Origin of the sequence: Brevundimonas sp., from assembly GCF_036963785.1 — a bacterium.
GTDB lineage: Bacteria > Pseudomonadota > Alphaproteobacteria > Caulobacterales > Caulobacteraceae > Brevundimonas.
Map to the genome: position 1 here is coordinate 216485 of NZ_JBALUS010000002.1, position 224322 is coordinate 440806.

At 67.7% G+C, this 224322-nt stretch carries 231 protein-coding genes, 4 tRNA genes and 1 pseudogene (1 of these 236 running past the window's edge); 92 read left to right on the forward strand and 144 right to left on the reverse strand.

Going from position 1 to position 224322, the window contains the following annotated elements:
- From V7672_RS04620 to V7672_RS04630, 3 genes are all read left to right on the forward strand, one after another.
- Positions 1–2328: the 3' portion of an efflux RND transporter permease subunit gene (locus tag V7672_RS04620; protein WP_054765667.1), read on the forward strand. It extends 894 nt beyond the left edge of the window; only the last 2328 of its 3222 coding nucleotides appear in the window; its start codon lies off the left edge, out of view; it ends in the stop codon at positions 2326–2328.
- Positions 2328–2927, forward strand: a complete 600-nt coding sequence (locus V7672_RS04625; RefSeq protein ID WP_054765668.1) for a cation transporter — start codon at positions 2328–2330, stop codon at positions 2925–2927. Before V7672_RS04620 ends, V7672_RS04625 begins: the two co-directional genes overlap by 1 nt.
- Before the next feature lie 118 nt (positions 2928–3045).
- On the forward strand, positions 3046–4212 hold the full coding sequence (locus V7672_RS04630; RefSeq protein WP_191555599.1) for an acyltransferase family protein: 1167 nt from the start codon (positions 3046–3048) through the stop codon (positions 4210–4212).
- Here V7672_RS04630 and V7672_RS04635 read toward each other — a convergent pair.
- From V7672_RS04635 to V7672_RS04645, 3 genes are all read right to left on the reverse strand, one after another.
- A complete protein-coding gene (locus V7672_RS04635; protein WP_054765670.1) occupies positions 4177–4644 on the reverse strand; it encodes a DUF411 domain-containing protein in 468 nt (155 codons plus the stop codon). The genes V7672_RS04630 and V7672_RS04635 overlap by 36 nt on opposite strands.
- 30 nt (positions 4645–4674) lie before the next feature.
- Positions 4675–4905: a hypothetical protein gene (locus V7672_RS04640; protein ID WP_054765671.1), complete on the reverse strand. Its 231-nt coding sequence runs from the start codon at positions 4903–4905 to the stop codon at positions 4675–4677.
- Between the two features lie 72 nt (positions 4906–4977).
- Complete coding sequence (locus tag V7672_RS04645) at positions 4978–5178, reverse strand: hypothetical protein (protein ID WP_054765672.1); 201 nt, start codon at positions 5176–5178, stop codon at positions 4978–4980.
- A 334-nt stretch (positions 5179–5512) separates the two neighbouring features.
- Here V7672_RS04645 and V7672_RS04650 point away from each other — a divergent pair, with 334 nt between their 5' ends.
- Positions 5513–7546: a ParB/RepB/Spo0J family partition protein gene (locus tag V7672_RS04650; protein ID WP_066624858.1), complete on the forward strand. Its 2034-nt coding sequence runs from the start codon at positions 5513–5515 to the stop codon at positions 7544–7546.
- Between the two features lie 136 nt (positions 7547–7682).
- On the opposite strand, the gene V7672_RS15325 is transcribed toward V7672_RS04650, so the two are convergent.
- From V7672_RS15325 to V7672_RS04665, 4 genes are all read right to left on the reverse strand, one after another.
- On the reverse strand, positions 7683–8159 hold the full coding sequence (locus tag V7672_RS15325) for a Mov34/MPN/PAD-1 family protein (protein WP_081602746.1): 477 nt from the start codon (positions 8157–8159) through the stop codon (positions 7683–7685).
- A gap of 33 nt (positions 8160–8192) precedes the next feature.
- Positions 8193–8621 carry a hypothetical protein gene (locus V7672_RS04655; protein WP_335623500.1) on the reverse strand — a complete coding sequence of 143 codons (429 nt, stop codon included), beginning with the start codon at positions 8619–8621 and terminating at the stop codon, positions 8193–8195.
- 151 nt (positions 8622–8772) lie between these two features.
- Entirely contained in the window at positions 8773–10230 is a 1458-nt protein-coding gene (locus tag V7672_RS04660; RefSeq protein ID WP_054765681.1) for an SIR2 family protein, read from the reverse strand.
- Between the two features lies 1 nt (position 10231).
- Positions 10232–10678 (reverse strand): TIR domain-containing protein, encoded by a 447-nt coding sequence (locus V7672_RS04665; protein WP_054765682.1) that lies wholly within the window; start codon positions 10676–10678, stop codon positions 10232–10234.
- 353 nt (positions 10679–11031) lie between these two features.
- On the opposite strand from V7672_RS04665, the gene V7672_RS04670 reads away from it, so the two are divergent.
- Positions 11032–11445: a four-helix bundle copper-binding protein gene (locus tag V7672_RS04670; RefSeq protein WP_054765683.1), complete on the forward strand. Its 414-nt coding sequence runs from the start codon at positions 11032–11034 to the stop codon at positions 11443–11445.
- Positions 11446–11457: 12 nt separating this feature from the next.
- Here V7672_RS04670 and dmeF read toward each other — a convergent pair whose 3' ends face one another.
- Positions 11458–12414, reverse strand: coding sequence for a CDF family Co(II)/Ni(II) efflux transporter DmeF (dmeF, locus tag V7672_RS04675; RefSeq protein WP_054765684.1), 957 nt, complete (start codon positions 12412–12414; stop codon positions 11458–11460).
- 10 nt (positions 12415–12424) lie between these two features.
- Positions 12425–12700, reverse strand: a complete 276-nt coding sequence (locus tag V7672_RS04680) for a metal/formaldehyde-sensitive transcriptional repressor (protein WP_054765685.1) — start codon at positions 12698–12700, stop codon at positions 12425–12427.
- A gap of 223 nt (positions 12701–12923) precedes the next feature.
- Between V7672_RS04680 and V7672_RS04685 the strand changes: the two genes are divergently transcribed.
- Positions 12924–13487, forward strand: coding sequence for a manganese efflux pump MntP (locus V7672_RS04685; RefSeq protein WP_054766931.1), 564 nt, complete (start codon positions 12924–12926; stop codon positions 13485–13487).
- 43 nt (positions 13488–13530) lie between these two features.
- Here V7672_RS04685 and V7672_RS04690 read toward each other — a convergent pair whose 3' ends face one another.
- Positions 13531–13938 (reverse strand): MerR family transcriptional regulator, encoded by a 408-nt coding sequence (locus tag V7672_RS04690; RefSeq protein ID WP_054765686.1) that lies wholly within the window; start codon positions 13936–13938, stop codon positions 13531–13533.
- A 62-nt stretch (positions 13939–14000) separates the two neighbouring features.
- On the opposite strand from V7672_RS04690, the gene V7672_RS04695 reads away from it, so the two are divergent.
- Genes V7672_RS04695 through V7672_RS04715 form a run of 5 tightly spaced genes read left to right on the forward strand, consistent with a single transcriptional unit; the run spans position 14001 to position 17068 of the window.
- Positions 14001–14387: an MFS transporter permease gene (locus V7672_RS04695; RefSeq protein ID WP_066624881.1), complete on the forward strand. Its 387-nt coding sequence runs from the start codon at positions 14001–14003 to the stop codon at positions 14385–14387.
- Positions 14384–14602, forward strand: a complete 219-nt coding sequence (locus tag V7672_RS04700; protein WP_054765688.1) for a GDCCVxC domain-containing (seleno)protein — start codon at positions 14384–14386, stop codon at positions 14600–14602. The genes V7672_RS04695 and V7672_RS04700 overlap by 4 nt, the downstream gene beginning before the upstream one ends.
- 34 nt (positions 14603–14636) lie before the next feature.
- Positions 14637–14996: a bleomycin resistance protein gene (locus V7672_RS04705; RefSeq protein WP_054765689.1), complete on the forward strand. Its 360-nt coding sequence runs from the start codon at positions 14637–14639 to the stop codon at positions 14994–14996.
- Positions 14997–15042: 46 nt separating this feature from the next.
- The gene (locus V7672_RS04710; RefSeq protein ID WP_066625035.1) at positions 15043–15963 is read left to right on the forward strand and encodes a HEPN domain-containing protein; all 921 of its coding nucleotides are present in this window, start codon (positions 15043–15045) and stop codon (positions 15961–15963) included.
- Positions 15947–17068 carry a hypothetical protein gene (locus V7672_RS04715; protein ID WP_054765691.1) on the forward strand — a complete coding sequence of 374 codons (1122 nt, stop codon included), beginning with the start codon at positions 15947–15949 and terminating at the stop codon, positions 17066–17068. Before V7672_RS04710 ends, V7672_RS04715 begins: the two co-directional genes overlap by 17 nt.
- Positions 17069–17097: 29 nt before the next feature.
- On the opposite strand, the gene V7672_RS04720 is transcribed toward V7672_RS04715, so the two are convergent.
- Entirely contained in the window at positions 17098–17334 is a 237-nt protein-coding gene (locus tag V7672_RS04720; protein WP_054765692.1) for a DUF2188 domain-containing protein, read from the reverse strand.
- Between the two features lie 69 nt (positions 17335–17403).
- A complete protein-coding gene (locus V7672_RS04725; protein WP_054765693.1) occupies positions 17404–18750 on the reverse strand; it encodes a dihydrolipoyl dehydrogenase family protein in 1347 nt (448 codons plus the stop codon).
- A 924-nt stretch (positions 18751–19674) separates the two neighbouring features.
- Here V7672_RS04725 and V7672_RS04730 point away from each other — a divergent pair.
- From V7672_RS04730 to V7672_RS04770, 9 genes are all read left to right on the forward strand, one after another.
- Positions 19675–19971 carry a DUF736 domain-containing protein gene (locus V7672_RS04730; RefSeq protein WP_054765695.1) on the forward strand — a complete coding sequence of 99 codons (297 nt, stop codon included), beginning with the start codon at positions 19675–19677 and terminating at the stop codon, positions 19969–19971.
- Positions 19972–20039: 68 nt separating this feature from the next.
- Positions 20040–20930: an ArdC family protein gene (locus V7672_RS04735; RefSeq protein WP_066624883.1), complete on the forward strand. Its 891-nt coding sequence runs from the start codon at positions 20040–20042 to the stop codon at positions 20928–20930.
- 100 nt (positions 20931–21030) lie between these two features.
- Entirely contained in the window at positions 21031–21363 is a 333-nt protein-coding gene (locus V7672_RS04740) for a hypothetical protein (protein ID WP_219895934.1), read from the forward strand.
- A gap of 49 nt (positions 21364–21412) precedes the next feature.
- Positions 21413–21559 carry a hypothetical protein gene (locus V7672_RS04745; RefSeq protein ID WP_169802110.1) on the forward strand — a complete coding sequence of 49 codons (147 nt, stop codon included), beginning with the start codon at positions 21413–21415 and terminating at the stop codon, positions 21557–21559.
- Between the two features lie 326 nt (positions 21560–21885).
- The gene (locus V7672_RS04750) at positions 21886–22308 is read left to right on the forward strand and encodes a MobC family plasmid mobilization relaxosome protein (protein ID WP_231681270.1); all 423 of its coding nucleotides are present in this window, start codon (positions 21886–21888) and stop codon (positions 22306–22308) included.
- The gene (locus tag V7672_RS04755; RefSeq protein WP_335623501.1) at positions 22305–23300 is read left to right on the forward strand and encodes a relaxase/mobilization nuclease domain-containing protein; all 996 of its coding nucleotides are present in this window, start codon (positions 22305–22307) and stop codon (positions 23298–23300) included. Before V7672_RS04750 ends, V7672_RS04755 begins: the two co-directional genes overlap by 4 nt.
- 76 nt (positions 23301–23376) lie before the next feature.
- Positions 23377–23970 (forward strand): DUF6088 family protein, encoded by a 594-nt coding sequence (locus V7672_RS04760; protein WP_054766932.1) that lies wholly within the window; start codon positions 23377–23379, stop codon positions 23968–23970.
- On the forward strand, positions 23963–24979 hold the full coding sequence (locus tag V7672_RS04765; RefSeq protein ID WP_054765698.1) for a nucleotidyl transferase AbiEii/AbiGii toxin family protein: 1017 nt from the start codon (positions 23963–23965) through the stop codon (positions 24977–24979). The genes V7672_RS04760 and V7672_RS04765 overlap by 8 nt, the downstream gene beginning before the upstream one ends.
- A 75-nt stretch (positions 24980–25054) precedes the next feature.
- A complete protein-coding gene (locus tag V7672_RS04770; RefSeq protein WP_335623502.1) occupies positions 25055–27235 on the forward strand; it encodes a hypothetical protein in 2181 nt (726 codons plus the stop codon).
- Positions 27236–27259: 24 nt separating this feature from the next.
- On the opposite strand, the gene V7672_RS04775 is transcribed toward V7672_RS04770, so the two are convergent.
- From V7672_RS04775 to V7672_RS04855, 17 genes are all read right to left on the reverse strand, one after another.
- Positions 27260–27988: an SOS response-associated peptidase family protein gene (locus tag V7672_RS04775; RefSeq protein ID WP_066624904.1), complete on the reverse strand. Its 729-nt coding sequence runs from the start codon at positions 27986–27988 to the stop codon at positions 27260–27262.
- A 329-nt stretch (positions 27989–28317) separates the two neighbouring features.
- Positions 28318–28893 (reverse strand): LPD7 domain-containing protein, encoded by a 576-nt coding sequence (locus V7672_RS04780; RefSeq protein WP_335623503.1) that lies wholly within the window; start codon positions 28891–28893, stop codon positions 28318–28320.
- Complete coding sequence (locus V7672_RS04785) at positions 28890–30707, reverse strand: type IV secretory system conjugative DNA transfer family protein (RefSeq protein WP_335623504.1); 1818 nt, start codon at positions 30705–30707, stop codon at positions 28890–28892. The genes V7672_RS04780 and V7672_RS04785 overlap by 4 nt, the downstream gene beginning before the upstream one ends.
- Positions 30673–31680, reverse strand: coding sequence for a P-type DNA transfer ATPase VirB11 (gene virB11 / locus V7672_RS04790; protein ID WP_066624916.1), 1008 nt, complete (start codon positions 31678–31680; stop codon positions 30673–30675). The genes V7672_RS04785 and virB11 overlap by 35 nt, the downstream gene beginning before the upstream one ends.
- Entirely contained in the window at positions 31680–32801 is a 1122-nt protein-coding gene (virB10, locus tag V7672_RS04795; protein ID WP_335623505.1) for a type IV secretion system protein VirB10, read from the reverse strand. The genes virB11 and virB10 overlap by 1 nt, the downstream gene beginning before the upstream one ends.
- The gene (locus tag V7672_RS04800) at positions 32798–33625 is read right to left on the reverse strand and encodes a TrbG/VirB9 family P-type conjugative transfer protein (RefSeq protein ID WP_157076428.1); all 828 of its coding nucleotides are present in this window, start codon (positions 33623–33625) and stop codon (positions 32798–32800) included. The genes virB10 and V7672_RS04800 overlap by 4 nt, the downstream gene beginning before the upstream one ends.
- Entirely contained in the window at positions 33622–34305 is a 684-nt protein-coding gene (locus V7672_RS04805; RefSeq protein WP_066624923.1) for a virB8 family protein, read from the reverse strand. Before V7672_RS04805 ends, V7672_RS04800 begins: the two co-directional genes overlap by 4 nt.
- Positions 34306–34503: 198 nt before the next feature.
- Positions 34504–35424, reverse strand: coding sequence for a type IV secretion system protein (locus V7672_RS04810; protein ID WP_066624926.1), 921 nt, complete (start codon positions 35422–35424; stop codon positions 34504–34506).
- An 11-nt stretch (positions 35425–35435) separates the two neighbouring features.
- Positions 35436–35651 carry an EexN family lipoprotein gene (locus tag V7672_RS04815; RefSeq protein WP_066624932.1) on the reverse strand — a complete coding sequence of 72 codons (216 nt, stop codon included), beginning with the start codon at positions 35649–35651 and terminating at the stop codon, positions 35436–35438.
- Complete coding sequence (locus tag V7672_RS04820) at positions 35648–36376, reverse strand: type IV secretion system protein (RefSeq protein ID WP_066624933.1); 729 nt, start codon at positions 36374–36376, stop codon at positions 35648–35650. The genes V7672_RS04815 and V7672_RS04820 overlap by 4 nt, the downstream gene beginning before the upstream one ends.
- Positions 36373–38748: a VirB4 family type IV secretion/conjugal transfer ATPase gene (locus tag V7672_RS04825; RefSeq protein WP_292072490.1), complete on the reverse strand. Its 2376-nt coding sequence runs from the start codon at positions 38746–38748 to the stop codon at positions 36373–36375. The genes V7672_RS04820 and V7672_RS04825 overlap by 4 nt, the downstream gene beginning before the upstream one ends.
- Positions 38741–39076: a type IV secretion system protein VirB3 gene (locus tag V7672_RS04830; RefSeq protein WP_066624953.1), complete on the reverse strand. Its 336-nt coding sequence runs from the start codon at positions 39074–39076 to the stop codon at positions 38741–38743. Before V7672_RS04830 ends, V7672_RS04825 begins: the two co-directional genes overlap by 8 nt.
- Positions 39069–39251 carry a hypothetical protein gene (locus V7672_RS04835; protein WP_066624957.1) on the reverse strand — a complete coding sequence of 61 codons (183 nt, stop codon included), beginning with the start codon at positions 39249–39251 and terminating at the stop codon, positions 39069–39071. Before V7672_RS04835 ends, V7672_RS04830 begins: the two co-directional genes overlap by 8 nt.
- Entirely contained in the window at positions 39251–39550 is a 300-nt protein-coding gene (locus tag V7672_RS04840; protein WP_066624959.1) for a TrbC/VirB2 family protein, read from the reverse strand. Before V7672_RS04840 ends, V7672_RS04835 begins: the two co-directional genes overlap by 1 nt.
- 1 nt (position 39551) lies before the next feature.
- Positions 39552–40178, reverse strand: coding sequence for a lytic transglycosylase domain-containing protein (locus tag V7672_RS04845; RefSeq protein ID WP_084375296.1), 627 nt, complete (start codon positions 40176–40178; stop codon positions 39552–39554).
- A gap of 61 nt (positions 40179–40239) precedes the next feature.
- Positions 40240–40503, reverse strand: a complete 264-nt coding sequence (locus V7672_RS04850; RefSeq protein WP_292072504.1) for a helix-turn-helix domain-containing protein — start codon at positions 40501–40503, stop codon at positions 40240–40242.
- 82 nt (positions 40504–40585) lie between these two features.
- Positions 40586–41080, reverse strand: a complete 495-nt coding sequence (locus V7672_RS04855; protein ID WP_218015909.1) for a helix-turn-helix domain-containing protein — start codon at positions 41078–41080, stop codon at positions 40586–40588.
- 235 nt (positions 41081–41315) lie between these two features.
- Between V7672_RS04855 and V7672_RS04860 the strand changes: the two genes are divergently transcribed.
- The 5 genes from V7672_RS04860 (at position 41316) to V7672_RS04880 (ending at position 44762) form a co-directional block, all read left to right on the forward strand.
- Complete coding sequence (locus V7672_RS04860; RefSeq protein ID WP_066624965.1) at positions 41316–41882, forward strand: GntR family transcriptional regulator; 567 nt, start codon at positions 41316–41318, stop codon at positions 41880–41882.
- Positions 41883–41951: 69 nt separating this feature from the next.
- Positions 41952–42077: a hypothetical protein gene (locus tag V7672_RS04865; RefSeq protein WP_280513207.1), complete on the forward strand. Its 126-nt coding sequence runs from the start codon at positions 41952–41954 to the stop codon at positions 42075–42077.
- A gap of 93 nt (positions 42078–42170) precedes the next feature.
- Entirely contained in the window at positions 42171–42296 is a 126-nt protein-coding gene (locus V7672_RS04870; protein ID WP_280513208.1) for a hypothetical protein, read from the forward strand.
- A 92-nt stretch (positions 42297–42388) separates the two neighbouring features.
- Positions 42389–43045, forward strand: a complete 657-nt coding sequence (locus V7672_RS04875) for a lasso peptide biosynthesis B2 protein (RefSeq protein ID WP_292072514.1) — start codon at positions 42389–42391, stop codon at positions 43043–43045.
- 1 nt (position 43046) lies between these two features.
- Complete coding sequence (locus tag V7672_RS04880) at positions 43047–44762, forward strand: asparagine synthase-related protein (RefSeq protein WP_066624967.1); 1716 nt, start codon at positions 43047–43049, stop codon at positions 44760–44762.
- Here V7672_RS04880 and V7672_RS04885 read toward each other — a convergent pair.
- The 4 genes from V7672_RS04885 to V7672_RS04900 all read right to left on the reverse strand — a co-directional run bounded on the left by V7672_RS04885 (position 44695) and on the right by V7672_RS04900 (position 51608).
- Positions 44695–47076, reverse strand: coding sequence for a S9 family peptidase (locus V7672_RS04885; protein WP_335623506.1), 2382 nt, complete (start codon positions 47074–47076; stop codon positions 44695–44697). The two genes, V7672_RS04880 and V7672_RS04885, sit on opposite strands and share 68 nt — an antisense overlap.
- A gap of 6 nt (positions 47077–47082) precedes the next feature.
- Complete coding sequence (locus tag V7672_RS04890; RefSeq protein WP_249750664.1) at positions 47083–50034, reverse strand: TonB-dependent receptor; 2952 nt, start codon at positions 50032–50034, stop codon at positions 47083–47085.
- A gap of 91 nt (positions 50035–50125) precedes the next feature.
- Complete coding sequence (locus V7672_RS04895) at positions 50126–51109, reverse strand: FecR family protein (protein ID WP_244878354.1); 984 nt, start codon at positions 51107–51109, stop codon at positions 50126–50128.
- A gap of 10 nt (positions 51110–51119) precedes the next feature.
- The gene (locus V7672_RS04900; protein ID WP_066625047.1) at positions 51120–51608 is read right to left on the reverse strand and encodes an RNA polymerase sigma factor; all 489 of its coding nucleotides are present in this window, start codon (positions 51606–51608) and stop codon (positions 51120–51122) included.
- Positions 51609–52084: 476 nt separating this feature from the next.
- Between V7672_RS04900 and V7672_RS04905 the strand changes: the two genes are divergently transcribed.
- Entirely contained in the window at positions 52085–52327 is a 243-nt protein-coding gene (locus tag V7672_RS04905) for a helix-turn-helix domain-containing protein (RefSeq protein ID WP_084375300.1), read from the forward strand.
- Between the two features lie 194 nt (positions 52328–52521).
- Positions 52522–52821 carry a DUF7662 domain-containing protein gene (locus V7672_RS04910; RefSeq protein WP_017505555.1) on the forward strand — a complete coding sequence of 100 codons (300 nt, stop codon included), beginning with the start codon at positions 52522–52524 and terminating at the stop codon, positions 52819–52821.
- Positions 52822–52888: 67 nt separating this feature from the next.
- Here V7672_RS04910 and V7672_RS04915 read toward each other — a convergent pair whose 3' ends face one another.
- The 7 genes from V7672_RS04915 to V7672_RS04945 all read right to left on the reverse strand — a co-directional run bounded on the left by V7672_RS04915 (position 52889) and on the right by V7672_RS04945 (position 57950).
- On the reverse strand, positions 52889–53116 hold the full coding sequence (locus V7672_RS04915) for a hypothetical protein (RefSeq protein WP_017505554.1): 228 nt from the start codon (positions 53114–53116) through the stop codon (positions 52889–52891).
- 10 nt (positions 53117–53126) lie between these two features.
- Positions 53127–53510: a copper resistance CopC family protein gene (locus V7672_RS04920; RefSeq protein ID WP_017505553.1), complete on the reverse strand. Its 384-nt coding sequence runs from the start codon at positions 53508–53510 to the stop codon at positions 53127–53129.
- 17 nt (positions 53511–53527) lie between these two features.
- Positions 53528–54724 carry a copper resistance protein B gene (locus tag V7672_RS04925; protein WP_066624985.1) on the reverse strand — a complete coding sequence of 399 codons (1197 nt, stop codon included), beginning with the start codon at positions 54722–54724 and terminating at the stop codon, positions 53528–53530.
- Positions 54721–56532 (reverse strand): copper resistance system multicopper oxidase, encoded by a 1812-nt coding sequence (locus V7672_RS04930; RefSeq protein WP_409514909.1) that lies wholly within the window; start codon positions 56530–56532, stop codon positions 54721–54723. The genes V7672_RS04925 and V7672_RS04930 overlap by 4 nt, the downstream gene beginning before the upstream one ends.
- A gap of 126 nt (positions 56533–56658) precedes the next feature.
- Complete coding sequence (locus V7672_RS04935; protein WP_017505550.1) at positions 56659–57222, reverse strand: RNA polymerase sigma factor; 564 nt, start codon at positions 57220–57222, stop codon at positions 56659–56661.
- Positions 57223–57231: 9 nt separating this feature from the next.
- Positions 57232–57672, reverse strand: a complete 441-nt coding sequence (locus tag V7672_RS04940; RefSeq protein ID WP_017505549.1) for a Spy/CpxP family protein refolding chaperone — start codon at positions 57670–57672, stop codon at positions 57232–57234.
- Entirely contained in the window at positions 57669–57950 is a 282-nt protein-coding gene (locus V7672_RS04945) for a hypothetical protein (RefSeq protein ID WP_017505548.1), read from the reverse strand. The genes V7672_RS04940 and V7672_RS04945 overlap by 4 nt, the downstream gene beginning before the upstream one ends.
- Positions 57951–58079: 129 nt before the next feature.
- On the opposite strand from V7672_RS04945, the gene V7672_RS04950 reads away from it, so the two are divergent.
- The 3 genes from V7672_RS04950 to V7672_RS04960 are packed head-to-tail and all read left to right on the forward strand — an operon-like array spanning position 58080 to position 60236.
- Positions 58080–59231, forward strand: coding sequence for an acyltransferase family protein (locus V7672_RS04950; RefSeq protein ID WP_335623507.1), 1152 nt, complete (start codon positions 58080–58082; stop codon positions 59229–59231).
- Entirely contained in the window at positions 59228–59704 is a 477-nt protein-coding gene (locus V7672_RS04955) for a DUF411 domain-containing protein (RefSeq protein ID WP_066629153.1), read from the forward strand. Before V7672_RS04950 ends, V7672_RS04955 begins: the two co-directional genes overlap by 4 nt.
- Before the next feature lie 40 nt (positions 59705–59744).
- Positions 59745–60236: a YybH family protein gene (locus V7672_RS04960; protein WP_017505545.1), complete on the forward strand. Its 492-nt coding sequence runs from the start codon at positions 59745–59747 to the stop codon at positions 60234–60236.
- Between the two features lie 175 nt (positions 60237–60411).
- Here V7672_RS04960 and copD read toward each other — a convergent pair whose 3' ends face one another.
- From copD to V7672_RS04985, 5 genes are all read right to left on the reverse strand, one after another.
- Positions 60412–61326: a copper homeostasis membrane protein CopD gene (gene copD, locus V7672_RS04965; RefSeq protein ID WP_066629157.1), complete on the reverse strand. Its 915-nt coding sequence runs from the start codon at positions 61324–61326 to the stop codon at positions 60412–60414.
- A gap of 4 nt (positions 61327–61330) precedes the next feature.
- Complete coding sequence (copC, locus tag V7672_RS04970; protein WP_017505543.1) at positions 61331–61693, reverse strand: copper homeostasis periplasmic binding protein CopC; 363 nt, start codon at positions 61691–61693, stop codon at positions 61331–61333.
- 200 nt (positions 61694–61893) lie between these two features.
- A complete protein-coding gene (locus tag V7672_RS04975; RefSeq protein ID WP_066629159.1) occupies positions 61894–62340 on the reverse strand; it encodes a DUF305 domain-containing protein in 447 nt (148 codons plus the stop codon).
- A 96-nt stretch (positions 62341–62436) separates the two neighbouring features.
- Positions 62437–62880 carry a DUF305 domain-containing protein gene (locus V7672_RS04980; protein ID WP_082382688.1) on the reverse strand — a complete coding sequence of 148 codons (444 nt, stop codon included), beginning with the start codon at positions 62878–62880 and terminating at the stop codon, positions 62437–62439.
- Positions 62881–63026: 146 nt separating this feature from the next.
- Positions 63027–63440 carry a MerR family transcriptional regulator gene (locus V7672_RS04985; RefSeq protein ID WP_054765702.1) on the reverse strand — a complete coding sequence of 138 codons (414 nt, stop codon included), beginning with the start codon at positions 63438–63440 and terminating at the stop codon, positions 63027–63029.
- A gap of 68 nt (positions 63441–63508) precedes the next feature.
- Between V7672_RS04985 and V7672_RS04990 the strand changes: the two genes are divergently transcribed.
- Positions 63509–64273 (forward strand): glutaredoxin family protein, encoded by a 765-nt coding sequence (locus V7672_RS04990; protein WP_055808283.1) that lies wholly within the window; start codon positions 63509–63511, stop codon positions 64271–64273.
- Between the two features lie 243 nt (positions 64274–64516).
- On the forward strand, positions 64517–64840 hold the full coding sequence (locus V7672_RS04995) for a hypothetical protein (RefSeq protein WP_003170295.1): 324 nt from the start codon (positions 64517–64519) through the stop codon (positions 64838–64840).
- A 94-nt stretch (positions 64841–64934) separates the two neighbouring features.
- Here the strand turns inward: V7672_RS04995 and V7672_RS05000 are convergent, their stop codons facing one another.
- Complete coding sequence (locus V7672_RS05000; protein ID WP_155800760.1) at positions 64935–66263, reverse strand: hypothetical protein; 1329 nt, start codon at positions 66261–66263, stop codon at positions 64935–64937.
- Between the two features lie 99 nt (positions 66264–66362).
- Positions 66363–67139, reverse strand: coding sequence for an NACHT domain-containing protein (locus V7672_RS05005; RefSeq protein WP_156314196.1), 777 nt, complete (start codon positions 67137–67139; stop codon positions 66363–66365).
- Between the two features lie 185 nt (positions 67140–67324).
- Here V7672_RS05005 and V7672_RS05010 point away from each other — a divergent pair, with 185 nt between their 5' ends.
- The 5 genes from V7672_RS05010 to V7672_RS05030 all read left to right on the forward strand — a co-directional run bounded on the left by V7672_RS05010 (position 67325) and on the right by V7672_RS05030 (position 71185).
- On the forward strand, positions 67325–67960 hold the full coding sequence (locus V7672_RS05010) for a hypothetical protein (RefSeq protein WP_003170292.1): 636 nt from the start codon (positions 67325–67327) through the stop codon (positions 67958–67960).
- Between the two features lie 293 nt (positions 67961–68253).
- The gene (locus tag V7672_RS05015) at positions 68254–68637 is read left to right on the forward strand and encodes a hypothetical protein (protein ID WP_054765707.1); all 384 of its coding nucleotides are present in this window, start codon (positions 68254–68256) and stop codon (positions 68635–68637) included.
- Positions 68638–68656: 19 nt separating this feature from the next.
- Positions 68657–69313, forward strand: coding sequence for a hypothetical protein (locus V7672_RS05020; RefSeq protein WP_003170290.1), 657 nt, complete (start codon positions 68657–68659; stop codon positions 69311–69313).
- A 70-nt stretch (positions 69314–69383) separates the two neighbouring features.
- Positions 69384–70157 carry a DUF3307 domain-containing protein gene (locus tag V7672_RS05025; RefSeq protein WP_035285540.1) on the forward strand — a complete coding sequence of 258 codons (774 nt, stop codon included), beginning with the start codon at positions 69384–69386 and terminating at the stop codon, positions 70155–70157.
- A 566-nt stretch (positions 70158–70723) separates the two neighbouring features.
- Complete coding sequence (locus tag V7672_RS05030) at positions 70724–71185, forward strand: surface-adhesin E family protein (protein WP_335623509.1); 462 nt, start codon at positions 70724–70726, stop codon at positions 71183–71185.
- Positions 71186–71189: 4 nt separating this feature from the next.
- Here the strand turns inward: V7672_RS05030 and V7672_RS05035 are convergent, their stop codons facing one another.
- On the reverse strand, positions 71190–71666 hold the full coding sequence (locus V7672_RS05035; RefSeq protein WP_335623510.1) for a hypothetical protein: 477 nt from the start codon (positions 71664–71666) through the stop codon (positions 71190–71192).
- Positions 71667–71935: 269 nt separating this feature from the next.
- Between V7672_RS05035 and V7672_RS05040 the strand changes: the two genes are divergently transcribed.
- Entirely contained in the window at positions 71936–72397 is a 462-nt protein-coding gene (locus V7672_RS05040) for a response regulator (RefSeq protein WP_335623511.1), read from the forward strand.
- Between the two features lie 56 nt (positions 72398–72453).
- Here the strand turns inward: V7672_RS05040 and V7672_RS05045 are convergent, their stop codons facing one another.
- The gene (locus V7672_RS05045; protein WP_335623512.1) at positions 72454–74679 is read right to left on the reverse strand and encodes a S9 family peptidase; all 2226 of its coding nucleotides are present in this window, start codon (positions 74677–74679) and stop codon (positions 72454–72456) included.
- A 91-nt stretch (positions 74680–74770) separates the two neighbouring features.
- Positions 74771–76555 carry an acyl-CoA dehydrogenase gene (locus V7672_RS05050; protein ID WP_335623513.1) on the reverse strand — a complete coding sequence of 595 codons (1785 nt, stop codon included), beginning with the start codon at positions 76553–76555 and terminating at the stop codon, positions 74771–74773.
- Positions 76556–76659: 104 nt separating this feature from the next.
- On the opposite strand from V7672_RS05050, the gene V7672_RS05055 reads away from it, so the two are divergent.
- Positions 76660–77211, forward strand: a complete 552-nt coding sequence (locus tag V7672_RS05055) for a cytochrome b (protein WP_335623514.1) — start codon at positions 76660–76662, stop codon at positions 77209–77211.
- Positions 77208–78128, forward strand: a complete 921-nt coding sequence (locus tag V7672_RS05060; RefSeq protein ID WP_335623515.1) for an L-threonylcarbamoyladenylate synthase — start codon at positions 77208–77210, stop codon at positions 78126–78128. The genes V7672_RS05055 and V7672_RS05060 overlap by 4 nt, the downstream gene beginning before the upstream one ends.
- On the opposite strand, the gene V7672_RS05065 is transcribed toward V7672_RS05060, so the two are convergent.
- The 4 genes from V7672_RS05065 to V7672_RS05080 all read right to left on the reverse strand — a co-directional run bounded on the left by V7672_RS05065 (position 78125) and on the right by V7672_RS05080 (position 82341).
- Complete coding sequence (locus V7672_RS05065; protein ID WP_335623516.1) at positions 78125–79159, reverse strand: patatin-like phospholipase family protein; 1035 nt, start codon at positions 79157–79159, stop codon at positions 78125–78127. The two genes, V7672_RS05060 and V7672_RS05065, sit on opposite strands and share 4 nt — an antisense overlap.
- Before the next feature lie 5 nt (positions 79160–79164).
- Complete coding sequence (locus V7672_RS05070) at positions 79165–79953, reverse strand: 3-hydroxybutyrate dehydrogenase (RefSeq protein WP_305488986.1); 789 nt, start codon at positions 79951–79953, stop codon at positions 79165–79167.
- Positions 79954–80085: 132 nt separating this feature from the next.
- Entirely contained in the window at positions 80086–80856 is a 771-nt protein-coding gene (gene yaaA / locus V7672_RS05075; RefSeq protein ID WP_335623517.1) for a peroxide stress protein YaaA, read from the reverse strand.
- A 78-nt stretch (positions 80857–80934) separates the two neighbouring features.
- Positions 80935–82341, reverse strand: coding sequence for an FAD-binding oxidoreductase (locus V7672_RS05080; RefSeq protein WP_335623518.1), 1407 nt, complete (start codon positions 82339–82341; stop codon positions 80935–80937).
- A 40-nt stretch (positions 82342–82381) separates the two neighbouring features.
- On the opposite strand from V7672_RS05080, the gene V7672_RS05085 reads away from it, so the two are divergent.
- The 3 genes from V7672_RS05085 (at position 82382) to V7672_RS05095 (ending at position 84393) form a co-directional block, all read left to right on the forward strand.
- Entirely contained in the window at positions 82382–82822 is a 441-nt protein-coding gene (locus V7672_RS05085) for an NUDIX hydrolase (RefSeq protein ID WP_442888890.1), read from the forward strand.
- Positions 82823–82915: 93 nt separating this feature from the next.
- Positions 82916–83914: an SPFH domain-containing protein gene (locus tag V7672_RS05090; RefSeq protein ID WP_335623814.1), complete on the forward strand. Its 999-nt coding sequence runs from the start codon at positions 82916–82918 to the stop codon at positions 83912–83914.
- A gap of 17 nt (positions 83915–83931) precedes the next feature.
- A complete protein-coding gene (locus V7672_RS05095) occupies positions 83932–84393 on the forward strand; it encodes an NfeD family protein (RefSeq protein WP_335623519.1) in 462 nt (153 codons plus the stop codon).
- A 64-nt stretch (positions 84394–84457) separates the two neighbouring features.
- On the opposite strand, the gene V7672_RS05100 is transcribed toward V7672_RS05095, so the two are convergent.
- Positions 84458–84670, reverse strand: a complete 213-nt coding sequence (locus tag V7672_RS05100) for a cold-shock protein (RefSeq protein WP_123286543.1) — start codon at positions 84668–84670, stop codon at positions 84458–84460.
- 337 nt (positions 84671–85007) lie between these two features.
- Between V7672_RS05100 and V7672_RS05105 the strand changes: the two genes are divergently transcribed.
- Entirely contained in the window at positions 85008–85664 is a 657-nt protein-coding gene (locus tag V7672_RS05105; protein ID WP_335623520.1) for an OmpW/AlkL family protein, read from the forward strand.
- A 15-nt stretch (positions 85665–85679) separates the two neighbouring features.
- Here the strand turns inward: V7672_RS05105 and V7672_RS05110 are convergent, their stop codons facing one another.
- The gene (locus V7672_RS05110) at positions 85680–86441 is read right to left on the reverse strand and encodes a DNA polymerase III subunit epsilon (RefSeq protein WP_335623521.1); all 762 of its coding nucleotides are present in this window, start codon (positions 86439–86441) and stop codon (positions 85680–85682) included.
- 718 nt (positions 86442–87159) lie between these two features.
- Here V7672_RS05110 and V7672_RS05115 point away from each other — a divergent pair.
- The 3 genes from V7672_RS05115 (at position 87160) to thrC (ending at position 91240) form a co-directional block, all read left to right on the forward strand.
- Positions 87160–89190 (forward strand): ATP-binding protein, encoded by a 2031-nt coding sequence (locus V7672_RS05115; RefSeq protein WP_335623522.1) that lies wholly within the window; start codon positions 87160–87162, stop codon positions 89188–89190.
- Positions 89191–89224: 34 nt separating this feature from the next.
- Positions 89225–89719: a hypothetical protein gene (locus tag V7672_RS05120; protein WP_335623523.1), complete on the forward strand. Its 495-nt coding sequence runs from the start codon at positions 89225–89227 to the stop codon at positions 89717–89719.
- A gap of 129 nt (positions 89720–89848) precedes the next feature.
- Positions 89849–91240, forward strand: coding sequence for a threonine synthase (gene thrC / locus V7672_RS05125; protein ID WP_335623524.1), 1392 nt, complete (start codon positions 89849–89851; stop codon positions 91238–91240).
- Here thrC and V7672_RS05130 read toward each other — a convergent pair whose 3' ends face one another.
- From V7672_RS05130 to V7672_RS05195, 14 genes are all read right to left on the reverse strand, one after another.
- Positions 91241–92188: a homoserine kinase gene (locus tag V7672_RS05130; RefSeq protein ID WP_335623525.1), complete on the reverse strand. Its 948-nt coding sequence runs from the start codon at positions 92186–92188 to the stop codon at positions 91241–91243.
- 1 nt (position 92189) lies between these two features.
- Positions 92190–93938 (reverse strand): amino acid kinase family protein, encoded by a 1749-nt coding sequence (locus V7672_RS05135; RefSeq protein ID WP_335623526.1) that lies wholly within the window; start codon positions 93936–93938, stop codon positions 92190–92192.
- 106 nt (positions 93939–94044) lie between these two features.
- Positions 94045–94179: a hypothetical protein gene (locus V7672_RS05140; protein WP_335623527.1), complete on the reverse strand. Its 135-nt coding sequence runs from the start codon at positions 94177–94179 to the stop codon at positions 94045–94047.
- 161 nt (positions 94180–94340) lie between these two features.
- A complete protein-coding gene (gene leuB / locus V7672_RS05145; RefSeq protein ID WP_335623528.1) occupies positions 94341–95441 on the reverse strand; it encodes a 3-isopropylmalate dehydrogenase in 1101 nt (366 codons plus the stop codon).
- The gene (gene leuD / locus V7672_RS05150; RefSeq protein WP_335623529.1) at positions 95441–96031 is read right to left on the reverse strand and encodes a 3-isopropylmalate dehydratase small subunit; all 591 of its coding nucleotides are present in this window, start codon (positions 96029–96031) and stop codon (positions 95441–95443) included. The genes leuB and leuD overlap by 1 nt, the downstream gene beginning before the upstream one ends.
- Positions 96024–97436: a 3-isopropylmalate dehydratase large subunit gene (gene leuC, locus V7672_RS05155; RefSeq protein ID WP_335623530.1), complete on the reverse strand. Its 1413-nt coding sequence runs from the start codon at positions 97434–97436 to the stop codon at positions 96024–96026. Before leuC ends, leuD begins: the two co-directional genes overlap by 8 nt.
- Positions 97429–98394, reverse strand: a complete 966-nt coding sequence (locus tag V7672_RS05160; protein WP_335623531.1) for a branched-chain amino acid transaminase — start codon at positions 98392–98394, stop codon at positions 97429–97431. Before V7672_RS05160 ends, leuC begins: the two co-directional genes overlap by 8 nt.
- Complete coding sequence (locus V7672_RS05165) at positions 98378–99607, reverse strand: 2-isopropylmalate synthase (protein ID WP_335623532.1); 1230 nt, start codon at positions 99605–99607, stop codon at positions 98378–98380. Before V7672_RS05165 ends, V7672_RS05160 begins: the two co-directional genes overlap by 17 nt.
- Positions 99604–99867 (reverse strand): ACT domain-containing protein, encoded by a 264-nt coding sequence (locus V7672_RS05170; RefSeq protein WP_335623533.1) that lies wholly within the window; start codon positions 99865–99867, stop codon positions 99604–99606. The genes V7672_RS05165 and V7672_RS05170 overlap by 4 nt, the downstream gene beginning before the upstream one ends.
- Before the next feature lie 2 nt (positions 99868–99869).
- Complete coding sequence (ilvG, locus tag V7672_RS05175; protein WP_335623534.1) at positions 99870–101576, reverse strand: acetolactate synthase 2 catalytic subunit; 1707 nt, start codon at positions 101574–101576, stop codon at positions 99870–99872.
- Positions 101577–101578: 2 nt separating this feature from the next.
- The gene (gene ilvC, locus V7672_RS05180) at positions 101579–102592 is read right to left on the reverse strand and encodes a ketol-acid reductoisomerase (protein WP_335623535.1); all 1014 of its coding nucleotides are present in this window, start codon (positions 102590–102592) and stop codon (positions 101579–101581) included.
- A gap of 3 nt (positions 102593–102595) precedes the next feature.
- Positions 102596–104338 carry a dihydroxy-acid dehydratase gene (gene ilvD, locus V7672_RS05185; protein WP_335623536.1) on the reverse strand — a complete coding sequence of 581 codons (1743 nt, stop codon included), beginning with the start codon at positions 104336–104338 and terminating at the stop codon, positions 102596–102598.
- A 100-nt stretch (positions 104339–104438) separates the two neighbouring features.
- Positions 104439–104591: a hypothetical protein gene (locus tag V7672_RS05190; protein WP_335623537.1), complete on the reverse strand. Its 153-nt coding sequence runs from the start codon at positions 104589–104591 to the stop codon at positions 104439–104441.
- Positions 104592–104867: 276 nt separating this feature from the next.
- A tRNA-Ser gene (locus tag V7672_RS05195) sits at positions 104868–104957 on the reverse strand.
- A gap of 307 nt (positions 104958–105264) precedes the next feature.
- Between V7672_RS05195 and V7672_RS05200 the strand changes: the two are divergent.
- The 6 genes and pseudogenes from V7672_RS05200 to V7672_RS05225 all read left to right on the forward strand — a co-directional run.
- Positions 105265–105651 (forward strand): annotated as a pseudogene (locus V7672_RS05200) (septal ring lytic transglycosylase RlpA family protein); the annotation flags it as partial.
- 73 nt (positions 105652–105724) lie between these two features.
- Positions 105725–106369, forward strand: a complete 645-nt coding sequence (tmk, locus tag V7672_RS05205) for a dTMP kinase (protein WP_335623538.1) — start codon at positions 105725–105727, stop codon at positions 106367–106369.
- A complete protein-coding gene (locus tag V7672_RS05210) occupies positions 106366–107343 on the forward strand; it encodes a DNA polymerase III subunit delta' (protein WP_335623539.1) in 978 nt (325 codons plus the stop codon). The genes tmk and V7672_RS05210 overlap by 4 nt, the downstream gene beginning before the upstream one ends.
- Positions 107337–108125 (forward strand): TatD family hydrolase, encoded by a 789-nt coding sequence (locus tag V7672_RS05215; RefSeq protein WP_335623540.1) that lies wholly within the window; start codon positions 107337–107339, stop codon positions 108123–108125. Before V7672_RS05210 ends, V7672_RS05215 begins: the two co-directional genes overlap by 7 nt.
- The gene (locus V7672_RS05220; protein ID WP_335623541.1) at positions 108122–108925 is read left to right on the forward strand and encodes an MBL fold metallo-hydrolase; all 804 of its coding nucleotides are present in this window, start codon (positions 108122–108124) and stop codon (positions 108923–108925) included. Before V7672_RS05215 ends, V7672_RS05220 begins: the two co-directional genes overlap by 4 nt.
- A gap of 15 nt (positions 108926–108940) precedes the next feature.
- Positions 108941–109645, forward strand: a complete 705-nt coding sequence (locus V7672_RS05225) for a flavodoxin family protein (protein WP_335623542.1) — start codon at positions 108941–108943, stop codon at positions 109643–109645.
- 102 nt (positions 109646–109747) lie between these two features.
- Here V7672_RS05225 and V7672_RS05230 read toward each other — a convergent pair whose 3' ends face one another.
- The 14 genes from V7672_RS05230 to lipA all read right to left on the reverse strand — a co-directional run bounded on the left by V7672_RS05230 (position 109748) and on the right by lipA (position 124028).
- A complete protein-coding gene (locus tag V7672_RS05230) occupies positions 109748–111568 on the reverse strand; it encodes an LVIVD repeat-containing protein (RefSeq protein WP_335623543.1) in 1821 nt (606 codons plus the stop codon).
- A gap of 22 nt (positions 111569–111590) precedes the next feature.
- Positions 111591–112322, reverse strand: a complete 732-nt coding sequence (locus V7672_RS05235) for a DUF305 domain-containing protein (protein ID WP_335623544.1) — start codon at positions 112320–112322, stop codon at positions 111591–111593.
- Positions 112323–112445: 123 nt separating this feature from the next.
- On the reverse strand, positions 112446–113852 hold the full coding sequence (gene lpdA, locus V7672_RS05240; protein ID WP_335623545.1) for a dihydrolipoyl dehydrogenase: 1407 nt from the start codon (positions 113850–113852) through the stop codon (positions 112446–112448).
- 10 nt (positions 113853–113862) lie between these two features.
- The gene (locus tag V7672_RS05245; protein ID WP_335623546.1) at positions 113863–115134 is read right to left on the reverse strand and encodes a pyruvate dehydrogenase complex dihydrolipoamide acetyltransferase; all 1272 of its coding nucleotides are present in this window, start codon (positions 115132–115134) and stop codon (positions 113863–113865) included.
- Positions 115135–115138: 4 nt separating this feature from the next.
- Positions 115139–116518 carry a pyruvate dehydrogenase complex E1 component subunit beta gene (locus V7672_RS05250; RefSeq protein ID WP_335623547.1) on the reverse strand — a complete coding sequence of 460 codons (1380 nt, stop codon included), beginning with the start codon at positions 116516–116518 and terminating at the stop codon, positions 115139–115141.
- 2 nt (positions 116519–116520) lie between these two features.
- On the reverse strand, positions 116521–117540 hold the full coding sequence (pdhA, locus tag V7672_RS05255; RefSeq protein WP_335623548.1) for a pyruvate dehydrogenase (acetyl-transferring) E1 component subunit alpha: 1020 nt from the start codon (positions 117538–117540) through the stop codon (positions 116521–116523).
- Between the two features lie 116 nt (positions 117541–117656).
- Positions 117657–117989 carry an FtsB family cell division protein gene (locus tag V7672_RS05260; protein ID WP_335623549.1) on the reverse strand — a complete coding sequence of 111 codons (333 nt, stop codon included), beginning with the start codon at positions 117987–117989 and terminating at the stop codon, positions 117657–117659.
- Positions 117990–118100: 111 nt separating this feature from the next.
- Positions 118101–119378 (reverse strand): phosphopyruvate hydratase, encoded by a 1278-nt coding sequence (eno, locus tag V7672_RS05265; protein WP_335623550.1) that lies wholly within the window; start codon positions 119376–119378, stop codon positions 118101–118103.
- Between the two features lie 81 nt (positions 119379–119459).
- Positions 119460–120077, reverse strand: coding sequence for a hypothetical protein (locus tag V7672_RS05270; RefSeq protein WP_335623551.1), 618 nt, complete (start codon positions 120075–120077; stop codon positions 119460–119462).
- Between the two features lie 104 nt (positions 120078–120181).
- Complete coding sequence (gene rpmF / locus V7672_RS05275) at positions 120182–120364, reverse strand: 50S ribosomal protein L32 (RefSeq protein ID WP_123286562.1); 183 nt, start codon at positions 120362–120364, stop codon at positions 120182–120184.
- A 108-nt stretch (positions 120365–120472) separates the two neighbouring features.
- On the reverse strand, positions 120473–121507 hold the full coding sequence (locus V7672_RS05280) for a GNAT family N-acetyltransferase (protein WP_335623552.1): 1035 nt from the start codon (positions 121505–121507) through the stop codon (positions 120473–120475).
- A complete protein-coding gene (locus V7672_RS05285; RefSeq protein WP_335623553.1) occupies positions 121500–122609 on the reverse strand; it encodes an NAD(P)/FAD-dependent oxidoreductase in 1110 nt (369 codons plus the stop codon). The genes V7672_RS05280 and V7672_RS05285 overlap by 8 nt, the downstream gene beginning before the upstream one ends.
- Positions 122606–123058 (reverse strand): type II toxin-antitoxin system RatA family toxin, encoded by a 453-nt coding sequence (locus V7672_RS05290; RefSeq protein ID WP_335623554.1) that lies wholly within the window; start codon positions 123056–123058, stop codon positions 122606–122608. The genes V7672_RS05285 and V7672_RS05290 overlap by 4 nt, the downstream gene beginning before the upstream one ends.
- A 7-nt stretch (positions 123059–123065) precedes the next feature.
- Positions 123066–124028 (reverse strand): lipoyl synthase, encoded by a 963-nt coding sequence (gene lipA, locus V7672_RS05295; protein ID WP_335623555.1) that lies wholly within the window; start codon positions 124026–124028, stop codon positions 123066–123068.
- Positions 124029–124231: 203 nt separating this feature from the next.
- Between lipA and V7672_RS05300 the strand changes: the two genes are divergently transcribed.
- A complete protein-coding gene (locus V7672_RS05300) occupies positions 124232–125776 on the forward strand; it encodes an AMP-binding protein (RefSeq protein WP_335623815.1) in 1545 nt (514 codons plus the stop codon).
- A gap of 75 nt (positions 125777–125851) precedes the next feature.
- Positions 125852–126250, forward strand: coding sequence for a DoxX family protein (locus V7672_RS05305; RefSeq protein WP_335623556.1), 399 nt, complete (start codon positions 125852–125854; stop codon positions 126248–126250).
- On the opposite strand, the gene ygiD is transcribed toward V7672_RS05305, so the two are convergent.
- The 4 genes from ygiD to V7672_RS05325 form a co-directional block, all read right to left on the reverse strand.
- Positions 126251–127006 (reverse strand): 4,5-DOPA dioxygenase extradiol, encoded by a 756-nt coding sequence (ygiD, locus tag V7672_RS05310; protein WP_335623557.1) that lies wholly within the window; start codon positions 127004–127006, stop codon positions 126251–126253.
- A gap of 2 nt (positions 127007–127008) precedes the next feature.
- On the reverse strand, positions 127009–127611 hold the full coding sequence (gene wrbA, locus V7672_RS05315) for an NAD(P)H:quinone oxidoreductase (protein WP_335623558.1): 603 nt from the start codon (positions 127609–127611) through the stop codon (positions 127009–127011).
- Positions 127612–127693: 82 nt separating this feature from the next.
- Positions 127694–128143: a hypothetical protein gene (locus V7672_RS05320; protein WP_335623559.1), complete on the reverse strand. Its 450-nt coding sequence runs from the start codon at positions 128141–128143 to the stop codon at positions 127694–127696.
- On the reverse strand, positions 128140–129039 hold the full coding sequence (locus V7672_RS05325; RefSeq protein WP_335623560.1) for a D-alanyl-D-alanine carboxypeptidase family protein: 900 nt from the start codon (positions 129037–129039) through the stop codon (positions 128140–128142). Before V7672_RS05325 ends, V7672_RS05320 begins: the two co-directional genes overlap by 4 nt.
- Positions 129040–129150: 111 nt before the next feature.
- On the opposite strand from V7672_RS05325, the gene V7672_RS05330 reads away from it, so the two are divergent.
- From V7672_RS05330 to V7672_RS05340, 3 genes are read left to right on the forward strand one after another with little or no spacing between them, the layout of a single operon-like run.
- Complete coding sequence (locus V7672_RS05330; protein WP_335623561.1) at positions 129151–130542, forward strand: MFS transporter; 1392 nt, start codon at positions 129151–129153, stop codon at positions 130540–130542.
- A 9-nt stretch (positions 130543–130551) separates the two neighbouring features.
- Positions 130552–131352, forward strand: a complete 801-nt coding sequence (gene mazG, locus V7672_RS05335) for a nucleoside triphosphate pyrophosphohydrolase (protein ID WP_335623562.1) — start codon at positions 130552–130554, stop codon at positions 131350–131352.
- The gene (locus V7672_RS05340; RefSeq protein ID WP_335623563.1) at positions 131352–131705 is read left to right on the forward strand and encodes a hypothetical protein; all 354 of its coding nucleotides are present in this window, start codon (positions 131352–131354) and stop codon (positions 131703–131705) included. The genes mazG and V7672_RS05340 overlap by 1 nt, the downstream gene beginning before the upstream one ends.
- 673 nt (positions 131706–132378) lie before the next feature.
- Here the strand turns inward: V7672_RS05340 and V7672_RS05345 are convergent.
- The 7 genes from V7672_RS05345 to dusB form a co-directional block, all read right to left on the reverse strand.
- A complete protein-coding gene (locus V7672_RS05345) occupies positions 132379–133518 on the reverse strand; it encodes a GNAT family N-acetyltransferase (protein ID WP_335623564.1) in 1140 nt (379 codons plus the stop codon).
- A 75-nt stretch (positions 133519–133593) separates the two neighbouring features.
- A complete protein-coding gene (gene hflX / locus V7672_RS05350) occupies positions 133594–134904 on the reverse strand; it encodes a GTPase HflX (RefSeq protein ID WP_335623565.1) in 1311 nt (436 codons plus the stop codon).
- Between the two features lie 91 nt (positions 134905–134995).
- The gene (gene hfq / locus V7672_RS05355) at positions 134996–135238 is read right to left on the reverse strand and encodes an RNA chaperone Hfq (protein ID WP_123286626.1); all 243 of its coding nucleotides are present in this window, start codon (positions 135236–135238) and stop codon (positions 134996–134998) included.
- A gap of 114 nt (positions 135239–135352) precedes the next feature.
- Complete coding sequence (locus tag V7672_RS05360) at positions 135353–136216, reverse strand: D-amino-acid transaminase (RefSeq protein ID WP_335623566.1); 864 nt, start codon at positions 136214–136216, stop codon at positions 135353–135355.
- Positions 136216–137628 carry a nitrogen assimilation response regulator NtrX gene (gene ntrX, locus V7672_RS05365; protein WP_335623567.1) on the reverse strand — a complete coding sequence of 471 codons (1413 nt, stop codon included), beginning with the start codon at positions 137626–137628 and terminating at the stop codon, positions 136216–136218. Before ntrX ends, V7672_RS05360 begins: the two co-directional genes overlap by 1 nt.
- 9 nt (positions 137629–137637) lie before the next feature.
- Complete coding sequence (locus V7672_RS05370; RefSeq protein ID WP_335623568.1) at positions 137638–139899, reverse strand: sensor histidine kinase NtrY-like; 2262 nt, start codon at positions 139897–139899, stop codon at positions 137638–137640.
- A gap of 89 nt (positions 139900–139988) precedes the next feature.
- Entirely contained in the window at positions 139989–140978 is a 990-nt protein-coding gene (gene dusB / locus V7672_RS05375; RefSeq protein WP_335623569.1) for a tRNA dihydrouridine synthase DusB, read from the reverse strand.
- Positions 140979–141041: 63 nt separating this feature from the next.
- Here dusB and V7672_RS05380 point away from each other — a divergent pair, with 63 nt between their 5' ends.
- Entirely contained in the window at positions 141042–142211 is a 1170-nt protein-coding gene (locus tag V7672_RS05380; RefSeq protein ID WP_335623570.1) for a bifunctional 2-C-methyl-D-erythritol 4-phosphate cytidylyltransferase/2-C-methyl-D-erythritol 2,4-cyclodiphosphate synthase, read from the forward strand.
- Here V7672_RS05380 and V7672_RS05385 read toward each other — a convergent pair.
- Entirely contained in the window at positions 142208–144475 is a 2268-nt protein-coding gene (locus V7672_RS05385) for a spermidine synthase (protein WP_335623571.1), read from the reverse strand. The two genes, V7672_RS05380 and V7672_RS05385, sit on opposite strands and share 4 nt — an antisense overlap.
- Before the next feature lie 80 nt (positions 144476–144555).
- On the opposite strand from V7672_RS05385, the gene V7672_RS05390 reads away from it, so the two are divergent.
- Positions 144556–145044: a CinA family protein gene (locus V7672_RS05390; RefSeq protein WP_335623572.1), complete on the forward strand. Its 489-nt coding sequence runs from the start codon at positions 144556–144558 to the stop codon at positions 145042–145044.
- Entirely contained in the window at positions 145041–145286 is a 246-nt protein-coding gene (locus V7672_RS05395) for a sulfurtransferase TusA family protein (protein WP_335623573.1), read from the forward strand. The genes V7672_RS05390 and V7672_RS05395 overlap by 4 nt, the downstream gene beginning before the upstream one ends.
- Here the strand turns inward: V7672_RS05395 and V7672_RS05400 are convergent.
- Positions 145252–146199 carry a YihY/virulence factor BrkB family protein gene (locus V7672_RS05400; protein WP_335623574.1) on the reverse strand — a complete coding sequence of 316 codons (948 nt, stop codon included), beginning with the start codon at positions 146197–146199 and terminating at the stop codon, positions 145252–145254. The genes V7672_RS05395 and V7672_RS05400 overlap by 35 nt on opposite strands.
- Before the next feature lie 173 nt (positions 146200–146372).
- Between V7672_RS05400 and V7672_RS05405 the strand changes: the two genes are divergently transcribed.
- Positions 146373–147707: a diguanylate cyclase domain-containing protein gene (locus tag V7672_RS05405; protein ID WP_335623575.1), complete on the forward strand. Its 1335-nt coding sequence runs from the start codon at positions 146373–146375 to the stop codon at positions 147705–147707.
- A gap of 3 nt (positions 147708–147710) precedes the next feature.
- On the opposite strand, the gene mfd is transcribed toward V7672_RS05405, so the two are convergent.
- The gene (mfd, locus tag V7672_RS05410; protein ID WP_335623576.1) at positions 147711–151148 is read right to left on the reverse strand and encodes a transcription-repair coupling factor; all 3438 of its coding nucleotides are present in this window, start codon (positions 151146–151148) and stop codon (positions 147711–147713) included.
- Positions 151148–151456: an FAD assembly factor SdhE gene (locus tag V7672_RS05415; protein WP_335623577.1), complete on the reverse strand. Its 309-nt coding sequence runs from the start codon at positions 151454–151456 to the stop codon at positions 151148–151150. Before V7672_RS05415 ends, mfd begins: the two co-directional genes overlap by 1 nt.
- Positions 151457–151551: 95 nt before the next feature.
- Between V7672_RS05415 and recG the strand changes: the two genes are divergently transcribed.
- Entirely contained in the window at positions 151552–153639 is a 2088-nt protein-coding gene (gene recG, locus V7672_RS05420; protein ID WP_335623578.1) for an ATP-dependent DNA helicase RecG, read from the forward strand.
- Here recG and V7672_RS05425 read toward each other — a convergent pair.
- The 4 genes from V7672_RS05425 to kdsA are packed head-to-tail and all read right to left on the reverse strand — an operon-like array spanning position 153585 to position 158115.
- Positions 153585–154757, reverse strand: coding sequence for a DUF3089 domain-containing protein (locus V7672_RS05425; RefSeq protein ID WP_335623579.1), 1173 nt, complete (start codon positions 154755–154757; stop codon positions 153585–153587). The two genes, recG and V7672_RS05425, sit on opposite strands and share 55 nt — an antisense overlap.
- On the reverse strand, positions 154754–155743 hold the full coding sequence (rfaD, locus tag V7672_RS05430) for an ADP-glyceromanno-heptose 6-epimerase (RefSeq protein WP_335623580.1): 990 nt from the start codon (positions 155741–155743) through the stop codon (positions 154754–154756). Before rfaD ends, V7672_RS05425 begins: the two co-directional genes overlap by 4 nt.
- Positions 155744–155751: 8 nt before the next feature.
- Positions 155752–157200 (reverse strand): D-glycero-beta-D-manno-heptose 1-phosphate adenylyltransferase, encoded by a 1449-nt coding sequence (gene rfaE2 / locus V7672_RS05435; RefSeq protein WP_335623581.1) that lies wholly within the window; start codon positions 157198–157200, stop codon positions 155752–155754.
- 48 nt (positions 157201–157248) lie between these two features.
- Positions 157249–158115 carry a 3-deoxy-8-phosphooctulonate synthase gene (kdsA, locus tag V7672_RS05440; RefSeq protein ID WP_442888913.1) on the reverse strand — a complete coding sequence of 289 codons (867 nt, stop codon included), beginning with the start codon at positions 158113–158115 and terminating at the stop codon, positions 157249–157251.
- Between the two features lie 102 nt (positions 158116–158217).
- Between kdsA and V7672_RS05445 the strand changes: the two genes are divergently transcribed.
- From V7672_RS05445 to sseA, 3 genes are read left to right on the forward strand one after another with little or no spacing between them, the layout of a single operon-like run.
- On the forward strand, positions 158218–159663 hold the full coding sequence (locus tag V7672_RS05445; RefSeq protein WP_335623582.1) for a cryptochrome/photolyase family protein: 1446 nt from the start codon (positions 158218–158220) through the stop codon (positions 159661–159663).
- A gap of 36 nt (positions 159664–159699) precedes the next feature.
- On the forward strand, positions 159700–160920 hold the full coding sequence (locus V7672_RS05450; protein ID WP_335623583.1) for a cyclopropane-fatty-acyl-phospholipid synthase family protein: 1221 nt from the start codon (positions 159700–159702) through the stop codon (positions 160918–160920).
- A 4-nt stretch (positions 160921–160924) separates the two neighbouring features.
- Positions 160925–161752, forward strand: coding sequence for a 3-mercaptopyruvate sulfurtransferase (gene sseA / locus V7672_RS05455; protein WP_335623584.1), 828 nt, complete (start codon positions 160925–160927; stop codon positions 161750–161752).
- 4 nt (positions 161753–161756) lie between these two features.
- Here the strand turns inward: sseA and V7672_RS05460 are convergent, their stop codons facing one another.
- The 3 genes from V7672_RS05460 to V7672_RS05470 form a co-directional block, all read right to left on the reverse strand.
- On the reverse strand, positions 161757–163070 hold the full coding sequence (locus V7672_RS05460) for a dicarboxylate/amino acid:cation symporter (RefSeq protein WP_335623585.1): 1314 nt from the start codon (positions 163068–163070) through the stop codon (positions 161757–161759).
- A gap of 154 nt (positions 163071–163224) precedes the next feature.
- A complete protein-coding gene (locus V7672_RS05465; protein ID WP_335623586.1) occupies positions 163225–164517 on the reverse strand; it encodes a dicarboxylate/amino acid:cation symporter in 1293 nt (430 codons plus the stop codon).
- A gap of 96 nt (positions 164518–164613) precedes the next feature.
- A complete protein-coding gene (locus V7672_RS05470) occupies positions 164614–165744 on the reverse strand; it encodes an amino acid ABC transporter substrate-binding protein (RefSeq protein ID WP_335623587.1) in 1131 nt (376 codons plus the stop codon).
- Between the two features lie 77 nt (positions 165745–165821).
- On the opposite strand from V7672_RS05470, the gene V7672_RS05475 reads away from it, so the two are divergent.
- A complete protein-coding gene (locus tag V7672_RS05475; RefSeq protein WP_335623588.1) occupies positions 165822–166289 on the forward strand; it encodes a hypothetical protein in 468 nt (155 codons plus the stop codon).
- A 31-nt stretch (positions 166290–166320) separates the two neighbouring features.
- On the opposite strand, the gene V7672_RS05480 is transcribed toward V7672_RS05475, so the two are convergent.
- The 10 genes from V7672_RS05480 to V7672_RS05525 all read right to left on the reverse strand — a co-directional run bounded on the left by V7672_RS05480 (position 166321) and on the right by V7672_RS05525 (position 172354).
- Positions 166321–166397 (reverse strand) — tRNA-Arg (locus V7672_RS05480).
- A gap of 27 nt (positions 166398–166424) precedes the next feature.
- A complete protein-coding gene (locus tag V7672_RS05485) occupies positions 166425–166730 on the reverse strand; it encodes an ETC complex I subunit (protein ID WP_286692026.1) in 306 nt (101 codons plus the stop codon).
- Positions 166731–166818: 88 nt separating this feature from the next.
- Positions 166819–166895: transfer RNA gene (locus V7672_RS05490), tRNA-Pro, on the reverse strand.
- A 51-nt stretch (positions 166896–166946) separates the two neighbouring features.
- Positions 166947–167447 carry a DUF192 domain-containing protein gene (locus V7672_RS05495; protein ID WP_335623589.1) on the reverse strand — a complete coding sequence of 167 codons (501 nt, stop codon included), beginning with the start codon at positions 167445–167447 and terminating at the stop codon, positions 166947–166949.
- A 4-nt stretch (positions 167448–167451) separates the two neighbouring features.
- Positions 167452–167940: a DUF192 domain-containing protein gene (locus tag V7672_RS05500; RefSeq protein ID WP_335623590.1), complete on the reverse strand. Its 489-nt coding sequence runs from the start codon at positions 167938–167940 to the stop codon at positions 167452–167454.
- A gap of 20 nt (positions 167941–167960) precedes the next feature.
- A complete protein-coding gene (locus tag V7672_RS05505) occupies positions 167961–168542 on the reverse strand; it encodes a cold-shock protein (RefSeq protein ID WP_335623591.1) in 582 nt (193 codons plus the stop codon).
- A gap of 365 nt (positions 168543–168907) precedes the next feature.
- Positions 168908–168982, reverse strand: a tRNA-Glu gene (locus tag V7672_RS05510).
- A gap of 70 nt (positions 168983–169052) precedes the next feature.
- Positions 169053–170864: a single-stranded-DNA-specific exonuclease RecJ gene (recJ, locus tag V7672_RS05515; protein WP_335623592.1), complete on the reverse strand. Its 1812-nt coding sequence runs from the start codon at positions 170862–170864 to the stop codon at positions 169053–169055.
- 7 nt (positions 170865–170871) lie between these two features.
- Entirely contained in the window at positions 170872–171831 is a 960-nt protein-coding gene (gene glpX / locus V7672_RS05520) for a class II fructose-bisphosphatase (RefSeq protein ID WP_335623593.1), read from the reverse strand.
- Positions 171832–171895: 64 nt separating this feature from the next.
- On the reverse strand, positions 171896–172354 hold the full coding sequence (locus V7672_RS05525) for a hypothetical protein (RefSeq protein ID WP_335623594.1): 459 nt from the start codon (positions 172352–172354) through the stop codon (positions 171896–171898).
- Between the two features lie 94 nt (positions 172355–172448).
- On the opposite strand from V7672_RS05525, the gene phaC reads away from it, so the two are divergent.
- The 3 genes from phaC (at position 172449) to V7672_RS05540 (ending at position 176014) form a co-directional block, all read left to right on the forward strand.
- The gene (gene phaC, locus V7672_RS05530) at positions 172449–174410 is read left to right on the forward strand and encodes a class I poly(R)-hydroxyalkanoic acid synthase (protein WP_335623595.1); all 1962 of its coding nucleotides are present in this window, start codon (positions 172449–172451) and stop codon (positions 174408–174410) included.
- Entirely contained in the window at positions 174407–174787 is a 381-nt protein-coding gene (locus tag V7672_RS05535) for a hypothetical protein (RefSeq protein ID WP_335623596.1), read from the forward strand. Before phaC ends, V7672_RS05535 begins: the two co-directional genes overlap by 4 nt.
- A 63-nt stretch (positions 174788–174850) precedes the next feature.
- Entirely contained in the window at positions 174851–176014 is a 1164-nt protein-coding gene (locus V7672_RS05540; RefSeq protein WP_335623597.1) for a serine hydrolase domain-containing protein, read from the forward strand.
- 9 nt (positions 176015–176023) lie between these two features.
- Here V7672_RS05540 and msrB read toward each other — a convergent pair whose 3' ends face one another.
- The 7 genes from msrB to V7672_RS05575 all read right to left on the reverse strand — a co-directional run bounded on the left by msrB (position 176024) and on the right by V7672_RS05575 (position 179883).
- Positions 176024–176524 carry a peptide-methionine (R)-S-oxide reductase MsrB gene (msrB, locus tag V7672_RS05545; RefSeq protein ID WP_335623598.1) on the reverse strand — a complete coding sequence of 167 codons (501 nt, stop codon included), beginning with the start codon at positions 176522–176524 and terminating at the stop codon, positions 176024–176026.
- A gap of 33 nt (positions 176525–176557) precedes the next feature.
- Positions 176558–177490, reverse strand: coding sequence for an N-acetyl-gamma-glutamyl-phosphate reductase (gene argC, locus V7672_RS05550; RefSeq protein ID WP_335623599.1), 933 nt, complete (start codon positions 177488–177490; stop codon positions 176558–176560).
- Between the two features lie 7 nt (positions 177491–177497).
- Positions 177498–177887 (reverse strand): VOC family protein, encoded by a 390-nt coding sequence (locus V7672_RS05555; protein ID WP_335623600.1) that lies wholly within the window; start codon positions 177885–177887, stop codon positions 177498–177500.
- Positions 177888–177997: 110 nt separating this feature from the next.
- A complete protein-coding gene (locus V7672_RS05560) occupies positions 177998–178225 on the reverse strand; it encodes a hypothetical protein (protein ID WP_335623601.1) in 228 nt (75 codons plus the stop codon).
- Between the two features lie 76 nt (positions 178226–178301).
- Positions 178302–178823 carry a 30S ribosomal protein S9 gene (gene rpsI / locus V7672_RS05565; RefSeq protein ID WP_335623602.1) on the reverse strand — a complete coding sequence of 174 codons (522 nt, stop codon included), beginning with the start codon at positions 178821–178823 and terminating at the stop codon, positions 178302–178304.
- Positions 178824–178825: 2 nt separating this feature from the next.
- Positions 178826–179302 carry a 50S ribosomal protein L13 gene (gene rplM / locus V7672_RS05570; RefSeq protein WP_335623603.1) on the reverse strand — a complete coding sequence of 159 codons (477 nt, stop codon included), beginning with the start codon at positions 179300–179302 and terminating at the stop codon, positions 178826–178828.
- A 185-nt stretch (positions 179303–179487) separates the two neighbouring features.
- Positions 179488–179883, reverse strand: a complete 396-nt coding sequence (locus V7672_RS05575; RefSeq protein WP_335623604.1) for a hypothetical protein — start codon at positions 179881–179883, stop codon at positions 179488–179490.
- Between the two features lie 237 nt (positions 179884–180120).
- Between V7672_RS05575 and V7672_RS05580 the strand changes: the two genes are divergently transcribed.
- The 3 genes from V7672_RS05580 (at position 180121) to V7672_RS05590 (ending at position 183690) form a co-directional block, all read left to right on the forward strand.
- Positions 180121–181698 (forward strand): DEAD/DEAH box helicase, encoded by a 1578-nt coding sequence (locus V7672_RS05580; protein ID WP_335623605.1) that lies wholly within the window; start codon positions 180121–180123, stop codon positions 181696–181698.
- A gap of 119 nt (positions 181699–181817) precedes the next feature.
- On the forward strand, positions 181818–182873 hold the full coding sequence (locus V7672_RS05585; protein WP_335623606.1) for a GGDEF domain-containing protein: 1056 nt from the start codon (positions 181818–181820) through the stop codon (positions 182871–182873).
- Complete coding sequence (locus tag V7672_RS05590) at positions 182857–183690, forward strand: lysophospholipid acyltransferase family protein (protein WP_335623607.1); 834 nt, start codon at positions 182857–182859, stop codon at positions 183688–183690. The genes V7672_RS05585 and V7672_RS05590 overlap by 17 nt, the downstream gene beginning before the upstream one ends.
- Here the strand turns inward: V7672_RS05590 and V7672_RS05595 are convergent.
- From V7672_RS05595 to V7672_RS05635, 9 genes are all read right to left on the reverse strand, one after another.
- Positions 183678–184070 carry a HesB/IscA family protein gene (locus tag V7672_RS05595; protein WP_335623608.1) on the reverse strand — a complete coding sequence of 131 codons (393 nt, stop codon included), beginning with the start codon at positions 184068–184070 and terminating at the stop codon, positions 183678–183680. The two genes, V7672_RS05590 and V7672_RS05595, sit on opposite strands and share 13 nt — an antisense overlap.
- A gap of 4 nt (positions 184071–184074) precedes the next feature.
- On the reverse strand, positions 184075–184461 hold the full coding sequence (locus V7672_RS05600) for an SUF system Fe-S cluster assembly protein (RefSeq protein ID WP_335623609.1): 387 nt from the start codon (positions 184459–184461) through the stop codon (positions 184075–184077).
- A 2-nt stretch (positions 184462–184463) separates the two neighbouring features.
- On the reverse strand, positions 184464–185684 hold the full coding sequence (locus tag V7672_RS05605) for an aminotransferase class V-fold PLP-dependent enzyme (protein ID WP_335623610.1): 1221 nt from the start codon (positions 185682–185684) through the stop codon (positions 184464–184466).
- Positions 185685–185809: 125 nt separating this feature from the next.
- On the reverse strand, positions 185810–186832 hold the full coding sequence (gene sufD / locus V7672_RS05610) for a Fe-S cluster assembly protein SufD (protein WP_335623611.1): 1023 nt from the start codon (positions 186830–186832) through the stop codon (positions 185810–185812).
- Complete coding sequence (gene sufC, locus V7672_RS05615) at positions 186829–187578, reverse strand: Fe-S cluster assembly ATPase SufC (RefSeq protein ID WP_335623612.1); 750 nt, start codon at positions 187576–187578, stop codon at positions 186829–186831. Before sufC ends, sufD begins: the two co-directional genes overlap by 4 nt.
- A gap of 1 nt (position 187579) precedes the next feature.
- Positions 187580–187903 (reverse strand): hypothetical protein, encoded by a 324-nt coding sequence (locus V7672_RS05620; RefSeq protein ID WP_335623613.1) that lies wholly within the window; start codon positions 187901–187903, stop codon positions 187580–187582.
- Positions 187900–189366, reverse strand: coding sequence for a Fe-S cluster assembly protein SufB (gene sufB / locus V7672_RS05625; protein ID WP_335623614.1), 1467 nt, complete (start codon positions 189364–189366; stop codon positions 187900–187902). The genes V7672_RS05620 and sufB overlap by 4 nt, the downstream gene beginning before the upstream one ends.
- Positions 189366–190490 carry a cysteine desulfurase family protein gene (locus tag V7672_RS05630; RefSeq protein ID WP_335623615.1) on the reverse strand — a complete coding sequence of 375 codons (1125 nt, stop codon included), beginning with the start codon at positions 190488–190490 and terminating at the stop codon, positions 189366–189368. Before V7672_RS05630 ends, sufB begins: the two co-directional genes overlap by 1 nt.
- Positions 190487–190981, reverse strand: a complete 495-nt coding sequence (locus V7672_RS05635; protein ID WP_335623616.1) for an Rrf2 family transcriptional regulator — start codon at positions 190979–190981, stop codon at positions 190487–190489. Before V7672_RS05635 ends, V7672_RS05630 begins: the two co-directional genes overlap by 4 nt.
- Before the next feature lie 160 nt (positions 190982–191141).
- Between V7672_RS05635 and V7672_RS05640 the strand changes: the two genes are divergently transcribed.
- Both V7672_RS05640 and V7672_RS05645 read left to right on the forward strand, forming a co-directional pair.
- Positions 191142–191792 (forward strand): alpha/beta hydrolase, encoded by a 651-nt coding sequence (locus V7672_RS05640; RefSeq protein WP_335623617.1) that lies wholly within the window; start codon positions 191142–191144, stop codon positions 191790–191792.
- Entirely contained in the window at positions 191789–192337 is a 549-nt protein-coding gene (locus tag V7672_RS05645; RefSeq protein ID WP_335623618.1) for a hypothetical protein, read from the forward strand. Before V7672_RS05640 ends, V7672_RS05645 begins: the two co-directional genes overlap by 4 nt.
- 40 nt (positions 192338–192377) lie before the next feature.
- Here V7672_RS05645 and V7672_RS05650 read toward each other — a convergent pair whose 3' ends face one another.
- Both V7672_RS05650 and V7672_RS05655 read right to left on the reverse strand, forming a co-directional pair.
- Entirely contained in the window at positions 192378–193580 is a 1203-nt protein-coding gene (locus tag V7672_RS05650) for an exo-beta-N-acetylmuramidase NamZ family protein (protein WP_335623619.1), read from the reverse strand.
- Positions 193577–194092: a DOMON-like domain-containing protein gene (locus V7672_RS05655; protein ID WP_335623620.1), complete on the reverse strand. Its 516-nt coding sequence runs from the start codon at positions 194090–194092 to the stop codon at positions 193577–193579. The genes V7672_RS05650 and V7672_RS05655 overlap by 4 nt, the downstream gene beginning before the upstream one ends.
- A 197-nt stretch (positions 194093–194289) precedes the next feature.
- On the opposite strand from V7672_RS05655, the gene tyrS reads away from it, so the two are divergent.
- The 5 genes from tyrS (at position 194290) to V7672_RS05680 (ending at position 198340) form a co-directional block, all read left to right on the forward strand.
- Positions 194290–195552 (forward strand): tyrosine--tRNA ligase, encoded by a 1263-nt coding sequence (tyrS, locus tag V7672_RS05660; RefSeq protein ID WP_335623621.1) that lies wholly within the window; start codon positions 194290–194292, stop codon positions 195550–195552.
- Between the two features lie 51 nt (positions 195553–195603).
- The gene (locus V7672_RS05665) at positions 195604–195966 is read left to right on the forward strand and encodes a GIY-YIG nuclease family protein (protein ID WP_335623622.1); all 363 of its coding nucleotides are present in this window, start codon (positions 195604–195606) and stop codon (positions 195964–195966) included.
- Positions 195956–196417 (forward strand): thioredoxin-dependent thiol peroxidase, encoded by a 462-nt coding sequence (gene bcp, locus V7672_RS05670; protein WP_335623817.1) that lies wholly within the window; start codon positions 195956–195958, stop codon positions 196415–196417. Before V7672_RS05665 ends, bcp begins: the two co-directional genes overlap by 11 nt.
- Before the next feature lie 212 nt (positions 196418–196629).
- The gene (locus tag V7672_RS05675; RefSeq protein ID WP_335623623.1) at positions 196630–197775 is read left to right on the forward strand and encodes a peptidoglycan DD-metalloendopeptidase family protein; all 1146 of its coding nucleotides are present in this window, start codon (positions 196630–196632) and stop codon (positions 197773–197775) included.
- A complete protein-coding gene (locus V7672_RS05680) occupies positions 197765–198340 on the forward strand; it encodes a bactofilin family protein (RefSeq protein ID WP_335623624.1) in 576 nt (191 codons plus the stop codon). The genes V7672_RS05675 and V7672_RS05680 overlap by 11 nt, the downstream gene beginning before the upstream one ends.
- Before the next feature lie 54 nt (positions 198341–198394).
- Here V7672_RS05680 and prfB read toward each other — a convergent pair.
- From prfB to V7672_RS05695, 3 genes are all read right to left on the reverse strand, one after another.
- Positions 198395–199517 (reverse strand): peptide chain release factor 2 gene (prfB, locus tag V7672_RS05685; protein ID WP_335623625.1). Its coding sequence is split into 2 segments (ribosomal slippage): positions 198395–199447 and positions 199449–199517, totalling 1122 coding nucleotides; the frame shifts between segments, so codons are not numbered across the junction.
- A gap of 77 nt (positions 199518–199594) precedes the next feature.
- Positions 199595–201979, reverse strand: a complete 2385-nt coding sequence (locus V7672_RS05690; protein WP_442888992.1) for a penicillin-binding protein 1A — start codon at positions 201977–201979, stop codon at positions 199595–199597.
- A 118-nt stretch (positions 201980–202097) separates the two neighbouring features.
- Positions 202098–203339, reverse strand: a complete 1242-nt coding sequence (locus tag V7672_RS05695) for an N-acetylmuramoyl-L-alanine amidase (protein ID WP_335623627.1) — start codon at positions 203337–203339, stop codon at positions 202098–202100.
- 479 nt (positions 203340–203818) lie between these two features.
- Between V7672_RS05695 and V7672_RS05700 the strand changes: the two genes are divergently transcribed.
- The 3 genes from V7672_RS05700 (at position 203819) to V7672_RS05710 (ending at position 208767) form a co-directional block, all read left to right on the forward strand.
- Positions 203819–206383 carry an Rne/Rng family ribonuclease gene (locus tag V7672_RS05700; protein ID WP_335623628.1) on the forward strand — a complete coding sequence of 855 codons (2565 nt, stop codon included), beginning with the start codon at positions 203819–203821 and terminating at the stop codon, positions 206381–206383.
- A 139-nt stretch (positions 206384–206522) separates the two neighbouring features.
- Positions 206523–207938, forward strand: a complete 1416-nt coding sequence (locus tag V7672_RS05705) for a M48 family metalloprotease (protein WP_335623629.1) — start codon at positions 206523–206525, stop codon at positions 207936–207938.
- Positions 207939–207945: 7 nt separating this feature from the next.
- On the forward strand, positions 207946–208767 hold the full coding sequence (locus tag V7672_RS05710; RefSeq protein WP_335623630.1) for a DsbA family protein: 822 nt from the start codon (positions 207946–207948) through the stop codon (positions 208765–208767).
- On the opposite strand, the gene V7672_RS05715 is transcribed toward V7672_RS05710, so the two are convergent.
- Together V7672_RS05715 and V7672_RS05720 are read right to left on the reverse strand one after the other, a co-directional pair.
- Positions 208764–209549: a HisA/HisF-related TIM barrel protein gene (locus V7672_RS05715; protein WP_335623631.1), complete on the reverse strand. Its 786-nt coding sequence runs from the start codon at positions 209547–209549 to the stop codon at positions 208764–208766. The two genes, V7672_RS05710 and V7672_RS05715, sit on opposite strands and share 4 nt — an antisense overlap.
- 50 nt (positions 209550–209599) lie before the next feature.
- On the reverse strand, positions 209600–211027 hold the full coding sequence (locus V7672_RS05720; RefSeq protein ID WP_335623632.1) for a LytR/AlgR family response regulator transcription factor: 1428 nt from the start codon (positions 211025–211027) through the stop codon (positions 209600–209602).
- Positions 211028–211140: 113 nt separating this feature from the next.
- On the opposite strand from V7672_RS05720, the gene V7672_RS05725 reads away from it, so the two are divergent.
- A complete protein-coding gene (locus tag V7672_RS05725; RefSeq protein WP_335623633.1) occupies positions 211141–212586 on the forward strand; it encodes an alpha/beta hydrolase in 1446 nt (481 codons plus the stop codon).
- Here V7672_RS05725 and thiS read toward each other — a convergent pair whose 3' ends face one another.
- Complete coding sequence (thiS, locus tag V7672_RS05730; RefSeq protein WP_335623818.1) at positions 212587–212784, reverse strand: sulfur carrier protein ThiS; 198 nt, start codon at positions 212782–212784, stop codon at positions 212587–212589.
- Between the two features lie 57 nt (positions 212785–212841).
- On the reverse strand, positions 212842–213693 hold the full coding sequence (locus V7672_RS05735; RefSeq protein WP_335623634.1) for an ion transporter: 852 nt from the start codon (positions 213691–213693) through the stop codon (positions 212842–212844).
- 192 nt (positions 213694–213885) lie between these two features.
- Here V7672_RS05735 and aroQ point away from each other — a divergent pair, with 192 nt between their 5' ends.
- The 4 genes from aroQ to aat are packed head-to-tail and all read left to right on the forward strand — an operon-like array spanning position 213886 to position 216918.
- Entirely contained in the window at positions 213886–214347 is a 462-nt protein-coding gene (aroQ, locus tag V7672_RS05740; RefSeq protein WP_335623635.1) for a type II 3-dehydroquinate dehydratase, read from the forward strand.
- Positions 214348–214374: 27 nt separating this feature from the next.
- Complete coding sequence (accB, locus tag V7672_RS05745; protein ID WP_335623636.1) at positions 214375–214869, forward strand: acetyl-CoA carboxylase biotin carboxyl carrier protein; 495 nt, start codon at positions 214375–214377, stop codon at positions 214867–214869.
- A gap of 4 nt (positions 214870–214873) precedes the next feature.
- Complete coding sequence (accC, locus tag V7672_RS05750) at positions 214874–216229, forward strand: acetyl-CoA carboxylase biotin carboxylase subunit (RefSeq protein WP_335623637.1); 1356 nt, start codon at positions 214874–214876, stop codon at positions 216227–216229.
- 20 nt (positions 216230–216249) lie between these two features.
- Complete coding sequence (gene aat / locus V7672_RS05755; protein ID WP_442888994.1) at positions 216250–216918, forward strand: leucyl/phenylalanyl-tRNA--protein transferase; 669 nt, start codon at positions 216250–216252, stop codon at positions 216916–216918.
- Here aat and V7672_RS05760 read toward each other — a convergent pair.
- Positions 216885–217592, reverse strand: a complete 708-nt coding sequence (locus tag V7672_RS05760; RefSeq protein ID WP_335623638.1) for a DUF2155 domain-containing protein — start codon at positions 217590–217592, stop codon at positions 216885–216887. The two genes, aat and V7672_RS05760, sit on opposite strands and share 34 nt — an antisense overlap.
- Complete coding sequence (locus V7672_RS05765; protein WP_335623639.1) at positions 217589–217999, reverse strand: NADH:ubiquinone oxidoreductase subunit NDUFA12; 411 nt, start codon at positions 217997–217999, stop codon at positions 217589–217591. Before V7672_RS05765 ends, V7672_RS05760 begins: the two co-directional genes overlap by 4 nt.
- Before the next feature lie 151 nt (positions 218000–218150).
- On the opposite strand from V7672_RS05765, the gene V7672_RS05770 reads away from it, so the two are divergent.
- The gene (locus tag V7672_RS05770) at positions 218151–218663 is read left to right on the forward strand and encodes a pentapeptide repeat-containing protein (RefSeq protein ID WP_335623640.1); all 513 of its coding nucleotides are present in this window, start codon (positions 218151–218153) and stop codon (positions 218661–218663) included.
- A gap of 74 nt (positions 218664–218737) precedes the next feature.
- On the forward strand, positions 218738–219667 hold the full coding sequence (locus V7672_RS05775; protein WP_335623641.1) for a pentapeptide repeat-containing protein: 930 nt from the start codon (positions 218738–218740) through the stop codon (positions 219665–219667).
- Positions 219668–219771: 104 nt separating this feature from the next.
- On the opposite strand, the gene aspS is transcribed toward V7672_RS05775, so the two are convergent.
- Complete coding sequence (gene aspS / locus V7672_RS05780; protein ID WP_335623642.1) at positions 219772–221613, reverse strand: aspartate--tRNA ligase; 1842 nt, start codon at positions 221611–221613, stop codon at positions 219772–219774.
- A 153-nt stretch (positions 221614–221766) separates the two neighbouring features.
- Here aspS and V7672_RS05785 point away from each other — a divergent pair, with 153 nt between their 5' ends.
- Together V7672_RS05785 and V7672_RS05790 are read left to right on the forward strand one after the other, a co-directional pair.
- The gene (locus tag V7672_RS05785) at positions 221767–222159 is read left to right on the forward strand and encodes a hypothetical protein (RefSeq protein ID WP_335623643.1); all 393 of its coding nucleotides are present in this window, start codon (positions 221767–221769) and stop codon (positions 222157–222159) included.
- Between the two features lie 70 nt (positions 222160–222229).
- On the forward strand, positions 222230–224281 hold the full coding sequence (locus V7672_RS05790; protein ID WP_335623644.1) for a TonB-dependent receptor family protein: 2052 nt from the start codon (positions 222230–222232) through the stop codon (positions 224279–224281).
- Positions 224282–224322 lie beyond the last annotated feature (41 nt).

Here is a 224322-nt window from a genome sequence, read left to right on the forward strand (position 1 = left end):
GCTCCGCGGCTGGGCGGCGCGAGCCGCGATGGCCACGAGTCGGTGCTCGGCACGGCCTTGATGATCGCCGGCGGCAACAGCCGCACCGTGGCCCAGGCCGCCGGAGAGCGCCTCGAGGAGGTGCGCGAGACCCTGCCCCCCGGGATCGAGGCGGTGACCGTGCTCGACCGAAGCGCCCTGGTGAACTCCACCATCGGCACGGTGGCGCGCAATCTGACCGAAGGCGCCCTGCTCGTCATCGTCGTGCTGTTCCTGCTGCTGGGGAACCTGCGGGCGGCGAGCATCACCGCCCTGATGATCCCGATCAGCTTCCTGTTCGCCGTCATCGGCATGAACCGCTTCGGCATCAGCGGAAACCTGATGAGCCTCGGCGCCCTCGACTTCGGCCTGATGGTCGACGGGGCGGTGGTGGTGGTGGAGAATACCCTGCTGATGATGACCCGGCGGCGCGCGGAATTGGGCCGCATGCTCAGCCGTCACGAACGACTGGACGTCGCCATGGCCGCGGCCCGGCAGATGGTGAAGCCGGCCGCCTTCGGCCAGCTGATCATTCTGCTGGTCTTCACCCCCCTGCTGATGCTCGAGGGCGTGGAGGGTAAGACCTTCATTCCCATGGGGGCGACCGTCATGCTCGCCCTGGTCGGCGCCTTCATCTTCTCCTTCACCTTCGTCCCGGCCATGACTGCGCTGCTGGTACGCGACCCGAAAAGCGCCCACCTCGACGCCAACGACCGCGTGCAGGAGCACGAAACCCGCGTCCTGCGCTTCGCCCGCCGCTGGATCCAACCCGCGATCAGCGCCGCCGTAGACAAGCCCCGTGTCGTGCTCGCCTCGGCCCTGGGCGCCTTGGTCGTCGGCAGTCTGGCCTTCGCCACCCTCGGCCGGGAGTTCATTCCCACCCTCGATGAGGGCGATATCGCCATGCAGGCCCTGCGGGTGCCGTCCGCTTCGCTGGACCAGTCCTTGGCTATGCAGATGGCCCTCGAGCGGGTCGTCAAGGCCCAGCCCGAGGTGGAGACGGTGTTCTCGCGCACCGGCACGGCGGAGGCCGCCGTCGATCCCATGCCGCGTAACATCTCCGACAGCGTGATCATCCTCAAGGACCGAGGCGACTGGCCAGACCCGGGCCTCGAAAAGGAGGCGCTCATCGAGCGCATTGAGGAGGCGGTTAGTCAGCAGATCGGCAATAATTTCGAGTTCAGCCAGCCGATCGAACTGCGCTTCAACGAACTGATCTCCGGCGTCCGGACCGATTTGGCGGTGCTGGTCTACGGCGACGACTTCGACACCCTGCAGAGGGTCGGCGAGCAGGTGGCTCGCGCATTGGAGGAAACACCGGGTTCCGCCGACGTTCGAGTGGAACAGGCGTCGGGGTTGCCGACGCTGACGGTCAGCGTCGACCGCTTCGCGGCGGCCAACTACGGCCTGTCGGCGGCGGACGTCTCGGAGGCGGTCTCCACCGCCATCGGCGGAACAGAGGCTGGACGCATCTTCGAAGGGGATCGGCGCTTCGACGTTGTCGTCCGTCTGCCCGAGGCGACCCGCAACGATCCAACCAGCCTGGCCGCCCTGCCGATCGTCTCCTCGACCGGCGTGGTGGTGCCCCTGTCCTCGGTGGCGCGCATCCAGACCGCCGAGGGGCCCAACCAGATCAGCCGCGACAACGGCAGTCGGCGCATGGTGGTGCAGGCCAACGTCCGCGGCCGGGATCTCGGCGGTTTCGTCACGGATGCGCAGACGCGGGTGGAGCGGATCGATCTTCCGCCGGGCGTCCGGCTCGATTGGGGCGGTCAGTTCGAGAATCTCAAGCGCGCCGAACAGCGTCTGGGCCTCGTGGTTCCGATCGTATTCATCCTCATCGGGGTCCTGCTTTTCATGGCCCTCGGCTCATTCGCTGAAGCCGGTCTGGTGTTCGCCTGCGTCCCGCTCGCCTTGGTCGGCGGGGCCCTGGCGCTGCTCTTGCGCGGCATGCCCTTCTCCGTCTCGGCGGCGGTCGGCTTCATCGCCGTCTCGGGGGTGGCGACCCTGAATGGCCTGGTGCTGATGCAGGCCATCCGCGAGCGGCTGACGGCGGGCCTGGCGCCGCGTGAGGCCGCGATCGAAGGGGCGTCCAGCCGCCTGCGGGCGGTTCTGACCACCGCCCTGGTGGCCATCGTGGGCTTTATTCCCATGGCCATCGCCCACGGGGCCGGGGCCGAGGTCCAGAAACCATTGGCCACAGTGGTCATCGGGGGCCTTTTGACGGCGACTGCGTTGACACTGCTGGTGTTGCCCACCTTCGCCGCCAAGGCGGTGAAGCATCGCAAGGCGGAAGGGATCGAGGATTGATGAGCGAACGAGACGAGACGGAAGGCGTCCAGCGCCGCACCCTGCTGGTGGTGTTGATCCTCAACGCCGCCCTGTTTGTAGGGCTCGGGATCGGCGGCTTGCTCGCCGATTCCAGCGCTCTGCTGGCCAATGCCCTGGACAATGCGTCTGACTCCGCCGTCTACCTCATCAGCTTTCTGGCGGTGGGCCGCGCCCTGATCTGGAAGACCCGCGCCGCCCGGGCCTCCGGAATCCTGCTGCTGATCTTCGCTGCGGGCGTCCTGCTGGACGTGCTGAGACGAACGCTGATGGGGACGGAGCCCATAGGCTGGACGATGATGGGCATGGCGGTGGTCGCCGCCATCGTGAACCTGGTGTGCCTGGAACTGATCCGGCGCCAACGCAGCGAGGATGTGAACATGAAGGCCGCCGAGACCTTCAGCTTCAACGATTTCGCCTCCAACGGCGGCATCCTGATCGCGGGTGGCCTGGTCCTGTGGCTGGATCAGTCCTGGCCGGATCTGGTCGTGGGCCTAATCGTGGCCGGCATCGCCGTGAAGGGCGGCGTCGACATCCTCCGCGACTCCCGGGCCGAAACGAGAGCGGGGGAAGAAGCCTGAGTGACGACGGCGGCTACGCCCATGATCACACGGCCGGGGCCAAAGCCCGGGTCGGTGGCGAAGTGAGCGGCCCGCGCTGATAACCATTCCTTGCCCCGTTGCGGACTAGGCTGCGCCCATGGTCCGCAGCGACGCCGCGCCGATGAAGTCCCGCCCACCGCGCATCGCCCGCGGCGGCTGGCTCGACGCGCTCCGCTTCATCGTCGGGGCGCTGATCATCCTCTACCATTTCCGCGAGGCCTCGCCGGTCCCGCTGCCCCAGCTGCATCCGGTGATCGACCGCGGCTATCTGCTCACCGACTTCTTCATCATCGACTCCGGTTACGTCCTGGCGCGCATCTACGGCGACCGGCTCGCCGCCGGTCAGGCGTCGCTGCGCGCCTATGCGCGCCAGCGGCTGCTGCGGGTCATTCCGGCCCACCTCGTCGTCAGCCTTATCCTCGTCGTCCTCGTCGGCGGCGCGGCTCTGGCGGGGATCGCGCCCAGCAACCCGCGCTGGTTCGACTGGTCGCAGCTGCCGGCCCAGGTGCTGCTGCTCCAGGCCTGGGGCGTGCCGGGCGGGCAGGGGTGGAACGCCCCGACCTGGACGCTCTCGGCCCTGATTGCCTGCTACCTCCTGCTGCCCTGGATCTGCCGGGCCCTGTGGCGCTGGCCGCCGATCGCCGTGGTGATCGGCGCGACGCTGCTGGTCGTCGGCGCCGACCTCGCGGCCTCGCTGTGGCTCGGCGATCCGATCTACCGCCTGCCGATGCGCTACGGCGTCCTGCGCGCCTTGCCGCTGTTCCTGCTCGGGGTCGCGGCGGCCTTCTACGGTTCACGCGTCTATGTCGCATCCCGTCTGGCCGGCGCGATCGGGGTCGGCGCCGCCATCGCGCTTGTCATCCTTCAGGCCTTCGGCGCCTTCAGCCTGTTGTCGCTGGGCCTGATGACCGTGATCATCTGGGCCGCCGGGGCCGTATCGGTGCGCAGGCCGTCACGCCTGATCGAACATCTGGCCCTGATGTCGTTCTCGATGTTCCTGACCAATGAGGTCACCCGTATCGTTTGGTTCGGCCTGCTCGACGCCCTGGGCCAGGACGCCCTGTCGTCGGGGGTTCGCTGGGCGCTGTGGTCGATCGGTTTCATCGGCGCCTTCGCGGCCGCGGCGGTGTTCCGCTATGGCTTCGACCGGCCGGTGCAGAGCTGGCTCAACCCGTCGCGCGTCAGGCTGGCGGCTGCGGACAGGAACGCACCCGCGACGCCTCGGGCCTCAGGCGCCGTTGTGGCGGCCGAACACGCGGGTTGAACCATCGTTGAGGATCAGGACGGTCGTATAGGGTTCGCGCCCGGCGGCTTCCATGCCCGGCGAGCCAGCCGGCATGCCGGGGGCGCTCAGCGCCCGGGCGCCGGGGCGTTCGCTGAGCAGCCGGTCGACGTCGCCGGCCGGAACATGGCCCTCGATCGCATAGGGGCCGACGACCGCCGTGTGGCAGGAGGCCAGCCGGTCCGGAACGCCATGTTGCGCCCGGGTCGGCGCGAGATCTTCGCGCTCGACGACCTCGACGGTCCAGCCGGCCTGGCGCATGTGGGCGATCCAGCCGCCGCAGCAGCCGCACCAGGGCGTCTTGTAGGCGGTCATCCGCTTCGGCGGCGCGGCGAGGGCCGGGGCGGCGAAGGCGGCGAGGGACAGGCCGCTCAGGATGGACCGGCGGTCAAGGATGGTCGGAGAACGGTTCATGGCGGTCCTGGGTGACGATGACGCCGCGGCTTAGCCGGGCGTGTGACCTGCGTGCCCGCCGCTCTGCGGCGTTTCGGGAGCGGGCGCCGGAGCCGGGGCGGGTGCGTCCGGAGCCGGGGCCGGAGCGTTCATCTCGTCGCAGCACTCCATGGCGGCGCCGGGGGCCATGTCCTTGCAGCAGGCGCAGGCCTCCGCCGCGAGCACCGCGCCGGCGCTGAGGGCGAGGAAGGCGGCCGCCGCGGCGGCGATCTTGAGGGTCATCGCGGGTCTCCTTGAAATCGAGCCGCCTTGATCGGCCCGCGGGCGTCCGCCGTCAATGGGCGACCCCTGCGGTCAGGTGTCCACCCGTTCGACCGCGACCCAGCGTCCGCCGCGCTTCTCGACCACGAAGCGGGCGGACGTTTCCTCGAAGGCCGGCACGTCGCCGTCCCGGAACCAGATCCACGGGCGCGACCGGCTGTCCGGGCGCACGAAATAGGCGCGGCTGGAGCCGGCGTCCTGCCATTCGATGGTGACGGTCTTGCGGAGGGGCATGGCAAGAACAAAAGCAGAACACGAAGCGGGGTCAAGCCGGCTTCGCGCGCCCGCCGTCGTCATCCACAGGCGCACGCCGGGACGCCGCCCAGAAGGCTAAGGGCTCCGCCCTCGCGCGGGTCAGGGTGAAGCGGCTGCGCCGCCGGACCGGCCGGTCTCCCCGACCTTCCGCGCGGTCATGCTGTTCATTTTCATCATCGTCGTCGGCTTGTGCAGGCCGGGCGATCCCCCTCCGGCCGGTCCGCCCTGGCCCTTGCTACCCCGGTCTCGCCGACGGGCAGGGTTTCAGGCGCGCAGTTCGCGTCCCTGCAACCCATGCCCAAAGGAGGCAGACATGACTGCTCAATCCATCGAAACCGCCGCGACCGAAGCGACCGCGCCGCAGCACGGCTCGGAGATCACCGTGCCGCTCAACCGGCTCAAGGCCTCGCCGAAGAATGCGAGGAAGACGCCGCACAGCCCGGCGACCATCGAGGCCTTCGCGGCCTCCATCAAGGCCAAGGGGGTGTTGCAGCCGCCCGTGGTCGAGATCGAGCGGGACGGGGAGGGCGCGCCCACCGGAAACTACCTCGTCACCATCGGCGAAGGGCGCCGTCAGGGGCTGCGGCTGCTGGCCAAGCGCAAGGCCATCAAGCGGACCCATCCGGTGCGGGTCATCGTGGACGCCGAGAACGACGCCCACGAGATCAGCCTCGACGAAAACATGACCCGTGAGGCCATGCACCCCGCCGACCAGTTCGAGGCCTTCCAGCGGCTCGCCGCCGAGAAGGGCTACGGACCCGAAGAGATCGGCGCCCGGTTCGGAGTGTCGGCCCATGTGGTGCGCCAGCGGCTGCGGCTCGGGTCGGCGGCGCCGGAGTTGATGACGGCCTATCGGGAGGGGACGCTGGCGCTCGACCAACTGACCGCCTTCTGCGTCAGCGAGGACCGCGAGCGGCAACGGCAGGTGCTGGAGCAGATCGGGCCGCACACCCCGGCCTACGCCATCCGCCGCGCCATGACCGAGGCCAAGGTCCGCGTCGATGACCGGCGCGTCCGCTTCGTCGGCGTGGAGGCCTACGAGGCCGAGGGGGGCGGGGTGCTGCGCGACCTGTTCACCGAGGACGGCGGCGGCTGGCTGGAGGATGTGGTCCTGCTGGACCGGCTGGTCGGCGACAAGCTGACCGGACTGGCCGACGAGGCCCGCGAGCGCGAGGGCTGGAAATGGGCCGAGGCCTGTCTGGACTACCCCGACGTTTCGGCGTTCGGGCGGGTCTATCCGGTGGCGGTCGAACGGTCGGACGCGGACGTCGCCGAAATCGCGGCCCTGTCCGAGGAATACGACCGCCTCGTCTCTGAAACCGACGCGGCGGAAATGTTCCCCCCCGAGGTGGACGCCCGGCTGGAGGAGATCGACAAGGCCTTGCAGGCCTTCGGCCCGGACTTCGCCTATGCCGGCGAGGCCAGGGCGCGGGCCGGGGTCGTGGTGACGCTGGGTCACGACGGCCTCGCCCGCTTCGAGCGCGGACTGGTCCGCGCCGAGGACGTGCCCGCCGATCCGCCGTCGCCGTGGCAGGAGGAAGAGGCGGCGGACGAGAGTGCGGACAATTCGCCGGGCTCGGAGGCGGAGGCCGCCGAGGACGAGGCGCCCTCGGCCTTGTCGGATCGTCTGCTGATCGACCTGACCGCCCACAAGACCATGGGTCTGCGCGACGCGGTGCAGGCCGATGTGAATGCGGCGCTGGCGACGGTGGTTCACGCGCTCGCCCTGCAGGTCTTCTATCCGGGCTACGGCGTCTGGACGCCGTTGCAGCTTCGGTTGACGACGACCGGGCTGGAGCGGCTGGCGCCGGGGGTGGAGGACGGCCCCGCCGGACGCCGGGTCAGCGACCGGTGCGAGGCGTGGGGCGCGCGCCTGCCCGAGCGCCCGGAAGACCTCTGGGGCGTGGTGGCCGCGCTGCCGCCTTCGGAGCAGTTGGACCTGATGGCCTGCTGCGCCGGGGTCGGTCTCTACGCGGTGCGCGATCCGCACGACCGGCGGCCCGGCGCCTTGGCGCAGGCCGAGACGCTGGCGACGGCTGTAGGGCTCGACATGGCCGGGACGTGGACGGCGACGGCGGCCAGTTACTTCTCGCGGGTGGCCAAGGCGCGGGTGCTGGAGGCGGTGACCGAGGCCGTCAATCCGGAGGAAGCGGGCCGGATCGCCGGGTTCAGAAAGGGCGACATGGCCGAGGCGGCGGAACGGCTAGTGGAGGGTCGGGGCTGGCTGCCGTCGGTGTTGCGGACGCAGGCTGGTGTGCCTGCGGAGGCGCAGGAGGCAGGCGAGGGTGCTGACGACGAAACCCGCACCGCGCCGAACGACGACGCCTATGCGTTCGCGGCCGAATAAGCGTGACGGACCGCCTCGTGGTGACCCTTCATGCTGAAATAGAATAGTTCACCCGTCCGGTTCGCATAGCGCTGGACCGCGTGATCCAGCGTCCGGGAAATCCAGTCTTCGGGAACATCGAGACGTGCCTTCGTCATTAGCTTACGGTCACAGGTCGCGATGGATCGCTCAGGGGATGCCCAAACAGAACGCCCATTTCGTCTTGGTCGATGGGGACAAGCGCCCGGATCGTTCCGAGCTCCGCGTCGGCGCAGACGCAGACATCGGCGGTCCCGACAATGAGGAAGGCGAGCGGGCGTCGCTGCTCACGTCGCGACTTGAGCCAGGACGCCCGGTCGATCACCGAGGGGGTCGGGCGGAGTTCCGGGTGGGAATGCCATTCGCCAATATGGGTTACCAGACCGCCAGACCGTCTCCATGCTGCATCCGCAAAGGCCTGGTGACCGGCTGGAGATCGCCAGAACCGTGTCGGGGACCAACGGTCGCTGTTCTGAGGAGCGGAAGCGTCGATGACATGAAGATCGCGGCCACGATAGCTCCCCAACAGAATCCCACCGACCTCGTGTCGAAAGGCTGCGGCTTCTGCGATGGCCTTGATGCGGCTCAACACCATGTGTTCGACAAGGACGTTGCGGGGGGCCGAAACTCAAGTCACCGGGCCTTGGCAGGCCGGACAAAGCGGCTCGATGGGCCAGTTTCGGTCCTTCGGAGGAGCCGTATGCTCGAGATCCAGCACCCGAGTGCGGACGCGAGGACCTGGCATGTCGGGTGGGTGTTTCATCGAAAAGAGGTCGACGCACAGGCGCCGCGCATAGTCCGAAAGCGTCGGGTGATCGTCAGGATCATCCTCTAGCTGTTGCTGGACGACGCCCAAGCCGAGACAGAGCATTCGGTCGACCAAGGCTTCGTCGTAAACCACGGTCCGGATCGCGACGCCGGCGTCGTGTTCGAGATGCCGTGCGTCCAAGCCCAGAACGCACCCGCCACCATCGCCCGCGTAGGGAGGCATCTCCGGGTCGATTTCATCGATGTAGACCACGGCGCCGTGGTTCTGCAGGACGATCGTGGCACCCACGACAAGATCCTGGTCCTTGCTGGAGTGGGACAGGAAAGTTGAGCCGGCAGGGCTTCGCGCCGAAGCCGTGCGAAGCACGGAGGCCTGTTCGGTCAAAGTGATGTTCGCGGCGAAACCCCGAAGTTCCGCCCTTGTTACGAACCGGGTCACCTCAGTTGTCGTCCTGTGGCTTCGCCAGCCGTTGGAGTATCTCTCGAACGAGCTTCAGGAGCTTGTCGGGTGTTGTGGCCTGGTTTGACAGGACGGCTAGCTCTTCGTCGGTTGGCCTGGCCGCGCTTGCGCCCTGCGATGGGATAGCGGACCCAGTCAGATCTTGCGCGATTTGCTCGGCCGCGCCTCCGGTCGCACCGATGGGCAGTATGAAGGCCCCGGCCTCGCGCGCGACCTCGAACTCCTTCAACACGCCGTCCGCAACGATCTGAGAGCCGCCCTCGAGCTTTGCGCCGCCTAGGAAAATCACAATCCCGGCCTGTCGCGCCATCTCGGCGCGAAGCGCGGTCCATCGTTTCTGGTCCGGCTCCCTATCCGTCAGCGGTTGAGGGAAGGGTCGGACGATCAGCCGGCGGTCCAGATCCCACCCGCCGTCCTGACGGAGACGGTCGATAAAGCCCCCAATCACAGCTGGGCCGACCAGTAAGCCCGATCCGCTCACCAGATCCCGCCCGGTGTCCGCGATCAACCCGCCGACCGCCTCGGAAAGGCGATACAGATCGCCGGCGCGACCGTCGTCGCCGTCGAGCGGCCAGCTTCCACTGACCCATACCCGCATCGCGGCGACGCGGCGCTCTACCTGGCGCATCAGTTCGGGAATTTCGTCGTAATGCTCTACCTCGATTGTCCTCAGTCCGTAGCGGCGAAGGTCCTTGGCCCAGTGCTTATGCTGCGCCGTGCGGGCCCTGAACTCGTCCTCGGAAGAACAGTCCGCCAGGCTGGGCGGCTTCACGATTGCGAAGTGCTCCGGCGGCGCTTCAGTGAAGCTCTCACGAATGAGGGATAGCACGTGCCGGACATTGGGATCGGTCAGGCTGAGCCCGATGAAAAGAACGGACATGCTGCTGAGATGCGCCTGCAGCAGGGGGAGGAAGGCCCCACGCTTGGACCGATAGAGTTCGTAGTCGTCGGTCGAGATGACGATGTCGTCCATTCGGTCGACGGACCCATGCATCTTGTAGAGCCGTGCCGCGCCGGGCCGGGCGCGGAGCGAAAGGTCGGCCGCCCCGGAGACAACATCGACAGGCCGATTGATCACGGCGAAGGCGCGCTCGACCAGACGGTCGTAGTTCGTCGTCCAGATCTGCCGAACGGGGAGGCGCGCCAGCACCTCCAAGGTCGGCGGAACCGGTCGATCTTTGCCGATCTCTTGCCGGATCACGTTGCGGACGCCGGTCGCGGCACCGCTCTCGCTGATGTGCCACTGGGCCAGTGCGGCGAGGTCCTGGATGTCGCTGGAGCGGACACCGAGTTCCTCGCCGATGTCCTTAAGAAGCTCCGCCCAAGTCGGATATCCCGCGGCCTTCGAAACACCGGCGCCGACGAACACTGCGCCAACGCCTTCGTGGAGGGCAGCTGGAAAATCCTTGAGAAAGCGATTTCGGCTTGACGTAGGCATCCTACCGTCCGGCCCGCTTGGCCGCCTCTTCAATCCGAGCCGCCAACCGGGCGTGATCGGCATACTTGTAGACGGGCGCCCCGGCCCTCGTAAGAAGAGCCGGGGTAGCGCCGGCAAGATCCGTATTTCCGAGCCTATCCTTGAGCTCGTGAATCTGGATGCCCACTATCCCGTTGCCCCGCGCGATCGATTGGCTGATTTCGTAGTCGATGTACTTGCGGCCCGCTGAGGCCGCGCCGATGCAAACAACCGTAACCGACGTGTTGAGCAGCGCGTCGTCGATCATCTTCTTGATCGCCGTATCGCCCTTCTTTTTGGCTTCTTCCCAGAGCGAGGCGTCATGGAACCCGACCGCCGCGGTGCCCACGATCTCGCCGATGTTGCGAATCTGATTCACACGCCAGATGTCGCGTTGATAGTGAAAACTGAAGAACACCCGACGTGCCATGTTTCCCTCCACGGGTCTGAATCGCCCCTTGCTAACGCTTGGGTTGCGCTCGGCGGTCCTCCGAGTCAACGGCTACGGTTGTCGGATATTCCCGCCACTACGGGTTCGCGATCGGACAGCCAGCCATACGATGTATGTTGGTCCGCCGCCGCGTGCGGACAACTTCGATTTTGTCGAAACATCTAGTTCTCGGCGGCGGACTGATGTCCGCTCTTTGGCGCTTCACCGCAGTCTTATCTGTCCGTAGCCCCAGAGAGGAGGCGATGGTCATCCGCGGGATATCCGGAGGCGTCGCCATTCGGAACCCCGTCGCGGCGCTTGGGTTGGACTCCGATCAACCAAGGAGCCCTCCGATGCAAATCCAACCAATGATCAGCACCCATCCCGACGTGCGCGGAAGCGTCAACGACAGTCTCGTTCGCGCGATCGAAGCGGCTTACGGCTGCGCCGCGGTGTGCCACATCTGCGCCGATGCCTGCCTGGCCGAGGATATGGTGAAGGATCTCACCCAGTGCATCCGCCTCAATCTTGATTGCGCCGACGTCTGCCTGGCCACGGCCGGCCTCGCCGCGCGTCGCGCCGGCAGCCACGAGACACTGATCCAGCGCATGCTCGAGACTTGCGCCGAGGCCTGCGCGGATTGCGCTGTCGAATGTGAGAAACACGCCGAGATGCACGAGCATTGCCGCATCTGCGCCGAGGAATGCCGCCGCTGCGAAAACGCTTGCCGCGAGGCTGCCTCCTCGATCACACCGTCACGCCATTGAGGCCGATCGCCGTCAACGGCACTCGACCGTCAGATGCCCGAGCTCGTGGACCGGCCTCAGCCGGTCGCGAACGGTCGCGACATCCACAGCCCCGGTCACGCTGACGATAGCCGAGTGCGCGTCCGGCCCGATGCGCCAGACGTGCAGATCGGTGATCCGGGCGTCGCCCGGCCCCTCGACGAATTCGCGGACCTCGGCCTCGATGGCGGTGTCCGTTGTGTCGAGCAGCACCGCGGCGGTGTCGCGCATCAGGGACCACGACCACCGGGCGATGACGATCGCGCCGACGATGCCCATCAGCGGGTCTAGCCAGACCCATCCCATATAGCGGCCCGCAAGCAGGGCGATGATCGCCAGCACCGAGGTCAGGGCGTCGGCCAGCACATGGATGTAGGCGGCGCGCAGGTTGTTGTCGCGATGGCCGCCATGACCGTGCTGGTGATCATGGTCGTCGTGATGATCGTGGTCGTGGTGATGGCCATGCCCGTGGCCATGACGACCGTGGTGGTGCCCCCCGCCGGACAGAAGGACGGCGCTGACCAGATTGACCACGAGACCCAGGATGGCGACCAGCGTCGCCTGGCCGAAGGCGACCGAGCGCGGATCGATCAGGCGGCCGATGGACTCTCCCGCGATCCCGAGCGCCACGATGCCCAGAACCAGCGCCGAGGCGAACCCCGCCAGGTCCCCGACCTTGCCGGTCCCGAAGCTGAAGCGCCGGTTGGCGGCATGCCGCTTGGCGTAGGCGTAGGCGCCGGCCGCAACGGCCAGGGCGCCGGCGTGGGTCGCCATGTGAAAGCCGTCGGCCAGCAGGGCCATCGAGCCGTAGACCAGGCCGGCGATGATCTCCCCGACCATCATGACGGCCGTCAGGCCGACCACCCACAGCGTTCGCCGTGCGCTGTCGTCGTGCGAACGGCTGAGGAAATAGTGGTCGTGGGTCAGATAGTCGGTCTCGGACGCGGACATGGCGCGGGCCTTACTTTGAATAGCGGCGAATGATGGCGATCAACTCGTCGGCGCCGCCCTGCCGGGCGTCCTCGCTCAGATCGGGATGAGCGACGTGGTGGCGCAGATGGTCTTCAATCAACTCTTCCAGAAGCCCGCCCATGGCGCCCCGCGCGGCCGCGACCTGCTGCAGGATTTGCGAACACCCGGCTTCAGACTCGATGGCGCGCTCTATTGCGCTGAGCTGACCCGAGATCCTCCGGACCCGCGCGACGAGCTTCTTCTTGTTCGTGGAGGTATGCGCCATGGATACTCCCCTATAGTATCTTGCACCGGCGCGCGACACCTCCTATGAGGCCGCTTCCTGTTGGGGAGTAGCTTCCGGCGTCTGATCGCCGGGGTCGGATCAACACACTCGCGTTTCGGCGCGCGGTCCGACCAGCGGAACCGCCGCCTAGCGAGACCAGCGCGTCCCACCGCCGCACCGGCCGGGGAGGGAAGCGCTGTTCGTTGCCGGGTGGATGCTCGTCATGACTCCTGTCGCCATCGCCGTTCTGTCTCTCAGCATGTCTACCGACGCCTTCGCCGCCGCCGTTGGGCGTGGTGCTTTGCATCGACCGAACCTGGCCGGCGCCGTGAAGGCAGGCCTGGTATTCGGGTGTATCGAGGCCATCACCCCGGTGATTGGCTGGGGGCTCGGCATGGTCGCTGCAGGCCTCGTCGAACGCGTGGATCATTGGATCGCCTTCGGCCTCCTCGCCGCTGTTGGCGGCAAGATGATCTGGGAAGCGACCCGTCCCCTGGCTGAGGATGCCCCACGCCGGTCCGGACCTTGGGCGCTGATCGCCATGGCGGTCGGGACCAGCATCGACGCGGCGGCTGTTGGCGTCGGCCTGGCCTTCATCGGAGCCAATATCTGGGTTATCGCGGCCTCAATCGGCGTCACGACCTTCCTGCTGACCACGATCGGCATGCTGATTGGCCGGGCCGTCGGCCAGCGTTTTGGCAAGATCGCCGAGCTTCTGGGAGGGCTCGCGCTTGTCGCGCTCGGTCTGATGATCCTGCTTGAGCACCTCGGCGTCATCGGCGCGTGATTGCCAGGACCCTACCGGCTCGACAGGGTGCGCAGGTCATCACCTATGCGATCGATCCGAGTTCTGCGATCACCGGACACCGAACCCGCCCGCCTTCGCTGCAGTCCGCGACGGCCTGCTTAAGCACCGTCCGGAGCCGCTCCAGATCCGCGATTTTGGCGTCCACGCTGGCGATGTGGTCCTGGGCCATGTCGCGGACTTCGCAGCAGGCCTGGACGCCCGGCTCACTCAACGCGATCAGCCGCCGAATGGCGTCGATGCCGAATCCCAGTTCGCGGGACCGGCGGATGAAGCGCAGGCGTTGGGCGTGTTCCGGCTCATAGCTCCTGTGTCCGCCCTCGGTGCGGGCCGGGGCGGGCATCAGGCCGATCCGCTCGTAGTAGCGCACCGTTTCCAGGTTCACCCCGGCGCTCTCTGCGAGGCGCCCGATCGTCAAACTTCGTGCGGACATGGCTCTTGATCCCGTAGCGGCTACGGGTTGTAGCCTGTAGCAGAAATCGAACGGGAGGCCCCATGGCCATCGATCAAGACCGGCCCAACATTCCTGAGGTCGCCGTCAGCGCCTCGGCCGCCATCGGCGGTGTGGCCTCGGTGTTCGCCTGGGCCGCGTGCTGTGTACTGCCTCTGGCTCTCTCGGTGGCGGGCGTGTCCTTCGCCGGCGCCGCGGTCATCGCGGGCGCGCGAACCTGGCTGACGCTTCTGGCCGCCGTCATCTTGGCCGCCGGCTGGCTGCTGCATTGGCGTCGCCTGCGGATGTGTCGGAAGGACGCATCCTGCCGCCGGCCCTCGCGTCTGGCGTTCTGGCTGCTGGTGATCGCCAGCCTGCTGATCGTCCTGTCCCTGGCCTGGCAGCCCTACATCGAACCATGGGCCATGCCGCGACTGGCGGCCATGCGATGAGCCCCGCCATCGTTCTGGAATCGACGCTGACCTGCCCGCACTGCGGTCACGTCGCGACCGAGACCATGCCCACCGACGCCTGCATCTGGTTTTACGATTGCCTCGGTTGCGGCGTGAAGCTGAAGCCTCAACCCGGCGATTGCTGCGTGTTCTGCTCCTATGCCGACGTGCCGTGTCCGCCGATCCAGGTGGATGGAAAGGGCTGTTGCGGCTAGGCTTAGGCGGCACTGCTGCATTCCGGAGTTCGCCGTGACCGATCACGCCACGCCCAACCTGCCGTCGCGGGATTTCGAAGCTACGTCCCAGTTCTACACTCGACTGGGCTTCCAGCAGGGCTGGCGCGACGAAGGGTGGATGATCCTGAAACGGGGCGGGCTGACGCTTGAGTTCTTCCCGCACCCGGAACTTGATCCGCTGACCAGCAACTTCAGCTGTTGCCTGCGGCTTGACGATCTCGACGCGTTCTACGCCGTGTGCCTTGGCACCGGACTGCCGGAGACGTGCTGGGGCCAACCCCGATTGCACGCGCCCAAGATCGAGGAGTCGGGCATGCGGATCGGCGCGCTCATCGACCCGGACGGAACCCTGATCCGCCTGATCCAGAACTGAGGCTTCGCGCCTTGCCCCGATGCACGCGTTGCGCGAGACTCGCGTCATGAAGACTTCGATCGATCATCTGCCGCCGCGCAAGCAGGTGGAACTGCGCCGGGTGGTCGAGGTGATCCGCGAGTCGTTCGCCGAAACCGTCTCGACCCGTCGGGCCGAGCGGCTGAAGAACGGCAAGATCCTCAAGATCATCCTCTACGGATCGTATGCGCGCGGCGATTGGGTCCATGATCCGGTCGGACGCTACTTCTCGGATTTCGATCTGTTGATCGTTGTCGATCATGAGGATCTGACCGACGGCGAGTTCTGGCATGACGCCGAGAACAAGCTGATGCCGGGCGAGACCCTGATCCGCACGCCGGTGAGCCTTATCGTGCACAGTCTGGAAGACGTGAACGAGCAGTTGGACCGCGGGCGATACTTCTGGGCCGACATCGTGCGTGAGGGCATCGTTCTCTTCGACACGCCCGGCGCCAAGCTGCGCAAGCCGGCTGACCTGAAAGCTCAGGTTGCCCTTAAGGAAGCGGAGGAGTTCTTCGGAGATTGGACGCAGAGTTCGGCCAGCTTTGCTCGTGGCGCGAAATTCTATATGGGCGAGGGCGCTGATCCTAAGCTCGCCGCGTTCAACCTTCATCAATCGGCTGAACACCTCTACCACTGCGTTTTGCTGGTTGTGACGCTCTACAGCGGCAAGGCGCACAACCTCGCCTTCCTGCGCAAGAAGTGCGAGGCGATCGACGCCCGCCTGGCCGAGGCCTGGCCGCGCGAGACCAAGTTCGAGCGCCGCTGCTTCGAGCTGCTGCGCGAGGCCTATGTGAAGGCTCGTTACTCCAAGCACTACAAGATCAGCGTCGAGGAACTGACCTGGTTGACCCAGCGGGTTGAGGTGCTGCGCGCGCTGGCGACGACTGTGTGCGAGGAACGGCTGGCCCATCTGCGCGAAGCGGCGAGCGATGACCCTTCCGCGTGATTTGATCCCGCCCAGCATGCGCGCGACGCTGGACGCCGCAAGACGGATGGCCGATCCCTTTGAGGACGTCCGCCGACAGCACGATATGCTGCGGGCCAGCGGCGTGCTCGGCATCGCCGAGCGCATGAAGCTGGAGACCCCGCTGGCCTTGGCCGCGATGGGTCGTAACCCGTTCATGGACCGGATGCAGGGCGTCGGCGCCCTGATGAGGGCTCAGACCGACGCGGACCGCGTCTATCGCGCCGCGTTTCCGAATGGCCTGATCGAGCAGGCCGAGCGGATCGCGCAACTGTCCGCCGGCTTCGCCTTGCCGGATGGTCTCGAGCGCTTCAGGACGCCGACGGACAGTTTCGTCGATCGCATCCTCCGACTGTCGGACAGTGGTCTTGGCGCGAGCGCCCTGGCGATCGGGCGACCCGCCCAGATCGAGGCCTTCGCGCGGGCCTCGGCGATGGCCGACATGTTCGCCGAGAGCGACCGGCTGACGCGGGGAGTGCGAGAGGCGGTCGGCGCCTTCTCCATCACGGAGATGCCGCAGTTCGCCAATCTGGCCGGTTATCGCAGTTTCCTCGACGCGGCGGGACTGCGGCTTGCGCACTGGCCGAGACGGCGTCTCCTGACGATGGCGGAGAAGCGCCGTCGCCTGAAGGCCCGCCTTCAGGCCAACTCGGCCCCGCCGCATGTGAAGCGCGCCAAGACTCTGGTTCACCGCTACGAACTGACCTTGAGGGAAATTCTAGATGCCGTGATGGCCGAGACCTACGGTGAGGACTGGGCGGACGAGCGCCTGCCGCTGTGCGACTGCAAGGATTTGCTGGGGAAGTGGAAGAAGCGGGGAGGCGAGGTTTTCGACCATGCCGACTACACCCACTACGCGCGGATCATGAGCCATCCGGAGCATTTCCAGGCGATCTTCGAGGCTGGTTTCGACGACCCAGAGGCGGTGTTCGATCTTCTGAAGCAGGCCGGGAAGCTGCGCGCGGCGTCGCACCATGCGCACCTGTTCACGCCCGAAGATCTGAAGGCGCTCCGCCTGACCTGGAACCAGATCGAAACAGGCTTGATCGCGCTCACTCCGGATTTCGAACTCGAGTGGACGGGTTAAAAGGCGACGAGGTCGGAATCGCCGTCCTCTTAGTGGAGCACTTCCCCGCCGACCGGATCGACCTGACGCAACTGGCCGGCCGCGTCCTGGACAAAGACTTCCACTTGCTCGCCCTTGTCGATCAGCGTCGTCGCCTTCACGAGCGCGGACTCTATGGCGTCGACGCTGAAGTCGAAATGCCCTGAGGGTCGGCCATCGCGAAGCACCCGCCAGTCGCCGTCGCCCCGGATCACCGTGAACTGGATGGTGTCGGACTGCCTCTCCAAGGGATCCCTCCTTCGCTCCAATCCGCGATGCGGATGGCGCCATGAACCTACCGCGACACCGCTTGAGCGTCATAGCATGTAGCCCACATCCGATGCGCCCGTCGGATAGGCGAACATCGTGGTCTTGAGGTCATCCGCAGTCAGTCCATGGCGGATCGCCAAAGCGAAAATATTGATGACCTCGTCCACGTTCGGGCCCACGAGGTGGGCGCCCAACACCCGTTCCGTCCCTTCCTCGACCAAGACCTTGAAGCCGAAGGTGGGTTCGGCCGCTGCGCGTGCTGTGAACCAGTCGGAGGCCTTCTGATTTTTGACTCGGTAGAGCAGACCCTGATCCTTAGCCTCCCTCTCCGTCAGCCCGACCGCCGCGATAGGCGGGATTGTGAAGGCCACGCTCGGGACGCCGCGATAGTTCGGCCTTTCGGAGTTACCGTTCAAAATGTTGGCCGCCACGACCTTGGCGTCGTGGCTGGACACGGGGGTCAGCGGCGGACCGACCTGGGCTGCGTCGCCCGCGGCATAGACGGCTGGATTGGAAACGCTCTGCAGAAATTCGTTGAGCTTCAGGCGGCCTCCTTCATGCTCGACCCCGGCGGCGTCAAGGCCGAGATCGTCGATCGCAGGTCCTCGTCCGGCGGCGTGAATGACCAGATCAGCATGGACATCGACGGCTTTCCCCTTCGTCTGGGAGTGAACCCGAAAGCCTGCGCGCGTCTGCTCGACCGCCTGGACTGTCGTTTCGAGGCGCACGTCAACGCCGAGTTGGCGAAAGCTTTCCATGAGCCAACCGACCACGTCCGGGTCGAACTGGGGAAGCAATCGCTCGCCACGCTGGAGGATTACGACTTCGGCGCCAGCCCGCGCGGCGATGTGGGAGAACTCGGCCGCGATATAGCCTCCGCCGACCAGCACAATGCGCTTTGGCATGTCACCCAGCTCGAGGAAGCCCTCGTTGGTGACCAGATGCTCTTCCCCCGGGATGCCGAGTTTCCTGGGTTCGGCTCCGGCGGCGATGAGCAGGTTCGAAAACTCCAGCGTTTCCTCGCCCACCTCAAGGCTGTTGCGGCCGGTGAGGCGCGCCCGTCCATGAAAAGTGTCGATGCCTCTTTCAGAGTACCGCTCTTGGTGCTTTTGGGGAACGGGATCGGTGAAACCCCGCTTGAAGGCCATGAGGTCGGCCCAAGCAATTCGGGCGTCGCCGGCGACACCCCTGCCTCGCATCCGCCATGTATGATCGACGGCGTTGGCCCCGCTGATCAGCATTTTTTTTGGATCGCAGCCCCGGAGCGCGCACGTGCCTCCAAAGGGACGAAAATCGACAACCGCGACGCTGCGACCAGCAGCGCGAACCCGCATGGCTCCGACCATGGCGGCGGTCCCGGTCCCGATCACCACAAGATCATAATGTTTGGTCATCGATGTATGCTCCGCGCTCGCTCTGTAGCGGCTACCTTGGGACGGACGAGGCGGTACAGTGCCTCGGTCACCACCGCGTTGACGGCGCCAAAGAGAAGGTGCCCGGCGACCCCTCTAGCCTGGGTGAGCAGGGGGTTGTCTCGATTGGGAGCACTGTAGCCGAACACAGGCGTCAGACCTTCGTCGATCATCAAGAGCATGGTCGCTCCAGCACTTCCTCTTCCCGTACTTTCGGCGGCTTGATCTGGTAGAGCGCCGTCTGCGCCCTCTCGGTTACCCTCGTGGCCACGAGACCGGCGATGACGCCGAGGGCTGTCTCCGCAGCCAGCGATTTTGATGGAGTTGCGCATTGTTCTGACTCCCGATGAGCACGCTCCGGCCGCCTCATCCGGCTGGCTTACGACACCGCGACTGTCCCTCGAACGGAACGCTCGGAAGGGGAACGAAGCTGGAGTTGCTTCAGGTTCCCTTCATAGCAGGAGACACCTCAGATTCATGCCAGGCGTGGCCGCGCCCGTCGCCATGCCGCGCGTCAGCTGCGACGACGCGGAAGCGGTGAATCCTGGGCACGTCTTTGGTGGCGGAGCGGATGCACCGGCATTGGCGGCACGATCCCTACGAGCGCCGCGATTGGCCGCATGGTTCAAGCGGCGGTGACCAGCCGTCTCTCCTGCGACGCGCCAAGCCTTGCGCGGCCTCTCAATGGCCTGATCTGACCGAAGCCCGTCCGGCTTCCGCAACCGTTCGCGCGACTTTCTTCCCCGGCCTGACGGCCTTCCTCGCGAGGCAAGAAAGTCGCGCTCCCGGTCCTCCGCTGCGCTGCGGGGCTCCCTGTGCTCGCCTGCGGGCCGCCCGGCCTCCGGTCCGCCGATCGCCATCGAGGCCGCGGCAGGCGTGGCCCGAGATCAGCAAGGAGAGACTTCCATGGCCACCATCGGTTCCTTCACCCAGCAAGCGGACGGCAGCTACAGCGGTTCGATCAAGACCCTGACCCTCAACGTCAAGGCGGCCCAACTCCGGGCCAATGACAAGACCGACGACAAGGCTCCTGATTTCCGCATCTTCTCCGGCCAGACCGAGTTCGGCGCGGCCTGGAAGAAAACGAGCCAGCAGAACCGCGACTACCTGTCGGTCAAGCTCGACGATCCCAGCTTCCCGGCCCCGATCTACGCCTCGCTGGTCGAGATCGATGGCGGACACAGCCTGATCTGGTCCCGCTGAGCGAGCCGCGGCGGCGCTGACGACAGCGCCGCCGCCCCTTCTTCAAATCCCGTCTTGAGGAGGCCGCCATGTCGCGCCCCAACGAACCCTCACGTCCCGACCTCTACACCCGCATCACCCACCAGATCGTCGCCCAGCTCGAAGCCGGCGTCCGGCCCTGGAGCCAGCCCTGGGCCGCATCCGAAAGCGTCAGCCGACCCCTCCGGCACGACGGCACGCCTTACCGCGGCGTCAACGTCGTCCTGCTGTGGGGCGAGGCCGCCGCCCGAGGCTTTCAGTCCTCCACCTGGATGACCTTCCGGCAGGCGCTGGCCCTGGGCGCTCATGTCCGCAAGGGCGAAAAGGGTTCCACCGTCGTCTACGCCGACCAGCTGGTCCGCATCGACGATGACGACGCCGGGGAGGAGACGACCCGACGCATTCCGTTCCTGAAGGCCTACACGGTCTTCAACGTCGAACAGATCGAGGGTCTCCCGGCCTCGTCCGCCCCGGCGCCCGCGCCGGTCCTGAACCTCGGTCAACGGATCGCCCGGGCCGAGACGTTCTTCGCCGCGACGGGCGCCGACGTCCGTCATGGCGGCGGCTGCGCCTTCTATGCGCCGGGACCGGACTTCGTGCAGATGCCGGTGTTCGAAAGCTTCCGCGATCCGGAAGCCTACTACGCGACGCTGGGCCACGAGCTGACGCACTGGACCAGGCACCCCGCTCGGCTCGACCGCGACTTCGGACGCCGCCGGCATGGAGACGCCGGCTACGCCCGGGAAGAACTGGTGGCCGAAATCGGCGCCGCCTTCCTCTGCGCCGACCTGGGGCTGGCTCTCGAGCCGCGCGAGGATCACGCCGCCTATGTCGCCTCATGGCTCGAGGTGCTGCGCGACGACAAGCGATTCATCTTCTCGGCCGCCGCCCACGCCCAGCGCGCCGTGGACTTTCTTCATGCGGCCGGCGAGGGCGGCTGACGCCGGGGACGTAAAAGATGCAGGGGCGCGCGCCGGTCATGGCTGGCGCGCGCGTCACCTGCGCTGTAACCTTGGGGTCTTGCTGGACGTATTGAGCTTGATGATCGGACGTCGAACAACTGCGGCCTGGGCGCCGGCCATTCTGGCCGTGTTCGCCCTGCTGTTCGCGTCGAGCCCGGTCACGGCCTGGGAGACTCCGGCCGCGGCCATGTCGATGCCGATGGCGCCCGCCGACGGCTCCAGTCCGGATGCCCCCTGCGATCCCGTGAAGATGAGCTGCGCTCGGCTGTGCGCCGTGCTCTGCCATGGCCTGGTTCCGACGCCCGCCGCGGCCGTCCCGGTAGCGGCCTCCGCCGATGTGCACGATCGTTTACCGGCCGACGCCCTCGCGGGGGTGGAGCCGGAAGCGGAGGACCCGCCCCCTCGAACCTGATCTCCACCGACGATCCTTTTCTCAGAAAACCGATCCATGGAGATCAACAATGAAACGTGCTTTTTCGCTCGCGGCCCTCGTGCTGCTGACCTCGGCCTCGGCTGCCTTCGCGGCCGCGCCCGACTCGGTGGTCAAGGCCGCCGCCTCCTGCTGCGAGCTTCTCGCGGCCTGCTGTAACGGCGGACCCTGCTGCTGATCCGCTGACGGAGGACGCCCGCGCGAAAGCGCGGGCGTCTGCCTCCGAGGCCGCTTCCCTCCTCATGATCCGTCCGGCTGGGGCGTCCGACAGGACGGCGGGCGAGCGGCCGTGCAGCGGTCGCCGAGGGGAGGACGTGCAGCACCGGAGGCCTACGGGGCGAGGGGGGTGACGGTCTAGGGCAGGATAGGCTTTGCGCCGGCAATGTCTGACAGACCCGCTCTCCCATGGACCGCCTCACCCTCCGCGTTTCGCCCGATTTGATCCGCCGGTTCGACGCCGCCGCGGCCGATCAAGGCGGGCGCTCGCGGCTTCTCCGGAGGCTCATGGACGGCGCCGCTCAGGCGGCTCTTCCGGCGCTGGAGGAAGCACCGGTGGCGGTGCGGTCGGGCAAGCTGACTCTGCGTCTTGGCGAAGCAGACCTGCGTCTCCTGGAGCGCGAGGCGGCGGCGACGGGCCTGTCGCGAACCCAGTGGAGCGTGGCGCTCATCCGTCGCCGCCTGCATGATCGGCCGCAGTTCAGCCGGCCCGAAGCTCTGACCCTGATCGAGGTGCGCCGCGAGCTCAGGCGGATCGGCGTGAACATCAATCAGATCGCCCGCGCGCTAAACACCGCCGTGATGGACGGTGCGGTGCTGGATCTGGAACTGGCCCAACTCGGCGCTTTCCAGGCTGAGATCTCGGCCTGGGTCGAGGCGCTCGGCGAGGCCTTCGAGGGCAATCTCGCCTATTGGGCGCCGGCGTCGTGACCGACTTCCGGTCATCGCGCGGTTTCGAGGAGGTGCTGCGTCCGCCCGTCGAAATCCGGCGCGCCCGGATCACGCCTGCGGTGCTGCGTCCGTCTCGCGGGGACGGCGGCGATCCGTCCGTCCGGTTCGCGCGGGTGGCTTGCCGCGTACCCGAGGTGATGGTGAAGATCACCGGACGGACCCGGGACAACGCTCATCTGAAGGCGCACCTAGACTACATCAGCCGTAACGGAGCGCTGGCGCTGGAAGGGCCCGATGGAGAGCGACTGGAAGGCCGTGGGCAGGTGCGAGAACTGGCGCGCGACTGGGCCGAGGAGTTCGCCCTCGAGCCGGGACGTCGGCGGGATGCGTCGATCACCCTGTCGATCGTGCTGAGCATGCCGTCCGGGACCGACGCCGCCCGTTTGCAGGACGCGGCGCGGGCCTTTGCGGCCGGGACGTTCGGCGAGCGCTTTCCCTATGTCTTCGCCCTGCATGATGAAGGCCGACATCCGCACGTCCATCTGACGGTGCGAAGATTGGGGCGGGACGGCGAGCGGTTGAATCCTCGCAAGGCGGACCTGCAGATTTGGCGGGAAGGCTTCGCGCGCGCCCTTAGCGACCGGTCGATCGAGGCCGAGGCGACGCCGCGCCGGTCCCGGGGCGTCACTCGCAAGGCCGAGCGCATCCCGGTGCGCAAGATGCGCGAGCGGTTCGCGGCGGGGCAGGGGCCGTTGCCCGAGGTCCTCGCCGCGGCCTATCGGGCCGCGCTCACAGTAGGCGGTGGCGAAACGCCCTGGCTGGACGCGATCCGGATACGTGAGCTGTCCATCCGGCGCACCCTTGTGGCCGAGGCCCTTCGTCTGTCGCGATCGGAGCAGCCCAGGGACCGCGCGCTCGCCGCTTTGGTGGAGCGGTTCGTCCGGGAACGGCCGGCCCCGATGACGCGAGATCAGGCGCTGCGACAGGGACGGGAGGCCCGGCGCGATGCCGGCCGGACGCGTGACCGATAGGTCGGACATTGCAGGCGGGCGCATGGTGTTTGCGAAGTGTCAGAAGCTGACCTATATTTCTGACACAGAGGTTGTGATGCAAACACTCGCCGATCAAATCATGAAGCGCGCCTCGACGCTGCCGGAAGGCGCGCCGATCGCCGCCAAGGGGTTGTTGCACCTGGGCAGCCGCGCGGCTGTGGATCAGGCCCTGTCGCGGCTGGTGCGCCGGGGCCGGCTGCTGCGCGCCGGTCGCGGCGTCTATATGCGCCCGCTGGAAAGCCGGTTCGGCGCTCGTACGCCCTCGATCGAAAAGGTGGTGCGAGCCGTCAGCGAGCAGCGTGGCGAGGTCGTCGCCTCCAATGGCGCCGCCGCAGCCAACGCCTTGGGCCTGACCACCCAGGTGCCGATCCGCATGGTCTATCTGACCAACGGTAAGAGCCGTATCTTCAGCGTCGGCAAGCAGACGGTGGAATTCCAGCACGCGCCCGCATGGCAACTGCTCCTGGCCGATCGTCCCGCCGGCGAGGCGGTTCGCGCCCTAGCCTGGCTCGGGCCGGAGAAGGCCGGAACGGCGCTCGAAACCTTGAAGCGCAAGCTAGGGCCTTCGGCGTTCGGAGAACTGGTGTCCGTCGGACCGCGTCTGCCGACGTGGTTGGCGCGTTCGGTGAGCCAGGCGGCGCATGTCTGACGTCTTCCTGCAGTTGTCCGCCGAGGACCGGATCGAGGCGCTTGCGACGGCGGCGGCCGAGTCCGGCCGTCCCGCGCATCTGCTGGAGAAAGACGTCTGGGTCGTGTGGGCGCTTCGGGCTCTGTTCGACGCGCCGTTGGGCGAGGCGCTGGTCTTCAAGGGCGGCACGTCCCTGTCCAAGGCCTATGACGTCATCCAGCGCTTCTCTGAAGACATCGACCTGACCTATGACATCCGCCGGCTCCTTCCGGACCTGGCCGACGCGCCCGAAGACCCCGTGCCGGCGACCCGCGCCGAGGAGCGGCGTTGGTCGCGCGACGTTCACCGGCTGTTGCCGCTCTGGGTCGAGGGCGAGGTCCGGCCGGTGCTCGAGGCGCGCCTGGCCGCCGACGGAGTCGCCGCCGAGGTGCGGATCGAGGGCGCCAAGGCCTTCGTGGACTACGCCCCGACCAGCACCGGCACGGGCTATGTCTCGCCCAGCGTGATGCTCGAGTTCGGGGCTCGTGCGACCGGCGAACCGAGCGCGCCGCGTCCGGTGGTCTGCGATGCGGCCGCCCATCTGCAGGGCGTGACGTTCCCGATCGCCACGCCCCGGGTGATGGCCGCCGAACGAACCTTCTGGGAGAAGGCCACGGCGGCCCATGTCTATTGCGTTCAGGGTCGCCTGCGCGGGGATCGCTTCTCGCGTCACTGGCACGATCTGGCCCGTCTGGACGCCGCCGGTTTTGCGGGGACGGCGATCACCGATCGCGCGGTGGCCGAGGCGGTCGCGCGGCATAAGGCGATGTTTTTCCGCGAGACCGCCGACGGGGCGGAGATCGACTACGGTCGGGCGGTCGCCGGCGGTCTTCAGTTGAAGCCGGAGGGAGCATCCCTGGAGGCTTTGGGCGAGGACTATCGTCGGATGGTCGAGGACGGTCTGCTCGAGGCGGACGCCGAACCGTTCGAGGCCTTGATGGAGACCTGTGCGGATCTCGCCCGGCGAGCCAACGCCGGGGCTGTCGCCTGACCTGAATGCAAGCGGTGGTTTGGCCGGACTGATCGGACCCTTACGCGACGGCGTCCCGGGCCCTATCTGATCGCGATGGCCAAATCCCGCGTGTCCCTCTCTGCCTTGCGTAGCCCGCTCGCGTCGCTATCCCCGGCGGGGTTCATTTTGGCGCTGCCGACAGGCGCGCTGGCGCCGGAAGAGATGGACAAGCTTTGCGGTTTGCTGCTCCGATCGGGCGATCTCTTCTCCAAAACTCCGAACTTGGCGCGCCAGTCCCGACGCGATGCCTTTGCCGCCGACCTCGTTGCGCACGTCACGACGACGACGGGCCAAACCGAAGGGCAGCGCCTGGCGGCGGTCTTCGCGGTGCATCGGGAAATCGAGGCCGGTTACCACAGCCTGGGCGGACATCTGGCCGCCTTGCCGGTCCGGTCCCGTTCGCCCGAAGACCAGGCGGCCATCGCCCTGGCCCTGATTGCGGTTCGGTCAGAGGGCCTTCACACAGAGGCGGACGCGGCCCTTGCCCGCATGACGGCGCTGAATCTCGGCAACGAAATTCGGGGCCTGGATTCTGATGGTCAGCCGTATTCCATCGACGGCGTGACCGGGGCGTTGTTGAGCGGTCTCCGCATCACCCTGACCATGCTGGCGTACGAGCGCCACTGGTTTGACAAGGCCGGCGTCGCGGTTTTCCCGGCATCGTTGGATCTCCAGGCCGCACAGCCCCAGGACGGACACGGCTGCGAGATCATGGCCGCCTTCTGGCGGCGCTGGGAACGGGTGGAGGAACGTCGGCGATTCTGGGGCGGGGACTGGACGCTGACGTCAGGTCCGACAGATCCGCGCACGGCGAAAGAGGGCGAGGCGTCCGCGCCGCCGCCCGGGCCGTCGGAGGTGCTGCAGTATCATGCGACCGAAGAGGAGGTTCTCGACTGGATCGCCAATGAACGGGCCAAAGAGGTCGCAATCCAGAGCTTCGCAAAGACCATTTTGGCTAGCTTCGGCGCGGGGCCGTGTCGGAGTCCGGCGCCTGGCTCACCCGTTCCGCTGGCGCCGCTGGCGGCGCTGCGAGCCCCCGAGATCGTGGGCGCCGGCTACCTCGCAACGGTGCTTGGCCAGAACATTTTTCAGGACGTCCGACGCTTTGCGGGGCTCAGGCTGGTCGAATGGTTGCGGGGCTATGCAGCGCTGGGGTTTTTCGCGGAAGAGGCGCTGTCGGCCAGGACGGGGGTGGATCGGTGGGTGGTTCGGTTCGCGCCGGGCGATCTGGAGGCAAGACTGGGGACCGTTGGGTTGGATCTAGCGACCGCTGAGGCCTTCGTCGCCCACGCCAGCTTGCACAAGCGCAGCGGCGACCTGTTCGATACGCCCTTGGTCCGCCTCGATGACGGCGGATTTTTCCTCATCTCTGCCGCATCGTTCAACGCGGACCCGGGCAAGACCACGCTCTCTCGACTGAATGCGATGGGCGCCGCGCCCCAGGACAAGGGCACCGTTTTTGAGCAGGCCGTGCACGACCTGTTTGTCGCGCAGGGGCTGAAGCCGTTCACAATCGACACCACTCGGGACGGCGAAGATTATGAGCTCGATGTCCTGGTGCCGTGGGGCGACAGACTTTTCGTCTTCGAGTGCAAGAACCGGGGGCTGTCCGACGGCAATCCCATGGCCGGGTACTGTTTCGGCGAACAACTCGACGATTTCGTCAGCCAGATCGAACGTCAGATCGGCGGCTTGCGACGCCATCCGGATATGGCGCTTGCCGCCGGCGGCATTGATATCGCGGACTACACGATCGTCCCCTGCATTCTGTTCAGTGAGCCGTTCGCACTCCCCGAGGGCCGCGATGGCGTGAAAATCTGCGACTGGTCGAGCCTGACGCGCTTCTTCCAGGAACGTCACGTCTTTCGTCTTCACCCCTATGAGTTGGCTCCCAACCAGAGGGCCGTTCACCGCGTCGCCCTGTATGATCAGTGGGGCGCGACGGCGCCGACGGCGACCAGCCTGACGGATAGTCTGGATAAGGCCGTGCAGGTCCAGGTCATGCTCTCCCGTCTGGACCCCCGGGACGAGACCTTTCCTCTCAGCAACACGCGCATTGTTCATGCCGTCGAATTCTCAAAGGGCGACGAGAATCTCGATGAGTTGTCCACGGTCCTTGGCTTTGACCCGAACTGGGTTCGCGCCGAGGCGAAGCGCGGCGTCGCTGAGGTGAAGAAAATCCGGAAAGCGTTGAAGACGACCAAACCGCCGTCGAAATCCAAACGCAAACGCTGAAGGGCTGGCTGCTGAACCTGCCCGTCAGAGGGGTCCGTCGGAATGCTCCGTGCCGCCGCGTTGGACGATGGTCAGGACGCCCGCCGGCAGCGGCCGCTGAAGGGCCTTGGCCTCGTCCCAAGGCGCCCGCATCCAGACGTCGCGCTCCTCCGCTGTCCGCAGGATCACCGGCATCGCCTTGGGATGAAACGGCGCCACATCGGCGTTCGCGTCCGTCGTCAGGAAGCCATAGGTGTCCAGCTCTTCCCACCCCTTGCTGATCATCCGAACGCAGGCGTGCTGGGTCCAGACGCCGGCGAAGAAAGCGAGCGGCAGGTCTTCGCCGAGGGCGTACCAGACGCTGTCGCCGCGGTTGACCTGGTCGGGTTCATTGAAGGCGGTGAAGGGGACCAGACATCGGTTCTCCGGAGCGAGCCAGGGCCACCAGTGCCGGCTCTCGGTGCGGCGAATATTCGTGGTGCCCTTGTCGGGTTCCATCCGCAGCAGTTCTTCAAAGTCGAACGGCTTGCCCTTGGCCCTCAGCTTGTCGGCCCGCTTGGTGGCCGCCTCGAACAGCGCCTTCCGACTGCTCGGCATGCCCCACCGAGCCCGGGCGAGCAGGAGCGACCCGTCAGCCTGACCGCGCAGGATCGGCCCCGAATAGTCGGGAAAGACCGCCGGCATCGGGCCGAAATTGCCGATGTCCTTGGTCATGGCCGCGACCATCTGAAGGATGGCCGAGATGTGTTTGGACAGGCTGTAGAGGTTGCACATGCCACCAGCGTGGCACAGTCACGACCGATCGCAAACGCGCGCGGCCAAGGCCTTCAGGGCTGATCGACCCGTTCGACCGCCACCCAATAGCCCTTGCGTTTTTCCACGATGAACCAGGCCGTCGGTTCGTCGAAATGAGGCATGTGGCCGTCCCTGAACCAGATCCAGGGTCGCGATCGGGAACCGGGCCGCACGAAGTAGGACCGGCGCGGCCCCGCTGTTTGCCACTCGACCAGGACTTTCTTTCGAACAGGCATTGCAAGAACAAAGCGCGAACTTATGGCCCGATCAATTGGCACTGTCTGATCATCAACAGATCCGAGGTTCGGTTACCGGGTTCGGGTTCGCTGCTCGCGGACCTGCTCCGGTTGAGGAGTCCGGTCCGCAGCCCGGGTCAGAGCGCGGGCCATCAGCCGCGCTTGGGCGGCCGGATCGGCGATGAGCGCGCGCACCACGACGGCGGCGCGGTCGAGCCGCGCGCCGAGGTCCGGGGAGGCTTGGGGATGTGGCTCGCCGGCGGCCTGCCGATCCCGCTCTCGCGGTCGATGGCCCTGCACCTCCAGCCCCAGGGCTTGGGCCTGGATCCACACCTCGCGCCGGAAGGCCGGATCGCCGGACACCCGAACCTGGTCCCAGCCGCGGTGGCGGGCGATCTTGAGCATATCGACGACCGCGTCCGGATAGGCCTGACTGGAGACGAGCGAGCCGCCGCGGTCGCGGAACGTCGGCTCGGACGCGCGATGATCGCGGAAGAAGCGTTCCGGTCGGCCCCGCAGGTCGCGCTCGACCAGATAGCGATCGAGCACCGCCTCGGGCACATCGCCCTTGGCGGTCGAACGCCGCGACCCGGTCGCACTTGATGCGGGGGCGAGGCGGTTGGACGGGGCGTCGTCGGGCGTCTTCATGGCTCGCGTTCCAGCACGGCCGTATCGACGACCCGATCCAGCCAGGCGCCGACGGCGCTCTCATCCGCTCCGGCGGGAGGCGGCGGCAGGCCTTCGGCGGCGAAGGCCCGGGCGATGACGTCGAAATCCATCGGATCCTCCTCCGGAACAGGGGGCGATGTCGGCGCGGCGACCGGCGCCAGGTCGGGGGCGGGCCGCAGTCGGCGCTGGAAGACGCGCTCCCGGAAGTAGGCAATCTTCCGGCCCCGCACCGGCGGCAGGCCGGCCTTCAACACGATCAGGGCCGATTGCGGGAGCTGCATCAGCTCCTGGGGCAGCATCAGCGCCCGGCGCTGGTCGGACACGGTCGTGCTGCGACGACCCTGGCTCAGTCCCGTCGGTCGGCTGCGGCTGCGGCCGTCCGTCGTATAGGCGCCCAGCCGATCGCTGAGCTCCTGGGCGACCTTCAGCTCCTTGGGCGCGAAGACGATCTCGACCCCGCAGTTGGTCATCACCTCCTCGGCCACGTCCGGACCGTAGATGGCCCTCAGCTGGGACGGGCTCTGAAGCACCGCGAGCAGCCGCAGATCGTAGCCGGCGACCCAGGCGAAGGCGTGGGCCAGCACCGGCGCGGGCCCGAGACGGGCAAACTCGTCGAGCACAATCAGGGCGGGTCGGTCGGCGGGGCCGGGCAGGGCGCGGCTGTTCAGGTCGACCAACTGCTGGAAGAGCAGCGCATAGAGCGGCTGGATCCGCAGCATATTGTCCGGGGTGGCGCCCAGATAGAGGGAGAGCCGGCCGCCGCGCAGGTCGCGCAGGTCGAAATCCGAGGCGGAGGTGGCGGCGTCGACCCGGGGATTGAGCCAGAGCCCCATCCGGGTGGTGATCGACTGGCGCACCGAGGCGAAGGTGTTCTCGCTGGAGCTGGTGAAGTCGGTGAGCGCCGCCACGACCGGACCAGGCAGGGGGCGGCCCTCTTGTTCCCGGGCCGCGACGATCCGGGGCAGGCGGGCGCGGGCGTCCCCGGCGGTCAACTGGCGGAAGATCTCGCCCAGGGTGAAGGGCCGTTCGGGCGTGGCCGCGACATAGCCGCCGACGCCGATGAACCCCGTTCTGGCCGCCTCCGCCCAGAAGGGATCGGCCCGGTCGTGGACCGGGAACAGCATCACCGCCATGCGCTGCAGCTCGTCCAGCACCGCGATGGGGTCCGTGCGATCGACATGGCCGAGCGGATTGAACCGCGCCGTGCGACCATCCCGCGCCAGAGGATCGAACAGATGCACAGTCTGGCCGGCCTCGGCGCGATAGCCCCCCGTGGCGAGGAAATTCTCGCGCTTGATGTCCAGCACGACTACGGAGTCCGACCACGCTAGGAGGTTGGGGATGACCACGCCGACCCCCTTGCCGGTGCGGGTGGGCGCGTAGAGCATGACGTGCTCGGGCCCGTCGGCGATGAGGAAGCCGCCGTCGGCCCGGCCCAGGATGACGCCGCGGTCGGCCCGCAGACCCGCGCGCCGCTGTTCCGATCCCGAGGCCCAGCGGGCGGCGCCGTGCAAGGGCCGGCGTCGGGAGAGCAGGATCGCCGCGACGAGAACCCCGCCGAGCAGAACCGACACCGAGACGCCGACGGTCAGCCAGCGCCGCACCTCCGGGTCCTGGCGATAGTACCAGAACCAGCCGGGGACGCGGGCGGGATCGATGGTGCCGGAGAATTGGCCCAGACCGACAAGAGCGATGAGGGCGGCTAGGATGGCCAGCAGGGTCACGGCGGCCAGGCTGCCGACGGCGAAAGCCGCCGCCCTAGCCCCCGGGCTGGCGCTTGCGATCCGGGTCATGCCAGACCTCCGTCACACGGAAGCGCCCGTCGACCTTCTTCATCTGGATGACGACGTCGACGAGCAGATGCAGCAGGGCGCGGATGTCCTCGCGCGGCAGGTCGCGCCCGCCTTCGGACTCCCGCACCAGCAGGGTGAGCTGCTCGAAGGCCAGGGCGGCGGAATCCGCATGCACCGTGGTGATCGAGCCCGGGTGCCCCGAGTTGACGTTGCGCAGATAGAAGAAGGCCGTGCCGTCGCGGAGTTCCTGCAGCAGGATGCGGTCCGGCCGCATGCGCAGGGCGCTTTCCAGAAGCTGTTTCGGACCGATCCGGGCCAGGCCCTGTCCGTCCTTGGAATAGACCAGGTGGACGACGTTGCGATGCGGCACGACGAACTCGCGGGTGTCCTCGATGGTCAGCAGCCGCTCATGGTCCGGGATCAGTTCGATCAACCCCTTGGCCAGGGTCGTCTTGCCCGAGCCGGTTGCGCCGGAGATCAGGATGTTGCGCCGGGCCGTGACCGCCAGGGTCAGAAAGCCGGACCAGTCGCCGGCCTGCCGCAGACGAACCAGTTCCGCGTCGACGAGATCCGTGGCGTCCGTCTGGGCGTCGGCGACCTCGTCGAACAGACCGGCCGCCGCGAACTCCTTCAGGCCCAGACGTCGCCGCGACGGCTTTCTCAGGGTGAGGGAGAGGCCCCCGTCCGCCGCCACCGGCGGCAGGACGATCTGGCAGCGCACGTCGCCGGGCAGGGTGGTCGAGCAGATCGGTTGCTCGGGTCCAACGTCCTGACGGGTGTAGGCCGCGGCGGCCACCGCCAGGGTGCGCAGCCACGCCTCGGTCAGTTCGGGCGCCTCGGCCCAGCGCCAGGTCCCGTCCGCCTCGACGCCGACCTCGCCCGGCCGGTTGATGACGACCTCGGTCACGGTCGCCGGCTCGAGGAAGGGGCGCAGGGGCGCGAGGTAGTGATCCAGGACCGAGGTGTCATCCATCAGCGAGGCCGCAGCCGATAAACCCCGGAGAAATCCAGGTCCTGGGCGACGAAGATCGACACCTCCGCGCCCTGGCCCTTGCGCAGCGTGGGCGGGATCTCGACCGAGCCCTGTAGGGCGACGCTGGCGGCGTCGGACGGCAGGCGGGCGGTGGAGGATGCGCCGTCGTTCCGGCCCGCGGCGGCATGGACGCCGTCGTCGACGATGGAAAGCAGCAGGGCGCCGCCGAACCGGTCCCAGAAATGAGTGTCGACCACGCCGTCGAATCCTGACCGGCCGAGGGCGTCGGCGGCCGGCGAGGCGAGCGCGACGGCGACCCCGGTCGGCGTCACCGCCCGGGTCCAGAGCACGAACAGCCGGCGGCGGCCCTGCTGAAGACCGCCGCGATACTCGCCCAGAACCCGGGTGCCGCGCTCCATCAACACCACGGCGCCGTTGTCGGACCAGACGTCACGCGGCAGGACGCAGGTCACATAGCCGGGCGTGGTGCTGTCCAGGGCCGTTTGCAGGACGCAGGGCACGCTGGTCCCCGCCGTGACCAGCAGGTTGCGGTCGGGCAGGCGGCCGGCGCGGGTCTGGCCCACGGGCGTGAGCTGACGGAGTTGGTCGAGCGACGTCGGCTCGCCCGGAGGCGCCGCCGTCGTCGAGATCGGCGGCGGGCCAGATTGGCCGCCGGCCCGGCTATAGGCGAGCACGGGCGCGCGTCGGGCGCTCTCGGCCAGGGCGTGCTGCTGTTCCGCCGGACTGGGGCCGGATCGGGGTGGGGGTTCGCCCCGGGGCGCGGCTTCCAGAGGCGGGATGGCGTCGTCGTCGGTCAGGGCGGGCGCGTTCGGATCGAAGGCGGCCTCGCTGAGCAGAGGCGGCGCTTCACGGCGAGCAGGCTCGAAGGGCGTCGTTTGCCGGGCCGGTTCGTCGCGACGGGACGGCTCGCCGCGCTCGGCGTCGCCGCGATCCCAGCTGGCGATCAGAAAGACGCCGCAGCCGACGGCCAGGGCGGCCAGGGTGATGAGCTTGCCCTGCCGTCCGCCGAACCGGCCGGCGATCGGCGAGACGCCGCGATCGCCGGGAGCGGCGGGGGGAGGCGGCGCGTCAGCGGGCGGCATGGGATCGGGCGCGGTCATGACCGGCCTCCGAGGGGGCCGCGGTCGACGGCCGGAGAGGCCGTGCCCGTGCCCACCGCGACGCCGCGGGCGTCATAGGCGTCGTTGAACAGGCACAGCACCAACTGCCCCCGCCGCAGCCGCAGACCGCGCGTCACGCCGTGGATGACGACGAACTCGCCGCGCACGTCATAGGGGATGAGGCGTTCCGCCCCGTCCTCCCCGACCTCGAACACGGCCGGCAGGGGTTGGACGCCGGGGAAGCGCAGCACGGTGAAACGACCGTTGTCGCTGACCTCGCTCGGCTGCAGGGCGGCGTCGCCCTGGGCCGACCAAGCCAGATTGCGGGTCCCTTCGACCACGCCGCGCTCCAGTTCCAGTCCGATGAGACGCTGCTCCACCGCTTCGGCCTGGACGGCCAGCGCCCGGGCCGCCTCGGCCTGATCGTCGGCCGGGTAGCGGAACCGGACCTGATAGGCGATCGCGGACCGGTCGCCGGGCTCGCGGGCGACGAGCTCGAAGGCGTAGTGGCGGATCACGCCGGCGCGCTCGGTGACGACCAGCAGGTTGGTCGCCTGATGGCGCTCGCGCGGCTTGAGGAACAGCACTGACCCTTCCGCAGCCACCTCCCAGGCGACGCTGTCGCCGATCGCGGCGTGTCGGATGGTCTCGTCCGGCGAGAACACGATCTGGGTCGCCGTCCGGAACGCTCCGGCGATCCGGTAGACGGCCGCCGGATCATAGGCGAGTTCGCGAATGCGCGGGTCCAGAGGGGCCTGCGCCGCGACCGGGGATGCGAGGGCGAGGCCGGCGGCCAGGGCCAGCAGGGACAGGGAGCGTCTCATCGGATGACCTCAGGATCGGCGCGGTAGGAGGTCACCTGGAAGCCGAGGGGATTCCTCAGCCGGTCCGGTTCCGACATCGGCGCGCGGGTGTAGGTAAAGGCGATGGTGGCGATCCAGTCGCTCTCCACCGTCTGCTGGGCCTGGCGGACCGTGCGGTGGAAGCGGACGTTGGCGACGCCGTCGTTGATGAAGCCGATGGCGCGGATCGAGATGACGGCCTCGCCGTCGCGGCCATAGAGGTTCTGCGGGCTGTCGGGATTGGAGCCGCGGAACAGATCGGCCCAGCGCCGCTGTTCAGCCGGCGCCGACAGGATGGAGACCAGACGGAAGGCGTCCTCGGCGGCCGGGTCGAGGTAGCCCTCGCGCTGGCGTACATACTGGCCGAGGAAGTATTTGCTGACCGCCTCGTCGTAGTGGACCGGCCCGTCCTCGGCCGAGAGGCCGCGCACGACATCGACCGCGCCGGTCGTCCGGTCCACCCGGATGACGAAGGGTTCGGTGGATTTCAGCGGCGTCAGCATCGCCACCGCGCCGGTCGCGATCACCGCCAGACCCGTGGCCAGCGCCGCCGCCGACCAGGCGAGGCGGCGGGACCGGAGCGCCGCGGCCAGACGATCCTGGTCCCAGCGCCGCGCCTCGGTGAAATAGCGCTTCAGTTCGGAGGAAGGGACGCCGCTCATGCGCAGCCTCCTGTTCCGGCGTCGGGACCGGCGGCGGCCTCGGCCGGTCGTGGTTCGGCGTGCGGCGCAAGCGCCGAGCCGTGGGGATTAGCCGGCCGCCGGGCGGAGCCGTCGCAGGTCGGCAGGGCGGGATCGCCCCGGTGGGCGCAGGCGCCCAGCAGCATCAGGCCGGCGAGCAGGAGGGAGCGGTGGGTCATGTCAGGCGCCTCTCGGTCGAATGGAGCCGCCGCCCCTGGGCGGTTGGCGGCTGGCTTCTTGCGGACCCTTGGTGCGGCCCGAGCCGCTCCCGCCCAGGGCCGCGGCGTTGGCGAAGTCGGCGAGGCCGGCGCTGGCGCCGCCCGCGATGCCGGCGGCGATGGCCGGGGTCTGAAGGAAGAAGATCGCCCCCAGCAGGCACAGGGCGATGAAGATCAGCCCGCCGATCATCGGGTCGGCCCCCTGGATCGCGCCCCACTGGTCGCGCACGAGCGACAGGACGAGCTGGAAGATGACGATGATCAGGGCGAACAGGACGAGGTAGTTCACCGCCTGGCTGAGCCAGCCGAAGAAGAAGCGGCGGGTGGCGTCGAACAGGGCGCAGGCGATGAAGATGGGGCCGAGGGTGACGAGCAGGGCCAGGGCCAGCTTGGCCACCAGAACCACCCCAAAGCCGAGGGCGGCGGCCAGGGCGCCGATGATGAAGACGGCGGCCGAGACGACCCAAGGGCCCGGATTGAAGGCGGAGCCCTCGCGCGAGATGTCCTCGCCCAGCCAGGCCGCATAGGCGAAGAACTGGTCGAAGGCCGCGCCGACGCTGGGGGTGTCCGCGCCGCTGACCGCCCGGGTGAGGGCGTTGGGCAGGCCGGTGAACAGCGGCTCGGTGACGAAGGTGGAATAGGCGGCCGTGGTCGCCAGCAGATAGAGGAAGGCGAGCTTCAGCGAGCGGACCGCGAAGTCCATCACCGGTTCGCTGATCGCGCCCCTCAGGATGGCGACGCCGTAGAGCACGACATAGAGGACCAGGGCGATGCGCAGCGGTCCCTCGACCTCGGCGATCACAGACGACAGACGGTCGCCGAGGAAGACGTTGAGCCGTTCGTCGATGAAGTCGTAGCTGGGTTCGAAGACGCGAAAGCTCATCGTCGGGATCCTCAGAAGGCCCGCTCATAGACGCGCATCCGCGCCTGCCGACGCGCTTCGGCCAGGCCCTGACGCGCCGCTTCGCATTCGCGCTCGGCTCGACCGGCGTCGCACGCCGCCACGACCGCTTCGGCCGCGTCGGGATCGGCGGCGAAGTCTTCGGCCGTTCGCTCGGGCGACCCGCAGCCGACCAGGCCGAGGGCGACGAGCAGGGCGGATCGTCTCACTGGAACGCCCTCTCATAGACTGTCATGCGCGCCGCCCGGGCGGCTTCCGCCCGCTCGCGGGCGCGTTGCTCCTCGAGCCGAGCTTCGGCGGCTTGGGTCAGGGCCAGACCCTGCAGCCGCACCTGTTCGTTCTGGATCATCGCCTGTTCGGCCGCGAGGCGGGCTTCGAGATCCAGGACGGCGCGGGCGTTGGGCGCGGTGTCGAGAGCGGACCGGAGCGTCTCCAGACCCTGCAGACGCCGGTCCGCGGCGCCGGCCACCGCCTCACCGACGGCGAGGTCCCGCGCGGTGCGGGCGCCGGCGCGTTCGAGGCTGTCGCGGTAATAGGCCTCGGCCGGGTCGAGGTCGCCCGCCGGCGGCGTATAGAGCCGGGTGTCGCGGCGGATGGCGTCGGCGCGGTCGGCCAGGTCGCCGAGTGCCGACAGGTCGCCGTCGGCCGCGGCGCGAAGGGCGCGCATGTCCGGCAGCGGATTGCGCACCGTCGGCAAGCCGAGCTCGCCGGCCAGGGCGTTGACGCCGGACAGGTCGTTCAGGCTGTCGAACAGCTGCCGGCCCTGTTCGACCTGGGTCTGCAGCGCCCTCAGCTGGTCTAGCGTCGTGCGCGCCTCCTCGATCATCTGGGCCAGGGCCCGGGGATCGTGGACGATCTGCTGGGCCTGGACCGTCGGGGCGACGGCGAGGGCGAATGCGGCCGCCGCCGCGGCGAAGGGAATGCCGGCTCTCATAGGAACCTCCTCTGGTCATGGAAGGGATCGCGCCAGCGCGCGTAGTCGTCGCCGACCTCGGCGCGCAGCCGGTCGAGCAGGGCGGTGGTCTCGGTGCGGCCGGACAGGATCGACAGGGCGTCGTCCATGCCGCCGAGGTCCAACTCGACGACCACGCTGTCGTGGCCCTGCTTGACCAGGAAGCGGTGCGACTCCGGGGTGAGGACCTCGCGGACGAGACGGAACTCCTCCTGGGTCAGGCCGAAGCCGTCGACATAGTCGCGCGCCTGACCGTGGGCGTTGGGCAGGAAGATCTTGGTCGCGCACTGCTCGAGGATGGCGTGGGCGATCGGGGATCGCAGGGCGTCGGCGGGCGACTGGGTGCCGAACACCATGAAGGCGTTCTGCTTGCGCCAGGTCTTGAGCCCGTCCTGGGCGAGATCGGTGAAGGCCGGGTCGCCCAGCACCTTCCAGAACTCGTCGATGTCGAGGACGAGGCGGCGACCGTCGACCCGCTCGGCGATGCGATGGAACAGGTACAGCATCGCCGGCGTGCGAACCTCGTCGTGGTCCAGCACCTGGGTGATGTCGAAACCGGCGAAGCGGGCCTCCAGACTGAGGGCGTCCTCATCGTTGTCGAGCACCCAGCCGAGCGGGCCGCCCCTTTGCCAGCGCTCCAGCCGAGCGCCCACGCCGCCGGCGTCGCCCTGACCGAGGAGGCTGCGCAGGGCGGCGATGGAGCGACGCTCGCGCGGCAAGGCCTCCAGAGCGGCGACGCCCTGGTCTATGGCGCGGGCCTCGGGTACGGTCAGGGTCTCGTTCGGGCGGGCGACGAGGGCCCGGACGAGCCGGACCAGGAAGGCGCGGTTGGCGGGGCTGGGGTCGAGCGCCTTGAACGGGGCGAAGCCGGTCGGCTCGCCGTTGCGCAGGGCGAGGTAGGTTCCGCCGCAGGCGCGGACGAAGATCTCGGCGCCCCGGTCCTTGTCGATGAACAGCTGCTGGGCGTCGAACCGCTCCAACTGCGCCAGCATGAAGTTCTGGACGACGGTCTTGCCCGATCCGGACGGTCCGCAGATGAAGGTGTGGCCCAGATCGCCGACATGGAAGTGGAACCAGAAGGGCGAACCGGCCGTGGTGCGCAGCACGGCGACGGCCTCGCCCCAGTGATTGCCGTGGGCCTTGCCGACGGGATGGGCGTGGAACGGCGCCAGGGCCGCGAAATTGCGCGAGGTGATGGCGGCGGGCCGGGTGCGGCGGGCGAAGGCTCCGGGGAACTGGGACCAGAAGGCGGCTTCCAGCCCCAGATCCTCGCGCGCGACGACCAGGCCGGAGTCCGCGAGGATGGCGCGGGCCTTGGACAGATGCTCCGCCAGCGCGGTCGGCGTGTCGCCGTGGACGAGGATCGAGGCCTGATGCTCGCCCATGACGAAGCGGTTGCTGACGAGATCGTCCAGCGCGTCGGACAGGCCGGTGATCTGGGAGGCCGCGCGGTCGCGCGCCGAGACCATCTGGTTCTGCTTGCGCTCCATCACCGCCCGGGCCGAGGCCTTGGACAGGAAGGCGAAGGACTGGCTGATCACGAAGCCGAAGCGGACGCTCAGCAGGTCGTCCCACAGTCCGGGCCGGGTCGTCGCCGGATACTCCTTGATGGCCAGGACGCCGGCGTAGCGCGCATCGGCCGCGTCGCGCAGCTCGAGGGTCTCGCGACCGAAGATGGCGCGCACGGTGTAGACCGCCGAGCCGAGGTGGCCGAACACGATCGGGACCGGCGACCGGCGTCCGGTCAAGACGAGCCGCATGACCTCCATCGGCTCGGAGAACCACAGGCCGTCGCGTTCGTAGAGACCGAGCCGGCGCGGCGCGTACCGCCCAAGGTACTGGGCCAGGTCGCGCCCGGCCTCCTCGAGGCGCCGGATATGGGCGACCTCGACCTCGCCGTCGCTGCGGCGCGCCGCCTTCAGGCGTTTCGCGAGCGCCGCGGCCCGGTCGCCCGCGTCGCGACCCGGATGAAGGACGAGGGTGACGAACAGCTCGTTGATCCAGAGCTGCCGGCGCGCGACCCGATGGTCGTAGAGGGCGCCGAGTTCGCCGGCGAAGGTCGATCGAAACCCGGAGGAGCGTTCCAGCTCCACCGGACGCCGGACCACATGATGCCAGACCGCCAGCCGGTCGTCGGCGAGATTGCGCCAGGCCTGGTTGAGCTTGACGTGCCAGTCGTTGAGGTCCCGGGCGTCGGCGGTCTCGAAGCTGGCTCCGTCGATCTGGAACACCATCATCAGGGCGCCGCTGTCGAGCGTGACCACATGGTCGGAGACATGACGCGCATAGGGCAGGTGCGGCCGGGCGTCGGCCTCCCGCCGCAGGCGCGCCGGAGGAACCCCGCCCTCAGCCACGGGTCAGCTCCGCCAGGCGATAGCGGCGGACGAGGGGGAGGGGCGTCGCCGAACTCCCGCCCCAGAGGCCCGCATTGCGCGACCGGCCCTTGGTGTCGACATAGACGAAGAGGAGCCGGAAGGCGTTGTGGTCCGCCCGGCAGATCGCCCGGAAGACCAAATGCAGGGCCGGGGCGACGAGCAGATAGAGCAGGCTGCCGCCGACGAGGAAGACGACGCCCGAGACGATGACGTTGACGCCCATGGCCTCCATGGGCACGCCCAGGATCATGGCCGGCCGCGTGCAGGCCAGGAACAGCGGGTCCTCGGTCAGACGTTCGTCAGCCATGATGACCTCCGGCGGACAGGCGCGACAGGGTCAGGGCGAGGGCGAGCCCCGAGGCGAGGCCGGCGAGGATCTGGGCGAACCGCGTGGGCGAGATCAGCTTCAGGCCGAGCATCAGGCACAGGGCCAGGACGATCGCGGCCGAAGCGACCGCCAGCCAGGGCAGGGTCGCCTCCATCACGCACCGCCAGTGATCAGGTTGACGATCTCGGCCGCGCCGAAGACCACGACGATGCCGAGCACGACGATCGCCGCCCGCCGCAGGTCGAACAGGCCGAACATCCACAGGATGCCGACGACCACGACCGCCAGCACGGCCAGAAGCCGGGCCGTGTTGCCGGTGAGCATGTCGACGACGTTCTGCAGAAGGCCTTCGACATTGGCCGAGGCGAAGGCGGGCTGGACCAGGACGAGGCTGGCGGCGAGGGCGATGGCGCCGGCGGCGCCGGCCCTGCGGACGGTCGCGGATGCGGTCATCTCAGAACTCCGTGTCTGGGGCGGCGGTGAAGGTGAGGACGGCGCTGGCCTGGGCCCGCCCGAAAACGTCCCAGGCGGGCGGCGGCAGCGGCGGAGCGGGTGGTGCGGGCCGGTCGTCTGCAGGGGTTCGAACAGGGGCGAGCGGCAGGACGCCGAGGGTCGCGGCGGCCGCCTCGACGCGAGCGACGTAGCCGTTGCGGAAGCCGCGCTCCGGATGGCCGGTGTTGTATCGGGACAGCGCGACCCTCAGGGTCGTCTGGCGATCGACACCTTCGGCCGGGCGATAGCCCGCGCGCAGGACGACGCCGGCGGCGGCGAGGTTGCGGCACGGGTCGAAGGCCGCCTCCACGGACAGGCCGAGCCAGTCCAGATTGTCGCTGTTGATCTGGGCCACGCCGAGATCGAGGTTCGCGCCCCGCGCCAGCAGGCCGCGGGCGATGCGCGCCGCGTCCGCGGCGTCCCGAGGCGATCGGGCCGGACGCGGACCCCGGTTGACGCCGATCGCGATCGGGTTGAACCGGCTCTCCGCATAGGCGATGGCCGCCAAGGTTTCCGGCGCCACCTGCGGCGCGCAGGCCTGGGACAGGGCGAGGATCAGATTGAGGTCCAGCACGGCGGGCTCCAGCATGAGCCCCCAGCAAACCCGATCGGGAGCGGGACCGGCGACCCGCGAGCTCCCCGCCGGAAATCTACGGTAGGAAGGTCCGGGGTTCGGACGGCCGCTGAGCGGCGGCGAGCCGGGCGACGGCCTGGATGCGGGTGCGGACGCCGAGGACGCGACAGGCGGCCATGAGATGCTCGTCGACCGTTCGGGGCGACAGGCCGAGCCGATCGCCGATCCGGGCGGAGGTCAGACCCAGAGCCGCCAGGTCCAGACATTCCCGCTGGCGATCCGACAGCCGGTGGCAGGGTGAAGCAGATGGGGCGGGGGAATGAGGGGGGAGGACTTTCATGCCCGAATCCAACCGCGCAATCGGTCCCGCGCGCCAGTCCGCGAGTCTCGGACCGCAAGTCTACGACCGTGGCGAGGGGGCGTTACGCGCCGTCGCCGGTCCCATCCTCCCGGGCGGGCGCCATCAACCGTCCCCGGCGCTGTTCAAGCCAGGCCTCGGCCTCGGCGTCGCGCCGGACGGATTGATCGGCGAGGTCCTTCAGGCTCTTGGTGAAGGCGTTGATGATGGTGCGGGCGTCCAGATCGCCGATGGCGTCCCCGGCTTCTTCGTCGAACTCCTGCAGCGCCACGGCGAGGATGGTCGCCAATTTGTTGTCGGCGCACCGCAAGGCGAAGGCGGGCGACCCAAGGGCCAGGGCGGCGAGGATTCCGTGCGGATCGCTGTCGGTGACCTCCGCGAAGCGGTGAATACGTTCGAGGTTGATCCGACCGGCGCCGGACTCGAAATGCTCATAGGACCGCAGCGCCATATTCATGCCTTGGGCGACGTCCGCGGCCCGCATCCGCCGATGGGACCGGATCAGGCGCAGGCTGGAGGAGAGCACCGCGTTCGCCGTCTGGGTGTGTCGGGCGTCCATGTCTCCAGTTACTCCCTCGCCTCCGGCGCCACGCGACTACGAAGCGAGTGCACCCCTACAGGTTGAAAAATGCCTCAGCGTTGCGTCAAATGAAAGCCTAGAAAGATCAACAGCGTAAAAGCTGCGGATACGACGCAATTTTCTTGCGGACATCAGTATAGGAGCGCCGCATGACCCGATCGCCCCGAAGCCTGCCGGTCGTCGATCTGCGTCCCGGAGCGGCCCGGAGGCGGTCGTGAGGCAGCGCGATCCCTTCGGCCTGGCGCTCGCCAGCCTGCGCGCCGCGCTCGAGGACGGCCTGGCCCCCGGCCAGCATCTGTCCGTGGTCGACATCGCCGCCTCGCTCGGGCTGAGCACCAGCCCGGTGCGCGAAGCCCTGTCCCGCCTGTGCGGCGAAGGCCTCGTCGAGGATCGCCGCGGTCTGGGCTATTTCACCCGCGCCGCGCCTCTGGAGGACGTTCTGGGTCTGCTCGATCTGGAGGCCGCCCATGTCGGTCTCGCGGCGCTCTACACCCGGGTCGCCCAGCCCTGCGACGCCACGGACGCGTCCGTCGAGGCGTGGATCGACGACCTGGTTGACGCCTGCGACAACCAACCCCTGATCGAGAGCCTCGTTCGCGTGCGCCGTCGCCTGGCGCCGCTCAGACGCCTGAACGGCCCGACCGAAGCGGCCGCGGGTCCCGCGCCGGCGAGCAAGGTCGAGGCCTACTATGCGCGCTGGCGGATCGCCGCGACGGGCCTCGCCTCCCGTGTTCGGCGGATCGATCCAGGTCAGTCGAAGTATACGCGAAATATAGTTTGAATCGATTTGCTTTCCGGCGTTGATGGTTCGTCGTCGACGTTTTGTCGGCCTTCAAAACAGGAGACGACCATGACCAAGAGCACCTCGCGCCTCGTGCGCCTCGGGGCCGCCCGCACCCTGACCCGCGCGGTCTCGCGCGGCGAATTCGACGAGCTGAATCCGGTGCTGAAGTACACCATTCCGCCCAGCGAATGATCGGACGGGCCGCTTCGGCGGCCCGGACGTCCGGGCCCGGCCTCGCCCCGGACGCCGCAAGCAGGGGCCATTCCTGACACAGGAGAGGGATCGATGAAGATCCAGAACGAGACGCGCATGCTGCGTCTGGGGGCCGCCCGTCGGCTGACCCGGGCGATCCTGATGGGACCGTTCACCGAACTGAACCCGGCCCGTCACTGGACCATGCCGCCGGAATGAGCCCAGGGGGCCGTCCGGTTCCGGACGGCCCCGCCGGGTCCTGCCGCAGGGCGGACCAGCCAAGTTCAGCTCTAACAGGGAGAGGTCTGGGAATGGCCGAAGCGCTTCGCGCCGAGGACGGTCACTGCGGCTGGCTCGCCGAGGGCATTCACGCGGTCCGTGTCGGCGACGATCTGGTCCTGCTCGATCTCGCCGCGGACGATTATCTGTGCCTGCCGGAGTGCGGCGATCTCCGGATCGAGGGACGGCGGGCGCTGGGGTCGATAGACGATCTTCTTCGCCTGGCCGCCGAGGAGTTGCTGCATCCCACGTCGGCGCCGGAAGATCGGAGCCCGCCGCCGGCCCTGCCGTCGGCGCGCCTGCCGCCTGCGCCGCCGATCCGGCCGACGCTGCGGGACCTCGTTACCTTCGGCGTCATCTGGGTCGAAGCGGTGCGGCGTCGGCCGACACTTCTGGACCTCAGCCGGCGATACGCCCGGCGTCGCGGTCGCCGGTCGGATCCCGAGGCGCTCGCCGCGCGGGTCGAGGTGTTCCGCCAGTTGCTGCCGCTGGCGCCCTGGACCGGCGCCTGTCTGCTTCAGGCGGAACTGCTGCTGCGCTTCGTGAACGCCGCGGATCTGGACGCGGACTGGGTGTTCGGGGTCCGCACCTTCCCCTTTCTCGCCCATTGCTGGTTGCAGAGCGGAGACCAGTGCGTCAGCGAAGCCCCGGAAACCCTGACCGTCTATCGACCGATCCTGGTGATCTGAGGTGGCGGCGGACTCTGCGATCATTCTGGTCGGCGACAATCCGGCTGCGCTCGACGCCTTGGTCGCGCCGCTTCGACAGCGCCTGAGCCGGGCCGGCTGGTCGCGCAAGTCGCATGACCCCTTCATCCAGGTGTTCGCCCCGACCGGCGGACGGCTCGAGGTGGCGCGGGGGCTCGACGGGCACGGCGTGGTGCTCGGCGAGATCTACGACCGCGAGGGCCAGGCGCTGTCGCTGCGGGCGCGCGGCGCCCTGGGATGCCGACGGCTGGACGCGGCGCAGGCCCGCACGGTCTGTTCGGACCATTGGGGGCGCTACCTGCTGGTCCGGCGGGTCGAGGGCGACGTCGCCGTGCTCCGCGACCCGTCGGGCGCCCTGGACTGCGTCGTCTGGCGCAAGGCCGGCGTGACCTTGATCTCGACGAGCGCCGCGGCGGTCATCGATCCCTGGCTGCCCGACGGGATCGCGCTGGATTGGGACGCGGTCGCCGCCCTGGTGGCCCGCCCCGGCGAATATCGACATCGACTGGCCCTAACCGGATTGCAGGCCGTCGCCGGTGGCGAACTGCGGGTCGTTGGGGAGGGCGTCAACCAAGGTCGCCAGATCTGGCGGCCCGCGGAGGTGTACCGGGACCGGGGTTCGCGTCCGCCTCCCGACCTCCGAGGGGCGGTGCAACGGTCGGTGCGGGCGCTGGCGGGCGACAGGCCCTGGATCACCGAGGTCAGCGGCGGCCTGGACTCCGCCATCGTGGCGGGCGTCCTGACCGCCGACCAACGCCGCAACGTCGCCGCCTGGGTCAACCATTACGTCGATCAGCCCGAGGGCGACGAGCGGGCCTACGCCCGGGCGGTGGCGGAAAGGCATGGCTTCGCGTTGACCGAAGTCCGCCGCGACGGCCTCAGACTCGACGCCGTGCGTCTGGCCGCCTGCGCCGAGACCTTCCGGCCGGCGGCCAACGACATCGATCCCGACTACAACGACGACATCGCCGACCGGATCGAGGCGACAGGCGGCTGGGGCTCGCTGACGGGGCAGGGCGGCGACGCGGTCTTCTTTCAGATGCCCAGCCTGCTGATCGGGCTGGACGAGATCTGGGAGCGGCGCGGTCGCGCGCGATTGGCGGTCCTGCATCGGCTCTCGCGCTGGCTGCGGCGCCCCCTGTGGCCGACGGCGCTGGCGAAGGACTGGCGCGAGGAGGTCCGCCATCGCGCAGACTGGGATCACCCCTGGCTCGACGATCTGGGCGGCGTCCCGCCAGCCAAGGCCTTGCAGATGTCCGCCCTGGCCTTCTGTCAGACCTTCCAGGGGCTGGCGGTCCGCAGCCGTCTCGGTCCCTGCCTCAATCCGCTGCTCAGCCAGCCGGTGATGGAGGCGGGGCTGGCCCTGTCGGCGGTCGATCTGACCTGGGGCGGACGGGATCGCGCCGCCGCGCGCGCCGCCTTCGCGGATGTCTTGCCGCCCTCGATCCTCGATCGCCGCTCGAAGGGCGAACTGGGCGCCTACTATGGCAACGCGGTCGCCGCGCACCTGGACTTCCTGCGCGACTATCTGCTCGGCGGCGCCCTGGCCGAGGCGGGGCTGATCGATCCCGGCCTGGAGGACCGCCTCACCCGGGACGCCCTGCTGTGGCGTGGCGGCCATTCCCACCTGCTCAGTCTGGCCCTGACGGAGGCCTGGGTGCGGCGCTGGCGGGAACGGCTGGACCACCGGAACCCCTGAGATGCCGGTCGAACCAGTCGCGGACCTGGTCGTAATAGAGCCGGATGTTGCCCGGGCTCTGAACCCCGTGGTCCTCGCCGATGAGCAGGGTCAGGGCCACCGGGCGGTTCAGACGGTGCAGGGCGCCATAGAGCTGCTCCGACTGGCCCAGCATCAGGTCATACTCGCCCACCACGAGAAGCGTCGGCGCGGTGATGCGGTCCGCCTGCTCGAACGGACTGTTGCGCCGATACCGGTCGGGGGCGCGCCAGTAGGCGTCACGCATCTCGGCCTGGCCGGATTCCAGCCAGCGGGCGCCGGCCGTCGCGGCGAGCGCATGCCCGCCCTCCAGCCGCAGGGTCGAACCGACGTCTCCGATGACCGTCGAGAAATTCATCGGCCCGTTTAACGCCACCACGGCGTCGAAGCGGGGAGACTGGGCAGCGCTCATCACGGCGGACCAGGCGCCGAAGCTCCAGCCCCACAGACCAATGCGCTCCGCATCGACCAGCCCCTCCGCCGCCGCGGCGTCGACGACCGACAGGATGCGCTGGGCGAGGCCGTCCGCCGGTTCCGGGGTCGCGGGGAGGTCCGGGATGAGGATGGCGTAGCCCGCCGCGACCATCAGCTGGGGCGCCAGCGACAGGCCGGTGGACTCCCGCCGCATCCACCACGGCGGGGCGGGGTAGGCCTCGCCCTGATAGGGCACCACGATCACGCGCGGCGTCGCTGTCGGGTTCGACGGCGAATAGAGCCAGCCGCCCGCGCCGCCAACGCCGGTGATGCGCCGGGGCGCCGCGACCGCGATCCGGTCGAGCTCGGGGTTCAGCCGCCAGACCACCTCCCGGCTATGGCCGCGCTGGAGGCGAAGCGTATTCGGTTCGGCCTCCGGCCCGCTCCGGTCGAGGCCGATCCCCCGGCTCCAGCTGATCGCGGCCCCAGGCGTCGCCGCGACGCATCGGGGCTCGGCCCCGGGATCGGCCCAGGCCTGGCACAGTCGCCCGTCGGGACGTTCGATCACCGCGAAGTCCGCCTTCAGCGGACCGCTCTGAGCCCGCAATCCGAAGGGACCGCGCGGGTTCACCGCCGAGGCGGCGGCCCCGAGATCGACGGACTCGCCGTCTGCGCCGAGGCGGATGACGCGACCGCCGCTGGCGAACAGAACCGAGGAGCGACCCTCGGCGACGAGTCGGGCGTCCGGAGACAGGCCTGTGAGCGGCTGGGCGTCGGCCCCTGCGACGAACCAGCCCTCGCCGGATGCGGAGCGGCCCTTGAAGATCGGGACACCGCCCAACCAGCCGCCCTCGGCCGTGGCCATGCCCTGGAAGTCGATCGGCGTGGTCGGGTGCGCCCCGGCCGGGGTCACATCCCGCGCCGCGCCGTCCGGAGCGACGGTCAGGAGCCGGGCCGGTTCGTCGCCGATCGTCGCCACCAGAAGGGCGTCGGAGGCCGGCGACCAGGCCAGCAGGCTCGTGGAGATGTTGCCGGCTTCGGGCGGCCGGACGGCGGCCCCGGTGGTCAGCTCGACGAGCTCCAGCCCCCGGGCGCGGCGCACCTCGCTCGCGGTATCGGCGGAGGGCGGCGGCAGGAGGGGGCCGTCCAGCAGAAGCGCGGCGTATCGTCCGTCCGGAGAGACCTCGAGGTCGAGGAAGGGACCGTCGGCGATCGCCGCGGCCTCTCCGGTGACGGCGTCGATCCGCCAGAGACGTCGCGGCGGCAAGGCTTCCGGCGGGCCGTCTTCGCCCACCGTGATCGCAGCCGGCGACCCGGCCGTCGCCGCCGCCCTCAGCGCCAGCAGGCGTGCCTGTTCGGCGCGGGGGCCCGCCAGTCTTGGAGGAAGCGCCCCGTCCGGCATGCCAAGCACGACGAGGGTGTCGTCCGTGAGCCATTCCAGGGACCGGCCCCATAGGCTAAGCTCCGGCGCCACATCGGTCCACACCACCTCCCCCGCGGCGATCTCGACGATTCCCAGCCGCCATTCGTCGTTCCGGAGCCGAAACACGGCCAGACGCCGACCGCTGGGCGAGAAGGCGCCGACGGAATAGCCGGCGTCTTCGTCCATCGTCAGGAGCGGTCGCGGATGGTCGGGGGCGTCGAGGTCGATGCGGTACAGCCGGGCGTACCGGTTGGCGCCTTCGGCCTCCAGATCATGGCGGGGGAGATCGCCTCGGGCGCGCCGCTCCTCGAAGACGGCGACCGCGCCGGACGGATCGATCGCGACCCGTCCGAAGCTCTCGAGCCCCAGAATGACATCCACCGTGAGCGGCTCTTGCCTGGCCAACGCCGGGCCCGCCGTCGCGAGCAGGCCCGCGAGGGCGAAAGCGACCATGCGCATGGACGCTCACCAGCGCTTGACGAGCTGAAGGGAGATCTGCCGGCCCAGCACATTGGTGTTGGCGGCGTCGTAACCGATCCCCGCCGGCGCATCGTAGAAGGGCGGCTCCTCATTGGTCAGGTTGAGCACATTGAGGGTGAGCGAAAGGCCTTCGCCCCATCCGCTCCCGAAGTCGTAGCGGACCTGGCCGTCCAGGGTGATCCAGTCATCGATCCCGCGTCCGTTGACCCGATCGCGTCCTCCGCTGACGTGGTTGAGGGCGCTGCCGAGGGTGAGCGGGCCCCGCTGCCACTGGGCGCCGAAGCGGCCCCGCCACCGGGCGGGAAAGTTCGGGGCGCCGAGCAGGTCCTCGGTGGGCGACGCAGCCGTGACCGTCCGGTCGTTGGTCAGCAGATGGGTCACGCTCGCGTCGAGCGAGATGTCATCCGACCCCAGGGTGAAGCGATAGCGGGTCGAAAGGTCGAGCCCCTCGACCTCCACGGCCGAAGCATTGACGTAGCGGCTATCGATGACGGCGCCGTAGGCGGTCGCCGGGAAGACGTTCGGATTGAAGTTGCCCGGGTGGCCGAGCAGGGACTGGACATAGGCCCGGTCGTCCGCGTTTGAGCCGGGGCTCACATAGCGGATGAAAGGGGCCAGGGTCGGATCATTGAGCGCATTGATCAGGTTCTCCGCGACCGGGGTCGCGATCCGGTCCTCGAAGGTCGTCCGGAACCAGCCGCCCTCGATCCGGAGACCTTCGGCGGCGGCGGGCGTCCAGACGAAGCCCGCCGTCCAGGACTCCGCGGTCTCCGGGATGAGATTCGGGTTGCCCCCGTACTGGACGATGCTGATCACATTGGCGCCGGCGCGGTCCAGGAACACCGGGCCGAGCCGGTAGGCGCTGTTCAACTCCCTCAGCGAAGGGGCGCGGAACGAGGTGCCGTAGCTGGCGCGCAGGAGCAGGTCGGGGGTCGGGTTGTAGAGGACGCCGACCTTGGGATTGCTGGTCTGGCCGATCCCCTCATGGTCCTCGACACGACCGGCAAGGGACAGCTCCAACCGTTCGAGGCCGGGCCGGGCGTTGTCGGGCCCCACGAGCGGCGCGCGCAGTTCGACGAAGGCGGCCGAGACGTCGCGCTCGAACGCCGTCGGGGCGGCGATGCGCAGCGCTGCGCCGGAGATGAAATTCTCGCCGGAGGTTTCGAAACGCTCCTGGCGATAGTCGACACCGACGGCCATGCGCAGGTCCCCGCCTGGCAGGGCGAAGAGGACGCCGTCGGCCTTGAGGTTGAAGGAGCCGACCGTGCTGATGTTCTCGGACCGAAGGTAGCCGGACCCGATGAAGGCCAACAGGGCCGGGCTATGGGCGGCGGGATCGCCATAGGGATTGAAGTAGCCGTCGACGGCCGGGTTGAAGGTGGTTCCCGGATTGTTCGGCGTAGAGCCGAGGGCTTCGTCGAGCCGGGTCGTCTGGACCCGGTTCGAGGCCATAAGCCCGGTAGTCTCCCGACCTCCGCTCAGATAGGCCGCGAGGTTCCATCCGGCGAGTTCACCCGTGACCCCGACGGCGCCGCCGACGCTGCGGGAGAAGCCTTCGTCACGGCCCGGCCCCAGGTCGTTGATGAAGGAATAGGCGATCTCCTGATAGGGCTCGCCCGCCACCGGCACGAAGAAGGGATTGTCCGGCGTCACGAACAGGATGCCGATGTCGGCCACCGACTCCTGGATGTAGGTCCGGTCGGTGTAGCGAAGGTCGCCGTCCAGACTGAAACCACCCGGAAGGTCCTGCCGGCCCGCCACGAAAAGGCTGTGCCGGCGCTGGTGCGGCAGGCTCCACAGGCCCTCCATCTGATTGGTCAGATTGACTTCGCCCGGGCGAAAGTCTCCAGGCGGGAGGCCCACGCCGTTCTGATTGCGTGGGATGGCGTAGACCGGTTCATAGGATCCGCTGACCGGATCGAACGCCATGAGGTTGCCCGGGGCCGCGTAGGTGAAGCGCCAGTCCGAGCCGCCCAGCGGGCGCAGGTCCGCATTCGCGGTTGCGCGACGGTCGGCGGCGCGCAACTCGCCGCGGTCGTGGAATTCGTAAGCGGCGAGGAGGCCGCCGTTGGACCAGTTGAAACCGCCGCTGTGAGACAGGAGAGTCTCCTCGGCCCCGCCGTCGCTGGTGCCGCCAACACGTAGCCGGGTTTCGGCTCCGTCGAACCGTGACTTCAGGATGATGTTGACCACACCGCCGACCGCGTCTGCGCCGTAGAGGGCCGACGCGCCGTCGAGCAGCACATCCGCTCGGGCGATGGCGCTGCTGGGAAGATTGGAGATGTCCGAGAAGTCGCCGGCGCTGCCCGTGCCCGCGATCCGCCGGCCGTTGACCAGGACGAGGGTTGCATCCGCGCCCAGACCCCGCAGGTTCACCCCGGTCGCATAAGCCGAGTTTCGGCTCGTGCGGTCTGCGCCTGTCCCGGCAGACCCCTCATAGGCCGCCCCGGTGAAGTTCTGCGGCAAGGCGGCGAGGGTCTCGGCGACCGTCGCGCGGCCTTGCCGGGCGATGTCGTCCTGGGTGATGACGGTGACCGGCGACGGACTGTCCGCGCCCCGCAGATAGGTCCCCGTGACCACGATTTCTTCAAGCTGGGTGGCCTGCGGTTCGGCCTCGGCGCGGGCTGAGGGATCAACGAGCACGAAGACCGTCGGGCGGCTCTGGCGATAGGCCAGGCCCGTCCCGCGCAGGAGCTCCGCGAGCGCGGCCTCAGGAGTGTATTCGCCGGTGAGGGCGCGAGCCTGTCGGCCGGTTACCAGCGCGCTGGGATAGAGGATCTGCAGGCCGCTCTGCTGGGCGAACACCGGCAGGCTACGCTCAAGCGGCCCGGCGCCGATGCTGAACGTCCGGACGGCCTCGGTCGATTGCGCGATGACCGGCGTCGCGACACCCAGCATGAGCGCAGCGAGCGCGGTTGAAGTGAACCTGTGACCCATGATCTCCCCCTCTTTTCTACCCGCGGCTTTGCGGGGCGGGGAGGAGACGTTGGGTCGCGGGGCGTCCCCTAAGTCCGGACGCAGATTATTTTCATGCCGGCCCCGAAAGGATCAGATGGCCGTCGGCCGCCGTGGCGGCTTCAAGGTGATAGAGGTCGCGCAGGGCGGCGACGAAGCCGTCGATGTCCCCGGCGTTGAAAACGCCGCTGACCCGGATCGACGAGATGCGTTCGTCGCGAAGCTCGATCGGTTTGGAGGTGTAGCGGTTCACCTCCGTCACGGCCGCAGCGATCGGCGTGTTCTCAAAGGTCAGCCGGCCGACTGTCCAACTGGTTTCGGCCGGGACATTGACCGCGACGACCCGGGGCGTTGGACCCGAGGTGGTGACCTGCTGGCCGGGCTCCAGGGTCCATTGGGCCGTCCTCGAGGACGGCTTGTGAACGTCGACGCGCCCTTCGACCAGGACGACACGCGCCCCGGAGCCGGATCGCCGAACGTCAAAGCGCGTGCCGACGGCGGTGACCTCCGTGTCGCCCGCCTGGACGAAGAAAGGCCGCGCGGCGTCGCCCTCGACCTCAAACATGGCGCGTCCTGCTGCGAGCGTGACCACGCGACGGGCGTCGGTGAAGCGAACGGTGACCCGCGAGTCCGTGTCGAGGACGATGCGGGAACCGTCTTCCAGCCGCACGGTGCGTTGCTCGCCGATGGCCGTGGCGTAGGCGTCCGGCCGCTGCAGGGACCACCAGGTCAGGCTCCCGGCTCCGATCACAAGCGCCATGGCGCCCGCGACGCCGAGCGGGATCAGACGGCCGGCGTCCCGCATCCGACGGCGCGGGCGCGCCTTTTCGACCCGACTCAAGGCCTCGTCGGCGAGCCCCGCCATCCCGGGGCTTTGCGCCAGCGTCCCTGCCGCGTCCCACATGGCTTCGAGACGGCTGAAAGCGCGCGCGTTCTCCGGGTCTCGCCGCCACGCGCTGAACGCCTTCACGTCGGCGGTCGTGACCTTGCGCTGGTTCAACTTGCTGAACCAGTCGGCGGCTTCCTTGCGCCTGATGTCGGCTTCAGCCTCGATCATCATCCGTTGCCTACAGGTCCAGCCGAGACGCGCAGTACTGAAGCGCCCTGGACATTCGCCATTCCACCGTTTTCACGCTGATCTCGAGCGACACGGAGATCTCGGGATAAGTCATACCGCCAAAGCGGTTCAAGACGAAGACGTCGCGGTAGAGTTGCGGCATGGACCGGATAACCTGTTCGAGAAGGACTTGGTCGAACTGCGGCGCGGCCTCGGCCTCGGCAGGTCTTTGAAGCGCCTGGCTCTGGCGGCGTCGGCCCTCTCTTCGGCTTTCATCGCGGACCAGATTGAGGGCGATCTGCAGCAGGAACGCTTTTGGATGGCGGATGTCCGACACGGCGTAAGGCGCCGCCCTGAGGTAGGTCTCCTGGACGACATCCGCCGCAGCGTCGGCGCCGATGTGAGGGCGCAACCGGCGATCCAGCCAGACGGCGTATCGCCGGTAGAGACGGTTGATCCCGTCCTGCGCCTCCACCCCCAGCTGCTTCGTATCGGTCACCACGGATCTCCGACCTCTCGACGAGAGGGGCGGGAATCCCGGCGTGGCCGCGCGATTCCGGGCAGGCGCGCCGACGCGCGCGCTCAGATGGCGGCAACCGGCCGACGCACAGAGCGGCAGCCGTCGATGATTTGATATCGCACAGGGGATTCCAGGCCCCTATCGGCGCGAACGCCGACATCGAAGCATGAATCAAACGGAATCCCGACGCAAGCGGGAGGGGTCGGGCGTTGGAATCCTCTGCGATCGAGGCCCGTTACTTCAGCGCGCAGCGCCGCCTCCGTCAGCGACGAACCCCGGCTCCGGCTGTGCGCCTATCTCGCGGCGCCCGACGGCTCCGCTGTAGGCGCGACCCTTCTACGGTTCAACCGGCGCCGTCGGACCGCAAGAAACCTGCGGGCGGCCCGCAATTGATCGACGTTGCCCGGGTCCGAACCCGCCGTGTACGGAGAAAGTCGGACAACCCGTGGTGTAATATGGAAGCTGTCTCCGAAGATCCGGACCGTGGATCGCCCGCGGTCAGCCTGAGCCCGCGCGAACAGGAATGCCTGCAATGGGTCTGTCGCGGGAAGAGCTCCTCCGACATCGGAACCATATTGTCGCTGTCGCCCCGCACCGTGGACAGCTATCTTGAGAAGGTCTGTTCCAAACTCCGGGTCCGGACCCGGATCGAAGCGGTCGCCTCGGCGGTCCGGCGCGGTCTGATCGACCCGGGATGAGGGAAGGGGGCGGGCCAGGAACTTCTGTGATGAAGCCCGGCGTTTCGCCGCCGATCGCCGCCGACGTTTGCACGTCCCCTGGCTCTCGATCGGCGCCTATCGTTCCCGGAACCCGCCGCCGGTAAGTCTAGATCGGGCAGCGCAAGCGCGCCAGCCGGGCTTGACCCCCGGCAGCAGCGGAGCAAGACACCCAGATGGCTAAATACACGCCGCTCGCAGCCTTTCTCAGACGTCAGAAGGGCGCCGAGGTGGACCTGTCGTTTCGGGACATCGAGCGGATCGTCGGCGGCATCTTGCCCAAGGCGGCCTCGCTGGAGGACTGGTGGCGCGCGAATCCGGCGAGGGAGCAAATGCCCCAGCACCTCGCCTTCGCCGACGCGGGCTTCGTCGCCGAACCGCGGACGCGGGCCGAAACCGTCCGTTTCATCCGGGTTGCGGGAGTGGGCGTCACAGGGAGCGCGGCGCGGCTCAGCGCGGCGAAGACCGAGAGTTGACGCCTGTCTGCTCCGGACAGACCTCCGATCCGTCGGAGCGCCTGCCGGAGTGGTTCAGATCGGGCGGTCAGTTATGGTCGGCGTGACCCTGGGGAGCCGGAGCATCTGAGGGCGCCGGCGCGGGCGGCGCGGGTTCGGCGGGCGGCGGAGCGTCGGACTTCATCTTGTCGCAGCAGCTCATGGCGGCGTCAGCGGCCATATCCTTGCAGCATTCGCAGCCTTCGGCGGCCAGGGCCGCTCCAGCGCTCAGGGCCAGAATCGCGCCGGCGGCGGCCAGCAGGTTGGAAACTCGCATCGTCGTTCTCCTAGTGAACCATGAAGCTGACAGAGCCGGACATCTTGTGGCCGTCCGGACCTTCAGCGGTCCAGGCGGCGGTGTAGGTTCCCGGGGCAAGCCGGGGAAGGGCCACGCTGACGGTCGCGGCGGCCGGTGCGGCGGGGGCATTCACGACCACCGGGGCCTGCCCCTCGGCGCTCAGGGTCACCGTCTTCAGGACCATCGCATGGGGGAAGGTGACGCTGAAGCGTTCTGGCGATCCGTGGGTCATGGCCCCGTTCGCCGGAACCGTGGTGACGGCCGATTGAGGCTCGGCGGCCTGCGTCTGCATATTGTGCCCGGCGTGCGGATCCTGGGCGGCGGCGGCGCCGGCGAAGGCCAGGGCGGCCGTGAGGGTGAGAATGCGGATCATGGGGTGGTCTCCTTAGGTCAGAACCAGGCCTTGAGGCCGACGACGAAGCGGGTGTCATCAGCCCCACCGCCTCGGGCTTCGATGTAGTCGGCGGTGTTTCCGAGCGCCCGGCTCCACTCAACGCCGACATAGGGGGCGAACTCCTTGCGGAACTCGTAGCGCAGGCGCAGGCCCGCCTCGATGGACGACAAGCCCGAGCCGATCTCCAACTCCGGAATGTCGCTGGCTGAGGCGTCGATTTCGAGGCGGGGCTGGAGGATCAGGCGCTGGGTGATGCGCTGGTCGTATTCGGCCTCGACGCGGGCGGTCAGGTCGCCCTCGGTGGAGAGGAAGGCGGCCGCGTCGATCTCCCACCAATAGGGCGCCAGGCCCTGGAGGCCGAGGACCAGGTGCGTCGTATCCTCGCCGTCGGGCCGGAAATCCTGACGCACGCCGGCCTGCACATCCCAGAACGGCGCTATCGCGCGGCTGTAAAGCGCTTGGAGTTCGGCCTCTTCCAACTTGCCGCCAAAGTCGCCTTCGCCCTCGGACTTCCACCAGAAGCGATTGATGTCGCCGCCGCTCCAGCCCTGGACGTCCCAGAGATACGACTCCTCAGCACCGCCGAAGCCGGCTTCGAGACGATCGATGATGACGGCGGTGGTGCGGACCTCGCCGTTCTCGCGAACCAGAATCTGACGGGCGGCCGCCATCGCTTCGGCGCCAAAGACCAGATCGGCGGCGTGCGTGGGGCCGCTCAGGGCGGCGGCTGGGAGCGGGTCCTCCGGAGGACGGCCGGGATTGTCGGCGCTGGTCGGCACGTCCGGCGGTCCCATACTCATGGTCGACATATCATGCCCGGCACGAGGGTCGACCTGGGTGGAGGGCATGGCGGACATGTCGTGGCCGGCGTGCGGATCGGGCTGCGCCGTCGGCGGCATTGTCGACATGTCGTGACCCGCATGCGGATCAACGACCGGGGGCTCAGCCGGCATCTGATGGCCGGCGTGAGGGTCGGCAGCTGGCGGCGTTTGCGCGGGCGGCATGACATGACCGGCGTGCGGGTCTTGCGCCGGCGGCCGGGTGGACGTCTGAGGCCGAACGGCCGGAGCGGGCGTGGCTCGCGGCGCCGCGGTCGCCGGCATGACATGGCCCGCGTGCGGGTCCTGCGCTTGGGCGGTGACGGCGCTGGCGGCGAGGATCAGCGGAGCGAGGGCGACGGCGAAGCGGTTCATGACGCGGCTCCGTCCATGGGCCGGACCGTCACGACATTGAACATGCCGGCGTGCATGTGCATCAGCATGTGGCAGTGGAAGGCCCAGTCGCCGGGCGCGTCGGCGGTCAGGTCGAAGGTCACCTTGCCCCCGGGCGCGACGTTTACCGTGTGCTTCAGCGGCTGATGCCCCGGGGGACCGCCGGTCACCAGTTCGAAGAAGTGGCCGTGCAGGTGGATGGGGTGGGCCATCATGGTGTCGTTCACCAGGGTCACGCGCACCCGCTCATTCCGCTCGAAACGGATGGGTTCGACCAGTTCACTGAACTTCCGCCCGTCGAAGCCCCACATGAACCGCTCCATATTGCCGGTCAGGTGTATTTCCATGGTCCGCGACGGCGGGCGTTGGTCCTTGTTCGGCTGCAGCGACACCAGGTCGGTGTAGACGAGAACGCGGTGATCGACGTTGGTCAGGCCGATCGGCCGCTCGCCGAGGCGGTTGGCGGGGGCCATGGCTATCGCGTCGACGCCCACGCCGACCGCCATGTCCGGCGGGGCGTTCTCGGGATCTCGCATGTTCATGCCTGACATGGACATTCCGCCCATCTCGCCCGCCGGCGCCGCGCCTTGGGCTGGGGCGCCGTGGTCCATGCCGGCCATCGTGCCGTGGTCCATTCCGGACATGCCGCCCATTGAGCCGTGATCCATTCCGCCCATGCCCATGTCTCGCATGGTCAGGTTCGGGACCTCGCGCAGCGGCGGAACCTCGGCGGTCATGCCCAGGCGCGGCGCAAGGGTGGCGCGGCCCATCCCCGAGCGATCGATCGCCTCCGAGACGATGGTGTAGGCCCGGTCTTCAGTCGGCCGGACGATGACGTCGTAGGTTTCGGCGACCGAGATCTGGAACTCGTCGGTCTCGACCGGGCGGACGTTCTCGCCGTCGGCCTGCACCACGGTCATCGGCAAGCCGGGGATGCGGACGTTGAAGATCGACATGGCCGAGGCGTTGATGATGCGCAGCCGCACGCGCTCGCCGGGGCTGAAAAGGCCGGTCCAGTTCTCCTGCGGCCCGTGGCCGTTGATCAAATAGGTATAGGTCGAGCCGCTGACGTCGAGGATGTCGCGCGGGTCCATCCGCATCTCACCCCACATGCGCCGCTCCTCCAGGCTCATGCGGTCGCTGCCGTTGATCAGACCGGCGAGCGTGGTGCGCTGCCGGTTGAAGTAGCCCGGGCTCTTCTTCAGCTTCTCCAGGATTTCGTGTGGGTGCATAAAGCTCCAGTCCGACAGGACCAGCACATGCTCGCGGTCGTAGGCGACGGGATCGGCGCCTGCCGGGTCGATGACGATCGGACCGTAGTGGCCCATCGCCTCCTGAAGATTCGAGTGGCTGTGGTACCAGAAGGTGCCTGACTGCTTGATCGGGAACTCATAGACGAAGGTTTCCCGCGGCTTGATGCCCGGGAAGCTGATGCCCGGGACGCCGTCCATCTGGAACGGCAGCAATAGGCCGTGCCAATGGATCGAAGTGTCCTCATCCAGCCCGTTGGTCACGGAGAGTCGCACGTTCTGTCCCTCGCGCAGGCGCAGCAAGGGCGCCGGGAGCACTCCGTTGATCGTCACGGCATGGCCGGTCCGTCCCCCGACCGTGAAGGGCGAGTGGCCGACCGTCAGGTCGATGTTGGGCCCGCTCAACGTCGGCAGGGCCGTTCTCAAGCCCGCCGTACCGGTCTGCGCCCAGGCCGGCAGAAGTCCCTGCAGGCCAAGCAGCCCGCCGCCAACGGCGGCGCCCCTGAGAAGCATTCGGCGATCGAAACTTGGCATGGGCATAAGCGTGGGGTTCCTCGGACGCGTGTCGGCTTCTAGTTGACATACGCACGTCGGCGACAACGCCCTTGCGTCAGGTCGCCACACCGCGAAAAGAAACGCCCTTCGCCATCGGGCGGGCCGATGAGATCAAGCACCTCCCGGAACGGCCATGTCCTCGGCAAGTCGCTTGCGGGCGCGGGCGATCCGCGTCTCCACGGCCTTGGTCGTGACGCCCAGGATCGCCGCGATTTCGCCGTGCGAGCGACCTTCGAGCGTAGCGAGCAGGAGAGGGGCCTTGAGGCCGTCAGGCAGGCGGGTCAGCGCGCTGCGCAGCGCCTCGGCGCGACGGCGATCGTCCAGTCGGGCTTCGGGAGATGGCGTTTCCATCCGGACCGCTGACGCTTCGGGGGCGTCGAGGCCCATGACGCCGCGCACCACCCGACGCACCGCACGCCGACGGCTCCAGTCCCTGCATTTGTTCAGGGCGATCGAGCGGAGCCAGACCTCGAAGGGGCGAGCCGGATCGTACCTTCGCAGGGCGAGCCATGCGGCGGTGTAAGTTTCCTGGAGCAGGTCGTGCGCTTCCGCTTCGTCGCCGACATAGCGGCGCACGAACCTGTAGAGATCGCCCTTGGTCGCCGCCATCAAGGCGCCGAACGCGCCGGCGTCGCCGCCAGCCGCGCGGGCTTCAATGCTGTCGCCGTCCTTCACGCGCCGCGCCTAGCCGGCGTCGGCACGCAGGGCGTCCACCACGGCGGCGTCGAAGACCTCGGCCTGCGCGGGGGTGAGCACCGACCGCATCTCGAAGACGTGGGCGATGGTCGCCTTCTGCAGATCGCCCATGGCCACGTGGAAGTGATCCACCGCCGCCTGCACCTGGGGCGTGTTCCCATCGCTTGCAGCGATGGCGGCGGCGAGCTCGCGGTTGGCGGCTCGCACTTCTGCCTCCAGCCCGGGGCGGCGCGCGGCGAAGCGCGCTTCGATCGCGTCCAGACGACCATCCTGTTCAGCGCTCAGGTTCAACTGCTCATGGACGACGCTATGCAGGCTCGGCGGCTGACGCTCGCGCATGACCCAGGTTGCGCTCGCCCAGGTCGCCGCGCCGCTGGCGAGCGCCGCCAGCACGGCTGTCAGGACGATCGATTTCCAGCGCGCTCTCATCCCCGGGCATCCAGTGGACCGAGCGGCGACAGGCCCGCCGAGACGGTGAAGATGCGCAACTCAGAGGGCTCAGGCCGCGGCGACGCCACGAGGAGCAATCCACCGTTGGCCACGCCGAGCACGAGCGCCAGCCCTACGGCGGCGACCCGAACCTGGCCCATTGACGCCGCCTCCCGGCGCACGGCGATCCGTGTCCAGACAGCGTCTTCCAGGCCGTCCAGCCGCCCCGCATCGTCTGGCCCTTCCGCCGCAATCAGTCGTTCGATCTCATCAGTCATTGCGCACCTGCATCACGCCCCCTTTGCCATACGCGCCAAACCGTCCGGCCCCTTACGAGGGGACGAGATGTCCGCCGCGTAGATACCAGAGAACGACCGGGAGGACCCGCTCGTGTCGGGGGAGGCGATGTGAGCGAGGGGACAGATCCGGCCGCGGGTCCGTTTCCGGATCGGCTCGATCCGCTGACGGGGGTGAGGTTCTTCCTCGCGCTCGGCGTGGTGCTGTTTCACTACCAGCTGCAATGGACGCTGCCCGAAGGTGCGGCCGGACTGTTAAACCGGGCCCGTCTCGGGGTCGATATCTTCTTCATCCTGTCTGGGTTCATCCTCACCCACGTTTACCTGCAGGGTGATCAGCCAGTGAACTACAGGCGGTTCATCGCGGCGCGGTTCGCGCGCATATACCCGGCGCATTTGTTCATCCTGTTGGCGATGCTGTTGCTGGTGCTCGCCGCGCCGGTGTTGGGCATCGGCCTGGAGCCCGGGCGGTTCAATCCTGCGGATTTTCTGGCCACCCTCTTTTTGGTTCAGGCCTGGTTGCCGCGAGACGGGATGGTCCTGTGGAACGGGCCCGCCTGGTCGCTGTCAGCCGAATGGTTCGTCTATCTCGCTTTTCCAGCCTATGCTGCGGTCGCCCTGCGGTTTCGACACAGGCCATGGATGCTCGTAGCCGCGGCGACGAGCCTGTTCATCCTGCTGGATGCGATCTACCGGCATTGGTTCGGCTCGGTTCTGCCCCGGGCGGAAGACAATATGGGCGTCTTGCGCATCATTCCGGAGTTCCTGCTCGGGATTGGCCTCTACTATCTCGGAGCGCGCTGGGCGCCGTCCCCGCGCGTCGCGATCGTCGGCGCCGTCGGAGCCACCGCGCTCCTCTTGCTCGCTATGCAGATCGGGGCCGATGATCGCCTTATCGTCGCCGCGTCGGGACCCTTCGTTCTCGCCTTGGCGCTGCTCGCCAAGGCGGGTGTCAGAACCTTCCTGTCGCACCCGGTCGCAATCTTCGCCGGTGAGGCCTCGTTCGCCCTCTACCTCGTCCATATTCCGATCCTGATGGTCTGGCGCAATGCCGCCCAGGCCATCGGGGGTTGGCCGGGCGACTATCGAATGGGGCTTCTGGAACTGGCGGCGATGTTGGCGGTGACCCTCGCCGCGGCGGCCGCCATCTATGGTCTGGTCGAGCGACCGAGCCGCCAGTGGCTGAGGCGGCGCACCTTCGGTCGGATGCCGGATGCCGACGCCAGACGCACCGTTCACAGCGATCAGGGAGAGCCCTTTTGACGACCGCCTACCTCCACCGAAGGCTTTTCTTAGGCGCCGCCGTCAGCGTCGCCCTGACCGGAACAGCCTGCGCCCAGACCCAGGCGTCGAGAACCCTCACGGTCTTCAAGACGCCAACCTGTGCGTGCTGCGACGCCTGGATCTCGCACATGCGGGAGGCTGGCTTCAACACGACCATCACCGTTCTGCCGAGCCTCCAATCCGTCCGCAGCAGCCGGGGGCTTCCGGACAGCCTGGCCTCCTGCCACACCGGGTTGATTGATGGCTATGTCGTAGAGGGCCATGTTCCGGCACGGGACGTCATACGGTTGCTTGCCGAGCGGCCGGCAGCGCTCGGTCTCGCGGTTCCGGCCATGCCCCTCGGTTCGCCCGGCATGGAGACGCCGCAGGGACACAAGGACCCTTACGACACGCTGCTGGTGCTTCGCTCCGGCGCGACGCAGGTGTTCGCCCGTCACAACCCGCCCACCTGACCTGACCTTGTCTCACCTGATTCATAAGCCGGAGCCCATCATGTCCCCCAAACCTCTCGTTCTCGCCCTCTCTCTCGCCGTCCTGTCGGTGACGCCCGCTGTCGCGCAGGACCATTCTCACGGCCATGCCCAGACCGCGGGGTCGATCAGCGCGGAAGCGACGGAGGCGGCCACGACCGTCGATGCCTTCCATGCCGCGCTCAAGGCCGGTGACACATCTGCCGCCCTGTTGCTTCTGGCCCCCGACGTCATGATCTTTGAAGAGGGCGGAGCGGAGCGCTCGCGCGACGAATACGCCTCTCACCATCTTGCGTCGGACGCCGCCTTCGCGGCCGCGTCGGACAATGTCGTAAGCCGCAGATCGGGCTGGGCGGACGGCGATGTGGCGTGGATCACGAGCGAAGGCCGCACCACCGGTCAGTTCAACGGACGCGCCGTGGACCGTCTGACAACGGAAACCATGGTGCTAAAGCGCCACGCCGACGGCTGGCGCATCCATCACATTCACTGGTCGTCGCGCGCTCCGCGGTAATCCGCCTCTCCGGTTTGAACGCCTCAGTGCGAAAGCGCGCGGCGTTCAGACCGTATTTGTCCGCTTAAGCCGGGATCCGGGAAGCCCGATGGGAGGACGTGACAACATCTCGACCTCGGAGAATGGCGCCACGACCGCAGCGGTGCTCCACGCCGCGGGCCACTAGATCGTCGGATCACGTCGCGACCGGCGGAGGGAGGGTGCCCATAAGCGCGACGACGGCGAGGACGACGAGCCCGAGGGCCGTCTCCGTGACGATACTGCGCCGCAGCCGTCGAACCGCCGAGATTGACTGTCCTGTGTGCTCCAGTTCCAGACGCAGGGCGGGTGTCAGGCGGAAACGGTTGTCCGCCGCCAGGCCCAGCATCAGCACGAAGAGCGCCAGCTTGGCGATCAGAAGCTGTCCATAGAGGCTTTCGCCAAGGTTCACGAAACGCTCCGATCCGACGAGGAACCAGCTGTTCGCGAGACCCGTGGCCACAAGAAGGGCTACGGCGAGCGTGCCCAGGCCCGAGAACCCATGCAAGGCACGGTAGAGGGCCCCATCGTCGACCCCGGGGCGGCGAAGCAGCAGGATCGTCAGCGCTACAAGCGCACCAAGCCAAAGGGCCGCCCCGACGGAATGGACCATGTCGGAGGCGAGGTGGACCAGGCCCTCGGGGCCTTCTGTCGCCGCGCCGTGTCCAGTCCAAGCGAAGCTCGCGACCACGAAGAGCCCAAGGCCTAGCGAGATGCTCCAGGCCGTCTTGCCCGGTCTCAAGGCCAGGACCGCGACGACGGCTGCGAGGGCGAGGGCGGCCCGCGCGACCATGGCTTTCCCCAAGGCCGTGCCGGTGATCATGAAAGACAGAGACACAGGCTTGATGGCTTCCGCCAGCGAGCCCGCCATGACCGCTGTCTGTGCGAGTAGCGCCAGGAGCGCGCTCGCGACGACGACCAAACCTGACCCTATCAGGATCGCGCGCGACCAGGTGAGATCCACGCCGTCGCCGCGCCTGAAGGTGTACAGCAGGAACAACGGCGTCCCGAGAAGGACGACGGCTCCGGCGTACTGGAGCCACCGGAGCGCGACGACCGCGATCTCGAGCACGGCGTCAGCGCACCGTGAAGGTGTACGAGCCGGTCATGCGGTGACCGTCGCTCGAGGCGATGCGCCAGTCGACGCGATAGTCGCCAGCAGTCAGCGGTCGCGTCAGAGTCCCGGTCAGGGTCTTGCCGTCTTCAGCGACCGAAGTGCGGACCGCGAGCTTCTCGCCGGCCGAGTTGACCACGTCGAAGCCGGAGAACGCAGGCACAGAGCGCTCGCTGAAGGTCAAGGTCAGCGTGCGGGTCGCACCGACTGTGGCGTTCGGCGCGGGCGTGGCGCTGACAAGACGAGCGTGAGCTGCCGCAGGTCCAGCGGCGAGGACGACCGCAGTCGCCAGGGCGACATAGGGAACGGGGTTGAATGCACGCATACTGTGTCTCCTAACGAGTGGCCGGTCCGGCCTTCGACTAGTCTACGCGTCGCATCGACTTTCCCCTCGCCAACGGCGGCCGACGCTGGCCGACCTCACGCCGTGAAACCGACGACAACACTCGGGGCGGCGAGCGAGGCCACCTCGAACGGGAATGGCGAGTTGGCGGGACCGGCGGACGTGTCCCGCCGGAAGAGCCGTCAAAGCCGATCCTGAATCGCCTGCATCTGTCGGATCTCGCGCTTCTGGGCCTCGACGATCTCTGCGCACAGCGCGACCAGTTCCGGGTCGCTCAGCTTGGCCTTGCCGCACATCAGGATCGCGCCGGAGTGGTGGGGGATCATTCCTCGAATGAGTTCCTTGTCGCCGATCGCCGCCTGGGTGCGCATGGCGTAGAAGCTGCCCGCGAAGATGATCACCGAGGCCAGCCCAATGGCCAGGTTGAGCCGATTGTTCGGATACATCTCGCGCATCAGAACCAGCATGAGGACAGCCATTGGCGCGACCATCATCAGCGTCATGTAGAGATTGTTCAGATTGAAGTTGAAGTGATCGAGCGTCGCGATCATCGTGAACATCACCAAATACATGATGATGAAGTGGACGATGAGTTCAATCGCGAGGTTGCGATAGCTCTTTTCGTGCATGAGTGACCTCCCGCCGGCGGACAGACGCCGACGATCGACGCCGTTCAAAAGCAAATACGCACGGGCAGACCAGTCCCCGCGCGTATTCGTCCCGCGTCAGGCTCCGGGCTGGACCGAACCCGAAGCGGGGGTTGCCGCGGCGGACCGATGTTGCGCGACCCACTGCTCCAGCGCCGTGATCTCCTGGCGCTGCATCGTAATCGTCTTTTCGGCCATCTCGCGGAGCGCAGCGTCCGGGTTCTCGCGCATCAGAACCTCCGACATGGCGATGGCGCCCCGGTGGTGCTCGATCATCTTCAGGGCGTAGGTCTCCTGCGGGTCTGCGCCGTGCGCCTGCATCATGGCCTGATGCATCTGCTGTTCAGAGGTGGAAAAGGGCGTCTCGGGCCCCGCCATCGGCTGGACCGCCGGAACGCTGTGTTCGGCCGCCGACCCCGAGTCGGCAGTCGCGGTTCTATCGGCCTGTCCCGCAGGATTGCACGCCGTGAGGAGCACGGATAGCGCGGCGGTCGCCAGACCAACGTTCAGTTTGATCGACATCTTCGTTCTCCGAAAGTGATGATCAACGAACAGTTCTGGCTGCGGGACGTTCCGGTCCTCGCGCTTGCGTGGCCACGCAGTCGGGTTTTTCCCAGGCGGGACGGCTGCCGGCCCTCGCACCCCGTTCGCCAAGACAGGGCAAGATTTCAAACCTTTTCACCCTGAAAGGCCGAAATGATCGGACACGGTCCGCTGTCGTTCGCCGCGCAAGCGCTCGCCAGTCGGCGCAACGCCGCTCTCGCCCCCTCAAGATCGGAGATGGTTCGATCCAGCGCCTCCAGCCTCTCCGCGGCCAACGCACGGGCGCGCGTGCGATCCTCGCCAGCGTCGAGCGACAACAGCTCTTTGATCTGCTCGAGGGTGAAGCCCGCCGTCTGTGCGGAGCGAATGAACTTCAGCTGGCGCACGTCCTCCTCGCCATAGCGTCGAACGCCCGCGCCAGCGCCATCACGCGACCATTTGTCAGGCGTCGAAAGCAATCCGCGACGCTGATAAAAGCGGACAGTCTCCACCCCGACGCCGCCGTCTCGCGCCAACCCTGCGATCGTCCGAACGTTCATGCTTGACTCCGTATCTAGGTACGGAACCTAAGAGCTGTAGCTCGGATTTGAAGATCAAGGAGCCTGCAATGACCAAGACCGCTGTCATCTATCGGATGGTGATGCCCGACCACACCTGTCCGTGGGGGCTCAAGGCCCGGCATCTTCTCAAGAGCCGGGGCTACAAGGTCGAGGACCACTGGCTCACGACCCGCGAGCAGACCGACGCCTTCAAGGCCGAGCACGGGGTGAAGACAACGCCGCAGGTGTTCATCGACGGCCAGCGTGTCGGCGGCCACGACGATCTGCGCCGCTATCTCGGTCTCAAGGTCCGCGATCCCAAGGCGACCACCTACACGCCGGTCCTCGTCGTCTTCCTGACCACCGCCGTGATGGCGACGATGCTCAGCCTGACGATTTTTGGCACGCCGTTCACCGTGCGGGCAGGGGAGTGGTTTATCGCCCTGTCTATGATGGCCCTCGCCATGCTGAAGCTCCAGAACATCGAGAGCTTCTCATCCATGTTCCTGAACTACGACCTGCTGGCCAAGCGGTGGGTGCCATACGGCAAGGTCTATCCGTTCGCCGAGTTCGGGGCAGGCGCGTTGATGGTCGCGGGCGTCCTGACCTGGTTGTCGGTCCCGGTGGCCCTGTTCATCGGCGGCATTGGCGCGGCCTCGGTCTTCAAGGCTGTCTACATCGACAAGCGCGAACTGAAATGCGCCTGCGTCGGTGGAGACAGCAATGTGCCGCTTGGCTTCCTATCCCTGACCGAGAACCTGATGATGATCGCCATGGCGATCTGGATGCTGGTTATGCACTACGCTCTGCCGGCGTCAGCGATGGCGATGTAGGTTCTGTTCATGCTAGTCTAGCGGAGGCAAGTGAACGCGCAAGAATCGATTGTTAATTCGAGTTTGAGATTGTCAATACGTCTCGAAAGATTGCGCGACCACGCGGTTTTTACATCGGTCTATTTATCTAATGTTTTCAGAACCAAGCCGAACGGTCGGGCGGCGAGCCGGTGTTAAAGTAGGTGGGCCGCGAAAAAACCAACTGATTCATGATTTTATCCAGCTTAGAGCAATCGAGTGGGAATGGTCTATCTGATCGTGCTGGAGGCGGACGGACGCCTCCATCCGCGCTGGCTGTCCGGCCGGTCTTTCGAGGCCGCCCGTCGTGAAGGCCTGCGGTGGATCCGCTGTCGACCTGACGCCGTGCAGGCCTTGTTGTTTGAAGGTTCCCGGTTGCGCGCGGTGCTCGATCAAACCAGCGAAAAAGCCCGTGACGATCATCCGGTGTCTGAGCGCGACCTTTACAAGGCGTCCCGCGCCGGATCCCGCCTTTCGACCATCCAATCGCGGGCGCCGGTCGTCACGGTAAGGCGGGCGGAAAGAATTTCGTCGGGCGGGGGGGGCTAGGGTCAGCGCGTCACCTCGCCCCCGGCAGGAGAAAATGGGTGATGCCCAGTCTTTGCCGCCTATGAGCGGATTGCCGCCCAAATGCGATCCGGCCTCAATCTGACCAGGTGGCGGGGCCGATGCCGGCGATCTTCGACCCATCGCGGCCATAGACGCCGGCGATGTCTTCGATCGATCCGATCTCGACATAGAGACAGCCGTCCGCTGCGGTCTTCAGATATCCCAAAGGGTCCACCGCGAACCGGACCTCCCGTTGGTAGGCATAGGCCATCAGCTTGGACCGGATCGCCTGCAGGCCGTCCCCGGGCGGATAGTAGGGGTCGAAGTAGTCGTTCTGGACGAGACTGTACGTCCCGCCGGGCGCAGCATCAGCCAGGACGGGCGCCGCGCGTTCGAAAAAGGCCCGAACATCGAAGACGACCAGAAAGGCGTCCTCGTCAGGGTCCGCGCTGGCGAAGGCGTCGAGCAATCGCGGGTCGAGATCGGAGCTGAAGGACATCATCCAGTAGGGATGATCGACCAGCGCGCCGGCGTCTTCGGACCGGCGTTGTCGCGCGAAACTCACGTCTCCGATCGCCTCGATCGCGCGACCGTCTTCGGTGGTGATCCGCAGGACCTGTCCGGGTCTCTGGTAGGCCTTGGCCATCTCGTCGTCGGCGCGGGCGGCGTCCAGGCGGGAGTCGTCATAGGAGGCCGCCGGCGCAAAGCGAAGCTGTCCCGCCTGAAGCATCTGCATCAGGTATCGTTTCTGGCTCAGGCGCACGAGCAGTTCCCCGCCGCCGGTGTTGACGCCGCGCAGGGCCGGGGCGAGCACGATGGGCGGGGGGATGACTGGGGCCGGCACGGGCGTCAAACCGCGACGCTCGAACTCCAGGAGCGTCAGGTGACGCGCCCGCCACCACCACCACGGGCTCTTCCATCCGCTGAACGCCGTGTGGCCGGCGGAGACGGGCTGGCCGGTGTCGAGATACTGGATGTTGGTCTCGATCGAATCCAACCGCTTCTGCAGCGCGGCGTCGTCCACATTGACCAACCGACTCACCCCCGACTTCGACAGATCGATCTGATCGGTGAAGGCCCAGACTTCCGGGTCGAAATGGCGGGTGTCGACGCGGCGCAGCGCGAGAAGCTCGTTAAGCAGAGGCGTCCCTGGCAGATGGGCGCCGATATGCAGAAACTCCATATCGGCGGGCGCGATGTCGAAGCCCGCGATCGGACGAACAGGGCTAAGTCCGTATGTCCTTTCCCTCGTCCGGCGTGATGTCCCGGGGTTCGGCTCTGCGAGATTGATATAGCCGCTGGGAGGTCGGTCCGGGCTCAGGCTTTGGGCTATGAGGGTCATGCGCGTTCTGATTCCCGCATTGGTACTTCTCGTCGGCTGCGCGCCGGAGCCGCCTACTGTCGAAGGGCGGGCGTCGGTCATCGATGGCGACACCCTGGAAGTCCACGGCGTCCGCATCCGGCTGTGGGGTGTGGATGCGCCCGAGGGCCGGCAGGTCTGCGACGATGCGCAGGGCAGGGCCTATGCCTGCGGGCGGCTGTCCGCCAATCGGCTGGCGGCCCAGGCGCCAAGGCGCCGATAGCCCTCCTGGTAACGCTTCAGGCCGCGCAGGACATGAACGTGCTCCTCCGTCGAGGTGAAGGCGCTCGGCCGCCCCGATAGGACGACCTTGGCCTTGCCGTGCGTGAGCCGGTTCAAGCTCGCGATCTGGGCCCGAAAGTCGCCCCACGTCATGGCATGCTTCATCTCATCGAACCCGTCGAGGGCCACCAACAACCGGCCCTTGTCGCTGAGTTCCAGGAAGTGATGGACGTTGAAGCCGTCCACCGGGAAGTCGTGGGTGAACTTGCCACCCAACAGGCCTTCTAAACTGGAATATCGCGCGTACTCACCGAGACCGATTAGGATCGGGCGGCGTGCGTAGGGATCGGACAAGGCCCGTTCGGCCTGGTTGGCGACTAGGCGCTTGATGAAGCTGGATTTGCCGGCACCGTAGCCGCCCAAGATCGCGATCGGTTGATAGTCCTCGCCGTCGATCCAGGTCGTGACGGCTTCGAACAGCAGGGTGTCCGTCTCGGACAGGGTGCGGTGATCACTTTCGTATCTGGCCAGGCGCGCGCGGCCGGGAATGTAATAATCGCTCAGGCCATCCTGGTGGAAGAGGCCGGTCAGGGAGCGGACGTAGTCGGTCAGCCCCAGGATCTCGTTCTCAAGTTCCCAAATGGTCTGATGACGCAGGCCTGCCTGCTCATCGACATAGGCCTGGGCGTCCGTAGACAGACCTTGGCGCGTGATCACCAGCAAAGTGGCCGGCGCGGATTTCTGGACGATGCCGCTATAGTCGGCCCAGATGGTGACTAGGTCGGACCGGGTGGCCGATCACAGGCTATCTCGATGCGCTTCGCCCGCCTCCCGGGTGGAAGACCGAACTGGCGCTTCTGGCCGCCTATTCCGCTGATCCGATCTCGATCGTCGCCGCGCTCTTGGCGCTTATCGGGCGAGACGATGAAGACCGTCCGGCGTCCCGTCGCGACCTCGCGGACGCCATTGAAGCGCTACGCGGCAAGACCCGGGTCATTATTCAGCGCGGGCGTCTGGCGAAGATGGCCAGGGTTCCCAGACTGACGGGGGTTCTGGATCAGTTCGTGAGGGACGTGCCCTTCGATGAGCGTCACCAGAGCTGGCATCCCAAGGCGGCCCTTGTTCGGATGCGGTCGGAAAAGGCCTTCGAGTGGCGATTGTGGGTCGGAAGCCGCAATCTCACCGCGCCGGAAAACCGGGACCTTGGTCTGGTTCTCGTCAGCGGCCAGCAAGCCAAGGGCCGCCTCGTGCCAGGGGCGGACGATATCGCGCGGCGCCTGGCCGAGAGGGCCGGTCTGGGCGGTTTGTCGCCAAGCCGCTTGGCGACGGAGGTTTCTGCGCTGAAGTGGCGGGCGCCCGACGGGGTGCGTGTAGATCGCCTCCGGATCAGCCGGGGTCAGAGCGAATGGAGCCTTCCGATCTTGCCCGAAATGGTGGACGCCCTGACCGTTGTCAGCCCGTTTCTCGATGCCGGCTTCCTTCAGCACTTGTTGAAGACGAGATGCCGAACGGGGGAACAGGGAGGCGAAAATCCGTAAATTGCTGGTCGCCGAGAGTTTGAGGCTCAAAAGCTCGACCACATCGGAGGAGCGCCTTTTGGGGGCGCTCGTCGAACGATTTGTCCGATCGCGAGCGGATCCGCAGACACGTGAGGAGGCGCTCCAACGGCGAAACGCGGAGCTTCGCGAACGGGACGGCGTGGATCGGGGGCGCTAGAGGGCGCGCTGTCGTGTCCTCATAAAGGGGGTATCTACAACTGATTTTGGTTGTTAACTGTTGATACAACCAAAATCAGTTGTATGGTCATCGTCAAAGCGTAGGGTCAGGGTCAATGAAGTTTGGCGCCGTCGAGATGATAGGAGGCGCGGTCGTCGTGGCGGCGAGCTTGAGCGCTTGTAGTCGCCAAGCCGATGTCGCGCCGCCGACCCTGGTCCAGTTCACGTGCAGCTTCGAGCCGGCCGCCCCGATGACCATGGTCATCGACACCGGCCTGCGGACCGCCCGGTGGATGAATCTGCCGGCTCCGAGAGAGGGGAGCGCGTCGGTTTCGTCTCATCAGTACCGGATTGAGTTTCCGGCTCTGGAAGACGCGCCCCCAGTCCATGCGCGTGTGAACCGCTACGACGCCACGATCCTGCGGACAATCGGGGACGGCGCGACGGCGGTGCGCCAGACGGGGCGCTGTGTGAAAGACGAGACGGGGCCGCGCCTGTGATCACGCCGGAGAGCCTTTCATGACCACGCGCGCGGTTCTGACCGGAGACCTCGTCGGCTCCAGCCGGCTCACCCCCGCTTCTCTTGAGGGGGCCCGGGACGCTTTCGCGACCGCAGCCACGGAGATCGAAACCTGGCGGGCCAAGCTGGTCGGAGCGCCGGCCGACTTCTTTCGCGGCGACAGCTGGCAGATGCTGCTGACGCAGCCCGGGTTCGCTCTGCGCGCGGCGCTCTATATTCGCGCCAGCCTGAAGGCCGGGGACCCCGAGTGGGATACGCGCATCGCCATAGGCTACGGCGAGGTTGATCGCATCGACAAACAGCGGACCTCCCTGTCCTCAGGCGAAGCCTTTCTCCTGTCCGGTCGCGCCCTGGATGATCTTGGCGACACGGTCGACATCACGGTTCGAGGTCCTCAAACGGGTCTGAAGTGGGGCGCCTTGGGTCCGCTCTCTCACCTCTGCAGCGTGCTGATGGATGACTGGAGCCAGAAGCAGGCGCAGGCGGCCAGGCTGGCTCTGGCGCCGGAGGCGCCGACCCAGGCGCGCATGGCGGAGATGCTTGGGGTCTCGCAGCAGGCTGTGAGCAAGGCGCTTTCCGCCGCCAAGATCACCGCCTTGCTGCGCGCCGTCGACTATAGCGAGGCGTTGACCTGGAACCGGGTGAGACTGATATGACAACCCAATTCGGTTGTGATCGTCGCCTACAACCCAAATGGGTTGTTACAAAGCGCGGGAGCGTAGCACGGTGATCGAAACCTTCCTGCTGTTGCTGGCCGGTCATCTGCTTGGCGACTTCGTCTTCCAGTCGGACGCCCTGATTGCCCGCAAACAGACCTTGCGGGGCTTGGCGGACCATGTGGCCATCGTCACGGTCCTGACCTTGCTGATGCTGGCGCCGACCCGGCTGTCCATACTCGGCCCGGTGGCCATCATGGCCGCCAGCCATTTCGCCATGGACTGGCTAAAGGTCCACCGGCTGGGCGACCGGCTGTGGGCGTTCGGCCTGGATCAGGCCGTCCATATCGCCGTGCTGGTCGGTCTCGCCGTCGCTTGGCCGGCCATGGCCTCGCAAAGCCTGTGGGGGCTCCAGCCCTCGCCGGTGCAGGTCCAGATCTACGCCGCGCTCGCTGTGCTGTGCGGGGGCGTGGTCGCCGTCTGGGTGGGTGGCGTCGTCATCAAAAAGCTCGTCGAGCCGCTTTCACCGGCCGGGCGCGCCGCCAACACCCTTCTGACGACCGGCGTCGCCTCAGGCCCGATCGTCGGCATGCCCAACGCCGGCAAATATATCGGCTGGTTGGAGCGCGGGTTGACGCTGACCTTTATCCTCATCGGCCATCCTGAGGGGGTCGGCTTTCTGCTCGCCGCCAAATCCATCCTGAGGTTCAGGGACGTCCAGGATCAGAACGATCGCCACCAGGCGGAGTACATCATCATCGGCACCTTCCTGAGCTTCGGCTGGGCGCTGGCCGTCGCCCTGGCGACCCAGGCCGCTGTGCTGCACTGGTTGCCCAAGGGCTGACATCGCAGCCTTAACCGCGGCGGCAGGGCGCCTTATCGTCTACGAGCGTTTTGCGCCGGAGATCCTCGCCTCAGATGTCTTTTTCGGTCGGACTGCCGAACTGTTTGACGAAGGTCGTATAGGGACAGCGGCCGATATAGCGGCGCTGAACGCCGAGTTCGGGTCGCTGAAGACATTCCGGGAGTGGCTGGCTTCCACGGGCAAACCGCTCCTTCAGGAAGCGGTCGGACGGTGATCTGATCTCTACGGGCCCGCGCCAGTTTCGCGATTGAGAGGACCACCGAGTCCTCTCCGCGCCGCCAAATCGTAAAATCTGACCGCTCATGGCGTTTTACATCGTCTTGCTAAGTCATTGATTTCACTAGGTTCGGATAGCCGGGGTTTTACAGCCTAAGTGTCTGTTTCTTCTTCAGAGATTTCAGATTTTGGTACCGTCATTCTAGGTTCGAGTCCTAGTTCCCCAGCCACCGCCCTCGGGCCCGCCTCCATCAGATTTCATCAGGATGACGCGCTCGACGGCCCGCCGGCCTTGAGGCAAGCTGACCCCATCATCGGGAGAGGCCAACATGTTCAAATCCATCGGTATTGCAGCCACCCTCGCGGTCATGGGGGCAACCCCCGTCCTGGCCCAGAGCTGGGAGGCGGTATCATCGTCCGACTCGGCCGTGGCCGCCATCGACTGGAGCTCGATCGACATCAACGGCAACCGTCGCGAGGTGACCTTTGCCATGGTCTCGCTGGAGCCCGGCGCCGTGCCGTTCGACTATGCCGTCTCGACAATCGACATGGACTGCTCACAGCTGCGCTACGCCACCTTGCGGTCCAGCTTCTATGACCGGCAGGGCACCCAGGTTATCGACGACTTCGTCGGGGACGGCACCTGGACCCCGCTGTCCGAGGGCACGATCATGGGCGATGTGCGCCGCGAAGCCTGCGCCAGCGACTCGTCGCGCTCCGGCTATTTCAACACTGCGCAGGACTTTGCCGTCGGCGCCTGGCGCGTCGTCGAGCAGCAGAAGAGCAAGTAGGGGCCTACTGCAACTGACGCGCGGTGAGGGGCAGGTGAACCTTGACGGTGAGCCCGCCCCGGCCGGGCTCTGAACGGGCGGTCTGACCGCCCAGCAGGGCCACCAGTCCCTCGACCAGGGCCATGCTCTCGGTATGGACCGCATCGTCTCCGGCCGGTGTGGTGGCGCTGACGACCATGCTGATATCGGTCGCCGAGGCGGCAAAGGCGACGGCAGCGGCCTGGCCCACCGCGCCCGGCTCATAGTGGCGGACCACCTCGCCCATGATCTCATGCAGGACGAGGGCCAGCGGCAGGTGCAGACTGTCCGGCAGGGCGGGAACCTCTCCGTTTACCGACAGTTTCAGTCCACGCGACGCACACAGTCTCGTCCAGAAGCCGACGATCTCCTCCATGTAGGAGCCGAAGTCTTCAGCGTTGGATCGTGTGCCTCGCTCGACCATCAGGCTCATGGCGCTGACCAGGTCGCTGATCCAGTTCATGTGCCGGCGCCCCTCGGGGTCAGTCACGCCGCGCAGACGGATGGAGATGAGCGTTTGGATGAGCCTCAGTTCGCGTGTCGGCGCCCGGTGGGCCCCATCCAGAGGATCGATAGCTGATACGCCCATTTGATACCTGAAAGATACGCCCCGAGCGGGGAATAGCAAAGGTCGAACCAATCCGATACAGGTGCGTTCCAAGTGTACGCAATCGGACAATTGCGGCCTTTGCTCAGTGACGCCGCCCTGTTCAGCGGTGCGTGGTAAGCCTTTTGAACGACACCGTATCCGCAGACATCAAGGTCGTCGTCGTCGAGGACCAGCCCGTTCTCGCGATGGAACTGGAGCTGATGTTGGTCGATTATGGCTGCGAAGTCGTGGGGCTGGCCATGGATCAGCCCAGCGCCCTGATGCTAGCCGCGCGTCATGAACCGGACCTGGCCTTTGTTGACGTCAATCTGCTGGACGGCCTGACCGGGCCGCAGGTTGCGCATGAGCTGGTCGAGCGTCACGGCGTGGCCGTGGTCTTCATGACCGCCAATCCCGAGCAGATCCCCGAGGGCTTCTCCGGGGCCCTCGGCGTGGTCTGCAAGCCGTTCGACGAATCAACCCTTCGCGATGTCGTCGACTTTGCCCGTCGCTTCAGGATGTCGGGCGACATTTCCCGCCCGCCCCGGCGCCTGCAGCTGGCCCCCTGGCTGCGGACACCGCCGTCGGACATCGCCCCGCATTAGGGGTTTCGCCAGGTTCGGGCGATGGCGGTGACAAACACCCGCCATCAACCGCGCGGTCAGGCCGTTTCCCAGCCCTTGTCGATGGCCCAGATGGCAAACGCATAGTCGTGGGCGACCTCCTTCAGATAGTCGAAGCGGCCCGAGGACCCGGCGTGCCCGGCCTCCATATTGATCTTGAGCAGCACCGGCTTGCCCGAAGTCGTGGCGGGGCGCAGGCGGGCGACCCACTTCTCGGGCTCCCAATAGGTCACGCGCGGGTCTGACAGGCCGCCGGTTGCCAGCACCGCCGGATAGGCCTTGGCCTCGATGTTGTCATAGGGGCTGTAGCTGGCGATGTAGTCATAGGCCTCGGGGTCCTCAAGCGGATTGCCCCACTCGGGCCATTCGGGCGGGGTCAGCGGCAGGCTGACGTCGCTCATGGTGTTGATCACATCGACGAACGGCACCTGGCCGATCACCCCGGCCCACAGGTCGGGCCGCATGTTGTTGACGGCCCCCATCAGCAGGCCGCCCGCAGAGCCGCCCTGGGCCACGATGTGCCCGGCCTTGCCGTGGCCGGTCGAGATCAGGTGTTCGGCCGCCGCGATGAAGTCGGTGAAGGTGTTCTTCTTGGTGAAGCGGCGGGCATCGAGGAACCAGCCCCAGCCCTTGTCCGATCCGCCCCGGATGTGGGCGATGGCGTAGATCCAGCCCCGGTCCACCAGCGACAGCCGGTTGGTGGAGAAGCTGGCCGACATGGGGATGCCGTAGGAGCCATAGCCGTAGAGCAGCAGCGGCGCCGAGCCGTTCACCGGCGTCGACTTGCGGCGCAGGATGGTGACGGGCACCAGCTGGCCGTCGCTGGCCGGGGCGTTCACCCGCTCGACGACATAGTCCGCCGCGTTGTGGCCCGAGGGAATTTCCTGAACCTTGCGCAGGGTCCGCTCGCGCGTCACCAGATCGTAGTCAAAGGTCGAGGTCGGCGTGGACGGCGAGTTGTAGCCGTAGCGCATGACCGTGGTGTCGAACTCGGATGCCCCACCCAGATTGAGCGCATAGGCCGGCTCGTCGACGGCGATCTCGTGTTCGGCACCGTCGCGGTCGCGAATGACGATCCGGGTGTTGGCATCGGCGCGTTCCTGCCGGGCGATGAAGCCCTTCACCAGCGAGATGCCCTCGATGTACCGGCCCGGGGTGTGGGCAATCAGGTCCCGCCAGTGCGCCTTGCCCGGCGTGGCCGTCGGGGCCTCGCAGACCTTGAAGTCGATCGAGTCGTCGGCATTGGTGTGGATGACCCAGCGGTCGCCCCAGTGGTCGGCGTCATACTTGCGGGCCACCTGGCGGGGCTCCAGCACGCGCGGCGTGGCAGTGATGTCCTCGGCCGGGATGTAACGCGTCTCGGAGGTCTCCTGATCGCCGATGCCGATGATCATGAAGCGGTCGTCGGACGTGCGCCCGACGCCGATGAACATGCCCTCGTCCTCTTCCTCATAGACCAGGGTGATGGCGCCGCCGCGGGCCGGGCGGCGGAAGATCTTGTCGGGACGGCCGTTGTCGTTGCGGTTGGTCCAGAAGATCCACTGGCTGTCGGGCGAGAAGGTCAGACCGCCCGAGGCCGATTCGATCGGCTCGCCCAGCAGTTCGCCGGTCGCCAGGTCCTTGACGTAGATGCGATAGACTTCTGACCCCTGCGCATCTTCCGAATAGCCGAACAGGGCATGGTCGGGGCTGTGGGTCGCCTGACCGACGTCGGAATAGGCCTTGCCCTCGGCCAGGGCGTTGGCATCCAGCAGAAGCTGCGGCGGTGGCGCCACGACGAAATTCCGGGTGACCGGCTGACCGTCCTCGATCCACGTTCCCTGGCGCTCGACGCGCATGTAGCGGGGATGCTGATCGCCGGTCTTGTACTCGGTGTAGTACTCCCACGGGCCATCGGGCGACGGGACCGAGCTGTCGTCCTGTTTGATGCGGCCCTTCATCTCCTCGAACATCGTGGCCTGCAGCGGTTCGGTCGAGGCCAGCATGGCTTCGCGATAGGCGTTCTCAGCGGTCAGGTGCTCCTTGACGTCCGCCTTGATCAGGGTCGGATCGCGCAGCACCGCCTGCCAGTTCTCGTCCTTCATCCACTGGTATTCGTCCACGCGGACGCGGCCCAGCTGTTCGATGGTGACGGGGATCTTCTTGGCGACGGGGGGCACGGGCATGTCGGAGAGGGCGCCTTTCGGAGAACGGGCAAGGGTCGGGGAGGCCGCGGCCGCAAGGGCGGTGGCGGCGGTGGACGCGATCATCTGCCGACGGTTCATGACAGGCTCCAGCAAGAGACGGAAATCAGGAGCCGGCACCATGATCGGCGCCGCCCGAAGGCGTCAAATGAACAAACGGCCATAAAAGGCGTCAGGGGGCCAGCACCGCCGGGGTCATCCGCAGCAGCAGGTCGCCGCCCTGACCGATCGCAGCCAACCGGCTGGACACATGGCCCAGCACATTGGCGGCATAGACCTCGTAGAGCGCGATGCGGCCGTCCAGCCATTCAGCGTCGCCCTCGTCCCTGGCTTTCAGCGCCTGGGCGGCGAGCGCGCCGCGAGCCAGGAACCAGCCACCGATCACGTCGCCCATCAGCTTGAGATAGGCGTCGGCCGCGGCCAGCACATCGGCGGTGCCGTCCTCGGCGGCCTTTCGGTCCAGCAGCCAGAGCGTGGCGTCCTCGACCGCCGACAGGGCATTGGCCATCCGCTCGACCGGCTTGCCGTCATAGAGGCCGGCCAAGGGCGTCAGCACCGTCTTCATCTCCTCGATCAGCAGGCGCGCCGAGGCACCGCCGTCCTGCGACAGCTTGCGCCCGACCAGATCCATGGCCTGGATGCCGTTTGTGCCTTCATAGATCGGGGCGATGCGGGCATCGCGATAGTATTGGGCCGCGCCGGTCTCCTCGATGAAGCCCATGCCGCCGTGGATCTGCACGCCCATGGACGCGACCTCGACCCCCATGTCGGTCGACCAGGCCTTGGCGATCGGGGTCAGCAGGTCCTCACGGCCTTTCCACTGCCGGGCCACGTCCGCGTCGGCCGAACTGCGGGCGAGATCGGCGGCCATGCCGGTCGCGAGACAGATGGCGCGGCCGGCGGCAATGCGGGCCTTCATGACCGCCAGCGTGCGGCGGACATCCGGGTGGTCCAAGATCGGGGCCGAGGCCTCGCCGGTCCACACCGACCGGCCCTGGCGGCGATCCGAGGCATAGGCCAGGGCGTGTTGATAGGCGCGCTCGGCGATGCCCACGCCCTCGACGCCCACGGCCACGCGGGCCGCGTTCATCATGGTGAACATATGGGCCAGGCCCTCATTCGGCCGGCCGACCAGTTCGGCGGTGGCGCCCTCATAGGCCATGACGCAAGTGGGAGAGGCATGGATGCCCAGCTTGTGCTCAACCCCGACGGGTCGGAAACCGTTGCGCTCGCCCAGCGAGCCGTCCGCGTTCAGCAGGTATTTGGGGGCGAGGAAGAGGCTGATGCCCTTCGGTCCCGGGGGTGCATCGGGCAGGCGGGCGAGGACCATGTGGACGATGTTGCCCGTCATGTCGTGGTCGCCCCAGGTGATGAAGATCTTCTGTCCCGTCAGGCTGTACGTGCCGTCGCCGTTTGGCGTGGCGGTGGCCGTGAGCGCTCCGAGGTCCGATCCGGCATTGGGCTCGGTCAGCACCATGGCGCCGGTCCATTCGCCCGAGATCAGCTTCTCGAGATAGGTGGTCTTCTGAGCCTCGGTGCCGTGGGCCTCCAGCGCCTCGATGGCTGCCAGCGACAGCATGGGACACAGGCCGAAGGCCATATTGGCCGAGTGGACCGTCTCGAAGGCGGCCAGCTCCAGCGCCTTGGGCAGACCCTGACCGCCGTGCGCCGTCGGGGCAGCCAGCCCCATCCAGCCGCCCTCGACAAAGGTGCGGTAGGCGTCGCCAAAGCCGGGCGCCGGAATCACCCCGTCGCCCTCGAGGCGTGCCCCAGCCCGGTCACCGGAGACATTCAGGGGCGCCAGGGTGCCCTCGGACACCTGTCCGGCGGCCTCCAGCACGGCGTCCACGACGTCGGCGTCAAGGTCGGGATAGGCCCCGGTGGCCTGAAGGTCCTCAAGGCCAAGGACGTGCTTCAGGGTGAAACCCAGGTCGCGAAGCGGGGCGCGGTAGCTCATTGGGACTCCCTTGATCGAACAGGTAGCGATACGATTGGGCCGACACTTGGCCGGGATCGCTGCATTTGCCAAGTTTGGTCCACTGCCGTCACGGAAGGGAAGTCATGGCTGAGCCCCGAAATCGATACTCGCAGGTGTCCCTGATCCTCCACTGGGTGATCGCCGTACTGGTGATCGGTCAGATCGCGCTGATCATGATGCACGATGCGACCGAGGGCGATCTCAGCCGGTCCTTCGTCATGCTTCACAAGTCGGTGGGGCTGTCGATTCTGGTGCTGACGCTGGTGAGGTTGGGCTGGCGGATCGCCAATCCGGCCATTCCCCTGCCGGCGGAAATGCCGAAATGGCAGGCCCTGCTGGCCCGCGGCACGCATGTGCTGTTCTATCTGGTGCTGATCGGCATGCCGCTGGGCGGATGGGCCGCATCCTCGGCCGCCGGTCGCGACATCGAATGGTTCGGCCTGTTCAACTGGCCGCTGCTGCCGATCTCCGGCGGGCGCGAGGTCGCGGGACAGTTCATGGATGCCCACGAAATGGGCGCCAAGCTGCTTTACGTCCTGCTGGCCCTGCATATCCTCGGGGCGCTGAAGCACCACTTCGTCGACCGTGACAATGTGCTGCACCGGATGCTGCCCTTCATTCCCCGCCGACCGTGAGTGATCCGGTCGCGGATGCCGCTGCGGCCCTGTCGCGCGGCGAGCTGGTGCTGTTGCCGACCGAGACGGTCTACGGGCTGGCCGCCGACGCCGGCAATGCCGAGGCCGTGGCCCGGATCTTTGCCGCCAAGGGTCGTCCGCGCTTCAACCCCCTGATCGCCCATGTCGACAGCATCGAGGCGGCCGCGCGCGTGGGCGTCATGACCACGATGGCCGAGGCCCTCGCCGCCCGCTTCTGGCCCGGGCCGCTGACGCTGGTGCTGCAGGCCCTGCCAGACAGTCCGGTCTGTGACCTCGCACGGGCGGGGCTGGACAGTGTGGCGGTGCGGCTGCCCGGACACCCGTTGGCCCGTGCGGTCATCGGCGCGTTTGGCGGCCCTGTCGTGGCCCCGTCGGCCAACCGTTCGGGCCGCCCCAGCCCCACGACCTTTGCCGATGCCGTGGAGGAGACCGGACCGTCTGCTGCGGTGGCGCTGGACGGTGGGGACTGTGAAGTCGGGCTGGAGAGTACCGTCGTCTCCCTGCTGGGGGATCGTCCGCGCCTGCTACGCCCCGGCAGTGTCACGCGCGCTGAGATCGAGGTCGTGATTGGGACGCTGGAGGCCGACGCGGGCGAGGGGCACCGGTCGCCGGGCCGCCTGACCCTGCACTATGCGCCCGACGCACCCGTCCGGATCGCGGCCAAAGATGCCGGTCCGGGCGAGATCCTGCTGGGCTTTGGCCCCGGGATCGGGGACCCGCGCTGGAGCCTGAGTCCCACGGGAGACCTGACCGAGGCCGCGACGCGCCTGTTCCGCCTGCTGCGCGAGGCCGACCGCGAGCGTCCGTCCGGCATCGCCGTGGCGCCGATCCCCGACACGGGGCTGGGTGAGGCCATCAACGACCGCCTGCGCCGGGCGGCCGGGTTTGTCGGCTAGAGGAAGCGGGCCTTCAGATCGATGCTGGGCGTGTTGCCGACGTGGGCCAGACAGTCGGATAGCCAGAGATCAGCCGCCTCCCGACCCTTGTCCTTGAGGCGGTTGAGGAAGGTCCATTCCGTGTCGAACTTGGAGCGCAGGGGCAGGTCCGACAGGTGGGTGTCGGCCTCGATGGCATGCAGGCGCAGCTTGCGATAGCCGTCGTCGCCCTTCTGGTTCAGCCGCCCGGCCTCGATCAGGTCCTGGACGAAGGCCACCGCCCGCAGTTCGGCCACCAGCGGGGCGTTGAAGACGATCTCGTTCAGGCGATCCATGATCACATCGGCGTCGCGGGGCGTTTCGTCGCGCTGGAACGGGTTGAGCGGCAGCAGCAGGATATCGTCGGGGGTCGAGGCATAGAACAGCGGCCAGAGGGGCGGATTGGCCAGATAGCCCCCGTCCCAATAGGGCTCCCCGTCAATTTCGACCGCCTGGAACAGGTGCGGCAGACAGCCCGACGCCAGCAGCACGTCCTGGGTCAGTTCCGCATTCTCGAACAGGCGCACGCGGCCCTTGCGCACGGCCGTGGTGGCCACGAACATCCGGATATCCGAGCGCTGCACGGCTTCGAAATCCACGACCGTGTCCAGAACCCGGCGCAGAGGATTCAGATTGAAGGGATTGAATTGATAGGGCGACATGGTCATCGCCAAGCTTTCCGCCGAGCGCCACAGCGGCGTGTCCTTCATCCAGGCCGGGCTGAAGGTCGCGCTCCAGATCGAACTGTCGCCAAAGATATTCCGACCACCGGACAGATTGATCTCGCGCCACAGCTTTTCCAGCGCCTTGCGGGCACCGTCGAAGCCGCCGGCCTCGAGTCCGGAAATCAGGGCCGCCGCATTCATGGCTCCGGCCGATGCACAGGTGACGGCGCGGAAATCCAGCGCCTCAGCCTCCAGCAATCTGTCCAGCACACCCCACTGAAAGGCCCCATGAGAGCCTCCGCCCTGCAGGGCCAGACAGACCGGCGGGGGAGGGGGTGTGCGGGCCATGAGGCCTATTGCGCCGTCCAGCCACCGTCGATCGAGAAGGCAGTCCCGTTGGCGGACGCTCCAAGGTCGGAGACCAGATACAGGAAGATGCCGACCAGCTCATCGGTCGTCACAAACCGCTTGGTCGGCTGGGACTTGAGGATCACTTCCTCGAGCACACGGTCCTTTGAAATGCCGTGGGTGCGGGCCTGGTCGGCGATCTGCTTGTCGACGATCGGCGTTTCGACAAAGCCGGGGCAGATGGCGTTGCAGGTGATCCCCTCGCGCGCCAGTTCCAACCCGACGGTCTTGGTGAGGCCGATCACGCCGTGCTTGGCGGCGACATAGGCGGACTTGAAAGGGCTGGCGACCAGGCCGTGGGCCGAGGCGACATTGATGATCCGGCCACGGCCCTGGGCCTTCATGATCGGTACCGCCGCCCGCGTGGCATAGAAGGCCGACGACAGGTTGATGGCGATGATCTGTTCCCACTTGTCGGCGGGAAACTTCTCGATGGCCTCGACGTGCTGGACCCCGGCATTGTTGACCAGAATGTCCAACCGGCCCAGCTCATGCTTGGCGTAGGCCACCATGTCGGCGACCTCTTCGCCATGGCGCATGTCGGCGGCGTGATAGCGGACGCGCACGCCACAGGCGGCTTCCATCTCGGCGCGATTGCGCTCGATCTCGGACGGGTCACCCAGTCCGTTCAGCACCACATCACCGCCGCGTGCAGCCACGGCCCGGGCCAGGGCCAGACCAATCCCGGAGGTCGATCCCGTGATCACCGCGACCTGGCCGCGCAGGTCGTTCATGTCGCGCGGGCGGGCCTGTTCGGACTCTGCCTTGTCACCGCGCTTGGGCCACTGGAACATCGAATGCCTATTCGTGAGTGAAACGTGGCGTGATCTATAGCGGGTGATGCTGCGGTGCGCCACGCGGCGATGTCAGGAATTTCCTGTTCGGGTGAATATCCAGTCGTTCTCGGTCGACGGGCTGGCCTGAAAGCCATAGCCGTCGCGGTCAAAGGCCTTCAGATCCTCGGCCCGGTCGATGCGATTCTCGATGGCATAGCGCGCCATGCTGCCGCGCGCCTTCTTGGCGAAGAAGGAGATGATCCGGCTTTCGCCGTCCTTCTCCTCGCGGAAGTGGATATTGACCACCGGCAGCTTCAGCGCCTTGGCGTCCACGGCGCCGAAATACTCCTGGCTGGCCAGATTGACGAGGGTCGGATCGGCATGACCCTCGGCATCGGCATTCAGGGCCTTCGAGATGCGGTCGCCCCAGAAGTCGTAAAGGCTGGAGCCGCGCCGCGTCTTCAGTCGGGTGCCCATCTCCAGCCGGTAGGGCTGGATGCGGTCCAGCGGCCTCAGCAGGCCATACAGACCCGAGAGGATTCGCAAATGGTCCTGGGCCCAGCCCAGATCGTCGGCCGGGAGGCTGCGGGCGTCCAGTCCCTGATAGACGTCGCCGGCAAAGGCGAAGGTAGCTTGCAGCCCTTCTTTACTGTCGGGATCAAAGGCCTTGAACCGGGCCTGATTGAGTTTTGCCAGGTCAGCGGAGATGCCCATCAGTCGCCGCAGGTCGGCCTGGGTCTGGCGCCGGGCCGTGACCGACAGGCTGCGGACGTCCTCTGTCATCCGGTGCGCCGTCGCGGGCACCTCGGTTGCGGGGTCTGAGAAGTCCAGCCGCTTGGCCGGAGACAGGATCATCAGCACATCGGGTCTCCCTTTGACGGGGGCTGACTTAGTCAGGTTCGCCCGGGAATGAAACTGGCGGCAGTCCGTCGCAGGACGTCAGAACAGGACACCGGGGTTGAGGATACCGAGCGGGTCCAGCGCCTTCCGCACGGCGCGCATGGCGTCGAGTTCGACCTCCGACTTGTAGCGACGGGCCTCGTCGGTCTTGAGCCGCCCCAGGCCGTGTTCGGCCGAGATGGAGCCGTCATAGCGGGCGACAATGTCGTGGACGATCCGCGACCCGGCTTCCCAGCGGCCCAGAAACGCCTTCAGGTCGGCGCCTTCGGGACACAGGACGTCATAATGGAGGTTGCCGTCGCCGACGTGGCCGAACACGCTGATCCGGGCGCCCGGCTCGAACGCCTCGACCGCTGCCGAGGCCTCTTCGATGAAGTCGGCAATCTGCGAGACGGGCACGGAGACGTCGTGCTTCCAGCCGCCGCCCTCGGGCTTCAGACCCGCCGACTGTTCCTCGCGCAGCCGCCAGAAGGCCGCGGCCTGGCTCTGGTTCGCGGCAATGGCAGCGTCCTGGATGAGACCGTCCTCAAAGGCCTCTGCCAGCAGGCGCTCCAGCGCCGCAGACGCTGTATTGGCATCGCCCGAGCCCAGCTCGATCAGCACCGACCATGGCGGGGTGCTCTCCAGCGGCTCACGCGTGTCCGGGATCCATTTCAGTACCAGCTCCGTGCCCAGCCGCTTCATCAGCTCGAACGCCTCGACGCCGCCGCCCGATTCGGCCTTGGCGCGGGCCAGCAGGGCAACAGCCTGTTGCGGGCTCTCCAGCCCGACCATGGCGGTGGCCCGGCCGCGCAGCACCGGCGACAGCTTCAGGGTTGCGGCGGTAATGATTCCCAGCGTGCCCTCGGCGCCGATCAGAAGCTGTTTGAGGTCATAGCCGGTGTTGTCCTTGCGCAGTCGCTTCAGGCCATTGAATACCCGACCGTCGGCCATCACCGCCTCGATCCCCAGCACCAGATCGCGCGCCACGCCGTAACGCAGCACCGATGTGCCCCCGGCATTGGTCGACAGGACCCCGCCGATGGTCGCCGTCCCTTCCGATGCGAGGCTCAGCGGAAAGCGTCGGTCAGCGGCCAGCGCAGCCTGCTGGGCTTCATACAGGGTGACCCCCGCCTCGACCGTCAGGGCGTCATCCAGCGGGCTGACGTCGCGGATGGCGCGCAGGCGGCGGGTGGTCAGCAGGATCTCGCCCATCGGGATCTGGCCGCCGACCAGACCCGTATTGCCGCCCTGGGGGGTGATCGCCACGCCGTGCCGCGCACAGATGGCAACGGCGGCGGCGACCTCGGTCGTCGAGCCCGGCTGCAGCAGCAGAGGGGTATGACCCTGCCAGCGATCCCGCCATTCCCGCAGATAGGGCGCGAGGGTATCGGCATCCTCGCTCCATCCCTTCGGGCCGAGGGCCTGCTTGAGCTCTGAGATCGCCGTGGGGGAGGGAGCAGCCATATCCGCTTGTCTCAGATGCCGCGGCCGGGGAAAAGGGCGGATGACTGATCTGCCGTCGACCGACTGTCCTCCCATGAGCGCGCCGGTGGCGGCTGTTGGCGTGATCTGCCTGCGGGGCGATCAGGTGCTGCTGATTCGGCGGGGCCAGCCCCCGCGGCTGGGCGAATGGAGCCTGCCGGGGGGACGGGTCGAGCCCGGAGAAACGCTGCGCGACGCCGCCTTGCGTGAACTGTCAGAGGAGACCGGGGTCACGGCCGAGCTGGGTCCGCTGGTCGATGTGGTCGACGGCATCTTCCCCGAGAGCGGCCGCCACTATGTGCTGGTCGACTTTGTCGCCCGCTGGCGATCGGGCGAGCCGGTCGCTGGCGACGACGCCGCAGACGCCCGGTTCTGGCCGCTGGAGGGGATAGAGCGCCATGTCGCCTGGGCCGAGACCGTCCGCGTGATCCAACTGGCGGCGGCCCGGCTCGCGGCAGAGTGATGCACCCGTGTCCGGTTTCAGTGGCGGGCCGGCGGTTTACGGCCTAGCCTGTCGCAAACACAGGGAGACGCGTGGCTGATGCAAATTCTGGACATCTTTGGGATCGTGGTCGTCGTCTTTGCGGTGATCCTGCTCTTCAGCGTGGTCAAGATCGTGCCGCAGGGCCGTGAGTTCACGGTCGAGCGGTTCGGCAAATACACCAAGACCCTGTCGCCGGGCATCAGCTTGCTGACCCCGTTCGTCGAGCGCATCGGGCGCCGCATGAACATGATGGAACAGGTCCTGGACGTCCCCCAGCAGGAGGTCATCACCAAGGACAATGCCATGGTGAAGGTCGACGCCATCGTCTTCATCCAAGTGATGAGCGCGTCGGCTGCGGCCTATCGGGTTGAGGACCTGCCCTATGCCATCACCCAGTTGTGCTCGACCAATCTCCGGACCGTGATCGGTTCGATGGAGCTGGATGAGGTGCTGTTCCAGCGCGACAGCATCAACTCGCGCCTGCTGACCGTGATCGACGCAGCCACCGAGCCGTGGGGCGTCAAGGTCAACCGGATCGAGATCAAGGACCTGACCCCTCCCGTCGACATCACCAATGCCATGGCGCGCCAGATGAAGGCCGAACGCGAGCGTCGTGCCGTGATCACCGAGGCGGACGGCGAGAAGCAGGCCGCCATCGCCCGCGCCGAGGGGGCCAAGCAATCCGCCATCCTCGAGGCCGAGGGCCGCCGCGAGGCCGCCTTCCGCGACGCCGAGGCCCGCGAGCGCGAGGCCGAGGCGGAGGCCAAGGCCACCGCCATGGTGTCGCAGGCCATTGCCGCCGGTGATGTCAACGCCATCAACTACTTCATCGCCCAGAAGTATGTGGAGGCCTTCGCCGAACTGGCGCGCAGCCCGCAGCAGCGGACCGTCATCGTGCCCGCCGAGATGTCCGGCCTGGTCGGGACCCTTGCCGGGGTCGGTGAACTGGTCGGCCTGGCCCGCGAGCAACAGACGCGCACGCCGCCGACCGCGCCGCAACCGCAGCGCACCGCCGCGACGCGCACCCCGCCGACCCGCCCCGCCGGGGGTGGATCGGTGCCCCGCACCTGACGGCAGGACAGACGCACATGGACGCGCTCATTTCGCTTCACGCCTCCCAGCCCTGGTGGATCTGGCTGGGCCTCGGCCTCCTGCTGCTGGCCGTGGAGTCGGCCCTGTCGACCGAATGGCTGCTGTGGCCGGCGGTCTCGGCGGGGATCGTGGCGGTGCTGACCGCCATCGGCCTGCGCTATGGCTTTGCCGTCGAGATCATCGCCTTCGGCCTGTTGACGGCGGTGCTGACCCTGCTGTCGAACCGGCTGATCAAGCGGATGAATCCGGCGGACATGCCCGACATCAACGACCGGGATTCGCGGCTGATCGGTCAGCAGGCCCAGGTCATCACGCCCTTCCTCGACGGGCGGGGACGGGTGTTCATCTCGGGCTCGGAGTGGGCCGCCGAGCTGGAGGGCGATGCCGCGCCCGCCATCGGCTCGCGCGTGGTGGTCGAGGCCATCCAGGGTGCCCGCCTCAGGGTTCGCGCCCTCTAGACAGCAGAAAGCCCGCCACCTCCGGAGAGGGGCGGGCTTTCCAAACACCGGTTTGAACCGAGGTTTAGGCCTGGACTTGCAGTTGTCCGGCCGACGTCTTGCCGCTGCGCTGATCGCGCTCCAGCTCGTACGAGACCGTTTGGCCTTCATTCAGCGAGCCGAGGCCCGCACGCTCGACGGCCGAGATGTGCACGAACACGTCCGTGCCGCCGTCGTTGGGTTGAATGAAGCCGAAGCCCTTGGTGGTGTTGAACCATTTAACAGTGCCGGTAGCCATGATGTGACCTCCGTTAGCGTTGGCCCAAGGAAACACTCCCTGGGTCCGTCGTGTCTGAGGTAACGGCTTATCTCAATGCGTCGCAAAGTAGAAAAAGGGCGTTGCGCAGAGATGTTGACCCGCCCCTTATGCTTTGGAACCGGGGCGAAAGCAAGGCCTTGGATAAAAAGGCTGAAAACCGGACCCGCAGGTCGCCCCCGCGGCGCCCGGCTCCGGCGTCTTCATGCGACATTTTCGCCGTTTGACGCAGATCAAGGCGCGCACGGCTCATGCGGCGCACGCATCGTTCCGGCGCTGGGCCGCATGGTGCGAAATCCCACCGCCGGGGATGTCTCAGATGACCATCAGAACCGCCCTTCTCACCCTTGCCGTGGTGGCCGGGGCCGCCGGGGCCGCGCAGGCCCAGACCGCCGAGCCGTGGAGCCCGCCGCGCGCCGGCGACTGGATCGTAACCGGACGCCTGACCCAGGTGGCGCCCACGACCGAGGACAAAATTCTGACGGCGGCCGGCGCCGATACGGGCCTTCGGGTCGATGTGTCCGACGACCTGATGCCGACGCTGGGCTTCACCTATTTCCTGACCGATCATTTCGCGGTCGAGGCCATTCTGGGCACCACCCAGCACGAAATCCGCGCCCAGGGCGGCGCCACCGATGTGGTGGTCCATGAGACCTGGGTTCTGCCGCCGGTCGTCACCGTGCAATACCGTCCGATCACCGAGGGCCGCTTCAGCCCCTATGTCGGCGCGGGCGTCAACGCCATGCTTTTCTACTCCGGCGACGACCAGAACGGCTTCACCGTCGACCTGGACGACGGCCTTGGGCTGGCCCTGCAGGCGGGTGCCGATGTCGGCCTGACCGGCCCGTGGAGCCTGAACGTCGATGTGAAGAAGGTCTGGTTCAACACCGACGCCGAGATCAATGGCGGCGCCCTGACCAGCGACGTCGATCTGGACCCGTGGGTCCTGTCCATCGGCGTGGGCCGCAAATTCTGATCTCACAGTCTGATCTCACAGAAGGGTGCGCTGGGCAGGTCCGGGGCCGTCGGTCCCGGCCTGTCCGGTGCGCCGCCGGACCTCCGTTTCGGCACTGAAGCGGATGTCGATGTCGCGGTCGCGGGCGAGGGCCTCCAGCGCGGCATCGCCGAGCGCAGACCACGACTTGCCCCGGTGCGCCCCCGTGGGCACCCGCGGCAGCAGGCCGGGCTCCCGGCTCCAGGCCAGCAGCTGATCCAGCGACACGGTGTTCAGCATGTCGCGCAGGTGGTGGGCGGTGACGTAGGCGTCGGGCAGGGCCCGGTGCGCCGGCAAGCCCAACTCGTGATCCAGCCCCTCGGGCCGGCGCAGGTAGCGCAACATCTGGTTGGAAAACCGGGGCAGGTCGGGCCACAGGCGCAGGGCGCATTTCCAGGTGCAGATCCAGTCCGCCGAACCGGTCAAGTCGGGGGTGCAGAACCGCTGCTCGAAGCTGGCCCGGTGGGCGGCCAGGGCCCGCACGCCGCCGTCAGGCCTCAGAACCCCGGGCGCCACATCGCGCCAGTAGCCGGCACCGACGACCCATTCGTCGAGGATATGGTGGATCGCCATGGTGCCGGGCGAAATCGGTCGCCCCGGATCCACAAACCGGGCCCCGCGGGACACGTCCGAGACCTGCCATGTGCCGTCTGCCTGCCGCTCCACATCCTGCCAGCCGACCTCGCACACATCGGACGCGCTGCTGCCGGCGGTCTCCAGGTCGATGACCCTGAGGCGGAGGATATCTGTCTGGCTCATGCGAGGCTCAATGGACCCGGCGCCGGGCGGTTGCCGCCCGCGTCGGGTGTGAGCGGGAAATAACCGTCTGAACCGTCTGAACCGTCTGAACCGTCTGAACCGTCTGAACCGTCTGAACCGTCTGAACCGTCTGAACCGTCTGAATGGTCTGAAAGGGGGAGGGGGTGAGTCCGGGACCAAAGCCAGGCCTGTCCTTCTCCATAGACCCCCAAAACCCTGCAGCGAGAGGGGTTCAGAGGGATCCGGCGGCTGACGCCTCCGATTTCGACTCCCGCCGTGACGCCAGCCCCTGCCGTCTGGACCGTCTGAATTGGACGACTGAATTTCAGACGGTCTAAACGGAAGCGCGATGCCGGTTGTCTGGTCATGAAGGCTCCTCCCGATCGTCGAGGGCGGAGTCTGCCACAGGTCGCAGCCTGGTCGGGAAGAAAGCTGTCGCGCAGCGCCCAGGACACGACGGAACAGGGTGAGCCCGACGTTCGCGCTAAACTGGAACCTACATCAAATGTTAAGTTGAGTGACCTAGGGATGCATAGACCGAGATCGGTCTGGTGTGCGTAAGCGTTCATGGTGTCCGGGACCCAAGCCGCTGCTTTCGATGATCCCGGGGCGAGGCACAGGATGCCTGCGCAACGGATCTGCGACGCAGGTCTCCTGACCCCCTGAGGGGCCGTTCGGCATTTGCCAGAGCATCGTCGGTCACCACTGAGGGGCCGACATGATTACGTTGCCGAAGTCCGCTGACGAGACCCGCCGGGTCGATATGGTTCGTTCCTTCGGCCTGCTGGACCAGACGCGCGCGCCTCAGCACGACGAGATCGCCGGGCTGGCACGGGATATGGCGGCAAGCCGCTGGGCCCTGGTGACACTGGTCGAAGATGAGCGGGTCTGGTTTTCGGGTACAGCCAACTATTCGGGGACCAGCAACTGCCGCTGGTCGTCGTTCTGTACCCATGTCATCGCCAGTCCGCGCGAGACGACGTGGATTGCCGACGCGCGCGAGGACTTCAGGGTCAGCCAGCACGCCTCGGCTACAGGCGAGGACCGCGTCCGCTTCTATGCCGGGGCGCCGGTGCTGGTGAATGGCCACGCCGTCGGCACCGTCTGCGTGTTCGATCCGGCCCCCCGGCCGTATGATCCGGTCCTGGCCAGGGCGCTGACGCGCCTCGCCGCCATCGTGGCCGAGGATCTGGCCGCACGACACCGCGAGCAGGCCATGCAGAGCGCCCTGCTGGCATCGGCCGACGCCCTGATCGAATGCAATGATCATGGGGTGATCACCACATGGTCTGACAGCGCCAGCGCGCTGTTTGGCTTCTCGCCGGATGAGGCCATCGGCAGCAACGTCAACATCATCATTCCTCAGGAGATGAAGGGCGCCCACAACCGAGGTCTGGAGCAGTGGCGCCTGAGAGGCGGGGCCCGCGTCGGACGCCGGATCGAGCTGCCGGCCTGTCGCAAGGACGGCAGCCGGGTCGATATCGAGCTGTGGATGTCGATCGCCCATGCGAATGGCATTCCGCATATCCACGCCAACATCCGCGACATTTCGGAGCGCACCGCCCAGGCCGCGGCGCTGCGTCTGGCGCGGACGGAGGCAGAGGCGGCCAATGAGGCCAAGACGACCTTCCTGACCAATATGGGCCACGAGCTTCGTACGCCCCTGAATGGCGTCATCGGGGTCGTGGACCTGCTGTCGCAGACGCAGCAGTCAATCTATCAGCAGGAGCTGACAGCGATCATCAGGACGTCCTCAGATCAGCTGCGGCGGCTGATCGGCGACATTCTTGATCTGGCCCGCATCGAGGCCGGCGAAGTGGTGCTGAACGAGGCGCCGCTATCGCTGGCCGACATGACCGACGACGTAACCGCCGTCGCCGGTCTGGTCGCTGAGGAGAAGGGCGTGGTCGTGCGCCGGGTGTTGAGCCCGAACCTGCCGGCCCATGTGCTCGGCGACGGCCTACGGCTCAAACAGGTACTGACCAATCTGGTGGCCAATGCGGTGAAGTTCACCGAAGCCGGTGCGGTGACGCTTCGTCTGGGCAGGGAGGGCGACAGCTACCGGTTTGAGGTCACCGACACCGGTATCGGCTTTGATCCCGAGCAGCGCACGTCCATTTTTGGCCGGTTCCAGCAGGCCGATGGCACGATCACGCGCCGCTTCGGCGGATCAGGCCTGGGCCTCGCGATCTGCAGCGAACTGGTCGCCGCCATGGGCGGGACGCTGGACTGTCACAGCGTCGCGGGCGAGGGCTCGACCTTCTGGTTCACCCTGACGCTGGACGAGGTCGATGGGACGAGTGCCGAGGCCGAGCTGACCGTTGAGGACACAATCGGCCTGGGCCGTGTGCTGGTGGTTGACGACAATCCGACCAACCGCCGGGTCGCCCAGTTGATCCTGCAGACCATCGGCGCCGAGGTGCACTGCGCCGAGGATGGAGAGCAGGCGGTGGCGGCCTATGCGTCCGGGCCGTTCGACGTCATCCTGATGGATATGATGATGCCGGTCATGGACGGCGCATCGGCCACCCGGGCCATCCGGGCGCTGGAAGCCGAGAAAGACCTGCCGCGCACGCCCGTCATCATGCTGACAGCCAACAGCCTCCCGGAGCACGTCGAGGCCAGTCTGGCCGCAGGTGCCGATCTGCACCTGCCCAAGCCGATGAACCCCCAGTCGTTGTTCGACGCCCTGGGCAAGGTCAGCCTGCCGGATCGCCCGGGCCTGCCGTCGGGCTCGCAGGCGGCGTGAAGGGCGATAATAACCTCGGTATGGCAGGCGTGTAGTGCAGCGTTATCTGGTCGGACTCTTGATCGCCTTCGTTCTGGCGTTGGCGCCCGTCTTCGCCGGCCACGCAGGCCTTGGCTGGCTCGTTGGCGCGCTTGCGCCCGTTTGGCCGTTTGAAAACGCACATTTCGCCACGGCTTGTGCCGGTGATCCGGGAACAGGTCGGGCGGCGCACCATCTGATCCTCACCCTTCTCTGGTTGGGTGGGCTGGTCATTCTGGCCAACGCCTTTCGCACAAGCCGGAACAGGATTGACCGCGCATTGGACCCGGTGGCCTGGCGCATGCGCTACATCGCTCCGGCAGCCTACGTCTTCTTCGGGCTCTATGGCTTTGGGCCCCTGGTCACGACCTTCGGTGAGCCGTTCGCGTGCGGGCAGAGCCACGGGCTGGTCCCGACAGTCCTGTTGAGCCTGGGCGTGCTGGTTGCCTTTGTCGTGGCCCGGTTCGTCATCTTCGCTACATCCGGCCAGCGCGCTGATCCCGGCGGATGAGCGATCACGCCGGAACGCGTCGGCAGCTCGACCGATTGCGGGGACGCTGAAGTCCGGCCGCTGCCGGTTGCATCGCTCCGGCGAAGGCGGTCAAATGCCGATAGCGGCGCGCGGCCGCAGGGACCATTGATGACTGCCTCGCCTTTCCCCGCCTACATCAGCACCCGGGGCGCGGCGCCGGCCGTGGATTTCGTCGGGGCGTTGCTGGCGGGCATGGCCCCCGATGGCGGCCTGTACGTCCCGGCATCCTGGCCCGACCTGCACGGCGCGTCCGGGCAATCCGCGAACGCGGCCGCCCGGGCGAACGCCATACTGACCGCCTTCGTCGGCGACGCCCTGGAGGCGGACGCCGTGGCGCGGGCGAGCGCGCGGCCGACCGACCGGTTTCCCGGTCCGGAGGCCACGCCGCTGGTGGAGCTGGAACCGGGCCTGTTCGTGCTCGAGCTGTTTCACGGGCCCACGGCGGCGTTCAAGGATTACGCCATGCAGATGGTGGCCGTGCTGGCTGAAGCAGCGATGGCCGGCCGGGGTGAACGGCTGCTGCTGGTGACCGCGACCAGCGGCGACACCGGTGCCGCCGCCGTGCGGGCTTTCGGCGATGTGGACAGGATCGATCTGGTGGTGCTGCATCCGCTGGGGCGGGTGTCGCCGGTGCAGCGGCTGCAGATGACCACGACCGGCGCCGCCAATGTGCTGAACCTGGCGGTGCGCGGCGACTTCGACGACTGCCAGCGGCTGGTGAAGGGGCTGTTGGCGGACCCCGGTCTGTCGGCCGACAGGCGGGTGAGTTCGGTGAATTCGATCAACTGGGGCCGGTTGGCCGGACAGATTCCCTACTACGTCAGTGCCGCAGGCGCGCTTGGCTCCGAAGCGGGCAAGGCGACCTATGTCGTGCCGACGGGCAATTTCGGCGACGCCTTCGCCGGTTGGGGCGCGCGGCGGATGGGGTTGCCGATGGCCGGACTGATCGCGGCGACGAACCGCAACGACGCCCTCGCGCGCGCGCTGGACACGGGCGTCTATGAGCGAACGACGGCCAGCCCGACCGCCAGCGTCAGCATGGACGTCCAGGCCCCCTCGAATTTCGAGCGGCTGGTGTTCGAGGCCTCCGGCCGCGACGCCGATCTGACTCGCGGTCTGTTCGGGGACTTCGCCCGCGACGGCCGTATGAGCCTGCCCGGCGAGCTGCTGGCGGCGCTGCGGCGCGAGGTGTCGGCGGTTTCGGTCAGCGAGGCGGACACGGCGCATGAAATCGCCCGCACCTGGGCCGACAACGGGCGGGTGATCTGTCCGCACACCGCCGTGGCGCTCCACGCTGCGCGACGGCTTGACCGGTCGGTCGGCCCCGTGGTCGCCCTGTCGACCGCCCATCCCGCCAAATTCCCGGAAGCCGTCGAGGCGGCCCTCGGCTTCGCGCCCAAGCGCCCACCGCAGTTGGAGGGGCTTGAGGGCCGGACGGAGCGGTTCGAGACGGTGGAGCCGACGCTGGAGGCCGTGCTGGCCGCGATCGGGTCGCGCTGATCAGGCGGCCAGCGCCGCGCCGGTCCACCAGTCGAGACGGCGCAGGAAGGGGGCCGGATCCTTGGGCGTGACCAGGGCCGCCGGATCGTGGAACAGCCGGTCGTGCAGACGGGTCAGGGTGAAACGCACAGCGGCGACCGCACCCAGATCCGGAAGGGCGGCGCGCTCGGCGGGGCTCAGCGGCCGGACGGATTCATAGCCCGCCTGGAAGGCGGTCAGGGCGGCAGGCATCGGCGCGCCCCCGGCGTCGAATCCCCAGGCCGACAGGGCGATGGCGAGGTCGTAGGCGAAGGCGTCGACGCAGGCGAAATAGAAGTCGATCAGACCGCTGGGCGCTCCGGACTCGAACAGCAGATTGTCCGGGAAATAATCGGCATGGATGGGCCCTTGCGGCAGGCCGGCGGCGGAGTTCGGCGCGTCCTCGGCGACCCACGGTGCCAGCCGCTCGAGGATCCGCCGGTCGGCGCCTGCAGCGCGCGAGCTGCACCGCTCGAACAGCGCCCGGCGGGCGGCGGGCCCCACGGGATTGGTCCGCACCGCCGGATAGTCGGCCGCCGCCAGATGCAGGCGGGCCAGCAGGGCGCCGCCCGCCGCCTGATCGGCGAGCGACAGCTCGGCCCTGGCGACCCCCGGCAGCCAGTTGAGAATGGCCGCGGGCCGCCCGTTCAGCCGGCCGATCGACTGGCCTTCGCCGTCAACCAGGGCGCGGGCGCAGGGCAGGCCGCGCTCGGCCGCGTGCCGGGTCAGGCCGAGGCAGAAGGGCAGGGCGCTCTCGTCGGTCCGGCCCTCGAACAGGGTCAGGACGAAGCGCCCCTGATCGGTGTCCAGACGGTAGTTGGTGTTCTCCACCCCTTCGGCGATGGGCGTCAGGGCGCGCAGCGGCCCGAGCCCGAAGCGACGAATGAAGGGTTCGGCCTCGGCCTCTTCCACGGGGGTGAACACCGCCATGTCAGGCGTCCTGCAGCGCGAAGCGGCGGGCGGCGAGCTCGCCAAGATCGGCCAGCAGGCTTTCGGCCGTGGGCCAGCGGCCGGCGCCGCGCCCCCGGCAACGCCCCTCGGATCCGTCCGCGCCGATGACCTTCAAGGCGTTCCGCTCCCCGTTCAGCGCGGCGAACAGGGGATCCAGCGCGCCGGCGACCAGCCGAACCTCGGCGACCACCCGGCCATTGTCCAGACGGCATCGACACAGCTGGCGGGCGCCGGGCGGCGGCGGGGCGTCCGCCGACAGGACGTCGCGCGGGATATCGACCTCATCCGGCATCTGGCCGAACGCCTCGAACGCCAGCAGACGCACCTTGGCGGCGGCATCGAGGCCCTCTAGGTCGGAGGACGGATCCTCCTCGGCGAAGCCGGCGGCGCGCGCATCGGCCAGGGCCTGGTCGAAGGAGGCGCCATCGCCCAGACGCTCGAGCATGAAGTTGACCGTGCCGTTCAGCACCGCCTCAAAGGCCGCCACCGGACCGCCAGCACGGGCGGCGCGCAGGGTCTCGACCATGGGCGCGCCGCCGCCGATCGAGGCCGACCACAGCAGCTTGGCCTCATGCGCCTCGGCGAGCGTCAGCAGGCCGGCGGGGTCGCGGCTGACGGCCTGTTTGTTGGCGCTGGCGACATCGACGCCGCGCTGCAGGGCGGCGCGGATCACGGCGTGACCGGCGTCGGCCTCCGACAGGGCCTCCAGCAGGATGTCCGGGCCGCGATCCAGCAGGGCGTCGGCATCGTCGACCAGCAGGGGCGCGAGGGCCTCGGCCGGAAAGCCGGGGATGTCGCGGGGCTTGGCCGGATCGCGGACCAGCACGCCGACCACCTCGACGCGGGCGTCGACCAGCAGGCGCGACAGGGCCCCGCCGCCGACAACGCCGCATCCCGCGACGGCGACCTTCAACCGACGACGCGGCGGGACGCGGCGCGGCGGCGCGCCCTCGGCCCCGATCGCCGTGCGGTGGCCGTCGGCATGATTGCGGACCTCGACGCACAGCCCCCGCGCTTCCGCCAGATCGAGGGCGTCCGGCTGAACCAGACCGCCGCCCCGGGCCTTGGCCTCGGCCCAGCTGGCCTGATCGTAGCGGCGGGCGTCGGGGTCGGCGTTGGGGTCGCGGTCGTAGAGGCCGTCGACGTCCTTCACCAGCTGAACGTGGTCGAGGCCGAGCTCGGCGGCGAGGAACAGGGCGGTGAGGTCCGACCCGCCCCGGCCCAGCAGCACCGCCCGGCCGTCAGGATCGAGCGCGCCAAAGCCGGGCACCACAACCACCTCGTGACGCGCAAGAGCCTGCGCCAGGACCGCGCGGTCGAGGGCCACGGGCCGGGCGTGTTCGCACGGCCCCTCGGCGCGGATGCCGAGCTCGCGCACCGTGAGGGTCGCGGCGTCCAGTCCGATCCGGTCGCAGGCCAGGGCCGTCAGCGCCGCCGACCGCTCCTCGCCCTGCACGACATAGGCCGGCAGCAGGGGATTGTCGTGGGCGAGGCCGAGCCCGCGCGCCTCGGCCAGCAGGCGGTCGGTCTCGCCGGCGAAGGCGGAGACGACGGCGACGACCCGGCAACCGCGCCGGACCTCGGCGTAGATGTCGGAGGCGACGGCGGGCGCATCGGCCGGACCGGCCAGTACCGAACTGCCGAACTTCATCACGACGACAGGCGCGCCGGGCAGGGGGAGGGCCGCGACGGCGGCGGGCTGGGGTCGGACAAGGGCGAGACTGGGCATGGTCGGAACTTTCGGATGAGGCTGATGGGGGGGAGTGCGGACATGAAAAACCCCGCGCGGGGGTCCGGGCGGGGTTGGGTTGAGGCGATCCTGAGTGTGGTGCGCGCTAACCTGTCCCCGCCGTGGGCGTGGTGGTGGTGGTGATCGTGGTGGTGGTCATACCGAGGCCGCTGGCGCGCGCGTCTGCACCGCCGCGCGAGGCGGCCGAAGTGACGGGCAAGAGGGCGGCGGAACGGTTCAACGGGCCGGGCTCACGTGAAAGGCGGACAACAGGCTGCGGGCCGACACGCCTGCCGTCAAGCCATTTGGCAAGATTATTGCTCGCCGCGAGCCGACGCGGGGGCCGAACGGGGACGATCTGCCCAAGGTGCGCTGTATACGACACGGTTTCACCCGCCATGCTCACGCCCAATGCATCTGGATACGATGGGCCGCAGCCCAATGGATGGCGCGCAGGCCGTCGATCACGGCGTTGGCCGCCGCGCGTGTGCCCAGGCTTCCGCCCAGATCCTGGGTCACGGCGCCGGCCGACAGGACAGCGGCGACGGCGGCCTCGACCGATCCGGCCTCGTCCTCCAGACCGAGGCTGTGGCGCAGCATCAGCGCTGCCGACAGGATGGTCCCCACGGGGTTAGCCTTGTCCTGAGCGGCGATGTCGGGGGCCGAGCCGTGGATGGGTTCGAACAGGCCCGGCCCGCCGGTGCCCAGCGAGGCCGAGGGCAGCAAGCCGATGGAGCCGCCCAGCACCGAGATTTCGTCCGACAGGATGTCACCGAACATGTTCTCGGTCAGGATGACGTCGTACTCGCGCGGCTTGCGGATCAGATGCATGGCCATGGAATCGACCAGGGCGTGCTCCAGCTCGACGCGCGGGAATTCCTCGGCGTGGATGCGGGTCACGACCTCGCGCCACAGGCGACTGGTTTCCATCACATTGGCCTTGTCGACCGACGTGACCTTGCCGCGCCTCTGCTGGGCGGTCCGGAAGGCGGCGCGGGCGATGCGTTCGATCTCGGGCACCGTATATTCGCACAGGTCGGTCGCGCGGTCGGCGGTGCGGCTCTTCTCGCCGAAATAGATGCCGCCGGTCAGTTCGCGGAACACGATCAGGTCGACGCCCTCGACGATCTCGCGTTTCAGCGGTGAGCGGTGGGCCAGCACGGGCGAGACCTGCAGCGGGCGCAGATTGGCGAACAGGCCCATGGCCTTGCGCAGGCCCAGCAGACCTTCTTCAGGCCGGCGTGCGCCGCCGTCCCATTTCGGCCCGCCGACCGCGCCCAGCAGCACGGCGTCTGCGGCGAGGCAGGCGGTGACGGTCTCTGGCGGCAGGGGATCGCCGGTCGCATCGATGGCCGCGCCGCCGATCAGATGTTCGCGGAAGCGGAACGTGTGGCCGAAGTAGTCACCGATCACGGTCAGCACGGCCTGGGCAGCGGCGGTGACCTCGGGGCCGACGCCATCGCCCGGCAGGACGACGATCTCATAGGTGCGGGGAGCGGGCATCAGGCGGTTTCCATTTCGTGAGCGGCTTCGAAGGCCGCGATGTCGGGCAGGCGGGCTTGCAGCCAGCCCAGGGTGTCGACGCCGTCCAGCAGGCAGCGGCGGGCGAACCGCTCGACCGTGAACGGCGTGGGCGCGGCATTGCCACGGCGGATTTCCCCGGCTTCCAGATCGATGGTCACCGGCTGGTCGGCAAAGGCGGCAAGGTCGTCCCAGGTCGCCTGGTCCACCTCGATCGGCAGCAGGCCTGTCTTGAGGGCGTTGGAGGTGAAGATGTCGGCGATCGAGGTCGAGATCACCGCGCGGAAGCCGTAATCGACCAGGGCCCAGGGCGCGTGCTCGCGCGAGGAGCCGCAGGCGAAATTCGGTCCCGCCAGCAGGATACGCCGCTCGACCGGATCGATCCGGTTCAACACCGCCTCGGGCCTCGGCGAGCCGTCAGTCTCATAGCGCCAGTCATAGAAGGCAGCCTCGCCCAGCCCCTCGCGCGAGGTGGTGGTCAGGAAGCGGGCCGGGATGATCTGGTCGGTGTCGATATTGGCCTGGCTGAGCACCACGGCCTTCGACGTCAGGGCGCGAAACGGTTCAGGCATCGACGGCCTCCTTCAGATAGACGCGCGGGTCGGTCAGGACCCCGGCCACGGCGCTGGCCGCAGCGGTGGCGGGGCTGGCGAGGATGGTGCGCGCCCCCTTGCCCTGGCGGCCCTCGAAATTGCGGTTGGAGGTCGAGACGGCGAGCTGTCCCGGACCGACGACATCGCCGTTCATGGCAATGCACATGGAGCAGCCTGGCAGGCGCCATTCGGCCCCGGCTTCAACGAAAACCCGGTCCAGGCCCTCGGCCTCGGCGTCGCGACGCACGGCCTCCGAGCCAGGCACCACCAGCATGCGGACGCCGGGGCTGACCCTGCGGCCGCGCAGCACCTCGGCGGCCGCGCGCAGGTCCGGCAGTCGGCCGTTGGTGCAACTTCCGACGAAGACGACGTCGACCGGATGGCCGGTCGTGGCCTCGCCCGGGGCGAAACCCATATAGGCCAGGGCCTTCTCGTCCGAGGCGTCGCGCGGGGCCGGGACGGGGGCGCCGACCGGAGAGCCGGCATCGGGCGTGGTGCCCCAGGTCGCCATCGGCCGGATCGCCGCGCCGTCGATCTCGATCTCGGAATCGAACACCGCCCCGGGGTCGCTTTTCAGGGTCAGCCAGTCGGACGCCGCGCGCCCGAAGGCCTCGCCCGCCGGGACATATCGGCGGCCCTGCAGCCAGGCGATGGTCACGGCATCGGGGGCGATCATGCCCGCCCGTGCCCCGGCCTCGATCGACATGTTGCAGACGGTCATCCGCCCTTCCATGTCCAGCGACCGGATGGCCTCGCCGGCGTATTCGATGACATGGCCCGAGCCACCGCCGAAGCCCAGACGGGCGATGATGGCCAGGGCCACATCCTTGCCCGAAACGCCGGGCTGAAGCCGGCCGGTGACGGTGACCCGCATGGCCTTGGGCTTGCGCTGCAGCAGGCATTGGGTCGCCAGGACGTGACCCACTTCCGACGTGCCGATACCGAAGGCCAGAGCGCCGAAGGCGCCGTGCGTCGCCGTATGGCTGTCGCCGCAGACGACCGTCATGCCCGGGCGGGTCAGACCCAGCTCGGGCCCCATGACATGAACCACGCCGCGATCGTCGCTGTCCCAGCCGGCCAGCCGGATCCCATGCCGCGCGCAGTTGGCCTCCAGCCGCTCGACCTGGGACCGCGCCGCCGGGGTGACATAGGGCCGCTCGCCGTCGGCCCCAGGGGGCAGGGTGGGGGTGGAGTGGTCAAGGGTGGCAAAGGTCCGGTCGGGCCTTCGCACCGCCAGACCGCGCGCCTCGATCTCGCTGAAGGCCTGCGGGCTGGTGACCTCGTGCACCAGGTGCAGGTCGATATAGAGGACACCCGGCGTGTCCACCGTCTCCGGCGTGACCACGTGCCGGTTCCAGACCTTGTCGAACAGGGTCTCAGGCATGTTCGACCTCGCGCTTCGGCGCGGCAGCGGGCGCCGCGATCGGCTCCAGCCAGCCGAAGCGGTCGGGCGTCGTCCCGTCGAACAGGCCGCGGAAGGCGGCGTTGACGGCCTTTGTCACCGGCCCCGGCCCGGCGCAGCGGGTAGCGATGCCGTCGACCGAGCGAACCGGGGTGATCTCGGCCGCCGTGCCGGTCATGAATATCTCGTCGGCGACGTAAAGGGCCTCGCGCGGCAGGATCTGTTCGCGGGTGTCATAGCCGAGGCCGCGCGCCAGCTTCAGCACGCTGTCGCGGGTGATGCCCATCAGGATGGAGGCGGCCGCCGGCGGGGTGATGATCTCGCCGTCCTTGGCCAGAAACAGGTTCTCGCCCGCGCCTTCCGACAGCCGCCCGTCGGTGCCCAGGGCGATGCCTTCGCCAAAGCCGCCGACCCGCGCCTCGCGTCCGATCAGATACGACGACAGATAGTTGCCGCCGGCCTTGGCCCCCGAGGGCACGGTGTTGGGGGCGATGCGCGACCACGAGGTGACGCAGGCGTCGACGCCCTTCTCCAGCGCCTCATCGCCCAGATAGGCGCCCCACGGGAAGGCGGCGATCGCCACATCGATGGTCATCTGGTCGGGAGAGGGCGTCACCCCCATGCCGCACTGGCCGAGGAAGGCGATGGGCCGGATGTAGGCGCTGCGCAGGCCGGTGGCCCTCACCGTCGCCTTGCAGGCCTCGACCAGTTCTGCCTCGGTGTATGGCAACTCGAAATGATACATCCGGGCGCTGTCGAACAGGCGGCGCACGTGGTCGGTCAGGCGGAAGCCGCGCGGCCCGTCCGGGGTGTCATAGACGCGGATGCCCTCGAACACCGAGGTACCGTAGTGGAGCGCGTGGCTCATCACATGGATCTTCGCATCGGCCCAGGGCGTCAGCGCGCCATTGATCCAGATATGTTCAGCCAGCGGCCGCATAGGCGTACTCCTGTCGGGGGGCGGCGTCGGGGCGCGAGGCCTCGATGATCGCCAGCAGTTCGTGGTCGTTGATCTCGCCGATCTGGTCGGCGCGGGCCTTGAAGCCGGCGAAGGCGGCGGCCAGGTGCGGACCGCTGACAGGGTAGCCCAGGGCCTCGGCGCGCTTGGCGACGGCATGGCGCCCCGAGTGCTTGCCCAGCACGAACCAGGTGCCCTCGAAGCCGACGTCCTGGGGCCGCATGATCTCATAGGTCGACGGATCGGCCATCATGCCGTGCTGGTGGATCCCCGCCTCGTGGGCGAAGGCGTTCAGGCCGACGATGGCCTTGTTGCGAACGACCGGCGTGTGGGTGATCTCGCTCAACAGGCGGCTGGCGCGGACCAGATGGGAGGTGTCGACGCCGGTGCGCAGGCCATAGCGGTCCGAGCGGGTGCGGATGGCCATGACCATCTCCTCGATCGAGGCATTGCCGGCCCGTTCGCCGATGCCGTTGATGGCCCCTTCGACCTGACGCGCGCCGGCCTCGACGGCGGCCAGCGAGTTGGCGACGGCCATGCCCAGGTCGTCGTGGCAATGGGCGGAGAAGACGACGTGCGGGAAGCGGGCACGGACGGTGGCGATGAGGGTGCCGAAGATGGCGCCGATCTCGCCGGGCGTTGAATAGCCGACGGTGTCGGGGATGTTCAGGGTGGTGGCCCCGGCCGCCGCGGCGACCTCGCACACCTCGGCCAGGAACTCCGGCTCGGTGCGGATGGCGTCCTCGGGGCTGAACTCGACGTCCTCGAAGCGGGTGCGGGCATAGGCGACGGCGCGTTCTGTCGCGGCCAAGACCTCGGCCTTCGACATCTTCAGCTTGGCCGAGCGGTGGATCGGACTGGTGCCCAGGAAGATGTGGCAGCGCCGCTCCTCCGTCCCGCGCAGGGCGCGATAGGCGGCGTCGATGTCGGCCTCGTTCGACCGGGCCAGGGAGCAGAAGACCGGGCCTTCGACCTCGCCGACCACGCGGCGTACGCCTTCCTCGTCGCCGGGCGAGGCGGCGGCGAAGCCGGCCTCGACGACATCGACCTTCAACTCGGCCAGCACCCGGGCCATGCGGACCTTGTCGTCCGGGCCCATGGAGAAGCCGGGCGCCTGTTCGCCGTCACGCAGGGTGGTGTCGAAGACCACGACCTTGTCCGGATCGGCGGCGACGGCGGTTTGTACCCTGGTCATGCCGCTACCTCGGGATGGAAGGCGGCGGCCGGGGCTGCGATGCGGGTGACGCCGAACAGCCTGTCGATCTGCCGGCCCAGGGTGTGGGGGCAGCGGGCGGCATCGCGTCCGCGCACGGCCAGTTCGACGCGGCGGCCCTGGCCCTCGTCGCGCAGCGTCATGCCGTCGATGTGGAAGCCGCGGCGTTCCACCAGACCGATCAGGCGCTGGAGCGAGCCGTCGGCGCGGTCAATGTTCAGGTGCAGGGTCTCGGTGCTCATGGTCAGGCGCCTTCCATCATTTCGGCGTTGCTCTTTCCAGGCGGGACCAGCGGCCACACGTTTTCCCGGGGGTCGATGATCACGTGGGCGAGGCAGGGGCCTTGGGCGGCCAGCAGGCGGGCGATCCCGGCCTGAACCTCCTCGCGCCGACTAATTCGGAAGGCCTCGATGCCGAAGGCCTCGGCGACCCGGACGAAGTCCGGATTGTCGGACAGGTCGATCTCCGAGTAGTTGCCGTCAAAGAACAGCTCCTGCCACTGGCGCACCAGACCCAGCGCGCTGTTGTCCAGCAGGAGGACTTTCACCGCCACGCGGTAGCGGCGCAGGGTCGCCAGCTCCTGGACGTTCATCATGAAGCCGCCGTCGCCGGCGATGACGACGACCGTGGCGTCGGGTTCGGCCAGCTTGGCGCCGATGCCGGCGGGCAGGCCGAAACCCATCGCCCCCAGGCCGCCCGAGGTGATGTGGGCCTCCGGCCGGGAAAAGCGGCAGTGCTGGGCGGCCCACATCTGGTGCTGGCCGACATCGCAGGCGGCGACGAAGTGGTCGCCGGCGGCTTCGGACACGGCGCGCAACAGGGCAGGGGCGAAGACGCCCTCGCCCGGCGCGTCGGCATAGCGGAAGGCGGTGCGCTGGACCCGGCTGGCGCAGTGGATCATCCACGGGTCGATGGTCAGGGTCTGGCCCGCCAGATGCGCGGTCAGGGCCTCGACACCAGGGGCCAGTTCGCCGGCGACCGGGATCCAGGCCTCGCGCAACTTGCCGATCTCCGAGGCGTCGATGTCAAAATGGATGACCCGGGCGTGGGGGGCGAACTCGGCCAGCTTGCCGGTCGCGCGGTCGTCGAACCGGGCCCCGAAGACGATCAGCAGATCGGTCTCCTGCACCGCCTCGTTTGCGGCGCGCGTGCCGTGCATGCCCAGCATGCCCTGGAAGCCCGGGGCGTCCGTGGGGATGGTGCCCAACGCATTCAGGGTCGCGACCGACGGGATGCCGGTGGCGTCGGCGAAGGCCCGGACCTGTTCCGTCGCGCGGCCGATCTTCACGCCGCCGCCGACATAGATCAGCGGGCGTCGGGCGTCGCGGATGGCCTGGGCCGCCGCGGCGATGGCGTCATGGTCGATGGTCCCGATCGTGTTCGGACAGGAGAAGCCGAAGTCCTCGGTCGTCTGACCGACCTGGACATCCTTGGGCAAGTCGATCAGCACCGGACCGGGACGGCCCGAGGCGGCGATGTGGAAGGCCTCCTCGACCGCGGCCGGAATGTCGGCCGGATCGCGCACCAGGATGGAATGTTTCACGATCGGCAGGGTGACGCCCAGGATGTCGATCTCCTGGAAGGCGTCCGTGCCCATGACGCCCTGGGCGACATTGCCGGTGATACAGACGACGGGGACGGAATCCATCATCGCATTGGCGATGCCGGTGATCAGATTGGTCGCCCCCGGACCGGAAGTGGCCAGGCAGACGCCGACCTTGCCGCTGCGCCGGGCATAAGCGTCTGCGGCGAAGGCGGCGGCCTGTTCGTGCCGCACCAGGATGTGGCGCAGGTTCGACCCGGCCAGGGCGTCATAGACCGGCATGATCGCGCCGCCGGGATAGCCGAACACGACCTCCACCCCCAGCCGCTCCAGGGTGGAGACGAGCAGACGGGCGCCGCTTTTCGGGGCGACGGCGGGTTCGGGCATGCGGACGGCGGAGGCGGTCATGGTCAGGCGGCTTCGGACTTGGGCGCGTGCAGCCAGGCCATGCGTTCGCGCAGCCGGGCCCCGGTGATCTCGATGGGTTGCGCGCCGTCGGCCTTGACCCAGGCGTCGTAGCGGGGCTTGCCGGCCTCGTTCTCGGCGATCCATTCGCGGGCGAACTGACCCGACTGGATCTCGTCCAGGACGGTCTTCATCCGGGCGCGGGTCTCATCGGTGATGATGCGCGGGCCGGACTTGACCGAGCCCCATTTCGCCGTCTCCGAGATGAACTCATTCATCCGGGTGATGCCGCCCTCGTAGAACAGGTCCACGATCAGCTTCAGCTCGTGCATGCACTCGAAATAGGCGATCTCGGGCTGGTAGCCGGCCTCGACCAGGGTGTTGAACCCGGACATGACCAGCTCCTTGGCACCGCCGCACAGGACGGCCTGTTCGCCGAACAGATCGGTCTCGGTTTCCTCGCGGAAGGTCGTTTCCAGCAGACCGCCGGTCGCGCTGCCGTTGCCCCGGGCATAGCCCATGGCGCGGTCGCGGGCCTTTCCGGTCGCATCCTTCTCGATGGCGAACAGCGAGGGGACGCCCCGGCCGCGCTGGAATTCGCGACGGACCAGATCGCCCGGCCCCTTGGGCGCGACCAGGATGACGTCCATGTCCGCGCGCGGTGTGATCCGGCTGTAGATGATCGAAAAGCCATGGGCGAACAGGATGGCCGCGCCCTGTTTGGCGTTGGGTTCGATGATGTCGCGATAGACCTCGGCCTGGACCATGTCCGGGGTCAGGATGGCGATGATGTCCGCATCGCGAACGGCTTCGGCCGGCTCGGCGGTCGGGACGCCGTCGGCGGTGGCGTTCTTCCAGCCCCTGCCGCCGTGGCGGACGCCAGCGACCACGTCGTGGCCGGAGTCCTTCAGGTTCTGGGCGTGGGCCCGGCCCTGCGAGCCGTAGCCGATGATGGCGATGCGCTGGCCGGCGATGGCGCCGGGCCGGATATCCTCGTCGGTGTAGATGGTGATGGCCATGGTTCAGGCGTCCTCTCGGGCGGAATGGGTTGCGGTTTCGGCAGGGCGCTGAACCGGCGGGGGATCGGGAATGGTCACGGCGCCCTGGGCGGCCGAGGCCACCGAGGCGCGATATTTGGCGAAGACTCCGTGGGCCGGTCGCATCGTGCGCGGCGCGAAGTCAGCACGGCGCGCGGCCAGATCGGCGTCGACGTCGATCCGTCGGTTGGTGACGTCGATGGCGATGCGGTCGCCGTCGCGGATCAGGGCGATGGGGCCACCGACGGCGGCTTCCGGCGAGACATGGCCGGCGACGAAGCCGTAGCTGGCGCCCGAGAAGCGGCCGTCGGTGATCAGGGCGACATTGTGGATGCCGCGGCCCTTCAAGGCGGCTGTGACCTGCAGCATCTCGCGCATGCCCGGACCGCCCCTGGGCCCCTCGTAGCGGATGACGATGACGTCGCCCTCGCCGACCGACCCGTCCTGGACCGCGTGGAAAGCGTCCTCCTCGCTGTCGAAGACGCAGGCCGGACCCTCGAACCGGTCGACCTTGTGGCCGGTCAGCTTGATGACCGCGCCGTCGGGGGCGACGTCGCCGTAGATGACGGCGTAGCTGCCGCGATCCATGACCGGGCCGGTGAAATCCGTGACGACCTGCTGGCCCGGAGTTTCCTCGGCCTCGGACGCCTCGGCGAACAGGCTGCGGCCGCTGACGGTCGGGGCATTGACGATCTTCCCCGCCGCCGCCATCCGCTGGGTGACCAGCCGCGTGCCGCCGGCCGCGAACAGGTGCGAGGCCAGGAAGCGGCCACCGGGCTTCAGGTCGCAGATGACCGGGGCGTCAACACAGGCCTGATGACAGTCCTCGATACCGAATTCGATACCGGCCTCGGCGGCGATGGCGGTCAGGTGCATGACGGCGTTGGTCGAACCGCCGGAGGCCGACACGGCGGCAGCGGCGTTCCTCAGGCTGGCGCGGGTAATGTATTTGCGCGCCGTGTCGCCCGCGAAGACGCGCTCGACGATCAGCCGGCCGCAGCGCTCGCCCTCGGCGGCCTTGGCCGGATCGACGGCGGGCACGTCACTGGCGCCCATGGGCGACAGCCCCATGACCGTCAGGGCCATGGCCATGGTGTTGGCGGTGAACTGACCGCCACAGGCCCCGGCACCGGGGCAGACGGCGCTCTCGACCGCTTTCAGGCCGGCGTCGTCCAGCGCCCCCGCCGCATGGGCGCCGATGGCCTCGAAGATGTCCTGGACCGAGACCTCGCGCGCGCCGATGCGGCCGGGCAGGATGGTGCCGCCGTAATAGACCAGACCGGGGATATCCATCCGCGCCAGGGCCATGGCCGCCGCCGGGATGGTCTTATCGCAGCCGACGATGCAGATGACGCCGTCCAACTGGTGGCCCTCGACGGCCAGCTCGATCGAGTCGGCGACGACCTCGCGGCTGATCAGCGAGGCCTTCATCCCCGCCGTGCCCATGGAGATGCCGTCGGTGACGACGATGGTGTTGAAATCGACCGGATAGCCGCCGGCCGCGACGATGCCGGCGCGGACGTCCTTCGCCAGCCGGTCCAGATGCATGTTGCAGGGCGTCACCGACGACCAGGTGTTGACGACCGCGATCATCGGCTTGTCGAAGTCCGCGTCCTGCATGCCCGCGGCGCGCAGATAGCTGCGGGCGGCGGCCCGGTTCGGACCGGCCGTGACCGCGCGACTTCTCGCGTTCGGCGGCTGGTCGTCTGAGGTAAAATCTTGCGTCATGGCGGGCGTCGGTTCCGGGAGAGATCCGGACCGCGCGCAACAAAAAACCCGCTTCCTTTCGGGAGCGGGTGGCTGCGGGCGATCCTGAAGGGGCTTGGGTTCAGGTTGCGTGCATCCACACCGCTCCGGGGAGCAGCACAAGCGATACAGCGAGAATAAGGGCGGTGAGGGCGATCTGGACGTTCAGCGCGCGCACTGACGCAATCGCCATGACGGCGGCATTGCGGTCGGCGATGAAGGCGCGTCTGGCCAAGTCGAGCTCCAGTTCTGCCGAAAGGCTAACCCGAACGTGCTGCACCGCACAAGGCCCGGCGGGAGAAATATTTCACGGATGAGGCGCAAGCGCCCCTATGGCGCACAAACTGACCTTTCGAGTCCGTCCCGCCGACCGCTGGCGGTGTTGACGGTTCAGCCAGGCCGCGATCCGGTCGTGGTGAGCAGAGCGAGGCCAGGATCAAGACCCGGGCTCCGGGCGTCTGCCGGGCTGGCGGAGAGGCCGCCTTGTCTGGGACTTCGGGGACCTGGACGATGGCGGACAGGGTGGGATTCGAACCCACGGTAGGCTTCCACCTACGGCGGTTTTCAAGACCGCTGCCTTAAACCACTCGGCCACCTGTCCCCGGCATGGATCGGCCTCATAGCAGGGGGAGGGGGCGTTAACCAAAGAAGAAAATGATGCGGGCATTCTGACGGCCTCATTTTGATTTCGGGGCCGGTGCGTCATGTCCACACCTGTATCTGCGGTTCGCATTCTGACGGTCGTGTTGGCGGGGCTGAGCCTGTCGGCGTGTGGCACGGTCGGGGCGGCAGCGGGGCTGGCGGGGGATGTGGCCGAGGGCGGCTATAGTCTCGCGGCGGGCACGGTGCGGCTGGGGGCGCGGGCGACGGGCCTGACCGGCGGCTCGCGGGGCGGCGCCTCGGTTCGGGTCGACAATCCGGCGCCGATCGTGTCGGGCACCATGCGGCCCTATCAGATCCGGGGGCGCTGGTATCATCCGGCCGAGGACCCGAACTACGAGGAGGTCGGCATGGCGTCCTGGTACGGGCCGGGCTTTGACGGGCGGCCCACGGCGACCGGCGAGCGGTTTGATCAAAACGCCCTGACGGCGGCGCACAAGACCCTGCCGCTGCCCGGTCTGGTCGAGGTGACCAATCTCGACAACGGGCGCTCCGTGGTGCTGCGCCTGAACGACCGGGGGCCCTTCGTGGACGGCCGGATCATCGATCTGTCGCGCGGGGCGGCGGACGAACTGGGCCTGTTGCAGCGCGGCGTGGGCCGGGTCCGGGTGCGCTATCTGGGGCCGGCGCCGAGGCTGTAGGGCGCGCACCTGTTGATATCGACGCATCGGGCTTGGTTTCGACCCGGCATGTCGCCATTCTGGCCGGATGACGCGCGGACGGTTCATCACCTTTGAAGGCGGAGAGGGCAGCGGCAAGTCCACCCAGGCGGGGCGGCTGGCCGAAAGGCTGCGCGCGCGGGGCCTCGAGGTCCTGCTGACGCGCGAGCCCGGGGGCTCCCAGGGCGCTGAAGCGATTCGCGAGCTGGTGGTCAACGGCGAGGGGGAGCGCTGGTCGCCGCAGACCGAGGTGCTGCTGATGTTCGCGGCGCGCAACGATCATCTGGAGCGTACGATCCGCCCGGCGCTGGCCGCCGGACACTGGGTGATCTGTGACCGGTTTGCGGACTCCAGCCGGGCCTATCAGGGCGGCGGCGGCGGCGTCGACCGGGCCTTAATCGAGACGCTGGATCAGGCCGTGGTCGGGGCGGACCAGCCGGATCTGACGCTGATCTTTGACCTGCCGGTCGAGGAGGGGCTGGAGCGCGCCTTTGGCCGGGGACTGTTCGAGACGCGGTTCGAATCCAAGGGCGTGGCGTTTCACGAGCGGCTGCGGCAGACCTTTCTCGGCATTGCCGCCGAGCATGCCGACCGCTGTCGGGTGATCGATGCGCGGGGCACCGAGGATGGCGTGGCGCTGCGCGTCTGGGATGCGATCGAGGCGCGGCTGCCCCTGCCGAAGGTGCCGGCGTGACGGTCCATCCGCGGGATCGCTATGACGAGGTCAGCCATGAGGCGGCCGAACAGGCGTTTGTCGATGCCATGACGGGCGGGCGGTTGCATCACGGCTGGCTGCTGTGCGGGCCCGAGGGCGTGGGCAAGGCGGGTTTTGCCTATCGCGCCGCCCGGCGCCTGCTGGGAGCGGCCCCGGATCCTTCGCGAGGCCCGCTGGGCAGTGCGCCCGGGGACCCGACCAACCAGCTGATCGCGGCCCAGTCGCATCCCGACCTGATGGTGCTGGAGCGGGTGACCGAGGGCACCAAGGCGCGCAAGACCATTTCGGTCGATCAGGCGCGCGAGCTGCCGGGATTCTTTTCCAAGAGCCCGTCGCGGTCGCAGTGGCGGGTCGCAATCGTCGACAGCGCAGACGACCTGAACGTCAACGCGGCCAATGCCTTGCTCAAGATTCTTGAGGAGCCACCGCAGCGAGGCGTGCTGTTTCTGGTGGCCCATTCGCCCGGGCGGCTCCTGCCGACCATCCGGTCGCGGTGCCGGCGTCTGAGCTTTCCGATCTGGAGCGAGGACCGGCTGGCGGCCCTTTTGCAGGACCGCCTGGGATTGGAGAGTGAGCAGGCCCGGGCGACGGCGCGGGCCGCCGGCGGATCGCCGGGACGCGCCCTGTCGCTGGCGGGCGATGAGGTGGCGGGCATCGACGCCCTGGTCGGCAACTGGATGCGCGGCGCGGACATGAGCGCCATCATCCCGGTCGCCGAGAGCCTGAAACGGGCGGATGGCGGGCCGAAATTCGACCTGATCCTGGATCGGCTGGCCGCCGCGGTGAAGGGGCGGGCGCTGTCGGGCGGGCCGGGCGCGGATGCCTGGGCCGAGCTGTGGTCCAGCATCCAGACGCGGGCCGACCAGACGGCGGGGCTGAACCTGGACCGGCAGGATGTGCTGTTCAGCCTGATGGCCGAGCTGGACCGGGCCAGGGCGCGCGCCGCATGCTGATCGACAGTCACGTCAATCTGCACGCGCCCCAATTCGACGAGGACCGCGATGCGGTCATCGCCCGGGCCCGCGAGGCCGGGGTCGGGCTGATGGTCGAGATTTCCGACCGGCTGTCGACCTTTGAGGCCACCCACGGCCTGGCCATGGCGCACGACGACATCTGGTGCACCGTCGGGGTGCACCCGCATGAGGCGCGACACTATGAGGATCTGACCATCGAGCGGCTGGTGGAGCTGGCGCGGCGAGAAAAGGTTGTTGGAATAGGGGAGTGCGGGCTGGACTTCCACTATGATCTCAGTCCCCGCGAGGCCCAGGCGGCCGTGTTTCGCGTACATGTCGAAGCGGCGCGCCGGACGGGCCTGCCGCTGGTGGTGCACACGCGGGAAGCCGATGAGCTCATGGGTGCCATCCTGCGCGAGGAAATGGCGGCCGGGCCGTTCAAGCTGTTAATGCATTGCTACACAAGCGGAGCAGAACTGGCGCAATTGGCAGCGGAATTAGGCGCCTGGTTCTCGGTCTCCGGCATTGCGACCTTCAAGGCGGCCGAGGATGTGCGGGCGGTGATCCGCGACATGCCGGGCGACCGGATCATCGTCGAGACCGACTGTCCGTATCTGGCACCGGTGCCGCACCGGGGGCGCCGGAACGAGCCGGCCTATGTGGGGCATGTGCTGGACAAGCTGGGCGAGATCCGGGGATGGAGCCGTGACGAGGCCGAGACGCGGACGACGGATGCCTTCTTCGTCCTGTTCGACCGCATACCCCGACCGGAGGGCGCATGAGCCGCGAGCTGGAAGTTGTGGTCCTCGGCTGCGGGTCGTCGGGCGGGGTGCCGCGGGGAGACGGGGACTGGGGCGCCTGTGATCCGGCCGAGCCCAAGAACCGGCGCATGCGCTGTTCGATGCTGGCGCGCCTGACAGGGCCAGACGGCGAGACGACGGCCCTGATCGATACCTCACCGGACCTGCGCGAACAGGCGCTGATGTCCGGTTTGAAACGGATCGATGCGGTGCTCTACACCCACGATCACGCCGACCAGACGCACGGGATTGATGATCTCAGGGTCTTCGTGCTGCGCAACCGGGCCCGGATTCCGGCCTGGATGGACCCGCCCACGCGGGCGGCGCTCGAGAGCCGCTTTCCCTATATCTTCATGGACCAGCAGGGCTATCCGGCGCTGCTGGAGGCGCGGGACACCCCCCCGCACGGGACGCCCTGGGCCGTGGACGGGGCAGGGGGATCCCTCCCGGTCGTGACCTTTGATCAGGGGCATGGGCCGATCCGCTCGGTCGGCTATCGCCTGGGCCCGGTCAGCTATTCCAGCGATGTGGATGCCCTGGATGATGAGGCGCTGGAGGCGGTGCGCGGAAGTGAGCTCTGGATCGTGGATGCACTGCGCTGGACGCCGCATCCGACCCACGCCCACGTCGACCGGGCGCTGGAGTGGATTGAACGAACCGGCGTGCCGAACGCTCTACTGACCAACCTGCACCTCGACCTCGACTATCGATCGCTGAAGTCGCGCCTGCCGGCCCATGTCGATGTTGCCCATGACGGATGGACCGCGCGCTTCAGTCTCTGACGAAAGGACTTCCGCGTGGCCCGATATGATGACCTCAAGGCCCTGTTCCTCAACTGCAGCCTGAAGCGCTCCGGCGAAGCCTCCCACACCCAGACCCTGATGGATGTCGCGATCAGCATCATGGAGGCCAATGGCGTCTCGACGACGACGATCCGCTGCGCCGATCTGGACATGCCGCCGGGGGTGCAACCCGATATGACCGAACACGGCTTTGCGACCGACGGCTGGCCCGAGGTGCAGAAGCAGGTAATGGACGCCGACATCCTGGTGATCGGCACACCCATCTGGCTGGGCGACAAGTCGTCGATCTGCACCCGGGTGATTGAGCGGCTGTACGGCTATTCCGGCAAGCTGAACGACAAGGGGCAATATGCCTACTACGGGCGCGTCGGCGGCTGCATCGTAACAGGCAATGAAGACGGCATCAAACATGTCGGGATGAACGTCCTGTATTCCTTGCAGCATCTTGGATATGTGATCCCGCCGCAGGCTGATGCCGGCTGGATCGGTGAAGCCGGACCCGGACCGTCCTATGGCGATGACGGCAAGGTCGGCCTGGACAATGAGTTCACCCAGCGCAACACGACCTTTATGGCCTGGAACCTGATGCACATGGCGCGCATGCTGAAGGATGCGGGCGGCATTCCGGCCCATGGCAACCAGAAGACCCTGTGGGACAAGGGCGAGCGCTTCGACCATCCCAATCCGGAATACCGCTGAGCGGCATCCGTAATTTCACATAATATACCTTAGGCGATAACTGGACACCGGGAAAAGCCCGCCGGAATTGCACCGGCGGGCTCCGCTTTTGTCAGATCAACCTCAGCCGGCGGCGCCGGCCAGCACCTCGGCCAGGGCCTTCATGCGGCGGGCCGCCAGCGGCGCGACGCCCTGGGTCTCGGCCGAGGCCGTCAGCGACGCGACCACGGACGCGGCGGCGATCGAGTCGATCCGGCCGGCACGCCAGCCGTCGATGACCGTCGAGACCTGTCCGGCCAGAGCGGCGTCGATGGCATCGGCGCGCTTCAGCTGGTCCAGATAGGCGCCGGCGACGTCGGGCGTATTGGCCCAGCTGACCCGCGTCTGGGTTTGCGGGTTGATCTCGTCCTGCATCACCGCTTCGGCAGCAGCGATCTCAGCGGCCGACAGCTGATCCGACGGGACAAGACGCAGGACGTCGAGACCACGCGCGATCTCGCTGGAGTAGATGCGGCCGTTGAACCAGTAGGCCGACCACGAACCGCCGATCATCAGCCGCTCGCCCAGCGGGCCACGGTCGAAATAGGCGATTTCCATCGGGTTCATCGGGTCGGTGAAGTCCATGATGGAGACGCCGCCCTGGTACCAGGCCTGGACCATCAGGTCGCGGCCGGGCACCGGGATGATGTTGCCGTTGTGGGCCACGCAGTTTTCGTTGGCGCCCTGGACCGACGGCAGCTTGTGGAAGGCACGGCCGCGCAGTTCACCGTTGGTGATGGTGGCGACCAGGTTGGCGCCCCAGTTGCCCGGCGCATCGGCGGTGCAGCGTGGCGAGGTGCCGCCGCCCCACTCGTCGGTGAAGACCACCTTGTCGCCGGAGTTGGCGAAGGTCGCCGAGTGCCAGTAGGCCATGTCGGCGTCGAAGATGTCCGAGATCCGCTGCGGGTTCTTCGGATCGGAAATGTCCAGCAGGATGCCGTTGCCGGAGCAGGCACCGGCGGCCTGACCGATTTCCGGGAAGACCGTGATGTCATGACAGTGGTTGGTGCGGGCCGTGGCCTGGCTGGCGACGCCGGCGCGACCGCCCATCCACAGACCGGCGACGGCGCCCGTTTCGCGATCCTCGAAGATGCGCGGACGGTTGACGATGGCGGCGTCCTGCGGACGATCCAGCGGCACCTCGATCACGTCGATCGAATACAGGGCCGTGTCGGGGTTGGTACCGGGCTCGCCGTCCGAACAGATCGACAGTTCGTCGCTGCGGCGGACGCCCGAGGTGGCCGAATTGTAGATGTAGAGGACGTTGGAATCGGCCGGGTTCGGCACCAGGGTGTGGGTGTGCGATCCGCGGCACGTCTGGACGGCCGCGACCTGCTGCGGCGCCTTGATGTCGCTGATGTCGAAGATCCGCACGCCGCGGAAGCGCTCGGGGTTCACGGCGCCGTCGGCACCCGACGCGCCGCAGTCGATCCGGCCATTGTTCTGCTCGACCGACATGAACAGCAGATTGCCGTGGACCGACACATCGCCCTGCCCGCCCGGGCAGACGACAGAGGTCACCAGCTGCGGCTCCCCTGCCCCGCTGATGTCATAGATGTTGAAGCCGTTGAAATTGCCGACGAACAGCTTGCCGTCCGAGACGGCCATGTCGCTGTTGGCGAGCGCCAGAGGGCTGTAGCGCGGCGGGTTGGCGCGGTAGGCGGCGGCCTCTTCACGGGTGGTCGGCGGGGCGAAGATGGCGTCCGGGTCGAAGAAGCCCGGAGGCGGGGCCAGCGTATGCTCGAGCGCCAGGCCCGAGCTGGCCTCGGCCGCATCATAGATGCCGGGCGCGAGTTCGGTGCGCTCGTCGGAGGGAATGGTCTGGACCTGGGCCGAGGCGACGCTGGCCCCCAGCAGGACGGCCATGGCGGCGACGGATGAATACAGGGCTTTGCGAACAAACATGGCCGCTCCTTGGGTCAAGGGTTCAGAGTTCAGACAGAAGGGATTGCATACGCAGGATTTCAGCCGACTGGTCGGCCACGACGGACGAGGCAAAGTCTGAGAGCATCGGGTCATTGCCGGAGTCGGAATAGGACAGCAGCTCATCGACCATGTCGAGGGCGCCCTGATGGTGCTGGATCATGCCCTCAAGGAACAGGCGATCGAATTCGGGCCCTTCGGCGGCGGCCAGGGCGCGCATCTGGGCGGGCGACAGCATGCCCGGCATGATCGGAACCGTGTCCGGATCGACTGGGGCGGCGCCGTGATCGCCATGGCCGGCGTGGGCGTCGTGGCCCGCGTGAGCGTCATGGGAGGTCGAGGCCGGCGCTGCAGGCCCATGACCGGCGTGAAGATCGGCGGCTTCCAGCGGCAGGCCGCGTGACAGAAGCCAGTTCTGCATCAGGTCGATCTCGGCTTCCTGGCTGAGGGCGATGCGACGACCGATGGCGCGGACGGCGGGCGAACTGGCCCGGGTCTGCAGCAGTTCGACCATCTCCACGGCCTGGCCATGGTGGACGATCATGTGCTGCATGAAGCGCACGTCTTCATCGGTGTAGGTCGTGCGGCTGAGGTCCACCGCCTCGGCGGCCGTGATCTGGCGCGAGGCGGCACCGGGGGCACCGGGGTTGACGATCGGGGCTGCTGCCGGGTCCTGGGCGACCGGATCCTGGCTGACGATCAAACCCGCCAGGGCAATGCCCAGATAATGCAACAAGACGCGAACCCTTACCCGCTTCAGACGCGGGCAGACTAGGTCCGCAACGGTCGGAGGTGCAAGGACAAAGGCCCCTGCCCCCACCTTACAAATCGCTCATGTTCGGCCCCGCGGCGCGTGATCCTAGATGTGGATCACGCGGCCGTAGGCATCCAGAGCGGCCTCGTGCATGGCCTCGGACATGGTCGGGTGCGGATAGACGATGCCGTGGATGTCTTCCTCGGTCGCCTCCAGCGTGATGGCGGTCACATAGCCCTGGATCATCTCGGTGACCTCAGCGCCGATCATATGGGCCCCGATCAGGGCGCCGGTCTTCGCGTCAAAGATGGTCTTCACAAAGCCCTCGGTCTCGCCCGAGGCGATGGCCTTGCCGTTCACCTTGAAGGGGAAGCGGCCGATCTTGACCTCGCGCTTCTCCTCTTTCGCCTGCTGCTCGGTGATCCCGACCGAGGCGACCTGGGGCTGGGCATAGGTGCAGCCGGCGATGGGCGAATGGACGTTGGGGGTCTTGAAGCCGGCGATGTGTTCAGCGGCGTGGATGCCCTCATGCGAGGCCTTGTGCGCCAGCCAGGGGGCGCCGGCGCAGTCGCCGATGGCGTAGAGGCCCTTCACATTGGTCTGGCAGTGGCCGTCGATGGTGATGTGGCCGCGGTCCATGTTGACGCCCAGCGCCTCCAGTCCGATGCCGTCGGTGTTGGCGGTGATGCCGACGGCCGAGATGCAGACCTCGGCCTCAAGCGTTTCGGCCTTGCCGCCCGCCTCGATGGCGACCTTCACGCCCGACTTGTCCTTGCTGACCCTGGTCACCTTGCAGCCGGTGCGGAATTTCATGCCGCGCTTTTCGAACGCCTTCTGGGCGGCCTTGGAGACCTCGATATCCTCGACCGGCATGATGCGATCAACGGCTTCGACAACCGTGACCTCGGCGCCGAGCGCGCGATAGAAGCTGCCGAACTCGATGCCGATGGCACCCGAGCCGATCACGACGACGGACTTGGGCATGAATTTCGGCGCCATGGCCTCGCGATAGGCCCAGATGCGATCGCCATCGGCTTCCAGGCCGATCTGGGGAATGGCGCGGGCGCGGGCGCCGACCGCCAGCATGACGGCCTTGGCCTCGATCGAGCGGCTGCCGCCAGCCTTGAGGTCGATCACGACCCTGGGCGCTGCCTTGCCCTTTTCCAGCTTCGCCGTGCCCTCGATGACCTCGATCTTGTTCTTCTTCATCAGGAAGCCGACGCCGCTGTTCAGCTGTTTGGCGACGTTGCGCGACCGCTGGATGATGGCGTCAAAGTCGAAACCGACCTTGTCGGCGGAAAGCCCATAGTCCTTGAGGTGGCTCAGGCTCTCGTATTTCTCACCCGACTTCAGAAGGGCCTTGGTGGGGATACAGCCCCAGTTCAGGCAGATGCCGCCCAAGTTCTCGCGCTCGACGATAGCGACCTTCTGGCCCAGCTGGCTGGCGCGAATGGCCGCCACATAGCCGCCCGGGCCCGAGCCGATGACGATGAGATCGAAGGTATCAGCCACGGTGTCGTCCTTACGCCAGCATCGTCACGGGGTTTTCGATCATCGGCTTGAAGGCCTGCAGGAAGCGGGCGCCGATGGCGCCGTCGACGACGCGGTGATCGCAGGTCAGGGTGACGGTCATGACGGTGGCGACCGCCAGGCTGTCGCCGCGCACGACGGGGCGCTTCTCCCCTGCCCCCACGCTCATGATCGCACCCTGGGGCTCGTTGAGGATCGAGGCGAACGACTTGATGCCGAACATGCCGAGGTTCGAGACCGAGAAGGTGCCGCCCTGGAATTCCTCGGGCTTCAGCTTGCGGTCGCGGGCGCGCTTGGCCAGGTCCTTGGACTCGGTGGCGATCTCGGCCAGCGACTTGGTCTCGGCCGCACGGATGATGGGCGTGATCAGGCCGCCGTCGATGGCCACCGCCATGGCCACATCGGCATGGTGGTGCATGGCGATGCCTTCCGACGAATAGCTGGCATTGGCTTCGGGCACGGCCTTCAGGGCCATGGCGACGGCTTTCATGATGAAGTCGTTGACCGAGACCTTGATGCCCTGCGGCTCCAGCAGGGCATTGACCTGGGCGCGCGCGGCCAACAGGCCGTCGATCTCGCAGTCGATGGTCAGGGGGAAGTGCGGCACGTCGCGGAAGCTGGCGGTCAGGCGGCGGGCGATGGCCTTGCGCATGCCGTCCAGCGGGACGAGGTCGTAGCTGCCGTCCGGGATACCCATCTGGGCCAGCGACTGGACCTTGCGGGGTTCGCCGGCCGAGGCCGTCGCGCCCCTGGCCGCGGCGCCCTTGCCGGCGGCTTCCACATCGGCCTTGACGATACGGCCGTGCGGGCCGGTGCCCTTGAGGGTCTTCAGGTCCAGCCCGGCGTCTTTCGCCAGACGACGCGCCAACGGAGAGGCGAAGATGCGCTCACCGTCCTTGGCGGGCGCGCGCGGGGCCTTGGTGGCCTCGGCCTTGTCCGCTGCGGGCTCAGGCTTGGGCTCGGGCTTCGCTTCGGCCTTGGACTCGTCCTTCGCCGGTTCGGCCGTCTTGGGCGCGGGTGCGGCGTCGTCGCCGGCCAGCCGGGCGATCGGAGTGTTGACCTTCACGCCTTCGGTCCCCGCCTCGACCAGGATCTCGAGCACTTCGCCTTCGTCGACGGCCTCGACCTCCATGGTCGCCTTGTCGGTCTCGATCTCGGCGATGACGTCCCCGGCCGCGACGGTGTCGCCGACCTTGACGTGCCATTTGGCCAGAACGCCCTCTTCCATCGTGGGCGACAGGGCGGGCATCAGGATGTCGGTCATGGGATCAGGCCTCCCGCGCCGTGACAGCCTTCACGGCTTTCACGATCTTGTCGACGCCCGGCAGCGACAGGGCCTCCAGATTGGCGGCATAGGGCAGCGGCACGTCTTCCTGATGCACGCGCAGCGGCGGCGCATCCAGATAGTCAAAGGCGTGCTCGATCACCCGGGCCACGACCTCGGCGCCAACGCCCATGGGGCCCCAGCCTTCCTCGGCCGAGACCAGACGGTTGGTCTTCTTCACGCTCTCGACGATGGTCTCGTGATCCAGCGGGCGCAGGGTGCGCAGGTCGATGACCTCGGCCTCGATCCCCTCCTCCGCGAGCTTTTCAGCGGCCTGCAGGGCAAAGCCGACCATGCGGCTGTGGGCGGTGATGGTGACGTCGGTGCCTTCGCGGCGGACCTTGGCCTTGCCGATCGGCAGGACATAGTCGTCGACCTCGGGCACATCGAACTCGAGGCCGTACATCATCTCATGTTCGAGGAAGACGACCGGGTTCGGATCACGGATGGCGGCCTTCAGCAGGCCCTTGGCGTCGGCGGCGTCATAGGGGGCAATGACCTTGAGGCCGGGCACCTGGGCGTACCAGGCGGAATAGTCCTGGCTGTGCTGGGCGCCGACGCGGCTGGCCGCGCCGTTGGGTCCGCGGAACACGATGGGCGCCCGGATCTGGCCGCCCGACATATAGAGGGTCTTGGCCGCCGAGTTGATGATGTGGTCGATGGCCTGCATGGCGAAGTTGAACGTCATGAACTCGACGATCGGCTTCAGCCCCGCCATGGCGGCGCCCACACCCAGGCCGGCGAAGCCGTGCTCGGTGATCGGCGTGTCGACGACGCGCTTGTCGCCGAACTCCTGCAGCAGTTCGCGGCTGACCTTATAGGCACCCTGATACTGGGCCACTTCCTCGCCGATCAGGAAGACGCTTTCGTCGCGGCGCATTTCCTCGGCCATGGCGTCGCGCAGGGCGTCGCGGATGGTGGTCTTGACCAGCTTGGCGTCGGCCGGGATTTCCGGGTCCTTCAGCTCGGTCTTCGGCTTGACCGGCGCATCGGCAGGCGCGCCCTCGACCGGAGCGTCGGATTTGGCGTCGGCGGTGTCGTCCGCCTTTTCGGCTTCAGGCTTGGGCGCGGGCGCGGCGGCGCCGTCCTCACCGGCCAGACGGGCGATGGGGGTATTGACCTTCACGCCCTCGGAGCCCTCGGCCACGAGGATTTCCAGCACTTCACCCTCGTCGACGGCCTCGACCTCCATGGTCGCCTTGTCGGTCTCGATCTCGGCGATCACATCGCCGGCCGAGACCGTGTCCCCCGCCTTGATGTGCCATTTGGTCAGCGTGCCCTCTTCCATCGTGGGCGACAGCGCCGGCATCAGAATGTCGGTCACGTTCAGGCCTCCACGTAGACGTCAGTATAGAGCTCGGAGGGGTCCGGCTCGGGGCTTTCCTGGGCGAACTGGACGGCCTCGGCGACGATACCCTTGATCTCGGCGTCGATGGCCTTGATCTCGTCCTCGGTGGCCTTGGCCTCGGCCAGCAGCTTCTTCACATGCTCGATCGGGTCGCGGGTGGACTTCATTTCGTCCACCTCCTCCTTGGCCCGGTATTTGGCGGGATCCGACATGGAGTGGCCGCGGTAGCGATAGGTCTTCATCTCCAGGATGTAGGGACCGCCGCCTTCGCGGGCGCGCTTGACCGCCTTGGCCACCGCGTCGCGCACGGCGATGACGTCCATGCCGTCGACCTGTTCGCCCGGGATGCCGAAGCTGGCGCCACGCTCGCTGAGCTGCGTCGTCGAGGACGAGCGCTCAATCGAGGTGCCCATGGCGTACTGGTTGTTCTCGATGATGTAGATGGCCGGCAGCTTCCACAACTGGGCCATGTTGAAGCTCTCATAGACCTGGCCCTGGTTGGCCGCGCCGTCGCCGAAATAGACGAAGGCGACCGAGTCATCGCCGCGATAGCGTCCGGCGAAGGCCAGGCCAGTGCCGAGCGCGACCTGGGCACCGACGATGCCGTGGCCGCCATAGAAGCCGGTCGGCACATCGAACATGTGCATCGAGCCGCCCTTGCCCTTGGACGAGCCACCGATGCGGCCGGTCAGTTCGGCCATGACCTCCTTCGGATCCATGCCGGCGCACAGCATATGGCCGTGGTCGCGATAGCCGGTGATGATCTTGTCGTGGCCCTGTTTGACGCTTTCCTGCACGCCGACGGCCACGGCTTCCTGACCGATATAGAGGTGACAGAAGCCGCCGATCAGGCCCATGCCGTACAGCTGGCCCGCCCGCTCCTCGAAGCGGCGGATCAGCACCATCTCGCGGTAGTAGCGCAGCAGGTCTTCCTTGGTCGCGGCGGGGCCGTTGGACCGTTTGGCAGACGTCGATTTCTGTGCGGCGGCTTTCGCCATCCGGGCCTCCCGGCGTTGCGGCCCGTCGCCCATGCGCGCGCCTGTCATTACGAAAGCGGCTTTAGCAGCCTTCGTTCCGAAAACGCAAAGCGGCCCGTCCGGGCTGTAACATTAGTTTAGAGACTGGGAGCAACCTGTGTGGCCACCGGTGTCGCAAGGCTGACCCGGATCACATGATCGTCAGGGTCGGCATAGCCCAGCAGCACCCGCGCGCGCTCTTCCAGCAGGTCGCGCGACAGGTGGTCGGTCTGGAGATAGCGAACACGGAGTTCCAGGTCCTGGCGCTCCTCGGTCAGCTGCAGATAGGCGGCTTCGCGTTTGGCCAGGGTGGCGGCACGTTCGTCGCCGGTCAGCAGGCCGTACTGCCCCGTCAGAGCCTGCACCCCCAGATAGAGGACACTCAACACAAGCAAGGCGGAGAGGACGTAGGGTTTCATCCGTTCAGGCACTGAGAACGCTCCTTCTGAGCGTGAACTATGGTTCTCAATACCTGCACGAAAATGCCTAACGAACCGTAGCTTGGCCGTAGGATTTCAGCGGAAAGCGACGCTGGAGCGCGCTTATTTCAGCAGCATGCCGTCGCCGAAATAGAGGCCCTGGTCGCCCAGCATCTCCTCGATGCGCAGCAGCTGGTTGTATTTGGCCGTGCGGTCCGAGCGGGCCAGCGATCCGGTCTTGATCTGGCCGCAGTTGGTGGCGACCGCGAGATCGGCGATGGTCGAGTCCTCGGTCTCGCCCGATCGGTGGCTCATCACGGCGGTGTAGCCCGCGCGGTGGGCCATATCGACCGCATCCAGAGTCTCGGAAAGCGTGCCGATCTGATTGACCTTGATCAGGATTGAGTTGGCCAGCCCCTCGCCGATGCCGGCCGCCAGACGCACCGGATTGGTCACGAACAGATCGTCGCCAACCAGCTGGATCTTGTCGCCCAGACGATCGGTCAGCAGCTTCCAGCCGTCGAAATCATCCTCGGCGCAGCCATCCTCGATCGAGACGATCGGGAAGCGCTCACACAGGTCGGCCAGATAGGCGACCATGCCGTCCGATTCGAGCGTCTTGCCTTCGCCCTCAAGGCGGTACTTGCCGTCCTTGTAGAATTCGGTCGACGCGACATCGAGACCAAGGTGGAAGTCCTCGCCCGCCAGATAGCCGGCCGCCTGGCCCGCCTTGGTGATGAACTCCAGCGCGGCCTCGGCCGAGCCCAGATTCGGAGCGAAGCCGCCCTCGTCACCGACGTTGGTGTTGTGCCCCGCATCCTTCAGCGCCTTCTTGAGCGCGTGGAAGATTTCGGTGCCCATACGCAGGGCTTCGGAGAAGCTTTCCGCACCGGTCGGCAGGATCATGAACTCCTGTATGTCGATCGGATTGTCGGCGTGGGCCCCGCCGTTGATGATGTTCATCATCGGGGTCGGCAGGATGCGGGCGGTGACGCCGCCGATATAGCGGTGCAGCGGCAGGCCGGCCGACATGGCGCTGGCCTTGGCGCAGGCCAGGCTGACCCCGAGGATGGCATTGGCGCCCAGACGGCCCTTGTTGGCTGTGCCGTCGAGGCCGATCAGGGTTTCGTCGATCCGGCGCTGGTCTTCGGCATCCAGACCACTGAGGGCGTCGAAGATCTCACCGTTGACGGCGTCGACCGCCTTCATGACGCCCTTGCCGCCCCACAGGGACTTGTCGCCGTCGCGGAGTTCAACGGCCTCGTGTGCGCCGGTGGAGGCCCCCGACGGCACCGCCGCGCGTCCGAAAGCGCCGTCCTCCAGCGTCACATCGACCTCGACCGTGGGGTTGCCCCGGCTGTCCAGAATCTGGCGGGCGGTGATGTCGGCGATGTCGGTCATGGCGTTCGGCTCGGGGCTATGAAGGATCAGGTCGCGCGGGTGTAGCGCAGCCCCGGCCAAACGCCAATCAGGCGGACGCGATCAGAGGCAGCCTTCGACGTACTGGATCGAGGGCCCGCCCGCATGGATGGCCATGACCGTGCCGTCAGAGCCGATTTCATAGACGATCCCGCGGGCGGTCTCGTCCTCGATGTAGCCCTCGCCGCCGCCCCGACTCCAGACCGTGATGTATTCGGCGGGCGCGGACTGGTATTTGTGCGGCGTAACCTGCGCCTGATCGCCATAGGCGGCCTTGACCCGCTCGGCCGGGTCACCGACGCGGAGGCCCTTGTCGGTCGTGATGTCGGACTCATCGCCCAGCGAAATCCGGGTCAGGCGGTCGTTCTGGACCATCAGCAGCATGCCTTCCGGGGCGCGCTCGGGGCGGAACTGGTCGCAGCTTTCGGGGTCAGGGCCACCCACGGCGTCGGGGTTGGCGTCCTCACCCAGGGCCTCAACGATTTCCGCCCGGGTCATGCCGATCCGCAGGGCTTCCCAGCCCTCACCGGTCAGGTTGGGCCCGGCCGCCAAATCCGGCGCGGGATCCGCCGTCGTCGGCGGCGGTGTCGGCTGGGCAGGGGCTTCCGTTTCAGGGCTGCAGGCCGCCAGCAGGGCGATCATTCCGGCAGCGCCGAGAAGCTGTTTCAGACGGTGTGACATGTGATGACTCTCCCTCGTCGACGGCTCAACGCGCAAAACGCCGCCCGGGTGCCCCGGACGGCGTTAAAATATGCAGACAGAAAGGTGTCGCCGAAGCGAGCGACCTAGTCTTCCTTGGGCGTCAGAACCTGGCGGCCGCGATAGGTGCCGGTCTTCAGGTCGATGTGGTGCGAGCGACGCAGCTCGCCCGTGTCCTTGTCCTCGACGTGCGGGTTGGAGCCCAGCGAGTCGTGGGCGCGGCGCATATTGCGACGCGAGGGGGATACTTTGCGCTTCGGAACGGCCATTTCCGTCTCAATCTTGGTTAGAGGCACCCGTCAGGGCGCGAAAACAATTGCGGCGGCCCAGAAGAGCCGCCAGCGGAGGGCGGCTTATGCCTCAACCCGCGCCGGAGTTCAAGCGTCTGTGCGCCCCAGCCATTCCTCGCGCGAAACGGCGTAGAAATAGCTGTTCTTCCACTCGCCGCCCACATTCCAGGTGCGCTCGGCAAAGCCGGTGCGGCGAAAGCCGAGGCTTTCAAGCAGGCGAATCGAGGCGGCATTGTCGGGATCGACGTCGGCCGTGGCCTCACCATGGTCCGTCAGGGCGAACAGGCGATGCAGAACCGCGATCACGGCCTCGCGCGCCAGCCCCTGCCCCCAGTGGTCGGGATGGAGGATGTAGCCGATGTCCGGGGCCTTCCAGAAACCGGCCTTGCCGATCACCTTGCCGTCGCGCTCGATCAGGAAGTCGAGGCCGGAGTCTTGATGCGCAATCATACTGTCCAGCCAGGCGCGGGTCTGGTCGAGGGTTTCGTGCGGCGGGGACGACCACCAGGTCATGGCCTCGGGGCGGGTGAAGACGGCGTGCAGGGCGCCCGCGTCATCCAGCCGGGCCGGCCGCAGCACCAGCCGCTCCGTGACGATCCGGTCCAGCGGCTTCTCCAGCACGGTGAAGGCCAGGTCGTCGCGTTTGGGCAGGCCGAAGCGCGGATCGGTGGCAGGAAAGGGCCGGGTCTCGTCCGTGCGCCGATAGTCCCGCCGCTGATACCAGGCGATCAACTCGTGCCGGTGGACGATGACGGTCATCTCCATCCGGCGGGTCTGGAACTGGCGGAAGGCGTGGGCTTCGGCGGCGGCAATCAGACGGCGGCCCAGCCCCTTAGCCTGCAGGGACGGATCCACGGTCAGCATGCCGAGATAGGCCAGACCCTCGCCGCGATCGGTGATGTGAACGCAGCCGGTCAGGGTCTCGCCGTCGGTGGCGACCAGCACGACCTGACCGGGCGTGGTGATGGCTGAGCGGAGGGAGTCGCGGTCGATGCGACTGCCGTCCAGAAGGTCGGCCTCATGCGTCCAGCCGCGCCGGGCGCTGTCACCGCGATAGGCGGCGTGAACGAGGGCGTGCAACGCCTCAAGGTCGTCAGGTGTGGCGGGCCGGACCTCAGACATTCAGCCGGTCCGCTACGATTTCCCCGAGCGCCAGCGAACTGGTCAGGCCGGGGCTCTCGATACCGAACAGGGCCATCAGACCGTCGAGGCCGTGCACTTCGGCCCCATGGAGCTGGAAATCAGGCTGATCCTCGCCTTCCCCATGCAGCTTGGGCCGGATGCCGGCATAGTCCGGGACCAGACGTTCGGCCTCAACACTTGGCCAGAAGCGACGGATATAGTGGGCAAAGACGTCCCGTTTGGCCGGATCGACGGCATAATCCTCGGCCTCGACGAAGGCCAGGTCAGGGCCGAACACGCCCTGACCGCCCAGATCCTTGCGGTAGTGGGTGCCCAGGGCCCCTGCGATGGGCGGCGGATAGATCAGGCGGTTGAAAGGGGCCGCGCCCGTCAGACGGAAATAGACGCCCTTGCCGAAATGGCCTTCGGGGATGCGGTCGGCCGGATAGCCCTCGATCGAGCGGGCGACGGCCTGGGCCGACAGGCCGGGCGCCGTGATCAGCAGGCGGCTGGTGACCGTCATGGCCCCCTCCCCGCCCACCCGGATCGAGAAGCCGCCCCCGGCCAGCGGTTCGCCCCCCTCGAGCGGTGCCGAGACGACCACAGACCCGCCCGCGTCCTCAATCTCGCCTTGCAGCGCCAGCATATAGCCGTGGCTGTCGAAGACGCCGCTCTCGGCTGACAGGATGGCGGCATGGGCATTGAGCGCAGGCTCGAGCGCCCGGGCCTGGTCGCCGGTCAGATGCTCCAGCCCCTCGACGCCGTTGGTTGTGGCCTGCCGGAAGATGGCCTCGATGCGCGCGACCTCGGCCGCCTCGGTGGCGACGACCAGCTTGCCGCATTTCCAGTGATCGACCTTGCGACTCTCCAGAAAGGCATAGAGAAGCCGCCGCCCCTCGACGCAGGCGCGCGCCTTCAGCGATCCGGTCGGATAGTAGAGCCCGCCGTGGATGACCTCGGAGTTGCGTGACGAGACGCCCTGGCCGATGTGGGCTTCCTTCTCGAGGACCAGCACCGTCAGGCCGCGCTTCGACAACGCCCGTCCGCAGGCAAGCCCGACAGCCCCTGCCCCGACGACCGTGGCATCGAAGTCGAAGGTCATGACGCGCCGTAGCGCCGCGCCGCCTCGGCCTCGAACCGGCGGATCAGGGACTCGACTGCGCGGTCGAAATTGGCCTTCAGCATGGCGTCGAGCAGGGGTGATCGAAAGGCGAAGTCGATCATGAACTCCAGCCGCGCGCCCTCCGGGTGCGGGAAGAAGGCCCAGCGGTTCTTCAGATGTTTGAACGGCCCGCGGATCAGGCCGACCTCGACCTTCGACTGATTGGCGTCATGCCGGACCCAGGTCGAGAATCGCTCTTTCAGGAAGGCAAAGCCGACCCCGGCCTCGGCATCCAGCAGGCTGACGCCGGGGGCTTCCTCGCGCGCGTTCCAGACCCGCATGGAGGTGACCCAGGGCACAAAGTCCGGATAGGCGCGCACGTCGGCGACCAGCGCGGCCAGCTGGTCGGGCGCATACGGCAGAATGCGGGTCAGGGTGTGGACGGCCAAGCGGGGCTCAGCGTCCGGTTTGGGCCAGTCGCGCCGCCTTCAGCCGGGCGAAGTCGTCCCCGGCGTGGTGCGAGCTGCGGGTCAGGGGCGAGGACGACACCATCAGGAATCCCTTGGCGCGGGCGATGGCCTCGTAGGACTTGAACTCGTCCGGGGTGACGAACCGGTCGATGGCAGCGTGCTTGCGGGTCGGCTGCAGATATTGGCCGATGGTGATGAAGTCGACGCCGGCGCTGCGCATGTCGTCCATCACCTGCATGACCTCTTCCTTGGTCTCGCCGAGGCCGACCATGATGCCGGACTTGGTGAACTGGTTGGGGTCGCGCTCCTTGACCTGCTGCAGCAGGCGCAGGGAGTGGAAGTAGCGGGCGCCGGGCCGGATCTTCAGATACAGGCGCGGCACGGTTTCGAGGTTGTGATTGAAGACGTCGGGCCTGGCGTCGATCATCACCTCGGCTGCGCCATCCTTGCGCAGGAAGTCGGGCGTCAGGATCTCGATGGTCGTGTTCGGCGCCTGGATGCGGATCTGGCGCACGACCTCGGCGAAATGGGCCGCGCCGCCATCCGAGACATCGTCCCGGTCGACGCTGGTGATGACGACGTGGTTCAGACCCAATTGCGCCACGGCCAGACCGACCTTGGCCGGCTCTTCCGGGTCAAGCGGGTCGGGCAGGCCGGTCTTGACGTTGCAGAAGGCGCAGGCCCGCGTGCAGGTGTCGCCCATGATCATCAGGGTGGCGTGCTTCTGGCTCCAGCACTCGCCGATATTGGGGCAGGCCGCCTCCTCGCAGACCGTGACGAGCCCCTTGTCCTTAACGATGGCCTTGGTGGCGTTGTACTGGCCCGAACCGGGCGCCTTCACCCGCAGCCAGTCGGGCTTCTTCAGCACAGGGCTTTCCGGCCGATTGCGCTTTTCCGGGTGGCGCAGTTCGGCGGGCGACCGTTGCAGGGTGTCGATCAGGGTGACCATGGCGTCGGGGCTTCGGCGGCAGCGTAAGGGCTCAAGAGCCGCTATGTCGGCCTTCGGCACCCGGATGGCAAGCCGCAAGGGCCTTTCGCGTGTCCTCACGCCGTGTAACTTATCTTTTCAAGGCGCGTTCGGGTCTCTAGTTTGCCCCGTCAGCAAGGAGGGGCGCCAGACCCCTCACAGGGAGGTATCGTTTGTCGTCAGACATGCACGCCAGGGCCGTTCAGGAAACCATCTTCGACGCCCTCATCGCGGCACGGGACACCTATGGCGACAAGCCGATCCTGGAGGACCAGGATCGCAATCCGCTGACCTATACGGGACTGATCCGCGCCGCGATGGTCCTGGGCCGCAAGATCGCCGCCGTTACGGAGCCGGGCGAACGGGTCGCCATCCTGTTGCCGTCCAGCTCGGGCGTCGTGGTCACCTTCTATGGCCTGCACGCCATGGGACGCGTCCCGGTGATGCTGAACTTCACCTCGGGCGAGATGAACCTGAAGGCCGCGATCAAGGCTTCGGGCGTCAAGCGTATCCTGTCGGCCAAGCGGTTCATCACCCAGGCCAAGCTGGAGGATCTGACCGAAAGCCTGGCCGAGGTCGCCGAGATCATCTGGCTGGACGATATCCGCAAGACCATCGGCCTGCCGGACAAGCTGTTCGGCCTGATGGCCGGCTTTTTCCCCAAACAGTTCCGCGTGGAGACCCAGCCGGGCGGTCCGGGCGTGATCCTGTTCACCTCGGGCAGCTTCGGCAGCCCCAAGGGCGTGATGCTGAGCCAGTCGAACCTGGTCTCGAATGTGCGCCAGGTGGCCACCCACATCGACCTTGATCCCGACTGGGTGGTGTTCAATCCGCTGCCGACCTTCCACTGCTTCGGCCTGACGGGGGGCGTGCTGCTGCCGCTGCTGACGGGGATGAAGGCGTTCCAGTACCCTTCGCCCCTGCATGCCAAACAGATCGTCGAGCTTCTGCCGCAGGTGAAGGCGTCGATCCTGTTCGCCACCGACACCTTCCTGAACCAGTATGCGCGGGTCGCTGGTCCGGATGATTTCGCGACGCTGCAGTTCGTGGTGGCCGGCGCGGAACGGGTCCGGGACGAGACCCACCACCTGTTCAACACGCGGTTCGGCGGCCTGAAGCTGCTGGAAGGCTATGGGGCGACCGAGGCGGCACCGGTCGTCGCGGTCAATCACCCCGATCGCAACCGTCCGGGCAGTGTCGGCCAGATGCTGCCGGATATGGAGTGGCGGGTTGATCCCGTCCCCGGCATCGACACCGGCGGGCGCCTGTATCTGAGGGGGCCCAATGTCATGGCGGGCTATATTTCGCCTGACGATCCCGACCGGCTGGAGCCGCTCAAGGACGGCTGGCACGACACCGGCGACATCGTGGATATCGACGCCGACGACTATGTCAGCATCCTTGGCCGGGTGAAGCGCTTCGCCAAGGTGGGCGGCGAGATGATCAGCCTGATGGCGGTCGAGGGGCTGGCCAGCGCCGTCTGGCCGGAATCACGCCACGCCGTGGTCGCCGTGCCGGACAGCCGCAAAGGCGAAAAGCTGGTGCTGGTCACCGACCGTATGGATGCGGATTCGGCGCGCCTGTCTGAATGGGCGCGCAGTCATGGCGCGCCGGACCTGGCCGTTCCCAAGCGGATCATCAGGGTGAAGGAAGTCCCGGTTCTGGGCACGGGCAAGACCGACTATGTCGCCATCCAGCGCATGGTCGAGTCCGAGGCCGAAGCCGCCTGAGCGCCATCATAACGGCGATTGATCTGAAACCGTAGCCATTGCAGTCTGCCCGTCCAATCAAGGGAGGCTGTCACCATGTTCGATTCGCTTGAGCGTCACCGTCCTACGGCCCTGGCGGGCCTTCGGATCATCACCGGTCTCATGTTCATGCAGCACGGGACCCAGAAGATTTTCTCCTTCCCGGCCGAGGCACGGGGACCTTTCGAGCTGATGAGCCAGATGGGCATCGGCGGCGTGCTTGAGCTGGTCGGCGGCGCGCTGATCGTGCTGGGCCTGTTCACCCGTCCGGTCGCCTTCCTGCTGTCCGGCATGATGGCTGTGGCCTACTTCCAGTTCCACGCCATGTCGGGCGGCCTGTTCCCGATGGTCAACGGTGGAGAGCTGGCGGCGCTCTACTGCTGGGTCTTCCTGTTCCTCTTCTTCGCCGGCCCGGGGGCCTTCAGCGTCGACGGCATGCTGGCGAAGAAGCGCTGATCAGCCGATCCGGACTCCGGTCATCGAGATCGATCCGCCCTCGATCCGGTCGTTGAAGAAGACGACCGGATCGTCGGCCCGGGCCTGCGCGGCCACATAGAGCAGCGGCAGGAAATGCTCGTCCGTGGGGACGCTGAGCGCGGCATTCTCCGCAATGTCCATCCAGTGGATCAGACGGTCGTGATCCCCGGCTACAAGGGCGGCCTTGACCGCCTCGTTGAACGACACCGCCCAGTCGTAGGGCTCGCCGCCCTCGCGCTTCCAGGTCCGCAGATTATGCACAAAGTCGCCGGATCCGGCGATGACGATGCCCTCGTCCCGCAGGGCATTCAGGCGCGTGGCCAGGTCATAGTGACCCTGGGCGTCCAGATCGCGGTTCAGCGACAGCTGCACCACAGGCACGTCGGCATCAGGCCAGACATGGGCCAGGACGGACCATGCGCCGTGGTCGAGTCCCCACTGGTCCGTGGAAGTCGCGCCTGTCAGGTCGGCGACCCGCGCCGCAAGCTCGGGAGAGCCGGGCGCGGGATACTGAAAGGCATGCAGTTCGGGCGGGAAGCCGCCGAAATCGTGGATCGTCTCAGGCCTCGCCATGGCGGTGACGGCCGACCCACGGGTCTCCCAGTGGGCCGAAATCATCACCACGCCGCGGGGCTTGCCGAGATCCTGCCCCAGCCTTTGCCATGCTTCGGCGTAAGCGCCGCCCAGAGCGTTCATGGGCGACCCGTGGCCGAAAAAGACAGCCGGCGTCGGCATGATCAGCCGAACAGTTTCTTCGCGGTCTCGGCCGCCAGACGGCCCTGGAAGCGGGCGCCTTCCAGTTCGTTGTCGCTGGGCATGCGCGAGCCGTCACCGCCGGTGATGGTCGTGGCCCCATAGGGCGAACCGCCGGTGATCTCGTCCATCCGCATCTGGCCCTGCCAAGTGTAGGGCAGGCCCACCACCAGCATGCCGTGGTGCATGATCGTCTGGATCAGGCCGATGAGGGTCATTTCATTGCCGCCGTGCTGGGTGGCGGTCGAGGTAAAGGCGCCGCCGACCTTGCCGGCCAGCTTGCCATTGGCCCAGAGCCCGCCGGTCTGGTCCAGGAAGTTCCGCATCTGGGAGGCAGCGGTGCCATAGCGGGTGCCTGCCCCGATCAGGATGGCGTCATAGTCGGCCAGGTCCTCGACCTTGGCGATGGGGGCTTCCTGATCCAGCTTGTAGCCGCTCTTCTTCGCCAGCTCCTCGGGGACCAGTTCGGGCACGCGCTTGATGTCGACGACCGCGCCGTCAACCTCGCGCGCGCCCTCGGCGATGGCCTCGGCCATGCGCTCCACGTGTCCGTAGGTCGAATGATAGAGGACGAGAACCTTGGGCATAGAAGCCTCCTTGTAATATGTAACCGTTACAGTGTCGAAATAGGATGCAGGTCAACGCATTCAAGGGCCGCTCAGCACATTTTCAGAAAGGGCAGACCCGCCTGTAAAAGGCATCGTCACCGGGAACGGTTGCACCGTGCGCCAGCAAAAACCGGTGCTCAACGACAGAGGCCTGCTGCTCGATGTTGAGAGCGGACCAGCCTGTCCGGGGGCCGCAGTCGTAGGCATAGGCTGCGGGGCTGTCGCCGGCCCTGAGCTTGGCGATCAACAGATTGACGCCCTGCTGGGCCTGCCAGACGTGCACCAGTTCGTGGATCAGGGTCGCCTGACGCCTCAGCGGCCCGAGCGCCAGGTCGTCGGACCAGATCGCGGTCGGCCAGCAGATCCACTCCCGCCCCGCCAACCGACCGGGCACAAATGCGCGGCTGAGCAGCGGCGGCAGGCGGAGAAGGCGGACGGTGTCGGTTCGAAGTGCCGGACCGAAGACCGAGCGGGCCAGCGCGATCTCGCCGGGGGCCAGCGCCCGGATCATTTCACCATCATGGGCGGGATGTGTGGGCGCGGCGCCAGCCGTTCGGAGTTCAGGACCTCGGTGGTCGGGCCGGTCCATTCCCAGTGCCAGGGTTCATAGACATAAGGGACGAAGCCGAAGCGGTGGGCATTCTCCACCAGCCAGCGATAGGCCGGACCGCGCGTCTGGTGCCGGCGGTTGGCCCAGCGGGTGGAGTCGACCCCATGCCCCGCCAGATGGCCGACATAGAGGTCGATGGCCCTCCCCGTGCGGTGCGGCGAGCAGACGGCCCGACGCAAGCCGTCGCAATTGCCCTCGCGGGCACAGCGGGCGGCGTCGGCCTCGGGGTCGCGGTAGCTGGAAAAGACCTGCAGCAGTTCGGGGTTCTCGGCGATCTCGGGCACCTCGGCCCGCGCCGCCCTGACCATCACTCGATAGGCGTTCAGCACGTCATACTGGAGCAGGCGCACCATGCGGTCGGCGTGTTCCTCGGTGGGGTCGAGATAGCCCAGCTCGCTCTGGGGCGGCGGATCGGGGCAGATATCGGCCACGCGGGCCATGACGAAGGGCCGGCGCTCCTGCCACAGGCCCTTGAAGACCTGGAAGGTGTCGCGGGTGAACAGGCCGTTGGCGACGAGGCCATAGCGCTTCTGAAAGCCAGCGAGCGCCACGGCAAAGCCGGGCGTGTCGGGCGCGCAGCGGGTCCCGAGCTCACGGGAGATCAGCGGCAGATAGGCCAGCCAGCCGCGCTCGGTCTGGTCGAACGGGCGCCATATCATCCAGTCGAAGGAATAGCCGTTGGCCAGCGCAATCCCGGCGAAACCCGGCCGGCCACCGCAGTCGTCCTGGGCCAGAGCCGGGCGCGCCACGCCCAGTCCGATCAGGAGAACAGCCACAAGGGTCACGATCCGCGTCATGGCGAGAGGAAGCCTGACGCGGGGCCGGATCGCAAGAGGACACTCGCCAGACGCGGATTCGCGGTATGACGGGAGGCGCGGTCGAGTCGCGCCTTGAGCCAGCGGATCTTCATGACGTCTGCCCCCTCGCCCGCCAAACGCCTGCCGAACCGCACGCTGGCCGCCTTTTCGGCCGCCTGTCTGCCCTATGCCGCACTGGGCCTGCCCGTCTATGTGACCCTGCCCGAGTTTTACGCCAGCCATGTGGGGGTCGATCTGGCGCTGGTCGGGGTGATCTTCCTGGTCATCCGGCTGGCGGACATCTTTGTCGACCCGGCGCTGGGCATGGTGATCGACCGGACGCACAGCCGCTTTGGCCGCTATCGCCTGTGGATGGGCATGGCCGCGCCGGTGCTGATGCTGGCGGTCGGCATGCTGTTCATGGTCAGGCCGGGTGCGGGCGGGGCCTATCTGGCGATCTGGCTGATCGTCATGTCGCTGGGCTTCTCGGTCAGCCTGTTGTCGCAGGTCAGCTGGGCCTCGACCCTGACCAGCGACTATGACCAGCGGTCGCGGATCTATGGCTGGTGGCAGACGGCCAACATCGTCGGCGTGCTGGTGGTGCTGTTGATCCCGGCGCTGGTGCAGAATCTGGGCCTTGGCGACTATGCTTCGGCCGTGCGTTGGCAGGGGTGGTTCATCATCGTCGCCCTGCCCCTGACGCTGGTCATCACCTTCGCTTTCACGCCTGAACCCAAGGCGGGCCCCAGCCCCGACAAGGGCACGCGTTTCGCCTATCTGTCGCTGTTCAAGCTGCCGGTGCTGCAAAGGCTGCTGACCGCCGACCTGATGCTGGGCATTGCGCGGGGCGTGGTGGGGGCGCTGTTCTTCTACTTCTTTGAGGCGGTGCAGGGCTTTCAGCGGGCCGAGACCTCGATCCTGCTGCTGGTCTATTTCGTGGCCGGTCTGGCGGGGGCACCGGTGTGGAGCGCTCTGGCGGTGCGGATGGGCAAGCACGGGGCGCTGATCCTGGCCTGCGTCTATTTCGCCGCGACCCTGCTGCTGGCCGCCTTTGCCGGGCCGGTGCTGGTGCCGCTGGCCGAGGCGGCCGGGCTGGGCAATGCCGAGGTGGTGGTCGCCGGGCTGATGGTGGCCCTGGTCGGTCTGGCCTTTGCCTCGGGCGATCTTCTGCTGCGGGCCATGATGGCCGATGTCGCCGATCAGGTGCGGCTGGACCAGGGCGAGGACCGGACAGGCCTGCTGTTCTCGATCCTGACGGCGACCTCCAAGCTGGGTTATGCGGTGTCGGTGATGACCTTTGCCGGACTGAGACTGACCGGGTTCGATCCGACGCTGGGCGGGGCCAACAGCGAGACGGCGCTGATCTGGCTGCAGATCATGTTCGCAGGCCTGCCCGCCCTGTGTCTCGTGGTCGGGGCCTGGGCCCTGTGGCGCTATCCGCTGGACCAGACGCGCCACGCCGAAATCCGCGCGGCGCTTGAGGCCCGGGGCGGAGCCGGTTAGGTCCGGCGCATGACCGACACACCCCCTGCCCCCCTCGACCGCCTGCGCGCCATCATGGTGCGACTGCGCGACCCCGTGACCGGCTGCCCGTGGGATGTGGAGCAGACGTTTCAGACCATCGCGCCCTATACGCTGGAGGAAGCCTATGAGGTCGCCGATGCCATCGAGCGCGGCGATTTCGACGAGCTGAAGTCCGAGCTGGGCGATCTGCTGTTCCAGGTCGTCTTCCACGCCCGTATGGCCGAGGAGCAGGGCCTGTTCGACTTCGATGCCGTGGCCGGGGCCATCGTCGACAAGCTGGAGCGGCGCCACCCGCATGTCTTCGGCGACGAGGCCGCGAAGGCCGATGCCGCCTCGCAGAAGGCGCGATGGGAGGACATCAAGGCCGCCGAGCGCACCGCAAAGTCCCAGCACGGGGTGCTGGACGATGTGCCCGTTGGCCTGCCGGCCCTGGCCCGGGCGGCCAAGCTGACGAAGCGGGCCGCGCGAGTCGGCTTTGACTGGCCCAGCACCGCCGAGGTGTTCGCCAAGCTGGACGAGGAAGTCGCCGAGCTGAAGGTCGAGATCGCCGCCGGGTCCAGCGAGCGGATGAAGGACGAGGTCGGAGACCTGTTGTTCGTGGTCGCCAACCTGGCCCGCAAGCTGGGCGTCGAGCCTGAGGATGCCCTGCGCGGGTCGAACGCCAAATTCGTGCGCCGCTTTGCCTTCATCGAGACGGAACTGGCGAAGGAGGGGCGCACGCCCGACCAGTCGGATCTGGCCGAGATGGACGCCCTGTGGAACGCGGCCAAGGTCGCGGAACGGGCCTGATGGGCCCCCTGCCCCCGGACTGGACCCCGGCCGACATCGAGGCGGTCATGCTCGAGAACGATCCGGAGAAGATGCCCTATGTGCCGATCGCGGTCTCGATGGGGTGTGACGAGGGCGACAGGGATTGGGCCGAGACGGTCTGTGTCAGGCTGGCGGCGCATCCGGAGGAATGGGTGCGCGGCAATGCCATCCTCGGCTTTGGTCATCTGGCGCGCGCGTTCCGCACCCTGGACCGGCCAACCGTTGAGCCGCTGGTGCGCGCCGCCCTGACCGATCCGTCGTCGGTGGTGCGCGGTCAGGCAGAGGCGGCCGTCGACGACATCGCGCACTTTCTGGGCTGGTCGGCGCGCTGATTCTGTCTGACCGCGGTGCCAGGATGCGCGGAAGCGCCTCTCGCCTTTGCGGGCAGAGGTTGGAGGGCAGGCGGAGCGCCGGGCCTTCGCCCGGATGAGCTAGAGTTTACCGTTTCGACGAAGGCTGACGCTCCGCGCGGTGGTTTTCCGGAAGCTTGCGTCGGGTGGCGGTGTTATCGCCTTACCGCAGCGCCTCCGACGGGCGGGCTGAACCTGCGTTCAGTCCCGGAACGGCCGAGTATCCCCCTCGACCCAATGTTTTTGGGGCCTACCGTTCGCGCCGCGGGCGCTCACTGTTTGAGGCCCGAAGTTTGATTGGCGGCATCCCAACAACCCCGCTCCATCCGCCCCCGCCGCTTGCAAGGTCGCAGGCCCTACGAGCCCTCCGTGCAACGGGACGGGGGGAGTGTGGCACACCGCTGGACCGGGTCGGGCAGAACGGTGCGAGAATCGATAGGGGTGTTGAGAAGGTTGGGGAATTTCGGCGTAGCCATTGCAGTATCCGTCTCCTCCCTGGCAAAGCTGGGGAGGTGGATCGGATGCGAAGCAGCCGAGACGGAGGGGCTCTTGAGGGCGTGCCTGTGGTGACGAACCCCTCCACCGCTACGCGGTCCCGTCGTCGGCTCGTGCGCGAGCCTTTCTCCACGGAAGACCTTCCTTCTCGGGAAGCCCCTCAGCCCTCGACTGAACCACCCGGGGCCAGTCGACGGGGAATGGCGCGCATGGCGTGGACGAGGGCGAGGGCGCGGCCGGTGGGGGTGGGGTCGATAGCGGCGATGTGGTCGAGGCGGCGGCGCACCTTGGCCAGGGGAGCATCGGCACCCGAGGCCCAGTCCGTCGAGCCCAGCGTCAGAAGCCCCCTGCCCTGCCCCTCGACCAGGGTCAGGCCGACACCGACCTGTTTGCGTATCGAGGCCCAAGGCTGTTTGTAGTGGTCGTGGCCGGGGCCGAGGTCATAGACGGCGATCCCCAACCGGGGCATGGCGCGGATGGCCTGGTCGAGGAAGGCATTGCCCGGCGACACATGGGCCAGCGACGGATTGGTCGAGGCGATCCACGGGTGATAGGTGCCCTGCCCGAACACGCCGAAATGGCCGCCCACCAGCGTATCGCCCGCGTGCAGGGTCAGCATGAGGCCGCGGAAATGCGGGGTGTCGGTCTGGAACAGGTCGGACATCAGGTCGCGCACCCACAGCGGACGCAGCACATCCTGAAGCCCGGTGCGGTCGAACTGTTCGGATTTCCAGGTCAGCAGGGCGTCGAGGTCGTCGCGGGACCGGCTCTGATCGAAGCGCAGGGGGCCCAGCTCGGCCAGGCGGTTCTGCAGCCGGCGCCAATTCTTGAACTTCTTGGGGCTGGCGGCGCGCATGGCCTCCAGATGGGTCTCGGGGCCTTCCGGCGTCTCGATGGCAAAGGCGTCCGGCCCGGTGCCGACCGGCGGGAACAGGCCATGGGGATCGACCAGACCGATGTGGCGGAAGGCGCCGATCCCGGCCAACGTCAGGGCCTGCGGGCCATCGATACCGGGCGCCGGGCCGGTGATGAGGGCGTGATAGTCCGAGAAGGGCGCACCCAGCGGGCGGGCGAAACCGCCGGGACGCCGGTGCAGGCCGAGGAAGCCCACAATCTCGCCTCCCCGTCGATAGGTGACGACCTCGGCATCATCGCGCACGCGCCCAACGGCGCGGGCGAAGTCAGGCCCCATCAGCGGATTGGCAAAGGCCGGCTGCTGTCCCTGAAAGGCACGCCACTGGACGGCTTCCCCCTCAGGGAGCTCCGTCGCGCGACGGCGGGTAGCGATGATCTGTGCCATTGCGGGAGGCTTTCAGGGCAAACGGTGGACGCTGCCCCGTGCGCTGCAAGTCCCTGGCCGGAAACCCGGCTCGGTTCAGGTGAACAGCCGCTGGTAGCGCCCGAGGGCGGGTTCCGAGAGGCGGACGCTGATCTGGACGCGGCCCTCAGCGTCTTCGGTGCGTTCGGTGATGCGGCCGTGCTCGTACAGCCAGGCCAGCGCCTCGCCGTCCTGGGGCTCTAGCGTTAGGTGGATCTCGGGGTCGGTGTCGATCCGTTCGGCGATGGCCTGACGCAACGCCTCGAGCCCCTCGCCGGTCAGGGCCGACACAGCGACGGCGCCCTCGGTCCCGGCGCGGGTGAGCATGGCGGCACGGGTCTCGGGGTCGAGACGGTCGATCTTGTTCCAGACCTCGAGCGTGCGGACCTGAAGCCTGCCCTCCTCCTCGCCTTCGCCGGGGGCGATGCGCGCCAGAACCTCCTCGACGTCCTTCGCCTCGGCGTCCGTCTCGGGGCTGGAGATGTCGCGGACGTGCAGGATCAGATCGGCCTCGGCGACCTCTTCCAAGGTGGCGCGGAAGCTCTCGACCAGTTCGTGCGGCAGGTCGGAAATGAAGCCCACGGTGTCGGCGATCAGGGCCGACCGCCCCTGTGGCAGGCGGATCATGCGCTGGGTCGGGTCGAGTGTGGCGAACAGCAGGTCCTTCGCCACCACCTCGGCCCCGGTCAGGTGGTTGAACAGGGTCGACTTGCCCGCATTGGTGTAGCCGACCAGGGCGACGGTCGGGAACGGGACCTTCTTGCGCTGGGTGCGGTGCAGGCCCCGGGTGCGGCGCACGTCCTGGAGGTCGGCCCTGAGCTTGACGATGCGGTCGGCGATCAGGCGGCGGTCCAGCTCGATCTGGGTTTCGCCGGGACCGCCGGTCGAGCCCGTGCCGCCGCGCTGGCGTTCCAGGTGGGTCCAGGTGCGGACGAGGCGAGAGCGTTCGTACTCCAGCCGCGCCAGTTCGACCTGCAGCCGGCCCTCACGCGTACGGGCTCGGCGGCCGAAGATCTCGAGGATCAGGCCGGTGCGGTCGATGACCTTGGCCTCCCACGCCTTTTCCAGATTGCGCTGCTGGACGGGCGTCAGGGCGTCGTCGATGACGACTACCTCGGCTTCGGCGGCGCGCACCAGGGCGGCCATTTCGTCGACCTTGCCCGAGCCGAACAGGGTGGCCGGCGTGGTGCGGCGAAGGGCGATGACCTCCTGGCCCCGGACATCGAGGTCCAGGGCCTGGGCCAGGCCCACGGCCTCGTCCAGCCGGTCATGGGGGCGGCGGCCCCCTGCCCGACCGGCGGACCGGTCGGGGTGAAGCACAAGGGCCCGAACGGGCGGAGCGGTATGGTCAATCAGCGGTGAGGACACGCAGGTTCCGGGCTTTGAATGGACGAAAGCGTCCCGTCCGCGAACGCTCGGACAGGACCACAGGCTCCCTCAGCACTCCGGACCGGACGGATCAGTCCTGATCTTCCGGCTCGCGCAGGTCGACCGGAGCCGAGGGCATGATGGTGGAGATGGCGTGCTTGTAGACCAATTGCGACTGGCCATCGCGACGCAGCAGCACGCAGAAATTGTCGAACCAGGTGACGATGCCCTGCAGCTTGACGCCGTTGACGAGGAAGATGGTCAGCGGGGTCTTGGTCTTGCGGACCGTGTTGAGGAAGGTGTCCTGAAGGTTCTGACGTTTGTCTTGCGACATGGCAGGTTGATCCTGTTCTTGCTTGTTGTCCGGCACGGGGAGGCTGCCGGAGCCGCGATGTGCGCGACGGGGCGACCTTAATCACGCCGACGGCCAACGGCAACCGCAGGACGGCTAGACCGCGCCATCGCGGGCGGCGTCGAGGTAGGCTTCGCGGAGGCGGCGGGTGACGGGGCCGGGCTTGCCGGTGCCGATCTTCACGCCGTCAATCGACACGGCGGGCAGGACGAAGGCCCCGGCGGCGGTGAAGAAGGCCTCTTGCGCGGCCTTGGCCTCCTCGACGGTGAAGGCGCGTTCCTCGAACGGAATGCCCTCTTCCCTGATGATCTGCATCAGGGTGGAACGGGTGCAGCCGCGCAGGATGTTGGCCTGGGTGTCGCGGGTACGCAGGACGCCCTCGGCATCGATGATCCAGGCATTGGTCGAGGTGCCCTCGGTGACCAGACCCAGCTCGTCGACCAGCCAGCATTCATAGGCGCCGACCTCGCGCGCGGCCTGTTTGGCCAGCACATTGGGCAGCAGACCGACGGTCTTGATGTCACAGCGGCCCCAGCGCAGGTCGGGCCGGGTGACGACGGCGACGCCCTTTTTGGCTGTGGCCTCGGCCTTGGCCTGATCGACCCGGCGTGAGGTGACGATGACGCTGGGCGGGGTGTCTGCGGACGGGAACGGATGGTCGCGGCGGGCCGTGCCGCGCGTGATCTGCAGATAGACGATGCCGTCGTCGACGCGATTGCGGCGGATGGTTTCCTTGAGAACGATGGTCAGGGCCTGAGGCGACATCGGCATGCGAATGCGAAGTTCGCCGAGGCTGCGCTGAAGGCGGGTCATATGGCCGTCGAAATCGGCCAGGCGGCCGTCGAAGACCGACCAGACCTCATAGACGCCGTCCGCGAACTGGAAGCCGCGATCCTCGATATGGACGACCGCCCCCGTGTGGGGCTGGTACTGGCCGTTGACGTAGGCGATGCGGGACATCAGGCGTCGCTCGCCTCCATATCGTCGTCGCCGCCACGCGCGGGGGAGACGCCGAGTGACTTGAGCTTGCGGTGCAGGGCCGAGCGCTCCATGCCGATGAAGCCCGCCGTGCGCGAGATATTGCCGCCGAAGCGCATGATCTGGGCGGCCAGATATTCGCGCTCGAACACCTCGCGCGCCTCGCGCAGCGGCAGGGCGATGATGCGCTCATTGCCCATCGACAGGGTGGCGTTGTCCGAGGGGCCGTCCTGGGGAAGCATGTCGGCCGAGATCGGTTCGGACGGATCACCGGTTGCGAGGATCAGCAGGCGCTCAATGTTATTCCGCAGTTGCCGGACATTGCCGGGCCAGGGATTGACCTGCATGACCGCGACGGCGTCATCGCCAATGCGGCGACGCGGCAGGCCCTGGGAGACGCAGATGGTCTCGGTGAAATATTCGATCATTTCGGCGATGTCCTCGCGCCGTTCCGACAGCGGCGGAACGCGGATCGGCACGACGGCGAGGCGGTGGAACAGGTCCTCGCGGAAGCGGCCCTCGTCGATCTCCTGCTTGAGGTCGCGCGAGGAAGAGGTGATGACGCGGACATCGACCTGGACGTCCTGCTCACCGCCCACCCGGCGGAAGCGCTGCTCGACCAGCACGCGCAGGATGCGGCTCTGGCTTTCGCGGGGCATGTCGGCCACCTCGTCGAGGTAGAGGGTGCCGTTGTGGGCGCGTTCGAACACGCCGATCTTGCTGGGACGGCCGTCGACGCCCTCCTCCCCGAACAGTTCGAGGTCGAGGCGCTCGGGCGTCATTCCGGCGGCGGCGATGGCCACAAACTCGGACCGGCCGCGCGGGCTGGCCTCGTGGATCTGGCGGGCCACCAGTTCCTTGCCGGATCCCGGCGGGCCGGAAATCAGGACGCGGCTGTTGGCGGGGGCGACCTTGGAAATCGTGCTGCGCAGGGCGGCGGCGGCGGCGGACTTTCCGATGATGCCGGTCGGCGTCATGGCCTGGGCGCGCAGCTGACGGTTCTCGCGCTTGAGCGAGGCGGCCTCGAGCGCGCGCTGGATGACCACCACCAGCCGGTCGGACTTGAACGGCTTTTCGATGAAGTCATAGGCGCCGCGCTGCAGGGCGCTGACGGCCGTTTCGATATTGCCGTGGCCCGAGATCATCACGACCGGCAGGTCGGGGTCGATGGTGCGGATGATGTCGAGCAGTTCCAGCCCGTCGATGCCGCCCCCCTGCATCCAGATGTCCAGCAGGGCCAGCGAAGGCTTCCGCGCGCGAATGGCGGCCAGGGCCTCGTCGGAGTTGGAGGCGGTGCGGATCGCATGCCCCTCGTCTTCGAGGAGGCCGGCGACCAGTTCACGAATGTCGGCCTCGTCGTCGACGACCAGAATGTCCGCTCCGTTGCTTTTCATGAGCTCTCTCTATTCAGCCGCGGGGATGGTGGAGGATGAAGGGGGGGCAGGCACGGTCCCGGTCCGGGAGGGCGCCTTGAGCGGGAAGACCAGACAGACCCGGGCCCCCCTCAGCGTTTCGGCATCGGCCAGTTTCAGCTCGCCGCCGTGGTCCTCACAGATACGGCGGACAATGGCGAGGCCCAGACCGGTGCCCTTGTCGCGCGTGGTGACATAGGGCTCGGTCAGGCGGTCCCGGTCCTTTTCGGGCAGGCCGACGCCGTCGTCCTCGATGACGAAGGTGACGCTGTTCGGCTCGAGGTCCAGCCAGGCGAGGATGGCGGTGCCGCCGCCCGTCTCGCCGGTCATGGCGCGGCGGGCCTGCACCGATTCCCCGGCGTTCTTGAGGATGTTGGTCAGGGCCTGGCCGACCATGCGGCCGTCGCATTGAAGCTGCGCCTTGGGCAGGCCGCGCTGCAGGTCGATATCGGCGTCCGGAACCGCGACACGCTGGGCGAACACCGCCTGACGCAGCAGTTCGGCGGGGTTCTCCGGGGCAAACCGCGGGGCCGGCATGCGGGCAAAGGACGAGAACTCATCGACCATGCGGCCGATGTCGCCGACCTGGCGGATGATGGTCTCGGTGCAGCGATCAAAGACCTCGACATCATCGACGACCTGCGAGCGATATTTGCGGCGCAGGCGCTCGGCCGACAGCTGGATCGGGGTCAGGGGGTTCTTGATCTCATGGGCGATGCGGCGGGCGACGTCGCGCCAGGCGGCATTGCGCTGGGCGGTGACCAGCCGGGTGATGTCATCGAAGGTCAGCACCATTTCGCCGCCCAGGCCGCCCTCGATGCGCACGCGGAGGCGACGGGTCTCCCCGTCACGGGTGACGTCGATGTCCTCCTCGATGTGGGCCTCGGCCCGCTTGAGCAGTTCGCTGAGCTCGGGCGAAAAGGCCGCCAGCTCGCGCCCGGTCAGGTCGGCATCGGGCAGGCCCAGCAGCTCGACAGCGCTGGCGTTTATGGCCGAGACCCGCCCCTTGCGATCCAGACCGATGACCCCCGCGCTGACGCCGGACAGCACGGTTTCGATGAAGCGACTTCGGCCCTGGGCATCCTCACTGGCGGCCTTTAGGGCCTCCTGCTGAGCTTGAAGATCACCGGTCATCCGATTGAACGCATTCGACAAGGCCGCGATTTCGTGCGGCTCCTTATCGACCTGCACACGGGCCGAGAGGTCGCCGCCTGCGACCTGATCCGCGGCCTGGGCCAGACGCCCGATCGGCACGGAAATGGCGCTGGCAGCCGACATGCCCAGCCAGACCGCGCCGACAAGAACCAGCAGGGCCGTTTCCAGATAGCTGAGGGCAAAGGCGGTCTGGATGCTGGCGCGGCTTTCCTGGGCCTCGCGATAGGCCTGGATCGACTGCTCGCTGTTGCGCATCTGCGAGATCAGCCCGGGCTGCAGCGGACGCACGGCATAGAGGTAGGCGTCGCCGTAGCCGGACAAGGGGTAGAGGGTGCGGATGGTGTCGGGATTTTCGGTGACGCCACTGGGCGCGATTTCGCCCTGGGCCGCCATCTCAAGATCGCTGCGGGGCGGTCCGACATAGAGGGGGGCGCCGGGCAGTTCGCCGCTGGCCAGCACCCGCCCCTCTCCATCGAGGATATAAAGGGCCGGATAGCCGAAGATGTCGGCCGTCTGGGCCAACAGGCCCGAAAAGCGGATGCGACTGTTCTGGAAGTCGGCGCGGGCCTCGGGGGCCGTCAGCTCATTGGCCATGGTCGCCAGATCGGACTCGAGCTCGAGACTGACATCGCGGACATAGGCCCGGCCGATGTCGGCCCCATTCTCGACCGCCGCGCTGACGTTGACGCTGAACCACTGGTCCACGCCCCGGTTGACCAGAACCCCGAACACCAGGGCGATCAGAATGGCGGGCACCACGGCCACCAGCGAGAACAGGGTGACGAACCGCAGGTGCAGGCGCGCCCCGGCCTGTTTGCGATTACGGACCAGATCCAGCACCTGGATACCGACACCCGCCGCGAGCGTCAGGATCAGGACCAGATTGCCCAGAAGGATGTAGAGGACAGCCCGGCTGGCCGCAGCCCGGGCCCCGCTTTCGCCCCCGGCCTCGGGCGCCACGGCCACTAGCCAGATGGCAGCGATGGTGATCAGAAAGGCGACGGCATAGGCCACACCGAACACGGGACGCCCGGCCGGGGTCGAGATACCGGCCCGCAGCGCGCCGATCGCCGCATCCAGCGGCCGGCGTCCAGGCATTTCATCTGCTGTCACAGGGCCGGTCATGCGTCCGGCACCATCCGACACCTGTGGCCGATGATCAACAGGTTAGTTGCGAATATGCGGCACTAGGCCTGCCAAAGCTCCGACAGGGCCCGGGCCACCGCCTCGGGATCATCCATGCGGCACAGGCGGGACTTGGCGGCGCGACGGTCGGCAGGGTCGGCCGGCCAGGGGGCCTGTTCGATGTACCAGCCGAGGTGTTTGCGGAACATCTTGAGCCCCAGCGGATAGCCGTAGAAGTCCAGCGAGGCCTGCATATGGTCGATGACCAGGGCCAGACGGTCGGCGCGTTCGGGGGCGTCAGGGCCGGTATCGCCGTTCAGCCCGGCCTCGAGCCGGGCCGCCAGCCAGGGCCGGCCATAGACACCGCGCCCGAGCATCAGGGCATCGGCGCCCGATTGTTCCAGGGCATCGCGGGCATCCTGTAGCGTCAGCACATCGCCGTTGACCACGACAGGGATGGAGACGGCGTCCTTGACCTCGCCCACCGCCTGCCAGTCGGCCTTGCCGGTATAGAACTGCTTCCGGGTTCGACCGTGGACGGTGACGGCCTGGACGCCGATCTGTTCGGCGCGACGCGCCAGGGCGGCGGCATTGCGGTCGGTGTCGTCCCAGCCCAGACGCATCTTGACCGTGACCGGGCGGCTGACAGCCCCGACGACCGCCTCCATGATGCGGCAGGCCAGATCAGGCACACGCATCAGGGCCGAACCGGAGGCCGAGCCGGTGACCTCCTTGGCCGGGCAGCCGAAATTGAGGTCGATCAGGTCGGCGCCCGCGCGTTCGGCCATGCGTGCCCCCTCGGCCATGGCCTCGGGATCGCGGCCGACCAGCTGGATCACGGTCAGGGGCAGGCCCTCGCCCACCGCCGCGCGGCGCACGACATCGGGACGGCCGCGGGCCAGCTCGGCCGAGGCGACCATTTCCGTGGCGACATAGGGCGCGCCCAGACGCGAGGCCACGCGCCGGAACGGCAGGTCGGTGATGCCCGTCATGGGGGCCATCAGCACCCGGCCGGGCACGGTCACATCGCCGATGGTCAGGGAGGAAGCCATCGGCCCCTATCTTCGCCCCGGCCCCCTCTCGTCAAGGGCGCGTGCACTGCCTAGAAGACCTGAATGAGATTTCAGGCGATTGTTGTGGCGGCGGGCTCGGGCTCTCGCGCCGGTGTGGAAAAGCCCTGGGTGGCGCTGGCGGGCGTGCCGGTGCTGCGCTGGTCGGTGCGCGCGCTGCTGGAGGCCGGGGCCGGGGATGTGGTGGTCGTGGTGGGCCCCCATCGTCTGGCGGATGTGTCGGACGCACTGGCGGGCCTGACCGGCTGGCGGGCGGTCGAGGGCGGAGCGACCCGGGCTGAATCCGTTATGCGCGGGCTGGACGCGCTCGAGGCGGGCGACACCGCGCGGGCGGACACGCCTGTGCTGATCCATGATGCGGCGCGGCCGTTTCTGGGGCGGGCGGTGATTGACCGGCTGATGGATGCCTTGAGCGAGGCGGACGGGGCGGTCCCTGCCCTGCCCGCCGTCGACAGCTTGCGGCGCGGCGACGCGGCCGGGCTGGGCGACAGCGTGGATCGGGACGGCCTGTTCCGGGCCCAGACGCCGCAGGCCTTCCGGCTGGCCACGGTTCGGGCGGCCCTGACCGACTGGCAAGGCGAGACGCCGCCGACCGATGAGGCCGAGGCCGTGCGTGCGGCGGGTGGCCGGGTTGTGCTGGTCGCCGGCGATCCCCGCCTGTTCAAACTGACCTATCCCGAGGATTTCATCATGGCCGAGGCGCTCGCTGCCGGTTTGACTCCGCCGTCCGTGACGCGCGTCGGACAGGGGTTTGATGTGCACCGCTGGGGCCCGGGGACGTCGGTGTGGCTGTGCGGGGTCGAGATCCCGCACGACCGGACCCTGATCGGCCATTCGGACGCCGATGCGGGCCTGCACGCCCTGACCGATGCCGTCCTCGGGGCCATGGGAGACGGCGACATCGGCGACCATTTTCCGCCCTCCGACCCGCAGTGGAAGGGGGCATCAAGCGACCGGTTTCTGGTGCACGCCGTCAAACGACTGGCAGCGCGCGGCGGGCAACTGGTCAATGTCGATGTGACCCTGATCTGCGAGGAGCCGAAGATCAAACCGCACCGTCAAGCGATGCGGGAGCGGCTGGCTGCCCTGTGCGGCATTCCGCTGGAGGCCGTCAGCGTCAAGGCGACCACGACCGAACAACTGGGCTTTACGGGGCGCGGTGAAGGTCTGGCCGCCCAGGCGGTGGCCACCCTCACCCTGCCCGCCTCGCGCTAGAAGTTGGCGCGGACCAGCGCGCCCCACAGATTGACGTAGTCGTCAGTCCAGGGCCGCACCCTGGTGTCGGCGATCACCCGCCAGCCCGGATCGGACACGAAGTCGGCCAGACCTGCCTCGGTCGGCGACATGATCAGGACCTCGGTCGAGGCCTCGGCCATGTCGGGCTGATCGGCGCGCTCATAGAAGATGCGGTGGCGCTCGGCGGCGCCCAGCTGACGCGCGGCGGCGACCGTCGGCAAGGTGATGTCGAGGTTGCGGTTCGACAGGTGCAGGACCACCACGCCGGTCGGCCCGACCAGCCGCAGATAGTCGGACAGGGCCTCGACGGTCAGAAGGTGCGTCGGCACCACGTCGGACGAGAAGGCGTCGATGACCAGCAGGTCGAAGGCGGCGTCCGGCTGTTGCGCCAGGGTCAGGCGGGCATCCCCGAGCACCGTCTGGACCGGACCGGCGGCGCAGTCGGAGATGAAGGTGAACCAGCGGGGATCACGCGCCATGCGGTCGACCATGGGGTCGATCTCGAAGAAGGTCAGGGTGTCGCCAGGCCGCTTGTAGGCGGCCATGGCTCCGGCTCCGAGCCCGACCACACCCATACGGACCCCGGGCGAACGCGACTGGACCACCCAGGTCGCCTGACCGATCGGGGTCGACTGGGCATAGTACATGGTTGGATCGCAGGCATGGTCGGGGTGGCGCGCCTGGGCCCCGTGCAGGGTGGTGCCATGCATCAGCACATGCACCGGACCGCCCATGCCGGGGTCCTCGATCTGGGCCACGCGCATGATACCGAAGAAGCTGCGCTCGGTCAGGCTCCAGTCATAGCCGCGCGCCACATGCTGGGCCGACAGGGCGATCATCACGAGGACGCCGGTGAACACCAGCGCCTTGTCCCGCACCAGAAAGGCGCAGATGGCCGCGCCGCCGAGGATGATCGACGCCATCTGCAGGGTGCTGAAGTTCTGGAAGTAGGGCCAGAGAGACTCATTCTGGCGGATCACCTCCATGAGGATGTGCGGCATGACGGCCAGGAAGGCGGCGGCCAGCAGGAAATAGCCGTGGCGCAGGGTGAACGGGCCACCCCGGGGCCGGGCCAGGCCGACGGCCACCAGCACCAGCGGGTACTCCCACACCATGTTGAAGATGACGGGGGCGATCAGGGCGTTGAACACCCCGCCCAGCATGCCGCCCACCGACAGCAGCAGATAGAATTCGGTCAACCGGTCAGGGGGAGGCCGACGGCCTGCCAGCAGCTGGTGACACAACAGGGCGGTGAAGAAGAAGGTCGTCAGGTGGACGACCAGGATCAGCATCCAGCTGGAGCTGCGGAAGGCGACCATGCTGACGGTCACGGCCAGCAGGGCCGACTGGACGATCAGGGTGATCGGCAGGGGGATCCACGGCCGGCTCTGGAAGGCGATGACGAAGGTCAGCAGATAGAGGGCCAGCGGCAGGATCCACAGGAAGGGGGCGGAGGCGACATCGGTCGTCAGGTGAGCAGTAACCCCAAGCATCAGGCTGGACGGGGCCGCGGCCAGCAGCACCCAGATGCCGCGCTCACGCCAGTCGATGGGCGTGGTGCTGGCCAGTCGCGGCGGGTCTGACCGGGTCAGGGCCCGGGCGCGCCAGACGGTCAGGCCCAGCGCGACGATCATCAGCACAAAGAGGCCATAGCCCACACTCCAGCCCCAGCGCTGGCCCGACAGGGAGCTGAGCGGCTCGATCAGGACGGGATAGGCCAGCAGGGCGAGGAAGCTGCCGAGGTTGGACGCGGCATAGAGGACATAGGGGTTCTGGCCGTCGGCATGCCCCACGCGGACCCGCGCGTACCAGGCCTGCAGCAGGGGCGCGGTCGCCGACAGGATGGCGAACGGCAGGCCGACCGAGATCGCCAGGGTCACCAGCAGCCAGCCGATGGGCGCCGCGGGGTCCGGATCGCCCAGCAGGCCATTGACCCGGAGGGGCAGGAAGATGGCCGCGATCAGCAGCAGGACCAGATGGATGCCGACCTGCAGACGCAGCGAGGCGACCTTCTGCAGCAGGTGGGCATAGGCATAGCCCGCCAGCAGGCCCGTCTGGAAGAAGACCATGGCCGTGTTCCAGACCGAGGGAGAGCCCCCCAGCACCGGAAGCACCAATTTGGTGATCATCGGCTGGACCGAAAAGACCAGCATGGCCGAGGTAAAGATCGCCAGACCGAAGATCAGCGGGGTCAGGCGGACGCCGAGCGGCTCGACCCCGTCGGTCACGCTGGTCTGGCTCATGCGGGCTCCCATCGACAGGCGGGGCGCGGCGCGGCACCCTGTGGCCCACCGTAAGGCTGACTCGCGAAGGCCGATAGCCCATGTTCGCTCCCGATCTGATCACCCTGGCCGAGACGGTCGTGGCGCGCGCGCAGGCGCGCCGGTGGATGCTGGCCACGGCCGAGAGCTGCACGGGCGGTCTGGTCGCGGCCCTGATCACCTCTGTGGCGGGATCCTCGGCGGTGCTGGAACAGGGGGCGGTCACCTATTCCAATGCGGCCAAGACGCGGATGCTGGATGTGCCGGTGGCGCTGATCGAGGCGTATGGCGCGGTGTCGCAGCCCGTGGCGGAAGCCATGGCGGCCGGAGCCCGGGCCCGGGCGGGCGTCGATCTGGCGGTCTCGATCACCGGCATCGCCGGGCCGGGTGGCGGGTCAACGGAGAAGCCCGTGGGGCTGGTCCATTTCGGACTTGCGACGGCCGACGGCGTGCGCCACCTGGAACGCCGCTTCGGCGAGGAGGACCGTCAGGCGATCCGGCTGGCGGCCACCGAACAGGCGCTGCAACTGCTGCTGGAAGGGCTGGCGTGAGCCCTGCCCCGGTCGTGGTGGATGCCCGCGGTCACCGGTGTCCGGTGCCGAGCCTGAGGCTGGCGCGCGCGCTGGAGACGGCGGGGCCGGGTGAGACGATCGTGCTGATGGCGACCGATCCGATGGCACGGATCGATGTGCCCCACCTGCTGGGCGACGGCCCCCACCGGCTGATCGGGATCGAGGACGCCGACGGCGTGCTGAGCCTTACCGTCGAGACTGGCGCCGCGCCGTCAGGCTGACGACCTTGGGGGTCTGCATCAGGGCCTCCTCAGCCTCGACGATCAGGGCCTCGTCGCGGGCGCGGGCGACCATCTCCATCTCCGTAGCGAAGGCCCCGCCGTAGAAGATGGCGTTGACGTTCCACGACAGCCAGATCAGCAGAACCACGACCGCGCCGACCGAGCCATAGGTCGCGCCCAGAACAGCGATCTGCTCGACATAGATGGCGCACAGCCAGGAGGAGATCATCGACAGGACGGTGGCCATCACGCCGCCCGTCAGCGCCGGGCGCCAGGCGACCCGGGACTTGTGCGACATGGCATAGCGGTAAAGCAGGGTCAGGCCGAACGACAGCCCGACTGCGGGCAGCAGCACGTCCAGCGGCATATAGCCGCCGCCACTCTCGACCGTGCCGGCCGCGTCGGCGTGGGACATCAGCCGGGCCGTGACGACGGCACCGGACACCACGGTGAACAGGCCGAATGCGAACAGGGCGACGAAGAAGGCCAGCAGGTTGAACTTCAGGAAGCCATGCGGCTCGGCCTCGTCATGAATGAGGTTAAGGCCGGCCAGCAAGGCCTTGAATCCCCTGTGCGCGGCATAGGCACCAATGATCAGGGCGAAGGCGCTCTGGGTCGAGACGGTGCGGGCCGAGGCATTGGTCAGGCGGCCGATCTCTTCCAGGAAGATGCTGCGCGCGGCGGCCGGCATGACGTCGGCGAGCGCCGTGGCCTGGGCGCTGACTTCGCTGATCGACAGGCCGACCTTGTAGAGACCGATCAGGATGGCGATCGCGGGGAACACCGCCAGCAGGGCAAAGAAGGACACCCCGCCCGTATAGAGCATGACGTCGCGGCCCCAGCTGCGGGCAAACGCGCGCCCGGACAGCTTCAGCCAGAAGCCGATCCGGCCCCGGAGAGAGTCAAAGGTCAAAATCATCCTCGCCACAACCCGGCGCGAAACTAGACTTTTTTGTGACTTTGCAAACCCTCTTGCGTGAAGCGGGTATGGAACCGGTTGCGGGGGCGCCGGGCGGCTGTCTATGGTCCCGCACCATCGGGCTGGGCTCCGGATCAGTGATTCCGGGCTGAAAGGGGCGAATCGTCTTGGATTTCGATCCGCGTATTCTGGTCGTTACCGGCGATGAGGCTGAGGGCGAGGCCCTGTGCCGACAGCTTGATTCCGAAGGGTGGACCACGATCAGCGCCACCTCGCACGAGGCCGGGGCGATTGTGCTGGAGGATTTCCCGATCGAGGCCGCGATTCTGGTGGCCGGTGAAGCCGACGCCGATGTGGCGCCGGTGGCCGCGCGGCTGAAGGGTCTGGCCTCGCCGCGATACCTGCCGGTCATCGCGCTGATGGGACGCGCGCCGACGCCCGAGGAATCGACGACCGTCGACCTGGCCATGACCGCCCCGGCCCATCCGGTGCAGCTGCGCATCCGGCTGGAGCAACTGGTCCGGGCAGCCCTGGCCGAGGAAGAGCTGAACCTGCGGATCGACACCTTCCGCCAGCAGGGCCAGGCCATCGATCTGCCGCTGAGCGATCTGACGCCCGTGCGGGTGCTGGCGGCGGGCAAGCCGGATCGCCGGTTCCTGGCGCTTTCGAACGCCCTGGCCGAGGATGGCGCGGAGGTAGTGGCCGCCCCGACGCCCTACACCGCCTTTGATTATCTGCACGAAAGCCCGTTCGACGCGGCCGTCCTGTGGGGGGCCGAGGACCATGCCCCGGCCCTGTCGATTGCGTCGGGCATGAAAAGAAATACAAGGCTCTATCACATTCCGGTGATGCTTTACCTAAACGACGGGGCGCAGATGGATGCCTCGGATCTGTTCGGGCGCGGCTTTGCGGATGTCGCCGCCGCGGACACGGATGAGCGGGAGACGGCCCGGCGGCTGATGGCCATGGCGCGCTTTCACCGGCGCCAGACCGGGGTGCGGCGCGCATTGGAATCCGTTCGGGGCTCAGGCCTGACCGACCCGGACACCGGCCTGTTCACCCGCGATCTGTTCGCCCAGCATCTGGGACGGGTCAGCGAGGCGTCGCGTGAGCGGCGGCGGCCCCTGTCGCTATGCGTGCTGAAGGTGACCATGACCGAGCCGGTCGAGGAGGCCCGCCGCGACGGCTGGCTGGCCCGCGCCCTGCCCCAGATCGGCACCATGGTCTCGCGCCTGATCCGCACCGAGGATACGGCCGCGCGCCTGTCCAGCGAGGTCTTCGCCCTGGCCCTGCCCGGCACGACCGAGGCCCAGGCCCGGATCGCCGCCCAGCGGATCGTGGCCGTGATCGGCTGTACCGCGTTTGAGGCAGGCCCCGGGCGCTCGCCCTTCGTGGTCGACTTTGAGCTTGGCGTGGCCGAGCAGCAGGCCGGGGAGGCCCCCGCGCGGACGCTGGAACGGGCCTCTTCGACCCTGGCGACCGATACCCGCGTCGCGAGCTGAGGCCTAGCTGTCGAGCGACGCCACGGTAGCGAGTGAATCGGTGATCCGCTCCGCGGCCTTGAGGCGCTCTTCCGGGTTCGCCCATTCGCCCATGACGACGATCTTCTGATCCGGGCGCAGTTTCCACACGCCCGCATTCTTCTGGATCAGGCCGACCAGCCCCAAGGGGTTGGGGAAGGCGTTGTTGCGCAGGGTCAGGACCGCGCCCTTGGGGCCCATGTCGATGCGTTCGATCTGGGCCTTTCGGCAGGACGACTTGATGCCGACGATGCGCAGCAGCTGACGGGCTTCGTCCGGCAGCGGCCCGAACCGGTCAATCAGTTCGGCGGCCAGGGCCTCGCGGTCCTCGCCCCGCTCGGCGTCCGACAGACGGCGATACAGGCTGAGACGCAGGTTCAGGTCTGGGACGTAAGACTCGGGAATCAGGACCGCAGCGCCGACATTGATGGTCGGGGACCAGTCCCGGTCGCGCAGATCGCCGCCCTGCTCGCGCATCTCGGCCACGGCGTCTTCCAGCATCTGCTGATACAGTTCGACACCGACCTCGCGGATGTGGCCCGACTGTTCGTCGCCCAGCAGATTGCCCCCGCCCCGCTGGTCGAGGTCGTGGCTGGCCAGCTGGAAGCCGGCGCCCAGATTGTCGAGCGACTGCAGCACCTGCAGCCGCCGTTCGGCCGAGAGGCTGAGCGGGCGTTTGGGATCGGTTGTCAGATAGGCAAAGGCGCGCGCCTTGGACCGGCCGATCCGGCCCCGGATCTGGTGCAGCTGCGCCAGGCCGAACATGTCGGCGCGGTGCACGATCAGGGTGTTGGCGGTTGGAATGTCCAGCCCGCTCTCGACGATGGTGGTCGACAGCAGGACGTCATATTCGCCCTCATAGAAGGCGCTCATCACCGCTTCCAGCTGGGTCGGTGACATCTGGCCGTGGCCGACAACGGCCTTCACCTCGGGCACCTGTTCGCGCAGGAACTGTTCGATGTCGGGCAGGTCGGCGAGGCGCGGGGCGACGTAATAGGCCTGACCGCCGCGGTATTTCTCGCGCAGCAGGGCCTCGCGCACCATGACGGGGTCCCAGGGCGCGACATAGGTGCGGACCGCCAGACGGTCGACCGGCGGGGTGGCAATGATCGACATTTCGCGGATGCCCGACAGGGCCATCTGCAGGGTGCGCGGGATGGGCGTGGCGGTCAGGGTCAGCAGGTGGACATCGGCGCGCAGGCTCTTGAGCTTCTCCTTGTGCTTGACGCCGAAATGCTGCTCCTCATCGACGATCACGAGGCCGAGGTCCTTGAAGCCGACCTGTTCGGAAAGGACGGCATGGGTGCCGACCACGATCTCGAAACTGCCGTCCTTGAGGCCCGCGCGGGTCTCGTTGGCATCCTTGGCCGTGACCATACGCGACAGGTGACGGACGGTGATCGGCCAGCCGGCGAACCGCTCGCTGAAGGTCTTGAAGTGCTGACGCGCCAGAAGCGTGGTCGGACAGACGATGGCCACCTGCTGGCCGGTCATGGCGACGACGAAGGCGGCCCGAAGCGCCACCTCGGTCTTGCCGAAGCCGACGTCGCCGCAGATCAGCCGGTCCATGGGCGTGCCCTTGGCCAGATCCGACAGGACATCGCCGATGGCGTTCAACTGGTCGTCCGTCTCCTCATAGGGGAAGCGGGCGCAGAATTCGTCGAACAGTCCCTGCGGCGGGACGATGACGTCGCTTTCGCGCAGGGCCCGTTTGGCGGCGAGCGCGATCAGGCCCTCGGCCATTTCGCGCAGGCGGACCTTTGCCTTGGCCTTGCGCCCCTGCCAGCCCGCACCGCCCAACCGGTCCAGCTGCACCCCGTCGCCCTCTGCGCCGTAGCGGGTCAGCAGGTCGATGTTCTCGACCGGCAGATACAGTTTGGAGTCGCCCGCATAGGCCAGCTCCAGACAGTCGTGGGGGGCCTCCTGGATGTCGAGGGTGCGCAGCCCCTCATAGCGGCCTATGCCGTGGTCGAGGTGGACCACAAGATCGCCGGTGGTCAGGGCCGAGGCCTCGGCGAGGAAGTTGGAGGCGCGGCGCTTCTTGCGGGGGCGCGCCAGCCGGTCGCCGAGGATGTCGGTCTCGGTGATGACGACCAGATCGTCGGTCTCGAAGCCGGTTTCGACCGGCAGGACCGCGCGCAGGTAGAGGGTGTCGGTCGCGGCCTGCACATCGGCCCAGTCGCGGACCGGCACGACCGGCTCCAGCCCGTGATCGGCCAGCATCGAGGCCAGACGCTCGGACGAGCCCTCGCTCCAGGAGGCAAACAGCACCTTGCGGCCGTCGGCACGCCGGGCCTTGGCATAGGCCGCGACGGCCTCGAACAGATTGACACTGTCCTGGGCGCGCTCGGCGGCGAACGACCGGCCCAGACGGCCGCCGGCATCCTCGCCCGGCCCCGAGAGCGGGCTGAGCTGGATGACGGGACGCGAGGCGAGCGCGCGGGTCCAGTCCTCGGGCGACAGATAGAGGGCCTCGGGCGGCAAGGCGCGGCCGCTCTGGACGCTGCGACCGGGAGCAGCCTGGGCGGCCTCGCGCCGGGCCTCGAAGGCATCGACGGTCAGCTCCCAGCGCTCGGACCGGGCCTTGTCGGCCTGGCTGTCCAGCCAGACCGTGGCGTCGGCGGGCAGATAGTCGAACAGGGTCTCGAGGTGCGGGTAGAGCAGCGGCAGCCAATGCTCCAGTCCCTGCCGGCGCGCGCCCTCGCTGACGGCGGCATACAGGGGGTCATCGCCCGCCGTGCCGAAGCGGTTGAGATAGCCGGTGCGAAAGCGCGAGATGGCTTCGGGATTCAGCAGGGCCTCGGACACCGGGGCCAGTTGCACGGCCGCCCTCTGGCCGGTCGAGCGCTGGGTGGCCGGGTCGAAGGTGCGGATCGATTCCAGCTCCTGGCCGAACATGTCGAGGCGCACAGGCTCGTCAAAGCCCGGCGGGAAGACGTCGATCACCCCGCCCCGCACGGCATATTCGCCGCGCTCGGACACGGTGGAGGCGCGGACATAGCCGTTGGTGGCGAAATAGGTCTCGAGCGCGGCGGTATCGAGCTCGCGTCCGACGTGGGTCTCGAAGCCCGCGCTGGCGGTGATCTCACGCGGCGGGGTGCGCTGCAGGGCGGCACCCACCGTGGCCACGATCAGCAGGGGTGTGTCGGGGGCCTTGCCGCCAGCCAGACGACTGAGCGTCGCCATCCGTTGGGCCGAAACCGACGACGAGGGGCTGAGCCGGTCATAGGGCAGACAGTCCCAGGCCGGATAGGAGACGACCTCAATGCCCTCGGCGAAGAAGCCGACGGCGTCGATGAACTGGGCGGCGCGCGAGGCGTCACGGGCGATGAACAGGGCGGTACCGCCCGCGGCCAACCGTTCGGAGACGCGCAGGGCGTCCAGACCCTCGGGCGCGCCGCTCAGCGTGATGGGATCCGCCATTATCCGATGCCCCGCGCCACCTCGGACGAGACGGACTCGGTCACGAACCGGCGGATGCGGTCCATCAGCGGGCCTTCCCATTCGGGCGGGGTGGGCGTCGAGCCCTTGATCCAGCCGTAGAGGGTGTGGTCGTCCTCATCCAGCAGGGCCTCGAACAGGGCGAGGTCGGCTTCGTCCAGGTGCGGCGCGACCTGTTCCGAGAACGGCCCGAGAATCATGTCGGCCTCGCGAAAGCCCCGACGCCAGGCGCGGAAGCGGATGCGGTTCAGCCGGGTGGTCATTTCGGCACGTGCGATGTCTTCGGCCACAAGAAGTCTTGCCCGGTCAAAAGGAATGGAGCCGTGTCAGATAGCGGTCGCGGGTCCATTTCGCCACCCGTCCTGTCCGGCTATCGTGACGCATCATGCGGCCCGAGATTCTGTTTCCCCTGTTCGTCGCGGTCGAAAGCCTGAAGGGCGTCGGCCCGCGCATGGCCCCGGCTGTGCACCGGCTGGCCGGGCCGCTGGTGCGCGACCTGATGTTTCTGGCCCCCACCGGCCTGATCCGGCGACGCGAAATGACCGTACAGACGGCGGTCGCGGGCGAGATCGGCATCTTTGACCTGATCATCGGCGGGCTGACCAAGCCGGGGCGGCCGGGCCTGCCGTTCAAGCTGCGGGCCCATGACGAGACCGGCTTTCTGACCCTCGTCTGGTTCGGCGGGTCGGAGGCCTGGATCCGCAAGCAATGTCCCGACGGCGAGCGGCGGATCGTCAGCGGCAAGGTCGAGACATTCAATGACCTGGTCCAGATCGCTCACCCGGATTATGTGCTCTCTGTCGACAAGCGGGACGAGATCGTGCCGGTCGAGCCGGTCTATCCGGCCACCCAGGGGATCACCTCGCGGCAGGTGCGCAAACTGGTGATGACGGCGATGGAGTCGCTGCCGGACCTGGCCGAATGGCAGGACGCGGCCTGGCTGGCCAAACAGAACTGGCCGTCATGGCCGGATGCGATGAAGGCCCTGCACGCGCCCGAGAGCGAGAGCGATCTGGACCCGCAGGCCCCGGCCCGGGCCCGGCTGGCGTTCGACGAACTGCTGGCGCATCAGTTGGCGCTGGCCCGGCGGCGGCGGAACCGGCAGGCGGTGCGGGCCCCCCGGCTGGCCCCCGGCGCGGCGGCCGAACGGTTGCTGACCGCCCTGCCCTTCACCCTGACCGGGGCCCAGCAGCGGGCGGTCGCGGACATCCGCCGGGATCTGACCCAGGGGGAGCAGATGGCGCGGCTGCTGCAAGGCGATGTCGGCTCGGGCAAGACGGCAGTGGCGGCGCTGGTGCTGGCGGATGCCATCGACAGCGGCTTTCAGGCGGCCCTGATGGCGCCCACGGACATTCTGGCAGGCCAGCACCATGAGCGTCTGGCCCCCCTGTTTGCCGAGGCCGGCGTGGCCTGCGCCCTGCTGACCGGTCGCGATCCGGCCAGTGTGCGGCGGCCGGTGCTGGAAGGGCTGGCGAGCGGTCGCCTGCCGCTGGTGATCGGCACCCACGCCCTGTTCCAGGACAGTGTGCAGTTCCATCGGCTGGGACTGGCGGTCATCGACGAGCAGCACCGATTCGGGGTCCGCGAGCGCCAGCGGCTGCTGGACAAGGGCGGGGCGGATGGCGCTGTGCACCTGCTGACCATGTCGGCCACCCCCATCCCCCGGACGCTGGAACTGACGCAATATGGCGAGCTGGATGTGTCGCGGCTGGATGAGAAGCCGCCCGGGCGTCGCCCGATCAAGACGGCCGTTTTGCCGCTGGACCGGCTGAAGGAGGTCGCGGTCCGTCTGAAGGCGGCGATCGAGGGCGGGGCGCAGGCCTACTGGATCTGTCCGCTGATCGAGGAGTCCGAGCACATCGACCTGGCCGCCGCCGAGGACCGGGCGCGCGATCTGGGCAAGCTGATGGGGCGGCCGGTGGGGCTGGTGCACGGGCGGATGCCCGGGCCCGAGCGCGAGACGGTCATGCAGTCCTTTCTGGACGGGCATGTGCCCTTGCTGGTGGCGACGACCGTGGTCGAGGTGGGCGTGGATGTGCCGAACGCCACCCTGATGGTGATTGAACATGCCGAACGCTTCGGCCTGGCGCAGCTGCACCAGCTGCGCGGGCGGATCGGCCGGTCGGACAAGCCCAGCGCTTGCACCCTGCTGTACGGCCAGTCAGAGACCGGGCTGGGCAAGACGGCGGTCGAGCGGCTGGATATCCTGCGCCGGACCGAGGACGGGTTCGAGATCGCCGAGGCGGACTTCCGTATTCGCGGCGGCGGGGATCCGCTGGGACTGAAGCAGAGCGGCTTTCCGGCCTATCGCTTCGCCGATCCCATGGCGCATGCGGGGCTGATCCGGGCAGCGGCGGACGATGCGCGGCTGATCCTGGGGCGCGACCCGGGTCTGACGTCAGACCGTGGACGCGCGGTTCAGGTGCTGGAGGCGCTGTTCGACTGGCGCTCGGGACGACCGTCCGGCGACTGATCGGCCAGCGTATCCGGCGCGTAGCGGGCGGTCCAGACGGCCAGGCGCTCCTGAACATCGTGTTCAATATCGCTATAGAACAGATTGTACGGACGCGATTTTCTGCGATCCGACCAGCTGCCGGTTTCGCGGAAGGATTCCATCTCCGGCTGGGTGTGACGCAGCAGGCCATCCTTGCAGGCCGTGGCGACCGAGCGGGCGATCAGGGCCGGGCGTGCGCCCCATTCCAGTCCGGTGGCATTGGTGGCGCCCAGATGCACCCGGGCCGGAACCTCGACCGCATCCGTCGAACCGGTGACCGGGTTGACGCAGAGGGCCGCCCGGTCGCCCAGATCCACCAGACGCCCGCGTCCATCCCAGACGAGGGCGCGACGAAGCCGGCGGCGGGCGGCGCCGTCGTTGTCGTCGGTGACCGGGGAGTAGGCCACGAGACAGGCCGTCTGGTCGCGTGTGCTGCAGGGCGGCAGGGACGGCGTGGCCGGGTCGACGGCAAGGATGGTGTCGATGGCATAGACGGCAACGATCCGGCGGCGCAGGGCGGGGTCGCCGATGATCCGCTCGCGCACCAGCCGGTCGGCCAGCTCGCCGCCCTGCTCTACCCCGGCGATCACGATCGGGCCGGTCGGGTGGCGGGCCAGGAAGACCTCGAACGCCGCCTCGATGTCCCGCCAGGCAAAGGCGCGGGCTTCGCGCGCATCATCACGCAGGGTCAGGCGGGTGTAGAGGCTGCCCTGACGATAGCGGGGAATGCTGAGCCGGCCGGAACGGGCAAAGGGCCCGGCGTAGTTCGGGATGACCACACGGAACAGATAGGCATCGGCATCGGGGTCGCCGATCGGGCCGTTCCATTCCTCACCGCCGTCGTAGGTGGTCGAGTGGATGAAGAAGACGGCCGCAGGGCCCGAGCCCCTGATCCCCGCGTCCTGCATGGCCCAGGCCGAGGTCTCCTGATAGTCCGGGGCCGGGGGCGGATCATAGGTCTGGAACGGCACCTCGGGGTCCATGCCGGCCTGCAGGATGTCTCCGCGCCAGACGGCTGCCGCGGCAACGATCAGAAACACCAGGGCAAAGCCGGCATAGCCGATCAGGGTCCTGAGACTGGCCGCCCGGGACTTCATCGATACGGGTCTTCTGTCGCCAGATACGACTGGACGTAGCGGCGCACGCCCTCTTCCAGCGGTGTCGACTGGCCGTCGAAGCCCAGAGCACGGACCCGGTCCATGCGCGCCTGGGTGAAGTACTGATAGCGGTCGCGGATCACCTCGGGCATGTCGATATAGGTGATTTGCGGCTCCTTGCCGGCAGCAGCGAACGTCGCGCGGGCCAGATCGGCAAACGACCGGGCCTGTCCAGAGCCGGCGTTGAAGATGCCCGAGACCTGCGGCTTGCCCAGCAGCCAGTCGATCACATCGACCACATCATCGACGTGGACGAAGTCGCGCAGCTGACCGCCGTCCGTGAAATTCGGATGATGCGATCGGAACAGCTGGACAGGCTCGCCCGCCTGGACCTTGGGCCAGATCTGGGCCACGACCGACTTCATCCCGCCCTTGTGATACTCGTTCGGGCCATAGACGTTGAAGAATTTCAGGCCCGCCCACTGATTGGGCGCACGACCGCGTTCCGCCTGCTGCCGGGCATAGAGGTCGAACAGATATTTCGAATAGCCATAGGCATTTAGCGGACGAAGCTTTTGCAGCGAAGCAAAGTCGTCCTCATCGTCAAAGCCCTCGTGACCGTCGCCATAGGTGGCCGCGGACGAGGCATAGACAAGTTGCACATCGTGCCCGCAGCACCAGTCCCACAGGTCCCGCGAAAGGGCGAAATTGGTCCGGAGGATCAGGTCGGCGTCCGGCTCGGTCGTCGAGGAGATGGCGCCCATGTGGATGACCGCCTCGATGCGGTCGGCGTTGGCTTCCAGCTTTTCGAACATCTGCTCCGGCCACCAGAAGTCGGCGACCGGATGTTTGGCCAGATTCTTCCACTTGCCGAGGTCGGCCCCTTCAAGACGGTCACAGACGACCACATCGTGACGATCCGCGGCACACAGCCGGGCGACGATGTTGGAGCCGATGAAGCCGGCGCCGCCGGTGACCACGATCATGCCGCGCGTCATTGGCCCTCGCCCTTTGCCAGTTTCTGAATGGTCGCCGTGGTCGAGTGACCGGGCGAGAATTCCGCCAGCCGGACCTCGCCGCCCCAGGATTCGACCTCGGCCGCGCCGACGACGGTGTCACGGGTATAGTCCGCGCCCTTGATCAGCACATCGGGGCGCAGGGCCTTGATCAGGTCCAGCGGGGTTTCCGTATCGAAGGACGTCACCCGATCCACGCTGGCCAGGCCCCCGATGACTGCCGCCCGGCTGTCCAGATCGTTGACGGGCCGGCCGTCGCCCTTCAGGCGGCGCACCGAGGCGTCGGTATTGAGGGCCACCACCAGCCGGTCGCACCAGGCGCGGGCCTGGGCCAGATAGGCGACATGGCCGCGGTGCAGGATGTCGAAACAGCCGTTGGTGAAGCCGACCTTGAGCCCCGCCGCCTTCCACAGTTCGACCTGATCGACCAGGGTCTCGACCGGCACGATCCGGCCGTGGTCGATGTCCATGGCGCCCGTGAGCTCGGCCTCGAGCAGTTCGGCGGGCGTGACGGTGGCGGTGCCGCTTTTGCCGACGACCACGCCGGACGCCAGAATGGCAAAGGCGGCTGCATCCGGCAGGTCATGCCCGGCAGCCAGGGCGAGGCCGAGCGCCGCCAGGCCCGTGTCGCCGGCACCCGACACATCGAACACCTCACGGGCCCGCGCGGGGATGTGCTGAACCGCCCCGCCGCGCCGCAGCAGCGACATGCCCTTGCCGGCGCGGGTCACCACCACAGCCCTGGCCGTCGTCTGGTCCAGCAGGGCCGAAAGCGCGCGTTCGACCTCGGCATCGCTGTCGGTCGGCAGACCGGTGGCCCCGGCCAGTTCGGCGGCATTGGGCTTGATCAGGTCGACGGCGCCATAGCGGGCGAAGTCGCGGCCCTTGGGGTCGACGATCACCGGCACGCCGGACTTGCCGGCATGGGCGAGAACTGCGGCGACCAGGGCGTCGCTGACCACGCCCTTGGCATAGTCGGAGATCAGGATGGCGTCGGCGCCGTCGAACACCCCTTCGCCGCGATAGTCGGTGGCGAGGGCCTCTTCCTCGTCGAGGCGGAGCAGTTGTTGGCCTGCGGCGACATAGCGGGTCTTGACCACGGTGCGGGCGGCATCGGTGTAGTGGACCGCATCGGTCAGGCCCGGCTCGGCCGCCAGAAGCTCCGCCAGCGCCCGTCCCTCGGGGTCCTGTCCTGCGACCGAGCCCAGGGTGACGCGGGTGCCCAGCGAGGCCAGGTTGCGGGCGACATTGCCCACGCCGCCCGGCATGGACACCGAACGGTGGGTGCGCAGCACGGGCACGGGGGCCTCGGGCGAGATCCGGCTGACCTCGCCATAGACGAACCGGTCCAGCATCAGGTCACCGACGCAGGCGAGGGTCAGGGACGGCGCCCGGGCGAGCAGGCTTTGAAGACCGGCGAGGTTCATGCGTTGGAGCTATCCCAGAGGGCCGGGCACGTCCAGTCGTGGGCCGGTTCAGGCCGCGCGCTTGATACCCTGGGCGATGACCAGATCGTCAAAGGCGATCAGCTGACCGGCCAGCGCCTCGAATTGGTCGAGCGGCACCATGTTCGGGCCGTCGGACGGCGCGTTGTCCGGGTCCTGGTGGGTTTCCATGAAGACCGCATCCACGCCGACCGAGACGGCGGCCCGGCCCAGCACCGGCACGAACTCACGCTGGCCGCCCGAGGAGGTGCCCTGCCCGCCCGGCTGCTGGACGCTGTGGGTGGCGTCGAACACCACCGGACAGCCGATCTCGCGCAGCGTCGGCAGCGCCCGCATGTCCGAGACCAGGGTGTTGTAGCCGAAGCTGGCGCCGCGCTCGCAGGCCATGACGTTCGGATTGCCGGCGCCGGTGACCTTGGCAATGACATTCTTCATGTCCCAGGGGGCGAGGAACTGGCCCTTCTTGATGTTGATCACCTTGCCGGTGGCGGCTGCCGCCAGCAGCAGGTCGGTCTGGCGGCACAGGAAGGCCGGGATCTGGATGACGTCGACGGCCTGGGCGGCCTCGGTGCACTGGGCCTCGGAGTGCACGTCGGTCAGGACCGGCAGGCCGACGCTCTCGCGAATCTCGGCAAAGATGGGCAGGGAGTCGGCCAGGCCCAGGCCCCGGGCGGCGTTGGCCGAGGTTCGGTTGGCCTTGTCAAAGCTGGTCTTGTAGATGATGCCGACGTCAAGACGCTCGCCGATCTCCTTCAACGCATTGGCCATTTCCAGCGCGTGCTGGCGGCTTTCCAGCTGGCAGGGGCCGGCGATGAAGACGATGCGGCGACCGCCGCCGATGGTGACCGGACGCTTGAGACCTTCGGAGACTTCAATGACGGCGTTGGGACGGCTCACGATATTCACTTTCGACAGGATGGGAGCCCGAGGCTCAAATCAGACAGGACGTCATATGGGGCGGATGATTTTGGATAACAGGTTTTCTGTCGGGATGCGCGCATGAGCGGGTCCGACACGCCTGTGATCCTGTGGTTCCGGCGGGACCTGCGGCTGGCCGACAACCCCGCCCTGACCGAGGCGGTGGCGAGCGGCCGGCCGGTCGTACCCCTGTATGTTCTGGATGAGGCGGCGGACGGACGCCCGCTGGGTGGGGCCTCGAAATGGTGGCTGGAGCGCTCGCTGCAAGCGTTGGCCGAGGCGCTGGACAAGATCGGGGCGCCTCTGGTCCTGCGGCGAGGACCGGCCGAGGCGGTGCTGCGCGAGCTGATCGACCAGACGGGTGCGGATGCCGTGTTCATGAACCGCCGGTTCGAGCCCGCCGCCTTTGCCGCCGATGCCGACATCGCCCATGCGCTGAAGGACGAGGGCGTCGAGTGCCGGGGCTTCAACGGATCGCTGATGGCCCGGCCGGGATCGGTGCTGACCCAGGCCGAGAAGCCGTACAAGGTCTTCACCCCCTTCTATCGCGCGCTGATGGAGGCGATCGAGCCGCCGCCCGCGCGACCGGCCCCGGCGCGGATCAAGGGCGTGGAGGGTGTCATGTCCGACAAGCTGGCGGACTGGAGCCTGTATGAAGCGCGCCCCGACTGGGCGGCCCGGTTCGATGCAAGGGCCCCGGGCGAGGCGGCGGCGTTGAAGCGACTGGCAGACTTTATCCGACGGGATCTGGCGAACTATGGGGTGATGCGGGACAGGCCCGGCAAGCCCGGCACCAGCCGGCTGTCGGCGGCCCTGCACTGGGGCGAGATCAGCCCTTGGCGCGTGGTTCTGGATGTGCGCGCCGCGGTCGAGGCCGGCACTGTGACCGACCAACAGGCCGAGGCCTTTGTCCGCGAGATCGGCTGGCGCGAGTTCTCGGCGCATCTGCTGCATCAGTTCCCGACCCTGCCGGACCGGAATTTCCAGCCGAAGTTCGACGACTTCCCCTGGCGCTCGGACGCGGCCGGGCTGAAGGCGTGGCAGATAGGCCAGACCGGATATCCCATGGTCGATGCGGGCATGCGCGAGTTGTGGGCCACCGGCTGGATGCACAACCGGGTGCGCATGGTGGTCGCGTCCTTCCTGGTAAAACACCTGCGGATCGACTGGCGTGAGGGCGAATCCTGGTTCTGGGACACGCTGATCGATGCCGATCTGGCCAGTAATTCGCAGAATTGGCAGTGGGTCGCGGGATCCGGAGCCGATGCCGCCCCGTATTTCCGTATCTTCAACCCGGTGTCGCAGGGCACCAAGTTCGATGCGGATGGTAAGTATGTTCGACGCTGGGTGCCGGAGCTCAAGAAGCTTCCCGATCGCTGGTTGCACAACCCGTGGGAGGCCCCGGCCGAAGTCCGCGCCGATGCCGGCGTTCAGTTGGGCAAGACCTACCCCCGCCCGCTCGTCGATCACGCGGAGGCGCGCGATGCTGCGCTGGCGGCCTTCAAGAGTCTGGGCAATGAGGCGTAGAATGCCGGTCCTCGCACTTTCCTGTGGAGGTCTGTGATGACGGCGACCACCCTGAGCGACATTCAGGCCCCGGCGCATGCGCCGCGCGGTTTCGGCCTGTTCCTGCGGCTTCTGGCGGCCAACTGGACCTGGGGCCGACTGACGCTGAAGCTGCCCGACGGCGCCATGCACGAGCTGGTCGGCAAGGTTCAGGGCCGCAGCGCCGTTCTGGAAATCCGCGACTACAATGTCGCCCGCCGGGTGCTGGCCAATGGCGATATCGGCTTTGCCGAGGGCTATATGGCCGACGAATGGGACAGCCCCGATCTGGCGGTCCTGCTGGAGGTTCTGGTCGAGAACTACGACCACATCCACCGGCTGTTCAACGGCTCCCTGCCGATGAAGGTGATCAACTGGATCAGCCACCGGCTGCGGCGCAACAGCCGCCGGGGCGCGCGCAAGAACATCCATGCCCACTATGACCTGGGCAATGAATTCTATGCGTCGTGGCTGGACGAGACCATGACCTATTCCTCGGCCCGCTATGCAGCCAAGGACGAGGCGCTGGCGGTGGCCCAGGCGCGCAAATACGAGAGCCTGGCGCGGCGCATGGACCTGAAGGCCGGCCAGTCGGTGCTGGAGATCGGCTGTGGCTGGGGCGGATTCGCCGAATATGCCGCGCGCGAGGTCGGAGCGAAGGTCACGGCCATCACCATTTCACAGGAACAGTACGACTTTGCCCGCCAGCGCATGCAGCGCGCCGGGCTGGGCGAGCAGGTCAGCATCCAGCTGGTCGACTATCGCGATGTGACCGGCCAGTTCGACCGGGTCGCCTCGATCGAGATGTTCGAGGCCGTGGGACAGGAATACTGGCCCACCTATTTCGGCAAGATCGCCGAGGTGCTGGCGCCGGGCGGCCGGGCGGCCCTGCAAATCATCACCATCCAGGACGCCCTGTTCGAGGAATATGCGATCCGCACCGACTTCATCCAGAAATACATCTTCCCGGGCGGGATGCTGCCCAGCGAGGCGCGGCTGAAGCCGGTCATCGAGGCGGCGGGCCTGAGCTGGCAATCCGTCGAGCGGTTCGGTCAGGACTATGCCGACACCCTGGCCGCCTGGGATCGCCGGTTCCAGTCCAGCTGGAGCGACATCCAGCGCGTTCAGGGCTTTGACGAGCGGTTCCGGCGCATGTGGCGGTTCTATCTGGGCTATTGCGAAGCCGGCTTCCGGTCGGGCCGGACGGATGTGATCCAGCTGGCGATCGGCAAGGACTGATCCGATGTCGCCGCTCATCGACGCCGACGACCTTATGGCCTTGATGCGCGAGCAGACCGTTCGGATCGTGGATGCCGGATGGCGACTGGACGGCACCGATACGCTGGCCCTGTTCCGGGAGGCGCACATCCCCGGCGCGGTCTTCTTCGACCTGGAGGCGGTGTCAGACCCGACCTCGCCCCTGCCCCACACCCTGCCGGACGCGGCGCATTTCGGGCGGGCCATGGGGGCGCTGGGGCTGTCTGAAGGGGACCGTATCGTGGTCTATGAGACAGGGCCGATGTTCTCGGCGCCGCGCGCCTGGTGGATGCTGAAGGTCTTTGGAGCCGCGCAGGTCCAGGTGCTGAATGGCGGCCTGGACGCGTGGAAACAGGCCGGGGGCGAGATCGAAAGCGGGGATGCCCAGCCCCTGCCCGCCCGCTTTGACGCCCGACTGGACCGGACCGCGCTGGCCGACATCGAAGCGGTGCGGCGGGCGCTGACCAAGGGCACTGTGCCTGTGCTGGATGCGCGGGGTGCCCTCAGGTTCCGGGGCGAGAGCGCCGAGCCGCGCCCCGGCGTACGGTCCGGCCATATGCCCGGGGCGAGCAACCTGCCCTATGCGGCGCTGGTCGATGAGGCGGGACGTCTGCGGGGTCCGGCCGATCTTGCGACCCTGTTCGACACGATCGGGCTGGACGACGCGGCTGTGCCGATCACCACCTGTGGCTCCGGCGTGACCGCCGCCATTCTGGTGCTGGCCCTGACCGTGCTGGGTCGGTCGGCGCGGCTCTATGACGGGAGCTGGGCTGAATGGGGGAGCCGCAGCGACACCCCCATCCACACCGGCTGACGCTTCAGGAGGTCGGTGGCGCGACGGGCTCCGGGCCCGCGACCGAGGCCGGGATGTCCTTCTCCCCACGCGAGACCACGGTGGCGGCCACCAGATCGCCGGTGACGTTCAGCGTGGTGCGGCACATGTCGAGAAAGCGATCGACGCCGAGGATCAGGCCGATACCCTCGGCCGGCACACCCACCATGACCAGAATCAGCGCCACCACCGGCAGGGAGCCTGCGGGCACACCGGCCGTGCCGATACCGCCAAGGATACAGACCAGCATCACCACCAGCTGCTGCTGAAGGTTCAGGTCGACCCCGAAGAACTGGGCCAGGAACAGCACCGTCACCCCTTCGAACAGGGCGGTGCCGTTCTGGTTGGCCGTGGCGCCGACCGTCAGCACGAAGCGCGAGATGCGCTTCGGAAGCTTCAGCTGTTCCTCTGCGGCCTTGATGGCGATCGGCAGGGTGGCGTTGGAGGAGGCCGTGGAGAAGGCCACCACGAAGGGCTCGCGAACGCCGCGGGCGAACTTCAGCGGGTTCATGCCGCCGAAGATCAGGACCAGTAGCGGATAGACGATGAACATGTGGATCGCCATGGCGCCGACGGCGACGCCCGCATAGGCCCCCAGCCGGACCAGCAGGTCCCAGCCGAACACAGCGGCCAGGTTGAACATCAGGGCGGCGATGGCGATGGGCGCCAGTTTGATGACGGCATTGATCAGCTTCATCATCACTTCGAGCAGGCCCTGCAGGGTCTCCTGCAGCTGGTCGGTGGCCCTGGACTTGGCCATGACCATGCCGATGCCGAAGATCAGGGCGAACACCATGACCGGCAGGATCTGGTTGTCGGCGGCGGCCGTGATGACGTTCGACGGGATCATGTCGAGGAAGAACTGACCCGCCTCGATGCTCTGCGGCGCATTGCCGACGATGGCGGCGGCGCCATCGGCCCCGTCTTCCAGCAACTGGGCCGCGAGGCCCGGGTCCACGCCCGCGCCCGGCTGGAAGTAGTTGACCATGCCGAGGCCGATCCCGACCGCGATGGCCGAGACCATGATGGTGAAGAACAACGTCTTGAAGCCGACGCGGCCCAGCGACTTCAGATCGCCCATCTCGGCCACGCCGACGGCGAGCGCCGAGAACAGCAACGGAATCACCAGCATGAACAGCAGGCGCAGGAAGATCTGACCGACCGACTGGATCAGCTCCATGACCCACGGAATGACCACCAGATCATTCAGATTGACGTACAGGCCGCCGCCAAGGCCCGCGGCAAAGCCGAGCAGCATCCACAGATAGAGCGGCACGCCGCCACGTTTGGTCTTTTCCACAGGTCCCCCCGGCCGCGGCCGATCTCTCTAAACGTCGGCGAGCCTCGACCAGGTCGCGCGCCCCAACGCCATATTGTGCGCCAGCGCCGCAGCCTTCGTCGAGGGGAGATTTTCACCCGGTCACCAGGCCCCCCTGCCGCCGTCGCATCGCCCCCTATTTGATCGGCGGCGCCTTGTAGGCCTCGGTGTCGATTTCCTTCTCCCAGCGCCCGACGATGGTCGCCACTGCCAGGTCGCTGATGACATTGGCCACGGTGCGGGTCATGTCGAGGATGCGGTCGAACGGCAGGATGAAGCCGACCATGAGGGCCGTCTGGGCGGGGCTGACCCCGATGACCTGCAGCACCGCCGCCAGCATGAACAGCGAGGCCGACGGCACCGGCGCCGTGCCGATGGACACCAGCACCGTCGTCAGGGCGATCAGCGCATAGTCGGCCATCGACAGGTCAATGCCGAAGGCCTGGGCCGCGAACGAGGCCAGCAGGGCGATGTAGAGCGCCGTGCCGTCCATCGAAATGGTCACGCCCAGCGGCAGGACGGTCGAGAACACCGGCTTTTTGATGCCCAGATTGGCCTCGGCCACCGCCATCGACACCGGCAGGGTCGCCGAGGACGACGAGGTCGAAAAGGCCACCAGCCCGGCGTCGGTCACACCGCGGAAGAAGGGCAGCGCCGGCAGGCGCGCCAGCAGCTTGATCAGCCCGCCGTGCACGATCAGCACCTGCAGGATACAGCCGGTGATCACACAGAAGGCCAGCAGGGCGACATTGACGAAGGTCGCCGGACCGGTGGTGCCCATCACCCAGGCGATCAGGGCGAAGACGCCGAAGGGGGCGATCTCCATGACGAAATTGACGACCCTCAGCATCGCCTCCGCCCCCGCGTGGAAGGCGCTGGCCAGCGGCTCGCCCTTGGCCCCGGCCGTCAGCAGGCCCGCGCCAAAGATCAGGGCGAAGAAGATCACCGACAGCACCTGGCCCTCGGCCAGGGCGGCGATCGGATTGGTCGGGACGATGGATTCCAGCAGGCCGGCGAACGGCTGGGCCGCCTCCAGCTCGCGTGGCACGGCGCCGGCAAAGTCCACGCCCAGTCCGGGCTGGACCAGGGCGCCGAGGATCAGGCCGATGACGATCGCGAACGCTGTCGTCAGAATGTAGAGGAAGATGGTCTTCAGCCCCAGCGAGCCCAGGCGTTTGGGGTCCTGCAGGCTGAGCACGCCCGAGACGATGGTGGCGAACACCAGCGGGATGACGATCATCTGGATCAGGCGCACGAACAGGTCGCCGATCCATTTGATCTGCACGGCCCCCTCGCCCCAGAAGAAGCCCACAACGCCGCCCAGCACCAGGGCAACCAGGATCCGTTTCCACAGCTTGATGCCGAACCAGTAGCGGTAGAGGGGCCCGCGTTCGCGTTCTCCGGCGTCAGTGTGGCTGTCGTCAGTCATGGACTTCCCGTATCGATACGCTCGGGCTGTGTCCCGGCACTGGCTGCACACGTTATCGACTGAGGCACCGGATCGCCAGTGCAGTCCGGAACCGGTCTACCGGATCGGCAGGCCGTAGATCAGACCGCCCGGCGTTGCGTTCCACTGCGCATTCAGACCGCGGGCAAGGTCCAGGGCCGAATCCGACCCCAGATTGCGCCCGAAAATCTCACCATAGTTGCCGACCGCCGAAATCGCCTGAAAGGCCCAGCGGTCCGACAGGCCCAACCGCGTGCCGAACTCCCCCTCGACGCCCAGCAGACGGCGGACGCGCGGATCGCGAGCCTGTTCGGCCTGATCGGCGACGGTATCGCGGGTGACGCCATATTCCTCGGCGAGGATCAGGGCGTTGAGCGTCCAGCGAACCACCCGCGTCCAGTGCGGATCATCGCGGCGGACGATCGGACCCAGCGGTTCCTTGGAGATCACATCGGGCAGGATGGCGTGCTGTTCCGGGTTGGCCAGGGTGGTGCGCGCCGCCGCCAGCGCCGAGACATCGGCGGTGAAGGCGTCGCACCGTTCGTCGGCATAGGCGCGGCGGGCCTGTTCCTCGGTGGCCACCACGACCGGCTCATACTCCAGGCCGCGCAGGCGGAAATAGTCGGCCAGATTGAGCTGCGAGGTCGACTCGGCCTGAACGCAGATGCGCGCCCCGTTCAGCTCGGTGGCGCTGCCCAGATTGAGCGCGCGGCGGACCATGAACCCCTGGCCGTCATAGTAGTTGGTGCCGGCGAAGGAGACATCCTCGGTGACGTCCCGGTCCATGGTCCAGCTGGTGTTGCGCCACACCACATCGACCCGGCCTTCGCGCAGGGCCTCGAACCGTTGGGCCGTCGTCAGGGGCACAAACCGCACCGCGTCCGGATTGTTGAAAATGGCGGCCGCCATGGCCCGGCAGAAGTCGACGTCAAAACCGCGCCACTGGCCCCGGTTGTCCGTATAGGCAAAGCCGACCAGACCCTCGTGCACGCCGCAGTTCAGACGCCCCCGCCGGCGCACGGCGGCCAGGGTCGGACCGATGGTGCCGGGTGCCGTCGCCTCGACCGGCGGCAGACCCGCCAGATCGTCATCCGGGGTGGCGGCCTTCCTGTCATCATCGCCCCCGCAGGCCGTGAGGACGAGCGCCGCCGCGAGAGCGGTTCCGGCGGCAAAGAGGCGGTGAAGGCGTGACGGCATAGGGATCGTCATGATCCGTCTTATAGACGGCATCCGCTCCGGCTTCGCAACCGCCCGGGCGAGGAAAGGCGGGACTCAGGCGGCCCGCATTGCGCGGCCTCGATGGCAGTGCGATCCTCGGCCTCATGAAGGCAGCCGCTACGACAGCAGTAATCTGCGCGATCATGATTGCCGGCTCGATCTCGGCCTGCTCGCCCCCTCGAAAGCCTGTGACGCTCGATATCGATCTCGGCGAGGGTTCAGCGGGACGCTGCGTGGTCATCTATGAGCTCCAGCAGCGCGCGCGATTTGGCATGGCGACATACTGGCCGGTGCACATCGAAGAGTCCGGGGACTCCGGTGTCTTGCAGGTGTCGAAGTCCCTCTGCCCGGACCTGATCATCGAAGCGCCGGGCGGACCCTCCGAAGCCCTCACACATGATGGCGGACGAGCAACGGTCGATTTGACCGACGCCGAGGGGGGTGGACGTTGCGATGCAGCGGAGCGGCTCCGGGACCGCGAGGACCTTGAGGCGCAAATCGCCGATGCACAAACAGCAAGATGTGCTGGATGGTGATCGGGTGGTTGACGTCCTGCTGCTGAAACCGTGGCGCGCCCTGCAGGATTCGAACCTGCGACCGTCCGCTTAGAAGGCGGGTGCTCTATCCAGCTGAGCTAAGGGCGCCCGGGTCGCGGTCAGTCCGGCGGACGCTCAGTGCGTCCAGGGCTGTTTGCGGTGGGTGGCGAAATTGTCGGCATAGGCCTTGAGGATCAGCGGGGCCTCGTGCGGCTCCTGCAGACGGAAGGCGATCCCGTGGCGCTCGGCATAGGCGACGGCCTCGTCCCGGGTGTCGAAGGTCAGGCGCACCTGGCCGTTCATGTCGGTCGAGCCGGTCCAGCCCATCAGCGGGTCGATGAAGCGTGCGGACGCCGGCATGAACTCCAGAATCCAGGCGGCGGTCTTGGCCTTGCCCGACTGCATGGCGGTTTTCGCCGGTCTGTAGATACGCGCCAACATGTCTGTCTCGTTCACCTCAAAGGGGCTCTTGCCCCGCGCTGAACCTCGTTTAGCGAGCGTCGCCCCGGCGGTCCAGCCGCCCGGCCCTTGGTCGGGGCGAGAGGATTCGAACCTCCGACCCTCTGCTCCCAAAGCAGATGCGCTACCAGGCTGCGCTACACCCCGACATCAAGGGACGGCCCTCATGCCACGCCCCTGCCCGGCCCGCAACGCGGATCAGTGATCGCAGGGTGCGTCGGTATTGAAGAAGGGATGGAGAACGCGGTCGCCCGGCCGCGCGCCGATCTCGTCCATACGCCCGGCCCGGACCTCGAGCACGCCGTTGGCGGCCCCGCCTGAGGGATAGGTGGCCTCGGTATAGGGCGTGGTGCGGGCGGCGATCGAGATGATGCAGCCTTGCGGATCCACATAGACGATATCCAGCGAACTGGGCGTGTTCAGCATCCAGAAGCCACGCTCGGCCGCCTCGGGATACTGGAACAGCATGCCCCGGTCGTCGGCCAGCGGGGGACGGTACATCAGGCCCCGCTGGCGCTCTTCGAACTCATCCGCGATCTCGACCTCGAAGTCGAAACTGCCCCGGGCGGTGACCACCGTCAGGGGCTCGACCGGCAGGGCCTGCACGCCGTCCGCGGTCACCGCGTCCTGGGCACAGGCTCCGGTGAACAACAGCGCCGCAAGGAGGGCAGCAACAGGCAGGCTGCGGGTGAAGGTCATCACATCAACTGCAGGGGGTCTGGGTGTCGAAGAAGGGGTGGCGGACGCGGTCGCCCGGACCGGCCCCGATTTCGCTCATGCGACCGGCCCGGACCTCAAGAACGCCCTTGGCGGCTCCATTCGAGGGATAGGTCGTCTCGGCATGGGGCGTGGTGTGGGCGGCGATCGAGATGATGCAGCCCTGCGGGTCCAGATAGACAATGTCGAGCGAGCTGGGCGTGTTCTGCATCCAGAAGGCGCGCTCGGCCGCATCCGGGAACTGGAACAGCATGCCCTTGTCGTCTTCCAGCGGCGGGCGGTACATCAGGCCCCGCGCCCGCTCGGCCTCGTCGTCGGCGATCTCGACGTCGAAGTCGAAACTGCCCGCGTCGGTGACGACGCTGAGCGTTTCGACCGGCAGGGTCTGGCCATCCGCCGCGCCATGGTCCTGGCTGCAGGCACCGGTGAACAGAAAGGCCGCCATGATCGCGGCTGCGGGAAGATAACGCTTCAACACCTGTTCCACCTCTTTCGTCAGGCGGAAGTGTCTCCGCCCATTCTGATTTCCGCGACGACCAGGCCCTTGGGGCCTTCGCCGAAGCGAACCTGGACCGGATCGCCGGGCAACAGGTCCTCGATGCCGCAGCGACGCAGGGTCTCGACGTGGACGAAGATATCGCCCTCGGCCTCATCGCGCACCACAAAACCATAGCCCTTGGTGCGATTGAACCATTTCACGACCGCCGGCTCGAGCGGCAGGCCGGACAGAGGCTCGGCATCGGGGGCCGACGCAGATCGTCCAAAGGTCCTCAGGCCGTCATAGCCGGTACGGGGTTCAGACGGATCGGCGTTGTCGTCGTCAGCCAGATCGAGCACTTCAAGCACCTGCCAGCCCTTGGCGCGGCGGACGCACTCGCAGCGAATCGACGCGCCTTCAGGCGCGCTGTCCCGGCCGGTGTCGCGCAGGCTGCTGATGTGCAGCAGGACATCCTTGAGATCGGTCATGTCCGGATCGTCCGGAACGATGAACCCGTATCCCTTTCCGGGATCAAACCACTTGACCTTGCCGACGATCTCGATCGTCCCCGGCGTATCAAGCCCCTCTAGGTCAGACACAGCAAAACACCCCCGCCCGCGAACAGCAGACATGGGTATGTTTAACACGGTTCTGTGAAGCCTGTGGAGTGCGAAAACGCCGGTTTTACACCGCAGGTTGAAGGTGCGACGCAGTTGCAGCAGCTTGCAGGGCGACGGCGGAGCCTACGGCCGTGCCACAAGGGAACCGGCATCCGTAGGCCCCCGACCGCAGGCCTGGCAGCGACAGGTCGCTGGCAATGCGGAGACCGAACAGCTGATAGCTTTGCCGGGAATCGTTCATCCTGCCTGTCTAGCGCGAGAGCCGACGGGCGGGGAATGGCCTTTTCGTGCGAACCGCAGGCGCGGTGCCGACGGGCGATCACGGTGTGGGGGAAAACCCCGCGTGGCAGTCCCTAGGGGAATCGAACCCCTCTTTTCAGGTTGAAAACCTGACGTCCTAACCGATAGACGAAGGGACCGCTGCGCGGGAGGACGGCGATATAGCGGGCGATTCCGGCGCTTGCAACCCTCTTCGACCAACTGAATCAATCAGGCCCGTCGCGGGTCGGCGACATCGTCGATTTCGAACTGGACGCCGCGTCGGCCATTCCAGTCATCGGGCTTCAGACGACCCACGATATTCAGGGCGTCGCCGGCCGCCAGGGCCTGTCCGCTCTCCTGATCGGCACAGCGCCACGCGACCGCGCGCAGCGACCGGCCATCGGCCCCGCGCAGCAGGCAACGCAAATGCCCGCCTTTCATGGGTCGCACATCAACGGCCCGGACGCGCTCGAGCGCGAACACCGGTTCGGGGTTTCCGGGGCCGAAGGGTGCCAGTTTCTCGAACGATTCGAACAGGGCGCGATCCGCTGCGCCCGGCTCGATCAGGGCATCGACCAGAACGGCATCGAGGGCGCGCGCCGCCTCGGTATCGGTCTGGGCCGAAAGGGCCTGGTTCAGATAGTCGCGCAGGGCATCGATCCGGTCGATTCGTACCGTCAGCCCCGCCGCCATGGCGTGCCCGCCCCCGGCCAGCAGCACGCCGTCATCAAAGGCCTGCTGGACGGCGCGGCCCAGGTTGTAGCCCGCTTGCGACCGGCCCGAGCCCTTGCCGATGCCGTTAAGGGTGTCGAGGCCGATCACGACCACCGGCTTGCGCCAACGCTCGCGCAGACGACCGGCGACGATGCCGACGACGCCGGGGTGCCAGCCCTCGCCCGCGATCACGGCGGCGGAGACCGACGGATCCTCGACGCCCATGGCCTCGCCCTGACGGACGGCAGCCTCGGTGACGTCGGCCTCGACTTCGCGCCGGGCGATATTCAGCGCGTCCAGCTCGCGGGCCAGCGCCATGGCCTCGGCCGGGTCATCGGTCGACAGCAGGCGCGCGCCCAGATCGGCGCGTCCGATCCGGCCACCGGCATTGATGCGCGGGCCGAGGATAAAGCCGGCATGATTGCTCTTGGCCTCGCCGGGTTCACTGCCCGCCACGTCCAGCAGGGCCTTCAGCCCGGGGTTGGCCCAGGACGACATGACCTGCAATCCCAGTCGCGCCAGCGCGCGGTTGAAGCCGGTCAGGGCGGTGACGTCACAGATGGCGCCCAGCGCCGCCAGATCCAGCCAGCGACGCAGGTCAGGTTCCGTCCTGCCCTCGAACAGGCCGCGCCTGCGGACTTCGCGGTTCAGGGCGGCCAGCAGCACAAAGACCACCCCGGCCGCCGCCAGATTGCCCTGCCCCGAGCGACAGTCGGACCTGTTGGGATTGACCACGGCCAGACAGGCCGGCGCCTCGCCCCGCATCAGATGGTGGTCGATGACGACGACGCCGAGCCGGATGTCGGCCGCATGGGCCAGCGCGACCTCGGCGGCCGCGCCGCAGTCCACGGTGATGACCAGATCGGCACCGGCGGCCTTGAGCGTGTCGAACGCCCGGGGGCTGGGGCCATAGCCCTCGGTCAGGCGATCCGGGACATAGAGGGACAGGTCGTGGCCCATCTCGCGGAACCAGCGGACCAGCAGGGCCGCGCTGGACGCACCGTCCACATCATAGTCGGCGAAGACGTGGATATTGGCCCGACGCTCCAGCGCATCGACGATGGCCGAGGCGGCTGCGTCCATGTCGGCAAAACTGGACGGGTCCGGGAACAGGGCGCGCAGGGTCGGATCGAGGAAGTCGGCCCCCTCCTCCGGCCTGACCCCGCGTGAGGCCAGGGCGCGGGCCAGCGGCTCCCCCAGACCCAGCGACTGGGCGTGGGACCGTGCGACCGCCGGATCGTACGGGCGCTCGCGCCACTGACGCCCGGACAGCGAGCGTTCGACCCCGAGAAAGGCCGGTGTGTCAGAGGGCGCGGAGCCGTCCACCGGTCCGTCAGGCCGGGCGCGAGGTGCGGATGCGGCGCACCGTGCGCGTGAAGGAGTCCATCACCAGGGTGTGGGTCTCGATGCGGCCGTCCACATAGCGGACGCCGTCCAGCATGGCGCCCTTGGTCACGCCGGTGGCGACGAAGATGGCATCCTTCGACACCAGCTCATGGAGGTCATAGGTGCGGTCGAAATCGGTGACGCCGGTGCGCTCGGCGCGGGCCCGCTCGTCATCGTTGCGGAAGATCAGCCGTCCCTGGAAATGGCCGCCGACGCACTTCAGTGCGGCGGCTGCCAGCACGCCCTCGGGCGCCCCGCCGGAGCCGAGGTACAGGTCGATGCCGGTCTCGGGTTCAGCCGTATGGATGACGCCCGCCACATCGCCGTCGGTGATCAGCAGCACCCGGGCCCCGACCTCGCGCAGGGCGGCGATCAGCTCGGCGTGGCGCGGACGGTCCATGACACAGACGGTGATGTCGGAGGGGCTGACCCCCTTGGCCGAGGCCAGCGAGCGGACGTTGTCCTGTGGCGACATGCCCAGATCGACCGTGCCCGGGGCGAAGCCGGGGCCGATGGCGATCTTGTCCATATAGGTGTCGGGCGCGTGCAGCATGCCGCCGCCGGGCGACATGGCCAGAACGGTCAGGGCATTGGCCATGGCCTTGGCCGTCAGGGTGGTGCCCTCCAGCGGGTCCAGCGCGATGTCGATGGCCGGGCCTTTGCCGGTGCCGACCTTCTCGCCGATGTAGAGCATGGGCGCTTCGTCGCGCTCGCCCTCGCCGATGACGATCTTGCCGTCGATATCGAGCGCGTTCAGGGCCGTACGCATGGCGTCGACGGCCAGCTGGTCGGCGGCCTTTTCGTCGCCGCGCCCGATCTGGGCATAGCTGGCGATGGCGGCCAGTTCAGCGACCTCGGCGGCCTCGAACGGCAGGCTGGCGGCGTAGGGTTTGGCGTCCTGGGCCATAGGTGTCTCCTGAGGGTGCGTGACCCTTGCGGTCCGCGCCAGTGTTGGATGTGTGCGACAGGTGTCAGCGTCGAGGGACGGGCGGGGGCGCCCTGCCCCGGTCCCGCAGATCCTGGGCGAAAGCCTCAACCTCCTGACGCGTCCGGAGCGTAGCGGGGGCCAGCGGCCGCGCGGCAATGTCCTCGGCGATCCGGCGGGCGAATCTTTCGGGATCGTCGAGCGTCCAGTCGATCGCGGCGACGTCGGCCGCCGTGGCGGCCGAGGCGCTATCGAGCGCCGCGACCTGGACCGAGACGGCGGCCGCATCGGGAGCGGCTGTCCCCTGGCGCGGAAAATTCCGCCATTCCGGGTAGCGGCGATTCTCGTCGATCAGGGAGACGATTCGCGGCGAAAGCGGCGCGACCGTACTGTCAGAGACCGGGTCCGGCGTGGCGCAGCCGACCGCGCCTGCGGCCAGCACAGTGCCGAGGCCGGCCACCGTCCACTTTTTCATCCGCTGCGCATTCATCTCGGGCACGGTCATATGCCATGATCCCCCCGCAAGAAAGGGCAAGGACGCGATCCGGCACGCCGTTGTGATGTGCCCCTCGTGGAGCCGCGCCCGACGAGAGGATCCCATGGCCAGACGCCCGACCGATTCCACGACGCCTTCGAAGAGCGCAGGCAAGACGGCGCCGACCCGGGCGCCGCGCAAGTCCGGACGACCGACCTCGGCCAAGGGGACGTCCAAGCCCCGGGCGGCCAGGGCCAAACCCGAGGCGGCCCCGACGGTCGAGGCCGAGCCCAAGGCTTCCCCCTCGCCCGCGGCATCGCCGGAAGAGGCCCTGCCCGATCTGGAAGCCCTGTCGATGAATCTGGCCCGGGCGGCGATGATGGCCCAGGCCGCCATGGCCGAATCGGCGATGAGCCAGGCCGGACGGCCGGCGGCGCTCAACCCGGACCCGTTCAATGTCGGCCCGGCCATGGCCTCGGTGATGAGCGGGCTGGCATCACGCCCCGACAAGCTGTTCCAGGCCCAGGCCGATCTGTTCTCGCGCTACATGGACCTGTGGTCCTCGACCGCCAGCCAGACGCAAGGCGTGCCCGCCCCCGACGGCCGGCCCGACAAGCGGTTCAAGGACCCCGCCTGGAGCGAGAATCCGACCTTCGACATCATGCGCCGGTCCTATCAGCTGTCCGCCGACTGGATGAATGAGCTGGTCTCGTCGGTCGAGGATATCGATCCCCGCACCAAGCGCCGGGCCGAGTTCTTCACCCGCCTGCTGACGGACGCCTTTTCGCCCTCGAACTTCCTCGCCTCCAACCCGGCCGCGCTGAAAGCCCTGGCCGAGAGCAATGGCGAATCCCTGGTCAAGGGCATGCAGAATTTCGCCGCCGACATGGAGCGTGGGCACGGCAAGCTGAAGATCAGCCAGGCCGACTATGGACGGTTCAAGGTCGGTGAGAACGTCGCCACAGCTCCGGGTCAGGTGGTCTGGCGCGACGAGTTGTTCGAACTGATCCAGTACGCCCCCGCGACGGAACAGCAGCATGAGATCCCGCTGCTGATCTTCCCGCCCTGGATCAACAAATTCTACATCCTGGACCTGCAGCCGGCCAATTCGATGATCCGCTGGCTGTCGGCGCAGGGGTTCAGCGTGTTCGTCTGCTCGTGGGTCAATCCCGAGGCGGACAAGGCCGGGTACGGGTTCGACGACTATCTGGAGAAGGGCATCTATCGCGCCATCGACAAGGTGCGCGAGCAGTGCGGGACAAAGACGGTCAACACTGTTGGCTATTGCATCGGCGGGACGCTGATGGGTGCGGCGCTGGGCCATATGGCGGCGACGGGACGCAAGGACGTGGGCGCGACCACCTTCTTTGCCGCCCAGCACGACTTTGCCGAGGCCGGCGACCTGCTGCTGTTCACCGACGAGCACTGGCTGGAAGAGATCGAGCGCCAGATGGATGAGGCCGGCGGGGTGCTGCCCGGCAGCGCCATGGCCGACACCTTCAACGCCCTGCGCGCCAATGATCTGATCTGGTCGTTCTTCGTCTCCAACTATCTGATGGGCAAGGACCCGCCCGCCTTCGACCTGCTGTTCTGGAACGCGGACCAGACGCGGATGCCAAAGCGGCTGCACATGGACTATCTGCGCTCGATGTATGGGCGGAATGCCCTGACGGCCGGCGAGTTCGAGCTGGGCGGGGTGACGATCGACCTGTCGAAGGTGACGATCCCGCTCTACTTCCAGGCCAGCCGGGAGGACCATATTGCGCCGACGCGGTCGGTCTACCGTTCGGCGCGGGCCTTTACGGGCGCAGATGTGACGCTGACACTGGCGGGCTCGGGCCATATCGCCGGGGTAATCAACCCACCGTCCGCCAAGAAGTACGCCCACTGGACCAATGACGCCCTGCCCGAAACCTTTGATGACTGGCTATCAGCGGCGAAGGAGCATCCGGGCAGCTGGTGGCCGCACTGGGCCGAATGGCTGGCCAAGCGGTCGGGGGCAAAAGTCGCCGCCCGCGATCCCGAGAAGGGGCCCCTGCCCGCGCTGGAGCCCGCCCCCGGCAGCTATGTGAAGGTGCGCTCGTGAGGTCGGTGGGGCCCAATCTGCTGCTGGCGATCACCACGGGCACGGCCTATGCCCTGCAGGTGCTGACGACCTCCGTCTATGGCCGGACGGACCAGACGCTCAAGTACGTCCTGCTCGCCCTGCTGGTGCCCGCCCTGTTCGTCGTCATGAACGGCTGGCTGCTGAAGCGCATGGGACGGGCACCCCTGCCGCTGGTCCATATCGATACGCCCGGAACGGCCATGTGGGCACTGGTATTTCCGCTGCTGACCCTGATCGGGGCGGCCATTCCGGTGTTTGTCCCCGGCTATGACTACGGCCTGCTGATCGTCATCGCCGGGGTGTGGGTCGGCCTGACCGTCCAGTCGGCACTGGCCGCACGGCGGGGAGCCCCCTAGGCCGGCGCTCCGGGTCATGCCGACGGGTATGCCGGTGGCTCCCTCACTGCTAGGCTTGTGCGCATGACCCGTCTTCGCACACTCGCCGCCGCCCTCCTCCTGTCCGTGGCCCTCGCCGCCCCGGTCTGCGCCCAGCAACCCACGCCCGAGAGCAACCCCGCTGCGGTGCTGTTCTGGGCGCCGGCCGACCGCGAGCGCGCCTTCCGGCAGATGGAGACGGTCATGCCGCACGCGACGGTGTCGCGGGGCGAGACCCCGGTGCGAGCCCTGCCCGTCGGCGAGCCGATCGCACTTGATCCCTCGGCCTATATGGCGGCCGAGAAGGTCGCGGGCGTGCTGGTCATCCAGGACGGGCGCATCCGGCTGGAACGCTACGGCCTCGGCATCGACGAGCGGGACCATTGGGTCTCCTTCTCCATGACCAAGAGCCTCACCTCGACGCTGGTCGGCACGGCGCTCAAGAGCGGCGCCATCGGGTCGCTGGAGGACCCGGTCACCCTCTACCTTCCGGCCCTCGCGGGCGGCGGCTATGACGGCGTCACCGTTCGCCAGCTGCTGACCATGACCTCGGGCGTGCGCTGGAATGAGGACTATTTCGACCCCACCTCCGACGTCGCGCGCTTCCTGCAGGAGCCCGCGCGCCCCGGCGAGGATCCGGTCGTCACCTATATGGGCCGCCTGCCTCGGGCCGCCGAGCCCGGGACCCGCTGGAACTATTCGACCGGCGAGACCAATCTCGTCGGATCGCTGATCGCTGCCGCCGAGGGCAAGCCGTTGGCCCAGCTGCTGTCGGAACGGATCTGGTCGCGCGCGGGCATGGAGGCCGACGCCTATTGGGCCCTGGACCAGGGCGGACGCGAGATGGGCGGCTGCTGCGTGTCGGCGACCCTGCGCGACTGGGGCCGGATCGGCCTCATGGCGCTGGAGGACGGCTGGCTGGACGGCGAGCGTATCGTGCCGGACGACTGGTTCGCCCAGGCGGTGGTCAAACAGGCCGAAACGGGCGACCCCGGCGAAGGCTATGGCTTCCAGTGGTGGACCAAGGACGACGGCATCTATGCCGCCTACGGCATCTTCGGCCAGACCATTCGCGTCGATCCGGAGCGCGGGCTGATCATCGTGCTGCTGTCGGCCTGGCCCCGCGCCGTGGGCCAGCCCCACAGCACCGCCCGCGAGGCCTTCTTCCGCCAGGTCGAGGCGGCCGTCGACGCCGCGCCCCAACCCTGACCTGACACGTCAGGCGGGCCGGAAGATCAGGGCGACGCCGTTGTTGCAGTAGCGCTTGCCGGTCGGGCGCGGGCCGTCATTGAAGACGTGGCCCTGGTGCCCCAGGCAACGGGCACAGTGGTACTCGGTGCGCGGCACGCCGATCGCATAGTCGGTCTTGGTGCCGATGTTGCGGGACATAACGTCCCAGAAGCTCGGCCAGCCGGTGCGCGAGTCATATTTCCAGCGCGACTCGAACAGCGGCAGCTCGCAGCCCCGGCACAGGAAGGTGCCCGTGCGGGACTCATTGTTCAGCGGGCTGCTGTAGGGACGCTCGGTCGCCTCCTCGCGCAGGACCGCATAGGACAGACCCGGCAGGCGCGCCCGCCACTGGGCCTCGGTCAGGCGGCGAAAGGGCGAGTCGGCGAAGCGCGGATCGCCGGTGCTGGCGGTCTCGGACGAACAGCCGGCGAGGGTCAGGCCGCCGAGGCCGGCCAGCAGGGATCGACGGTGAAGGATCGGGTGGGTCATGGTTTCAGCTACGACGCTATCCCTTCGGCGGTTTCAGGTGAGGCCCGCGCCCTCGTCCAGACCCAGCATGAGGTTGAGGTTCTGGACCGCCGCGCCGGAGGCCCCCTTGCCCAGATTGTCCAGCAGGGCCACGAGGCGGGCCTGATGGCCGTCGCGGTCGCCGAACACGTGCAGGCGCAGGCGGTTGGTGCCGTTGAGGCTCTCGGGCGTCAGGCCGCCCAGGGCCTCGGTGTCTTCCAGAGACGCGACCTCGACGAACCGGGCGCCGTCATAGGCCTCGACCAGGGCGCCATGGATCACCTCGATCGACGAGGGCGACGGCAGGGCCGACAGGTGAAGAGGCACTTCGACCAGCATGCCCTGGCGGTAGTTGCCGACCGCCGGTGAGAACAGAACAGGACGGGAAAGTCCTGCATGTTTCGTCATTTCCGGCACGTGCTTGTGCTTCAGCGTGAGGCCATAGGCGCGGAAGGGGTCGGGGGTGCCCCCCTCGAATTCCGCGATCATGGCCTTGCCGCCGCCGGAATAGCCCGAGACAGCGTTGACGCTGACCGGCCAGTCGACGGGGATCAGGCCCGCCCGCACCAGCGGCGCCACCAGGGCCAGAAAGCCGGTGGGATAACAGCCCGGATTCGACACGCGGGTCGAGCCGGCCACAGCCTCGCGCTGGCCCGGGCGCAGTTCGGGAAAGCCATAGGCCCAGCCGGGCGCGACGCGATAGGCGGTCGAGGCGTCGATCACCCGCACCGCCGGATTCTCGACCATGGCCACGGCCTCGCGGGCCGCGTCGTCGGGCAGGCACAGGATGACCGCATCGGCGCTGTTCAGGGCCTCACGCCGCGCCTCGGGATCGCGCCTGCGGTCGCCCAGCAGGATCAACTCGAGGTCCGATCGCCCCTCGACCCGCTCGCGGATCTCAAGGCCCGTAGTTCCGGCTTCGCCATCGATGAACAGGGTGTGGGTCATCTGCGTCTCAATCAACCACCGCCACGCCGGGCGGGTACCAGGTAATCTCGAACCTTAGGCCGTCCGGGTCCTTGAGGAACAGGGCCTTTGCACCGCCGAGGTCCTGAATTTCGGGCACCTCGAGCCCCGCGGCCTGCATGGCGTCGCGGATGGCCGTGACGGTTTCGGCATCGGGCGCCCCGAATCCCAGGTGGTTGAGGCCGGCGCCATACCGCTCATAGGGCCGGGTCTCGGGCCTTGCCGGCAGGAACTGCAGGAAGAAGCCCTCTCCGTCGGTCCAGTTCTCGCGCGTGGTGCGGTGAAAGCCCAGCAGCGGCAGAAGGGTCTCATAGAAGGTCCGGCTGGCCTCGATCGAGGTCACCAGCAGGGTCAGATGGTCCAGCTTGAGGTTCGGCATGAGGGGCCCCCTTTCAGCGGCGATATGGGAATCCGGAGGCGCGGGGGCGAGAGGGGCGCGGTGCCCGTCCGCGTTTGCGGCGGGTTGGAGGGCAGGCAGATCGCCGGCCGCTAGTCAGTGCCGGTGGAATACCAGTCCTGGGCGGGGCGAGCGAACAGGTATCCGGGCCAGACCGGGAAAGAGACGACCACGGCTTCACATTCGAGAGGCTCATGACACAGATAGATGACGACCTTTTCGCCCTCGGCAACGCCCCCCACAGCGACGATGTCTTCCTCGCGGAGGTGGTGACCGCCCTCCGGTTCGCGATCATTGCCCGTGACGGAAAACCGCTTCATTGCGCTCTGCCTCCAAAGAAAAAGGGCGCCCCGGTTCCCCGAAGCGCCCTCTTCCATACGGTATTTTCGAAACGCCTTAGCGCTTCGAGAACTGGAAGCTGCGGCGGGCCTTGGCGCGGCCGTACTTCTTGCGCTCGACGACGCGGCTGTCGCGGGTCAGGAAGCCGTGGGGCTTCAGAACCTTGCGCAGCTCGGGTTCATAGTGCGTCAGGGCGTGCGACAGGCCGTGGCGGATGGCGCCGGCCTGGCCCGACAGGCCGGAGCCCTGGACGGTGCAGACCACGTCGAACTGGGTGGTGCGGTCGGTGACGGTCAGCGGCTGGGCCACCATCATCTGCAGCACGGGGCGCGCGAAATAGGCGTTCAGCTCCTTGCCGTTGACGGTGATCTTGCCCGAGCCGGGCTTGATCCACACGCGGGCAATGGCGTTCTTGCGCTTGCCGGTCGAATAGGCGCGGCCCAGCGAGTCCAGCTCCTGGACGTAGGTCGGCGCCGATTCACCTTCGGAACCCATGCCCTTCAGGGCATCGAATCCGGTGGCGGCGGGCGTGTCGGCCGGGGCGGCGGTGTCGATTTCGGTATTGGTCGCGTCGGTCATGATCAGACGGTCCGGGTGTTCTTGGAGTTGGCCGACTTGAAGTCGATCGTTTCCGGCTGTTGGGCTTCGTGGGTGTGCGAGCTACCGACGAAAAGGCGCAGGTGCGTCATTTGCTTGCGGGCCAGGGGGCTTTCCTTGGGCAGCATGCGCTCGACGGCCTTTTCCATGACGCGCTCGGGGAAGCGGCTGTTCAGGACCTTCTCGGGGGTGGTTTCCTTGATCCCGCCCGGGTGGCCGGTGTGCCGATAGTAGACCTTGTCGGTCGACTTCTTGCCGGTGAACACCACCTTGTCGACGTTGGTCACGATGACATAGTCACCGCAATCGACGTGGGGGGTGTAGTCGGGGCGGTGCTTGCCGCGCAGGCGGTTGGCGATGAAGGTCGCGAGGCGGCCCACCACGACGCCTTCGGCGTCGATGTGGATCCACTTCTTCTCGACATCGGCCGGCTTCAGCGAAGCCGTGGTGCTCTTCAGCATGTCTGGAGGTCCTGATGGTCGGTCGGGGCCCCAGAGATGCGGAGCGCCGGAATGAAGGCGGGCTGCTACAGGACCACAGGCCGCCCGTCAATCCCCATCGCGACACGCATATGCCGTTAGCGCGTTGGTTTTGCTAACTAAAATATATACGGTATTAAATTACCGCATAAACCGGGCTGAATTGTTCAGCTCCGGCCCCGAACCAGGGTGTTGCGAACCCGTCGGCCCAGCGGATCGCGCGCCGTCCAGCTGTCGCCGATCTCGGCCTCGACGATGTCGCTGCAGAAGCGGGGCAGCATGAATCCCGGCCGGATGCGGGTCACGCAGACCTTGTTGCGGTCCACCTGCCAGCGGGCGGTGATGCGGGTGCCGTCCGAGAAGCGGCCCTCATAGCTGCCGTCGCGGTTGAACCAGTGCTTGACCCAGCCGCCGTCCGGATAGTGGGACATGACCGTATTCTCGAAGGCCACGGCCATGAAGGGCGGCACGTCGTCGGCGCGGACGGCGCCTGCCTGCAGACCCGTACCCGACCCCATCACCAGACCCATGGCCATGACGACCATCAAAAGCGGCTTGCGCATGCGCGGCCCCTCCCCTTGCAACTTCCCCGCACGGACTATTAACGATCTGTTAGGTTTTGCAAGACCGTCGGCAGGTCAAATACTTGACTTCGCCGTGTGGATATCTATATCCGGCCCTCGTGTTCGGAACAGGAACGGCAACGGGGCCGCCCGCACGCCCAGAGGGGCGGTTTCGCACACAGTCGGCTCCCGACGGGGGCCCGCTCTTTCTCCTGTTCCCGAACATGCAAGGTTTGAATGACCGACTTTACCCAGCTGGGCCTTTCGCCCACGACGCTGCAGGCCGTAATCGATACCGGCTATACGACCGCCACCCCCATCCAGGCCCAGGCCATTCCTGTCGCCCTCGCCGGGCGTGACGTACTGGGGATCGCCCAGACCGGCACGGGCAAGACCGCCGCCTTTACCCTTCCCCTCATTGAACGTCTGGCCTCGGGCCGGGCCAAGGCGCGCATGCCGCGGGCCCTGGTTCTGGCGCCGACCCGCGAGCTGGCCGACCAGGTGGCCGAGAGCTTTGCCAAATACGCCAAGGGCACCAAGCTGAACTGGGTGCTGCTGATCGGCGGCGTGTCGATGGGCGACCAGATCGCGGCGCTGAACAAGGGCGTGGACGTGCTGATCGCCACGCCGGGCCGCCTGCTGGATCTTTTTGATCGCGGCAAGATGATGCTGAACGGCGTCGAGATCATGGTCGTCGACGAAGCCGACCGCATGCTGGACATGGGCTTCATCCCGGACATCGAGAAGATCTTCAAGCTGACGCCGCCGCGGCGCCAGACGCTGTTCTTCTCGGCCACCATGCCGCCCGAGATCACCCGGCTGACGACCCAGTTCCTGAAGGACCCGACCCGGATCGAGGCCTCGCGCCCCGCCATGACGGCCGAGACCATCACCCAGTATCTGGTGCGCATCCCCGGCTCTGATCCCAAGCTGAAGCGCGAAGCGCTCCGGGCGCTGGTGGGCCGCGACGACGTGAAGAACGGCATCGTCTTCTGCAATCGCAAGTCGGAAGTGAACGTCGTCGCCAAGTCGCTGAAGCAGCACGGCTTTGACGCATCGCCGATCCATGGCGATCTGGACCAGAGCCTGCGCACCAAGACGCTGGCCGACTTCCGCTCGGGGGCGCTGAAGATCCTGGTGGCCTCGGACGTGGCCGCGCGCGGCCTCGACATCCCCGACGTCAGCCATGTGTTCAACTATGACGTCGCCCATAACGCCGACGACTATGTGCACCGCATCGGCCGCACGGGGCGCGCCGGCAAGACCGGCCAGACCTTCATGATCGTGACGCCGTCGGACGACCGCTCGCTCGACAAGGTGCTGAAGCTGATCAAGATGACGCCGGAAGAGCTGACGCTGGACCTGTCGTCGGGCGGCAAGGCCCGTCCCGCGAAGGCAGAGCCGGCAAAGGCTGGCGATGAGGCCGCCGCGGCAGAAAAGCCCGCGCGGTCGCGGCGGCAGGCCAGTCCTGCTGCGGCTGAAGAGACCTCGGGCGAGGCCCCTGCCCGCCGCTCGCGCTCGCGTCGCAAGCCTCAGGATGATGGCTCGGTGCTTGACGTGACGCCCGCCGAGGCCGCGTCTGCGGACCAGCCGACCGAGGCGCCCAAGCCGGAAGCTTCCGATGCCGAACCGCGCAAGCGCTCGCGCTCACGCGGTGGCCGGGGTCGCAAGGACGACAGCGCGCCGGAGGGCCGCAAGGCCGCCGAGCCCCGGAAGGATAATGACAGCCGCAAGGACTCCGCACCGATCAAGGCGTCGGACAGTTCGGCCTTTGGCAATGACGGCGTGCCGGCCTTCCTGCGGCGTCCCATCTGACATCCGGCTTGATCGCCCTCCCGGTTCTTCGACCCGGCTTAACCCGCTGTTACGCTTCAGCGGTTAGCCTTTTCAGCGTCGATCCAGAACGGATCGGGGTGCCCGGGGGGACAGGACGCATGACGGAGAAGGTCGACACCACCGTACGGGGGCCGGATGCCTATGGCCTGGCCCGGCGCGTGCTGGACGACATGGAAGCCGCCGGAGTCTGGCCGACCCCCGTCAACTTCGAGCTGTGGCTGCACTATGTCGGCGATCCCGAAGGCCCCCTGGGGCGCGAGATCCGACGCATCCTGGCCACCAAGGAGCCCTTCTCGGAGTCGACCTCCGAGATGCTAGCCTCCGAATATCTGCCGCGCGGCCGCCTGAGCGAGGAGATCCGCGACGCAGGCCGCCTGCTGGACAGGGAACTGTCCTCGGTGGCGAGCACCATCGCCAATGCCCACAAGTCGCAGGTCGAATACGGCGTCACCCTGGCCGATGCGTCCGGTCAGATGGACGGCGTCGACAATGCCGACGCCCTGAAGTCTCTGGTCAGCACCCTGGCCGACGCGACCCAGAAGGCGCAGAGCCAGAACAGCACGCTTGAAAAGCAGCTGCAGACCTCGACCCGCGAGGTGGCCAAGCTGCGTGAGCACCTTGAGCAGGTGCGGCGCGATGCGATGACCGACGCCCTGACCAATCTGGCCAACCGCAAGGCCTTTGACGAACATCTCGAGGGCTCGGTGGGCGCCGCCCATGCGAATGGCAAAGGCCTGACGCTGGCGGTCATCGACATCGACCATTTCAAACGCTTCAACGACACCTGGGGCCATCAAACCGGCGATCAGGTGCTGCGCTATGTCGCCAGCGTGCTGGGCCGGACCGCCAAGTCCCCGCGCCTCGCCGCCCGCTACGGCGGTGAGGAGTTCGCCATGATCTTCCCCGACGAGAGCATTCCGTCGGTCGAGAAGGCCCTGAATGCGGTGCTCAAGGAAATCTCGTCGCGCGCGCTGCGGCGCCGATCGACGAATGACGAGCTGGGCGCCGTGACCATTTCCGCCGGCTTCGCCCGCCTGCGCCCGAAGGAAACAGCCGCCGGCCTGCTGGAGCGGGCCGATGCGGCCCTCTATGCCTCCAAGCGGGGCGGTCGCAACCGGGTGACCGACGCGGACCAGCTTGAACAGGCCGCCTGACATCTCCGACGACGGGCCGCTTGCCCCGTTCAGCCGCCCGCGCAGCCTCGCGTTCGCGGCGGCCTACTGGAGCCTGTCGATCGTCTATTGCCTGGCGGCCGTGCTGGCCGCCGTGCTGCCGGGCCGCAAGGCCACCGGCTGGATCATCCGGCGCTATGTGCGGCGCATGGTGCAGGCCATGCGGCTGCTGGCCGGGATCCGGACCGAGGTGCGCGGACGCGCGCGGCTGCCCGAGGGCGGCTTTATCATTGCGGCCAAGCACCAGAGCTGGGGTGACGGCTATACGGTCTATGACCAGTTCGGGGACCTGGCCTTCGTCACCGGCGACCACCTCGAGAAATTTCCGCTGATGAGCACGGTGCTGCGCAAACTGGGGGCCATCGTGGTCAACAACTGCGGTGGCCACGAAGCGCGCGCGGCGCTGAAGCGGCGGGCGGCCGACGCCCATGCCGAGGGCCGGCGGATCCTCATCTATCCCGAGGGCAATCTGGCGAAGGTCGGTGAGAAATTCCGGTACCGCTCCGGCGTCTGGCACATGTACCGCGACTTCGACATGCCGGTCGTCCCGGTGGCGACCAATCTGGGCCTGTTCTGGCCGCAGGAGCAGTTTTTGAAACGGCCCGGCACGGCCACGATCGAATTCCTCGAGCCCCTGCCGACCGGTCTGGCCAAGGACGAATTCATGGCCCGGCTGGAGACGGCGATCGAAGGCCGGACCGCCGAACTGGTGGCCGAAGCCAGTGGTCAGCCGGTCACGCCCGCCGTGCAGGTGCCGACCCCGGATGAGGTCCGCAAGGCCGCCGCTCAGGCGTCCTGAGCCACCGGCGTGATCGTCACGCTTTCGCCGCAGCCGCAGGCGTCGGTCTGGTTCGGATTGCGGAACACGAATTTCGAGGCGAGGTCGGTGACCTGAAAGTCGATCTCGCTGCCGATCAGGAACAGGATGGCCTTGGGGTCGATCAGAACCGTGGCGCCCTTGTCCTCGACCACCTCGTCCAGCGGTTCGACGCGCTCGGCATACTCCACCGTATATTCCTGACCCGCGCAGCCGCCGTTCTTGACGCCGATGCGCAGGCCCGCGCACGGGCCCGAGGCGGCCTCGGTCAGCTGGCGGATACGGGCGGCGGCGGCCTCGGTCAGGCGAACAGCCTGGGGGCGTGGACGACGGGCGGGGCGTGTGGTGGTCAGATCGGTCATGGGCCTAGAACATATTGAGCGCGAGTTTGGCCTCGTCGCTCATCTTGGAGGGGTCCCAGGGCGGGTCAAACACCAGATTGGCCTTGGCTGAGCGGACGCCCTCGACCGTCATGACCGCATCCTCGACCCAGCCGGGCATCTCGCCGGCCACCGGACAGCCGGGCGCAGTCAGGGTCATCTCGACCAGCACGTCCTTGTCGTCCGAGACGTCGACCTTGTAGATCAGGCCCAGCTCATAGATGTCGACCGGGATTTCCGGGTCGAACACGGTCTTGAGCGCCGTGACCAGATCGTCCGTCAGGCGGTCGAGCTCGGCCTGGCTGAGCGCGCTCTTTTGAGGGGCGTCCCAGCTTTCGGCAAAGTCGGCGTTTTTGGTGATGGCGTCGTCCATGACTAAACGAAAAATTCCCTGGCCTTGATGAGGGCGTCGGCGAAGGCGTCGGCGTCCTCGAGTGAATTATATAGGGCGAAACTGGCGCGCGTACTTGAGGTCAGGCCAAATCGGGTGGCCAGCGGCTCGGCGCAGTGCAGACCGGCGCGAACCGCCACGCCATAGCGGTCCATGATCTGGGCGATGTCGTGGGCGTGGGCGCCGTCGACGGTGAAGGTGAAGATGGCCCCCTTGCCGGGCGCCGTGCCGATCTCGGTCAGCCAGTTCAGACCCGACAGCCGCTCGCGCACCCGCTCCAGCAGCGCGGCCTCGTGCGCCTGCACCGCTGCCCGGTCGAAGCGGGAATACCAGTCGAGCGCCGCCCCCAGACCGATGGCCTCGAGGATCGGCGGGGTCCCCGCCTCGAACCGCTGGGGCGGTCTGGCATAGGTGACGCGATCCTCGCTGACCGACTGGATCATCTCGCCACCGCCCTGATACGGCGGCAGGGACTCCAGCGCCGCGGTCGTACCGTACAGGGCGCCGATGGCGGTCGGGCCAAACAGCTTGTGACCGGTCAGGACATACCAGTCGCAGCCCATGGCCTGGACGTCCGGGTCGGCGTGGACCGCGCCCTGGCAGCCGTCGACCAGCACCCGGGCGCCGGCGGCGTGGGCCATCCGGACGATCTCGGCGACCGGATTGATCGTGCCCAGAACATTGGACATGTGGGTGACGGCGACGATCCGGGTCTTCGGACCCAGCAGCTCGGCACAGGCCTGCATGTCGAGGCTGCCGTCGTCCTTGACCGGGATCCATTTCAGCACCGCCCCATGGCGTTCGCGCAGCATGTGCCAGGGCACGATGTTGGAGTGGTGCTCCATCTGGCTGACAAGGATCTCGTCGCCGGGCTGGATCGATTGGCCGATGCCGGCGGCGACCAGATTGATCGCCTCGGTGCCGCCCCGGGTCCAGACGATCTGGTCGGCGGACGGGGCGTTCAGATAGCGGGCGACGGTCTCGCGCGCGGCCTCGAAGGCCTCGGTCGTTTCGTTGGCCAGGGTGTGCAGGCCGCGGTGGACATTGGCGTAGCTGCCCTCCATCGCCGCCGTCAGGGCGTCGATCACCGCACGCGGCTTCTGCGCCGAGGCGGCCGAGTCCAGATAGACCAGCGGCTTGCCGTTCACCTGCCGCGACAGGATCGGGAACTGGGCCCGGACGGCGTGGATGTCGAAAGACAGCATTCCTCCCCCCCCGGGGGAGGGGGACCGCGAAGCGGTGGTGGGGGCAACGCCGGAGGACGGTGACTGGGGCAGGCCCCCTCCACCACCCTGCGGGTGGTCCCCCTCCCCCGATGGGGGAGGAGCCATCACGACCTTTCCATCAGCCATGTGCGGACCTCCTCTCGCGCGCCCTCGTGCTCGATGCGGTCGACGACCTCCAACAGGAACGCACGGGTCAGAAGCGCCCTCGCCTCGTCCGCCGACAGGCCGCGCTGCTGCATGTAGAACAGGGCGCTCTCGTCCAGATTGCCGACCGTATTGCCGTGGGCGCACTGGACGTCGTCGGCATAGATGATCAGCTCGGGCTTGGCGTCGACCTCTCCCCGGTCGGACAGGATCAGGGCGTGATGACCCATGCGGGCGTCGGTGCCGTCGGCCCCGCGCTCGACCACGATCTTGCCCTGAAACACGCCGCGCGCGGTGTCGCGCACCACGCCCTTGATCAGCTGCGAGGTCTGGCCGTCGGGGCCGGCGTGGGTGACGACGCTGGTCAGATCGGCGTGGCGATCGCCGGTCAGGGCATAGAGGCCGTCGGCACAGACGGACGCGCCGTGGCCCGCGTGGACAATGCGCGTCTCCTGCCGCTGCAGGCGGGCGCCGGTGGCGAGGATAGTCTGGGTGTAGACGGCCCCCTCGCCCACGCTGACATCGACCTCGGTCAGGGACAGGGCGTCGGCGGGCTCATCGGCGATGACGATGCGGCGCACCTCGGCCCCGGCGGGCACATCGATGCTGAGCCGGTTGTGGGCGACATAGGCCGAGCCGCGCCCTTCGTGGCTTTCGAGGATCAGCAGGCGGGCGCCGGGGCGGGCGGCGATCCGGACGCTGGTGGTGTGGCCCGTGTTCTCGGCATCCGAGACGAAGCGCAGGTGCAGGCTCTGTTCGCGCGAGGCGACAAAGGCGTCGGCGCCCACCGGGCGGCCATTGGCGAAGGTCAGGCTGTCTCCGGGGAGAGCCCCGAACGGCCCGGAGCCGGCGACGGCCGCAGGGCCGGACGGCTCCGGCGCCTCGCGCAGCCAGCGGCGCAGGTCCGTCCACTTCCAGCCCTCGACGCGACGCGAGGGCCAGGTGGCAGGGTCGCTCAGAGTGATGCGCGCGGGTGCGGTCACGCGGCCTCGCCCACATAGCGGTCATAGCCCTCGGCCTCGAGCTGGTGGGCCAGCTCAGGACCGCCCGAGGCGACGATGCGACCGGCGGCCAGCACATGGACCTTGTCCGGTTTGATGTAGTCGAGCAGGCGCTGATAGTGGGTGATCACCAGCATGGACCGCTCGGGTCCGCGCAGGGCGTTCACGCCATCAGCGACGATGCGCAGGGCGTCGATGTCGAGCCCGGAATCCGTCTCGTCGAGGATCAGCAGCGACGGCTCCAGCAGGGCCATCTGCAGGATCTCCATCCGCTTCTTCTCACCGCCCGAGAAGCCGACATTGAGCGGCCGCTTCAGCATGTCGAAATCCATCTTGAGGGCCTTCGACGCGGCCTTGACCTGCTTCAGGAATTCGGGCGCCGAGACCTCGGCCTCGCCGCGCGCGCGCTTCTGGGCGTTCAGCGCCGTGCGCACGAAGGTCAGGGCCGGGACGCCGGGGATTTCGATCGGATACTGGAAGGACAGGAAGACGCCCTTCGCCGCGCGCTCGGCCGGGTCGAGGTCCAGCAGGTCCTCACCGCGCCAGGTAACGCTGCCCTCGGTCGCCTCATAGCCGGGACGGCCCGAGACGGCATAGCCGAGCGTCGACTTGCCCGCGCCATTGGGGCCCATAATGGCATGGACCTCGCCCGCCGGAACGTCGAGCGTCAGGCCCTTGAGGATGGGGGTGTCACCGACGGCGACGTGGAGGTTGGAGATGGAGAGCATGCTACTTTGTCCAGCCGATTGCAGTCGCGAGGCCATTGGTTTGGTTCACTTCACAAATATCGCCGAAGAAGCGCGTCGCCTTCAGAATGATTCCGTCGAAGTCGAGATGTACGAATGGATCGCGGGAGGGCTGAGCTGGCTTCGGGGGTTTTACGCGCCAAACCAAGTTGCCGTCCGCATCCAGGCAGACGAGGTTTCGATTGACCTCATCAGACGACCGCTCGGTATCTTTGTCAGGATAGTTGAGCAGAACGGCAGTCCGGCCGTCGCCTAGTGACAGCTCCCGCCAGATCATCGACCGCTCGCGATCAGTGAGAAGCGTCACCCCACGCTCCCTTCGAGGCTGATCGCCACCAGCTTCTGGGCCTCGACGGCGAATTCCATCGGTAGTTTCTGCATGACGTCGCGGACGAAGCCGTTGACCAGCAGGGCCACCGCCTCTTCCTCCGACAGGCCGCGCTGCTGGGCGTAGAACAGCTGGTCGTCGGACAGGCGGGTGGTCGTCGCCTCGTGCTCCAGCTGGGCCGAGCCGTTCTTTGCCTCGATATAGGGGATGGTGTGCGAGCCGCAGTCCTTGCCGATCAGCAGGCTGTCGCACTGGGTGAAGTTGCGCACGCCCGTCGCCTTGGGGTGCACCGACACCAGGCCGCGATAGGTCGAGTCCGATTTACCCGCCGAGACGGCCTTGGCGATGATCCGGCTTTTCGAATTCTTGCCGAGGTGGATCATCTTGGTGCCGGTGTCGGCCTGCTGATGCCCGTTGGTGATGGCGATCGAATAGAATTCGCCCGAGCTGTCCTCACCCTTCAGGATGCAGGACGGATATTTCCAGGTGACGGCCGAGCCGGTCTCGACCTGGGTCCAGCTGACCTTCGAGCGATCGCCGCGGCAGTCGGCGCGCTTGGTGACGAAGTTGTAGATGCCGCCCTTGCCTTCGGCGTCGCCGGGGTACCAGTTCTGGACGGTCGAATATTTGATCTCGGCGTCGTCCAGCGCCACCAGCTCGACCACGGCGGCGTGCAGCTGGTTCTCGTCACGCATCGGGGCGGTGCAGCCCTCCAGATACGAACAGTAGCTGCCCTTGTCGGCGATGATCAGGGTGCGTTCGAACTGGCCCGTCTGGCTGGCGTTGATGCGGAAATAGGTCGACAGCTCCATCGGGCAGCGGACGCCCGGCGGGATGTAGACGAAGCTGCCGTCCGAGAAGACCGCGCTGTTCAGGGCCGCAAAATAGTTGTCCGAGACCGGCACGACCGAGCCCAGATACTGGCGCACCAGATCGGGGTATTCGCGCAGGGCCTCGGAGATCGGCATGAAGATGACGCCGACCTTGGCCAGCTCGGCCTTGAAGGTTGTGACGACCGAGACGCTATCGAACACGGCGTCGACCGCATATCGGGGCGCGCCCTCGACGCCGGCCAGCACGGCCTGTTCCTTCAGCGGAATGCCCAGCTTTTCATAGACGGCCAGCAGGTCGGGATCGACCTCGTCCAGTGACTTGGGCCCCTCCTTCTTCTTCGGTGCGGCGTAGTAGAACAGGTCCTGATAGTCGACCGGCTCATATTTGACCGAGGCCCAGGTGGGCTCCTCCATCGCCAGCCAGCGCTCATAGGCAGCCAGACGCCATTCCAGCATCCATTCCGGCTCGCCCTTCTTCTCCGAGATGAAGCGGACGATGTCGGGGTTCAGGCCGCGCGGGGCGTATTCGGTGTCGATGTCGGACGTGAAGCCATGCGCGTATTTTTCCAGCGCGGCAACGGCGTCGACGGTTTCCTTGACGGCGGCCATCAGGCGAGCTCCCTGACCGGCTGACGGGCGCGCAGGCGGGCGCGGGCCTCGCACCAAGCGTCGGCAAACGTGTGCCAGTCGCTCTCGACCGTGCCCCAGCCGCCCGAGACGCGGATGGCAAAGGTGGCCAGCGGCTCCAGCCCCATGGCGACCATGGTCTTGGATGGTTTGGTCTTGCCCGACGAACAGGCACTGCCGGCAGAGACCATGACGCCCTTGAGGTCCAGCGCGATCAACTGTTGCGGGCTGTCCCAGCCCTCGGTGGCGACAAACAGGGTGTTGGGCAGGCGCGGTGCGCCCTCGCCCACCACGACCGCGCCCTCGGCCTTGAGCCGGGCGGCGGCAGCGTCGCGCCAGGCCGAGTGGTCATCGGCCAGTTCACGCGCGGCGCACTCGGCAGCGATGCCAAAGGCGGCGATGCCCGGGACGTTTTCGGTGCCGGCGCGCAGGCCGCGCTCCTGCCCTGCGCCGTGCAGGATGCGGACAGCGCTACGCCCCTCGGCCAGCACCAGGGCGCCGACGCCCTGCAGGCCGCCCAGCTTGTGGCCGGAGAGGGTCAGGGAGTCTGCAGCCAGATCGGCCATGGAGACCGCGATCTTGCCCGCCGACTGGATAGCGTCGATGTGCAGCCAGCCGCCGGCCTCGGTGACCAGGGCGCGGGCTTCGGCGATCGGCTGGATCACGCCGCTTTCGTTATTGGCATGGTGGATGGCGACCATGGCCCGGCCCGGACGCTTCAGCGCCTCGGCCAGCCAGCCCAGATCAACCTGACCATGGGCGTCGACCGGCAGCACCTCGACCGGCACGGACGACATGGCGGCGGTCTCGGCCACACAGGGGTGTTCGGTGGCCGAAACAATCAGCCGCTCACAGCCCGCGGCGATGGCGCTGGCCAGAGCCTGGGCGTTCGACTCGGTCCCGCCGGACGAGAAGATGACGGCGCTGGTGTCGGCCCCGACCAGATCGGCGACGCGGGCGCGGGCGGTCTCGATATGGGCGCGGGCGCGGCGGCCCCGGGCGTGGACGGCATTGGGGTTGCCGCCCTCGGCCATGATCTGTGTGACGAGGGCCTGGACCTCGGGGCGGATCAGGGCCGAGGCGTTGTAGTCGAGATAGACGGTCATGCGGCGGCTCCCACGCTGGGGGCTGATGCAGACGGAGAGCAGGCCACGCGACGGCGGCTGCCCGTGCGGTTCAGCACGACGTCTTCCAGCGAGACCCCGGCCAGATAGGCGTGGATTTCGGCCCCCAGATCTTCCCAGAGGTGATGGGTGATGCAGCGCTCGCCCGAGGCCATACAGCCGCGCGGCGAGGCGTGGGCGACGCAGCGGGTGGCGCGGATCGGCTCATCGACCGCCAGAACGATATCGGCGACGACCGTGTCGGATGCGGCCTTGGCGAGGCGGTAACCGCCGCCGGGGCCTCGCACGCTTTTCACCAGTCCGCAGCGGCGCAGACGGGCGAACAACTGTTCCAGGTAGCTGAGGGAAATCTCCTGGCGCTGGGCGATTTCAGACAGGGAAACCGAGCGGTCCGAACCGTCGAGGGCACGACCGTTGCGGGCCAGATCGGCCATCGCCATCACCGCATAGCGTCCCTTCGTCGACAGTCGCATCCCGCACCTTCAAAAATACCGCGCAGAGGCGACGAGGTATGTTAGAACCCGCGCCTTCGCCGCCGCGCCCATGGGGTACCGGCACTTAGAAAGTCCCACTACAGCAGTCAAGTATTCCTCGGCCTGCTGTGACCTTTTGAACCGGATGGTTTGAAGACACATGCCTGAAGTGATTTTGCCGGGTGCCTCCGGTCGTCTCGAAGCCCGCTATTCTCCCGGCAAGCGCCCCGATGCCCCGATCGCGCTGATCCTGCATCCGCACCCCAAGGCCGCCGGCCATATGAACAATCCGGTGGTGGTGACGCTGTTCCAGCTGTTCCAGCAGCGGGGTTTTGCCACCCTGCGCTACAACAGCCGGGGCGTCGGCAAGTCGCAGGGCGAGTTCGACTCGGGCATCGGCGAGCTGGCGGATGCCGCCACCGCGCTCGACTGGCTGCAGGCCGAAAACCCCGCCGCCAGCCAGACCTGGGTCGCCGGCTATCAGTTCGGCGCCTACATCGGCATGCAACTGCTGATGCGCCGCCCCGAGACCGACGGCTTCATCTCGGTGTCGCCGCCGTCCAACATCTATGATTTCAGCTTCCTGGCCCCCTGCCCGGCCTCCGGCCTGTTCCTGCACGGGACGGCCGACACCATCGTGCCGCCGGTCGAGGTCGAGCGCGTGGTCAACAAGCTGCGCACCCAGAAGGGCATCGTCATCGACTATGAGCTGGAGGACGGGGCCACCCACTTCTGGCAGGACCATATCGACGCCGTCGACCGTCGCGTCGCGGCCTATCTCGACAAGCGACTGGAAGAACGGCCGGCGTGAGCCGCGAGGCCGACCAGTTTCGCGCGCATCTGGGCCCCGGGGAGTCCATCCTCTGGGCCGGAAAGCCTGCGCAGGGCGTCCTGTTCACCAGCCGGGACATCCTGCTGATCCCCTTCAGCATTTTCTGGCTGGGCTTTGTCTGCGTCTGGTTGTTCGGTGTCGTATCGACCGGCGCCCCCATGGAGTTTCTGCTCGTCGGGATGCTTTTCCTGGTCGTCGGGCTCGGCGTCATGGTCGGACGTTTCGCTCTGGATGCCTTCGTGCGGGCCAATACGAGCTATGCGGTGACGACTGAGCGGGTGATCATCAACCGCGAGGGTCCGTTCGGGGACTTCACCGCCATCGCCCTGAAGCGCTTGCCGACCGTCAAGCTCAAGCCGCGCGGGGCCGGCCGGGGCACGATCGTCCTCGGGCAGTCGACCAGCCCCTGGGTGCAGATATCGATCTGGACCCCCTCTCTGGATCCCACGCCGCAGCTCATTGCGATTGCAGACGCCCAGCGGGTCTATGCGCTGATCCAGAAGCAAGGCAGCCGGGACAGCTAGTCGGCAGCGGCCGGAGCGCCAGACTGCAGGCCACGGTGTTCTAATAGATCAGGAACGGCCTGCGGGTGTCTTCCCACGCGTGCTCGTCCGAGGTGGCGAGGGCGTCGAGGTCGGCCGGAACGGCCGCGGCGTCGTCGACCCACTCCCTCAGCGACGGGCCACCGTTGATCACATCGATGGGCAGTTTGCCGAAGGCGTATTCGTAGGGGAAGTCGCGCCACAGGTCGTAGTCGGGATAAAGGGCGCGGATGGCCTTGAAGCCCAGGGCCTGAACCCGCCAGGGGCGGAAGGCCGCGTGGTCATAGTGCGGGCCTTCCGCATGAATCTGCACGCCGTGGCACAGCTGGCCCACGTGTTTGTGGAAGGTCGGCTGAAACCACATTTCGCGGAGGGCACAACCCGTCAGCCAGTGGGGGGCCAGACGCTGCATTTCGGCGATCACAGCGCGGGCATCGATGTCGGGCGCGCCGAACAGTTCCAGCGGGCGGGTGGTGCCGCGCCCTTCGGACAGGGTCGCGCCTTCCAGCATGACGGTGCCGGCATAGGCGCGGGCCATGCCGAGCGTCGGGGCATTGGGGCTGGGATTGACCCACGCCCGCTCCAGCAGCGGCCAGCCGTAGCCCGGGGCCGCGTCGATGGCATAGCCCTGCATTTCGATGACGCGGTAGTCGACCGACAGCCCGAAGTGGTCGATGAACCAGTGGCCCAGCTCGCCCATGGTCAGGCCGTGGCGCATGGGCATGGGACCGGCGCCGACAAAGCTCTCATAGCCGGGTTGCAGCAGGGTGCCCTCGACCGGGCGACCGGCGGGGTTGGGGCGGTCCAGAACCCAGACCGTCTTGCCGTGCGCCTGTGCGGCCTCCAGCACGTAAAGCAGGGTCGTCACATAGGTGTAGATGCGACAGCCGAGGTCCTGAAGGTCGATCAGGATGACGTCGAAGGTGTCCATCCATTCGTCCTTGGGACGGCGGACCTCGCCATACAGGCTGAAGACGGGAAAGCCGTGGACGGGATCGCGATAGTCCGGGCTCTCCATCATATTGTCCTGCAGGTCGCCCTTCATGCCGTGCTGGGGACCGAAGGCGGCGGTGATGTCGATGTCCGGGCAGGCGACCAGGGCATCGATCGCATGCGTCAGGTCCTCGGTCACCGAGGCCGGATGGGCCAGCAAGGCCACGCGACGGCCCTTCAGCGGGCTACGCAGCGCCGCTTCGGACAGCAGGCGGTCGAGACCGGTCTTCATGTGAGCTCCGGGGGCGGCACGATCAGGGCAAACGAGTCGGGATGGTGAAAGTCCGGCTTACCGGGCGGATGGTGGAAAGCCCAGTAGGACAGGCCCCCGTCCACATCTTCAATGACGGCGGACACGGCCAGACGGTCCGCTCCTGCGGGCAGGTCAAAAAGACCTCCAATGTCCCTGTAGTCGGAGCGCCCCTCCAGCACGACCAATGCAGCCTCCTGCTCGGCCGGTGCCATGCCCTGACGGTAACCGTCAAACCGATAGGATGCCCATTGTCCCGATGTGGTCAGGTTGAACTCATAGTAGGCGGATCCAACGCTGACGAAGGCCTCAAAGCAGGTGTGCTTCCACAAGCCATCGGTTCGGGACGCCGGTGCGCGTTCCGGCCATCGAACGCGGTCCAGATCGCCCTGCAATCCATATTGCAGAAACAGTTGATCGCCCCTGCGGCCAATCTCGACCTCGAGGAGTTGGACGGGGGGCCACAGGGTTTTCGGGTGGGGCGTCAGGAGCACGCGCATCCACCTTCGATAGCGCACGCTTGACGTCGGTCAACTATCCCGGCTACCGGACACCCATGTTCGCCCGTGTCACACGTTTCGGCCTGTATTATCGCCCCTCGACCTGACGAGCGGCCAGCGAACCCCTGCGCCGCCCTCCCCGGCGCGCAAACCCCGAGACGCACGCCGGCTTCCCTGCTAACGGAGCCGCCATGACCGAGCCAGCCTTCAAGTCCGACTTCCTCAAGACGCTGCGCGATCGCGGCTACATCCACCAGATCACCCATCCGGACGAACTGGATGCGGCGGCGGCCGGCGGGGTGGTGTCGGGCTATATCGGCTTTGATGCGACGGCGCCCAGCCTGCACGTCGGCAGCCTGATCCAGATCATGATGCTGCGTCGGCTGCAGCAGGCGGGGCACCGGCCCGTGGTGGTCATGGGCGGCGGCACGACCAAGGTCGGCGATCCGACCGGCAAGGATGCCTCGCGGCCCCAGCTGACCGACGAGACGATCCAGTCGAACATCGCCTCGATCCGCACGGTGTTCGAGAAATTCCTGACCTTCGGCGACGGGCCGACCGACGCGGTCATGATCGACAATAACGAATGGCTGTCGACCTATGGCTACATCCAGTTCCTGAGGGATTACGGCACCCATTTCACGGTCAACCGGATGCTGGCCTTCGACTCGGTCAAGCTGCGGCTGGAACGCGAACAGCCGATGACCTTCCTCGAGTTCAACTACATGCTGATGCAGTCGGTGGACTTCCTCGAGCTGAACCGGCGGCTGGGCGTCACGCTGCAGATGGGCGGCTCGGACCAGTGGGGGAACATCACCTCGGGCGTCGATCTGGTGCGGCGCGTGGACCAGAAGTCGGCGTTCGGCCTGACCACGCCGCTGCTGACCACGGCCTCGGGCGGCAAGATGGGCAAGACCGCCCAGGGCGCCGTCTGGCTGAACGCCGAACAGCTGAGCCCGTACGACTACTGGCAGTTCTGGCGGAATGTGGACGACGCCGACGTCGGCAAATTCCTGCGCCTGTTCACCGACCTGCCTCTGGACGAGATCACGCGGCTGGAAGCGCTGGACGGGGCGGCCATCAATGACGCCAAGAAGGCCCTGGCCGATGCGGCGACCACCATGCTGCACGGCGAAGAGGCGGCCGCGACCGCCCGCCAGGCCGCCGAGAGCGCGTTTGAGAAGGGGCAGTTGTCAGAAGACATGCCGACGTTCACGGTCGACCGGCAACAGGTGTTGGAGGGAGCCGTGACCACCACATCGATACTGATCATGTCGGAAGTGGTCCCTTCGCGAAATGCGGCCCGCCGCGAGATCATGGGCGGGGGAATCCGGATCAATGGCACCAAGGTCGCCGATGCCGAGCAGGTGTTGTCGCTCTCGGACTTTGGGGCGGACGGTGAACTGGAACTGGCAAAGGGCAAGAAGACGCGTCTCAGGGCAAAGCTAACCTAAAATCCGCTCATCCCCGCGGACGCGGGGACCCAGATCTGGAAGGACAAGACGATGACCTTCTTCACCTACATTCTGGCCAGCCGCCGGAACGGCACCCTTTACACCGGCTCGACCGACGATCTGATCACACGTGTCGGCCAGCACAGGACCAAGGCGCTCGGGGGTTTTACCGCGAGATATGGTGTCCAGACACTCGTCTGGCTCGAGCGGCACGAGACACGGGAAGCGGCCTTCCGACGCGAGCGCCAGATCAAGAAGTGGAACCGCGCCTGGAAGCTAGACCTGATCGAGAGCGTCAATCCGGAATGGCGGGACTTGTATGATGAGGTTCGTCTCGGAGACCTCTCGGATGTATCGAACTGGGTCCCCGCGTCCGCGGGGATGAGCGGAGATAGGAGTGAAGATGACACTTGAAGGCAAACCCGTTCCGGCGTTCGACATGCCGACGGCGGACGGAGACCGGGTCAGCGACAGCGCGCTGAAGGGGAAACCCTATGTGCTCTACTTCTATCCCAAGGCGGACACGCCCGGCTGCACGACCGAGGGCAAGGACTTCTCGGCCCTGATGGACGAGTTTGCCGCCGCGGGCGCCCGGGTGATCGGCGTGTCGAAAGACACGGTGAAGAAGCTGTCGAACTTCAAGGCCAAGCACGACCTGACCGTCACCCTGGCCTCGGACGAGGACGAAAGCGTCTGCGCCGCCTTCGGCACCTGGGTCGAGAAGTCGATGTATGGCCGGACCTATATGGGCATCGAGCGCGCCACCTTCCTGGTCGACGCCCAGGGCGTGGTGCGCAGGCAGTGGCCCCGGGTGAAGGTCAAGGGCCACGCCGACGAGGTTCTGCAAGCCGTGCGCGATATGTAGATTCGCAGGCCGTCCGTTGTCCGATCAACTGTACGGTATCTGACACCCATTCCCCGAGTTCCAGATTCGCGGATACCCTCATGAGGCGAAAACCGGGTTAGCCAACCGTCGTTATTCTCCGAATACGATTCCAAAGAGGGTTAATGCTTCCCTAACGGGGTTGAAGCTCCACGGTCGCTGGCGCATAAAGCGTGCGTTCGGGGGTGTAGCGTATGCGCGACGAAGCGAATTCAGCCCGGCCAGGATGGCTCCAGCGGTGGTTTCCTGTCCGATATATCTATCTCCGCACGGGCGATGAGGTTCAGGCCTACGCCCTGACAGCCCGACGCCAGATCCTGATGGGCGCGATGGCCGTGGGACTGGTCGGCTGGGGTGCGATCGCCAGCTGCGGCTTTATTATAGACATGATCGGCGTCAGCCAGGCGGAACGGGCCGTGGCCCAGGCCCGTGCCACCTCCGAACGCGTCAATGCCGACCTGCAGGCCCGCCTCGAGACCGCCGTGGTGCGGATGACCGCCAGCACCGGCTCGCTGGAGGAAATGGCGCAGATGGTCGAGCGGCGCCACGCCGCCCTGACCCAGGTGATGGGCACCTTCCGCGGCGTGGACGGGGCCGAGCTGGAGCTGCAGCCGGTCGTCATGAGCGACTCCGACAGCCGCACGCCGATCGAGCGCATGGCTGCCGTCCGTATGGATCAGGAGCGTCTGATCGCCCGGGCCGAACAGTTCGCTGAAACGCGGGCCGAGCGGCTGCGGCTGGCCTTCCGGCTGGCCGGGCTGAACCCCGCCGCCTACATCGGACAGGGCACGTCGCTGGGCGGGCCGCTGATCCAGGCGGATGACCCCAGCGCGCTGGCCGCCATTCTGGATGTCGATGAGCCGTTCGCCGCCCGCATCCTCAGCGCCACCAGCAATCTCGGCGACATGCGCGCCCTGACCGACGCGTCCGAGGGTCTGCCCTTTGCCCGGCCGACCCAGGCCCGCACGACCTCGGGCTTTGGCGTGCGCTTTGACCCGTTCAACGGCCGCCCTGCCCTGCACCAGGGCCAGGACTTTGCCGCGCCGCTGAACACGGCCATCTATTCGACGGCGCCGGGGGTGGTGTCTTTTGTTGGCGTGCGTTCAGGGTATGGCAACACCGTTGAGATAGACCACGGGGGCGGTTTCAAGACGCGCTATGCCCATCTCAACTCGGCGTCCGTTCAAATCGGGCAGCGGGTCGCGCTGGGTCAAAGAATCGGGGCCATGGGTTCGACCGGACGGTCGACCGGTGTGCACCTGCACTATGAGGTCTGGATGAACGGCCGCGCCCAGAATCCAGCCCGCTTCATGAAAGCCGGAGATTATCTTGTTCAATAAGTCGAAGTCCCCCGCCAAGCCGTCGTCGGTGCCGTCGATCCCGCCGCTGCCCGACATGCCGCAGGCCCCCCAGGCCCCGCAGTCATCGCAGGCCCCCTCGGCCCAGCCGCGCCAGCCCGCGCCCCCGCAGGCGTCGGGACGCAATCTGTCGACCCTGTCGGCGGACCTGCAGTTCGAGGGCAATACCTCGGGCTCGGGCGACCTGCAGGTTGACGGCCAGATCAAGGGCGACGTGAAGGTCGGCCGGCTGATCGTCGGCGAGACCGGCGCCATCGAGGGCAGCGTCAATGCCGACTATGTCGAGGTGCGCGGCCGGATCGTCGGGGCCGTCTCGGGCAAGCAGGTCAAGCTGATCTCGACCGCCTATGTCGACGGCGACATCACCGCCGAGCAGCTGTCGATCGATATCGGCGCCTATTTCCAGGGCCGCTGTATCCAGGGCAGCCGCAACGCCGCCCCGGCCTCGGCCCCGCGTCCGTCGGCCCAGCCCGCGGTCGCCGCCCAGGCCCCGCAGCCGGTGCCGCAGGCGGAAGCGCCGCAACGGATCGACATGTCGTCGAACTAGATTCGGCCCTCATGACGGATACCAAAACGGGGCCTTTCGGCCCCGTTTTTCGTATCAGCTGTCGGCACCGTCGCGGGTCTCGCCCACCCGGGCGGCCAGCGCCGCGCCCATGAAGGCATCCAGATCACCGTTCAACACGCCGTCGGTGTCCGAGGTTTCAACATTGGTGCGCAGGTCCTTGACCATCTGATAAGGCTGCAGGACGTAGCTGCGGATCTGGTGACCCCAGCCGATGTCGGTCTTGGCATCGGCCAGCGCCTGGGCGGCGGCCTCGCGCTTCTGCAGTTCCAGCTCGTACAGACGGGCGCGCAGCATCTTCCACGCCTGTTCGCGGTTCTGGTGTTGGGATCGCCCGGCCTGACAGGCCACCACGGTGTTGGTCGGCACGTGGGTCAGACGCACGGCCGAGTCGGTCTTGTTGATGTGCTGGCCGCCGGCGCCGGAGGCCCGATAGGTGTCGGTCCGCACATCCGACGGATTGATGTCGATCTCGATCGTGTCATCGACCACCGGCGAGACCCCGATCGAGGCAAAGCTGGTGTGCCGCTTGGCCGCCGCGTCATAGGGGCTGATGCGGACCAGCCGGTGGACGCCCGACTCGGACTTCAGCCAGCCATAGGCATTGGGGCCTTCGATCAGGATGGTGGCCGACTTGACTCCGGCCTGCTCGCCGGATTCCTCGGCCTCGATCGTGACTTCATAGCCGTGGGCCTTGGCCCAGCGCGAGTACATGCGCAGCAGCATGCCGGCCCAGTCGTTGGACTCGGTGCCGCCAGCGCCGGAGTTCACTTCCAGATAGGCGTCATTGCCGTCAGCCTCACCGGACAACAGGGCCTCCAGCTCGGCGCGGGCAGCCCGTTCCTTGATGGTCTTCAGGGAGGCGACCGCCTCCTGATAGGTGGCCTCATCGCCTTCCTCATCGGCCATTTCGGAGAGCATGATGCCCTCTTCCAGACCGGTCTCCATCTCCCGCACCGTGCCGATCCGGGCTTCCAGCTGCGAGCGTTCGCGGCTGACAGCCTGGGCCTGGGCGGGGTCATCCCAAAGGGTCGGATCCTCGACCCGGGCGTTCAGCTCATCCAGTTTCCGTAGGGCGACATCCCAGTCAAAGACGCCTCCTGAGCAGAGCCACGCTCTGCTCGATGTCAGCCTTCAAGGCCTCGACATCCGCTCTCATCGCCTACTCCTGCGATCTGATGAAAAGGCGCACCCGACCGTGAGGCCGGATGCGCGACAAGGCTGGTACCTAGAGGGTCAGTAGAGTCCGCTCAAGTCCTCTGCCGGTTCCTTCTTCGGCGGAGGCGGTGTGGTCGGCGGGGGCGCGGTGGCCTCCTGACGCGTCTTCTCTTCCTGCTCGCGCCGGATGATGTCGTTGTAGTTCTGGGGCCCTGTCGGCGTTTCCGGCTCGCGCGTGGGCTCAGGAATGCGGCGTTCGGTACCGGGACGGAAGGCTTCCTCGATGCCGTTCACCGTGCGGAAGACGGCATTCCGGGGCTTGAGGAAAGGCCGTGCCGGATATTCCTTGAGCGCTTCCTGCATGAAGGCATTGAAGATGGGCACGGGCGTCGCCGCACCGGTCTCGCCCCGACCCATGGGACGGTTGTCGTCAAAGCCGATGAAGACCCCGACGACGATGTCGGTCGTAAAGCCGACGAACCAGGCCGAGCGGTATTCATTGGTCGTGCCGGTCTTGCCCCCGACCCAGCGGCCGAGGCCGCGGGCACTGGCGCCGGTGCCGCGCTGGATGACGCCTTCCAGCATGGAACTGACCTGATAGGCGGTGATGGGATCGATGACCTGTTCGCCGCGCGGCTCGAGGCGCGGCGACTCCTGGCCGCTGAAGCCCCGGCTGCACTCGCGGCAGGTGCGGCTTTCGGCGTTGAAGATCGTCTCGCCGTTCCGGTCCTGGATCAGTTCGATCAGATAGGGCTCGATCCGGCGCCCGCCGTTGACGAAGGCGGCATAGGCGGCGGTCAGGTCATAGGGGGTGGTCTCACCGGCGCCCAGCGACACCGACAGGTTCGCCGGCAGGTCGTCGGCCACACCCATGGTCTCGGCCAGATCGACGATCTTGCGCATACCGACCTGATCGGCCAACCGGACGGTCATGACGTTGCGCGACAGCTCCAGCCCGCGCCGCAGGGTCTGCGGGCCGTAGTACTCGCGGCTGTAATTCTCGGGCGTCCAGCGCGTGCCATTGGGACCCCCGGCAAAGCTGATCGGCGCGTCGAGCACGATCGAGGCCGGGGTGAAGTCGCCCTCGAGGGCGGCGGCATAGACGATGGGCTTGAAGGCCGAGCCGGGCTGGCGCCGGGCCTGGGTGGCGCGGTTGAAGCTGGACAGGGCATAGGAATAGCCGCCGACCATGGCCAGCACCCGGCCGGTCTGGGGATCGATGGCCACAAGGGCGCCGTTGACGGCCGGAATCTGCTTCAGCGCAAATTGGTCGCCGCGCGGCTCGACAAAGATCAGATCGCCCCGCTGCAGCCGCTTGTTGGCATTGGCCCAGGCGGCATCCGCGGGCACCAGCGCGCCGACGCCGTCACTGACGGCCAGACGGATGCGGACGGTGTTGCCCGAAACGCTCTCGACCGCTGCGGCCTGCCACGCCCGTCGTTCGGGCGGTGCGGTCTTCTTGCGCGCCTCTTCCTGCCAGCCCTCGGCGAAATCGGTCGTGCCCCAGGGTCCCCGCCAACCATGACGACGGTCATAGGCTTCGAGCCCGGTCATCAGGGCATCGCGGGCGGCGGTCTGCAGGGTCGGATCAAGCGTGGTGCGCAGGTAATAGCCGCCCGCGTTGATGGCCTGGGCGCCGTATTCGGCGATCGCCTGACGCCGGGCTTCCTCGACGAAATAGTCGGCGTCGCGGTACTGGGCCCGCATCGGCGCGTCCTGGGTAATCAGGGGCTTGGCGCGCGCGGCGGCCAGTTCCTGGGGCGTCAGGGCGCGGTTGTCGGCCATTTCGCCGAGAACCCAGTCGCGCCGGGCCTTGGCGGCCTCGGGATAGCGTTTGGGGTGATAGTTGGTCGGCCCCTTGGGAAGGGCCGCGAGGAAGGCGGCTTCCTCGGGCGTCAGCTGCTCCAGAGACTTGCCGAAATAGTTGTAAGCCGCCGACGCGATGCCATACGAGCGATAGCCCAGATAAATCTCGTTCAGGTACAGCTCGATGATCTGTTCCTTGCTGAGGGTCGCCTCCAGACGGCTGGAAAGGATGGCTTCCTTCAGCTTGCGATTCACGCTGGTTTCATTGGTCAGCAGGATGTTCTTGGCGACCTGCTGGGTGATGGTCGATCCCCCCTCAAGCCTGCGCCCGGTCACGACATTGAAGACGTTCTTGAACATGGCCCGACCCAGGCCCGACACGTCGACCCCGCCATGGCTGAAGAAGTTCCGGTCCTCGGCGGCCAGAAACGCCTGAATCACCACCGGCGGAATCTGGTCGTAGGACACATAGATCCGGCGTTCCTCGGAAAACTCGCCGATCAGGGTGCCGTCACCGGCATAGACGCGCGTCGCCGTCGCCGGCCGGTAGTCGGACAGTTCCGTGGCATCGGGCAGGTCATGGAACAGCCACGCCGCGTAAACGGTGACCACCAGCCCGGCCAGGGCAATCGCGCCCAGAAGGCCGATACCCGCCATCACGAACCAACGTTCGGCTATCTTCACCGCTCACTCCGACAGGACCTGTCCCGAGGGTTTAGCCCGCGTCGCCGCCCCGCGAAAGGGCCTGTCGCGTCGCGGGCGGGCCGGGGCCCCGTCAGGGGGTGCCGCCAGCCTGTGGCGTCCCGGCATAGCGGGTCGGACTTTGCAGCGTCTGGAAATAGGCATCAATGCCGCGCACGACGCCCCGCATCAGCTCGCGGCGGCGGCGCTCGTCCAGCAGGATGCGCTCGTCTTCGGGATTGGTGACGAATCCCATCTCCAGCAGCACGGCCGGGACATCGGGGGCCAGCAGGACCGCCAGACCGGCGTCGCGGTGGCTGCGCCGCAGCATCGGGTGGCCGGTGCGCTCGATTTCGCCCAGCAGCGACCGCGCAAACCAGGCCGAGCGATTCTGGGTCGAGCGCTGGGTCATATCCAGCAGGATACGGTCAACCGAAGGATCCTGACCGGGCAGGTGCAGGTCACGATGCCAGTCGTCGCGAACGGTGAACTCGCGCACGGCCCGTCCCGCGCCCTGTTCGGACAGGGTATAGACGCTGGCGCCGCGCGTGGCCGGATCGGCCCCGGCATCGGCGTGCAGGCTGATGAACAGGTCAGCCCCGGCCTGCCGAGCGATCTCGACCCGGCGCGGCAGTCCGACATAGACATCGGTCGAGCGGGTCATGAGGACGCGATAGCGGCCCGTGCGCTCCAGTTCGGCCTTGAGCGTCAGCCCGGCGGCAAGCGTTACGGCACTTTCGCGCGACTGCTGGCCGGACGCGCCGGGATCACGCCCGCCGTGACCGGGGTCGATGACGATCAGGGGGCGCGAGTCGCCGCGACGGCCACGCGCGGCGGGTGCTGCGGCAACCCGGGGCGGCGGGACGGCGGCGGCAGAGGCCTCGCCCGTGGACCTCAGATCGATGACATAGCGATAGTGGTCAACGCCGTCGCCGGGCGACAGCAGGAAACGCCGCTCGATCTCGACACCCGACGCCAGGGCCAGTTCGACCCGCGAGCGACTGCCGGCCTGGGCAACGCGATAGGCACGGACCAGCCCCATCCCCTGCCCGCTCTGGCCACGACCGGCGCGAATATTGTCCAGATCGACCACCAGTTGCCCGCTGCCCCCGGCGTCGACCAGGGTGCCGCGCGTCGAGGCGTCCAGATCGATGACGACGCGGGTGCGCTGGGCATCCCCGCCGAAACGCACCCGCAGGACATCGCCGTCGGCACCGAGAGCCAGCCCGCGCGTGGCGGTGAGCAGCAGGGCGCAGAGCACGACGAGGGCCAGGGCGGTCATGGCCCATTCCCTCGCCCCCCAGCGGGCCAGATCGAATTTCAGTGTCGCGCGCATTCTGTCGTAACCACAGTCAATCACAGGACCGATTTACGGTGACGCCGACCCTGACACAGGCCTCTGTGGATTCCGTTAAGACCATGCCGCTTTCAATTCGCGCACGGGCTGCCTATTGTCTGGGTGCTGCGGTCGCGGCCCGTTTCGTGCGGGCCGTGCGGCCATCAGCCCCGATCCCACCCTTCTGACGCCCGCACGGCCTGACCGACGGACGACAGGGCGGAACCGGCCCCACGGATGAAAGACCCCCGACGAAAGGGATGTCTGGCACCCACCGGGCCGCGTTTCAGGAACACGCACGACCATGGGCCTTTCGACCCGCTCGAATCTGGATACCGAACCTGTTCGCAAAGCCGACGGCCTGACCGTCTGCGCGGGGTTCATCCGGGTCCATGCCCCTCATTCATTCAGGCGAGCCGCTCGACCGGTCGGGATACGTCCCGACGGGCGGGGACCGGCGCGCCCAGGAAAGATCCTTCATGTCCAAGACAATGCTTATCGACGCGGCCCATGCCGAGGAGACCCGCGTCGCCATCGTGGAAGCGCGCCAGGTTGAGGAATTCGACTTTGAATCCCGCGCCCGCCGCCAGCTTCGCGGCAACATCTATCTGGCCAAGGTCACACGGGTAGAGCCCAGCCTCCAGGCCGCGTTCGTTGAATACGGCGGCAATCGCCACGGCTTTCTGGCCTTCAACGAAATCCACCCGGACTATTACCAGATCCCGGTCGCCGATCGCGAGGCGATCATGGCCGAGCTGTCCAATTCGTCGTCCGATGACGACTCCGAGCACGACGATCTGGGCCGCGAGAGCGACGACGGCGAATCGGAAGGCGGCCTCGCCGACGAGGAACGTCTGAAGCGTCGCCTGATGCGCCGCTACAAGATCCAGGACGTCATCCGCCGCCGGCAGATCCTGCTGGTGCAGGTCGTCAAGGACGAGCGCGGCGCCAAGGGCGCGGCCCTGACCACCTGGCTGTCGCTGGCCGGTCGCTACTGCGTGCTGATGCCCAACACGGGCAAGGGCGGCGGCATTTCGCGCAAGATTACCCAGGCCACGGACCGCAAGCGCCTGAAGGCCGCAGCGGCGGCGCTGGATGTGCCCAAGGGCATGGGCCTGATCATCCGCACGGCCGGCGCCAAGCGCACCAAGGCCGAGATCAAGCGCGACTATGAATATCTGCTGCGCCTGTGGGAAACGATCCGCGAGACCACGCTGGGCTCGAACGCCCCCAGCCTGATCTATGAGGAAGAGAACCTGGTCCGCCGCGCGGTGCGCGACATGTTCGACAAGGATTTCGACGGCATCCAGGTCGAGGGCTATGAGGGCTGGAAGCAGGCGCGCGACTTCATGCGCGTGCTGATGCCCGCCCACGCCAAGAAGGTGCATCTGTACACGGGCTCCAAGCCGCTGTTCGCCGCCCACGGCATCGAGGATCTGCTGACCCAGATTCACCAGCCGACGGTGCCGCTGAAGTCCGGTGGCTATCTGGTGATCAACCAGACCGAGGCGCTGGTCGCCATCGACGTCAACTCGGGCCGCGCGACCAAGGAACGCAACGTCGAACAGACGGCCTACAAGACCAATCTGGAAGCCGCCGTCGAGGCCGCGCGCCAGCTGCGGCTGCGCGACCTGGCCGGGCTGGTGGTCATCGACTTCATCGACATGGATGAGTCCAAGAACAACCGGTCTGTCGAAAAGACCATGAAGGATGCGCTGGCCAAGGATCGTGCCCGCATCCAGATGGGCCGCATCTCGGACTTCGGCCTGATGGAAATCAGCCGCCAGCGCCGCCGCCTCGGCGTCATCGAGGGCGCCACCGAGGTCTGCCCGCACTGCCAGGGCGCCGGACGGATCCGTTCGGCCGAGTCTGCGGCGCTGATGATGCTGCGCGGCGTCGATATCGAGGCCGGCAAGAACGGCGCCGGCACGGTGGGCCTCAAGGTGCCGCTGACCGCCGCCCTCTACATCCTCAACCACAAGCGCGCCTATCTGGACACCATGGCCCGGATGCGTGGCGTGGTGGTCATGGTCTCGGTCGATGAGAGCCTGGCGCCGGGTGACTATGCCGTCGAGCGGCTGACCACGGACCCCGAGTTCGTCGCGCCGGAGGCCGATGCCCTGCCGGTGGACGATATGCCGGTCGACGATCTGGCCTTTGACGAGGACTATGAGGACGAAGACGAGGACGAGGACTTCGACGTCGCGTCCGAAGATGGCGACGAGAGCGTCCAGGAAGAGCGGGCACCGCGCGAGCGGGGCCGCGCGCGCGGGCCGGCCCCGGATGTCTCCGACGACGACAGCGAGGACGGTGGCCGCCGTCGCCGTCGCGGCCGTCGGGGCGGACGTCGCGTCCGCGAGGACAGCGAGCGGGACGGCTTCAACTGGGTTCGCGGTCGCACGCCCTCGCTGACCGATCCCTATGTCTGGTTCGACCCGCTGAACCCGCATGCCGATACGGATTCTGACGAGCCGGGAGCGGCGCAGGCCGACAAGCCTGTCAGCCATCCCGCCAATGATGACGGCGAGAACGAAGGCGAACGCGAGGGCGGAGGCCGCCGTCGTCGGCGTCGTCGCGGTCGGGGTCGGGATCGCACCGGTTCCGACGAGGCCAGCCCGCGCGCCGAGGCTCGCGCCGCCAATGAAGGCATGATCGACGAAGTGCCGGTCGATACCGCCGTGGCCGCTCCGGTCGATACAGAGACCTCTGTGCCGGTCACCGAAGCGGCTGACGCCGAGCCCGCGCCGAAACGCCGCCGCGTGCGCCGCAAGGTCACCACCGAAGCCTCGGCCGAGCAGTCCCCGGCCGAGACCCCGGTCGAAGTCGAGGCCGAGACGGCCGTGCCGCCCACGCCGGTCGAGCCGGTCGAGCCGGAGGCTGCGGTTGATCCTGAGCCCGTCGTCGAGGAGGCCCCGCAGGAGGTGGCGGCCAGCAAGCCCACGCCGCCGCGCAAGACGGTCGATGTCGAGGAAATCCTGGCCAACGACCCGAACCAGATCACGGCCCCTCCGCCCAAGCCCAAGCGCGGGTGGTGGCGCCTTTGACCTGACGTCCCCAAATGGGGATGATCACGGCGACCGGTCACGCCGGGCGGGACGGCCATTGTTTGGCCTTGTCGCCCGGCGACCAATGACGATCCCGGAAAGGGCGGCCGGGCCGGTCGCCGTCTGACAGGAGCGTATCTTGAGCTGGCTTAAGCGATCCGTTTCCCGCATCACCGGTGTGGCCGTTGCCATTGCGGCGCTGCTGGCGCTGCCTGCGCACGCCCAGGCCCAGAGCATCATCCGCGACACCGAGATCGAGGGGATCATCCACGACTGGTCGGCGCCCGTGTTCAGCGCCATGGGGCTTGAGCCGGACGAGATGACCATCCTGCTGGTCAACGACCCGTCGCTGAATGCCTTTGCCACGCGCGGCCGGATCATGGGGTTGAACACCGGCCTGATCCTCGAGACCGACAACCCCAACCAGCTGCTGGGTGTCATCGCCCACGAGGGCGGTCACATCCGCAACCGCCACACCCTGCGCGACGGGGTCCAGAACGCGGGCATGCAGCCCTTCCTTATGACCATGGCCCTGGGGGCGCTGGCCGCCGTGGCCGGGGCCCCGGACGCCGCCGCCATGCTGGTGGCCTCCAGCCAGTATTTCGGCACCCTGGGCGCGCTGCGTTACATGCAGAGCCAGGAGGGCGAGGCCGATATCACCGCCGCCCGGGCGCTGGAGGCGGCCGGACTGTCCGGCCGGGGCCTGATCGAATTCTTCGAGAATTTCCGCTCGCAGGAAGTGTTCTCCGAAGCCCGCCGCTTTCCCTATTTCCGCAGCCACCCCCTGTCCTCGCGCCGCATCGAAAACCTGCGCGGCCCGGTCGAGTCGTCCCCCTATTACGACGTCGTCGACAGCCCTGAACGGATGGCGGAGCATGCCCTGGTCATCGCCAAGATCCATGCCTTCATGGATCACCCGGGCATCACCCTGCGCCTGTATCCCGAGAGCGACACCTCCCTCGCCGCCCGCTATGCGCGGACCATCGCCTGGTTCCGCGACGGCCAGACCGACCGGGCCCTGGCCGCCGTCGACGCCCTGATCGAGGAACAGCCCGAAAATCCCTTCTTCTGGGAGCTGAAGGGCCAGATCTTTTTCGAGGAAGGCCGGCCCGTCGAGGCGATCGAGGCCCATCAGCGCTCGGTCGACCTGATGCCCGATGCGCCGTTGCTGCGGATCAATCTCGGCCACGCCTTGCTGGAGTCGCGCGATGACGATCAGCTGGAACGGGCCGTCACCGAGCTGAAACAGGCCACGGTGCTGGAGCACGACAACCCCATGGCCTGGCGCCTGCTGGGCCAGGCCTATTCCCAACTGGGCCGTGAGGGTGAGGCCCGGCTGGCCTCGGCCGAATACCACTATGCCGTCGGGCAGATCGATCAGGCGACCCAGTTCGCCCTGCGCGCCCGCGACATGCTGGAGCCCGGGTCGATGGAATGGCGGCGCGCGATGGACATCATCCTGGCGTCCGGCGCGACCATGGATGATCTGCGGGTGCTGGACGAATCGACGGCAAGGCGCCCAACAGGGGTCCTGCCTCCGGAACCCGTGAACTAGAGACCGCATGACCGAAACACCGCCCGCCCCCAAGCGCCGCGCCGCGCGCAAGCCCGCGCCTGAGGCCGAATCCGTTCAGCCGCCCCCAGCCCCGCAGCCCGGCTGGCTGGCGCGACATGGGGTGCAGGCCGCCATCGCGGTGTCTGTGATCGCGCTCGGACTGTCGGTCTGGGCCAGTTTCGGCGGGGGCTTCGAGACCCGGGTTCGGACCTATCTGGTCGAGAATCCCCAGATCCTCGACGACATGGTTCAGGCCCGCGACCAGCAGGCCGCGACCCAGCGGATCGAGCGCCTGAACGCAGGGATCGCCGCCATGCCGCAGGTGCTGGAACCCGGCCCCGGCGAGCCGGTGTTCGGCCCTCCTGACGCGGCGGTCACCGTCGTCGAATATTTCGATTACCGCTGCCCCTACTGCAAGACGGCGGCGCCCGGCGTCATGGAGCTGATGCGGGCCCACCCCGACGTCCGCTTCGTCTTCCGCGAGTGGCCGATCCTCGACGCCGGCACCAGCACCGTCTCACAGCACGCGGCGCGCGCGGCTCTGATCGCCCACAGCCAGGGCAAGTATCTGGCGGTTCATCAGGCGCTGATGGCCGAGGGCGCCCTGTCCCACGAAGCCATCGACCGCATCCTGGCCGAGAACGGCGTCGACACCGGTCCGGGCGGCGCGGCGCTTAACGCGCCGTCGATCAGCCGCATTCTGGCCGATGTTCAGGCCGGAGCCGGTGCGGTCGGTATGGACGGCACGCCCACCTTCTTCGTCAACGGCCGGGCCAGCGCCAGCAATTCCCCCGAGGCCATCGCCCAGGCCATTGCGGCTGCCCGCTAGATCAATCCACTGAGCGGTGACGAGGCGCTGGCGTAGCGGCGCTTGGGCATGCGTCCGGCAAGATAGGCCTCGCGCCCCGCGATTACCGCATGCTTCATGGCGCGCGCCATGCGGATCGGGTCCTTCGCCTCGGCGATGGCGGTGTTCATCAGAACAGCGTCACAGCCCAGTTCCATGGCGATGGTGGCGTCAGAGGCTGTGCCCACCCCCGCATCGACCAGCACCGGCACCTTGGCCTGTTCGACGATCAGCCGCACATTGACGCGGTTCTGGATGCCCAGCCCCGAGCCGATGGGGGCGGCGGCGGGCATGATGGCGGCGGCGCCGGCCTCCTCCAGATGGCGGGCCATGACCACGTCGTCGGTGCAATAGACCATGACGTCGAAGCCGTCCTTGACCAGCATCTCCAGCGCGCGAAGCGTCTCGGGCATGTCGGGATAGAGGTGTGGTGTGTTCGACAGAACCTCCAGCTTGACCAGGTTCCAGCCACCCGCCTCGCGCGCCAGCCGCAGGGTACGGACGGCGTCCTCGCCGGTGAAACAGCCGGCGGTGTTCGGCAGAAAGGTGAACCGGTCGGGCTTCACGTAATCGACCAGCATCGGCTGGCTGGGGTCCGACAGGTTCACCCGGCGCAACGCCACAGTGACGATCTCCGCCCCCGCCGCCTCGGCCGCCGCGGCGTTCTGCGCATAGTCGGCATATTTGCCGGTGCCGACGATCAGGCGCGAGGAAAAGGTGCGACCGGCGACGGTCCAGGTGTCATCTGTGTGTGTATCGCTCATGCGCGACACCTAGGGCGCGGCGGGCGCGAGTGAAAGAGCGTCCGGCGATTTCATGCGGTCGGGGCTTCAGGGCCACCGTCCAGGGCCGCCCGCACGGTGGCCAGGCGGCCCCGGCTGACCGGCAGCGGCTCGCCGTGCGACAGGTGCACGCGGCACCGCCCCTCCTCCCGCTCCAGCCGGGTCAGATGGGCCAGGTTGACCAGAGCCGACCGATGCACGCGCACGAAGGCGGGAGACAGGTCGCGCTCGAGGGTGTCGAGACGGGCCGCGTGAAGCAGGGTTTGGCCGTCAACCAGTCGAAGCTCGACATAGTCGTCGGCGCCGAGGATGGCGACGATGTCGGCCAGCGGGACCAGCACCACACCGCGGGATGAGGTCACGGTCAGGCGGTCGGGCCTGCCGGCCGCCCGCGCGAGGGCCGTCTCCCGGCGCTCGGCCTCCCATCCCAGACGCACCACCTCGACCATCAGCAGCGGAAGGACCAGACAGGCTGCCAGCACGAAATAGGACAGGTTGACGAACACGTCGGGCCAGATCGTCAGCACGCCGAGGATCAGGACCAGCCAGGCCAGCATCGCCCGGGCGCCCGGTTGGCGGCGGTACACGCCCCGGGCGGTAATCGCCGCCGCGAGCGCAAGGCCCAGTCCGAGCGAGGCAGCCGTCTTGGCGTCAAAGCCCGGCACGACCAGCGACGTCGCCACCAGCAGGGCGGCGCCCACCGACGTCCTGCGACCGGCCATCGGCCAGAAGCGCGCGGTCACCCACGACACCAGCAGAATGCCGAACAGGGCCGCAAGGCCCCAGATCGCGACAAGCCGCCAGATGTGGAGCGGATAGGGGTAGGTGCCGATCAGATTCACGCTTTCCAGCACCGCATGCAGGCCGGCGGCGCCCGCCATGCCGGCGAGGGCCAGGCTGGACCCCGTGCGCCGGATCGCGTGGATGACGCCGAAGCCGAAGGCGGCCGCCAGCAATGCCCCGGCGGCCAGCAGCATGGCGGGCATCAGCACCTTCGGCATGGGATAGGGATACGGCGCCACGAGCACCGCCCCCATCGGATAGTCCAGTCGCAAGCCGCCGTGGAAGGAGGACAGGTGAACGACGAGCGTGTTCCCCTCTGGCTGCCACAGGCGATCGCTGATGGGAAAGGCGGCCTGATAGGTGCCCGGCACTTCGGCGGCCCGGGTGGCGCCCGGTCGGCCGTTCCGCCCCAGCCTCTGTCCGTTCAGCCAGGCCTCGGAGGACGCGACCCCGACCAGATAGAGGGCATGAGGCCCCGGCCCGGTCGGCGTGGCCTGGCGCTTGCGCAGCCAGAGCTCCCGCCCCTGAGGATCGACGGGCCCTTGCAACGGCGCGCAGGTCGATGTGCTGGCACCGGGTGGTCCGTCGCAGACGTCCCAGCTCTCGCTCGCCGCCGCCGTCGCCGTCGCCGCGAACGCGGCCACCAGGACCCCAATGAGAATCAGCCACCGTGCCATGGGCCGATCCTAGCCCACCCTTCACCGGGCGCGCCGGTCATTGACCGATCCGGAGGCGCCGCTCACCGATCCGACCGCGACGGAGGGCGGTCGGATGGAGGACAAACGACGGCATGAAACCCATCCAGATCAACCGCCGCTCCGTTCTGGCCGCCGCCGGCCTCGCCCTCCCCACACTGGCCATCGCGCAGGACGCGGCCGGCCCGTTCCGGTTCACCGGCTGGCGCGGGGCCGAGACCGATGCCGAACGCGGCTTCCTCGAGGTTCCGGAGGACCGGAACGATCCGGCGTCGCGAACCATCCGTCTCGGCTATGTGCGCTTCCCCTCGACGTCACCGACCCCCGGCAATCCGATCGTCTATCTGTCGGGCGGTCCGGGGGGCACGGGCACCGGCACCGCCACCGGTCCCCGCTTTCCGATTTTCATGGCCTTGCGGGCCGTCGCGGATGTGATCGCCTTCGACCAGCGCGGCACGGGTCTGTCAGCCTCGATCCCGCCGCTCGACCTCGTCCCCCTGCCCGTACCGCCACTGACCCGCGCGGGGCTGACCGGGCATGTGCGCGAGGCCTACCGCACCGCATGGGACGCCTGGATGGCGCGCGGCATCGGCATGCGCGGCTATACGACGGCGGAAAGCGCCGACGATCTGGACGCCCTGCGGGCGCATCTGGGCGCCAAGCGGATCGACCTGTGGGGCATCAGCTACGGCTCGCACCTCGCCCTGTCGGCCCTCAGGCGCCATCCCGACCGGATCGGCCGGGTCGCCCTGGCCAGTCTGGAGGGACAGGACCAGACCGTGAAGCGCCCCGACCGGCTCGACCAGTGTCTCGATCGCGTGGACGCCCTGCTGGACGGCGACGCCTCTCTTCGCGCCGCAGTGCCCAGCCTGCCGGCGCTGATGCGGCGGGTGCATGCGCGGATGGAGGCCGAGCCGGTGGCCCTCGCCTCCACCTACCGGGGTGCCCCGGTCGAGGCGCAGGTCGGCGGCTTTGCCATCCAGATGCTCGCCGGCGGCCTCATCGCCAATCCGTCCAGCCTGTCCTTGTTGCCGTCGCTCTATCTGGCACTGGAGGCCGGTGAGACCGCCGTCCTCTCGCGCTTCTACGGCCGGCTGGATGGCCTGCTGGACATCGCCGGCATGCCCGAGACCATGGACCTTGCGTCCGGTATCTCGCCCGCCCGGGCGGCCCTGGTCGCCGAAGTGGCCCCCACCTCTGTGCTCGGAGACGCCCTCAACTTTCCCATGCCGCACCTGTCCGGGGTCGTGCCCGGTCTGGATCTGGGTGAGACGTTCCGCGCGCCCCTGACCATCGACACGCCCGCCCTGCTGGTCGCCGGCACCCTGGATGGCCGGACCCCGCTGGAGGAGCAGGCCGAGGTGGTCGACCAGTTCCGCAACCGGTCCCGCATCATCGTCGAGAATGCCGGGCACAATGTCTTCGAGGCCCACCCGGAGGTTCAGGACCTGTTGGTCCGCTTCTTTGCCGGAGAGGCGGTCTCCGACACGCAACTCACCCTGCCGCCGCCGGTCTTCCCGCCGGCCCAGGCCCGCGGCTGATCACCCCCCGCCGACGAACTGGACGATCTCGATGCGGTCGCCGTCGGTCAGGGCGGTGGTGGGGTGCAGGGACTTCGGCACGATCTCGAGATTGCGCTCGATGGCGACCTTGCGCGGGTCGAGACCCAGTTCCTCGACCAGACCGGTCAGGGTGGTCGCGGTGACGTCGCGGTCCTCGCCATTGACCTGGATATGCAGCACGGCAGCGTCCTTCCTCGGCAGGACGCCCGCCTAGCACAGGGGCGCAGCATCCATCTAGCCGGGGCGGCGCGTCAGGCTGGTGGTCAGATCGGTCATGGCCTGTCGCAACTCGGCCAGTTCGCCGCGCAGGGCGGCCATGTCGGCGACATCCTCCGCATGGGCCTTCTGGCGTTCCTCGCTGGCCAGGCGCAGGTCCTCCTCCAGCTTGTGCCGCTCGGCCCGGGCCTCTTCCTCGTGCTCGGCCTGCATGGCGTTGACGACGATGCCGATGAACAGGTTCAGCATGGTGAAGGTGGTGCACAGGATGAAGGGCACAAAGAACATCCAGGCATAGGGATGGACCTCCATCACCGGCCGCACGATGCCCATCGACCAGCTCTCCAGCGTCATGATCTGGAACAGGGAATAGGCCGAGGCCGGGATCGAGCCGAACCATTGGGGAAAGTCGGCCCCGAACAGCTTGGTCGCCATGACCGACGCCACATAAAAGATCAGCCCCATCAGCAGGACGATCGAGCCCATGCCCGGCAGGGCGCTGATCAGGGCGCCGACCACGCGCTTCAGCGACGGCACAATGGTGATCATGCGCAGCACCCTGAGGATCCTCAAGGCGCGCAGCACCGAGAACGGGCCGGCGGCCGGCACCAGGGCGATGGCCACGACGCCAAAGTCAAACAGGCTCCACGGGTCCTTGAAAAAGGCCAGCCGGTGCACGGCGATCCGGGCCACCACTTCCACCACGAAGATGGCCAGCACGACCTTGTCCAGAACCAGCAACATCGGCCCGATGCGGTCCATCACCCACGCACTGGTCTCGAGCCCGAGGGTGATCGCGTTCAGGATGATCAGGACGAGAATGAATCGCTCGGTCCGGGGCGATGTCACAATCTGTCTGAGGCGGTCCAAGGCAGTCTCCGGGGAGGTGATTTGTCCGCCCCCTTGCCGCATTCCGGGAAGGGACGCCAGATGCCGGGCCGACGCGCCCGGCCGCACCGGGTTGCCGCAGGGGCAATCTTTCACGCACGCGGTTTGATAACCGCCCCGCCTCGGCTAAAAGGCAGGTCCGATTCCGGTCGGTCCGCCCTTTTCATGAGCGCAATGCCCGAGACCCTCGCCCTGCACGTTCTGAACGGCCCGAACCTCAACCTGCTGGGAGAGCGTGAGCCGGACATCTATGGGCGCGAGACCCTGGCCGACATCCAGACGCTGTGCGAGGCGGCGGCCGGGGATGTGCCGGTGGTCTTTCGCCAGTCAAACCACGAGGGCCAGCTGGTCGAGTGGATCCACGCGGCGCGGGGCACCGCGCGGGCGCTGGTGATCAACCCTGCGGCCTTTACCCACACCTCGATTGCCCTGCTGGATGCGCTCAAGACCTTGGACATTCCGGTCGTGGAGTGCCATCTGAGCAATCCGGCGGCGCGGGAGGAGTTCCGGCGCCATTCCTATGTCTCGCTGGTCGCGACCGGCGTCATTTCGGGCTTCGGCCCCCATGGTTACGAGCTGGCGGTCAAGGCCGCGCTCCGGCTGGCGCAGGAACGCGCTGACGCCGCGGCTCGTTGAAGAATGAACAAGAAGGTCCCCTCCCCTATGGCTGTGAAGAAATTGCCGAACGACGCCGAGATCGACACCACCCTGGTCCGCCAGCTGGCGGACATCCTGAAGGAAACCGAGCTCTCGGAGATCGAGGTCGAGCGCGGTGAGCTGAAGATCCGCGTGGCCCGCGAGCTGACGGTCGCGGCCGGACCGGTCACCTATGCGGCGGCTCCGGCCCCGGCGGCCGCGGCCCCGGCCGCAGCGCCCGTCGCGCCCATGCCCAGCGATCCCGCCACCATCGTCGCCAAATCGGGCGAAGAGGTGAAGTCGCCGATGGTCGGCACCGTCTATCTGCAGGCCTCGCCCGAGGCCCCGCCGTTCATCAACATCGGCGACAAGGTGAAGAAGGGCCAGACCCTGCTGATCGTCGAGGCGATGAAGACCATGAACCCCATCCAGGCCCCGCGCGACGGCGTGGTCGCGGATGTGCTGGTGGGCGACGCCCAGCCGGTCGAGTTCGGCGAACCCCTCGTCCTGCTCGAGGCCTGAGCCGGTGTTTAGCAAGGTCCTGATCGCCAACCGGGGTGAGATCGCCCTGCGCATCCACCGCGCCTGCAAGGAGATGGGCATCTCCACCGTGGCCGTGCACTCGGAAGCCGACCGCGGCGCCATGTGGGTGCGTCTGGCCGACGAGAGCGTCTGCATCGGCCCGGCCCCGGCCGCCAAGTCGTATCTGAACATCCCCTCGATCATCGCGGCCGCCGAGATCACCGGCGCCCAGGCCATCCACCCCGGCTATGGCTTCCTGTCCGAGAATGCCCGCTTCGCCGAGATCGTCGAGGCGCACGGGATGACCTTCATCGGTCCGAAGGCCGAGCACATCCGCATCATGGGCGACAAGATCACGGCCAAGCAGACCGTGCTGGATGCCGGCATCCCCTGCGTGCCCGGCTCGGCCGGTGAGGTCGAGACGATCGAAGCAGCCATTGCAGCCTCGAAGACCATCGGCTTCCCGCTGATCGTCAAGGCGGCGGCGGGCGGCGGCGGACGCGGCATGAAGGTGGCCCTGACCGCCGACGATCTGGTCGAGGCCGTCCAGACCGCCCAGTCCGAGGCCAAGGCGGCCTTTGGCAATGGCGCGGTCTATATGGAGCGCTATCTGCAGAAGCCGCGCCATATCGAGCTTCAGGTCGTGGCCGACAGCCACGGCAATGTGGTGCACCTGGGCGAACGCGACTGCTCGCTGCAGCGCCGCCACCAGAAGATCCTGGAAGAGGCCCCCTCGCCCGCCCTGTCCGCGGCCGAGCGTGTCGCCATCGGCGAGACGGTCAACAAGGCCATCGCCGCGATCGGCTACCTGGGCGTCGGCACCATCGAATTCCTGTGGGAAGACGGCGAGTTCTTCTTCATCGAGATGAACACCCGCCTGCAGGTCGAGCACCCGGTCACCGAAATGATCACCGGCGTCGACCTGGTCCGCGAGCAGATCCGCATCGCCGCGGGCGAGCCGCTGTCGTTCAGCCAGGAGGATGTGAAATTTACCGGCCACGCCATCGAATGTCGCATCAATGCCGAGAATGCCGAGACCTTTACCCCGTCGCCCGGCACTATCACCGACTATCACGCGCCCGGTGGCCTGGGTGTACGCATGGATAGCGCCATCTACGCCGGCTATACGATCCCGCCCTATTACGACAGCCTGATCGGCAAGCTGATCGTGCACGGGCGCGACCGCGAAGCCTGTCTGGCACGGCTGAAGCGCAGCCTGAACGAGATGGTGGTCGGCGGCATCGACACCACCATTCCCCTGTTCCAGAAGTTGCTGAACGAGCCCGACATCCTGTCCGGAGATTACGACATCCACTGGCTGGAAAACTGGGCCAGGCGCCAGAAGGGGCCGGCCAGCTGAGCGAGGCGCTCACCACGCCGATTGAGCCGGAGGCGCTGACCGCCGATTATCTGCTGCATGCCTATCGCTATGGGTCCTTTCCCATGGCGGACAGCCGTGACGCCGATGATCTGGTGATGCTCCGTCCCAACTTTCGCGGGGTGATCCCGCTGGACCGGTTTCACATTCCGACGCGGCTGGCCCGGACGGTCCGCAACACGACGCTGGATGTGCGGGTCAATGGGGATTTCGCCCAGGTCGTCGCCGGGTGCGCCGCCGTAATCCGTGACCGGTGGGACACCTGGATCAACCGCCGCATCCAGGAGGTCTACACCGAGCTGCACGCCCGGGGTCACGCCCACAGCGTCGAATGCTGGGCGGGTCCGGCCCTGGTCGGCGGGCTGTACGGGGTGCAGATCGGCGGGGCGTTCTTCGGCGAGAGCATGTTCACCTGGCAGCGCGATGCCTCAAAGATCGCGCTGGTGCATCTGGTGGCACGGCTCAACCGGGCCGGGTTCAGCCTGCTGGACGCCCAGTTCGTCAACAGTCACCTGAAACAGTTCAACATCGTCGATGTGCCCCACCGCCTGTACATGCGGGCGCTACGGCCCGCGCTGGAGCAGACGCCCGACATGGCGGCGTTCAGGGCGGAGATGACCGGGCAGCAGGCGCTGGATTATGCGCGGCAGTCGACCAGCCAGGCGTCATAGACGGGGTGTTCCAGCACGCCGATGCCCGGCGACGACGAGAACATCCAGCCCCGGAACAACTGGCGCGGCTCCGCACCGGTGATCACACCGCGCGGTTGCAGGCTGATTTCGAGATAGCCGGCCGCTTCCTGATCGCGCTCTTCCTCGGCCGAGACCTCGCAGGCCCGCACCCGGAAGATCAACTCGCGCTTGAAGGCGACCGGGCGTCCGCCGACCTCCACCTCGAAGCGGATCGATTCTGCCGTGACCTTGTCGACCGCCTGGACGACCGCGACGCGGCGACGCTGGCGCGGGGGCGGCGGGCCTTCGGGTTCGGTCGGAGCCTCGACGACCTCGACCTCTTCTTCTTCCTCGGCCTCAACCTGGGCGGGGGGCGCGATCTCGTTCAGAGCCTCCCCCTGCCGGGCCCGGTTCAGGGCGGCGGTCGTTTCCTCGGGCGTCGGCGGAACCGGCACGGGTGCGGCCGGGGCCGGCTGGGCATTGGGCGCGGTCTCGGTCGGACCGAGGCTGTTGTTGGTCGGCGCCGGGTCCTGCGCCGGGGCGGGGCCGGCCGGCGGATCCTGAATCGGGCGCGCGTCCTGGGGACGGTCATTGAGCGCAGCGGTCACGCCCACGCCGCCGACCGCCACGGTGGCAACCACAACCAGTCCCAGAATGCGGGCCGGGCGCTTCATTCGGGCTTCCACGCCTCATAGTCGCCGGTCGCGGCGGGGCGGCGCCCCTCGGTCAGGACCGATCCCGGCGGACGCCAGGCCATGGGCGTGCCGCTCATATTGGGCATATGGTCCTTTTCCCAGCTCTGGCGGTGCAGGGCATCCTCGGTCGGCGGTTCGTCAAAGGTGTAGTGCAGCCAGCCATGCCAGTCGGGCGACACCTTGGTCGCCTCGGCATAGCCGTCATAGATGACCCAGCGGCGGTGACGCCCGTCATAGCTCTGGGTGTCGCGCGATTCGTAATAGCGATTGCCCATTTCGTCGGTGCCGACCAGGCGTCCGCGCTTGGCCACCGTGAACAGCGTGCCGATGGTCGCACCACCCCACCAGGAAAACAGCTTGCCCAACACGTCTCGGAACCCAGTCATGACAGAAGGCGCGGACCTGTGCGCGCCGGTGTGACATCATACGAACCGGCACCGGGCGCGTCCAGCGGTGGATCGTCCCATGCCGAGGCTCTCCTTGCGGCGCGAATCTTGCAAGACGGGGCGCGACCTATCACCGCCTGGGACACCTCGCATGACCCGCTCTTCTCTTGCTGCCGCCCTCAGCCTGTCCGCTGTCGTTCTGGTGCTGGCCAGCGCCCTGCCCGAACCGGCCATGGCCCAGAATGCCGGACAGATCGCCCGCGTGCGCGCCGGCAACAGCTGCCCCGGGTGCAACCTGTTCCAGGGCGACTTTTCCTACCTTGAGGCGAGAGGCCTGAACCTGTCGGGCGCGCGCCTGCGTCAGGCGAATCTCAGCCTGTCGGTGATGAACCGCACACGCTTTACCAATGCCGACCTTCGCGACGTCGACGCCTATGGGGCGGTGTTCTCCAGTGCGCGATTCGGCGGCGCCAACCTGACCAATGCCAGTTTTGTCGGGACCTTTCTGGAGGGCGCCGACTTCTCCGGGGCCCGGCTTGACGGGGTGAATTTCTCAGGCGCGCAGATGCAGGGTGCCACCGGCCTGACCCAGCGCCAGCTGGACCGGGCCTGCGGCGACGCGGCCACCCAGCTGCCCGGATCGCTGCGCATTCCCGCCTGCTGAAGGACCCGATCCTTACGCCGAATTAAGTAGGGAATTGTGGGGAATGGCGGCATGGAGAAGGCGTGAAAAGTCTCGTGATCCCTTTTGCGAAGCCTGAACGGAGCGGCCGCACCGCCCTGATCGGACTGGCGCTGCTGACGGCCCTGGCCGCCACAGCGGCGCGGGCCGGGGACACCGATACCCACACCGACCGTCAGGACACCCGGTTCACGCGCGAGGTTCAGGTCTTTCCGCAGGACCCCGACGTCGCCCGCGTGGTCTCGCTGGGCGGCACCTGCCGTCGCTGCGAATTGTCCGGTCGGAACCTGTCGGGCGCCACCTTTACGGCCGCCACCTTCATCGACGCCACTCTGGTGGAAACCGACCTGCGCGGGTCCGAGCTGGTCGGCTCGAACTTCTCGGGCGCGGACTTCACCCGGGCCGACCTGCGCGGCGCGACGCTGGTCGCCGCCAATTTCACCGGGGCCGATTTCACCGATGCCCGTCTGGACGGGATCGAAGGGCTGGGATCGGTGTTCGTGCGCGCCGACATGTCCGGGGCCAATCTGTCCGGTGCGGCTCTCGGCGGTGCCAATATGAACGGCGCCATCCTGGTGCGGGCCAATCTGAACGGGGCCGAGCTGTTCGGCGTCACCCTGGCCAATGTGAATGCGCGCGGCGCCGATTTCCGCAATGCCGAGGTCACGGCCTCGAACCTGTCGAATGGCAATTTCGCCGGCGCGGACTTCCGCGGCGCGGAGCTGAACGGGGCCCGGCTGACGGGCGGTTCGTTCTCGCGGGCCGATTTCACCGGCGCCTCTCTGGAGCGGGCCGACATCCGCGGCACCGACCTCAGCCTGTCGCGGGGCCTGACCCAGTCCCAGATCAGTGAGGCCTGCGCCGACTCCTCAACCCGCCTGCCCGGCGGTCTGACGGGCCGCAGCTGCCGCAACCTGTCGCGGGTTCAGCCTCCGGCCGCGCCCCGGCCGCCGGCACCGCCCCGCGTCGTCGTCGCGGGGCGCTAAACGGCTTCACGCGTCATCCTCTGGCTTGACCAGAGGATCGGGACTGACGGGTCAGGTCGCGCGTGTCCCGACCCTCGGATCAAGTCCGAGGGTGAAGGGTATGGTCAGACCTTGATCGGCAGGGCGGTGCGGATGTGCACGTCCTTCAGCTGACGCTCGTCGGCCGCCGTCGGGGCGTTCATCAGCAGATCCTCGCCCTGCTGGTTCAGCGGGAAGGCAATGACCTCGCGGATGGCCGTCTGGCCGGCCAGCAGCATGACGATCCGGTCGATCCCGGGGGCGAGGCCGCCGTGGGGCGGGGCGCCATAGCGGAAGGCGTTCAGCATGCCGCCGAACTGGTCCTCGACCACCGAGGCGTCATAGCCGGCGATCTCGAAGGCCTTGAGCATGATCTCGGCCTTGTGGTTCCGGATCGCGCCCGAGCACAGCTCATAGCCGTTGCAGACGATGTCATACTGATAGGCGCGGATGGTCAGCGGATCCTGGGTCTCCAGCGCCTCCAGCCCGCCCTGCGGCATCGAGAAGGGGTTGTGGCTGAAGTCGACCTTCTTCTCTTCCTCGGACCATTCGAACATCGGGAAGTCGACGATCCAGCAGAATTTAAACTGGTCCTCGTCGATCAGCTTCAGCTCGGTGCCTACCCGGGTGCGCGCCGATCCGGCAAATTTGGCGAAGGTGGCCGGCAGGCCTGCGGCAAAGAAGGCGGCGTCGCCCTTGCCGAGGCCCAGCGACGTCATCAGGGCCTCGGTCGGCTCCTGCCCGAGGTTCTTGGCGATCGGGCCGCCCCAGGCCTGCTGGTCGTCGGACCAGAAGATGTAGCCGAGGCCCGGCTGGCCCTCACCCTGGGCCCAGCTGTTCATGCGGTCGCAGAAGGCGCGGCTGCCGCCGGTCGGGGCCGGGATGGCCCAGACGGCGTTCTTGGCGTCGGCCGCCAGGATCTTGTTGAACAGGCCAAAGCCGCCGTCGCGGAAATACTCGGACACATCCTGCATCTTGATGGGGTTGCGCAGGTCGGGCTTGTCGGTGCCGTACCAGGCCATCGACTGGGCGAAGGTCAGGCGCTCAAAGCCCTTGTGCTCCAGCGTCTGGCCGAAGTCGTTGGTGAAGGTGTGGGGCTGGTCGATCGGCGAGACCGGCTTGCCGTCGGCGAACTCCTCGAACACGCCGTGCATGACGGGCTCGATGGCGGCGAACACGTCTTCCTGGGTGACGAAGCTCATCTCGACGTCGAGCTGGTAGAATTCCAGCGAGCGGTCGGCGCGCAGGTCCTCGTCGCGGAAACAGGGCGCGATCTGGAAATAGCGGTCGAAGCCCGAGACCATCAGCAGCTGTTTGAACTGCTGCGGCGCCTGGGGCAGCGCATAGAATTTGCCGGGGTGCAGGCGCGACGGCACGAGGAAGTCGCGCGCGCCCTCGGGCGACGAGGCCGTCAGGATCGGCGTCTGGTACTCAAGGAAGCCCTGATCGACCATGCGGCGGCGGATCGAGCTGATCACCTTCGAGCGCAGCACGATGTTTTTGTGCAGGGTCTCGCGGCGCAGGTCGAGGTAGCGGTGCTTGAGGCGCAGCTCCTCGGGGTATTCCGGCTCGCCAAAGACAGGCAGCGGCAGTTCGGCGGCTTCGGACAGGACCTCGACGGCCTTGACCTGGATCTCGATCTGGCCGGTCGGCAGGGTGGCGTTGACCGTCTCGGGCGAGCGGGCGACGACCTCTCCATCCACGCGGATGACGCTTTCGGCGCGCAGGCGCTCGACGGCCTCGAAGCCCGGCGTTTCCGGATGCAGCACGAGCTGGGTCAGGCCGTAGTGGTCGCGCAGGTCGATGAACAGCAGGCCGCCGTGGTCGCGCTTGCGATGGACCCAGCCCGACAGACGGACCGTCTTGCCCGCGTCGTCGCCGCGCAGGGCGCCGCAGGTGTGGGTGCGATAGAGATGCGTCTCGGCCATGGGTCTGGATCGGTCGTCAAAAGGGGAGAATTCGGGAGGGCGGAAGGGCGCATTATCGCCGCTGAAAGTCAAGCGTGCGGGTGATCCGGCATCCGGTGCGCCGCCCCTGGCGAGGGGCTTTCCGCGAGCGTTACAATGTAGCATAGGAGAGTCGTGACGCGCGACCCGACCGATGAGATCAGCCTGACGCGGGCGCTGGCCATTCTGGCCGCGACCTTCGCCATCGTGTTCGCCACCCTGCTGCCCTCGGCCGTCGCCGCCTCGGCCGCCACCGACACCCCGGTCCAGCTGTGTTCGGGCCAGATCGTCCGCGTCACCTTCGATGCCGACGGACACCCGGTGCCAGTGGATGACGACGCCCGCGCCGGCCTGACCTGCGCCATGGCCCTGCTGTCGGGGCTGCAGGCGGTCGATGTCCCGCCCGCCACCCTGTCGGCCCCACCGGTCGAGCCGCGGGCGGTCGCCCCGGCGCCGGTTCAAGAGACTGCCCATCCGGCGGTCCGTCGTTCGCCCAAGCCGCCCGCGACCGCACCACCTTACGCCTGAAGACGTCTCACCTGCCCGCGCCGGCCGATCCGGCTGTGCGCCCCCGTGACTCTTTTCAGGACATTTCCGCGTGAAAACCCAATTGCTCGCCGCCACGTCCGTGGTGGCCCTGGCCTGCGTGGCCACCCCCGCCCTTGCCCAGGATGCGACCGAAACCACGGTCGATTCCATCATCGTCACCGGCACCCGCAATCCGGACGATCCCCCCGTGGTCGCCGAGGCCCGCACCCGCCTGTCGCGCACCCCGGGCGCCGTGTCCGTGGTCGCCGCCGAGACCTTTGAGGACCGCTTCGCCCAGGGCTTTTACGACACCCTGCGCAATGTCCCCGGCGTGCTGGCCCAGAAGCGCTATGGCGAGGAGGCCCGCCTGTCGATCCGGGGCTCGGGCATCGCCCAGGGCTTCCACCAGCGTGGTGTGCTGTTCGCCCAGGACGGCGTGCCGTTCGCCGATGCCGACGGCTTTTCAGACTTTCAGGCCATCGACGTCCTGAGCGCGCGCTACATCGAGGTCTACAAGGGGGCCAACACCCTGCGCTTCGGCGGGGCCCAGCTGGGCGGGGCGGTCAATATCGTCTCCACGACCGGCCGCACGGCGACCTATGACAACCAGCTCCGCGTCGAGGGCGGCTCGTTCGACAGTTCTCGCGCGCAGTTTGCCATGGCCCGCCAGTGGGGCGACTGGGACCTCTATGCCGCCGTCTCGGGCATGGAGTCCGACGGATACCGCGATCACGCGCAGCAGTCGCAGGGCCGGCTGACCCTCAACCTCGGCCGGTCGTTCGGCGAGGACCGGGAGGTGCGGCTGGTCTTCCAGGCCGGTGACATCCAGCAGGAGCTGCCCGGTGCCCTGACCCTGACGCAGGCGCTGAACACCCCCGAAATGGCCAGCGCGAGCGCCCTGGCCGGCGATCAGGCGCGCGACCTGACCGTCAAGCGGCTGACGCTGCAGACCCGCTGGCGTCTCGACGACTCGACCGTGTTCGAGGGCGCGGTCTGGGGTTGGCAGAAGGACCTGTGGCACCCGATCTTCCAGGTGGTCAACACGGACTCGCAAACGACAGGCCTGTTCGGGCGGTTCGACTGGACCGGTCAGATCGGCGGCCGGAAGGCCGACCTGTTCTATGGCCTCAGCTATCGCGACGGCGAGGTAGACGGCCAGCGCTATCTCAACCTCGGCGGCATGGCCGGAGCCCTGACCGCGGACAATCTGCAGAAGGCCACGGGGCTGGATGTGTTTGCCGAGGGCCGGCTGTTCGTCACCGACCGTCTGGCCCTCGTGGCCGGGGGGTCGTACGGACGGGCCACCCGCGACTACATGGATCGTCGCAACGCCGCCAATAACGACGGCATCACCTGGGACTGGTTCTCGCCGCGCCTTGGCCTGCTGTGGGAGAGCGAGGACGGCGTGCAGGTCTATGCCAATGTCACCCGCTCGGTGGAACCCCCGACCTATGGCGCCCTGGTGCAGGCCCCGCTGACGGGATTCACACCGGTCGACATCCAGGATGCCTGGACCGCCGAGATCGGCACCCGGGGCCGCAGGGGTGCCCTGGCTTGGGACGTCACCCTGTACCGCAGTCAGATCGACGGCGAGATCCTGAACTACATCACCGGCCCGGACATTCCGGCGGCGACGTTCAACGGGGATCGCACCGTCCACCAGGGGCTTGAGGCCGGGCTGGAATGGACCCTGCCGATCACGCCGGGCGGGGGGACCGCCGTGCTACGCCAGACCTATAATTACAACGACTTCTACTTCGATCAGGACGTGCTGTGGCAAGGGAACCGCCTGCCGGTCGTGCCCGAGCACCAGTACCGGGCCGAGCTGACCTGGCGGCATCCGTCGGGCCTGTTCGTCACCCCCACGGTCGAGTGGCGCATGAGCGACGTCTGGGTCGACTATGCCAATACGCTCAAGGCGCCGGGCTTTACGGTCTGGGGGCTGAACGGCGGCTGGGATTTCGACAACGGCACCACCCTGTTCGTCGACGCCCGCAATCTGACGGACGAGCGCTACGTCAGCGAGATCAGCGCCGTCACCGACGCGCGCACGGCCTCGACCGCCGTCTTCATGCCCGGCGAGGGCCGCTCGCTGTTCGTCGGCCTCCGACTGAACTATTGATCCGGAATGGGCCGGGGCGGCGTGCGCGTCGCCCCGGCAGA

Bases quoted from the DNA above. Each gene is read 5' to 3' on its own strand.
- V7672_RS04625 (WP_054765668.1), top strand. From the start codon at position 2,328: ATGAGCGAACGAGACGAGACGGAAGGCGTCCAGCGCCGCACCCTGCTG.
- V7672_RS04630 (WP_191555599.1), top strand. From the start codon at position 3,046: ATGGTCCGCAGCGACGCCGCGCCGATGAAGTCCCGCCCACCGCGCATC.
- V7672_RS04635 (WP_054765670.1), bottom strand. From the start codon at position 4,644: ATGAACCGTTCTCCGACCATCCTTGACCGCCGGTCCATCCTGAGCGGC.
- V7672_RS04640 (WP_054765671.1), bottom strand. From the start codon at position 4,905: ATGACCCTCAAGATCGCCGCCGCGGCGGCCGCCTTCCTCGCCCTCAGC.
- V7672_RS04645 (WP_054765672.1), bottom strand. From the start codon at position 5,178: ATGCCCCTCCGCAAGACCGTCACCATCGAATGGCAGGACGCCGGCTCC.
- V7672_RS04650 (WP_066624858.1), top strand. From the start codon at position 5,513: ATGACTGCTCAATCCATCGAAACCGCCGCGACCGAAGCGACCGCGCCG.
- V7672_RS15325 (WP_081602746.1), bottom strand. From the start codon at position 8,159: ATGGTGTTGAGCCGCATCAAGGCCATCGCAGAAGCCGCAGCCTTTCGA.
- V7672_RS04660 (WP_054765681.1), bottom strand. From the start codon at position 10,230: ATGCCTACGTCAAGCCGAAATCGCTTTCTCAAGGATTTTCCAGCTGCC.
- V7672_RS04665 (WP_054765682.1), bottom strand. From the start codon at position 10,678: ATGGCACGTCGGGTGTTCTTCAGTTTTCACTATCAACGCGACATCTGG.
- V7672_RS04670 (WP_054765683.1), top strand. From the start codon at position 11,032: ATGCAAATCCAACCAATGATCAGCACCCATCCCGACGTGCGCGGAAGC.
- dmeF (WP_054765684.1), bottom strand. From the start codon at position 12,414: ATGTCCGCGTCCGAGACCGACTATCTGACCCACGACCACTATTTCCTC.
- V7672_RS04680 (WP_054765685.1), bottom strand. From the start codon at position 12,700: ATGGCGCATACCTCCACGAACAAGAAGAAGCTCGTCGCGCGGGTCCGG.
- V7672_RS04685 (WP_054766931.1), top strand. From the start codon at position 12,924: ATGACTCCTGTCGCCATCGCCGTTCTGTCTCTCAGCATGTCTACCGAC.
- V7672_RS04690 (WP_054765686.1), bottom strand. From the start codon at position 13,938: ATGTCCGCACGAAGTTTGACGATCGGGCGCCTCGCAGAGAGCGCCGGG.
- V7672_RS04695 (WP_066624881.1), top strand. From the start codon at position 14,001: ATGGCCATCGATCAAGACCGGCCCAACATTCCTGAGGTCGCCGTCAGC.
- V7672_RS04700 (WP_054765688.1), top strand. From the start codon at position 14,384: ATGAGCCCCGCCATCGTTCTGGAATCGACGCTGACCTGCCCGCACTGC.
- V7672_RS04710 (WP_066625035.1), top strand. From the start codon at position 15,043: ATGAAGACTTCGATCGATCATCTGCCGCCGCGCAAGCAGGTGGAACTG.
- V7672_RS04715 (WP_054765691.1), top strand. From the start codon at position 15,947: ATGACCCTTCCGCGTGATTTGATCCCGCCCAGCATGCGCGCGACGCTG.
- V7672_RS04725 (WP_054765693.1), bottom strand. From the start codon at position 18,750: ATGACCAAACATTATGATCTTGTGGTGATCGGGACCGGGACCGCCGCC.
- V7672_RS04730 (WP_054765695.1), top strand. From the start codon at position 19,675: ATGGCCACCATCGGTTCCTTCACCCAGCAAGCGGACGGCAGCTACAGC.
- V7672_RS04735 (WP_066624883.1), top strand. From the start codon at position 20,040: ATGTCGCGCCCCAACGAACCCTCACGTCCCGACCTCTACACCCGCATC.
- V7672_RS04740 (WP_219895934.1), top strand. From the start codon at position 21,031: ATGATCGGACGTCGAACAACTGCGGCCTGGGCGCCGGCCATTCTGGCC.
- V7672_RS04745 (WP_169802110.1), top strand. From the start codon at position 21,413: ATGAAACGTGCTTTTTCGCTCGCGGCCCTCGTGCTGCTGACCTCGGCC.
- V7672_RS04750 (WP_231681270.1), top strand. From the start codon at position 21,886: ATGGACGGCGCCGCTCAGGCGGCTCTTCCGGCGCTGGAGGAAGCACCG.
- V7672_RS04760 (WP_054766932.1), top strand. From the start codon at position 23,377: ATGCAAACACTCGCCGATCAAATCATGAAGCGCGCCTCGACGCTGCCG.
- V7672_RS04765 (WP_054765698.1), top strand. From the start codon at position 23,963: ATGTCTGACGTCTTCCTGCAGTTGTCCGCCGAGGACCGGATCGAGGCG.
- V7672_RS04770 (WP_335623502.1), top strand. From the start codon at position 25,055: ATGGCCAAATCCCGCGTGTCCCTCTCTGCCTTGCGTAGCCCGCTCGCG.
- V7672_RS04775 (WP_066624904.1), bottom strand. From the start codon at position 27,988: ATGTGCAACCTCTACAGCCTGTCCAAACACATCTCGGCCATCCTTCAG.
- V7672_RS04780 (WP_335623503.1), bottom strand. From the start codon at position 28,893: ATGAAGACGCCCGACGACGCCCCGTCCAACCGCCTCGCCCCCGCATCA.
- V7672_RS04785 (WP_335623504.1), bottom strand. From the start codon at position 30,707: ATGACCCGGATCGCAAGCGCCAGCCCGGGGGCTAGGGCGGCGGCTTTC.
- virB11 (WP_066624916.1), bottom strand. From the start codon at position 31,680: ATGGATGACACCTCGGTCCTGGATCACTACCTCGCGCCCCTGCGCCCC.
- virB10 (WP_335623505.1), bottom strand. From the start codon at position 32,801: ATGACCGCGCCCGATCCCATGCCGCCCGCTGACGCGCCGCCTCCCCCC.
- V7672_RS04800 (WP_157076428.1), bottom strand. From the start codon at position 33,625: ATGAGACGCTCCCTGTCCCTGCTGGCCCTGGCCGCCGGCCTCGCCCTC.
- V7672_RS04805 (WP_066624923.1), bottom strand. From the start codon at position 34,305: ATGAGCGGCGTCCCTTCCTCCGAACTGAAGCGCTATTTCACCGAGGCG.
- V7672_RS04810 (WP_066624926.1), bottom strand. From the start codon at position 35,424: ATGAGCTTTCGCGTCTTCGAACCCAGCTACGACTTCATCGACGAACGG.
- V7672_RS04820 (WP_066624933.1), bottom strand. From the start codon at position 36,376: ATGAGAGCCGGCATTCCCTTCGCCGCGGCGGCGGCCGCATTCGCCCTC.
- V7672_RS04830 (WP_066624953.1), bottom strand. From the start codon at position 39,076: ATGGCTGACGAACGTCTGACCGAGGACCCGCTGTTCCTGGCCTGCACG.
- V7672_RS04835 (WP_066624957.1), bottom strand. From the start codon at position 39,251: ATGGAGGCGACCCTGCCCTGGCTGGCGGTCGCTTCGGCCGCGATCGTC.
- V7672_RS04840 (WP_066624959.1), bottom strand. From the start codon at position 39,550: ATGACCGCATCCGCGACCGTCCGCAGGGCCGGCGCCGCCGGCGCCATC.
- V7672_RS04845 (WP_084375296.1), bottom strand. From the start codon at position 40,178: ATGCTGGAGCCCGCCGTGCTGGACCTCAATCTGATCCTCGCCCTGTCC.
- V7672_RS04850 (WP_292072504.1), bottom strand. From the start codon at position 40,503: ATGAAAGTCCTCCCCCCTCATTCCCCCGCCCCATCTGCTTCACCCTGC.
- V7672_RS04855 (WP_218015909.1), bottom strand. From the start codon at position 41,080: ATGGACGCCCGACACACCCAGACGGCGAACGCGGTGCTCTCCTCCAGC.
- V7672_RS04865 (WP_280513207.1), top strand. From the start codon at position 41,952: ATGACCAAGAGCACCTCGCGCCTCGTGCGCCTCGGGGCCGCCCGCACC.
- V7672_RS04870 (WP_280513208.1), top strand. From the start codon at position 42,171: ATGAAGATCCAGAACGAGACGCGCATGCTGCGTCTGGGGGCCGCCCGT.
- V7672_RS04875 (WP_292072514.1), top strand. From the start codon at position 42,389: ATGGCCGAAGCGCTTCGCGCCGAGGACGGTCACTGCGGCTGGCTCGCC.
- V7672_RS04885 (WP_335623506.1), bottom strand. From the start codon at position 47,076: ATGCGCATGGTCGCTTTCGCCCTCGCGGGCCTGCTCGCGACGGCGGGC.
- V7672_RS04890 (WP_249750664.1), bottom strand. From the start codon at position 50,034: ATGGGTCACAGGTTCACTTCAACCGCGCTCGCTGCGCTCATGCTGGGT.
- V7672_RS04895 (WP_244878354.1), bottom strand. From the start codon at position 51,109: ATGATCGAGGCTGAAGCCGACATCAGGCGCAAGGAAGCCGCCGACTGG.
- V7672_RS04905 (WP_084375300.1), top strand. From the start codon at position 52,085: ATGGAAGCTGTCTCCGAAGATCCGGACCGTGGATCGCCCGCGGTCAGC.
- V7672_RS04910 (WP_017505555.1), top strand. From the start codon at position 52,522: ATGGCTAAATACACGCCGCTCGCAGCCTTTCTCAGACGTCAGAAGGGC.
- V7672_RS04915 (WP_017505554.1), bottom strand. From the start codon at position 53,116: ATGCGAGTTTCCAACCTGCTGGCCGCCGCCGGCGCGATTCTGGCCCTG.
- V7672_RS04920 (WP_017505553.1), bottom strand. From the start codon at position 53,510: ATGATCCGCATTCTCACCCTCACGGCCGCCCTGGCCTTCGCCGGCGCC.
- V7672_RS04925 (WP_066624985.1), bottom strand. From the start codon at position 54,724: ATGAACCGCTTCGCCGTCGCCCTCGCTCCGCTGATCCTCGCCGCCAGC.
- V7672_RS04930 (WP_409514909.1), bottom strand. From the start codon at position 56,532: ATGCCCATGCCAAGTTTCGATCGCCGAATGCTTCTCAGGGGCGCCGCC.
- V7672_RS04940 (WP_017505549.1), bottom strand. From the start codon at position 57,672: ATGAGAGCGCGCTGGAAATCGATCGTCCTGACAGCCGTGCTGGCGGCG.
- V7672_RS04945 (WP_017505548.1), bottom strand. From the start codon at position 57,950: ATGACTGATGAGATCGAACGACTGATTGCGGCGGAAGGGCCAGACGAT.
- V7672_RS04960 (WP_017505545.1), top strand. From the start codon at position 59,745: ATGTCCCCCAAACCTCTCGTTCTCGCCCTCTCTCTCGCCGTCCTGTCG.
- copC (WP_017505543.1), bottom strand. From the start codon at position 61,693: ATGCGTGCATTCAACCCCGTTCCCTATGTCGCCCTGGCGACTGCGGTC.
- V7672_RS04975 (WP_066629159.1), bottom strand. From the start codon at position 62,340: ATGCACGAAAAGAGCTATCGCAACCTCGCGATTGAACTCATCGTCCAC.
- V7672_RS04980 (WP_082382688.1), bottom strand. From the start codon at position 62,880: ATGTCGATCAAACTGAACGTTGGTCTGGCGACCGCCGCGCTATCCGTG.
- V7672_RS04985 (WP_054765702.1), bottom strand. From the start codon at position 63,440: ATGAACGTTCGGACGATCGCAGGGTTGGCGCGAGACGGCGGCGTCGGG.
- V7672_RS04990 (WP_055808283.1), top strand. From the start codon at position 63,509: ATGACCAAGACCGCTGTCATCTATCGGATGGTGATGCCCGACCACACC.
- V7672_RS04995 (WP_003170295.1), top strand. From the start codon at position 64,517: ATGGTCTATCTGATCGTGCTGGAGGCGGACGGACGCCTCCATCCGCGC.
- V7672_RS05000 (WP_155800760.1), bottom strand. From the start codon at position 66,263: ATGACCGACGCCCGCCCTTCGACAGTAGGCGGCTCCGGCGCGCAGCCG.
- V7672_RS05015 (WP_054765707.1), top strand. From the start codon at position 68,254: ATGAAGTTTGGCGCCGTCGAGATGATAGGAGGCGCGGTCGTCGTGGCG.
- V7672_RS05020 (WP_003170290.1), top strand. From the start codon at position 68,657: ATGACCACGCGCGCGGTTCTGACCGGAGACCTCGTCGGCTCCAGCCGG.
- V7672_RS05030 (WP_335623509.1), top strand. From the start codon at position 70,724: ATGTTCAAATCCATCGGTATTGCAGCCACCCTCGCGGTCATGGGGGCA.
- V7672_RS05035 (WP_335623510.1), bottom strand. From the start codon at position 71,666: ATGAACTGGATCAGCGACCTGGTCAGCGCCATGAGCCTGATGGTCGAG.
- V7672_RS05045 (WP_335623512.1), bottom strand. From the start codon at position 74,679: ATGAACCGTCGGCAGATGATCGCGTCCACCGCCGCCACCGCCCTTGCG.
- V7672_RS05050 (WP_335623513.1), bottom strand. From the start codon at position 76,555: ATGAGCTACCGCGCCCCGCTTCGCGACCTGGGTTTCACCCTGAAGCAC.
- V7672_RS05055 (WP_335623514.1), top strand. From the start codon at position 76,660: ATGGCTGAGCCCCGAAATCGATACTCGCAGGTGTCCCTGATCCTCCAC.
- V7672_RS05065 (WP_335623516.1), bottom strand. From the start codon at position 79,159: ATGGCCCGCACACCCCCTCCCCCGCCGGTCTGTCTGGCCCTGCAGGGC.
- V7672_RS05070 (WP_305488986.1), bottom strand. From the start codon at position 79,953: ATGAACGACCTGCGCGGCCAGGTCGCGGTGATCACGGGATCGACCTCC.
- V7672_RS05080 (WP_335623518.1), bottom strand. From the start codon at position 82,341: ATGGCTGCTCCCTCCCCCACGGCGATCTCAGAGCTCAAGCAGGCCCTC.
- V7672_RS05085 (WP_442888890.1), top strand. From the start codon at position 82,382: ATGACTGATCTGCCGTCGACCGACTGTCCTCCCATGAGCGCGCCGGTG.
- V7672_RS05095 (WP_335623519.1), top strand. From the start codon at position 83,932: ATGGACGCGCTCATTTCGCTTCACGCCTCCCAGCCCTGGTGGATCTGG.
- V7672_RS05100 (WP_123286543.1), bottom strand. From the start codon at position 84,670: ATGGCTACCGGCACTGTTAAATGGTTCAACACCACCAAGGGCTTCGGC.
- V7672_RS05105 (WP_335623520.1), top strand. From the start codon at position 85,008: ATGACCATCAGAACCGCCCTTCTCACCCTTGCCGTGGTGGCCGGGGCC.
- V7672_RS05110 (WP_335623521.1), bottom strand. From the start codon at position 86,441: ATGAGCCAGACAGATATCCTCCGCCTCAGGGTCATCGACCTGGAGACC.
- V7672_RS05115 (WP_335623522.1), top strand. From the start codon at position 87,160: ATGATTACGTTGCCGAAGTCCGCTGACGAGACCCGCCGGGTCGATATG.
- thrC (WP_335623524.1), top strand. From the start codon at position 89,849: ATGACTGCCTCGCCTTTCCCCGCCTACATCAGCACCCGGGGCGCGGCG.
- V7672_RS05130 (WP_335623525.1), bottom strand. From the start codon at position 92,188: ATGGCGGTGTTCACCCCCGTGGAAGAGGCCGAGGCCGAACCCTTCATT.
- V7672_RS05135 (WP_335623526.1), bottom strand. From the start codon at position 93,938: ATGCCCAGTCTCGCCCTTGTCCGACCCCAGCCCGCCGCCGTCGCGGCC.
- leuB (WP_335623528.1), bottom strand. From the start codon at position 95,441: ATGCCCGCTCCCCGCACCTATGAGATCGTCGTCCTGCCGGGCGATGGC.
- leuD (WP_335623529.1), bottom strand. From the start codon at position 96,031: ATGCCTGAACCGTTTCGCGCCCTGACGTCGAAGGCCGTGGTGCTCAGC.
- leuC (WP_335623530.1), bottom strand. From the start codon at position 97,436: ATGCCTGAGACCCTGTTCGACAAGGTCTGGAACCGGCACGTGGTCACG.
- V7672_RS05160 (WP_335623531.1), bottom strand. From the start codon at position 98,394: ATGCGGCCGCTGGCTGAACATATCTGGATCAATGGCGCGCTGACGCCC.
- V7672_RS05165 (WP_335623532.1), bottom strand. From the start codon at position 99,607: ATGACCAGGGTACAAACCGCCGTCGCCGCCGATCCGGACAAGGTCGTG.
- V7672_RS05170 (WP_335623533.1), bottom strand. From the start codon at position 99,867: ATGAGCACCGAGACCCTGCACCTGAACATTGACCGCGCCGACGGCTCG.
- ilvG (WP_335623534.1), bottom strand. From the start codon at position 101,576: ATGACCGCCTCCGCCGTCCGCATGCCCGAACCCGCCGTCGCCCCGAAA.
- ilvC (WP_335623535.1), bottom strand. From the start codon at position 102,592: ATGGCCATCACCATCTACACCGACGAGGATATCCGGCCCGGCGCCATC.
- ilvD (WP_335623536.1), bottom strand. From the start codon at position 104,338: ATGACGCAAGATTTTACCTCAGACGACCAGCCGCCGAACGCGAGAAGT.
- tmk (WP_335623538.1), top strand. From the start codon at position 105,725: ATGACGCGCGGACGGTTCATCACCTTTGAAGGCGGAGAGGGCAGCGGC.
- V7672_RS05215 (WP_335623540.1), top strand. From the start codon at position 107,337: ATGCTGATCGACAGTCACGTCAATCTGCACGCGCCCCAATTCGACGAG.
- V7672_RS05220 (WP_335623541.1), top strand. From the start codon at position 108,122: ATGAGCCGCGAGCTGGAAGTTGTGGTCCTCGGCTGCGGGTCGTCGGGC.
- V7672_RS05230 (WP_335623543.1), bottom strand. From the start codon at position 111,568: ATGTTTGTTCGCAAAGCCCTGTATTCATCCGTCGCCGCCATGGCCGTC.
- V7672_RS05245 (WP_335623546.1), bottom strand. From the start codon at position 115,134: ATGACCGACATCCTGATGCCCGCCCTGTCGCCCACGATGGAAGAGGGC.
- pdhA (WP_335623548.1), bottom strand. From the start codon at position 117,540: ATGGCGAAAGCCGCCGCACAGAAATCGACGTCTGCCAAACGGTCCAAC.
- eno (WP_335623550.1), bottom strand. From the start codon at position 119,378: ATGACCGACATCGCCGACATCACCGCCCGCCAGATTCTGGACAGCCGG.
- V7672_RS05270 (WP_335623551.1), bottom strand. From the start codon at position 120,077: ATGTCACACCGTCTGAAACAGCTTCTCGGCGCTGCCGGAATGATCGCC.
- rpmF (WP_123286562.1), bottom strand. From the start codon at position 120,364: ATGGCCGTTCCGAAGCGCAAAGTATCCCCCTCGCGTCGCAATATGCGC.
- V7672_RS05280 (WP_335623552.1), bottom strand. From the start codon at position 121,507: ATGTCTGAGGTCCGGCCCGCCACACCTGACGACCTTGAGGCGTTGCAC.
- V7672_RS05285 (WP_335623553.1), bottom strand. From the start codon at position 122,609: ATGACCTTCGACTTCGATGCCACGGTCGTCGGGGCAGGGGCTGTCGGG.
- lipA (WP_335623555.1), bottom strand. From the start codon at position 124,028: ATGGTCACCCTGATCGACACCCTGCAACGGTCGCCCGCCGAACTGCGC.
- V7672_RS05300 (WP_335623815.1), top strand. From the start codon at position 124,232: ATGCACGCCAGGGCCGTTCAGGAAACCATCTTCGACGCCCTCATCGCG.
- V7672_RS05305 (WP_335623556.1), top strand. From the start codon at position 125,852: ATGTTCGATTCGCTTGAGCGTCACCGTCCTACGGCCCTGGCGGGCCTT.
- ygiD (WP_335623557.1), bottom strand. From the start codon at position 127,006: ATGCCGACGCCGGCTGTCTTTTTCGGCCACGGGTCGCCCATGAACGCT.
- wrbA (WP_335623558.1), bottom strand. From the start codon at position 127,611: ATGCCCAAGGTTCTCGTCCTCTATCATTCGACCTACGGACACGTGGAG.
- V7672_RS05320 (WP_335623559.1), bottom strand. From the start codon at position 128,143: ATGATCCGGGCGCTGGCCCCCGGCGAGATCGCGCTGGCCCGCTCGGTC.
- V7672_RS05325 (WP_335623560.1), bottom strand. From the start codon at position 129,039: ATGACGCGGATCGTGACCCTTGTGGCTGTTCTCCTGATCGGACTGGGC.
- V7672_RS05330 (WP_335623561.1), top strand. From the start codon at position 129,151: ATGACGTCTGCCCCCTCGCCCGCCAAACGCCTGCCGAACCGCACGCTG.
- mazG (WP_335623562.1), top strand. From the start codon at position 130,552: ATGACCGACACACCCCCTGCCCCCCTCGACCGCCTGCGCGCCATCATG.
- V7672_RS05340 (WP_335623563.1), top strand. From the start codon at position 131,352: ATGGGCCCCCTGCCCCCGGACTGGACCCCGGCCGACATCGAGGCGGTC.
- V7672_RS05345 (WP_335623564.1), bottom strand. From the start codon at position 133,518: ATGGCACAGATCATCGCTACCCGCCGTCGCGCGACGGAGCTCCCTGAG.
- hfq (WP_123286626.1), bottom strand. From the start codon at position 135,238: ATGTCGCAAGACAAACGTCAGAACCTTCAGGACACCTTCCTCAACACG.
- V7672_RS05360 (WP_335623566.1), bottom strand. From the start codon at position 136,216: ATGTCCCGCATCGCCTACGTCAACGGCCAGTACCAGCCCCACACGGGG.
- ntrX (WP_335623567.1), bottom strand. From the start codon at position 137,628: ATGAAAAGCAACGGAGCGGACATTCTGGTCGTCGACGACGAGGCCGAC.
- V7672_RS05370 (WP_335623568.1), bottom strand. From the start codon at position 139,899: ATGCCTGGACGCCGGCCGCTGGATGCGGCGATCGGCGCGCTGCGGGCC.
- dusB (WP_335623569.1), bottom strand. From the start codon at position 140,978: ATGGCTTCCTCCCTGACCATCGGCGATGTGACCGTGCCCGGCCGGGTG.
- V7672_RS05380 (WP_335623570.1), top strand. From the start codon at position 141,042: ATGAGATTTCAGGCGATTGTTGTGGCGGCGGGCTCGGGCTCTCGCGCC.
- V7672_RS05385 (WP_335623571.1), bottom strand. From the start codon at position 144,475: ATGAGCCAGACCAGCGTGACCGACGGGGTCGAGCCGCTCGGCGTCCGC.
- V7672_RS05390 (WP_335623572.1), top strand. From the start codon at position 144,556: ATGTTCGCTCCCGATCTGATCACCCTGGCCGAGACGGTCGTGGCGCGC.
- mfd (WP_335623576.1), bottom strand. From the start codon at position 151,148: ATGGCGGATCCCATCACGCTGAGCGGCGCGCCCGAGGGTCTGGACGCC.
- recG (WP_335623578.1), top strand. From the start codon at position 151,552: ATGCGGCCCGAGATTCTGTTTCCCCTGTTCGTCGCGGTCGAAAGCCTG.
- V7672_RS05425 (WP_335623579.1), bottom strand. From the start codon at position 154,757: ATGAAGTCCCGGGCGGCCAGTCTCAGGACCCTGATCGGCTATGCCGGC.
- rfaD (WP_335623580.1), bottom strand. From the start codon at position 155,743: ATGATCGTGGTCACCGGCGGCGCCGGCTTCATCGGCTCCAACATCGTC.
- rfaE2 (WP_335623581.1), bottom strand. From the start codon at position 157,200: ATGAACCTCGCCGGTCTTCAAAGCCTGCTCGCCCGGGCGCCGTCCCTG.
- V7672_RS05445 (WP_335623582.1), top strand. From the start codon at position 158,218: ATGAGCGGGTCCGACACGCCTGTGATCCTGTGGTTCCGGCGGGACCTG.
- V7672_RS05450 (WP_335623583.1), top strand. From the start codon at position 159,700: ATGACGGCGACCACCCTGAGCGACATTCAGGCCCCGGCGCATGCGCCG.
- sseA (WP_335623584.1), top strand. From the start codon at position 160,925: ATGTCGCCGCTCATCGACGCCGACGACCTTATGGCCTTGATGCGCGAG.
- V7672_RS05465 (WP_335623586.1), bottom strand. From the start codon at position 164,517: ATGACTGACGACAGCCACACTGACGCCGGAGAACGCGAACGCGGGCCC.
- V7672_RS05470 (WP_335623587.1), bottom strand. From the start codon at position 165,744: ATGACGATCCCTATGCCGTCACGCCTTCACCGCCTCTTTGCCGCCGGA.
- V7672_RS05485 (WP_286692026.1), bottom strand. From the start codon at position 166,730: ATGTTGGCGCGTATCTACAGACCGGCGAAAACCGCCATGCAGTCGGGC.
- V7672_RS05495 (WP_335623589.1), bottom strand. From the start codon at position 167,447: ATGACCTTCACCCGCAGCCTGCCTGTTGCTGCCCTCCTTGCGGCGCTG.
- glpX (WP_335623593.1), bottom strand. From the start codon at position 171,831: ATGGCCCAGGACGCCAAACCCTACGCCGCCAGCCTGCCGTTCGAGGCC.
- V7672_RS05525 (WP_335623594.1), bottom strand. From the start codon at position 172,354: ATGACCGTGCCCGAGATGAATGCGCAGCGGATGAAAAAGTGGACGGTG.
- phaC (WP_335623595.1), top strand. From the start codon at position 172,449: ATGGCCAGACGCCCGACCGATTCCACGACGCCTTCGAAGAGCGCAGGC.
- V7672_RS05540 (WP_335623597.1), top strand. From the start codon at position 174,851: ATGACCCGTCTTCGCACACTCGCCGCCGCCCTCCTCCTGTCCGTGGCC.
- msrB (WP_335623598.1), bottom strand. From the start codon at position 176,524: ATGACCCACCCGATCCTTCACCGTCGATCCCTGCTGGCCGGCCTCGGC.
- argC (WP_335623599.1), bottom strand. From the start codon at position 177,490: ATGACCCACACCCTGTTCATCGATGGCGAAGCCGGAACTACGGGCCTT.
- V7672_RS05555 (WP_335623600.1), bottom strand. From the start codon at position 177,887: ATGCCGAACCTCAAGCTGGACCATCTGACCCTGCTGGTGACCTCGATC.
- V7672_RS05560 (WP_335623601.1), bottom strand. From the start codon at position 178,225: ATGAAGCGGTTTTCCGTCACGGGCAATGATCGCGAACCGGAGGGCGGT.
- rpsI (WP_335623602.1), bottom strand. From the start codon at position 178,823: ATGACCGACGCGACCAATACCGAAATCGACACCGCCGCCCCGGCCGAC.
- rplM (WP_335623603.1), bottom strand. From the start codon at position 179,302: ATGCTGAAGAGCACCACGGCTTCGCTGAAGCCGGCCGATGTCGAGAAG.
- V7672_RS05575 (WP_335623604.1), bottom strand. From the start codon at position 179,883: ATGCGCAAGCCGCTTTTGATGGTCGTCATGGCCATGGGTCTGGTGATG.
- V7672_RS05580 (WP_335623605.1), top strand. From the start codon at position 180,121: ATGACCGACTTTACCCAGCTGGGCCTTTCGCCCACGACGCTGCAGGCC.
- V7672_RS05585 (WP_335623606.1), top strand. From the start codon at position 181,818: ATGACGGAGAAGGTCGACACCACCGTACGGGGGCCGGATGCCTATGGC.
- V7672_RS05595 (WP_335623608.1), bottom strand. From the start codon at position 184,070: ATGACCGATCTGACCACCACACGCCCCGCCCGTCGTCCACGCCCCCAG.
- V7672_RS05600 (WP_335623609.1), bottom strand. From the start codon at position 184,461: ATGGACGACGCCATCACCAAAAACGCCGACTTTGCCGAAAGCTGGGAC.
- V7672_RS05605 (WP_335623610.1), bottom strand. From the start codon at position 185,684: ATGCTGTCTTTCGACATCCACGCCGTCCGGGCCCAGTTCCCGATCCTG.
- sufC (WP_335623612.1), bottom strand. From the start codon at position 187,578: ATGCTCTCCATCTCCAACCTCCACGTCGCCGTCGGTGACACCCCCATC.
- sufB (WP_335623614.1), bottom strand. From the start codon at position 189,366: ATGGCCGCCGTCAAGGAAACCGTCGACGCCGTTGCCGCGCTGGAAAAA.
- V7672_RS05630 (WP_335623615.1), bottom strand. From the start codon at position 190,490: ATGACCGTCTATCTCGACTACAACGCCTCGGCCCTGATCCGCCCCGAG.
- V7672_RS05635 (WP_335623616.1), bottom strand. From the start codon at position 190,981: ATGCGACTGTCGACGAAGGGACGCTATGCGGTGATGGCGATGGCCGAT.
- V7672_RS05640 (WP_335623617.1), top strand. From the start codon at position 191,142: ATGCCTGAAGTGATTTTGCCGGGTGCCTCCGGTCGTCTCGAAGCCCGC.
- V7672_RS05650 (WP_335623619.1), bottom strand. From the start codon at position 193,580: ATGAAGACCGGTCTCGACCGCCTGCTGTCCGAAGCGGCGCTGCGTAGC.
- tyrS (WP_335623621.1), top strand. From the start codon at position 194,290: ATGACCGAGCCAGCCTTCAAGTCCGACTTCCTCAAGACGCTGCGCGAT.
- V7672_RS05665 (WP_335623622.1), top strand. From the start codon at position 195,604: ATGACCTTCTTCACCTACATTCTGGCCAGCCGCCGGAACGGCACCCTT.
- bcp (WP_335623817.1), top strand. From the start codon at position 195,956: ATGACACTTGAAGGCAAACCCGTTCCGGCGTTCGACATGCCGACGGCG.
- V7672_RS05675 (WP_335623623.1), top strand. From the start codon at position 196,630: ATGCGCGACGAAGCGAATTCAGCCCGGCCAGGATGGCTCCAGCGGTGG.
- V7672_RS05690 (WP_442888992.1), bottom strand. From the start codon at position 201,979: ATGGCGGGTATCGGCCTTCTGGGCGCGATTGCCCTGGCCGGGCTGGTG.
- V7672_RS05695 (WP_335623627.1), bottom strand. From the start codon at position 203,339: ATGCGCGCGACACTGAAATTCGATCTGGCCCGCTGGGGGGCGAGGGAA.
- V7672_RS05700 (WP_335623628.1), top strand. From the start codon at position 203,819: ATGTCCAAGACAATGCTTATCGACGCGGCCCATGCCGAGGAGACCCGC.
- V7672_RS05710 (WP_335623630.1), top strand. From the start codon at position 207,946: ATGACCGAAACACCGCCCGCCCCCAAGCGCCGCGCCGCGCGCAAGCCC.
- V7672_RS05715 (WP_335623631.1), bottom strand. From the start codon at position 209,549: ATGAGCGATACACACACAGATGACACCTGGACCGTCGCCGGTCGCACC.
- V7672_RS05720 (WP_335623632.1), bottom strand. From the start codon at position 211,027: ATGGCACGGTGGCTGATTCTCATTGGGGTCCTGGTGGCCGCGTTCGCG.
- V7672_RS05725 (WP_335623633.1), top strand. From the start codon at position 211,141: ATGAAACCCATCCAGATCAACCGCCGCTCCGTTCTGGCCGCCGCCGGC.
- aroQ (WP_335623635.1), top strand. From the start codon at position 213,886: ATGCCCGAGACCCTCGCCCTGCACGTTCTGAACGGCCCGAACCTCAAC.
- accB (WP_335623636.1), top strand. From the start codon at position 214,375: ATGGCTGTGAAGAAATTGCCGAACGACGCCGAGATCGACACCACCCTG.
- V7672_RS05760 (WP_335623638.1), bottom strand. From the start codon at position 217,592: ATGAAGCGCCCGGCCCGCATTCTGGGACTGGTTGTGGTTGCCACCGTG.
- V7672_RS05765 (WP_335623639.1), bottom strand. From the start codon at position 217,999: ATGACTGGGTTCCGAGACGTGTTGGGCAAGCTGTTTTCCTGGTGGGGT.
- V7672_RS05770 (WP_335623640.1), top strand. From the start codon at position 218,151: ATGACCCGCTCTTCTCTTGCTGCCGCCCTCAGCCTGTCCGCTGTCGTT.
- aspS (WP_335623642.1), bottom strand. From the start codon at position 221,613: ATGGCCGAGACGCATCTCTATCGCACCCACACCTGCGGCGCCCTGCGC.